The organism is Niveispirillum sp. GW835-FHT14G11 (assembly GCF_058793615.1).
In genome coordinates this window covers 425,569-656,254 of the sequence record NZ_JBXAFZ010000002.1, presented here as the reverse complement: position 1 = coordinate 656,254, position 230,686 = coordinate 425,569, and the positions used below count along the sequence as shown (strand labels likewise).

At 65.9% G+C, this 230,686-nt stretch carries 191 protein-coding genes, 1 pseudogene and 1 riboswitch (2 of these 193 running past the window's edge); of the genes and pseudogenes, 104 read left to right on the top strand and 88 right to left on the bottom strand.

Annotated features, from left to right (window positions below; translation table 11 throughout):
• From AC1Q7F_RS06245 to AC1Q7F_RS06235, 3 genes are all read right to left on the bottom strand, one after another.
• Positions 1-158, bottom strand: partial view of an alpha/beta fold hydrolase gene (locus tag AC1Q7F_RS06245; protein WP_492504894.1) — the 5' portion only. The gene continues 724 nt to the left of window position 1, outside the view; 158 of the gene's 882 nt are visible here — the first part of the coding sequence; its start codon is at positions 156-158; its stop codon lies off the left edge, out of view.
• A gap of 34 nt (positions 159-192) precedes the next feature.
• Complete coding sequence (locus tag AC1Q7F_RS06240) at positions 193-2,466, bottom strand: TonB-dependent receptor (RefSeq protein WP_492504892.1); 2,274 nt, start codon at positions 2,464-2,466, stop codon at positions 193-195.
• A 122-nt stretch (positions 2,467-2,588) separates the two neighbouring features.
• A complete protein-coding gene (locus AC1Q7F_RS06235; RefSeq protein ID WP_492504890.1) occupies positions 2,589-2,882 on the bottom strand; it encodes a DUF1330 domain-containing protein in 294 nt (97 codons plus the stop codon).
• Positions 2,883-3,478: 596 nt separating this feature from the next.
• Between AC1Q7F_RS06235 and AC1Q7F_RS06230 the strand changes: the two genes are divergently transcribed.
• Both AC1Q7F_RS06230 and AC1Q7F_RS06225 read left to right on the top strand, forming a co-directional pair.
• On the top strand, positions 3,479-3,979 hold the full coding sequence (locus tag AC1Q7F_RS06230; protein ID WP_492504888.1) for a nuclear transport factor 2 family protein: 501 nt from the start codon (positions 3,479-3,481) through the stop codon (positions 3,977-3,979).
• Between the two features lie 21 nt (positions 3,980-4,000).
• Positions 4,001-5,821, top strand: coding sequence for a flavin-containing monooxygenase (locus AC1Q7F_RS06225; RefSeq protein WP_492504886.1), 1,821 nt, complete (start codon positions 4,001-4,003; stop codon positions 5,819-5,821).
• A 4-nt stretch (positions 5,822-5,825) separates the two neighbouring features.
• Here the strand turns inward: AC1Q7F_RS06225 and AC1Q7F_RS06220 are convergent, their stop codons facing one another.
• The gene (locus AC1Q7F_RS06220) at positions 5,826-6,659 is read right to left on the bottom strand and encodes an IclR family transcriptional regulator (RefSeq protein ID WP_492504884.1); all 834 of its coding nucleotides are present in this window, start codon (positions 6,657-6,659) and stop codon (positions 5,826-5,828) included.
• A 182-nt stretch (positions 6,660-6,841) separates the two neighbouring features.
• On the opposite strand from AC1Q7F_RS06220, the gene AC1Q7F_RS06215 reads away from it, so the two are divergent.
• From AC1Q7F_RS06215 to AC1Q7F_RS06185, 7 genes and pseudogenes are all read left to right on the top strand, one after another.
• Complete coding sequence (locus AC1Q7F_RS06215; RefSeq protein WP_492504882.1) at positions 6,842-8,398, top strand: acetate--CoA ligase; 1,557 nt, start codon at positions 6,842-6,844, stop codon at positions 8,396-8,398.
• 27 nt (positions 8,399-8,425) lie between these two features.
• Positions 8,426-9,571 (top strand): FAS1-like dehydratase domain-containing protein, encoded by a 1,146-nt coding sequence (locus AC1Q7F_RS06210; RefSeq protein WP_492504880.1) that lies wholly within the window; start codon positions 8,426-8,428, stop codon positions 9,569-9,571.
• An 11-nt stretch (positions 9,572-9,582) separates the two neighbouring features.
• Positions 9,583-9,885 (top strand): annotated as a pseudogene (locus AC1Q7F_RS06205) (acyl-CoA thioesterase domain-containing protein); the annotation flags it as partial.
• Entirely contained in the window at positions 9,849-10,370 is a 522-nt protein-coding gene (locus AC1Q7F_RS06200; RefSeq protein WP_492504906.1) for an acyl-CoA thioesterase, read from the top strand. The pseudogene AC1Q7F_RS06205 and the gene AC1Q7F_RS06200, both read left to right, overlap by 37 nt.
• Positions 10,371-10,398: 28 nt before the next feature.
• Positions 10,399-11,769, top strand: a complete 1,371-nt coding sequence (locus AC1Q7F_RS06195; RefSeq protein ID WP_492504879.1) for an aromatic ring-hydroxylating oxygenase subunit alpha — start codon at positions 10,399-10,401, stop codon at positions 11,767-11,769.
• 329 nt (positions 11,770-12,098) lie between these two features.
• On the top strand, positions 12,099-14,285 hold the full coding sequence (locus AC1Q7F_RS06190) for a TonB-dependent receptor (protein ID WP_492504877.1): 2,187 nt from the start codon (positions 12,099-12,101) through the stop codon (positions 14,283-14,285).
• Between the two features lie 157 nt (positions 14,286-14,442).
• On the top strand, positions 14,443-15,570 hold the full coding sequence (locus AC1Q7F_RS06185) for an acyl-CoA dehydrogenase family protein (protein WP_492504875.1): 1,128 nt from the start codon (positions 14,443-14,445) through the stop codon (positions 15,568-15,570).
• Positions 15,571-15,632: 62 nt separating this feature from the next.
• Here the strand turns inward: AC1Q7F_RS06185 and AC1Q7F_RS06180 are convergent, their stop codons facing one another.
• The 11 genes from AC1Q7F_RS06180 to AC1Q7F_RS06130 all read right to left on the bottom strand — a co-directional run bounded on the left by AC1Q7F_RS06180 (position 15,633) and on the right by AC1Q7F_RS06130 (position 26,983).
• The gene (locus AC1Q7F_RS06180) at positions 15,633-16,394 is read right to left on the bottom strand and encodes an SDR family NAD(P)-dependent oxidoreductase (protein WP_492504873.1); all 762 of its coding nucleotides are present in this window, start codon (positions 16,392-16,394) and stop codon (positions 15,633-15,635) included.
• 14 nt (positions 16,395-16,408) lie between these two features.
• Positions 16,409-17,389, bottom strand: a complete 981-nt coding sequence (locus AC1Q7F_RS06175) for an NAD(P)H-dependent flavin oxidoreductase (protein WP_492504871.1) — start codon at positions 17,387-17,389, stop codon at positions 16,409-16,411.
• Positions 17,390-17,391: 2 nt separating this feature from the next.
• Positions 17,392-18,549, bottom strand: coding sequence for an acetyl-CoA C-acetyltransferase (locus tag AC1Q7F_RS06170; protein ID WP_492504869.1), 1,158 nt, complete (start codon positions 18,547-18,549; stop codon positions 17,392-17,394).
• Positions 18,542-19,345 carry an enoyl-CoA hydratase/isomerase family protein gene (locus AC1Q7F_RS06165; protein ID WP_492504867.1) on the bottom strand — a complete coding sequence of 268 codons (804 nt, stop codon included), beginning with the start codon at positions 19,343-19,345 and terminating at the stop codon, positions 18,542-18,544. The genes AC1Q7F_RS06170 and AC1Q7F_RS06165 overlap by 8 nt, the downstream gene beginning before the upstream one ends.
• Complete coding sequence (locus AC1Q7F_RS06160; RefSeq protein WP_492504865.1) at positions 19,342-20,802, bottom strand: NAD-dependent succinate-semialdehyde dehydrogenase; 1,461 nt, start codon at positions 20,800-20,802, stop codon at positions 19,342-19,344. The genes AC1Q7F_RS06165 and AC1Q7F_RS06160 overlap by 4 nt, the downstream gene beginning before the upstream one ends.
• 80 nt (positions 20,803-20,882) lie before the next feature.
• Positions 20,883-21,662 carry an SDR family NAD(P)-dependent oxidoreductase gene (locus AC1Q7F_RS06155; protein ID WP_492504863.1) on the bottom strand — a complete coding sequence of 260 codons (780 nt, stop codon included), beginning with the start codon at positions 21,660-21,662 and terminating at the stop codon, positions 20,883-20,885.
• A 15-nt stretch (positions 21,663-21,677) separates the two neighbouring features.
• Positions 21,678-22,625 carry an acyl-CoA dehydrogenase family protein gene (locus tag AC1Q7F_RS06150; RefSeq protein WP_492504861.1) on the bottom strand — a complete coding sequence of 316 codons (948 nt, stop codon included), beginning with the start codon at positions 22,623-22,625 and terminating at the stop codon, positions 21,678-21,680.
• A 299-nt stretch (positions 22,626-22,924) separates the two neighbouring features.
• Positions 22,925-24,013: an AraC family transcriptional regulator gene (locus AC1Q7F_RS06145; protein WP_492504859.1), complete on the bottom strand. Its 1,089-nt coding sequence runs from the start codon at positions 24,011-24,013 to the stop codon at positions 22,925-22,927.
• A gap of 110 nt (positions 24,014-24,123) precedes the next feature.
• Positions 24,124-24,933 carry an enoyl-CoA hydratase/isomerase family protein gene (locus AC1Q7F_RS06140; RefSeq protein ID WP_492504857.1) on the bottom strand — a complete coding sequence of 270 codons (810 nt, stop codon included), beginning with the start codon at positions 24,931-24,933 and terminating at the stop codon, positions 24,124-24,126.
• Positions 24,930-25,847: an acyl-CoA dehydrogenase family protein gene (locus tag AC1Q7F_RS06135; RefSeq protein ID WP_492504855.1), complete on the bottom strand. Its 918-nt coding sequence runs from the start codon at positions 25,845-25,847 to the stop codon at positions 24,930-24,932. Before AC1Q7F_RS06135 ends, AC1Q7F_RS06140 begins: the two co-directional genes overlap by 4 nt.
• Positions 25,847-26,983, bottom strand: coding sequence for an acyl-CoA dehydrogenase family protein (locus AC1Q7F_RS06130; RefSeq protein ID WP_492504853.1), 1,137 nt, complete (start codon positions 26,981-26,983; stop codon positions 25,847-25,849). Before AC1Q7F_RS06130 ends, AC1Q7F_RS06135 begins: the two co-directional genes overlap by 1 nt.
• A gap of 238 nt (positions 26,984-27,221) precedes the next feature.
• Here AC1Q7F_RS06130 and AC1Q7F_RS06125 point away from each other — a divergent pair, with 238 nt between their 5' ends.
• Together AC1Q7F_RS06125 and AC1Q7F_RS06120 are read left to right on the top strand one after the other, a co-directional pair.
• On the top strand, positions 27,222-28,850 hold the full coding sequence (locus tag AC1Q7F_RS06125; protein ID WP_492504851.1) for an AMP-binding protein: 1,629 nt from the start codon (positions 27,222-27,224) through the stop codon (positions 28,848-28,850).
• Between the two features lie 34 nt (positions 28,851-28,884).
• Complete coding sequence (locus tag AC1Q7F_RS06120; RefSeq protein WP_492504849.1) at positions 28,885-30,492, top strand: Vgb family protein; 1,608 nt, start codon at positions 28,885-28,887, stop codon at positions 30,490-30,492.
• A 100-nt stretch (positions 30,493-30,592) separates the two neighbouring features.
• Here AC1Q7F_RS06120 and AC1Q7F_RS06115 read toward each other — a convergent pair whose 3' ends face one another.
• Both AC1Q7F_RS06115 and AC1Q7F_RS06110 read right to left on the bottom strand, forming a co-directional pair.
• Entirely contained in the window at positions 30,593-31,435 is an 843-nt protein-coding gene (locus AC1Q7F_RS06115; RefSeq protein ID WP_492504847.1) for an SDR family NAD(P)-dependent oxidoreductase, read from the bottom strand.
• 64 nt (positions 31,436-31,499) lie between these two features.
• Positions 31,500-32,276: a GntR family transcriptional regulator gene (locus tag AC1Q7F_RS06110; RefSeq protein ID WP_492504845.1), complete on the bottom strand. Its 777-nt coding sequence runs from the start codon at positions 32,274-32,276 to the stop codon at positions 31,500-31,502.
• A gap of 389 nt (positions 32,277-32,665) precedes the next feature.
• Here AC1Q7F_RS06110 and AC1Q7F_RS06105 point away from each other — a divergent pair, with 389 nt between their 5' ends.
• The 3 genes from AC1Q7F_RS06105 to AC1Q7F_RS06095 are packed head-to-tail and all read left to right on the top strand — an operon-like array spanning position 32,666 to position 34,984.
• A complete protein-coding gene (locus AC1Q7F_RS06105) occupies positions 32,666-33,526 on the top strand; it encodes an SDR family NAD(P)-dependent oxidoreductase (protein WP_492504843.1) in 861 nt (286 codons plus the stop codon).
• Positions 33,527-33,576: 50 nt separating this feature from the next.
• Positions 33,577-34,494, top strand: coding sequence for an SDR family NAD(P)-dependent oxidoreductase (locus AC1Q7F_RS06100; RefSeq protein WP_492504842.1), 918 nt, complete (start codon positions 33,577-33,579; stop codon positions 34,492-34,494).
• Positions 34,487-34,984 carry a nuclear transport factor 2 family protein gene (locus AC1Q7F_RS06095; protein WP_492504840.1) on the top strand — a complete coding sequence of 166 codons (498 nt, stop codon included), beginning with the start codon at positions 34,487-34,489 and terminating at the stop codon, positions 34,982-34,984. Before AC1Q7F_RS06100 ends, AC1Q7F_RS06095 begins: the two co-directional genes overlap by 8 nt.
• 51 nt (positions 34,985-35,035) lie before the next feature.
• Here the strand turns inward: AC1Q7F_RS06095 and AC1Q7F_RS06090 are convergent, their stop codons facing one another.
• The 4 genes from AC1Q7F_RS06090 to ribB all read right to left on the bottom strand — a co-directional run bounded on the left by AC1Q7F_RS06090 (position 35,036) and on the right by ribB (position 40,452).
• Entirely contained in the window at positions 35,036-36,286 is a 1,251-nt protein-coding gene (locus AC1Q7F_RS06090) for an MFS transporter (RefSeq protein ID WP_492504838.1), read from the bottom strand.
• A gap of 90 nt (positions 36,287-36,376) precedes the next feature.
• The gene (locus AC1Q7F_RS06085; RefSeq protein WP_492504836.1) at positions 36,377-38,575 is read right to left on the bottom strand and encodes a TonB-dependent receptor; all 2,199 of its coding nucleotides are present in this window, start codon (positions 38,573-38,575) and stop codon (positions 36,377-36,379) included.
• Positions 38,576-38,795: 220 nt separating this feature from the next.
• Complete coding sequence (locus AC1Q7F_RS06080) at positions 38,796-39,356, bottom strand: NADPH-dependent FMN reductase (RefSeq protein ID WP_492504834.1); 561 nt, start codon at positions 39,354-39,356, stop codon at positions 38,796-38,798.
• 19 nt (positions 39,357-39,375) lie between these two features.
• Positions 39,376-40,452, bottom strand: a complete 1,077-nt coding sequence (ribB, locus tag AC1Q7F_RS06075; protein WP_492504832.1) for a 3,4-dihydroxy-2-butanone-4-phosphate synthase — start codon at positions 40,450-40,452, stop codon at positions 39,376-39,378.
• A 287-nt stretch (positions 40,453-40,739) separates the two neighbouring features.
• Here ribB and AC1Q7F_RS06070 point away from each other — a divergent pair, with 287 nt between their 5' ends.
• From AC1Q7F_RS06070 to AC1Q7F_RS06040, 7 genes are read left to right on the top strand one after another with little or no spacing between them, the layout of a single operon-like run.
• Positions 40,740-42,101, top strand: coding sequence for an aromatic ring-hydroxylating oxygenase subunit alpha (locus tag AC1Q7F_RS06070; protein ID WP_492504830.1), 1,362 nt, complete (start codon positions 40,740-40,742; stop codon positions 42,099-42,101).
• 33 nt (positions 42,102-42,134) lie between these two features.
• On the top strand, positions 42,135-43,313 hold the full coding sequence (locus AC1Q7F_RS06065; RefSeq protein WP_492504828.1) for an LLM class flavin-dependent oxidoreductase: 1,179 nt from the start codon (positions 42,135-42,137) through the stop codon (positions 43,311-43,313).
• A 2-nt stretch (positions 43,314-43,315) separates the two neighbouring features.
• Complete coding sequence (locus tag AC1Q7F_RS06060) at positions 43,316-44,506, top strand: CaiB/BaiF CoA transferase family protein (protein ID WP_492504826.1); 1,191 nt, start codon at positions 43,316-43,318, stop codon at positions 44,504-44,506.
• 13 nt (positions 44,507-44,519) lie between these two features.
• Entirely contained in the window at positions 44,520-45,686 is a 1,167-nt protein-coding gene (locus AC1Q7F_RS06055; protein ID WP_492504824.1) for an acyl-CoA dehydrogenase family protein, read from the top strand.
• Positions 45,687-45,700: 14 nt separating this feature from the next.
• Entirely contained in the window at positions 45,701-46,582 is an 882-nt protein-coding gene (locus AC1Q7F_RS06050) for an HpcH/HpaI aldolase/citrate lyase family protein (RefSeq protein WP_492504822.1), read from the top strand.
• Positions 46,579-47,832, top strand: coding sequence for an acetyl-CoA hydrolase/transferase family protein (locus AC1Q7F_RS06045; RefSeq protein WP_492504820.1), 1,254 nt, complete (start codon positions 46,579-46,581; stop codon positions 47,830-47,832). Before AC1Q7F_RS06050 ends, AC1Q7F_RS06045 begins: the two co-directional genes overlap by 4 nt.
• Positions 47,832-48,596: an enoyl-CoA hydratase-related protein gene (locus tag AC1Q7F_RS06040; RefSeq protein WP_492504818.1), complete on the top strand. Its 765-nt coding sequence runs from the start codon at positions 47,832-47,834 to the stop codon at positions 48,594-48,596. The genes AC1Q7F_RS06045 and AC1Q7F_RS06040 overlap by 1 nt, the downstream gene beginning before the upstream one ends.
• Here AC1Q7F_RS06040 and AC1Q7F_RS06035 read toward each other — a convergent pair.
• Entirely contained in the window at positions 48,593-49,798 is a 1,206-nt protein-coding gene (locus AC1Q7F_RS06035; RefSeq protein WP_492504816.1) for an MFS transporter, read from the bottom strand. The two genes, AC1Q7F_RS06040 and AC1Q7F_RS06035, sit on opposite strands and share 4 nt — an antisense overlap.
• A gap of 96 nt (positions 49,799-49,894) precedes the next feature.
• Positions 49,895-52,060: a TonB-dependent receptor gene (locus AC1Q7F_RS06030; protein ID WP_492504814.1), complete on the bottom strand. Its 2,166-nt coding sequence runs from the start codon at positions 52,058-52,060 to the stop codon at positions 49,895-49,897.
• Positions 52,061-52,496: 436 nt separating this feature from the next.
• Here AC1Q7F_RS06030 and AC1Q7F_RS06025 point away from each other — a divergent pair, with 436 nt between their 5' ends.
• From AC1Q7F_RS06025 to AC1Q7F_RS06000, 6 genes are all read left to right on the top strand, one after another.
• Positions 52,497-53,024: a sigma-70 family RNA polymerase sigma factor gene (locus AC1Q7F_RS06025; RefSeq protein ID WP_492504812.1), complete on the top strand. Its 528-nt coding sequence runs from the start codon at positions 52,497-52,499 to the stop codon at positions 53,022-53,024.
• Between the two features lie 7 nt (positions 53,025-53,031).
• On the top strand, positions 53,032-54,027 hold the full coding sequence (locus tag AC1Q7F_RS06020; protein ID WP_492504810.1) for a FecR domain-containing protein: 996 nt from the start codon (positions 53,032-53,034) through the stop codon (positions 54,025-54,027).
• Positions 54,028-54,183: 156 nt separating this feature from the next.
• A complete protein-coding gene (locus AC1Q7F_RS06015) occupies positions 54,184-56,682 on the top strand; it encodes a TonB-dependent siderophore receptor (RefSeq protein ID WP_492504808.1) in 2,499 nt (832 codons plus the stop codon).
• Between the two features lie 12 nt (positions 56,683-56,694).
• Positions 56,695-57,000 (top strand): hypothetical protein, encoded by a 306-nt coding sequence (locus tag AC1Q7F_RS06010; protein WP_492504806.1) that lies wholly within the window; start codon positions 56,695-56,697, stop codon positions 56,998-57,000.
• Positions 57,001-57,010: 10 nt separating this feature from the next.
• Positions 57,011-58,714, top strand: a complete 1,704-nt coding sequence (locus AC1Q7F_RS06005; RefSeq protein ID WP_492504804.1) for a PepSY-associated TM helix domain-containing protein — start codon at positions 57,011-57,013, stop codon at positions 58,712-58,714.
• Complete coding sequence (locus AC1Q7F_RS06000; RefSeq protein ID WP_492504802.1) at positions 58,707-59,039, top strand: DUF3325 domain-containing protein; 333 nt, start codon at positions 58,707-58,709, stop codon at positions 59,037-59,039. The genes AC1Q7F_RS06005 and AC1Q7F_RS06000 overlap by 8 nt, the downstream gene beginning before the upstream one ends.
• 223 nt (positions 59,040-59,262) lie before the next feature.
• Here AC1Q7F_RS06000 and AC1Q7F_RS05995 read toward each other — a convergent pair whose 3' ends face one another.
• From AC1Q7F_RS05995 to ectA, 7 genes are read right to left on the bottom strand one after another with little or no spacing between them, the layout of a single operon-like run.
• Positions 59,263-60,492 (bottom strand): MFS transporter, encoded by a 1,230-nt coding sequence (locus AC1Q7F_RS05995; protein WP_492504800.1) that lies wholly within the window; start codon positions 60,490-60,492, stop codon positions 59,263-59,265.
• Positions 60,489-61,913: a sodium/proline symporter gene (locus AC1Q7F_RS05990; RefSeq protein WP_492504798.1), complete on the bottom strand. Its 1,425-nt coding sequence runs from the start codon at positions 61,911-61,913 to the stop codon at positions 60,489-60,491. The genes AC1Q7F_RS05995 and AC1Q7F_RS05990 overlap by 4 nt, the downstream gene beginning before the upstream one ends.
• An 18-nt stretch (positions 61,914-61,931) precedes the next feature.
• Positions 61,932-63,374 (bottom strand): aspartate kinase, encoded by a 1,443-nt coding sequence (locus tag AC1Q7F_RS05985; RefSeq protein WP_492504796.1) that lies wholly within the window; start codon positions 63,372-63,374, stop codon positions 61,932-61,934.
• Positions 63,374-64,291 (bottom strand): ectoine hydroxylase, encoded by a 918-nt coding sequence (gene thpD, locus AC1Q7F_RS05980; protein ID WP_492504794.1) that lies wholly within the window; start codon positions 64,289-64,291, stop codon positions 63,374-63,376. The genes AC1Q7F_RS05985 and thpD overlap by 1 nt, the downstream gene beginning before the upstream one ends.
• Positions 64,292-64,340: 49 nt before the next feature.
• Positions 64,341-64,730 carry an ectoine synthase gene (locus tag AC1Q7F_RS05975; RefSeq protein ID WP_492504792.1) on the bottom strand — a complete coding sequence of 130 codons (390 nt, stop codon included), beginning with the start codon at positions 64,728-64,730 and terminating at the stop codon, positions 64,341-64,343.
• Positions 64,731-64,748: 18 nt separating this feature from the next.
• Positions 64,749-66,053, bottom strand: coding sequence for a diaminobutyrate--2-oxoglutarate transaminase (gene ectB, locus AC1Q7F_RS05970; protein ID WP_492504790.1), 1,305 nt, complete (start codon positions 66,051-66,053; stop codon positions 64,749-64,751).
• A 42-nt stretch (positions 66,054-66,095) separates the two neighbouring features.
• A complete protein-coding gene (gene ectA / locus AC1Q7F_RS05965; protein WP_492504788.1) occupies positions 66,096-66,647 on the bottom strand; it encodes a diaminobutyrate acetyltransferase in 552 nt (183 codons plus the stop codon).
• A 259-nt stretch (positions 66,648-66,906) separates the two neighbouring features.
• Here ectA and AC1Q7F_RS05960 point away from each other — a divergent pair, with 259 nt between their 5' ends.
• The 11 genes from AC1Q7F_RS05960 to AC1Q7F_RS05910 all read left to right on the top strand — a co-directional run bounded on the left by AC1Q7F_RS05960 (position 66,907) and on the right by AC1Q7F_RS05910 (position 77,009).
• The gene (locus AC1Q7F_RS05960) at positions 66,907-67,395 is read left to right on the top strand and encodes a MarR family winged helix-turn-helix transcriptional regulator (RefSeq protein ID WP_492504786.1); all 489 of its coding nucleotides are present in this window, start codon (positions 66,907-66,909) and stop codon (positions 67,393-67,395) included.
• Between the two features lie 233 nt (positions 67,396-67,628).
• Complete coding sequence (locus AC1Q7F_RS05955) at positions 67,629-67,892, top strand: hypothetical protein (RefSeq protein ID WP_492504784.1); 264 nt, start codon at positions 67,629-67,631, stop codon at positions 67,890-67,892.
• 690 nt (positions 67,893-68,582) lie between these two features.
• Positions 68,583-69,263 carry a winged helix-turn-helix domain-containing protein gene (locus AC1Q7F_RS05950; protein WP_492504782.1) on the top strand — a complete coding sequence of 227 codons (681 nt, stop codon included), beginning with the start codon at positions 68,583-68,585 and terminating at the stop codon, positions 69,261-69,263.
• A complete protein-coding gene (locus AC1Q7F_RS05945; protein ID WP_492504780.1) occupies positions 69,232-70,584 on the top strand; it encodes a sensor histidine kinase in 1,353 nt (450 codons plus the stop codon). Before AC1Q7F_RS05950 ends, AC1Q7F_RS05945 begins: the two co-directional genes overlap by 32 nt.
• 88 nt (positions 70,585-70,672) lie before the next feature.
• Positions 70,673-71,956, top strand: coding sequence for an NAD(P)/FAD-dependent oxidoreductase (locus AC1Q7F_RS05940; RefSeq protein WP_492504778.1), 1,284 nt, complete (start codon positions 70,673-70,675; stop codon positions 71,954-71,956).
• Positions 71,950-72,750 (top strand): DUF1365 domain-containing protein, encoded by an 801-nt coding sequence (locus AC1Q7F_RS05935; RefSeq protein WP_492504776.1) that lies wholly within the window; start codon positions 71,950-71,952, stop codon positions 72,748-72,750. The genes AC1Q7F_RS05940 and AC1Q7F_RS05935 overlap by 7 nt, the downstream gene beginning before the upstream one ends.
• A gap of 26 nt (positions 72,751-72,776) precedes the next feature.
• Positions 72,777-73,937, top strand: coding sequence for a class I SAM-dependent methyltransferase (locus tag AC1Q7F_RS05930; RefSeq protein ID WP_492504774.1), 1,161 nt, complete (start codon positions 72,777-72,779; stop codon positions 73,935-73,937).
• Positions 73,927-74,442, top strand: coding sequence for a chalcone isomerase family protein (locus AC1Q7F_RS05925; RefSeq protein WP_492504772.1), 516 nt, complete (start codon positions 73,927-73,929; stop codon positions 74,440-74,442). The genes AC1Q7F_RS05930 and AC1Q7F_RS05925 overlap by 11 nt, the downstream gene beginning before the upstream one ends.
• The gene (locus AC1Q7F_RS05920) at positions 74,439-75,764 is read left to right on the top strand and encodes an MFS transporter (protein WP_492504770.1); all 1,326 of its coding nucleotides are present in this window, start codon (positions 74,439-74,441) and stop codon (positions 75,762-75,764) included. The genes AC1Q7F_RS05925 and AC1Q7F_RS05920 overlap by 4 nt, the downstream gene beginning before the upstream one ends.
• On the top strand, positions 75,757-76,248 hold the full coding sequence (locus AC1Q7F_RS05915) for a DUF3833 domain-containing protein (RefSeq protein WP_492504768.1): 492 nt from the start codon (positions 75,757-75,759) through the stop codon (positions 76,246-76,248). The genes AC1Q7F_RS05920 and AC1Q7F_RS05915 overlap by 8 nt, the downstream gene beginning before the upstream one ends.
• On the top strand, positions 76,248-77,009 hold the full coding sequence (locus tag AC1Q7F_RS05910; protein ID WP_492504766.1) for an SDR family NAD(P)-dependent oxidoreductase: 762 nt from the start codon (positions 76,248-76,250) through the stop codon (positions 77,007-77,009). The genes AC1Q7F_RS05915 and AC1Q7F_RS05910 overlap by 1 nt, the downstream gene beginning before the upstream one ends.
• Before the next feature lie 18 nt (positions 77,010-77,027).
• Here the strand turns inward: AC1Q7F_RS05910 and AC1Q7F_RS05905 are convergent, their stop codons facing one another.
• Both AC1Q7F_RS05905 and AC1Q7F_RS05900 read right to left on the bottom strand, forming a co-directional pair.
• Positions 77,028-79,082: a pyridoxamine 5'-phosphate oxidase family protein gene (locus tag AC1Q7F_RS05905; RefSeq protein WP_492504764.1), complete on the bottom strand. Its 2,055-nt coding sequence runs from the start codon at positions 79,080-79,082 to the stop codon at positions 77,028-77,030.
• 32 nt (positions 79,083-79,114) lie between these two features.
• Entirely contained in the window at positions 79,115-79,726 is a 612-nt protein-coding gene (locus AC1Q7F_RS05900; RefSeq protein ID WP_492504762.1) for a glutathione S-transferase family protein, read from the bottom strand.
• 186 nt (positions 79,727-79,912) lie between these two features.
• Between AC1Q7F_RS05900 and AC1Q7F_RS05895 the strand changes: the two genes are divergently transcribed.
• Positions 79,913-80,809, top strand: coding sequence for a LysR family transcriptional regulator (locus tag AC1Q7F_RS05895; RefSeq protein ID WP_492504760.1), 897 nt, complete (start codon positions 79,913-79,915; stop codon positions 80,807-80,809).
• A 13-nt stretch (positions 80,810-80,822) separates the two neighbouring features.
• Here the strand turns inward: AC1Q7F_RS05895 and AC1Q7F_RS05890 are convergent, their stop codons facing one another.
• Genes AC1Q7F_RS05890 through AC1Q7F_RS05875 form a run of 4 tightly spaced genes read right to left on the bottom strand, consistent with a single transcriptional unit; the run spans position 80,823 to position 84,810 of the window.
• A complete protein-coding gene (locus AC1Q7F_RS05890; RefSeq protein WP_492504758.1) occupies positions 80,823-81,908 on the bottom strand; it encodes an ABC transporter ATP-binding protein in 1,086 nt (361 codons plus the stop codon).
• Between the two features lie 4 nt (positions 81,909-81,912).
• Positions 81,913-82,752, bottom strand: coding sequence for a carbohydrate ABC transporter permease (locus AC1Q7F_RS05885; RefSeq protein ID WP_492504756.1), 840 nt, complete (start codon positions 82,750-82,752; stop codon positions 81,913-81,915).
• Positions 82,753-82,755: 3 nt separating this feature from the next.
• Complete coding sequence (locus AC1Q7F_RS05880; protein WP_492504754.1) at positions 82,756-83,625, bottom strand: carbohydrate ABC transporter permease; 870 nt, start codon at positions 83,623-83,625, stop codon at positions 82,756-82,758.
• Between the two features lie 39 nt (positions 83,626-83,664).
• The gene (locus tag AC1Q7F_RS05875) at positions 83,665-84,810 is read right to left on the bottom strand and encodes an ABC transporter substrate-binding protein (protein WP_492504752.1); all 1,146 of its coding nucleotides are present in this window, start codon (positions 84,808-84,810) and stop codon (positions 83,665-83,667) included.
• A 330-nt stretch (positions 84,811-85,140) separates the two neighbouring features.
• Between AC1Q7F_RS05875 and AC1Q7F_RS05870 the strand changes: the two genes are divergently transcribed.
• The 3 genes from AC1Q7F_RS05870 (at position 85,141) to AC1Q7F_RS05860 (ending at position 90,291) form a co-directional block, all read left to right on the top strand.
• Positions 85,141-86,484 carry a GH1 family beta-glucosidase gene (locus AC1Q7F_RS05870; RefSeq protein ID WP_492504750.1) on the top strand — a complete coding sequence of 448 codons (1,344 nt, stop codon included), beginning with the start codon at positions 85,141-85,143 and terminating at the stop codon, positions 86,482-86,484.
• Between the two features lie 45 nt (positions 86,485-86,529).
• Positions 86,530-87,618 carry a LacI family DNA-binding transcriptional regulator gene (locus tag AC1Q7F_RS05865; RefSeq protein WP_492504748.1) on the top strand — a complete coding sequence of 363 codons (1,089 nt, stop codon included), beginning with the start codon at positions 86,530-86,532 and terminating at the stop codon, positions 87,616-87,618.
• 333 nt (positions 87,619-87,951) lie between these two features.
• A complete protein-coding gene (locus AC1Q7F_RS05860; RefSeq protein ID WP_492504746.1) occupies positions 87,952-90,291 on the top strand; it encodes a TonB-dependent receptor in 2,340 nt (779 codons plus the stop codon).
• Positions 90,292-90,344: 53 nt separating this feature from the next.
• Here AC1Q7F_RS05860 and AC1Q7F_RS05855 read toward each other — a convergent pair whose 3' ends face one another.
• Positions 90,345-93,779, bottom strand: a complete 3,435-nt coding sequence (locus AC1Q7F_RS05855; protein WP_492504744.1) for an ATP-binding protein — start codon at positions 93,777-93,779, stop codon at positions 90,345-90,347.
• Positions 93,779-95,038 carry a metallophosphoesterase family protein gene (locus tag AC1Q7F_RS05850; protein WP_492504742.1) on the bottom strand — a complete coding sequence of 420 codons (1,260 nt, stop codon included), beginning with the start codon at positions 95,036-95,038 and terminating at the stop codon, positions 93,779-93,781. The genes AC1Q7F_RS05855 and AC1Q7F_RS05850 overlap by 1 nt, the downstream gene beginning before the upstream one ends.
• Before the next feature lie 392 nt (positions 95,039-95,430).
• On the opposite strand from AC1Q7F_RS05850, the gene AC1Q7F_RS05845 reads away from it, so the two are divergent.
• Entirely contained in the window at positions 95,431-95,634 is a 204-nt protein-coding gene (locus tag AC1Q7F_RS05845; protein ID WP_492504740.1) for a hypothetical protein, read from the top strand.
• 53 nt (positions 95,635-95,687) lie between these two features.
• On the opposite strand, the gene AC1Q7F_RS05840 is transcribed toward AC1Q7F_RS05845, so the two are convergent.
• Together AC1Q7F_RS05840 and AC1Q7F_RS05835 are read right to left on the bottom strand one after the other, a co-directional pair.
• Positions 95,688-96,341 (bottom strand): isochorismatase family protein, encoded by a 654-nt coding sequence (locus AC1Q7F_RS05840; RefSeq protein WP_492504738.1) that lies wholly within the window; start codon positions 96,339-96,341, stop codon positions 95,688-95,690.
• Positions 96,342-96,343: 2 nt separating this feature from the next.
• Positions 96,344-97,588, bottom strand: coding sequence for a CaiB/BaiF CoA transferase family protein (locus AC1Q7F_RS05835; RefSeq protein ID WP_492504736.1), 1,245 nt, complete (start codon positions 97,586-97,588; stop codon positions 96,344-96,346).
• Between the two features lie 212 nt (positions 97,589-97,800).
• Here AC1Q7F_RS05835 and AC1Q7F_RS05830 point away from each other — a divergent pair, with 212 nt between their 5' ends.
• The 3 genes from AC1Q7F_RS05830 to AC1Q7F_RS05820 are packed head-to-tail and all read left to right on the top strand — an operon-like array spanning position 97,801 to position 102,739.
• The gene (locus AC1Q7F_RS05830; RefSeq protein WP_492504734.1) at positions 97,801-98,712 is read left to right on the top strand and encodes a hydroxymethylglutaryl-CoA lyase; all 912 of its coding nucleotides are present in this window, start codon (positions 97,801-97,803) and stop codon (positions 98,710-98,712) included.
• 60 nt (positions 98,713-98,772) lie between these two features.
• Positions 98,773-100,830, top strand: coding sequence for a hydantoinase/oxoprolinase family protein (locus tag AC1Q7F_RS05825; RefSeq protein ID WP_492504732.1), 2,058 nt, complete (start codon positions 98,773-98,775; stop codon positions 100,828-100,830).
• 28 nt (positions 100,831-100,858) lie between these two features.
• Complete coding sequence (locus AC1Q7F_RS05820; protein WP_492504730.1) at positions 100,859-102,739, top strand: hydantoinase B/oxoprolinase family protein; 1,881 nt, start codon at positions 100,859-100,861, stop codon at positions 102,737-102,739.
• A 282-nt stretch (positions 102,740-103,021) separates the two neighbouring features.
• On the opposite strand, the gene AC1Q7F_RS05815 is transcribed toward AC1Q7F_RS05820, so the two are convergent.
• On the bottom strand, positions 103,022-103,690 hold the full coding sequence (locus AC1Q7F_RS05815; RefSeq protein WP_492504728.1) for a GntR family transcriptional regulator: 669 nt from the start codon (positions 103,688-103,690) through the stop codon (positions 103,022-103,024).
• Positions 103,691-104,065: 375 nt separating this feature from the next.
• On the opposite strand from AC1Q7F_RS05815, the gene AC1Q7F_RS05810 reads away from it, so the two are divergent.
• Entirely contained in the window at positions 104,066-106,315 is a 2,250-nt protein-coding gene (locus AC1Q7F_RS05810; RefSeq protein ID WP_492504726.1) for a TonB-dependent receptor, read from the top strand.
• Positions 106,316-106,388: 73 nt separating this feature from the next.
• Here AC1Q7F_RS05810 and AC1Q7F_RS05805 read toward each other — a convergent pair whose 3' ends face one another.
• Positions 106,389-107,336, bottom strand: a complete 948-nt coding sequence (locus tag AC1Q7F_RS05805; protein WP_492504724.1) for an alpha/beta hydrolase — start codon at positions 107,334-107,336, stop codon at positions 106,389-106,391.
• A 223-nt stretch (positions 107,337-107,559) separates the two neighbouring features.
• Here AC1Q7F_RS05805 and AC1Q7F_RS05800 point away from each other — a divergent pair, with 223 nt between their 5' ends.
• From AC1Q7F_RS05800 to AC1Q7F_RS05770, 7 genes are read left to right on the top strand one after another with little or no spacing between them, the layout of a single operon-like run.
• Positions 107,560-110,193: a TonB-dependent receptor domain-containing protein gene (locus AC1Q7F_RS05800; protein WP_492504722.1), complete on the top strand. Its 2,634-nt coding sequence runs from the start codon at positions 107,560-107,562 to the stop codon at positions 110,191-110,193.
• 11 nt (positions 110,194-110,204) lie between these two features.
• A complete protein-coding gene (locus AC1Q7F_RS05795) occupies positions 110,205-113,438 on the top strand; it encodes a family 78 glycoside hydrolase catalytic domain (RefSeq protein WP_492504720.1) in 3,234 nt (1,077 codons plus the stop codon).
• The gene (locus AC1Q7F_RS05790) at positions 113,435-114,922 is read left to right on the top strand and encodes a carboxylesterase/lipase family protein (RefSeq protein ID WP_492504718.1); all 1,488 of its coding nucleotides are present in this window, start codon (positions 113,435-113,437) and stop codon (positions 114,920-114,922) included. The genes AC1Q7F_RS05795 and AC1Q7F_RS05790 overlap by 4 nt, the downstream gene beginning before the upstream one ends.
• Entirely contained in the window at positions 114,919-115,809 is an 891-nt protein-coding gene (locus tag AC1Q7F_RS05785; RefSeq protein ID WP_492504716.1) for an alpha/beta hydrolase, read from the top strand. The genes AC1Q7F_RS05790 and AC1Q7F_RS05785 overlap by 4 nt, the downstream gene beginning before the upstream one ends.
• The gene (locus tag AC1Q7F_RS05780) at positions 115,806-117,404 is read left to right on the top strand and encodes a tannase/feruloyl esterase family alpha/beta hydrolase (RefSeq protein ID WP_492504714.1); all 1,599 of its coding nucleotides are present in this window, start codon (positions 115,806-115,808) and stop codon (positions 117,402-117,404) included. The genes AC1Q7F_RS05785 and AC1Q7F_RS05780 overlap by 4 nt, the downstream gene beginning before the upstream one ends.
• Positions 117,405-117,452: 48 nt before the next feature.
• Complete coding sequence (locus tag AC1Q7F_RS05775) at positions 117,453-117,764, top strand: hypothetical protein (protein ID WP_492504712.1); 312 nt, start codon at positions 117,453-117,455, stop codon at positions 117,762-117,764.
• The gene (locus tag AC1Q7F_RS05770; protein ID WP_492504710.1) at positions 117,761-120,298 is read left to right on the top strand and encodes a glycoside hydrolase family 3 protein; all 2,538 of its coding nucleotides are present in this window, start codon (positions 117,761-117,763) and stop codon (positions 120,296-120,298) included. The genes AC1Q7F_RS05775 and AC1Q7F_RS05770 overlap by 4 nt, the downstream gene beginning before the upstream one ends.
• On the opposite strand, the gene AC1Q7F_RS05765 is transcribed toward AC1Q7F_RS05770, so the two are convergent.
• Positions 120,295-120,900: a TetR/AcrR family transcriptional regulator gene (locus AC1Q7F_RS05765; protein WP_292903979.1), complete on the bottom strand. Its 606-nt coding sequence runs from the start codon at positions 120,898-120,900 to the stop codon at positions 120,295-120,297. The two genes, AC1Q7F_RS05770 and AC1Q7F_RS05765, sit on opposite strands and share 4 nt — an antisense overlap.
• A 122-nt stretch (positions 120,901-121,022) precedes the next feature.
• Between AC1Q7F_RS05765 and AC1Q7F_RS05760 the strand changes: the two genes are divergently transcribed.
• The 3 genes from AC1Q7F_RS05760 (at position 121,023) to AC1Q7F_RS05750 (ending at position 124,441) form a co-directional block, all read left to right on the top strand.
• A complete protein-coding gene (locus AC1Q7F_RS05760; RefSeq protein WP_492504708.1) occupies positions 121,023-122,531 on the top strand; it encodes a flavin-containing monooxygenase in 1,509 nt (502 codons plus the stop codon).
• Entirely contained in the window at positions 122,528-123,340 is an 813-nt protein-coding gene (locus AC1Q7F_RS05755) for an SDR family NAD(P)-dependent oxidoreductase (RefSeq protein ID WP_492504706.1), read from the top strand. Before AC1Q7F_RS05760 ends, AC1Q7F_RS05755 begins: the two co-directional genes overlap by 4 nt.
• Before the next feature lie 87 nt (positions 123,341-123,427).
• Positions 123,428-124,441, top strand: coding sequence for an MBL fold metallo-hydrolase (locus AC1Q7F_RS05750; RefSeq protein WP_492504705.1), 1,014 nt, complete (start codon positions 123,428-123,430; stop codon positions 124,439-124,441).
• Positions 124,442-124,462: 21 nt separating this feature from the next.
• On the opposite strand, the gene AC1Q7F_RS05745 is transcribed toward AC1Q7F_RS05750, so the two are convergent.
• The 3 genes from AC1Q7F_RS05745 to AC1Q7F_RS05735 form a co-directional block, all read right to left on the bottom strand.
• Positions 124,463-125,887 (bottom strand): ATP-binding protein, encoded by a 1,425-nt coding sequence (locus AC1Q7F_RS05745; protein ID WP_492504704.1) that lies wholly within the window; start codon positions 125,885-125,887, stop codon positions 124,463-124,465.
• A 95-nt stretch (positions 125,888-125,982) separates the two neighbouring features.
• Positions 125,983-126,852: a dioxygenase family protein gene (locus AC1Q7F_RS05740; protein WP_492504703.1), complete on the bottom strand. Its 870-nt coding sequence runs from the start codon at positions 126,850-126,852 to the stop codon at positions 125,983-125,985.
• 197 nt (positions 126,853-127,049) lie between these two features.
• Complete coding sequence (locus tag AC1Q7F_RS05735) at positions 127,050-127,775, bottom strand: response regulator (protein WP_492504702.1); 726 nt, start codon at positions 127,773-127,775, stop codon at positions 127,050-127,052.
• Positions 127,776-127,999: 224 nt separating this feature from the next.
• On the opposite strand from AC1Q7F_RS05735, the gene AC1Q7F_RS05730 reads away from it, so the two are divergent.
• From AC1Q7F_RS05730 to AC1Q7F_RS05700, 7 genes are read left to right on the top strand one after another with little or no spacing between them, the layout of a single operon-like run.
• Positions 128,000-128,317 carry a TrbC/VirB2 family protein gene (locus AC1Q7F_RS05730; protein WP_492504701.1) on the top strand — a complete coding sequence of 106 codons (318 nt, stop codon included), beginning with the start codon at positions 128,000-128,002 and terminating at the stop codon, positions 128,315-128,317.
• Positions 128,317-128,595, top strand: a complete 279-nt coding sequence (locus AC1Q7F_RS05725) for a VirB3 family type IV secretion system protein (protein WP_492504700.1) — start codon at positions 128,317-128,319, stop codon at positions 128,593-128,595. The genes AC1Q7F_RS05730 and AC1Q7F_RS05725 overlap by 1 nt, the downstream gene beginning before the upstream one ends.
• 11 nt (positions 128,596-128,606) lie before the next feature.
• On the top strand, positions 128,607-131,003 hold the full coding sequence (locus tag AC1Q7F_RS05720) for a VirB4 family type IV secretion/conjugal transfer ATPase (RefSeq protein WP_492504699.1): 2,397 nt from the start codon (positions 128,607-128,609) through the stop codon (positions 131,001-131,003).
• Positions 131,000-132,196 carry a TrbL/VirB6 family protein gene (locus AC1Q7F_RS05715; RefSeq protein ID WP_492504698.1) on the top strand — a complete coding sequence of 399 codons (1,197 nt, stop codon included), beginning with the start codon at positions 131,000-131,002 and terminating at the stop codon, positions 132,194-132,196. The genes AC1Q7F_RS05720 and AC1Q7F_RS05715 overlap by 4 nt, the downstream gene beginning before the upstream one ends.
• Positions 132,193-132,936: a TrbG/VirB9 family P-type conjugative transfer protein gene (locus AC1Q7F_RS05710; RefSeq protein WP_492504697.1), complete on the top strand. Its 744-nt coding sequence runs from the start codon at positions 132,193-132,195 to the stop codon at positions 132,934-132,936. The genes AC1Q7F_RS05715 and AC1Q7F_RS05710 overlap by 4 nt, the downstream gene beginning before the upstream one ends.
• Complete coding sequence (locus tag AC1Q7F_RS05705) at positions 132,936-134,015, top strand: TrbI/VirB10 family protein (protein ID WP_492504696.1); 1,080 nt, start codon at positions 132,936-132,938, stop codon at positions 134,013-134,015. The genes AC1Q7F_RS05710 and AC1Q7F_RS05705 overlap by 1 nt, the downstream gene beginning before the upstream one ends.
• Positions 134,012-134,971 carry an ATPase, T2SS/T4P/T4SS family gene (locus AC1Q7F_RS05700; protein ID WP_492504695.1) on the top strand — a complete coding sequence of 320 codons (960 nt, stop codon included), beginning with the start codon at positions 134,012-134,014 and terminating at the stop codon, positions 134,969-134,971. Before AC1Q7F_RS05705 ends, AC1Q7F_RS05700 begins: the two co-directional genes overlap by 4 nt.
• Here the strand turns inward: AC1Q7F_RS05700 and AC1Q7F_RS05695 are convergent, their stop codons facing one another.
• The 5 genes from AC1Q7F_RS05695 to AC1Q7F_RS05675 form a co-directional block, all read right to left on the bottom strand.
• Entirely contained in the window at positions 134,972-136,258 is a 1,287-nt protein-coding gene (locus AC1Q7F_RS05695) for an MFS transporter (RefSeq protein WP_492504694.1), read from the bottom strand.
• A complete protein-coding gene (locus tag AC1Q7F_RS05690; RefSeq protein WP_492504693.1) occupies positions 136,255-137,808 on the bottom strand; it encodes a serine hydrolase domain-containing protein in 1,554 nt (517 codons plus the stop codon). Before AC1Q7F_RS05690 ends, AC1Q7F_RS05695 begins: the two co-directional genes overlap by 4 nt.
• Positions 137,809-137,847: 39 nt before the next feature.
• Positions 137,848-138,951, bottom strand: coding sequence for a dipeptidase (locus tag AC1Q7F_RS05685; protein WP_492504692.1), 1,104 nt, complete (start codon positions 138,949-138,951; stop codon positions 137,848-137,850).
• 71 nt (positions 138,952-139,022) lie between these two features.
• On the bottom strand, positions 139,023-141,260 hold the full coding sequence (locus AC1Q7F_RS05680) for a TonB-dependent receptor (protein ID WP_492504690.1): 2,238 nt from the start codon (positions 141,258-141,260) through the stop codon (positions 139,023-139,025).
• A 94-nt stretch (positions 141,261-141,354) separates the two neighbouring features.
• Complete coding sequence (locus AC1Q7F_RS05675) at positions 141,355-142,374, bottom strand: dipeptide epimerase (RefSeq protein ID WP_492504688.1); 1,020 nt, start codon at positions 142,372-142,374, stop codon at positions 141,355-141,357.
• Between the two features lie 157 nt (positions 142,375-142,531).
• On the opposite strand from AC1Q7F_RS05675, the gene AC1Q7F_RS05670 reads away from it, so the two are divergent.
• Positions 142,532-143,182: a helix-turn-helix domain-containing protein gene (locus AC1Q7F_RS05670; RefSeq protein ID WP_492504686.1), complete on the top strand. Its 651-nt coding sequence runs from the start codon at positions 142,532-142,534 to the stop codon at positions 143,180-143,182.
• Between the two features lie 100 nt (positions 143,183-143,282).
• Positions 143,283-143,389: riboswitch (SAM-I-IV-variant riboswitch) on the top strand.
• A 54-nt stretch (positions 143,390-143,443) separates the two neighbouring features.
• Positions 143,444-144,487, top strand: a complete 1,044-nt coding sequence (locus AC1Q7F_RS05665; RefSeq protein ID WP_492504684.1) for a threonine aldolase family protein — start codon at positions 143,444-143,446, stop codon at positions 144,485-144,487.
• A gap of 9 nt (positions 144,488-144,496) precedes the next feature.
• On the opposite strand, the gene AC1Q7F_RS05660 is transcribed toward AC1Q7F_RS05665, so the two are convergent.
• Together AC1Q7F_RS05660 and AC1Q7F_RS05655 are read right to left on the bottom strand one after the other, a co-directional pair.
• Positions 144,497-145,408: a LysR family transcriptional regulator gene (locus AC1Q7F_RS05660; RefSeq protein WP_492504682.1), complete on the bottom strand. Its 912-nt coding sequence runs from the start codon at positions 145,406-145,408 to the stop codon at positions 144,497-144,499.
• The gene (locus tag AC1Q7F_RS05655; RefSeq protein WP_492504680.1) at positions 145,405-146,805 is read right to left on the bottom strand and encodes a coniferyl aldehyde dehydrogenase; all 1,401 of its coding nucleotides are present in this window, start codon (positions 146,803-146,805) and stop codon (positions 145,405-145,407) included. The genes AC1Q7F_RS05660 and AC1Q7F_RS05655 overlap by 4 nt, the downstream gene beginning before the upstream one ends.
• Positions 146,806-146,985: 180 nt before the next feature.
• Here AC1Q7F_RS05655 and AC1Q7F_RS05650 point away from each other — a divergent pair, with 180 nt between their 5' ends.
• Genes AC1Q7F_RS05650 through AC1Q7F_RS05620 form a run of 7 tightly spaced genes read left to right on the top strand, consistent with a single transcriptional unit; the run spans position 146,986 to position 153,867 of the window.
• The gene (locus AC1Q7F_RS05650) at positions 146,986-147,402 is read left to right on the top strand and encodes a hypothetical protein (RefSeq protein ID WP_492504678.1); all 417 of its coding nucleotides are present in this window, start codon (positions 146,986-146,988) and stop codon (positions 147,400-147,402) included.
• Between the two features lie 24 nt (positions 147,403-147,426).
• Positions 147,427-148,431: a sterol desaturase family protein gene (locus AC1Q7F_RS05645; protein ID WP_492504676.1), complete on the top strand. Its 1,005-nt coding sequence runs from the start codon at positions 147,427-147,429 to the stop codon at positions 148,429-148,431.
• Positions 148,412-149,002 carry a hypothetical protein gene (locus tag AC1Q7F_RS05640; RefSeq protein WP_492504674.1) on the top strand — a complete coding sequence of 197 codons (591 nt, stop codon included), beginning with the start codon at positions 148,412-148,414 and terminating at the stop codon, positions 149,000-149,002. Before AC1Q7F_RS05645 ends, AC1Q7F_RS05640 begins: the two co-directional genes overlap by 20 nt.
• A 21-nt stretch (positions 149,003-149,023) precedes the next feature.
• Positions 149,024-149,398, top strand: a complete 375-nt coding sequence (locus tag AC1Q7F_RS05635; protein ID WP_492504672.1) for a hypothetical protein — start codon at positions 149,024-149,026, stop codon at positions 149,396-149,398.
• Between the two features lie 58 nt (positions 149,399-149,456).
• On the top strand, positions 149,457-151,022 hold the full coding sequence (locus tag AC1Q7F_RS05630) for a glycerol-3-phosphate dehydrogenase/oxidase (RefSeq protein WP_492504670.1): 1,566 nt from the start codon (positions 149,457-149,459) through the stop codon (positions 151,020-151,022).
• 6 nt (positions 151,023-151,028) lie between these two features.
• Positions 151,029-152,429: an FAD-binding oxidoreductase gene (locus AC1Q7F_RS05625; protein WP_492504668.1), complete on the top strand. Its 1,401-nt coding sequence runs from the start codon at positions 151,029-151,031 to the stop codon at positions 152,427-152,429.
• On the top strand, positions 152,422-153,867 hold the full coding sequence (locus tag AC1Q7F_RS05620) for an FGGY family carbohydrate kinase (protein WP_492504667.1): 1,446 nt from the start codon (positions 152,422-152,424) through the stop codon (positions 153,865-153,867). The genes AC1Q7F_RS05625 and AC1Q7F_RS05620 overlap by 8 nt, the downstream gene beginning before the upstream one ends.
• Before the next feature lie 166 nt (positions 153,868-154,033).
• Here AC1Q7F_RS05620 and AC1Q7F_RS05615 read toward each other — a convergent pair whose 3' ends face one another.
• Both AC1Q7F_RS05615 and AC1Q7F_RS05610 read right to left on the bottom strand, forming a co-directional pair.
• Positions 154,034-155,257, bottom strand: coding sequence for an MFS transporter (locus tag AC1Q7F_RS05615; protein WP_492504665.1), 1,224 nt, complete (start codon positions 155,255-155,257; stop codon positions 154,034-154,036).
• 177 nt (positions 155,258-155,434) lie between these two features.
• Positions 155,435-157,459: an alpha-glucosidase gene (locus AC1Q7F_RS05610; RefSeq protein WP_492504663.1), complete on the bottom strand. Its 2,025-nt coding sequence runs from the start codon at positions 157,457-157,459 to the stop codon at positions 155,435-155,437.
• 162 nt (positions 157,460-157,621) lie between these two features.
• On the opposite strand from AC1Q7F_RS05610, the gene AC1Q7F_RS05605 reads away from it, so the two are divergent.
• The gene (locus AC1Q7F_RS05605; protein WP_492504661.1) at positions 157,622-159,253 is read left to right on the top strand and encodes a long-chain-fatty-acid--CoA ligase; all 1,632 of its coding nucleotides are present in this window, start codon (positions 157,622-157,624) and stop codon (positions 159,251-159,253) included.
• Positions 159,254-159,280: 27 nt separating this feature from the next.
• On the opposite strand, the gene AC1Q7F_RS05600 is transcribed toward AC1Q7F_RS05605, so the two are convergent.
• Positions 159,281-159,589 (bottom strand): hypothetical protein, encoded by a 309-nt coding sequence (locus tag AC1Q7F_RS05600; protein ID WP_492504659.1) that lies wholly within the window; start codon positions 159,587-159,589, stop codon positions 159,281-159,283.
• Positions 159,590-159,779: 190 nt separating this feature from the next.
• Positions 159,780-162,071, bottom strand: a complete 2,292-nt coding sequence (locus AC1Q7F_RS05595; protein ID WP_492504657.1) for a TonB-dependent receptor — start codon at positions 162,069-162,071, stop codon at positions 159,780-159,782.
• Positions 162,072-162,246: 175 nt separating this feature from the next.
• Between AC1Q7F_RS05595 and AC1Q7F_RS05590 the strand changes: the two genes are divergently transcribed.
• Positions 162,247-163,698 carry an NAD-dependent succinate-semialdehyde dehydrogenase gene (locus tag AC1Q7F_RS05590; protein ID WP_492504655.1) on the top strand — a complete coding sequence of 484 codons (1,452 nt, stop codon included), beginning with the start codon at positions 162,247-162,249 and terminating at the stop codon, positions 163,696-163,698.
• Between the two features lie 153 nt (positions 163,699-163,851).
• Positions 163,852-164,568 (top strand): GntR family transcriptional regulator, encoded by a 717-nt coding sequence (locus tag AC1Q7F_RS05585; RefSeq protein WP_492504653.1) that lies wholly within the window; start codon positions 163,852-163,854, stop codon positions 164,566-164,568.
• Between the two features lie 4 nt (positions 164,569-164,572).
• Here the strand turns inward: AC1Q7F_RS05585 and AC1Q7F_RS05580 are convergent, their stop codons facing one another.
• The 8 genes from AC1Q7F_RS05580 to AC1Q7F_RS05545 form a co-directional block, all read right to left on the bottom strand.
• Positions 164,573-166,138, bottom strand: a complete 1,566-nt coding sequence (locus tag AC1Q7F_RS05580; protein WP_492504651.1) for a glycerol-3-phosphate dehydrogenase/oxidase — start codon at positions 166,136-166,138, stop codon at positions 164,573-164,575.
• The gene (gene glpK / locus AC1Q7F_RS05575) at positions 166,135-167,637 is read right to left on the bottom strand and encodes a glycerol kinase GlpK (RefSeq protein ID WP_492504649.1); all 1,503 of its coding nucleotides are present in this window, start codon (positions 167,635-167,637) and stop codon (positions 166,135-166,137) included. The genes AC1Q7F_RS05580 and glpK overlap by 4 nt, the downstream gene beginning before the upstream one ends.
• 11 nt (positions 167,638-167,648) lie before the next feature.
• Positions 167,649-168,998: a spinster family MFS transporter gene (locus AC1Q7F_RS05570; protein WP_492504647.1), complete on the bottom strand. Its 1,350-nt coding sequence runs from the start codon at positions 168,996-168,998 to the stop codon at positions 167,649-167,651.
• A gap of 175 nt (positions 168,999-169,173) precedes the next feature.
• Positions 169,174-170,196 (bottom strand): YeiH family protein, encoded by a 1,023-nt coding sequence (locus AC1Q7F_RS05565; protein ID WP_492504645.1) that lies wholly within the window; start codon positions 170,194-170,196, stop codon positions 169,174-169,176.
• Complete coding sequence (locus AC1Q7F_RS05560) at positions 170,193-171,119, bottom strand: hydroxyacid dehydrogenase (protein WP_492504643.1); 927 nt, start codon at positions 171,117-171,119, stop codon at positions 170,193-170,195. The genes AC1Q7F_RS05565 and AC1Q7F_RS05560 overlap by 4 nt, the downstream gene beginning before the upstream one ends.
• Positions 171,120-171,303: 184 nt before the next feature.
• A complete protein-coding gene (locus AC1Q7F_RS05555) occupies positions 171,304-172,305 on the bottom strand; it encodes an Ldh family oxidoreductase (protein WP_492504641.1) in 1,002 nt (333 codons plus the stop codon).
• Positions 172,302-173,477: a UxaA family hydrolase gene (locus tag AC1Q7F_RS05550; protein WP_492504639.1), complete on the bottom strand. Its 1,176-nt coding sequence runs from the start codon at positions 173,475-173,477 to the stop codon at positions 172,302-172,304. Before AC1Q7F_RS05550 ends, AC1Q7F_RS05555 begins: the two co-directional genes overlap by 4 nt.
• A 13-nt stretch (positions 173,478-173,490) precedes the next feature.
• Positions 173,491-173,778 (bottom strand): UxaA family hydrolase, encoded by a 288-nt coding sequence (locus AC1Q7F_RS05545; protein WP_492504637.1) that lies wholly within the window; start codon positions 173,776-173,778, stop codon positions 173,491-173,493.
• A gap of 187 nt (positions 173,779-173,965) precedes the next feature.
• Between AC1Q7F_RS05545 and araD the strand changes: the two genes are divergently transcribed.
• Genes araD through AC1Q7F_RS05520 form a run of 5 tightly spaced genes read left to right on the top strand, consistent with a single transcriptional unit; the run spans position 173,966 to position 179,011 of the window.
• Positions 173,966-175,708: an L-arabinonate dehydratase gene (araD, locus tag AC1Q7F_RS05540; protein WP_492504635.1), complete on the top strand. Its 1,743-nt coding sequence runs from the start codon at positions 173,966-173,968 to the stop codon at positions 175,706-175,708.
• Between the two features lie 12 nt (positions 175,709-175,720).
• A complete protein-coding gene (locus AC1Q7F_RS05535; protein WP_492504633.1) occupies positions 175,721-176,524 on the top strand; it encodes an HpcH/HpaI aldolase family protein in 804 nt (267 codons plus the stop codon).
• Entirely contained in the window at positions 176,464-177,402 is a 939-nt protein-coding gene (locus AC1Q7F_RS05530) for an aldose 1-epimerase (protein WP_492504631.1), read from the top strand. Before AC1Q7F_RS05535 ends, AC1Q7F_RS05530 begins: the two co-directional genes overlap by 61 nt.
• On the top strand, positions 177,399-178,265 hold the full coding sequence (locus AC1Q7F_RS05525) for an SMP-30/gluconolactonase/LRE family protein (protein WP_492504629.1): 867 nt from the start codon (positions 177,399-177,401) through the stop codon (positions 178,263-178,265). The genes AC1Q7F_RS05530 and AC1Q7F_RS05525 overlap by 4 nt, the downstream gene beginning before the upstream one ends.
• On the top strand, positions 178,262-179,011 hold the full coding sequence (locus tag AC1Q7F_RS05520; protein WP_492504627.1) for an SDR family NAD(P)-dependent oxidoreductase: 750 nt from the start codon (positions 178,262-178,264) through the stop codon (positions 179,009-179,011). The genes AC1Q7F_RS05525 and AC1Q7F_RS05520 overlap by 4 nt, the downstream gene beginning before the upstream one ends.
• On the opposite strand, the gene AC1Q7F_RS05515 is transcribed toward AC1Q7F_RS05520, so the two are convergent.
• The 3 genes from AC1Q7F_RS05515 to AC1Q7F_RS05505 are packed head-to-tail and all read right to left on the bottom strand — an operon-like array spanning position 179,008 to position 181,459.
• Positions 179,008-179,892 (bottom strand): VOC family protein, encoded by an 885-nt coding sequence (locus tag AC1Q7F_RS05515; protein WP_492504625.1) that lies wholly within the window; start codon positions 179,890-179,892, stop codon positions 179,008-179,010. The two genes, AC1Q7F_RS05520 and AC1Q7F_RS05515, sit on opposite strands and share 4 nt — an antisense overlap.
• Entirely contained in the window at positions 179,889-180,242 is a 354-nt protein-coding gene (locus AC1Q7F_RS05510; RefSeq protein WP_492504623.1) for a hypothetical protein, read from the bottom strand. Before AC1Q7F_RS05510 ends, AC1Q7F_RS05515 begins: the two co-directional genes overlap by 4 nt.
• The gene (locus AC1Q7F_RS05505) at positions 180,242-181,459 is read right to left on the bottom strand and encodes a class I SAM-dependent methyltransferase (RefSeq protein ID WP_492504621.1); all 1,218 of its coding nucleotides are present in this window, start codon (positions 181,457-181,459) and stop codon (positions 180,242-180,244) included. The genes AC1Q7F_RS05510 and AC1Q7F_RS05505 overlap by 1 nt, the downstream gene beginning before the upstream one ends.
• A gap of 164 nt (positions 181,460-181,623) precedes the next feature.
• Between AC1Q7F_RS05505 and AC1Q7F_RS05500 the strand changes: the two genes are divergently transcribed.
• Positions 181,624-183,000 carry an alpha/beta fold hydrolase gene (locus AC1Q7F_RS05500; protein ID WP_492504619.1) on the top strand — a complete coding sequence of 459 codons (1,377 nt, stop codon included), beginning with the start codon at positions 181,624-181,626 and terminating at the stop codon, positions 182,998-183,000.
• A 319-nt stretch (positions 183,001-183,319) separates the two neighbouring features.
• Here the strand turns inward: AC1Q7F_RS05500 and AC1Q7F_RS05495 are convergent, their stop codons facing one another.
• The 9 genes from AC1Q7F_RS05495 to AC1Q7F_RS05455 form a co-directional block, all read right to left on the bottom strand.
• A complete protein-coding gene (locus AC1Q7F_RS05495; protein ID WP_492504617.1) occupies positions 183,320-184,432 on the bottom strand; it encodes a CaiB/BaiF CoA transferase family protein in 1,113 nt (370 codons plus the stop codon).
• A complete protein-coding gene (locus AC1Q7F_RS05490) occupies positions 184,432-185,559 on the bottom strand; it encodes a CaiB/BaiF CoA transferase family protein (RefSeq protein WP_492504615.1) in 1,128 nt (375 codons plus the stop codon). Before AC1Q7F_RS05490 ends, AC1Q7F_RS05495 begins: the two co-directional genes overlap by 1 nt.
• A 96-nt stretch (positions 185,560-185,655) precedes the next feature.
• Positions 185,656-186,852 carry an acyl-CoA dehydrogenase family protein gene (locus AC1Q7F_RS05485; RefSeq protein WP_492504613.1) on the bottom strand — a complete coding sequence of 399 codons (1,197 nt, stop codon included), beginning with the start codon at positions 186,850-186,852 and terminating at the stop codon, positions 185,656-185,658.
• A 21-nt stretch (positions 186,853-186,873) separates the two neighbouring features.
• The gene (locus AC1Q7F_RS05480) at positions 186,874-187,395 is read right to left on the bottom strand and encodes a MaoC family dehydratase (protein WP_492504611.1); all 522 of its coding nucleotides are present in this window, start codon (positions 187,393-187,395) and stop codon (positions 186,874-186,876) included.
• Between the two features lie 17 nt (positions 187,396-187,412).
• Positions 187,413-188,228 carry an HpcH/HpaI aldolase/citrate lyase family protein gene (locus AC1Q7F_RS05475; RefSeq protein ID WP_492504609.1) on the bottom strand — a complete coding sequence of 272 codons (816 nt, stop codon included), beginning with the start codon at positions 188,226-188,228 and terminating at the stop codon, positions 187,413-187,415.
• A 95-nt stretch (positions 188,229-188,323) separates the two neighbouring features.
• Positions 188,324-189,286: an alpha/beta hydrolase fold domain-containing protein gene (locus AC1Q7F_RS05470; RefSeq protein ID WP_492504607.1), complete on the bottom strand. Its 963-nt coding sequence runs from the start codon at positions 189,284-189,286 to the stop codon at positions 188,324-188,326.
• Between the two features lie 35 nt (positions 189,287-189,321).
• Positions 189,322-190,209, bottom strand: a complete 888-nt coding sequence (locus AC1Q7F_RS05465) for a polysaccharide deacetylase family protein (protein WP_492504605.1) — start codon at positions 190,207-190,209, stop codon at positions 189,322-189,324.
• Positions 190,210-190,250: 41 nt separating this feature from the next.
• Positions 190,251-191,096, bottom strand: a complete 846-nt coding sequence (locus AC1Q7F_RS05460; protein ID WP_492504603.1) for an SDR family NAD(P)-dependent oxidoreductase — start codon at positions 191,094-191,096, stop codon at positions 190,251-190,253.
• 11 nt (positions 191,097-191,107) lie between these two features.
• Positions 191,108-191,419 (bottom strand): hypothetical protein, encoded by a 312-nt coding sequence (locus tag AC1Q7F_RS05455; RefSeq protein ID WP_492504601.1) that lies wholly within the window; start codon positions 191,417-191,419, stop codon positions 191,108-191,110.
• 112 nt (positions 191,420-191,531) lie between these two features.
• On the opposite strand from AC1Q7F_RS05455, the gene AC1Q7F_RS05450 reads away from it, so the two are divergent.
• Positions 191,532-192,554, top strand: a complete 1,023-nt coding sequence (locus AC1Q7F_RS05450) for an NADP-dependent oxidoreductase (RefSeq protein WP_492504599.1) — start codon at positions 191,532-191,534, stop codon at positions 192,552-192,554.
• Between the two features lie 8 nt (positions 192,555-192,562).
• Entirely contained in the window at positions 192,563-192,967 is a 405-nt protein-coding gene (locus tag AC1Q7F_RS05445; protein WP_492504597.1) for a YciI family protein, read from the top strand.
• Positions 192,968-193,039: 72 nt separating this feature from the next.
• Here the strand turns inward: AC1Q7F_RS05445 and AC1Q7F_RS05440 are convergent, their stop codons facing one another.
• Positions 193,040-193,885 (bottom strand): helix-turn-helix domain-containing protein, encoded by an 846-nt coding sequence (locus AC1Q7F_RS05440; RefSeq protein ID WP_492504595.1) that lies wholly within the window; start codon positions 193,883-193,885, stop codon positions 193,040-193,042.
• A 355-nt stretch (positions 193,886-194,240) separates the two neighbouring features.
• Here AC1Q7F_RS05440 and AC1Q7F_RS05435 point away from each other — a divergent pair, with 355 nt between their 5' ends.
• Both AC1Q7F_RS05435 and AC1Q7F_RS05430 read left to right on the top strand, forming a co-directional pair.
• Positions 194,241-195,389 (top strand): FAD-dependent monooxygenase, encoded by a 1,149-nt coding sequence (locus AC1Q7F_RS05435; RefSeq protein WP_492504593.1) that lies wholly within the window; start codon positions 194,241-194,243, stop codon positions 195,387-195,389.
• A 15-nt stretch (positions 195,390-195,404) separates the two neighbouring features.
• Positions 195,405-196,919 carry an aldehyde dehydrogenase family protein gene (locus tag AC1Q7F_RS05430; RefSeq protein WP_492504591.1) on the top strand — a complete coding sequence of 505 codons (1,515 nt, stop codon included), beginning with the start codon at positions 195,405-195,407 and terminating at the stop codon, positions 196,917-196,919.
• 19 nt (positions 196,920-196,938) lie between these two features.
• Here the strand turns inward: AC1Q7F_RS05430 and AC1Q7F_RS05425 are convergent, their stop codons facing one another.
• A complete protein-coding gene (locus tag AC1Q7F_RS05425) occupies positions 196,939-198,012 on the bottom strand; it encodes a DUF3089 domain-containing protein (protein WP_492504589.1) in 1,074 nt (357 codons plus the stop codon).
• A gap of 324 nt (positions 198,013-198,336) precedes the next feature.
• Here AC1Q7F_RS05425 and AC1Q7F_RS05420 point away from each other — a divergent pair, with 324 nt between their 5' ends.
• The 6 genes from AC1Q7F_RS05420 to AC1Q7F_RS05395 all read left to right on the top strand — a co-directional run bounded on the left by AC1Q7F_RS05420 (position 198,337) and on the right by AC1Q7F_RS05395 (position 208,828).
• Positions 198,337-200,781 carry a TonB-dependent receptor gene (locus AC1Q7F_RS05420; protein WP_492504587.1) on the top strand — a complete coding sequence of 815 codons (2,445 nt, stop codon included), beginning with the start codon at positions 198,337-198,339 and terminating at the stop codon, positions 200,779-200,781.
• Between the two features lie 71 nt (positions 200,782-200,852).
• Entirely contained in the window at positions 200,853-202,301 is a 1,449-nt protein-coding gene (locus AC1Q7F_RS05415) for a flavin monoamine oxidase family protein (protein ID WP_492504585.1), read from the top strand.
• Positions 202,302-202,421: 120 nt separating this feature from the next.
• A complete protein-coding gene (locus tag AC1Q7F_RS05410) occupies positions 202,422-203,645 on the top strand; it encodes a hypothetical protein (protein WP_492504583.1) in 1,224 nt (407 codons plus the stop codon).
• Positions 203,646-203,831: 186 nt separating this feature from the next.
• Positions 203,832-205,880: a hydantoinase/oxoprolinase family protein gene (locus tag AC1Q7F_RS05405; protein WP_492504581.1), complete on the top strand. Its 2,049-nt coding sequence runs from the start codon at positions 203,832-203,834 to the stop codon at positions 205,878-205,880.
• A gap of 15 nt (positions 205,881-205,895) precedes the next feature.
• Positions 205,896-207,767, top strand: coding sequence for a hydantoinase B/oxoprolinase family protein (locus AC1Q7F_RS05400; RefSeq protein WP_492504579.1), 1,872 nt, complete (start codon positions 205,896-205,898; stop codon positions 207,765-207,767).
• Between the two features lie 197 nt (positions 207,768-207,964).
• Positions 207,965-208,828 (top strand): alpha/beta hydrolase family protein, encoded by an 864-nt coding sequence (locus AC1Q7F_RS05395; protein ID WP_492504577.1) that lies wholly within the window; start codon positions 207,965-207,967, stop codon positions 208,826-208,828.
• On the opposite strand, the gene AC1Q7F_RS05390 is transcribed toward AC1Q7F_RS05395, so the two are convergent.
• The 3 genes from AC1Q7F_RS05390 to AC1Q7F_RS05380 form a co-directional block, all read right to left on the bottom strand.
• Positions 208,814-209,098 carry a hypothetical protein gene (locus AC1Q7F_RS05390; RefSeq protein WP_492504575.1) on the bottom strand — a complete coding sequence of 95 codons (285 nt, stop codon included), beginning with the start codon at positions 209,096-209,098 and terminating at the stop codon, positions 208,814-208,816. The genes AC1Q7F_RS05395 and AC1Q7F_RS05390 overlap by 15 nt on opposite strands.
• Positions 209,099-209,190: 92 nt before the next feature.
• A complete protein-coding gene (locus tag AC1Q7F_RS05385) occupies positions 209,191-209,553 on the bottom strand; it encodes a hypothetical protein (protein ID WP_492504574.1) in 363 nt (120 codons plus the stop codon).
• Positions 209,553-210,791 (bottom strand): class I SAM-dependent methyltransferase, encoded by a 1,239-nt coding sequence (locus AC1Q7F_RS05380; protein WP_492504572.1) that lies wholly within the window; start codon positions 210,789-210,791, stop codon positions 209,553-209,555. Before AC1Q7F_RS05380 ends, AC1Q7F_RS05385 begins: the two co-directional genes overlap by 1 nt.
• A gap of 225 nt (positions 210,792-211,016) precedes the next feature.
• Between AC1Q7F_RS05380 and AC1Q7F_RS05375 the strand changes: the two genes are divergently transcribed.
• The 4 genes from AC1Q7F_RS05375 to AC1Q7F_RS05360 all read left to right on the top strand — a co-directional run bounded on the left by AC1Q7F_RS05375 (position 211,017) and on the right by AC1Q7F_RS05360 (position 216,511).
• Complete coding sequence (locus AC1Q7F_RS05375; protein ID WP_492504570.1) at positions 211,017-212,039, top strand: DUF1838 family protein; 1,023 nt, start codon at positions 211,017-211,019, stop codon at positions 212,037-212,039.
• A 196-nt stretch (positions 212,040-212,235) separates the two neighbouring features.
• On the top strand, positions 212,236-213,588 hold the full coding sequence (locus AC1Q7F_RS05370) for an MFS transporter (RefSeq protein WP_492504568.1): 1,353 nt from the start codon (positions 212,236-212,238) through the stop codon (positions 213,586-213,588).
• A 25-nt stretch (positions 213,589-213,613) separates the two neighbouring features.
• Positions 213,614-214,828 (top strand): MFS transporter, encoded by a 1,215-nt coding sequence (locus AC1Q7F_RS05365; RefSeq protein WP_492504566.1) that lies wholly within the window; start codon positions 213,614-213,616, stop codon positions 214,826-214,828.
• Between the two features lie 102 nt (positions 214,829-214,930).
• Positions 214,931-216,511, top strand: coding sequence for an FAD-binding oxidoreductase (locus AC1Q7F_RS05360; protein WP_492504565.1), 1,581 nt, complete (start codon positions 214,931-214,933; stop codon positions 216,509-216,511).
• A 38-nt stretch (positions 216,512-216,549) separates the two neighbouring features.
• On the opposite strand, the gene AC1Q7F_RS05355 is transcribed toward AC1Q7F_RS05360, so the two are convergent.
• The 5 genes from AC1Q7F_RS05355 to AC1Q7F_RS05335 all read right to left on the bottom strand — a co-directional run bounded on the left by AC1Q7F_RS05355 (position 216,550) and on the right by AC1Q7F_RS05335 (position 222,307).
• Entirely contained in the window at positions 216,550-217,671 is a 1,122-nt protein-coding gene (locus AC1Q7F_RS05355; protein ID WP_492504564.1) for a zinc-binding dehydrogenase, read from the bottom strand.
• Between the two features lie 72 nt (positions 217,672-217,743).
• Positions 217,744-219,129: an FAD-dependent oxidoreductase gene (locus AC1Q7F_RS05350; RefSeq protein WP_492504563.1), complete on the bottom strand. Its 1,386-nt coding sequence runs from the start codon at positions 219,127-219,129 to the stop codon at positions 217,744-217,746.
• A 13-nt stretch (positions 219,130-219,142) separates the two neighbouring features.
• Complete coding sequence (locus tag AC1Q7F_RS05345) at positions 219,143-219,658, bottom strand: hypothetical protein (protein WP_492504561.1); 516 nt, start codon at positions 219,656-219,658, stop codon at positions 219,143-219,145.
• Between the two features lie 19 nt (positions 219,659-219,677).
• Positions 219,678-220,697 (bottom strand): zinc-binding dehydrogenase, encoded by a 1,020-nt coding sequence (locus AC1Q7F_RS05340; RefSeq protein ID WP_492504559.1) that lies wholly within the window; start codon positions 220,695-220,697, stop codon positions 219,678-219,680.
• Positions 220,694-222,307 carry an FAD-binding oxidoreductase gene (locus AC1Q7F_RS05335; RefSeq protein WP_492504558.1) on the bottom strand — a complete coding sequence of 538 codons (1,614 nt, stop codon included), beginning with the start codon at positions 222,305-222,307 and terminating at the stop codon, positions 220,694-220,696. The genes AC1Q7F_RS05340 and AC1Q7F_RS05335 overlap by 4 nt, the downstream gene beginning before the upstream one ends.
• A gap of 184 nt (positions 222,308-222,491) precedes the next feature.
• On the opposite strand from AC1Q7F_RS05335, the gene leuC reads away from it, so the two are divergent.
• From leuC to AC1Q7F_RS05315, 4 genes are all read left to right on the top strand, one after another.
• Entirely contained in the window at positions 222,492-223,901 is a 1,410-nt protein-coding gene (gene leuC, locus AC1Q7F_RS05330) for a 3-isopropylmalate dehydratase large subunit (protein WP_492504556.1), read from the top strand.
• A 3-nt stretch (positions 223,902-223,904) separates the two neighbouring features.
• Complete coding sequence (gene leuD, locus AC1Q7F_RS05325; protein WP_492504554.1) at positions 223,905-224,513, top strand: 3-isopropylmalate dehydratase small subunit; 609 nt, start codon at positions 223,905-223,907, stop codon at positions 224,511-224,513.
• A gap of 20 nt (positions 224,514-224,533) precedes the next feature.
• Entirely contained in the window at positions 224,534-225,394 is an 861-nt protein-coding gene (locus AC1Q7F_RS05320; RefSeq protein WP_492504552.1) for an isocitrate lyase/PEP mutase family protein, read from the top strand.
• Between the two features lie 214 nt (positions 225,395-225,608).
• Positions 225,609-226,403 (top strand): helix-turn-helix domain-containing protein, encoded by a 795-nt coding sequence (locus AC1Q7F_RS05315; protein ID WP_492504550.1) that lies wholly within the window; start codon positions 225,609-225,611, stop codon positions 226,401-226,403.
• A gap of 3 nt (positions 226,404-226,406) precedes the next feature.
• Here the strand turns inward: AC1Q7F_RS05315 and AC1Q7F_RS05310 are convergent, their stop codons facing one another.
• Positions 226,407-227,630 carry a serine hydrolase domain-containing protein gene (locus tag AC1Q7F_RS05310; RefSeq protein ID WP_492504549.1) on the bottom strand — a complete coding sequence of 408 codons (1,224 nt, stop codon included), beginning with the start codon at positions 227,628-227,630 and terminating at the stop codon, positions 226,407-226,409.
• A 296-nt stretch (positions 227,631-227,926) separates the two neighbouring features.
• Here AC1Q7F_RS05310 and AC1Q7F_RS05305 point away from each other — a divergent pair, with 296 nt between their 5' ends.
• The 4 genes in view from AC1Q7F_RS05305 to AC1Q7F_RS05290 are tightly spaced (at most 33 nt apart) and all read left to right on the top strand, a layout consistent with a single transcriptional unit that may run on beyond the window.
• Positions 227,927-228,340: a c-type cytochrome gene (locus tag AC1Q7F_RS05305; protein ID WP_492504547.1), complete on the top strand. Its 414-nt coding sequence runs from the start codon at positions 227,927-227,929 to the stop codon at positions 228,338-228,340.
• Between the two features lie 30 nt (positions 228,341-228,370).
• Entirely contained in the window at positions 228,371-229,567 is a 1,197-nt protein-coding gene (locus tag AC1Q7F_RS05300) for an FAD-dependent oxidoreductase (RefSeq protein ID WP_492504545.1), read from the top strand.
• A gap of 33 nt (positions 229,568-229,600) precedes the next feature.
• Positions 229,601-230,359, top strand: a complete 759-nt coding sequence (locus AC1Q7F_RS05295; protein WP_492504543.1) for a maleate cis-trans isomerase family protein — start codon at positions 229,601-229,603, stop codon at positions 230,357-230,359.
• 1 nt (position 230,360) lies between these two features.
• Positions 230,361-230,686: the 5' portion of a polysaccharide deacetylase family protein gene (locus AC1Q7F_RS05290; RefSeq protein WP_492504541.1), read on the top strand. 583 nt of this gene lie beyond the right edge of the window; the window shows 326 of its 909 coding nt (coding positions 1-326); it begins with the start codon at positions 230,361-230,363; its stop codon lies beyond the right edge, outside the window.

Here is a 230,686-nt window from a genome sequence, read left to right as displayed (position 1 = left end):
ACCTGCCGTCCCCCGGCCGCCAGGGTGGCGGCAAGTTCGCCGACACCCGGCGAATCCTTGGCAAAGCGCCCGCCAGGCGTCAGGGCGATGGCGGGGGCGTCCCGTGGCCCCAGCAATTCATATTCGATGTGCAAGCCGTCGATCTTGATGCCGGCCATTCTTACCTCCGTCGATCGGGCAGAGGGGTACCGCTTAGAAGCGGTACCCAACCTTGGCGCCGTAGCTGACGGGGGCGGCCTTGGCGCTGTAATCGCCGAAGGAGCCGCCATTATAGGTCAGCCGGTAGGACTCGTTGGTCAGGTTCTTGGTGTACAGCGTGATCCAGTATTGGCCGCTGGGATCGGTCCAGGTGATATCGGTGTTGAGGATCAGGGTGGAACCCTGGCGGAAACGCTGCTTGTCGCGCAGCTCCACTGGTGCCAGCGGGCCATAGAGCGACGGGTTGCTGATGGCATAGCCGGTGGAATAGGCCAGGTTGCCGGCCAGGCGCAGGTCGCCCTGCCACAGCGGTACCGTGTAATCGACATTCACCTGGCCGGAGAAATCCGGGGCGCGCGACATCTGCTGGCCCGACCAGTCCTGGGCCTGGCCGGAGACATTGCCGGTGCCGGCGGCGTTGATGCCCACGCCGATGGCGTTGGGGAAATGGCCGTAGCGGGCATGCAGCCAGGCGGCACCCAGGCTGATATTCAACTGATCGACGGGCATGAAGGTGACCTGCCCGTCGATGCCGTAAATCTCCGCCTTGGGCGCATTGCCGACCACGGTGATGGGGCTGCACACCGGCTGGCCGGCGCAGGAAGGATTGGGCACGGTCAGCGAGACATTCAGGTTCTTGTAATCGTAATAGAAGCCCGCCGCCTCGAACCGGAACAGGGACTGCGCCGTCTTGAAGCCGACTTCATAGGCGGCGATATCCTCCGGCTTGATGGGCAGGTTCAGGGCGGCCGATGCGGCCTGCGCGCCGTTGAACGAACCGCTGCGGAAGCCTTTGGAATATGACGCATAGATATTACTGCGCGGCGCCACCTCATAACGCAGCGTGGCGCGCGGAGTGAAGCGGCTGAAATTGGCCTCATCCTCGAAATAGGGGACCAGCACCGTGCCCGTGCCGTTGGTGATCAACTGCGACACGAAGCGTTCATCATGGCTGTAGCGCCCACCGAGCCCCAGGCTGAGCCGGTCGGTCAGATGGACATTGGCATCGGCATAGATTGCGATGGCTTCGGTTTTCAGCGGGCGATAGACCCGCGAGGTGGCCACCATGCCAGCCCCGAAAATCTGCTGGCCCAGGCCGGCCGGCTGGGTCAGCTTGTCCTTCAGATAAAGGCCGCCGACGACCAGATCGACCCCGTCAATGGCATCGACGACGAAATCCACCGCCTGCTGGAAGGTGCGCTGGTCGGCCGGGGATGAGCCATAGGTCAGGTCGGCATAGGAACCGTCGAAATCATAATCCACCTCATGATGCCGGTCGGCATAACCGGTGTAGGCGGTCAGCGCGCCGATGGGCGTGGCCCATTCCAGCTTCACCGTCCCTTCATGGGTCCGGCTGCTGGTGGTGGAGCCGTAATTATAGGATGCGGTGCCGAACTCCGTGGCGCGCAGGTTGCCGCCGGGCAGGAAGGCGGGGACATAGGCGAAAGGCGTGAACAGCACGCCCGTGGCATCGGCGGAGGAGGCGTAATTATAGGCCAGCGTGGCCTGCAGATCCTCGCCCAGGTCAATCTCCAGCTTGGAGCGCAGGGAGCGCTGTTCCAGCGGCGCGGCGTCGCCACGGGTGCGCCGCACATTGGCGGGGTCGGTCAGCTTGATATGGCCGTCGCTGTCGCGGCTGGCCACGGCCACCATCAGCCGGGCGCCGTCGCTCAACGGGCCGGACGCGAAACCGCTGAACCGGCGTTCGTTGAAGCGGCCATAGCCGATCTCCGCCTTGCCGGTGAAAATATCGGAGGGGGAGAGCGTGTTGATCAGGATGGCGCCGCCCGTGGCGTTGCGGCCATAGAGCGTGCCCTGCGGCCCCTTCAGCACCTGGATGCTTTCCAGATTGGCCAGGTCGGCATTGATGGAGGTATTGTCGGGCACATAGAAGCCGTCGACATAGATGGCGACATTATTCTCGTTGCCGGTACCGTTGGTCAGCGAGGAGACGCCGCGGATCGAGGGCTGTGACGACAGGCCGCCATAATTGATCTGCACGCCCGGCGCGATGCGGCCCAGCTCATGGATATTCACCACGTCAGCGCGTTCCAGCACATCGACGGTCAGGGCGACGACGGCCTGGGGCACATCCTCCAGCCGCTCCGCCCGGCGTTGGGCGGTGACCACGATCTCCTCCAGCTCCACCGCCGGCTTGTTGTCCTGAGCCCCGGCGGGTGCTGGCAGCAGCAGGCCGGCGACGGCGCAGCCGGACAGCAGGCGGACGGACAAGGCATGGATGGAAAGACGCCCCTTGGGGACACGCATCGAAACCTCCCAGATGTTTTATTTTGGTTTTGCGTTTGGACAGACGTGCGGGCATGGCGGTGCGATCCGCGCAAATCCTGGCGATCTGCGGCGTGAACCGACGGTTCCGGCGGAAGGCTTGATTAAAGGGCCAACCCTTCGACCATCATGATCCGGTAATTGGCGGCCTTGTGCCGATGCTGGGCGGCATCCTGGTAGGCCTCGCTGAAATACCAGTTGCGGGCATCATCGGCCGTGGGGAATTCCAGGATGGCGACGCCGTCCGCCGGCCTTCCCTCCAAACTGTCCAGGGTGCCGTAGATGGCCAGGGGCTTCTGTTTGAAATCCCCGGTCTCCCGCGCCTTGCGCCCGTACTCCGCCATCTCGGCCGCGTCATGCACGGGATCTTCCCGCAATGCGATGACATAGACACTCATTCCCGTCTTCTCCTCCCTCCGGGCCAATCCACGGCTCTTGTCGGCGATGTGCCCGGCCGTTCCCCGGCCTTGGCCGGATTTCCCCGGTTTTGGCCTGATGATGTTGGATTGGATGATCAACATATGCGGACAATAAGGCCGATCCAGAATATGGAGGGTCGACCGTGCCGTCTGTATGACGATACCCATGTTAATTGGAAAAATTTGTCCGTGCAACTTATTTATTCGATGAATGGTCCCTTTTGTGGTGACCGCCTTGGGAGGGCGCATTTTGGCGTTCTATCTAATGAACAAGAGGTGATCTGGCGGCTCGCCTGTCATTGAAACATTGTTGAACGTCGGGTTGTGGGCTCACCCATATGGATAAATATATACGGACATATTACGGCACTCTTGCCTTTCCGTCGGCTTGTGATTATGGTGCCGACCGGATGGGCGTAATTTGTCCGTATAAAATCAAAAATAATGGCGTCATTGCCAGCCTTAGCACCGGTGTCCGTCCGGCGGGCATGGCATCGCGCCTTCAAACAACAATCGGGCGATCGGGGCGGCCTTCCTATGCGGAGGCAGCCGATCCAGGGAGGCGACAAGCGAACATGGGAAAATCCGTTCAGGAACTGATCGACGAAGCGGAAATCCGCGACGTGCATCTGCGCTATTGCCGGGGCGTCGACCGGCTGGACTGGGATCTGGTCCGGTCCTGCTTCCATCCCGATGCCATTGACGATCACGGCGATTATGTCGGCGATGTCGAAGGCTTCATCGCCTGGGCCAGGCAGGGTGTGCCCTTCTTCACCGGCACCAGCCATTTCACCGGCAACCAGCTGGTCATGGTCGATGGCGACCAGGCCTGGGCGGAGCATTACGTCTTCTCTTACCACCGTTGCCCGGCGCGCGACGGGCAGGCGGCCGCCGACCTGACGGCGCTGGCGCGCTATGTCGACCGGTTGGAACGACGGGCCGGGGAATGGCGGATCATCCGGCGGCTGGTGATCATCGACACGGACCGGTTGGACGCCGCCCCGGCCTCCTGGGCGCCGGCCAGCCTGCTGCGCGGACGGCGCGGGACCGACGACCCCTCCTATCAATTGCGTTGAAGACCCTTTGCGGAGCAGAAGATGGCTTGCAACCCCACAGAGCTTCCCGACGATATCGACATTCCGGCGATGCGGGAAAAGTACCGGCAGGAACGCGAACGCCGCCTGCGGCCCGATGGCCAGACGCAGTATGTGCGCCCGACCGGCAGTGCCGCGCGGAACTTCGCTACGGACCCCCATATCCCCACAACCCCGCGTCCACCTGTGTCGGAGGAGGTCGATGTCGTTATCGTGGGCGCCGGTTGGGGCGGGGTCATGGCCGCCTATCATTTGAGCCAAGCGGGTGTCACCAGCTTTCGCAATATCGACACGGCCGGCGGTTTCGGCGGGGTCTGGTACTGGAACCGCTATCCCGGCGTGCAATGCGACAATGACGCCTATTGCTACCTGCCCCTGCTGGAGGAGACGGGCTTCGTTCCGTCCCGGAAATTCGCCGACGGGGCGGAAATCCAGGCCTATTGCGCGTCGATTGCCCAGCGCTACGGCTTTGCCGACAAGGCCCTGTTCCATACGCTGATCGACACTCTGCGCTGGGACGATGATGAACGGCGCTGGCGGGTGGCGACCAATCGCGGCGACGATATCAGGGCGCGGTTCGTGATCATGGCCTGCGGCGTGATGAACATGCCCAAGCTGCCGGGCATTCCCGGCATCGATGATTTCCAGGGCAGGATCTTCCACACCGCCCGCTGGGATTACGCCTATACCGGCGGTGACCATCGCAATCCCGTGCTGGATCGGCTGTCCGACAAACGGGTGGCCATCATCGGCACGGGCGCCACCGCTATCCAGGCCGTGCCGCATCTGGCCCGGCATGCCAAACACCTGCATGTCGTGCAGCGCACGCCGTCCAGTGTGGATGAACGCCCCAATCCCGCCACCGATCCCGACTGGATCGCCGGCCTGGAGCCCGGCTGGCAGAAGCGGCGCCAGGCCAATTTCCACCGCGCCGCCATGGAGGCACTGGGGCCCGGCGAACCCGACCTGATCTGCGATATCTGGACGGAGATCGCCCGCACCCTGGCGACGGAGTTGGGGGAGGAGGGGTGGCCGGTGCTGACGCCGGAACAGTTCATGGAACGGCGGGAGATCGTTGATCACCGGGTGATGGAACGGCTGCGCCGCCGGGTCGCCGGCATCGTCCAGGATCCGGAGACGGCCGAAGCGCTGAAACCCTATTACCGGTTCCTGTGCAAGCGGCCGCTGTCCAGCGACGATTACTACCCGAGCTTCAACCGCCCCAATGTCACCCTGATCGACGTGTCCGCCACGCGCGGGGTGGAGCGGATCACCGAAACCGGCTTCGTCGCCAACGGCACGCATCACGATGTCGATTGCCTGATCTTCGCCAGCGGGTTCGAGGTCAGTGGCGACCTGAAGCGCCGCTGGGGCATCCCCATTGTCGAGGGGCGCGACGGTCGGTCGATCTATGATCATTGGGCCGAGGGGCCGCTGACCCTGCACGGCACTATGACGCACGCGTTCCCCAACCAGTTCTATATCGGCTATATCCAGGGCGGGCTGAACGCGTCGGTGACGGAGCAGTTCGGCCAGCAAGGCCACCACATCGCCTATATCATCGCCGAGACGCTGAAGCGCGGTGCCACCTGCGTGGAACCCGATGCGGCGGCGCAAGACGCCTATATCCAGCGCTTCCGTGAGCTGGAGATCGATCTCAGCATCTTCCAGCAGCAATGCCCGCCCAGCTATTTCAACAATGAGGGTGAGGCGAAGGTGAACTGGGCGCTGTTCCGGGGCTGGGGCCTGGGCTGGGACTCGTTCCAGACCATGGTCCGGGAGTGGCGGGAGGCCGGCACGCTGGAGGGGCTGGTCCTGCGGTAACAGATCACAGTTGGAAGCCGGTCTCCTCCCCACTCAACTGGCTGGACAGGGTTCGGGCGGCCGCGACCAGGGCCTGCTGCAGCGCCGGCAGGCCCGTGCGGCGCAGGGCGCTGCCGATGCCGATGGCGACGATGGCATGGCTCATCGGGCCGCGTGCCTTCCAGACGGGGGCGGCGACCACGGTAACGCCGGATATGTACTGCCCGTCATCCATGGCGAAGCCCTGGCGGCGGGCGGCTTCCACTTGTGCCTGCCATTCATCGAAGCCGGGTGGCTCGTCCCAGCGCAAGGTGTGAAAACGCGCCTCCAGCTCGGCCGCCGGGTGTCCGCCAAAGGCGGCGACGCAGCGGCCGGTGGCAGAGATCAGGGCCGGGAACCGGCTGCCGACCTGGGCGCTCAGGCGGAAATTCTGGCCGCTCTGGGACACGTTGACCACGATCATATGGTCCAGCCCCACGACATGCACGCCCAGCACCGTAGTGTCGAAATCGCGGGCCAGCCGGTCCAGCTGCGGCTGCGCCAGGTCGGTGAACTGGTTGCGCCGCAGCCAGTGCCGCGCCAGGGTCAGCACCCCGGCCTCCAGCGCGTAACGCTTGGTGTCTGGGTCGTAGGACACGAACTCCTCCGCCACCAGGGCCCGCAATACGTAAAGGCAGGTGCTGGGCACCAGCCCCAGTTCGCGGGCGATGGCATGCACGCCCAAGGGCGTGTCGCTCTTGCCCAGCAGGCGCAGCACGGCGGCGGCCCGCGCGATGGCCGGGGCCTTGCTCTCCTTCACCGCCTTGGCCAGTTCCCGGTCGGGTGTTGCCGGGCGTTTCTGGCTGCCGGTCATGCGCATCGCTTCCTCCTGACGGGTATGAATCACGTCTTGTCCGGATAAATTTTGCGTGTTCAATATAGACAACAACATTCTATATTCACAACGACAATTGATCGTGCCACAAATCCACCCACCACCGGCGACGGCCCCGATGTGCGGCCCGCCAGGATGGACGAAATTCAGAAAATCTCGGTGGATCAATGTTTAAGCTCACAGACTACACCTCTTTCGCCGATGCGCAAAGCCATGCGGGATCGGCGGCTTTGTGGGCGCTGTTCGATGGTGACCGGGACCGTCTGAACATCGCGCAGGAATGCATTGTCCGGTATTCTGACGGCTCCGGTCGCATTGCTGTCCGCATCGCCCATGCCGATGGACGGGACGAAGCGCTGTCCTTTGACCAGATCGCCGCCGGGTCGGCACGCTTCGCCCATTGGCTGGTGGAAAAGGACGTGCGGCCGGGCGACCGCATCGCCTTCATGCTGGAACCGTCGCTGCCCTTCTATGTCTGCCTGTTCGGCGCCATGATGATGGGTGCGATCAGCGTGCCGCTGTTCACCCTGTTCGGGCTGGACGGGCTGCGGCTGCGGGTCGATGATTGCAAGCCCACCCTGCTGATCACCAATGCCGAAAAGGCGGAAATCGCGGGACAGGTGGCGGGGCCGCGGGTGATCGTGGCCGACGATGCCTTGCTGGCCGACATTGCACGCTTTCCCGACCGGTTCGAGATCAAGACGCGGGCCGATGATCTGGCCGTGTTCCAATATACCTCCGGCACGACCCGCGAGCTGCCGGAGGCGGTGAAACATACCCACCGCGCCCTGGTGACGCTGATGTTCGCGGCGCTGTATGGCACGGGTATCCGGCCGGGGGACCAGTTCTTCTGCCCGTCATCGCCGGCCTGGGGCCATGGTCTTTGGCACGGGACGCTGGCGCCGCTGGCGCTGGGCGTCACGACGGGCACCTTCGCCGGCCGGTTCGATCCCGTGCGCCTGATGAAGGCACTGCAGGATTACGCCATCACCAACATGTCGGCGGCGGCCACCCACTACCGGATGATGATGAATTCCGGGCGGGCAGGGGAGTTCCGTTTTTCAATGCGGAAACTGTCCTTCACGGGGGAGCCGATCGACCCCACGACCCTGGATTTCATCGACCAGACCTTCGGCGTGCCCGCCTGTTCCATGTATGGGACGACGGAGATCGGCGTGGTCCTGGTCAATTATCCGGGGGCCACGGATTATGTCGTGAAGCCCGGTTCGCTGGGCAAGCCCATCCCCGGCCTGCGGTTGCAGGTGCAGGATGGTGAGGGCAGGCCGGCGGCTCCCGGCGTGGTGGGCGAGCTGATGCTCTGGCGCCGCGACCGGTGGGAGACGACCAAGGATTTGGCCCGCATCGATGCGGACGGCTATTTCTACCATGCCGGAAGAGCCGACGACGTCATCATCTCCGCCGGCTGGACGATGAGCGCGGTGGAGATCGAAGCCACCCTGCTGAAGCATCCCAATGTCAAGGAAGCTGCCGTCATCGGCGTGCCCGATGCCACGCGCGGGCAGGTGGTCAAGGCCTGCATCGTGTCCGACCGTCCCGCCAGCGACGCCTTGTTCGACGAGTTGAAGGCCTTCACCCGCGAACGGCTGAGCCAGCACGAATTCCCCCGCCAGTTCGAGGTTGTCAGCGAACTGCCCAAGACACCGGCCGGCAAGGTCAACCGCAAGATCCTGCGCGATCGCGAAGCGGCCCTGGCCAGCACCTGAGCAAGATACCAAACAGGAGAGATTTGAATGAACGCCATCACACCGGCCAGCCGTTTCCCCAAGATCACGGAAGCCGGGCTGGACGATCTGCGCAGGCGCATCGGCGTGCCCATCACCGATACGGTGGAGCCCTGGAATTACGAGGCGACGCGCGACGGCATCCGCCATTATGCCCATGGCATCGGCGACGACAATCCGCTCTGGACCGATCCCGCCTATGCGGCGGGAACGAAATTCGGGCGCGTCGTGGCGCTGCCCAGCTACCTGTTCACCACCAGCCGCATCGTGTCCGGCTATTGCGGCGGCCTGTCGGGCGTGCATGCCATGTGGGCGGGCGCCGACTGGACCTGGCACAAGCCGGTGCTGTGCGGTGACACCATCACCACCAGCCCCTATCTGAAGGATCTGGTTGAGCATCAGACGCGCTTCGCCGGAAGGTCGTTCCAGCAGATCTATCATGTCGATTTCCATAACCAGCAGGGCGACCTGGTCGCGGAATGCGACAGCTGGGTCTTCCGCACCGACCGGGATGAGGCCCGCGAGCGTGGCACGAAATATACCGAGGCGCGGGGCCGGGTGGAGCCCTTCACCGACGAACAATTGGCGTCATTCTACAAACTGTATGATGAGGAACAGGTGCGCGGCGCCGTGCCCCGCTATTGGGAGGATGTGCGGGAAGGCGAGGATCTGCCCCGCATGATGAAGGGGCCGATGACGGTCACCGGCTTCATCTGCTACGCCCAAGGTTGGGGCGGGCTCTATATCCGGGCCAACAAGCTGGCCTATCAGATGCAGAAGAAACATCCGGGCCTGGGCATCCGCAACCGTTTCAACGTGCCCGATTGTCCGGAGCGGGTGCATTGGGACGAAGCCTTCGCCCTGGATGTGGGGGCGCCCGGCGCCTATGATTACGGCCCCGAGCGCTGTTCCTGGCTGACCCACCATATCACCAACTGGATGGGCGATGACGGCTTCCTGCGCAAGAGCAAGTGCCAGATCCGCCGCCACAATCCCGACGGCGACGTGGTGATCATCGGCGGCACCGTCACCCGTAAATTCGTGGAGGCTGGCCGGCATCTGGTGGAGATCGCGCAGCGCGCCGAAACCCATCGCGGCGAATTGTCAGCGTCGGGTGTGGCCATCGTCGAACTGCCCAGCCGCACGGCCGGTTGAGGGGGGCGACCATGATGTCCCTGGGTGCGGCCTTGGCAACCATGGAGCGGGCGGGGGACGCCTATCGCTTCCCCACGTCTGATGCCTGGGCGCAGGGCCGCACCCTGTTCGGCGGCATCGCCGCCGCCTTGTGCCACGCGGCAGCGATGCGGACGCATTCGGACCTGCCCTCGCTGCGGTCGGCGCAATTCACCTTCGCCGGGCCGGCGGTGGGGGAATTGCACTTCACCCCCCGCCTGCTGCGGCACGGGCGGTCATCCGCCATGGTGGCGGTGGAATGCCGGGCGGGGGAGGGCGTGGCCGTCACGGCCAGCCTGATCTTTGGTGCCAGCCGCGAAAGCCGGATCGCGCATGCGGCGGCCCCGGCCCTGGACGTGCCGCCGCCCGATGCCTGTCCGCCCTTTCACAAGACGCAGAAGCCGTTACCGGCTTCCTGTCGCGGTTCGAATATCGGCATGCGGCGGGAAGCCGGTTGTTCGAGCCGGGGCGGGAACCGGGCTTCACCGTCTGGACCCGGTTCCGCGATCCGCCAGAGGGTGATCCGGTGGCGGCATTGCTGGCGCTGGCCGATGCCTTGCCCTGTGCGGCGATGGCATCGTTTACGGCACCGGCACCGGTCAGCACCATGAGCTGGTCCATCGACCTGCATCACCCTCCGAACGCAATGGACGGCTGGCATCTTCTGTCATCGGTCTGTGAAAGCGCGGCCGACGGCTATTCCCAACAGGTGATGCGGGTCTTCGACGCCACAGGCCAACCATTGGCGACCGGCCGGCAGATGGTGGCGCTTTATATCTGAACAACAACCAGCCTAAGGGGAGGAAATCATGGATCAACCTATGGGCATCAGCGTCGATGATCTGTCGGAACCGCTGACCTATCCCGTCGAGGCCTTCATTTCCCCGGCCTATGCAAGGGCGGAGGCCGACCGCCTCTGGCCCAAGGTCTGGCAGCATGCCGGCCGGGTGGAGGAAATCCCCGAGATCGGCAATTACATCACCTATGAGGTCGGTGCCGACAGCATCCTGATCGTCCGTACCGAAGAGGACCGGATTAAGGCCTATCACAATGTCTGCCCCCATCGCGGCCGGCGGCTGGTGGACACGCCGTGTGGTGCCAATCAGGCCTGTGGCAAGCGCCGGCGCTTCGTCTGCGGCTTCCATGGCTGGGCCTTCGACATGGAGGGGCAGAATGTGCATGTGCTGGACGAACAGGACTGGAAAGGCAAGCTGAACGCGGAGCGCACCAGCCTGTCGGAGGTGAAGGTCGACACCTGGGGGGGCTGGATTTTCATTAACATGGACCCCGACGCCGGCCCTTTGCGCGACTATCTGGAACCTGCGGCCGGTTTCCTGGACCCGTTCGAATTCGAGAAGATGCGTTATAAATGGCGACAATGGGTGGTGTTCGACTGCAACTGGAAGACTGCCCTGGAAGCCTTCATGGAGCCCTACCATGTGGCCGGCACCCATACGCAACTGCTGAAATATGGCCAATATTACGCCTACAGCGCCGCCCATGGCCTGCACGGGGTCAGCGGCTTCGACGAGCGTGACGCGGCGCTGAAGATGAAACAGTCCGGCACCATCACCCGCGCCGGCAAGGGCAAGGATGCCCGCATCTCCACTTATCTGTTGCAGAATGAGATCTACACGACGGTGAATTTCGCCAGCACGACCGAAACGCTGGTGAACGCCGCCAAGCGGCTGGTGGATGAATTGCCGGAGGGCACGGCCCCGGACGAGGTGGTGCGCCATTGGCTGGCATCGGCCAGGGCCGACGATGCCGCGCGCGGCGTGGAATGGCCCACCATCACGCCCGACCAGATGGCCAAGGCCGGGCTGGCCTGGAACATCTTCCCCAATATGGCCATCCTGCAGGGGGTGACCTTCGCGCTCTGCTACCGTGTCCGGCCCTATGGCGCCGATCCGGACAAGTGCATCTTTGAATCCTATGCCATTGAGCGGTTTCCCGAAGGCCAGGAGCCGAAGACCGAATGGGTCTATGCCGAGGCGAATGAGGAGAAATGGGGCCTGGTGCTGGCCCAGGATTTCTCCAACATGGCGGCGGTACAGCAGGGCATGCATTCGCGCGGCTTCCGCGGCACGCTGCCCAACCCGCACCAGGAACGCAAGATCACCAATTTCCACCGCAATCTGGCCCGCTATATCGGCGCGGGATCGCCCCGGCTGCTTTGAGGGTAGTTTGTGTGGAATTGTTGTACGGATGAATGTTCTGGAAATCGCAAGATATCGGCAAAAACGATATTGACTTGTAGTCGATTGGATGGAAAAAATCGTCCATACAAATTAACAGGAAAGTCGCTTGCAGCCCTCTTGAACAACACATGTAGAGAGATGATGCGGGCGGCTGCCTTGTCCTGAAGAATACAGGGTTCGGCGCCGTCAGGCGAGCCTGACCCGTGCGTGAATTCCAGAAATATCAATGACCTGTGCGCCTCTCGCGAGGGCTGGGCAAGAATGACAAAGGACCGGGGCCCGATCCCCGGCCGGAACAGGGAGGAAGAATGACTATCCACCGTGCGGCACGGCGGCGCGCCATCCCGGCTGCCGTTGCCATGGGCCTGCTGGCCGGCACTGCCATCATGGTGCCGCAGGCTGCGGCCCAGACCGATCAGTTGGAAGAGATCGTGGTGACGGCGCAGAAGCGCCAGGAGCGGTTGCTGGACGTGCCCATGTCGGTGGCGGCCGTGACGGCGGATGAACTGACGGCGGCGGGCATCACCTCCACCCTGGAGCTGCAGCAGGCCTCGCCCGGCGTGATCACCGTCAATAACGGCCTGGGCTTCGTGCCGGTGATCCGTGGCGTGTCATCCCAGGGCACGGCACCGGGCGATGAGAGCAATGTTTCGATCTATCTGGATGATGTCTATATCGGTACGCCGCTGGCCGGCTTCTTCGATCTGGCGGATATCGAGCAGGTGGAAATCCTGAAAGGGCCGCAGGGCACGCTGTTCGGCCGCAACGCCACCGGCGGCGCCATCCGCATCGTCACCCGCAAGCCGTCCTTCACCACCAAGGCGAAGGTCAGCGTCGATTACGGTTTCGATTACGATCAATGGGCGCTGGGCGCCTATGTCACCGGTCCGTTCTCCGAGACGGTGGCGGGCTCGCTGTCGGCGACATATCGCAAGGGCGACGGCCCTATCAAGGGCATCGGCCCCAATGCGGGCCGCACCTATGGCGCGCCTGACAATTACGTCCTGCGCGGCAAGCTGCTGTTCAAGCCGGTGGATAATTTCACCGCGACCCTGACCGCCGACGCCACCCGGTCGCAGAATGACAGCGTCTTCACCGTGTCGCCGCCGGCCGGCGTGAACCCGTTCCCCGGCACCGGCGCCATTCCCAGCCAGCCGTTCCAATATGCCGGCTCCACCCAGCCCAAGGCCCTGGTGGAGGGGCATGGGTTCAGCCTGGATGCGACCTGGGACCCGTCCGACGCGCTGACCGTGCGGTCGATCACCGCCTGGCGCAAGCTGGATGGCGAGTACCAGTCCGACCTGGACCGCACCAGCAATCCGGTCAACGCCCTGATGCTGGGCCAGTACCAGAAGAATTTCAGCCAGGAGATCAACCTGTCCGGCCCCGGTGACGCGACGGTCACCTGGATGGTGGGCGGCTTCTTCTATGACAGCGATGCCGGCAACCCCTATTGGACGGTGGTGGTCGGGGCTGACGCCCCCAATGGCGCGCCCTTCACCAGCTTCACCAGCCGGGTACGCACCACATCCTATGCCGGGTTCGGTGATCTGACCTGGAATGTCACCGACCGGCTGCATCTGACCGGCGGTGCCCGCTACACGTCGGAAACCAAGAAGTTCGACTATCAGGACATCAAGGTGGCATCCGGCGCCCTGGTGACCAGGGCGGTGAAGGACACCTGGGAAAGCCCGACCTTCCGCGCCATCGCCCGCTATGACCTGTCGCGCGACGCCAATGTCTATGCGTCCTGGAGCAATGGCTTCAAGAGCGGGGTGTTCGACGCCTATAGCAAGGTGGGCATCCCCGTCGATCCGGAAAAGATCAGCGCGGTTGAAATTGGCGCCAAGGCGCGACTGCACGGCATCACCTTCACCGCCGCCGCCTATAACTATGATTACAAGGATATCCAGGTTCAGTCCTACGCCACCGTGTCCGGCGCCCTGGTGCTGAAGCTGACCAACGCCGCCAAGGCGCAGATGCGGGGCCTGGAATTCAGTGCCGCCGGCAGGCTCAGCGACAACCTGTCCGTCAATGCCGGCCTGAACTGGATGCCCACGGCCAAGTATGACGATTTCACCTCCGCCCAGGTGACCGTGCCCATTCCCGGCGCCACCGGTCCCATCGTGGGGCGGGTGGTCGTGCCCTATGACGCGTCGGGCAGCCGCGTGGCCAAGGCGCCGAAATGGACGGCCAATCTGGGCCTGACCTATACGGCCCCCGTGGCCGGTGGTGACCTGACGGGCACGATCAGCGGCTTCTACAATCCAGGATTCTTCTGGCAGCCCGGCAACCTGACCCGGGAGGACGGGTACGAGGTGGTGAACAGCCGCCTGTCCTGGACCGATGCGGATGGGCGCTTCACCTATTCGCTCTGGGCCACCAACCTGACCGACAGCGTCTACAGCACCAACACCGTGCCCAATGTGCGCGGCAACAGCCTGTCTTTTCCGGCAGGACGCCAGATCGGTGTCGGCGTCTCCTACAGCTTCTGACGCCCTGCGCCTGAGCCCTGTCGTCAAGTGTTGAGAGCTTGTCGTCCCGCACCGCAGACAGGGCAAGGCGCCCCCGATATTTTATCAAGGTGAAAAGTAATGATCGCCCGGCCGGCAGGCACGGGCGCCTGGGGAACGCATACTGGCAGGATAGGCCGTGAACGCATCCATTTCCGACTTCAGGCTGGCGGCCCGCACCTGGCTGGCCGCCAATGTGCCCACGGAACCGGCCCCGCTGGAAGGGCCGGAACAACGCGCCTTCGTGCTGGCCTGGCAGAGGCGGCAGGCAGAGGGCGGCTGGGCGGGCATCTCCTGGCCCCAGGCGCTGGGTGGGCGCGGGGCCAGCGTGCTGGAACAGATCATCTGGTTCGAGGAATATGCAAGGGCCGGGGCGCCCAGCCCGCTGGACGCCACCTTCGTCGGCCTGAACCATGCCGGGCCGACCCTGATGGCCTGCGGCACGCCGGAACAGAAGGCGCGGCACCTGCCCGCCATCCTGAACGGGCAGGTGATCTGGTGCCAGGGCTTCTCCGAACCCGGTGCCGGGTCCGATCTGGCGGGTATCAAGGCCAGGGCGCGGATCGAGGGCGAGCATCTGGTCGTCAATGGTCAGAAGATATGGACCAGCTTCGCCGATATTGCCGATTTCCAGGAACTGCTTGTCCGTACCGGCAGCGGCCCCCGGCCATCGGACGGGCTGACCTGGGTCATCTGCCCCATGGACATGGCCGGCATTACGGTGCGGCCCATCCGCACCATGGCCGGGGCCGGCAAATATTGCGAAGTCTTCTATGATGATGTCCGCATCCCGCTCGCCAATGTCGTGGGCGGCATCGACAATGGCTGGGCCACGGCCATGTCGACCCTGGCGTTCGAGCGGGGGACGGCCAGCCTGGCCCTGCTGATCGGCCTGACCCTGACGGTGGAAAAGCTGCTGGCCGATTGCCCGCCCAGCCGGGCGGTGATGCGGGCGCGGCTGGCCAGGCTGCGGGCGCAGGGAGCGGCGATCCGGGCCATGGCCTATCGCCTGGCGCTGGACAGTGCCGAAAGCGTGCCGGATGCCAGCGGGTCGATGGTCCGCGTCGGCTTCGCAGAATTTTCACAGCAGGTGACGGCGGCGGCCATCGACCTTTACGGGCTGGAAGCGCCGCAGGTGCTGGGCGACCATGGCTATGCCCATGCGTATCTGGACGCCTTCTCCGAAACCATCGCCGGCGGCACGGCGGAGATCCAGCGCAACATCATTGGGGAGCGGGTGCTGGGGCTGCCCAAGGGGCCACGCTGAGGGTTGCAACAGAAAGGGGCCCGTCCGGCATGCCACCGGACGGGCCCTTGTCGTTTCAACCATCACCGCGGCGGCATGCGGATGGCGCCGTCCAGGCGGATGACCTCGCCATTCAGCATCGGGTTCCCGATGATGCTTTCCACCAACTGGGCATATTCCTCGGGCCGGCCCAGGCGCGACGGGAAGGGGACCTGCTTGCCCAGGCTGTCCTGTGCGGCCTGCGGCAGGCCCAGCAGCATCGGTGTCAGGAAGATGCCGGGTGCGATGGTCATGACGCGGATGCCCAGCGGCGACAGGTCGCGGGCCACCGGCAGGGTCAGGCCGGCAATGCCCGCCTTTGACGCCGCATAGGCCGCCTGGCCGATCTGTCCGTCGAAGGCTGCGACACTGGCGGTATTGATCAGCACCCCGCGCTCCTCCCCCACCGGATCGGCACCCGCCAGGCGGGCGGCGACCTTGGACAGTACATTGAAGCTGCCGATCAGGTTGATATCGATGACCTTGCGGAACAGGTCCAGCGCGTGCGGCTGGTGCTCGCGCCCCACGGTCTTGGCCGGGGGCGCGATGCCGGCGCAATTGACCAGGATGCGGGCCACGCCATTGCGTTCCTCTGCCGCCAGCACGGCGGCTGCCACCTGGGCGTCATCGGTCACATCGACCTTGATGAAATGGGCGCCGATGGCGGATGCCGCCTGCTCGCCGGCGTCGGCATTCAGGTCGAACAGGGTGACCTTGGCCCCGTTGCGCACCAGCATGGCGGCGGTTGCCGCACCCAGGCCGGAGGCGCCGCCCGACACGATGGCGGCCAGTCCGTTGATCTGCATGAGAAGCTCCGATGTCAGGTTTGGGCGAAGGCGGCCAGCCGCCCCCGGATGATGGCGATGGCATCACCCACGATGCGGGTGATCAGCTCATTGCAGGTGGGGATGTCGTGGATCAGGCCCTGGACCTGTCCGGCCCAGATCAGGCCGGCATCCAGATCGCCCGTCTCCAGCGCCTGCCGGCCCTTGGCACCGCGCACCAGATCGGCGACGTCGGGGAAGGTGGCGCCGGGCCTGGACAACCTTGCCACCACCTCGTCCGACACGCTGTTCTTGGCCACGCGGCCGGTATTCTTCAGGTTGCGGAAGATCAGGTTGGTGGCGCGCTCGTCATTGGCGACCAGGAACTGCTTCACCGCCTCATGCAGCGGTGCCTCCTGTGTGGCGCAGAAGCGGGTGCCCATGTTGATCCCGTCGGCCCCCAGCGCCAATGCGGCCACCAGCCCGCGCCCATCGCCGAAACCGCCGCTGGCGATCATCGGGATGGTGACCTTGTCGGCCGTGGCGGGGATCAGTACCAGGCCGGGCACATCATCCTCTCCCGGATGGCCGGCGCATTCAAACCCGTCGATGGAGATGGCATCCACGCCCATGCGCTGCGCCGACACAGCATGCCGAGCGGCGGTGCATTTGTGGATCACCTTCACGCCATTGGCCTTGAAATGCTCCACATGCTCCTGCGGCTTGTGGCCCGCCGTCTCCACCACCGTGACGCCGCCGGCGATGATCGCCTCGCGATAGGCCGCATAGGGTGGGGGGGTGACGGTGGGCAGGATGGTCAGGTTCACGCCGAACGGCTTGTCGGTCAGCGTCCGGCAGCGGGCGATCTCATCGGCCAGGGCATCGGGCGTGGGCTGGGTCAGGGCGGTCAGCACGCCCAGCCCGCCGGCATTGGAGACGGCGGCGGCCAGTTCGGCCCGGCCGACCCATTGCATGCCGCCCTGCATGATCGGCACGTCGATGCCGAAGGCTTCGGTGAAGCGTGTGCGCAGGGTCATGATCAAAGGGCCTCCACGATGGTGACATTGGCGATGCCGCCGCCCTCGCACATGGCCTGCAGGCCGTAGCGGGCCTTGCGGGCGCGCAGGCTGTGGACCAGGGTGGTCATCAGCTTGGCGCCCGTGGCGCCCAGCGGGTGGCCCAGCGCGATGCCGCCGCCATGGGCGTTGACGCGGGCAGGGTCGGCGCCTGTTGCCTGCTGCCAGGCCAGCACGACTGAGGCAAAGGCCTCGTTGATCTCGAACAGGTCGATATCGCCGATGGACAGGCCGGCCCGCTTCAGCGCCCGGGCCGTGCCGGGGATCGGTTCCTCCAGCATGATCACCGGGTCGCCGGCCACGACTGTCATGGTGTGGATGCGGGCCAGCGGGGTCAGGTTATGATCCTTCAGCGCCTGGGCGCCGACCACCAGCACGGCGGCGGCCCCGTCGCACATCTGGCTGGCATTGCCGGCCGTCAGGGTGCCGGTGGGCGTCAGGGTCTTCAGGCCGGACAGGGCCTCATAATTGGCGTCCGCGCGCACGCCCTCGTCCCGCTCATGCAGCCCGCCCGCGATGGGCACGGGCAGCAGCTCATCGGCGAAGGCACCGGCGGCGATGGCGGCCGCCGCCTTTTGGTGGCTGGCCAGCGCGAACCGGTCCATGGCCTCGCGGCTCAGGCCGTATTTGTCGGCGATCATCTGGGCGCCGGTGAACTGGCTGAACCCGTCCACGCCGAACCGGTTGCGGATGGCAGGGCTCCAGGGGCTGCCCAGCCCGGCTTCTTCCGCCAGCCTTGTGGGCGATCCCATCGGTACGCGGGTCATGCTTTCCACACCGGCCGCGATCACCATGTCCTGGGTGCCCGACATCACGGCCTGGGCCGCGAAATGGATGGCCTGCTGCGATGATCCGCATTGCCGGTCGATGGACACGGCCGGGACCGACACGGGCAGGCCGCCGGCCAGCACGGCATTGCGCCCGATATGGAAGCTCTGCTCCCCCACCTGGCTGACGCAGCCGAAGATGACGTCGTCCACGGCCGCCGGGTCGATGCCGACCCGTTTCACCAGATTGGCCAGCGCGAAGCCGCCCAGATCGGCCGGATGCCAGCCGGAAAGCCGGCCGCCCCGGCGCCCGCCGGGCGTGCGCAAGGCGGCCGCGATATAGGCCTCAGCCATGATTGTCTCCCTCTACGGCATGAAATGCCGGCTTGCGTTTGGCCAGGAACGCCGCGATGCCTTCCTTGGCCTCCGCCGTTTTGGCGGCATCGGCAATGGCGCGGGATTCCGCCTCCAGATGGCGTTCCAGGCTGGTGTCAAAACTGTCGCGCAGCAGCACGCGCGACCGGCCCATGGCGCCCGTGGCCCCGGCGACCAGCCGGGCCACGGTGACGGCGGCTTCCGCCTCCAGCTCCGTATCGGGCAGCACGCGGGTGATCAGACCGAGCTTTTCGGCCTCACCGGCATCTAATGTCTGGTTCATCAGCACGATGCGCTGCGCCTGACGCAGCCCGACCAGGCGCGGCAGGACCCAGGTCAGCCCGCCATCGGGCGACAGGCCGACCCCGCCATAGGCCGGGGTGAACTTGGCCGATGATGCCGCCAGCACGATATCGCCCAGCAGCGACAGGCTGAAACCCGCCCCGGCGGCGGCCCCGTTGACGATGGTGACCAGCGGCTTTGGCATGCGGGCGAAGCGGCTGACGGCCATATGGACATAGGCGGTCAGTTCCTTCAGCAGGCCCGGCAGCGCATCGCCAGCGCCGGCAAACCCCGCCACGTCACCCCCGACGCAGAAGAAGCGGCCCGCCCCGCGCAGCGTGACGCAGCGGATGGCATCATCCTCGTCACAGCGGATCGCCGCTTCCATCAGGGCGCGGGCCAGGGGCACGTCGATGGCGTTGCCCACGGCTGGCCGGTTGAGCGTCAGGTGGGCGACGGCGCCCGTCCTTTCGAACAGCAACGATGGTGTCATGACGCCTCCCCAAGCCCGGCCATGCAGAGATATTTCAGCTCTGTATAATCCTCGATCCCGTGACGGGAGCCTTCGCGGCCCATGCCGGACTGCTTGATGCCGCCGAAGGGGGCGACCTCGGTGGAGATCAGGCCGGTATTGATGCCGACCATGCCGACCTCCAGCGCCTCGGCCACCCGCCAGATGCGGGCATGGTCGCGGGTGAAGAAATAGCCGGCCAGACCGACCTCCGTATCGTTGGCCATTCGGATGGAATCGGCTTCGGTGTCGAAGGGGAACAGGGCGGCCAGCGGCCCGAACGTCTCCTCACCCGCCACATCCATGGTGGTGGTACAGCCGGTCAGGATCGTGGGCTCGAAGAAGCCGCCGCCCAGGGCGTGGCGCCTGCCGCCGGCCACCAGGGTGGCCCCCTTGGACAGGGCGTCGGCGATATGCTGCTCGACCTTCACCACGGCATTGGCGTCGATCAGCGGGCCCTGCGCCGTGCCCTCCCGTCGGCCGTCACCGACTTTCAGTGCCGCCACGGCGACGGCCAGCTTGTCGGCGAACCTGTCGGCGATCGGGCGCTGGACCAGGAAACGGTTCACGCAGACGCAGGTCTGGCCGCTATTGCGGAACTTGGACGCAATGGCGCCGGTGACTGCGGCATCCAGGTCGGCATCATCGAACACAATGAAGGGCGCGTTGCCACCCAGTTCCATGGACAGTTTCTTCATGGTCGGCGCGCATTGCGCCGCCAGAGTCCGTCCGACCTCGGTCGATCCGGTGAAGCTCAGCTTGGCGACCACGGGGCTGGAGGTGAGTTCCCCGCCCACGGTCCGGGCGGCCCCGGTGACGATGTTGAACACGCCCGGCGGCATGCCCGCCCGTTCGGCCAGAACGCCCAGTGCCAGGGCTGTCAGCGGCGTCTGGCTGGCCGGCTTCAGCACCAGTGTGCAGCCGGCGGCGAGTGCGGGGGCCACCTTGCGCGTCACCATGGCGGCGGGGAAGTTCCAGGGCGTGATGGCGGCCACCACGCCCACCGGCTGGCGCAGCACGACGATGCGGGCGTCGCGGCGATGGCTGGGGATCACCTCACCATAGACGCGTTTGGCCTCCTCCGCGAACCACTCGATATAGGCGGCGGCATAGGCGATCTCACCGCGTGCCTCGGCCAGGGGCTTGCCCTGTTCGCTGGTCAGGATCAGGGCCAGATCGTCCTGTGCTGCCGTCACCAGATCGAACCAGCGGCGCAGGATGCGGCCCCGGTCGGCGGCCGTGCGGGCCCGCCAGGCGGGAAGGGCTCCCTCGGCCGCAGCGATGGCGGCCTGCACGTCATGCGCGTCACAGGCCGGCATATGGGCCAGCAGGTCGCCATTGGCCGGATCATGGACCGGGATGGAGCCTTTGCCGATCCAGCTTCCACCGATCAGGCAGGCCTCGCGCAGCAGGTCGCTGTCTCGCAGCTTCGATTTCATTTCTCTCCGGGGGCAAAGAAAGGGCGTTTCCGGCGGCCTGGACCGTCGGAGCAGGGAAAGCGGGTGCTGTCAGAGGCCCATCAGGCGTCGGGTTCGACCCACTGCACCCGGCGGGCGCGTTCGGACAGGTACTTGGTCGATGTCCAGCCACCATCGACCACGATGGTCTGGCCATTGATGAAGCTGCCGCCGGGGGAGCAGAGGAAGGCGACGGTGCTGGCGATATCGTCCACATGTCCCAGGCGGGTATGGGGCGTCATCTCCTGGTTCATGCGCCGGAAACCCTCATCCTCCATCCGGCCGGCGGTCATCGGGGTTTCCACCACGCCCGGCGCCACGGCATTGGCGCGGATGCCCTTGGCTCCGTACTCGCAGGCCAGATGCTGGGTCAGCCCCGTCAACCCGGCCTTGGCGGCGGAATAGGCGCCGCCGCGCAACCCGCCGATCACGGCATAGGTGGAGGTGATGTTGATGATCGCCGACCCCGGCCCCATGTGCGGCAGCACCTCCCGCGTCAGGCGGAAGGGGGCGCGCAGCATGATGTCCAGGAAATGGTCCAGGGTCGCGTCGTCGGTCTCGTGCAGCGGCTTGGGCCGGCCGATGCCGGCATTGTTGACCAGGAAATCGATATGGCCCCAGCGCTCCACGGCCAGTGCCACCACGCGCCGGGGCGCGTCGTCCCCGGTCAGGTCCACGGCCAGGGTGGCGACGCGGTCGGGGCCCAGCGCCGTCTCCAGTGCCTGCAGCTTGTCCGCATCGCGGCCCACGCCAACGATGGCCATACCGGCTTCGGCCAGTTTATGGGCGCAGGCCAGACCGATGCCGCTGCCTGCGCCTGTGATCACCGCGACCTGCACCATGGTGCTTCACTTCCCTCAAGTATTCGGCGGCAGGGCCGCCAGGCGCCGGTTGGCCGCCTCCGCCCCGCCATTGATGGCCAGCAGCAGGCGGACCCGCTTCAGCACCAGATGCGGGTCGGCTTCCTCGCTGAAGCCGATGCCGCCATGGATCTGGATGTTCAGCCCGGCATTGTCCAGGGCTGCCGTCGCGGCCATCAGCAGCGCGCTTTCCACCTGGAAGGCGACATCGTCGCGGCCGTCATCCAGGGCCACGGCGGCGAACCCCACCAGATCGCAGGCGGCGCGTGCCGCGACAGCCATGTCGGCGCAATGATGCTTCACGGCCTGGAAGCTGCCGATGGCGCGGCCGAACTGCACGCGCAGCTTGGCATAGTCGACGGCCATGTCGGTGGCCAGTTGCGCCATGCCGGCCAGGGCGGCGGCATCGTTCAGGCGCAGGCGCAGCAGGCCGGCCTGATCGAAGCGGGCGACGACCTGCTGGTCGCCGCCCGCCTTCCGCACCTGGGCCAGCCAGTGATGTCCGTCCAGCAGGGCGCTGTGCGCCGGGGCCGCCGTGATGAAGGCCCCATCCTCATCGCGCACCAGAAGACCGCTCACCCCTGGTGCATCAACGAAAATGGTGCGTCCTGTGCCGCGCCAGGCGGCGGCCAACTTTCCCGCCACCTTGTACCCCACGGCATGGTTGGCCCCCATGGTGGCCAGCACGGCGGGAGAGGCCAGCCGCCTTCCCAGTTCCAGAGCGATCAGCGCCTCTTCAACCGCCCCCAGACCGCTGCCCCCCTGTTCCTCGGGCAGGGTGATGCCGAACAGGCCCAGATCGCCGAACGCGGTCCAGGTCTCCGTTCCCTCATGCTCGGCCGCATGCAGCCGCGACAAGGGCAGCAATGCTGTCAGGGCGTCTCCCATGGCCATGGCCACCGCCCGTTGCTCCTGGGCGGGATGATACCGCTCGACAGGCTCCATGATGCGTTACCCGCTTGGTTATCGTTTATCTCCCAGGATCATAGCCAAGGCGGGAAGGGGGCGCATTCACATTGGAAGACGAAGGGTCGACACCGCGCGACAGGAGAGGGGGATTGTTGAGATGTACCGGCATTTCCCGTTTATCGCCTCCCCGGCGAAGGCCGGGGCCCAGGGGGCACAGCCTCAAACCTCTAAGCTGCCTTGATCGAAGCAACCGAAAGGTCGGGCATTTGGACCCTGGGTCCCGGCCGTCGCCGGGAAGGCGAGTGGGGTAGTGCTTCAGATGAAACCCGACAGTCTCAATGCGTCGCCACGCACCCTCTTCCCTGTTGGCGCAGCAGGTGCGGTGAAGTGCCGAACCAGCGATTGCAGCTCCGCGTCAGCACCGACGTGTCGGCATAACCCAGCTTCTCCGCGATATGGGTCAGGGGCAACTCGCTGTTCAGGATATAGTGCAGGGCCATTTCCCGCCGCACCTCGTCCTTCAGATCCTCGAACGTCGTGCCCTCGGTCTTCAGCCGGCGCTGCAACGTGCGGGCATGCATGCAGAGTTCGGCGGCGATATATTCGTTGCGGCAATTCTCGCTGGCCAGATGCCGGCGGATCATCTCGCGCACCAGGGCGTGGGTCGGCGGCGTGGCATGGGGGAAATGGCTGTCGATATAGGAGGTGGCCATGTCGTAGATCTGTTCGTCCGCCTCGCGGATCGGGCACAGCAGATCATCCTCCGTCACCTGCACGCCGTCGGTCGCCTGTTCGAACCGCACGTCGCAGCCGAAATAGTCCCGGTATTTCTGGGGCGTGGACAGGGCCTCGTGCTGGAAACGCACCAGCCGGGCGGCGGCCATGCCGCCGGAAATGCCGATCAGGTTGCGGTGGGCCAGCAGCATGGCATGTTCCACGGCCTGGGCGCGCTGGGGCAGGTTGTCCAGCAGGATTTCCAGGCGGATGAACAGGATGTGCTGACGGCGGTCCGGCTCGAACCGCACGCGGGTGGCCAAGCAATAGGCGTGGATATGCTTGGCGCAATAGCCCAGGGCCTGACCGACCGTCGTGGAATTCTTCATGACGATGCCGATGGGCCCCATGACCTTGTGCCCGTCCTGCAGGCAGGCCAGCCGCATGCCGAAATCCGGGCATTTAAGTTCCGCGGCCGCCAGTTCCAGCAACTGCACGAAGGACCGGTAGGCGATGGTGGAACCGCGACGTTCCATGACCAGCGGGCTGATCCGGGCCTTACGGAACAGGTCCGCCGGATCGCCGCCCAGCTCCCGCACCAGTTCCGGCAGGAACCGCAGGGCCTGGGAATTCAGAACGTCGAAATTGGGATCGGCGGCGCGTGCGTCGGCACGGCTGCTGCCCTCACCCTCGATATGCCGGATATCCATCGACCTCCCTCGCGCTTGCAGGCTCTCCGGCCGGTTGGCGTCATCATGCCGCCAAGCGGACGGGCTGGCAACCGGGTTGGAGGGGTACAGGGCATCGGGGGGCATGGGGATCACCGGCGGGCGTTGGGGTCGGGGTTCCAGCGGGGTGCGCGCTTCTCTGCAAAGGCCTGCGGCCCTTCGGCGAAGTCCGGGTGGCTCCATTGCGACTTCAGCAATTCCCAGCCGAATTCGGCGGCAGCCGGTTCCGTCAGTTCGGTGGAGGCCCAGATGGCGCGCTTGGTCAATGCCAGGGCCTGGGGTGAATTGGCGGCGATGGTGCCCGCCAGTTCCTTTGCCCGCTCCAGTGTTGCCGCTGCGTCGGATTCCAGCAGATCGACCATGCCCAAGGTGAAGGCCCGCTCCGCCGACATCCGATAGGATCGGCCGGCCAGCCCCATCAGAAGGGCCGCACCGATGCCGGCCCGCCGGGCGATGCCCACGGATTCAAGCGCGGAGACCTGGCCCACGGAAACATGGCTGTCCATGAACTGCGCCTGGGCGCTGGCCACCACGATGTCGCTGTCGGCCACGAAATGCAGCCCGCCGCCATTGGTCAAGCCGTTCACGGCGCAGATCACCGGCTTGGACACCCGCACCATGCGGGGGGAGAAGCGGTTGGCGACGGCATAGGGCTGGTTCTGCAACCCGCCCATCCCGACCTTCAGCGCCGAAACGTCGGCGCCGGTGCAGAAATGCCGCTCACCGGTACCGGTGATGATGGCCACGCGGATGTCGCCATCGACCTCCACCCGCTGCCAGGCCGCTTCCAGGGCCAGCAGCAGGTCGGGCGACAGCGCATTGCCGCGCGCCGGCCGGTTCATGGTCAACAGCGCCACGCCCTCGGCAACGTCGATCAGCAGGGGGGATTGTTCCTGTGTCATGCGTCGCTCCTGTCGAAGCAATGGGCGGCGATGGTGCCTGAAGCGGCTTCGCGTCCGCCCAGCACCGACAGCAGGTATTTCAGCCGGTAGGTCCAGAGATGCAGCGGATGTTCCAGCGTCATGCCCATGGCGCCCAGCATCTGGTGCAGGTCATAGGCGATCCGCGCCCCGCAATCCTGGGCATGGAAGGCGGCCAGGGCCGCATCCCCCTCATCTCCCGTGCTGGCTGCCCGCAACGCCAGCCAGCGCACCCCGCCCGCCAGCACGGCGCATTCCGCCATGCGATGGCGCAGCGCCTGGAAACTGCCCAGCGGCCGGCCGAACTGCTTGCGGTCGGTCAGGTGGGTGACGGTGCTGTCGAGGGCGGCCTGGATCAGGCCAGCCGCTTCCGCCGCGATGGCAATGCGCAGGCAGCGCTGCACCAGCACCACCTCCTCATCCGTCAGGGGGGAGATGGCCAGGGCGCCGGTCACCCGGCCCAGCGGGTAGGCGTAGATGCTGTCCACCGGCACCACATCCGACGGTGCCGGATGGGCGATGCCCCAATCCTCCCCGTTGCGGATCAGCAGGGTGCGGGCCTGGGCCACGAAGCGGCCGGGCCTGCCATCTTCCACAAGGGCGAAGGGGCGGGGCAGGGTGCCGCCGCGCAGATGCGGACGGACCAGCATGGACAAGGCCGTTTCCGCCGCAAAGGGCAGGCGGGACAGCCGCTCCACCGCCAGTACGGCTGCGACGGGGCCCAGGTCCGGGAAGGCGGCGATGTCGAAGAATTCCGCTTCCGCCAGATCATCGTCCAGTGCCGCGCTGGTCAGGGCGAAGCCGTGGAAATCGATGGGCTTGTCCTGATAGGCACCGGCCAGCCCGTCCAGGGCCGTGGCCAGGGTGCGCTGATCGTCATTGAGCCGGAAATCCATCAGCGCGGCTCCCTGGGCAATTGCAGAAGGTCGGTGGCGATCAGGTTCAACTGGATCTCCGCGGCACCGGATGCGATGCCGGCCACGATCCCGCGCTGATGGTGGGCCAGCAGCATCGGGTCGCCATCGGCCAGCGCGTCGGGGCAATGTTCAACGACGAATTCCGACACGGCCCGTTCGGCCAGGACGGTGGCATAGCGCGCGGCACTGGCCTCCGGTCCCGCCTGGATGCCATGGCGGCGCTGATCGATAATCGAATAGCTGTACAGCCGGGACGTATCACAGGCGGCCTTGGCACGGGCCGCCTGGGTGACGATCCCGCCCGTGAAACCACCGTTCCGCTTCAACCGTGCGACGGCCCGGCCCAGCATGCGGTCGGCCAGGGCGAAGCGGGGAATGCCCACGCGTTCCAGCGACAAGGCCGCTCCGATGATCGACCAGGCCTGGCCTTCACCTCCCAGCATGGCGCTGGCCGGCACGCGCACACCATCGAAGAACACCTCATGGATATCGCCTTCGCCAATGACGCTGGGGATCTGGCGGACGATGATGCCGGACGTGTCCATCGGCACCAGGAAGATGGAGATGCCGCCCTTGCCAGGGGCAGTACGGGCCAGCAGGAAGCAGGTCTCCGCCTCGCCGGCATAGGATGTCCAGATCTTCTGGCCATTGATCAGATACTCATCGCCATCCCGTTCCGCGCGGGTGCGCAGCGAGGCCAGGTCCGATCCGGCTTCCGGTTCGGAGAAACCCTGGCACCACAGCGTCTCGCCCCGCGCCATGAGCGGGATATAGCGTTCCTGTTGTTCCGGGCTGCCGAAGCGCATCAGCGTCGGGCCGATCCAGTTGACATTCATGTACTGCCCGCCGCGAGGCTCTCCCGCCGCCCACATCTCTTCGGCCAGGATGAAGGCGGACCAGGGGTCGGCGTCGCGCCCGCCCCAGCGTTCCGGCCAGTGCGGCACCAGCAGGCCGTCGGCCGCCAATGCTGCGCAGAATTGCCTGGAAAAGGCGGTCTGGGCGGGGGAGCCGGGGCCATGGGCCATCTGTTCCCAGTCATCGGGCAGATGCCGGGTCAGGAAATCCCGGATCCTTTGTCGAAACGCCTGCTGTTCCGCATCCCACCTGAAGTCCATTTTCTGGATTCCGTTTTGACTTGTAAGCCTTTTGTCACCGCTACAGCAGTAGAAGGGGGGAGCGGGTGCGGCCACGACATAATCTTGATCGCAGGCGACAGGCTTATTTTATCTAATAAAAACAATGCATTAATGATCAATCGACAGCTTGCGGCGCACACCTGTTTAGGGCTATTTCCAAGGGGTCTGGACAAATTGAACAGGCCGGAAAAGGCCGCGAGCGAAGGAAATGCCAGGAATGAGCCCGCCCAGCAGCGAACGCAGACTGATCGCCGGCCGTTCCGTCCGATGGGACGGGGCGCGTGCGGCGGCAGCCTATGAAGCCGGCTGGTGGAGCCGGGAGACCAGCGTCGATGCGCTGAACCGCGCGGCCGTCGAGACGCCTGGCCGGGTGCTGATGGTGGATGGCGACGTGCGCCTGGACGCACGCACCCTGCATGACCGCGCGTCGCGGCTGGCGGCCACGCTGCTGGCCCGGTGCGCGGTTGGCAGCGTGGTGTCCTTCATGCTGCCCAACTGGCACGAGGCGGCGGAGATCTATATGGGCGCCACCATGGCCGGCATGGTGGCGCATCCGCTGCTGCCGTCGCTGCGCGACAGCGACCTGTCCTTCATCCTGAAGGATGTGGACAGCCGGATCATCTTCATCCCCGCCCAGTTCCGGGATTTCGATTATGCCGCCATGCTGTCGCGCGTGGCGTCCGGTCTGGACAATCCCCCCACCGTCGCCGTGCTGCGCGGCGATGCCGGGCCGCACACGGAATATGACACGCTGTTCGCCCAGGACGCCGCGCCCCTGCCGGCGCTGGACCCCGATGCGGTGCGGATGATCATGTACACGTCGGGCACGACCGGCCGGCCGAAGGGTGTGATGCACAGCCATAATTCCATTCATGCCCTGATCCGGCAGATCGGCCGTCATTGGCGGGTGGAACCGGGTGATACGTTCCTGGTGCCCTCGCCGATCAGCCATATCGGCGGTTCCATCTATGCCTTTGAATGTCCGCTGCTGCTTGGCTCGCGCGCCGTGCTGATGGACAAGTGGGATGCGGATATGGCGTTGGGCCTGATGCAGGCGGAAACCTGCACCCATATGGCCGGCGCCACCCCGTTTCTGGAACAGCTGCTGGCCTCAGCATGCCGTGTGGGCGCGCGGCTTCCCGACCTGAAGGTCTTCATCTGCGGCGGCGCCTCCGTTTCGCCGTCGCTGATCCGGGCGGCGGCGGACAGTTTTCCAATGACGGCGGTCAGCCGCGTCTATGGTTCCACCGAGGTGCCGGTGACCACGGTCGGTGCCCCGTCGCGCCGTGACCTGGACCATGCGGCCGACACGGACGGCAAGGTCGGCATCGCCGATATCCGGCTGGTCGATGCGACCGGCGTCGTGACCGACGGCGAGGGGGAAATCCGCGCCAAGGGTCCGCAGATGCTGGTGGGTTATCATCATGCCGTGGATGAGGAGGCGAGCTTCGACGCCGACGGCTATTTCCGCACGGGCGATCTGGCCCGCCGCGTGGACCGCGATTATCTGGTCATCACCGGCCGCGCCAAGGACATCATCATCCGCAATGGCGAGAATATCTCGCCTAAGGAGATCGAGGATCTGTTGGCCGACCACCCGCTGATCCGGGAAATCGCCATCGTCGGCCTGCCCGATGCCAGGACCGGGGAACGGGCCTGCGCCGTCATCGTGCCGGGTGTTGAGCCGGGACCTGATGTCGCCAGCCTGCGCACCTTCCTGGAACAGCGGGGCGTGGCGCGCTTCAAGATACCGGAGCAGGTGGTGCTGTGGCCGTTCCTGCCCAAGAACGACGCCGGCAAGGTGTTGAAGCAGAAGATCCGGACGGCACTGCTGGCGGAAGGCTGATCGGCACCGGCCGGAATTACCGGAGGAACAAGCGATGATGCAGCGTTCGGGACGCTATCCGGCGGTACATTCCGTCCGGGTTGCCGATGGCTGGTGCCTGCGGCGGTTGACGCCGGCCAGCCGTCTTTACGGGGCCAACGGTATCCGCGCCGGGGCCGATGACCGGCTGTATGTGGCCCAGGTGCTGGGCAGTTGCATCACCGCCATCGACCCTGACAGTGGTGCCATGGACACGATCAGCCCGCAGGGCGGGGCGATCGTGGCGCCGGACGATCTGGCCTTCTCCCCGCGGGGAGAGTTGTACGCCACCGAGGTGCTGGACGGGCGCGTCGCCGTGCTGGGGGTGGATGGCCATGCCCGGGTGCTGCGTGACGATTTGCCGGCGGCCAATGGCATCACCTTCCACCATGGAAGGCTGTTCATCGATGAATGCCGTATCGGCGGGCGCGTGCTGGAACTGCCGCTGGATGGCGGGGAGCCGCGGCTGATCCTGGACAATGTGCCCCTGCCCAACGCGCTGGAGGTGGGGCCGGGCGGGCATCTCTATTTTCCCGTGATGGGCACCAACGAGATCTGGCGCGTCCATCCCGATGGCGGCCCGATGCAGCGGGTGGTGGGCGACCTTGCCGCCCCCGTGGCGGTGAAGTTCGATCCCTACGGCTATATCGTCTCCCCGCAATCGGCGACGGGAGAGGTGCTGCGCATCCATCCCGGCACAGGCGAACGCAGCACCCTGGCCCGGCTGGATCCCGGCCTGGACAATCTGACCTTCCTGGGCGACCGGCTGTTCGTTTCCCACCTGTCCAACGGGCAGGTCACGGAAATCCTGGGCGGGGCCAAGGACAGGCTGGTGCTGCCCGGCGGCTTCAACGGTCCCATGGGGCTGGCGGTCGGCGGCGATGGACGGCTGTACATCGCCGATGGCGTCTCCTTCTACGTTCTGCCGGACGGGGGTGCGCCGCAACGGCTGGGGATGATCTTCAGCCCCGGCTATCCAGGCAATGTGCGCGGGCTGGCCGCTGACGGGGACGGCTTCGTCACCACGACGACCACGGGGCGCATCGTCCGCTATCGGCCCCAGGCGGATGAAAGCGAGATGCTGGCCGAGGGGTTCGACCAGCTTTACGGGCTGGCCATGCTGCCGGACGGCGCCGTCGTGGCGGCGGAACGCGGCGCGGGCCGGCTGGTCTGCGTCAAGCGCGACGCGGTGGAGGTGCTGGCCGAAGGTCTGTCGGACCCGACCGATGTCGTTCTGGCCCCCGACGGCGCCCTGCTGGTGTCGGAGGCCGGGGCCGGCCGCGTATCACGGGTGACGGGGGCCGGCACGGAAATCCTGCTGGACGGGCTGTGCCGGCCGCAGGGGCTGGCCATCCATGGCGGCCGGCTGTTCATCGTCGATGCCGGCACCTGGGAACTGCTGGTGTTCGATCTGGCGACGGGCCAGCGGGAAGTGATCGCCGCCGGTCTGCCGCTGGGCGCCCCGCCGGGTGTGACACCGAAGCCGTTGCGCGCCATGCTGCCCTTCTCCGGCCCCATGGGACCGTTTGCCGCCATCGCCGTGGGCGGCGATGGCACGCTTTACCTGTCCGCCGATGGCGAGGGGTCGGTCATGGCGCTGCGACACCGACGGCATGAGTTTTGACTCATGCCGTCGGAGGCCGGCGACGGCCGGCCCGGCGCTCATGCGCCGTAAGCCAAGCCCACGGATGTGGGCGCCCGGCGTTTGAGGGAACAAAGAAAACTTAACCACCCTTCATGGCGGTTAAAAAGGCCTGGTTGGTGACCAGCAGGGGCGTGTTGTCATCCGCCAGATGCGACCATTTCAGGCTGATGCCGCCATCGGCGGCCAGGCACTGCCCGGTGACATAGCCGGCCGCGTCCGACAGCAGGAACAGGGTGGTACCGGCGATCTCCTCCGGGGCGGCCTTGCGGCCCATCGGGATGGCGCGCCGGGCCAGGACCGGATCGTCGACCACCAGCGATGACGGGCTGGCGATGGCGCCGGGCGCCACCGCATTCACCCTGATGCCCGATGAAGCCAGTTCCAGCGCCAGGGTGCGCACCACCGACAGCAGGGCCGCCTTCGCCGCCCCATAGGCGATGTTATAGGGCATGGTGCCCAGCGCCGTGACCGACGATATGGCGACCAGCGATCCGGGCAACCCGCGCGCCTGCAGCGCGGCGGCGAAGGCCTGGGCGATGAAGAACATGCTGTCCAGGTTGGTGGAGAACAAAGCCCGCCAATGCGCCCGCGACAGGCGGGTGGCCGGGCCCCAGGTCGGTGGCGGGCCGCCGCCCACGACGGTGACCAGACCATAGAGATCGCCAGGTGCGGCGCAGGCGCGTTCCATGATGGCGGCCACCCCTTCGTCTGTTTCCACGTCGGCGGCCACGGGCAGGATGGACAGGCCTTCGGCGATCAGCGGCCCCATATGCCGGTCCAGATTGTCCGGCTTGCGGCTGACGGCGACCACGGTGGCGCCGGCGCGGGCGGCCATGGCGGCGATGCTGGTGCCCAGCCCACCGCCGCCGGCACCGGAAACGATGACGATCCGGCCGTCCAGCCGGTTGGGTTCGTGGGTCATTGCCTTACTCCCGAAGGGTTGTCCGGCAGTCCCGACCGCGGCGGTTGTGGCTATTCCCTTGCGGTCAGGTCTTCATGCGCTTCAACGTCATGGAATGACGGAACCGCGATGCCGGATGGGTGCTGATGGTCACCTGGGCGACGGTGCCGTCGGTGATGCGATAGGTGCGGCGCACTTCCAGCGCCACACTGTCCGGCTTGACCTTCAAGGTGTCGGCCAGGGGCGGAGAGATCAGGTCGGCCGAGATCTCCTGATAGACCTCGGCGATGGTCACGGCGAACAGATCCTCGATCAGCGGGAAGATCGGGGCGCTCTGGCGCTGCAACAGCCGCGCGACGGCGGCGAAATCACGGTTGATGTAATATTCGGTCCAGCAGAAGGGCGCATCCTCACCATCGGCATGGCGCAGGCCGCGCACGGCCAGCCATTCCTCGCCCGCCGTCAGGCCGGTGCGGCCGGCCAGCTTGGCGTCGATGGTGATCATCTTGATCATGCCGATCTTGAAATGCGTGCCATGGGCATAGGCCACCAGATCATTGATCGAGGTGGCATGCAGGACATAGGAATTATCCGCCTTGGGCGGGATGACCACGGTGCCGGCCCCCTGGCGCGAGGATACCAGTTCCTCATCGCGCAGGCGGCGCAGGGCCTCGCGCACCGTATAGCGGCTGACGGAGAAGCGGGCGCAAAGCTCATCCTCCGTCGGCAATTGCGAACCGACGGGATGGATGCCGCTGACGATTTCGTCCTTCAGGGTGCGGGCAAGCTGGAGGTAAAGCGGGGGCGTGCTCTTGCCGGTGGCCGATGCTTCCTGGCTGGCACCCTCATTCTTCCGGGCCATGTTCACGCGTACCTTCGTTCAGTTGTTCCACACCCCGGCGCCTGCTCATGCCCGGCAGGCTTGGCGGCGAGCATAGTGCAAGCCCAGGGGTGCTGCAAGCCGGTACAGGTTTTCGATCGTTGCGATTCATCCGGATAAATTTTTCATCGTCTGTGGGGTTGCGGTGGGGGTGGTCTGGGATGTTGTTGAATTTTCTGGGATTTATATACGGATATATGGATTAGATTGCTACTAATCCATTGATTTTTAACGATTTTATAAAATCAATATATTTCAAATATGTCCGGATAACATGGAATATGGCGTTGACGGGTGATCGGGCTGGGCATAAGCTGCCGGAAAATGGCGCCATGCCGAAAATAAGAACATGTCGGGAGGACTTGGGGGAAATGGGTGCGCTGTCAGGCAAGGTGGCGGTGGTGACGGGTGCCAGCCGTGGCATCGGCCGGGGAATTGCACTGGCCCTGGCCGAACAGGGGGCGACAATCTATGTCACGGGACGCACGGTGACGCCGGGATCATATCCGCTGCCGGGAACCGTCGGTGAAACGGCGCTGGAGGTGGATGGGAGGGGCGGACATGGTATCGCCGTTCAGGTCGACCATGGAGACGACGCGCAGGTCGCAGCACTGTTCGACCGGGTGCGGGCGGAGCAGGGGCGGCTGGACATCCTGGTCAACAATGCCTTCTCGCTGCCCGAGGATCTGACCGTGCCGGCGCCCTTCTGGGAGAAGCCGCTTTCCAATTGGGAAATGGTGGATGTCGGCGTGCGGTCGAATTTCGTGGCGGCTTGGCATGCGGCCCGGCTGATGGTGCCGCAGGGGTCGGGCCTGATCGTGGCGACGTCGGGTTATGTCGGCGTCACCTACACTTACGGCGTCGTGTTTGGCACCTGCAAATCCGCCGTGGACCGCATGGCACGCGACATGGCCATCGAACTGAAGCCGTATGGCGTGGCGTCGCTGTCGCTCTGGCTGGGTCTGACCTTCACCGAACGGGCGGAGCGCAACCTGAACCGGAACCCCGCGATGAAGGGGCAGACGGTGACCAATCCGCTGGTCGGCTCGTCGGTGGAGTTCCCCGGCCGCGTCATCGCCGCCCTGGCCCGCGACCCGGCCGTCATGGCCCGCAGCGGCGCCACCTATATCGCCGCCGAGCTGGCGCAGGAATATGGGGTGACCGACATCGACGGACGGGTGCCTCCCTCGCTGCGCGCCCAGCGCGGTTCCCCGCTGCATTCGCCGGTCTGACCGGCCCGCCCCTTAGCGGGCGGAACCAATCCTATGATGGGAGTAACGACATGTCGGAACTGAGGTTCGACGGCCGCGTGGCCGTGATAACGGGTGCTGGCCGCGGTTTGGGCCGGGCCTATGCGCTGCTGCTGGCGGCACGGGGGGCGAAGATCGTCGTCAATGATGCCGGCGGCACCATGCGCGGCGACGTGAATGATGAAAGCCCGGCTGAGGAAGTCGTGCGCGAGATCCGCGCCGCCGGTGGCGAGGCCATCGCCAACCTGGACAGCGTGGCGACGGCGGCAGGCGGAGCGGCGATCATCAAGGCCGCCATCGATCAGTATGGCCGCATCGACATCCTGATCCACAATGCCGGCATCGTGCGCGGCGCGCCGATCACGGAAATGTCGTATGAGGATTTCGACGGCGTGCTGGATGTGCATCTGCGCGGCGGTTTCCATGTGCTGAAGCCCGCCTTCACCGCCATGTGCGCGGCCGGATATGGCCGCATCATCATGACCTCCTCCATCGGCGGCCTGTACGGCAATTTCAATCAGGCCAATTACGGGGCGGCCAAGGCCGGGCTGGTCGGGCTGGCCAATGTCGCAGCCCTGGAGGGGGCGGAGCATGGCGTCACCTGCAATAGTATCGTGCCCGGTGCTGTGACCCGCATGGCGGAAGGGATCGACACCTCTGCCTATCCGCCGATGACGCCGGAAATGGTGGCGCCCATGGTTGCCTGGCTGGCGCATGAGAGCTGCACGGTGACGGGAGAGATGCTGGTATCCATCGCCGGCCGCGCCGCCCGCGTGTTCATGGCGGAATCGCCCGGCCTCTATCATCCCGATTGGAGTGTGGAGGCGATCGCCGCGGCCCAGGAGGCGATCCGCTCCACCCACGCCCCCTACATCTCCGCCGGGCATGTCGACCATATCCGCTATAGCTGCGCGATGGCGGCCCGGGATGGGGGGACGCGCCATGGATGACGCCAAGCGTTTGCAGACGCTGATCGACCGGCAGGACATTCTGGACTGCCTGACCCGGTTCGCCCGGGGCATGGACAGGCTCGACAGGGCCTTGTTCCTGTCGGCCTTCCATGATGACGCGGTGATCGATGTCGGGCCATTCCTGGGCGGGCCAAGGGAACTCTATGACTGGGCATCGACGCTGCATCGCGACGGGCAGTCGGCCACGCACCATAATCTGCTGAACCAGACCTGCCATTTCGACGGCGATGTCGCGGATGTGGAGACCTATTACCTGTTCGTCGGCCGCAACCATGATGAGACGAACTGGATCGCCGGTGGGCGCTATCTGGACCGGATGGAAAAGCGGCACGGGGCCTGGAAGATTTCCAAGCGCAACAATGCGCTGGAATGGGCCGGCATGGTGCCGACCATGCCGCTTCCGTTCAACGACAAAGCCAAATTGCCCGAGGGGGAAGGGGAGCGGGATTGCCCGCTTGTCGTGCCTTGAAAATAGAAAGGGCTGTCGGGCGGAAAATCGCCCGGCGGCCTTGTCCATTGATCAATGCGCGGCGTGTTTCCTGTCGAGGAAACCAGCCGCCACTATGCACAGGGAAGAGGCCAGCAGGCAGGCCGCCCCCAGCTGGCAGGCGGCGGCATAAGTGCCCATGCGGTCGAACAGCAGGCCATAGCTGAGTGCGCCCACCGACAGGCTGGCCGTCGTCGTCATGGCGAATACGCCGACGATGGTGGAGAAGGACCGCATGCCGAAGCTGCGCCGGCCGAAGAAGGCCGGGTAATCCGCCTCCGCCCCCTGGCCGATGCCCAAGGTGGCGACGATGGCGGTGATGAGGGCCAGGACCATGGTGCCCTGGGCATGGGCCATGCCGAAGGCGCCGACCGCCGCCAGCCCGGTGATGCCGGCCGCCACCCCGAACGGCCAGACCCGGTCCAGCAGCAGGCCCCCGCCGATGCGCCCGACGCTGGCGGCGATCGCATAGACCACGCCCAGCGACACGGCCTCCGTCAGCCCGATGCCCAGATTGGCCAGCAGCGGCTGCAGATGTGCGACGAAGCCGCCGATGGCCACGCAGGCCAGGGAAAAGGCGATGGTGTAGAGCCAGAAACGGGCATCGCGTAGGGCGGTGCCGACGCTGGCCCCGTCCATTGGCGCGGCCGTTGCCTTGACGCCGCCGGCACCCGGCTGCTCACGATAGCCGATCAGGATCGCCGGCAGGCCGACGAGCAGGATGATGCCGGCACTGGCCAGATATCCCGCCTGCCAGCCATGGGTGCGGATCATGCCGCTGATCAGCGGCAGCGCCCCCATGGCGACGAAGGCGGACCCGCTGAGCGTCAGGCCCAGGGCTAGGCCGACACCGCGCCGGAAGCGGCCGACCACGGCGCGCGTATAGGTGGGCACCACGGTCAGAGAGGCGAAGACGCCCATCAAGGCGGCGACGCCATGCAGGGTGAAGGGCGATGGCGGCAGGAAGGCCAGCAGGGTGGCGCAGAAGGCCAGGCCCAGCGCGCCGGCGACGCCGGCCATCCGGCTGCCCATGCGGTCGATGATGGCCCCGGACAGGGGGCAGCACAGCGCCCAGACCAGGGTGACCGTGGGCGCGATGGTGACGGTGCTGGTCGACCAGCCCAGCGCGTCCTTCATCGGGTTGATGAACAGGCCCGATGTCAGCAGGATCATGGCCCCGCCGGTGCCATAGCCCAGGCCCGCGCACAGCACGACGAGCCAGCCATCCCGCCATTCCTGGAGGAAGCTCTTGGGCTCGACGCCGGTTTGACTGACAGAAATCATGGGCGGATGGCTCCCGCTGTTGCAGGTCAGACAAAAAATCACCCTCCCCCAACTCTCGGTCAGGGGAAGGTGAAGGGGGGGAGGGTGGGATCAGTAGCTGTAGCTGAGCTGCAGCCCGATCTCCTGCGGACGGGCGTAATTGACCGTGAAGCCGACGCCGCTGGGGAAGGCGTGGTTGATATAGGTCTTGGCCGTCAGGTTGCGGCCATAGATGCCGATGCGCAGGTCCGTATCCGCGAACGTGTAGCCGGCCCGCGCGCTCAGCGTCGCATAGGCGCCCTGATGCAGGATGCCCAGCATGTCCTGGTTGATGGCGGATGAGTATGCCAGGTTGGTGCTGGCATCGAACGTGCCCTGGTCCAGATCGCGTTCATAATTCAGGTTGATGTTGCCAGTGAATTTCGGTGATCGGATGGGGCGCATGCCGGTGGCGTCGAAAATCACCTGCCGGAAGGTGCCGGTGGGATTGCGCGTCAACCCATAGGCCACGGCATCGGGGAAATCGCGATATTCCGCCTTGGGCACCCAGGAGATGTTGCCCTTCAGCGTGAATTCCTCGTTCAGCCGGACGCTGGCATCAGCATCCAGGCCATAGATGCGGACGGGGCCGGTATTCTGCAGGATCACCGTGGTGCCGGTATAGGCCTGCTCCTGCTTGTTCTTGTAGTCGTAATAGAAGACCGCCGTATTGAAGCTGAGGCCGGAGGCGGCGTATTTCAGGCCGATCTCATAGGAATTGTTCTTCTCCGGATCGACTTCCTTGAAGCGCGGCACGCTGCCGGTATTGGAAAGGCCGGTCAGGCCGCTCTTCTCGCCCACCGCATAGGTGGCATAGAGGCTGGTTTCAGGCGAGAAGGCGTAGCGTACCGACACGCGCGGCAGAAAGCTCTCGAAGGTCTGCTTCTTCGCCGCTACGGCCGGAGCCAGGCTGATATCGTCGCGGGGCTCCTTCGTGTAGCGGCCGCCCAGCGTCACCGTCCATTGCTCGTCCGGCGTCATCTCCACCTCGCCATAACCGGCATAGGATTTCGTGTCATAGCGCACGAAGCTGCTGGGCAGGCCGCCGGGGATGGTGATCTCGTTGGACAGCGTGTTCAAAGCGCTCTTCTGATGGAAATAGAACAGGCCGCCGGTGACGCGGAACATGCCGAACTGCTCGGAGGAGAAATTCACCTCCTGGGAGACCGCCTTATTGTCCAGCGGGTAGTTCAGGACGACGCAGGCGAAGACGGTCAGGCACTGGGTCGTGCCCTTTGAATGGGCGATGGTGGTCAGGTTGCGGACCTGATCCTTATTATAGGCGGTGGTGGAGGTCAGCGTGCCCAGATTCTCCAGGTCCCATTCGATCATGCCGCTAAAGCCGTGGCTTTTCACATCGGCCTTGTCGAACACCTTGCCGGCACCGGTGTCGAAACCGGTATGATAGGGGATGGTGGGGACGATGGCGCCGGGATACTGGCTGGCGGCGACCAGGCCGTTCAGCGGCGTCATGCCTTGCAGGCCGCGATCATCATGCTTCAGGTAATAGCCGCTCAGCAGCACGCTGACATTTTCGGACGGATCGAACAGCAGCTTGGCGCGGGCGTTCTTGCGCTCCACGGTGCCGTAGCGCTTGCCATTCTCGTCATTGGTCATCCAGCCGTCGGTCCAGTCGTAACCGCCCGACAGGCTCATGGCCAGTTTCTGGTCGACCAGCGGCACGCTGACGAAGCCCTTGGCGACATAGTGCGGCGCGGCGCGGCTGGGGCCGTCGCCCGTGTAAAGCCCGGCCTCCAGGCTGACATCGCCCGTCTGCTCATAGCTGGGCTTCTTGGTGAAGATGCGGATGGCGCCGCCCACGGAATTGCGGCCGAACAAGGTGCCCTGCGGCCCTTTCAGCACCTCCACCCGCTCCACATCGGGCAGGGTGGCGCCGAACAGCTGCGGCTGGGCGTAGTAAACGCCGTCGACATAGAGCGCGTTGGGGTTTTCCGCACCCCCGGTGCTGACCGAGGTGGAAAGGCCACGGATGGAGGGTTGCGTGGCATTGCCAGCACCGCCCCAGGCCAGACCCGACACGGCCGATTGCAGGTCGAAGATATTGGCCACGCCAGCCTTGGCCAGCGCGTCATCCGACAGGGCGGTCACGGTCAGCGGCACGTCCTGCAGGCGCTGCTCACGGCGCTGCGCGGTGACCACGATCTCTTCCAGCTGCGGTGAAGCGGTGGGCGCTTGGGCGACTTCTTGTCCGGACGCGCCGCTGACAACAGCAAGCGCGCTCACGCCGGCAACGAGCGTGTGGCCCCTCATTCTTTCCTCCCGAATTCTTTGTCAATCGCGATCACTTGCCGGATCGCATGGGGCTACTCATAGCTTGACGTATGCGCCTGATCAAGGAAAATTTATACGGACAAGATAAGGTTCAATATGTTGAACACCAATAATATCAGGGGGTTGAATTGAGCGATTCCGTATTCTCTAATTCGGACAAAACCGTCGAAGAACAGCCATGGCCTGCACACCGCAAGGGTCAATGCCGGTCGCGGAAGCCCAGGACCTGGGCGGCGACGAGGCGCAGCAACTCGGCGATGCGGTCGTCCGTACAGGTGCCGTCCTTGAAGATGCCGCCGGCGCTGTTGATGGCGGCGCCCATGGGTGTGGGCCAGCCGCGCAGGGCATGGGTGATGGACCGCAGCGTGGACAGGGTGGTATTGGCCGCCTGCCAGCCATAGGCGGTGGCGATCAGCCCCACGGCGCGCCCATCCAGATAGGGGCGCGCATCGCGGGCGGTTTCCTCCAGATAATCGATGGCGTTTTTTACCAGCCCAGAGATGGAACCGTGATAGCCGGGGCTGGCGATCAGCACGCCATCGGCGCGGCGGATGGCGGCCACCAGCGCGTGGGCCTCGATATTGTCGGCAGCGGCCGGTGTGAGATAATGCGGCAGGGCGACCAGTTGCGCGCTGCCGAACAGGAAGGTCTCGGCACCCGCCGCCGCTGCGGCGTCCAGGGCCAGGCGCAAAGCCTGCTCGGTGGAGGAGCCGGGCTGGGTCGTGCCGCCGATGCCCACGATGAAGGGTCTGGAAGACATATTGGTTCCTCTCCGGAGATCAAATCAGGCGTTCTTCGCCGACGATGTTCAGGCCATAGCCCAGCAGCCCGACGATGGAGCGGTGGGGGGAGTTGGTCAGCAGCACCATGTCATGCACGCCCATGTCCGCCAGGATCTGGGCGCCGATGCCATAGGAGCGCATGTCGGGCACCAGTTCGGCCTCCCTGCCCCGGTCCAACGGCGGGATCAGCAGGACGATCAGCCCGGATCCGACCTCCCCTATCCGCACCATGGCCCGTTGTAGGGCGCGCTTGCGGGGGCCGGGCTGACCCAGCATGTCGGAGAACAGCGACGCCGCATGGACCCGGACCAGGGTGGCCTGACCTTGTGTCACTTCTCCCTTGCACAATACGTAATGGATGGAGCCATCGACCTTGTTGCGGTAGGTCAGCTTCGACCATTCGCCGCCATAGTCGGAAACCAGGGTCGATTCCTCGATACGGGCAACCAGATTGTCATGGCGGCGGCGATAGGCGATCAGGTCGCGGATCGTGCCGATCTTCAAGCCGAACCGGGCCGCGAACGGGCCCAGATCATCCATCCGGGCCATGGTTCCGTCCTCGTTGATGATCTCGCAGATCACGCCGGACGGGTTCAGCCCGGCCAGCCGCGCCACATCCACCGCCGCTTCCGTATGGCCCGCCCGCACCAGCACGCCGCCATCGCGCGCGACCAGAGGAAAGACATGGCCGGGCGTCACCAGCTGTTCCGGCCCGTTGGCGGCATCGATGGCCACGGCGATGGTGCGTGCCCGGTCGGATGCGGAGATGCCGGTGGTCACGCCGTCCCGTGCCTCGATGGAGACGGTGAAGGCGGTCTCATGCCTGGAACTGTTGTGCCTTGCCATGGGCGGCAGGCCGAGCTGGTCCACCCGCGGCCTGGTCAGCGCCAGGCAGATCAGGCCGCGCCCATGCATGGCCATGAAATTGATGGCGGCCGGGGTTGCCATCTGGGCGGGGATGACCAGATCGCCCTCATTCTCCCGATCCTCGTCATCGACCAGGATGAACATGCGGCCCTGGCGGGCTTCTTCGATGATCTCCTCTGCTGAGGAGATGGTGTGGGCTGTCGTCATGATGGGCCAGATGTCTGGAGGGGGCGCATTCGCCCAGGGGCCGTGCTTGGCGGCAAGGTGTGCTATTTTTTGTATGGACAACATTGCCGTTGTCGTCAACACTCACCTTAATATCCCATTTGACATGAAGCAATGTTGGGATTAGATGTCCGGACCAATTCGATGAAAATCGGATGTCCGGGCAAGGCCGCGAAGGGCGCTTACCGCGCCACGGGTCGTTCCAGCACCAAAAGCAATGACGGACCCGGCTTTACGCACAGGTTCGCATGTTCCAGGAGGATGATGCCATGACGAATGCGGGCGACATCACGGAAGATGATCTTTCCTGCCCCCTTACGATCCCGGTGGAGGCCTATATTTCCCCGGACTATGCGCGGGCCGAGCGTGACCTTCTGTGGCGCAAGGTCTGGCTTCAGGCCGGAAGGGTGGAGGAGATACCGGAAGTCGGCGATTTCCTGACCTTCGATATCCTGGACGATTCAGTCATCATTGTGCGCGCGGCGGATGACCAGATCTCCGCCTATCACAATGTCTGCCCGCATCGCGGCCGCCGCCTGGTTGACACACCCAAGGGTGCCCGCAACGCCAGAGGCAAGCGCAACCGCTTCATCTGCGGCTTCCATGGCTGGGGCTTCAACCTGGATGGGGAGAATGTCTATATCCCGCACAAGGATGACTGGCAGGGGGCGCTGACCGGCGGCTGCACCGGCCTGACCAAGGTGAAAGTCGATTGCTGGGGCGGCTGGGTCTGGATCAACCTGGCCCCCGATTGCGGGCCGTTGAGCGATTATCTGGGGGTGGTGCCCGCCATGCTGGACCCGTTCCAGCTGCAGAACATGCGCTGCCGCTGGCGCAAATGGGGTGTGTTCGACTGCAATTGGAAGGTGGCGCTGGAGGCGTTCAACGAGACCTACCATGTGCAGACCACCCATCCGGAATTCAACAAGTTCGGCCAGTTCCGGGGCTGGGCGCGGGCGCAGGGGCTGCATTCCCATATCGGGTACGAGGCGCCCAAGAACATGGACCGCAACCAGGAAGCCAAGCTGCGGGTGGGGGAGGGCACGGATGCTCGCCTCTCTACGGCCGAGATGCAGCTCTATACCTGGACGCAGGCCAATACCAACACCACCCAGACGCTGGTCGATGCCGCCCAGCGTCTGGTGGATGAGTTGCCCGACGGCACGCCGCCCGGCGAGGTGCTGAAGCACTGGCTGAAATCGGCGCGCGATCATGACGCGGCGCGCGGCGTGGTCTGGCCCGAGGTCGATCCCGCCCATGTCGGCAAAAGCGGCACGGCCTGGCAGATCTTCCCCAATTTCCAGATCGGGCACGCGGTCAACAACATGCTCTGCTACAACGCCCGGCCCCATGGCTATGACCCCGACAAATGCATCTTCGAGGCCGCCGTCTATGAGCTTTTCCCCGCCGGGGAGGAGCCGGCGACGGAATGGGTCTATGCCGAGGCGAACGAGGAGGCCTGGTGCTATGTCCTGTCCCAGGACTTCGCCAACATGGCCGCCGTCCAGCAGGGCATGAAATCGGCCGGGTTCAGCGGCACCAAACCCAACCCCTACATGGAACGCAGCACGGCGAACCTGCACCGCAACCTGGCCCGCTACATGGGCACGGGCGCGCCGCGCAAGCTTTGACAAGCCATAAATATTCCAGGGAGATCAAAACCAATGAAGGTCAATATCGGCGTCTTCGCCCATAACGCCAAGGACTGGGAACGTATCCAGGCAGGCGACTACAGCCGTCCGCCGGAAGAACCGGACTGGAAGTTCGTGCAGGCCGGGCTGGCGCTGGGCGATCTGGCGGAACCGCTTGGCTTCGACGGCATCTGGGCGCCGGAGCATCAGGGCACGCCCTATGGCATGACGCCCAACCCCATCCAGACCCTGACCTATTTCGCCGGCCGCAGCGAGCGGTTGAATTTCGGCACCATGGTGGCCGTGGCCCCCTGGTGGCACCCGATCCGCTTGGCCCACCAGATCGCCTATCTGGATATCGTGTCCAAAGGCCGCTACACGACCATCGGCCTGGGCCGGGGCGTGGCCAAGTCGGAATTCGACGCGGTCGGCGTGCCGCGCGAGGAGGCGCGCCAGCGCTTCGACGAGACGCTGGATATCCTGAAGCTGGCCTTCACGCAGGAGCGTTTCTCCTATGAAGGCCAGATATTCAAGATCCCGGAAATGTCGCTGCGTCCGGCACCGTTCAGCGCCGATCTGGCGGACCGCATCTTCGGTTCGTCCAGCACGCGTGAATCGCTGGAAATCCTGTCGCGCCGGGGCATGGTGCCGTTGTTCGTGGGCAACAAGCCCATCGAGGATGCGGGCAAGGAAGTGAAGCTGGTCAATACCATCCGCAAGGAGGTTGGGCTGGCTCCCTGCCAGCCCAAGAATGTGCTGTTCATGTATTGCACGCCAACGGCGGCGGAGGCGGCCCAGGCCGACCCCTGGATCATCCAGGCCAATGTCGATGTGAACCTGCATTACGGTTTTGCCGACGCATCCAACTTCAAGGGCATCAAGGGGTACGAGGCCTATGCCGCGCGCGAGGCCACGGCCACGGCCGTGCTGTCCTCGGCCGTCACCGGCAAGGATGCCGCCAAGGATGGCAAGCCGAAGGCACCGGGATATCACCCGTCCAACCTGATGATCGGCACGCCGGACGAGATCATCCGGCGCATCATTGCCGCCCAGGAAGCCTGTTCCTTTCAGGAGATCACCATCGTCCCGCAATTCGGTGACATGCCCTATGGCGAGGCCGAACGCAGCACGCGGCTGTTCGCCAAGGAGGTTCTGCCCACCATCCAGAAGCTGGATGCCAAGTTGCACACCGCCGCCCTTCCTGAGGTGTGATCGTGACAAGGCAAGGCCCGCTGGCGGGCGTGCGTGTCGTCGACCTTACCGCCATGGTCATGGGGCCTTACTGCACCCAGATCATGGCGGACATGGGCGCCGACATCATCAAGATCGAGCCGCCGGGCGGGGACAGCACACGCTATATCTCCGTCGGCCCGGCCCAAGGCATGGGCGGCATCTTCGCCAATGTGAACCGGGGCAAGCGGTCCATCGTGCTGGACCTGCGCACCGAACAGGACAAGGCGGTGCTGCGCCGGCTGATCGAAGATGCCGACCTGTTCATCCATTCGCTACGGTCCAAGGCGGTGGCGAAGCTGGGCTTTTCCTACGCCGACGTGGCCGCGATCAATCCGGGCATCGTCTATACCAACTGCTATGGCTATGGCCATCGCGGTCCCTATAGCGACCTGACCGCCTATGACGACACGATCCAGGCCGAATGCGGCCTGCCGCTGGCGCAGGAGATGCTGACCGGCGAGGTGAACTATGTCGGCACCATCGTGGCCGACAAGGTCGCGGGCCTGACAGCGCTTTACGCCACGATGATGGCCCTGTTCCACAAGGAACGCACGGGCCAGGGACAGGAGGTGGAGGTGGGCATGTTCGAGACCATGGCCTCCTTCATGCTGGTCGAACATGCCAATGGCGCCATGTTCGACCCGCCGCTGGGGCCGGCCATCTATCCGCGCGTGGTCGCACCCAACCGCCGCCCCTACCGGACGCGGGACGGGCATATCTCCGTCCTGATCTATAATGACAAGCAATGGGCGGCGTTTGTGGAGGCGGTGCGGCCACCCTGGGCCGATGCCAGCCTAGCCCGGCTGGAACAGCGGGCCAAACAGATCGATAAGGTCTATGCCCTGCTGGCCGAGACGCTGAGGGAGCGGACGACGGCGGAATGGTCGGCCCTGTTCCGCTCACTGGATATTCCCTGCGCGCCGCTGCGCACACCCGATGAGCTGTTCAGCGATCCGCATCTCGACGCGGTCGGGTTTTTCGAGACGGTGGACAGCAAGCACGGGCCGGTGCGCTTTCCCGGCGTGCCCACCTGGTTCTCGCGCACGCCGGGAAAGGTGCATGGGCCCGCCCCGGAACTGGGGGCCGACGCCGCCGACATCCTGTCCGAATTCGGACTGCCGCCCACCGCACCGCACCCGGCCGAACCGCCGGGCGACGTGAAGGTCGTTTGAAGGGTCTCACCCCATGGATTTCAGCTTCACGCAAGACCAGCGCAGCATCCGCGACAGCATCCTGAAGCATTGTACGCAGTTCACGGATGATTACTGGCTGGCGCGCGACCGCGACGCGGTCTTCCCGCATGAATTCTATCAATCCCTGGTCGATGCCGGCTGGCTGGGCATCGCCATGCCGACCGATGTCGGCGGGTCCGGCCTGGGCATCACCGAGGCCGCCGTGATGATGCAGGCCATCGCGGAATCAGGCGCCGGGATGAGCGGGGCGTCGGCGGTGCATATGCCGGTTTTTAGCCTGCAGCCCGTCGCCCTGTTCGGCACACATGAGCAGAAGCACCGCATCCTGCCCCCCATCATCCGCGGGGAGGATCGGGTCTGTTTCGCGGTGACGGAGCCCAATGCCGGCCTGAACACCACCGAATTGCGCACCCGCGCGGAAAAGCGCGACGGCGGCTATCTGGTCAACGGGGAGAAGATCTGGATCTCCACGGCGCAGGTGGCCAACAAGATGCTGCTGCTGGCCCGGACCACACCGCTGGATCAGGTGAAGCGCAAGACCGATGGCCTGTCGCTGTTCTATACCGACCTGGACCGGGCGAAGATCGATGTACGGCTGATCCACAAGATGGGAAGGCACGCGGTGGACAGCAACATGCTGTTCATCGAGGATTTGTGGGTGCCCGACGCCGACCGCATCGGCGCGGAAGGCCAAGGTTTCAAGATCATCCTGCACGGCATGAACCCCGAACGCATCCTGATCGGGGCGGAAGCCGTGGGCATCGGCCGTGTCGCCATCGCGCGGGCCGCCCGCTATGCCCGCGAACGCATCGTCTTCAACCGGCCCATCGGCATGAACCAGGGCATCCAGCATCCGCTGGCCAAATGCTGGGCGCAGCTGGAGGCCGCCAATCTGATGGTGATGAAGGCCGCTACCCTGTTCGACCAAGGGCTGGATTGCGGGGTCGAGGCCAATACCGGCAAGTACCTGGCCGGCGAAGCGGCGTTCGAGGCCTGCCATACGGCAATGCTGACCCTGGGCGGCATGGGCTATGCCCAGGAATATCATGTGGAACGGTATCTGCGCGAATGCCTGATCCCGCGCACGGCCCCCATCACACCGCACATGATCCTGAACTTCCTGGCCGAGAAGGTCCTGGACCTTCCCAAATCCTATTGAGGAGCGCTTCCGAGATGAAGAGCACTTTCCAGGCCCGATCCTGGCTGTTCGCACCCGGCGACAGCCCGCGCAAGATGGAGAAGGCCGCCGACGGCCCGGCCGATATCGTGATCTTCGACCTGGAGGACGCGGTCGCCATCGAGAAGAAGCACGAGGCCCGCACCCTGGTGCTGGATTTCCTGCGCGCCCGGACGGATGGGCGGGAGCGGCTGTGGGTGCGGATCAACCCGCTGGATAGTGATCTGGCGCTGGAGGATCTGGCGGCCGTGATGCCGGCGGCCCCCGGCGGCATCATGCTGCCCAAGGCGCGGGGGCGGGCCGATCTGGAGGTGCTGGACCATTATCTGTCGGCGCTGGAGGTGGCGAACGGCATCACGCGCGGCACCACGCCGGTGCTGGCGCTGGTGACGGAGACGGCGGACGGCATGTTCACCACGGGCGACTATGCCGGGGCACCAAGGCTGATGGCGATGAGCTGGGGGGCAGAGGATCTGGCCGATGCGCTGGGCGCGTCGGAGAACCGCAATCCGGACGGCAGCTATGGTTTCACCTATCAGCTGGCCCGTACCCTCTGTCTGCTGGGCGCGGCCAAGGCCGGGGTGCTGCCGGTGGAGACCATCCAGGGCGATTTCCGTGACCTGGAGGGCCTGCTCCGCCGGGCGGAGCAGGTGCGGCGCGACGGCTATCGCGGCATGCTGGCCATCCATCCGGCCCAGGTGGCGGTGATCAACGAAGCCTTCAGCCCGAATGAGGCCGATATCCAGGCGGCCCGCGAGATCGTGGACCTGTTCGCCGCCAATCCTGGCGTGGGCGCCATCGGTTACAAGGGCGGCATGCTGGACCGGCCCTATCTGGCGCGGGCGCAGACGCTGTTGCGTCAGGCAGGGCTGTTGTGAATATCGATCTGGCGCAGTATCTGCGGCGTGGCGACCGCATCGTCTGGGGCCAGGCCTGCGGGGAACCGACGAGCCTGATCGAGGCGCTGATTGAACAGGCCGACGGGATCGGCGATCTGTCCGCGTTCGCGGCCACCAGCTTTTCCGGCCTGCTGAACCCGGATGCGGCGGGCAGGGTGCGGATGTCCAGCATGGGCGCCATCGGCGCGCTGCGGTCCCTGACGGCGGCCGGTCTGCTGGATGTCATCCCGGCTCATGTCGGGCAGGTGGCGCCGATGATCGCCCAGGGCCTGATCGGCTGCGATGTGGCCTTTGTCCAGGTCAGCCCGCCCGATGCCGACGGCAACCATAGTTTCGGCCTGATCAATGATTTTGTGCAGGCGGCCGTGGCCAAGGCGCGGGTGGTGATCGCCGAGGTGAATGAGCGCGTGCCCTTCACCCATGGCGACGCCATGCTGCCGGCATCGCGCATCGACGCTGCCATCCATGTCAGCCGTGATCCTGTGGAGGTGCCGCCAGCCCGGATCGGGGAGACGGACCTGGCCATCGCCCGCTTTGCAGCCGATTATATCGGTGACGGAACGGTCTTGCAGACGGGCGTCGGCGCCGTGCCGGACGCCATTTTGCGTTTGTTGGGGGATCGACATGATCTGGGTGTCCATTCCGGCATGATTGGCGATGGGCTGGTCGATCTGGTGGAGGCGGGGGTGGTCACCAATGCCCGCAAGAGCATTGACCGCGGCATCTCCATCACCGGCGCCCTGATCGGCACCCGCCGGCTGTATGATTTCGTCCACCGCAACCCGGCGGTGGGCATGCGCAACTCCGCCCATACCCATGGCGACGGGGTGCTGTCGCGGATCGAACGGCTGGTCAGCATCAATTCCGCCATCGAGGTCGATATGACGGGCCAGGTGAATGCCGAACAGAGCGGCGATCTTTATATCGGCGGGGCGGGCGGGCAGGTGGATTTCGTGCGCGCCGGCGCCCGGTCCCCCGGCGGCCGGTCGATCATCGCCCTGCCGGCGACGGCGCGGGGCGGCAAGGTCAGCCGCATCACCACCGCTCTCTCCGGCCCCGTCACCACGGCCCGCACCGATGTGGATGTGGTGGTGACGGAATTCGGTGCCGCCGAATTGAAGGGCGTGGGGCTGGCCGAGCGTACGCGCCGCCTGACCGCCATCGCCCATCCGGATTTCCAGGACGAACTGGACCGGTCGGCCCATATCATCCGCAAAAGGGGTTTCTGATGAGTGACGCCGTCCTGTTCGAGGCGCGGGGGGATGGTATCGCCATCATCACCCTGAACCGGCCCGAAAGCCGTAATGCCCTGGGGCGTGACATCCGCCAGGGTCTGTTCGCCGCCTGGGAACGGTTCGAGCATGACCCTGCCCTGCGTGTCGCCATCCTGACCGGAGCGGGGGAAAAGGCCTTCTGCGCCGGTGGTGATTTGAAGGAGATGCTGGAACTGGGTCTGGAAGTGCCGCCGCGTGACATGTTCCCCGTGCCCGGCGACAACATTGAGCTGAGCAAGCCCACCATCGCCGCCGTGAACGGTGTGGCCTTTGCCGGCGGCTGGATGATCGCCCAGGCCTGCGATTTGTGCGTGGCCAGCAGCCGGGCGCAGTTCGCGGTGACGGAGGTGAAGGTGGGCCGCAGTTCCCCCTGGGCGGCGCCGCTGATCCATATGATTCCGCAGCGGATCATGATGGAGATATTGCTGACCGGCCGGCCGATCAGCGCGCAGCGCGCCTATGAGATCGGGCTGGTCAACCGGATCGCGGAGCCGGAAGACCTGATGGCGACCGCCCTGGCCCTGGCGGCGGAGATCCTGGAAGGCGCACCCTTGTCGGTGAAGGCTGCGCGGGAGACAGTGATGCTGTCCACGGAGATGGGCCGCTCGGCCGCCCTGTGCGCGGCCCGCCATGCGTCTGAAACCGCCTATCGCAGCGCCGACGCGAAGGAAGGGCCGCGCGCGTTTGCGGAGAAGCGGCGTCCGGTGTGGACGGGTTAAGCCACCACCGGCTGCCGCTTCAGCAACAGGAACATCACCCCGCCCAGCAGTGCCGCCGCACTGGTCAGCGCCAGGTAGGCGGTGAAGCTGTTGGCGCTGATGTCCAGCATCGTGCCCAGCAGCAGCGAGCCCACCGTCACCGACAGGGCCAATCCGGCCAGGACCAGACCCAGCACCGTGCTGTAGATCTCGATCTTGAAATAGCGCATGACGGTATAGGCCAGCACATCGCCTTCCGCCCCCAGCGACAGGCCAAGCAGCAGGACAGCCCCTGCGACGATCACGGGATTGGAGGTGCCGGTGGCCAGCAGGCCCAGCCCGATGCCGGGCAGCCCCATGGCGATGGCCGTCACCACATATGTCGGAAACCGGTCCAGCAGCACGCCGCAGAGCAGCCGCCCGACGATCACCCCCATGGCATAGAGCGACAGGGCCAAGGCACTGGTCGCCCCGTCGATGCCGTGATCCTGCAACAGCACCTTCAATTGCGCGGTCTGCAGGGTCCAGGACAGGTTGCCCAGCACCACGCCGGTGAAGATCAGCCGGAAGGCCGGGCTGGCCAGGATGAAGCGATAGCGCGCGATCGTGTCCGACCGCAGGCCGGCGGCAGGTTTCGCGACCTTGACCCCGGACGGGGTCAGCAGCAATGCCACCACGCCACCGACGGCGGAACAGCCAGCCAGCAACTGATACCCTGCGCGCCAGCCGTGGGCGTCGATGAAGGAGGACAGGAAGGGGATGGCCAGGGCCGCCACGGCCGGCGTAGCGCAGGCGGCGATGGCCAGCGCCACACCGCGCGCCCGGCTGAAATTCTGGGCGATCAGACGGCTATAGACCACGGTGCTGGTGGTGCCGCCGACAATGGTGACCTGCGCCAGGCACAACAGGAAATAATGGGTCAGGCTGCCGGACAGCATGGCTAGGCTGAAGAAGATCAGCGGGCCGGTGATCACCCCGACCAAGGCCACCCGGCGCACGCCGAACGCATCGGTAAGGCGCCCGGCGATGGGCTGGCCGATGATGCCCAGGATGGCGGTGGCGCCGACCCGCGCCAGATCGGCGCGTGACCAGCCGAATTCCTGGATCAGATGGGGGGTGAAGACATTGCTGATATAATTCACCAGCAGATAGCCCGCCGCCATGCCGATACCGGCCGCTGCCAGCGCCCGCCAGTTCGCCCGGAATTCCGTCAGATAACCCATTCATCCTCTCCGACCATGTCGCCGCCCTTGTACCTGCCGACGGGAATGGCCGCACCCACCTTGGTGGGCGCGGCCATCGCCTGGCGGATGTTCGGATCAGAAGCGTGCCGTCACATCCACACCGATCAGGCGTGGCTTGGCCAGGGCCTCGGAGATGCCGACGCCCGTGCTGGCCGTATAGATGCTGTATTTCGTATCCAGCAGGTTGGTGGCCCAGACGGCATAGGTCAGGGTGCTGGACGGTTCGGTCCAGGCGATGCGGCCATTGACCAGGCCGTAATTATCCTCCGGGCTGAAATTGCCCGGCTGCCAGTAGAAGCCGTCATTGTAGGAATAGCTGACCGACGCCTCCAGATCGCCCTCGGCGACGGTGTCCTTATAGGCCAGGCGGACATTGGCCTGCCATTCCGGCGCACGGATGATGCGGCTGCCCGACGCGTCATAGGGCACGGTGCTGGTGGTGCCGCCCGTGGCGTTGGGGATGAAGACCTGGGCGCCCGGGAAGCTCTGATATTTGGCCGTCGGCATGGCCGACAGGCCGACATCGAAGGACAGATGGTCGGTCAGGTTGCCCGACGCCCCGACCTCGAACCCTTCGATCTTGGCTTCCGCCGCGTTGGACAAGGTGATGACCCAGGCGCCGCCGGCGATGAAGGTCTGGCCCTGCACCTGGATGTTGGAATAGTCATAGCTGAAGGCGGCGGCGGTCAGGGTGACGCCCCCGACGCGGCCTTTCATGCCGACCTCCAGCGCATCGATCTTTTCCGGCTCCACCGGAATGGCGGGCAGGGAGCCGGCATTGAACACGCCGCTCTTGAAGCCGTTGCTGGCCGAGGCATAAACGTTCCAGTCATCGGCCAGGTCATAGCGGGCGACCAGGCGATAGGTGGAACTGTTCCAGGTCTTGTCGGCGGTACCGGTCCGCAACCCCGCTGCCCGCACGATGTCGGCGAAGGTGAAATCCTTGCTTTCCGTGGTGTAGCGGCCGCCGGCCGTCAGGTGCAGCCGGTCGGTGGCGTTCCAGGTCACCTCGCCGAACGCCGCATAGCTATCGGTGATCACCTTGTTGCGATAGTTCGCCACGATGGTGCCGTTGGGCGCATTTCCGCTGAAGGAGGCGAAGAACGGGTTGCCGGCCTTGGAATGATAGTAATAGAGCCCGGCGATCCAGCTCAACCGGTCATCGCCGGGGCCGGAGAAGTTGAATTCCTGGCTGAACGTGTCTTGATATTGCGGCAGGACCAGCGCGCCGATGGGCAGGTTGGTGCGGTCGGTATCGGTCTGGTAATAGCCGTCGACGGTGCGATAGGCGCTGATCGACCGGACCAGCAGATAATCGTTGGCCTGCCAGTTGGCATCGATGCTGCCGCCGCCACCTTCGACATCGACGATGGGCTGGGTACCGCTGGCATATTCGAAGGGGCCGGCGATGACGGCGGCGGCATTGCCGCGATTGCTGTTCTGGCGGTCATGCGGGGCCAGCGCGAAGACGGCATTGTCATGCCGGTTGGAATAATCGGCGGCCACAGTCACATCCAGATCATCGCCCAGGTTGAACAGCAGCTTGCCGCGGGTGGAGAAGGTCTCGTTCACGCCATAGCGCTTGCCCTGATTGCCGGCGATGCCTTTGATATAGCCGTCATTATCCGTGTAGTAGAGGTTGAGCGAACCCGCGACATTGTCGGCCAGGGCACCGGTCGCATAGGCGCCCAGCTTGACCTCCTTGAAATCGAAGCCATAGCCGGCCGATACTTCCGCGCGCGGCGTGAAGGAGGGGGCCAGTGTGACGATGCGCACGGCACCACCCGTGGCATTGCGGCCGAACAGCGTGCCTTGCGGGCCCTTCAGCACTTCCACCCGCTGGATGTCCTTCAGGTCGAACAGGCCAGCCAGCGGCGCGCCCATATAGACATCGTCGAGATAGAGCGACACGTTGGTCTCATCACCCGGCGAGGTGCCGACCGAGGAGACGCCGCGCACGGCGGGCGTGAAGGACAGGCCGTTATTGACCGTGACCAGACCGGGGCTGATCTGCCCCAGGTCGCCCGTGGAACTGATGCCGGCGGCCAGCAACTGCTCGCCCGAGGTTGCCGAGATCGACATGGGCACGTCCAGCAGGCGCTCGCTGCGCTTCTGGGCGGTGACGACGATCTCTTCCAGTTCGACCGTCTCCGGTGCTGCCGTCTGGGCCGACGCCAGGCCTGTGACGCCGAGCGAGGTGATCGCTGCGCCGATGAAAAGTTGGGCCCGGAAGCTTCGCATAGGTTTCCCCCTTCGGATGTGCGCCCGTTATCGGGCAGCCAATGTTTTTCGTCATCTGAAGGTACCAGCCTGCTTTGCCCATGGTGCGACATAGTCTTGACGCGTCACGACACCTCCGCCTTACCCGGTGTCACCAAGAACGCCTTTCATTGTGTGACTATCGAATTCTTCCGGGTGTTTCTTGCGGGGTGTTTCTTCTTTGGCCGCCGTGAAGAAAATCATCCAGGATGGTGCCGTTGGCGCGGCGTTCGGCATCAATCCGGCCGGCGAGGCGGGGCACCGATTGCGCCTAGCCCTCCTGGCCGGCGCATGGCCGCCTTTCGTGAATTGCCCCCTTGCCGGAAAGCGGCAACATGTATGATATTAAGAGTGATTATTATTTTCTCTATTAACCTCGTGACGGCCGCCGGATCATCCAGCGGTATGGGGACTGCCGGTGAGCGCTTCTGCCTACGCCCCCTCTCCCTCGCTGGAGATACTGTACCGCGACCATCACGGATGGCTGCAGGGCTGGCTGAACCGTCGGCTGGGCAACGCGTCGGACGCGTCGGATCTGGCCCATGACACCTTCGTCCGTCTGCTGGCCAGGCCGGCAGCCAAAGGGTTCGCCAGCTTCGGCGAGGCCCGCGCCTACCTTCGCACTGCCGCCGGTGGCCTGTGCGTCGATCTGTGGCGCCGCCGCGAGGTCGAGCAGGCATGGCTGCACACATTGGCGGTGCTGCCCGAGGAGATGGTGCCGTCGCCCGAACATCAGGCCATCGTCATCGAGACCCTGCTGGAAATCGGCACCATCCTCGGCCGCCTGTCCGAAAAGGCGGCCAGGGCCTTCATCCTGGCGCAGGTCGACGGCATGCCCTACCGCGATATCGCGGCCGAACTGGGCGTGTGCGAGCGGATGGTGAAGAAATATGTCGCGCAGGGCATGCTGCAATGCGCGCTCATCGATGCCGGCCTGGACGGCTGATCCCACCATGATGCCGAATGCGCCCAATCTCAGTGCCAGCGTCGAGAGCCTGGAACAGGCCGCGCAATGGTATGCGGCCCTGCGTGACGAGAGCGTCGCCGAGGCCGACCGGATCGCCTGGAAAGCCTGGCTTGCGCGGTCGTCCGAGAACCGGGCCGCCTGGGCGCATATCGAAAATGTCAGCCGCAAGTTCGAGCCGCTGCGCGGCTACGGCCGGCAGGGGACCACCGCTGCCGTGGCCGGCGTCGAAGCGGCCCGGTCGTCCGCCATGGGCCGCCGCCAGGCGCTCAACAGACTTGCCGGTGCCGTTGGCCTGGGCGTTCTGGGCTGGATGGGTTGGCACCAGACGCCCCTGCCCGAACTGGTGATGGTACTGCGGGCCGACCAGCATACCGGCACCGGCGAGCGTCGCGAACTGGTGCTGGCCGATGGCACGCGCGTCTGGCTCAACACAAGCACCGCGCTGAAGATGGATTACCGGGCCGATCAGCGCCGCGTCGTTCTGCTGGGGGGCGAGATTCTGATCCAGACTGCCGCCGACAGCCTGCAACGGCCCTTCTATGTCGAGACCGGACACGGCCGGCTACAGGCATTGGGCACCCGTTTCACCGTGCGTCAGACCGGTGAACGAACCCGCCTGGACGTGTTCGAGCATGCGGTGGACATCCGCACCATGGAAGGCAGCAGCATGCGCGTGACAGCAGGCCAGGCCGCCGCGTTCGACGCCGGGACCATCGCCGCGCTGGAGAATGCCGACCGCATGCGCGAGGCCTGGAGCCGCGGCAGCCTGCCGGCCGACAATATGCCGCTGGGTGATCTGCTGGAGGAACTGGGCCGTTATCGCCACGGCCATATCAGCGTGGCGCCCGAGGTGGCCGGTCTCAAGGTCATGGGCGTCTACCCGGCCAACGACCCCGACCGGGCGCTTGCCATGCTGGAACAGACGCTGCCCATCCGCGTGCGGCGCAGCCTGCCCTGGTGGATCACGGTCGAGGCCCGCTGAGCCCGCCTGCGGATGGGCCATATCGATCCGATGCGGCGGATTTTTTCGCCGACCCTGTTCCCCTTTTTCGATCTCGCTCGATTCCATGGATGAGAGGTGACGATCCGTATCTGACGCCGCCTCACGTCATCGTGATCCGTTGAGGAGAACCATTCCGTGTCCCGTCACCGCACGTTCGGCCTGCATCCCCGGCGCGTTGCCCGCTTCCCCGATACCGCCCTGCGTCCTGTGGTGCTGGCGGTACAGCTGGCCACTGCCGGCGCGCTGCTTGCGACCACCGCCCTGACGCCGGGAGCCTACGCGCAAACCGCAGCCGAGCCGGTGCGGCGCTTCGACATTCCCGTCAGCACGCTCACCGCGGCGCTCAACCGCTTTGCCGAAGAGGCGGGCGTGTTCCTGTCGGCCCCGGCGGCGCTGACGCAGGGCAAGAACAGCCCAGGCCTGTCGGGCAGTTTCACCGTCGATCAGGGGTTTGCGGAACTGGTGCGCGGCCAGGGGCTGAAGGTGGAGCGACAGGCCGACGGCAGCTATGCGCTGCGGCCGGCACCTGCGGCGGCCGCGTCAACGGGTGTGGTAATGCTGCCGACGATGCAGGTCGAGGCGGGTACCGGGCCGGTACCGGGCGAATTGCCCGCGCCCTATGCCGGTGGGCAGGTAGCGCGCGGCGGGCGGCTGGGCATGCTGGGTAACGTAGACGTGATGGACACGCCCTTCAACATCACCAGCTACACCTCCCTACTGATCGAGGATCAGCAGGCGCAGACGGTGCTGGATGTCCTGAAGAATGAACCCTCGGTCCGGCAAACGGCACCATCGGGGACCTTGGCCGATGCGTCCTTCAACATTCGCGGCTTCGGCCTCACCCCCGGTGCGGTAACGTTCGACGGGCTGCAGGGCATGGCGCCGGCCGTCGGCAACCTTTCGGTGGAGTTTGCCGAAAGGGTGGAAGTGCTCAAGGGGCCGAGCGCCCTGCTTTACGGCATGTCGCCCAGCGGTGCTGTGGGCGGCTCCATCAACCTGGCGCCCAAGCGGGCCGACGATACACCCTTGACGCGCCTGACGCTGGGCGTGGAATCGGATGCCTTGGGGAGGGTGCAGGTGGACCTGGGCCGCCGCTTCGGCGCCAACAATGAATGGGGCCTGCGTTTTAACGGCCGCTACAAGGATGGCGACAGGTTCATCGATGGTGCGAAGAATGAGGGCGAGCTGGGCGCCCTGGCGCTGGACTACCGGGGCGAGCGCCTGCGCATGTCGCTGGATGCCTATCGCCTGCAGGAAAAGCAGCATGGCGGCGGCACCCTGAATGCCTTCCTCGCCAATGGGCTGACGGCGGTGCCAGACGCACCCGACGCCAGCACGAACATGTATCCGGACGCTCCGCAGAGCAAGGAGACGACCGAAGCGGTCATCCTTGGCAGCGAGTACGATTTCAGCGACCTCTGGACCGTCTATGCCAAGCTGGGCGCACAGCGCAACGCGTTTGAAGGGCCGGTCAATTTCGGGGTCCAGGACATATTGGCCAATGGCGACGGGGACGTGATCCGCGATGACGCGCCATCGTTCGCCAGGACCAGAAGTGCCGAAACCGGCCTGCGGGGCTGGTTCCAGACCGGTGCGGTCAGCCATGCCCCGGCCGTCAGCGCCTCCTATCTGAACCGGGAGAGCGGCGGTGGCTTTACATTCGCCTCGTCCCCCCATCCGACCAACATCTACAGGCCCACACCCATCACGGATTATCTTGTTCCGTTCCCGGCGGGCCAACTCCCGAAGACCTCGGAAACCACCCTCAGCGGCTTCGCACTGGCCGACACGCTGGGCTTCATGGACGACCGTATGCTGCTGACCCTGGGCGTGCGGCGGCAGAATGTGAAGGCGACGAATTTCGACGACACTACCGGCGCCGTGACCTCCGAATATGATGCCAGCGCCTGGACGCCGATGGCCGGCCTGGTGGCCAAGCCGACCGACGACCTGTCGCTCTACGCAAACTATATCGAGGGGCTGTCGCAGGGCACGACGGTCGATGATGGCTTCCAGAATGCCGGCAATGTCTTTCCGCCCTACAAGACCAAGCAGATCGAGGTCGGGGCCAAGCTGCAAACGGGCAGTTTCACCAACACGCTGGGCCTGTTCCAGATCAAGCAGCCGAACACGCTGAGCGACGACAGCACCACGCCGCTGCCCACGCTGCGCCTGGACGGTGAGCAGCGTAACCGCGGCGTCGAATGGACGATCTTCGGCGAGCTGGCGCCCGGCCTGCGCATGCTGGGCGGGGTGACCTACCTGGAAGCGACGCTGACCAGGACTCAGGACAGCCTGCTGGATGGAAATCGGGCGGCCGGCGTGCCGCGCTGGACAGCCAACCTGGACCTGGATTGGGACGTGCCGGGTGTGCCGGGCCTGGCGGTGAACGGGCATGTCCTTTACACCGGCGCGCAGTATGTGGACGACACCAACGCGCTGACCCTGCCGTCATGGACACGGCTGGACCTGGGCGCGCGCTACGCGACGGAGATCGGTGGCAAGCCCGTCCTGTTCCGCGCCGGCGTGAACAACCTGTTCGACAGGAACTACTGGCAAGGCGTGTTTTTCAACGGTTCACTCACCGTGGGAGAGCCGCGCACGTTCCGGCTGTCCGCCAGCATCGATCTCTGAAGTATCCGGACGATGCGAACAGAAACCGCCGCCCGCCGCCATCCCGTTGCCCTTGCCGGCCGCATCCTGCTGGCGGTCCTGGGCGGTTACGCCTTTTGCTGGGGCGTGATCGCCCTGTGCGCAGCAGGGACGTTTCCGTTGGGGGTGGCGTTTCATGACGGGGAGACGCTGGGGTCGATCCTGGCGCTCCTGCTCTATCCGGCGGCGTTCCTGTGGGCCTTTGCGGCCCGCAGCCCCTGGCGGGTGGGTGTGGTGATGGTCGGCGGCGGCGCGCTGATGGCAGCCGCCGCCTCATTGATCCAGATGAGCCTGACCTAAGGGGTAGCCGATGTTCCAGAGCTTTCGCCATGCCGCAACCTGGGTGCATACATGGTTCGGCCTTGTGCTGGGTTTTGTGCTCATGGTCGTCTTCTTCTTCGGTTCGCTCTCGGTCTTCGATCGCGAGATCGACCGTTGGGCCATCCCGGCATCGCGCTTCGCGTCGCAGCCCATGCCTTCGTTCGACAAGGTGCTGCACCCGGTGTTCAAGGGTATCCAGCCCAACCAGGAGAGCCTCGAGCAGGCCCGGATGCTGATCGACGGGCCGTTGCCCGCGCATTGGGATCATCCCAGTTCCTGGGGTGCGTATACCACCCACCGCGATCCGGTTCTCAATATGTACGCGTCATGGGAGACGCCAAATGCGCGGGTGCCCGACTCCGTCTTCGGCTATCGCACCATCGACCCGCGCAGCGGTACGGTGTTTCCTGACGACCAGTTGAAGATCGGCAGCCAGTTCTTCTTTCCGCTGCATTACAATCTTACCCTTGAGTATGACCTCACACCCAACGGCAGGGACCTTGGCACCTGGATCGTCGGCTTTGCCGGGTTGATCATGCTGGTGGCGCTGATCTCGGGCGTGGTCATGCATCGCAAGATCTTCCGTGAGTTCTTCACGTTCCGGCCGGAGAAGAACATCCAGCGCAGCGTTCTCGACCTGCACAACATGACCGGCGTGCTGGCGCTGCCATTCCATTTCTTCTTCGCCCTGACCGGGCTGCTGATTTTCGCCGATACCTATTTCCCGGTGACGGATACCCAGCTCGAACCATTGCATGAACTGCACGAGAGGATCGAGGAACAGGAAACGGGATTGCCGCGTGACCGCGCGGGTGTGGCGGCACCGCTGGCCTCCGTGGATGCGATGGTTGCCGAAGCGCAGCGGCGCTGGGCCGCGAAGGGCATGGCGGGCGAGGTCGGCTCCCTCAGCATCAATCATGTCGGCGACGCCAATGGCTATGTGAGCATCTTTCGCGCCGGCACCGACCGCATCGCGAATGTGAGCGACGGCATCCACTTCAAGGCCAGCACGGGGGACGTGTTGCGCGAGGATCCCCCGCAGACTGCCGTGGGCAAGGTCGCCGACTTCCTGGTCGGCCTCCACCTTCAGCATTTCCGCCACTGGCTGCTGCGCTGGTTCTATGTGCTGGGCGGCCTGATGGGCACGGCCTGCATCGCCACCGGCCTCATCTTCTTCGTCGAGAAGCGCAAGAGGCAGCATGCCCGGACCGGCAGCCAGGGCAGCCGGATGGTCGATGCGCTGGCCGTCACCATGATCACCGGCATGCTGATCGCCACCCTGAGCATCCTCAACGCCAACCGCCTGCTGCCGGAGATGCCGCTCGCCGGCTGGCCGCCGCGCGACGCTCTCCAGATATACCTGTTCTGGACCGGCTGGGCGCTGGCCATGCTGCATGCCTTCGCCCGCAGCGCCCCGGTAGCGGTGGGCAAGATCAACCCGGCATGGCGTGAACAATGCTGGGCCGTGGCTTTCATGGCCGTCGCTGCGGTGCTGCTCAACTGGATCACCACCGGCGATCATCTCCTGCGCACCATCGGTATCGGCTACTGGCCGGTCGCCGGGATGGACCTGTCCCTGCTCGCTGCCGCCGCCGCCGCCATGTTCGCGGCGCGCAGGATCGGTCAGGGGGAAACGACGGAAGCGGATCGGTCCCCAACGCGGGCCGCCAAACGGGAGACGGTCATTGTCTGACGAACTCCTGCTTGCTGGTGCCGTGCTGTGCAGCATCGCCGGGTTCGCATGGCTGGCGCTGGCGATGGATGCCCACTGGCAACAGGTGCACCGCTGCGGCAAGCCCATGCCTGGCGTACGCCGCCTGTTGCGTGTGGCAGGGGGCATTGCCCTCCTGCTCTCGCTTGTCCTGTGCAATCTTGCCGATCACGCGACGATCGCGTCGCTGGTATGGGCCATGGCGCTCACCGCCGGGGCACTGCTGGTTGCCTTCACGCTGGCCTGGCGCCCGCAGTTGCTGCGGGTGCTATGGCTGTGGGGCGGCCGCGGTGCGGGTGGCGTGTGACGCATGCGCATGCTGACCTGCACCTGACAGGTCGTGGATGTCGGATTTCACGCGGATGAGGCGTTGTGATGGATGTATCATCGCTCTCTCCTCGCTCGAATTCCCGCCATAGGGCGTTAAAATCAGTGCGCCCGGTGGGCTGAAGCCCGCAGAACCTTGATGAATAGGCACTTCCCCACCAGACCCCTGATGGGGCATCGGGGCAGGACCGGGCGACATGGCGCTATCCCCCGTCCGGGGGCCCATCCAGCACCATGGCGGCGGCGGGGGTGGTGCGGGGCAGGATCTGGTAGGGCATCTGCTGCTCGGCCGGGACCGGTGCGGTCCGGCGGGTGCGCAGCAGGGCGAAGGCCAGGGTCGCGGCGGCGACCAGCGCGATCAGGGCGAACAGCCCGGCCGGTCCCAGGGCCGCCATGGTCACGGCACCGCTGAGCGGTCCCAGGATGGCGCCACCGGCATAGACCAGGACCAGGCCACCCGTGGCGCCGACGCGCGCGCCATCGGTCAGGCGGTCATTGGCATGGGCGACGAACAGCGGGTAGAGCGCGAAAGCCACGCCGCCGAAGAGGGCCGCCGCCGGCAACAGCAGGACAGGCAGCGCCAAGGCGGCCAGGATCAGCAGCAGTGCCAGCGCCAGGGCCGCCGCCAGCGTGCCGATGATCACCCGGCGGCGGTCGAACCGGTCGGACAGCAGGCCCAGCGGCCATTGCAGCACCACCCCGCCCAGGATGGCGATGCCCATGAACCGGGATGTCTGCGACAGGTCCATGCCGATGCCGGCGGTGAACAACCCGCCCAGGGCATAGAAGGCGCCCAGCATGATCCCGGTCGCCAGCGCGCCGGCCACGCCCAGCGGTGAGGCTGCATACAAGGCGCCCAACCCCATGGCCCCGCCTTCCGGCGAGGGTGGCGGCGGCATGCGGGTCAGCGCGATGGGCAGCACCGCCAGCGACATCAGCAGCGATCCGGCGACCAGCGGCAAAAGCGGCTGCGACGTGGCCAGCATCAGGATCGGCTGTCCCACCGCCTGACCGACATACAGCGCGATCATATAGGTGGCGAGCACGCCGCCCCGCCCCGTGGCCGGGGCGCGGTCGTTCAGCCAGCTTTCCAGGCAAACGAAAATGCCGGCCATGCACAGCCCGTCCAGCAGCCGCAAGCCCGCCCAGAAGGCCGGATGCTGATAGAGCGCATAGGCCAGCATCGAGGCGGAGAACAGGGAGACGAAGGTGGCAAAGGCCCTTATATGCCCCACGCGCCCGATCAATGTGAAGGCCAGGGGTGACCCCAGGCCCAGCCCGATGAAATAGGCGGTGCCCATCCAGCCGATGGTGACCGGTGATGCCCCGGCCTGTTGCAGACGCAGGGCGATCAGTGTGGCCATGAAGCCGCTGCCGGCCATGGCCAGGAAGATGGCGGCCAGCAGCGACCGGACGGGACGCCAGCCGGTCATCGTGCGATGGGGGCCGTCATGGTGCCGCCCCGCAATGGCGAGGATAGGGCGTAACCCAATGCCAGCCCGACCAGCATGCCCGGCATCCCCTCATAGATGTCATGGTGCCAGCCCAGCAGCCGCCAGCCCAGGGCCACGGCGACGCCGGCCAGCATCATGGCGATGGCCGTGCGTTGCGGCACGTCCCGGCCCAAGGCCAGCAGGATCAGCATGGGGCCGAAGGCCACGGCCAGGGTCGACCAGGACAGGATGACCAGGCTGAACACGCTTTGCGTGCCGGCCAGCGCGATCAGCAGGGCGAAGCCCGTGACCCCGGCCGTGGCCAGCTTCAGGGCCCAGGGTGCCTCCAGCCGTTCGGGCACCAGATCATGGGTGATGGCGGCCGAACAGGCCAGGACCAGGCTGTCGGCCGTGGACATGGTGGCCGCGAAGATGCCGGCCAGGACCACCCCCACCAGCACCGGCGGCAGCAATTCCAGCGCCATGGTCGGCAGCGCCATTTCCGGGTCGAGATCGGCCAGCCCCGGCAGGTACAGCCGCGACAGCATGCCGACACCGGTGGCCAGCAGATAGAACAGGGTGAAGAAGGAATAATACCAGATGCGGGCCCGCGCGATGCCCTCCGGCCGGTCCAGCGCCATGAACCGTACCATCACATGCGGCTGGCCGATGACACTGACGCCCGCAAACATCCAGCCGACGATAAAAAGTACCAAACCGGACAGGCCCGGCAACAGCAGGTCCGGCGGGGTCAGCGACAGAAACCCGTCGATGGCACCCATCTGGGCGATGCTGGCAGTCCAGCCGCCCCGACCATCCACGGCGACCAGGAACAGCAGGCCCATGGCCAGCAGCATGACGCTGCTCTGCGCCGCATCGGTCCAGATGCTGGCGCGGATGCCGCCGGCCAGGCAATAGGCCAGGATCATGGCCGCGACGATCCAGGCACCCAGGGTCGGCGACCAGTCTAGGACCCCGTGCAGGGCCTTGCCGCCGGCCGCGATCTGTGCGGCTGCATAGGCGCCCAGGAAAATGACAGTGATGATGGCGGCCAGCCGCCGCCACAGCCGCATGTCGCCCCCCTGCCACCCGGCCAGCACCGAGCCGAAGGAGGCCTCGCCCGTGCGGGCTGTCGCTTCGCGCAGGCGGCCATGGATGAACAGGGACGCCAGCAGGTCGCCGGCGATCCAGCCCAGCATCAACCACACGGATGACAGGCCGACCGTGTAGGTGTAGCCGATGACGCCGATGAACATGTAACCGGAATTGTTCGTCGCCACCGCCGACAGACCGACCAGCCACGGCCTCACGCTGTTGCTGGCCAGATAATAGTCCCGCCGGGTGCGGCGTGACCGGGAGACGGACACAAGCCCGATGCCCAGGAAAATCAGCAGGAAGGCCACGAAACTGGCGGTGATCATGGGAAGCCCCTTAAATGGTCACGCGGCGATGGCGGCCACCGGACGGATGCTGTCGGTTCCGACCAACCCGTCATGCAGGGCCCGCACGGCGCGATCGAAATCCGGCCGGGCGACGATGAACTGAACATCGACATTGCGGATCTGATGCTGGATGCCCATCACCGGCACGCCCGCCCCGGCCAGGGCGGACAGCGCATCGGCCAGCAGGCCCGGACGGTTCAGATCGCTGCCGATGATGGCGACGATGGAAATGGCATGGGTGGCCAGGCCGGCAGTGGGAAACCGGGTTTCCAGCTCGTCGACCACCTTCTGAACGGCGGAGCCGTCGGCCCGCAGATAATGGGTGATGGTGTTGGCATTGCTGGATTTGGCGATGATCCAGGTGCGGTGGCGGGTCAGTGCCTCCAGGATGGCGGCGTCATAACCCTTTTCACCCACCATGTCCTGCTCGAAGAACTCCAGCGCCGTGCCGTTGCGCAGGCCCGTGACGATCTCTACCCTTGGGCAATCGGAGATGTAGTCGCCGCAGATCAGGGTGCCGTCATCGGCCGGATCGAAGGTGTTCTTCACCCGCAGCCGGATGCCGGCCTGACGCAATCCACGGCCCGCGCGGGGATGGATGGCCTCCATCCCCAGATTGGCCAGCTGGTCGGCCACGTCATAGTTGGTGCGGCCGATCTTGCGGGCATTTTCCGGACCCACCAGTTTGGGGTCGGCGCTGGACAGGTGGAATTCCTTGTGGATGATGGCTTCGGTCGCACCGGTCAGCACAGCGATGCGCGAAAAGGTCATCTCCGAATAGCCCCGGTCATAGCGGGCCACCATGCCGCCCTGGCACTGGGCATAGCCGGTGATGATGGGCAGCGTGTCCGACAGGTCGATACCGGCCATGCCATCGGCGATGCGCTGGTCCAGGTCGGGCCGGGCCGTGTCGCGCCAGCCGGTCAGGTCGATCATCCGCGCCTTGACGCCATGGTCGCGCAGCAGCAGGGCGGTATTGTGGGCGCTGTGCGCCTCGCCCAGCCCCGCCAGCATTTCCCGCACCGCCGCCAGTGGCTCGGCCAGGCGGAAATGTCCGTGAGAGCGCAGGCGGTGCAGGTCGTCCAGGCATTGGCGCGCACCGTCGATACGCTCCGCCACGAAGGCGTCGGCCATGCGCCGGCTGTCGCCGTCTTCGGTGAAAATGGCGGCGTTGCGCGCCTTCATCGCGACGGCCACAAGGTCCAGGGCACGGGTCCAGTCATCACCGTTGGCATCCTTGATGAACGCCGCATAGACGCCGGGTTCGCCCGTCTTCTTGTGTTCCAGCAGCAGGTCGGTGATGCCGGCATAGGCGGAGACAACGAAGGCGCGGCCATAGAGCGCCGGTCCCTGCCGCCCACCGATCAGCACATTATCCAGCACGGTCTGCGTGGCGGCGATGGAGGTGCCGCCGATCTTTTCGATCGTATGACCCGTCATCACGCGGCACTCCGCGTCAAGGGGCCCGTCATGGGGCGGATGGCGGCGATGTCGCGCCGCGCGGCGATGAAGTCCGGGCGGGGTGTGACGGGGCCGAACGGTTCTTGCAGCCGGTTGGACAGGGCGTTGTAGACCAGGAAGGCATTGGCCCGGGGCAGGGGGGTGATATTGCCATTCGACCCGTGCATGATGTTGCAGTCGAAGATGATCACCGTCCCCGGCTCGCCCGTGGGGGCGACGATGCCGTGACGGTTGACCAGATCGGCCAGACTATCCTCGTCCGGCACACCATATTCCTGCTTCTTCAGCGAGGATTTATAGTGGTTCTCCGGCGTTTGCCCCACGCAGGTCAGGAATTCCCGGTGCGATCCGGGGATCAGCATCAGCGGCCCGTTATGCGGGGTGTTGCGGGCCAGCAGCACCGACATGGACAGGGCCCGCATGCGGGGCATGCCATCCTCCACATGCCAGGTCTCGAAATCGGAATGCCAGTAGAACTCCCGACCCTGGAAACCGGGTTTGTAGTTCAGGCGCGACTGGTGGATATAGACATCGTCGGCCAGCAGGAACTGCGCCACCTCCGACAATCGCGCATCAGCGGCCAGCCAGGCCATCATGGCGTTCTGGCGGTGGATTTCGAAGATCGACCGCACCTCGGTGCCGCCGGGTTCGGTGATGATGGTCTCCGGCTTCAGTCCCTGCGGATGGCCCAGCAGGCCAGCCGCTTCAGCGCGCAGGGTGTCGACCTCTTCGGCGTCGAACAGGCTTTCCAGGACGAGATAGCCATTTTCCTCGAAGAAATGGGCCTGCGCCTGGGAGATCGGGGCATCGGGACGCCAAGGGCCGTGCAGCACGGGGTCGAGTCGCGGCAGCAACCGCGCCTGATCAGCGCAGCGGGAGGGGTAGTGATCGGTCATGAGATGGTCTCGCAATGAAATTCCGGGTTCTGGCGGCGGTGCATGATCATCACGCCGCCCTGTCGGCCGGATAGGCGCCGGTCTCGTCATGCACCTCGCGGCCGGTCACCGGCGGGTTGAAGACGCAGGCCATGACCATTTCGGTGCGGCCGCGCAGGATGTGCCGGTCGTTCAGGTTCAGCGCATACATCGTGCCGGGCCGGATATCATGGACCTGTCCCGTGGCCAGATCCTCGATGCTGCCCTCGCCGCTGATGCAATAGACCGATTCCTGGTGGTTCTTGTAATGCATGGGCAGTTCGGCGCCGGCCTGGATGGTGGTGATGTGGAAGGAAAAGCCCATGCCGTCATCCTTCAACAGCAGGCGGGCGCTTTCCCAGCCGGGGGCCGCAACATTACGGTCGGACGCGCGGGCATCCGTCAGGGTGCGAACGATCATGTTGATATTCCTTGCTGGTTACTCTGCGGCGGCGCTGTAGCGGGGCGTCACGGCCAGTGCGACGCATTGTTCCAGGATATGCAGGCCCTGCGACAGCTCGGCCTCGGTGATGGTCAGGGGTGCCAGCACCTTCACCACCTCGTCATGGGCGCCGCTGGTTTCGATGATGACGCCGCGCGCGAAGGCGGCGGCGGTGATGCGCGTCGCGATCTCGCCCGATCCGACATCAATGCCCTGCATCATGCTCCGGCCCTTGACGCGCATCTGGTTGCCATAGGGGGCGGCGATGGCGTGCAGGCCGCGGCCCAGAAGCTCGGCCCGCTGACGCACCGTCTGTTCGAACGCGCCATCGCGCCAGAAATGGCGCAGGGCGGCTGTGGCGGTGACGAAGGCGTGGCAATTGCCCCGGAAGGTGCCGTTATGCTCGCCGGGTCGCCACTGGTCCAGTTCCGGCCGCAGCAGGGTCAGCGCAAAGGGCAGGCCCATGCCGGACAGCGATTTGGCCAGGGTGACGATGTCGGGGGTGATCCCCGCTTCTTCAAAGCTGAAGAAGCCGCCCGTGCGGCCACACCCGGCTTGGATTTCGTCCAGGATCAGCAGGGCACCGTGACGCCTGGCGATGTCGGCGATCTTGCGCAGCCAGTCAGCGGAGGCGACATTCAGGCCGCCTTCACCCTGCACCGCCTCCACCAGGATGGCGGCGGGCTGGTCCAGTCCGCTGGACGGGTCGGACAGGCGCTGGTCCAGCAGATCGGCCGTATCGATGTCGGGACCGTGATAGCCGTCGAACGGTTCATGGCTGACATGGTTCAGCGGCACACCGGCCCCGTCGCGCTTGCCGGCATTGCCGGTGCAGGCCAGGGAACCCAGGGTCATGCCATGGAAGCCGTTGGTGAAGGCGATGACATGCTGTCGCCCCGTCACCTTGCGCGCCAGCTTCAAGGCCGCTTCCACCGCATTGGTGCCGGTGGGGCCTGTGAACATGGCGCGATAGGACAGGCCGCGCGGGACCAGGATGGTGCGCTCCAACTCGATCAGGAAGGCCTGCTTGGCGGCGGTGTGCAGATCCAGGCTGTGGGTGATGCCGTCGGCGGTGATATAATCCAGCAGGGCCTGCTTCAGGACCGGATGGTTGTGGCCGTAATTCAGGCTGGAGCAGCCCGACAGGAGGTCGAGATAGCGTCCGCCCTGCGCATCCTCCATCCATGCGCCTTGGGCTCGGTTGAACAGGCGGGGCATGGCACGGGAATAGCTGCGGACCTGGGATTCCAGACGGTCGAAGGTGGTGACGTCGGGCGGGGTGGCCGTTGGTGTCGGCATCATGATGGTTGTTTCCCTTTGTTGATGGCGGGCATGGGGGCCCGGTCAGGCGGCAGCGCGCACCGTGGGCAGCGGGCCGATGGTGACCAGATGCTCGCTCTCCTGCGTGCCGGCGAGATGGCGTTGGCGATCGAAATGCGCGTCGTGGCGCAGCGGGGCCCCCTGGCTGTCGGCAAAGCCCTGGAACAGCGCCCAACTGGCCTGGTTGGAGGGGGTGATGGTGGTGGCGATGGTGGTGAGGTCGCCCAGGCCGGGGCGGGACAGCAGGGCCGTCAGCAGGCGGCGGCCCAGCCCCTGGCCGCGAACAACGGGATCGACCGCGACCTGCCAGACGAACAGGGTGCGGGGATCGGCCGGCAGGCGATAGCCCGAAACCCAGCCGACAACCCGTCCCGCCCCCTCGGCCAGGATGCAGCAATCGGCGAAATGGCTGGCCTGCAAGAGGTTGCAGTAGAGCGAGTTGACGTCCAACGGCGGGCAGGCCGCAATCAACCGGTGGATGGCGGCACCATCGGCCGCCTGTGGTTTGCGTAAAGAGAAAGCCACAGTCCCGTGGGGAAAGCCTGTGGCGGCGGGTTGGTGGGCTGGCAGAGCCATTCTTCACCCCCTTGATATTTTATCTTTCGAATTAAATTGACGGGATCGATGGGCCCCATCTCGGCTGGATTGGTGCCAATTTTGACGCAACCTGCCCACGAGTCAACCATTTTGCGCGCATGGCATGTAATCGCGGACAGGATCGCCGCGTGATTGGTTGGGAAAATTGCTTCATTGATTGAAATATAATCACGCTTGCTGGTCCGCATCGCCCCCGGTAAAGCAGGCGTTCCTACGGACTGCGAAGTGATCGGCGATCATGATTGAACCCCGCACAGAGGCGGCCCTGCGGGCCATCCGTCGCATCATGCGCGCGGCCGATCAGGCGGAGCGGCAGTTGGTGACGGCTACCGGTCTGACGCCGTCGCAATTGCTGCTGTTGCAGGAAGTGGCAAGGCGGGGGCAGGCCACGCCCAGCACCCTGGCATCGGCCGTGCAGTTCAGCCAGGCCACGGTCACCAATCTGGTTGACCGGCTGGAGGTGCTGGAACTGGTCGAACGGCGGCGCGGCGATCAGGACCGGCGGCAGATCTGGGTGGTGATCACGGCCAAGGGACGTGAAATCCTGGCCAAGGCGCCGGACATGCTCCAGGACCTGTTTTCCGGCCGTTTCCAGCATCTGCCGGATTGGGAGCAAGCCATGGTCGTCGCCATGCTGGAGCGGCTGAGCGCCCTGCTGGACGCGGAAAAGATCGACGCCGCTCCGCTGATCGATACGGGCGGGCCGATCGATCGGCTACCATCGTGAACTTGGGGTATGGCCTTCGACGTCCGGTTTGCGTGCGTCTCAACCAGCGAACGGGGTCGGCCGTGCGGTTCTGATCGGCGGCCCCGGCCCCGTCATTCCGTCCGGCGCCTAGCCTTGTCCAGTTCGGCGCGGCTGGCCCAGTGGGAATGGGTGCCGCTGCTGATCTTGTGCGGCAGGGCGATGCGGCAGACGGGGCCATCGCTGAACCGCTTGCAATCGACCAGGATATGTTGATGAAGCTGGGCGCCAACCTGTCCTATGTCTATCAAGACAGCATCTATTGGGGTCCGGATAATACCAACCGCGAACCGGGCTATGGTCAGGTCGATGCCCGCATCAGCCTGGGCCATGTCGACGGCTCCTGGCAGGTGACGGTCTATGGCAAGAACCTAACCGACGAACTGTACCGGACCAGCATCATCCCCTTCGCGGGGGATGAGGTCTCGCTCTACGGTGCCCCGCGCACCTATGGTGTGCGCATGTCGACACGGTTCTGATGCCGATAGGCCGGCACTGAGGAGGTCCGCCCCGGTCCCCATGCGGGACCGGGGCGGATCGCCGTTATCGTCGAGCGGCAAATATTGTCGTCCAGCTTAGCCGGGGATGCCTGTCAGCGTTAGCAGCGTGCAAGAAAAGGGCGCTGACGGCGGTGATTCAGGAAGTCTATATCCAGGGCATCTCGACCCGATCTGTCGCTGACCGGGTACAGACGGTGGAACAGTGGCAGAATTACGATGGGACCGGTCCTGGACTTTTCCGGCCATATAGAGCTGGGAATTGCCGGACAACCGGGTCGCTTCGCGCGCCTGGGAGGAGGGGGCCGCCACGACGTCGATCGTGCTGAGGCTGCTGACACGGGCCTTGTCATATAACATGTCGACCTCGGCCTCTTTGCTGAGCGGTTGGCCGGGACGACTTTCAACTGCGCCGGTCTGCCGCCATGACGGGGCATCGGCGGCAGTACCACCCGTCGATCATCAGCAGATAGCGGTCCTGGTGGCGCGGGCCGCTTCCGGGAACCAGGCCGGCTGACGTGATATGTTGCAGTGAACGCCCCTCAATTCTCCTTGCCCAAAGGGGGCTGGAGCCCACATGAATCATTTCCAGGCTGCTGATCACATCCCGAGCATGAGCAAACCTTGATCAGCACCCGCATGGATGAGGCGCATGGACCGGCGAGAAAGACGATGAGGATACTGATCATCGAGGATGACCCGAAGATCAGCGCCTATGTCGAGAAAGGCATGAAGGAGGCCGGACACGTCATCGACATTGCCGAGGATGGCGAAACGGGTCTGCATCTCGCCTCCACCGAAAAATACGATGTCCTGATTGTTGATCGCATGGTGCCGAAACTCGATGGGCTGTCCATTGTCCGGACCCTGCGCGGCAGCGGCAACCTGACGGGCGTCCTGATCCTGAGTTCGCTGGGCGATGTCGATGACCGGGTGGCGGGCCTGCGCTCCGGCGGTGATGATTATCTGGTCAAGCCTTTCGCCTTCATTGAGCTTCTGGCCCGCGCGGAGGCGCTGGGCCGGCGTGCCTCATCCTCGCCCTCGGCGCAATCGACCCTGCTGAAGGCGGGGGATCTGGAGATGGATCTGCTGGCGCGCAAGGTCCGGCGCAGCGGCAGGCTGATCGAGTTGCAGGCCCGCGAATTCCGCCTGCTGGAATATCTGCTGAAATTCAAGGGCCAGCTTGTCACCCGCACCATGCTGCTGGAAGGTGTCTGGGATTATCATTTCGACCCGCAAACCAGCGTCATCGACGTCCATATCAGCCGCCTGCGCAAGAAGCTGGGTGACACGGGCAATATTCTGATCAAGACGGTGCGTGGTGCGGGATACATCATCGACAACGGTTTCTAGACGCTATATCGACAGCTCCAGCTTCAAGATGGCGCTGCTGTTCACGGTTCTGATGGCCGTGTCGGCGGCGATCCTGGGCTATTTCCTGATCGATGTCGGCCGCCGCGATTTCCTGCGGGAGACGGAAGCCGCCATCGATATCGAGATCAGCATGATCTCCGCCCTTGAGAACAGCGAAGGCCGGCTGGCCCGGTATATCCAGCATCGTGCCAAGGATGATCAGGTTGTTCGCTTCCGGTACGAGGATGAAGGCGGGAGGCTGCGGGGCGGCACCATCGATCCGATGCCGGCGGACCTGGGGAAGGTTGCCGAGGGTGTCCTGCGCTTCGATCTGGACACCAGCAACGGCCGGCAGGCATTCGCGGCCAAGGTCCATACGTTTCAGGATGGATCGCGCATCGTCGTCGCCCGCAATGTGCATGAACTCATCGCCAGCTTTGACCGGCTCAAGCATCTCAGCTGGTTGATGATGGCGCTGATGCTCAGCGTCGTGCTGGTCAGCTTCGCCATCAGCCATTTCGTCGTCAGCCGCATCAACCGCATCGCCTTCACCGCCCGCCGGATCGTCGAAACCGGCGACCTGTCGCAACGCCTCTCGATCGACAGCCGCTGGGACGATCTCAGCAATCTGTCGGCGGTGCTAAACGGCTTTCTGGCCAAGATCGAGGATCTGATGAATGGTGCGCGCGAGGTCAGCAACAATATCGCCCATGATCTGCGCACGCCCCTGAGCGGTCTGCGCGGCGATATCGAGGCCCTGAAAGGCCGCCCGGTCGATGATCAGCAGATCGACGCCTTGCTGGCCGATGCCGATCGTGTGCTTGGGGTGTTCCACGCCCTGCTGCGGATCAGCAATATCGAACGGGGTAAGCGCAGTAGCTTCATGGGCGATGTCGATCTGGGCGCAGTCGTCCAGGATGTCGCCGAGCTTTATGAGCCGGTCGCCGAGGAAAAGGACATAAGCCTGGACATCAGAACGGAGCCGACCGCGATTGTCGGGGGCGACCGGGACCTGCTGTTCCAGTTGTTCGCCAATCTGCTGGATAATGCCATCAAGTTCTCGCCCGCCGGATCGATCATCCGCCTCTATGCGGGCGCCGGAACGGGCCGGGTGGTGGCAATCATCGAAGACCAGGGGCCGGGCATCCCGGAACCTGAGAAGGACAAGGTCTTTAAGCATTTCTATCGCGGCGACGCCAGCCGCAGCACACCGGGCAATGGCCTGGGCCTGAGCCTGGTGCGCGCCGTGGCCGAACAGCACCAGGCGCGCATCACCCTGGACGATGCCGGTCCGGGCCTGCGCGTGACGATCACCTTCTGACCTTACCAATAATTTAGAAAGGGGTAAGTTTGCGGCGACGACGCGTGCCCTAATGTGGCCAAGGCAATAAACGGCACGTTGGCGGACAATGAGTTCCAACATCAAGAAGATCGCGGTGATCGGCACGGGGATTTCCGGCCTGGGGGCCGCGTCGCTGCTGCATCCACGCCATGACATCACGGTCTATGAGAAGAACGATTATATCGGCGGCCACAGCCGCACGGTGGAGGTTCAAACCCGTGACGGCGTGGTTCCGGTCGATACCGGCTTCATCGTGTTCAACAAGCGCAACTATCCGCTGCTGACCCGCCTGTTCGCCCATCTGGAGGTGCCGGTTACCAAAAGCGACATGTCGTTCGGGACCAGCATCGATGATGGCTGGCTTGAATATGGTACCCGCAAGCCCGCCGATTTCCTGGCCCAGAAGCGCAACCTGCTGCGGCCGGCCTTCTGGGGCATGGTTGCCGATATCCTGAAATTCAACAAGGCGGCGGGTGCCTATCTCAGTGCGCCCCCCAGCGTCACGCTGGGCCAGTGCCTGGATGAGATGGGCATGGGGCGCTGGTTCCGGCAATATTATCTGCTGGCCATGGGTGGTGCGATCTGGAGCACGCCGCTGGACGAGATGTTGAAGTTCCCGGCCTGTACTTTCGTGCGGTTCTTTGAGAACCACGGGCTGCTGACTATCGATGATCATCCGCAATGGTACACGGTGGCGGGTGGGTCGCGTGAATATGTCCAGCGCCTGTCCACCCCCTTCAAGGACAAGATCAATCTGGGTCGCGGCGTCAGAAGGACATGGCGCACGGATGGCGGTGTCATGGTCGAAGACGACCAGGGGCGTCAGGACCACTATGACGAGGTGGTGTTTGCCTGCCACGCCGATCAGGCATTGGCGATGATCGCCGACGCGGATGGCGATGAGCGCACCATCCTCTCCGCCTTCCGGTACCAGCCCAACCGCGCGGTTTTGCACAGCGATACCAGCTTCATGCCCAAACGCCGGCAGGCCTGGGCAAGCTGGGTCTATCTGTCGGAAGGCCGGGATGCCGGCCAGGGCGGAATGTCCCAGGGCGGAATGTCGTTGAGTTATTGGATGAACAATCTGCAGCCGCTGGCCACCGACCAGCCCCTGATCGTCACGCTCAATCCCGGCCGCGAACCCGATCCGGCCCTTGTCTATGATGACCATATGTTCGAACATCCGGTCTTCGATGTCGCGGCGATCGGCAACCAGGGCCGGATTGCGGAGATCCAGGGGCGCCGGCACCTCTGGTTCTGCGGTGCCTATCAGCGCTACGGCTTCCACGAGGATGGGCTTGGCAGTGCTGTGGAGATGGCGCGCCGCATGGGGATCGATCCGCCATGGTGACGACGCCGCAGCTCTACACCGCCAAAGTCATGCATAAGCGGCTTTTCCCCAAGGAGAACGCCTTTCACTATGGCGTGTATTATCTGGCCCTGCCCTTGCCGGCTCCACCCGTTGCGGGGCGTCTGGCCGGGTTTCACGCCGGTGACCTGGGACGGCGCGATGGCAGCGATCCGACGCCCTGGGTCAGGAGCATTCTGGGTGATTACGGGTTGAACGAGGCAACGCATGCCATCGTCCTGCTCACCATGCCGCGCATCCTGGGCTATGTGTTCAATCCCGTCAGCTTCTACCTGTGCCTTGACGGGGCGGGCGGGCTGAAGGCCGTGCTGTGCGAGGTGCACAATACGTTCGGCGAACAGCATTGCTATCTCTGCGCCCATCCGGACCACGCGCCGATCACCGGCGGCCAGTGGCTGGAGGCGGAGAAGCTTTTCCATGTGTCGCCGTTCCTGCCGCGATCCGGGACCTACCGGTTCCGGTTTGACCTGACGGCGGACCGGATGGCCATCCAGATCGATCATTATGACGCGGATGGCAGCAAGCAGCTGGTCACCGCGCTGACCGGCACCTTCAACCCGTTGACAGAGGCGAGCTTGCGGCGGGCCTTCTGGCGGCACCCGCTGGTGGCCCTGAAGGCGATCAGCCTTATTCACCTGCAGGCAGTCAAGCTGCTGATCAAGGGCGTCCGCTTTATTTCCAAGCCGGCGCAGCGTGCGCAACGGGTGTCCGCCACCCGAAGCCTTGGCACGATCCAGGACGATGTGGATGCGCGCCGCGTGAAGCAGACGACATAAAACCAAATCGCAAAGAGGTACGGGACATGTTTGGTCGACACATTGCGGATCAATTCTTTGCGGCCCTCGACCATATCGACTATGGGTCGATCACCATCCGCACGCCGGACGGGCGGACACATGCCGCCGCGGGGGCGAAGGCAGGGGCGCAGGCCCGACTGGACATCCATGACTGGCGCGTGATCGGCGGCATGATCCGTCATGGCGACGTGGCCCTGGCGGAGGCCTATCGCGATGGCTGGTGGGATTCACCCGATCCGACGCAGCTGTTCCTGTTCGGCCTGCAGAACCAGTCGGCCCTTGACGCCTATATCCATGGCAATGTCTTCGGCAGGCTGGCGTCGCGCGTGGCCCATCTGTTCACCCGCAACACCGTGCGCGGCAGCGCCAAGAATATTCATGCCCATTACGATCTGGGCAATGATTTCTATGCGCTGTGGCTGGACCCGTCGATGACCTATTCGGCGGCGATCTTCGCCGACGCGAACGAGACGCTGGAGGATGCGCAGACCCGCAAATATGACCGGATGATCGATCACCTGAACCCGTCTGGCAGCCTTCTGGAAATCGGCTGCGGCTGGGGCGGGTTTGCCAAGCGCGCCTTGCACCGGGGCGATTACGCCATCAAGGGCCTGACGATTTCCAAGGCCCAGCATGAATTCGCCGCCCGCCGCGTCGGCGATCAGGCGGTCATCGCGCTGGAGGATTACCGCCATCAGAAAGGTCTTTATGACCAGATCGTCTCCATCGAGATGTTCGAGGCGGTGGGCGAGAAATTCTGGCCCGTCTATTTCGCCAAGCTGAAATCCCTGCTGGCGAACAAGGGCAAGGCCATGGTGCAGACCATCACCATCGCCGATGCCCATTTCGACCGGTATCGCACCGGCGGCGACGCCATCCGCAGTTTCATCTTTCCCGGCGGCATGCTGCCATCCCCGTCCCGGTTCCGCGCGGAAAGCGCCAAGGCCGGCCTGCGCGTCACCGATGAATTCGCCTTCGGCGGTGATTACGCGCTGACGCTGACCCGCTGGCTGGCGAATTTCGACAACCGGGTCACGGAGGTCAAAGCCATGGGGTTCGATGAGAAATTCATCCGCATGTGGCGCTTCTATCTGACCTGCTGCATCGCGGCCTTCCGCCATGGCCGGATCGATGTGATGCAATGGGAGATGCAGCATGCGCGCTAAGCTGTCACTGTTCCTGGGTCTGTTCCTCTTTGCCCAGGGCGCCTTGGCCATGGAGCCGATAAAGGCCCATGTGCCCAACGCCACCATGGTCGGGCGCGGTGTCCTGACCTATGCCTTCTGGGATGTGTATGAGGCGACGCTGTACGCGCCCGATGGTCGCTGGGACCCCGCATCGCCCGCCGCCCTGTCGATTGAATATTACCGGGCGATCAATGGCCGGGACATCGCCGACCGGTCGGTGCAGGAAATGCGCAGGCAGGGCTTCACCGACGAGGTCAAGCTGGCGGCGTGGAACGCGCAGCTGAAGGCGATTTTCCCCGACGTGACGGACGGCACCGTCCTGTCCGCGGTCTATGTCCCCGGCCACCAGACGACATTCTATAACGGCGCCGTGGAGATCGGCACGATCAAGGGCAATGATTTCGGCAGCCTGTTCCTGGGAATATGGCTGGGCGAGGCGACATCGGAACCCGAACTGCGCCGTGCGCTGCTGGGTCTGTCATGAGCGCGGGGGCGATAACCGGGAAATCCCTGTTCCAATATGGTTTCATCGCCCTGCCTCTGGCCTTTGCCGGTTTTCCGCTCTATGTCCTGGCGCCCGATTTCTATGCCACGCGCCATGGCCTGTCCCTGACCTTGCTAGGCACGCTGCTGCTGGTGATCCGGCTGTTCGATGCGGTGCAGGATCCGCTGATCGGCTGGCTGACGGACCGGCTGCGGGGACGATATGCACGGCTGGTCGCCGCCGCTGGCGCCGTGCTTTGCCTGTCGGTCTTCGGCCTGTTCAATGCCGTGTTCCTGACGCCGGCGCTGTGGTTTTCCCTGTGCATGCTGCTGGCGGTCAGCGCCTACAGCGTCCTGACCATCATCCTGGGCGCCCAGGCGACATTGTGGACGGCGGACCGGGCGGACCAGACGCGGATTGCCGGTGCGCGCGAGGCGCTGGGCCTGGTCGGCCTGGTCGTTGCCGTATCGATGCCGGCCATCCTGTCGCAGATCACGCCGCCCGGACATGTATATCCATGGTACGGCGCGATCCTGGCCGCCCTGATGCTGGTGGGTGTCAGCAGTTTCTGGGCTGTGGCGGCGCGTGTGCCGTCACCGGTGCTGGTGGCGGGGCAGGGGGATGCATCGCCGTTGCAGGCGCTGCGGACCTTGCCCCCGGAAAGCCGGCGGCTTCTGGCGGTGCATGGGCTGAGCATGCTCGCGTCCAGCATTCCGGCCGTTCTGGTGATCTTCTATGTGCGTGACCTGCTGGGCGCCGAACATCTGACGGGCCCGTTCCTGCTGCTCTATTTTCTGTCCGGGGCGGCGGCGATGCCCCTGTGGAGACGCTTGAGCAATTCTTTGGGCAAGTACGGGGCCTGGGCTCTGTCCAACATCCTCGCCGTTGCGGGTTTTGTGGGGGCGTTCTTCCTGGGTCCCGGCGATATCTGGGGTTACGCCGCCGTCTGTGCGGTTTCCGGTCTGGCCCTGGGGGCGGACCTGACGCTGCCGCCCTCCATTCTGGCCGACCATGTCCATAGAAGGGCAAATCAGGCCTTTGCCGCGACGCATTACGCCTTTCTGGCCTTTGTCGCCAAGGCCAGCCTGGCGCTTGCCTCTGCCATCGTGCTGCCACTGCTGGATGTGACGGGCTTCAGGCCCCAGGCCGCCAATTCACCCCCCGCTCTGATGGCGCTGTCCGCCATCTACGCCCTCATTCCCTGCCTGTTGAAGCTGATGGCGGCCGGTTTGCTGTACGTCCTTTTCATCCGGGCTCAACCAGGAGGAAGCAATGAAACTTTTCAAGCTGTTGGCAACCATAGGGGTTCTTCTCATGATTAGCGGCTGCGCCAGGAACAACCTCGACTATTACCAGGGCACGACGCCGCAGGCCGACATCAAGGAATATTTCAACGGCCCCATCAAGGCCTGGGGCATCGTCCAGGACTGGAAGGGCCGGGTCGTGCGCCGCTTCGACATCCAGATGGTCGGGCAATGGAATGGCGATGTCGGCACGTTGACCGAGAATTTCGACTATTATGACGGGGAGAAGCAACAGCGTGTCTGGACGATCAAGAAATTGGCCGACGGTACCTATGAAGGAACGGCGTCGGACATCATCGACAAGGCCACCGGCAGGACCGTGGGCAGCGCCGTGCGCTGGGACTATGTGATGGACCTGCCGGTCGATGACACGACCTATCGCATCCGCTTTGATGACTGGATGTGGGCCATGAATGATGGCGTCGTCATCAACCGTTCGTATCTGAAGAAGTTCGGCATCACCGTTTCCGAACTCACCATCTTCATGCAGAAGCAGCAATGATGGACAGGAACGATTATGTGGGCCAGGTCGTCTGGATCGTCGGGGCCAGCAGCGGCATCGGATCGGCCCTGGCCCGCGAACTGTCGGCGCGCGGCGCCGTTCTGGCGCTGTCGGCGCGGCGCAAGGATGAGCTTGAAAGCCTGCAGGCGGAGATCGGGGCGCAGCACAAGGTCTTCGTCCTGGACCTGACGGATGCCGACACGACGCTGTGGACGGCCCAGGCGGTGTGCGCCGCCTTTGGCCGGATCGATCGCGTCGTGTTCCTGGCCGCCGCCTATGTGCCGATGAAAATGGACGCGCTCGACCTGGCCGTGACCAAGGCCATCGTCAATATCAACCTGACGGGTGCGTTCAATCTGGTGCATGCCGCCCTGCGCATCCTGAAACCACAGGCCTCAAAGGGCCAGATCGCCTTGTGCGGCAGCGTGGCCGGCTATATCGGCCTGCCGGGTGGCCAGCCCTACAGCGCCACCAAGGCGGCGATCATCAACCTTGCCGAAAGCCTTCAGGCCGAATTCAGGGACGTGATCGATATCAAGCTGATCAGTCCGGGGTTCGTGCGCACGCCGCTGACCGACAAGAACCAGTTCGACATGCCGATGATCATCGAGCCTGAACAGGCCGCCAGTGAAATCGCCGACGGTCTGCTGTCCCGCCGGTTCGAAATCCACTTTCCCCGGAAATTCACCCTGTTGCTCAAGGCTCTGCGGTTGCTTCCCTATTCGCTGTCCCTGAGACTGACGCGCCGCATGAAACCGTGACGCGGGTGTTCCCTTGCGTCACAGATCAAGGATCAGCTTGTCGCCGCCCGCGGCCGGCACGGCGCAGCAGACCAGGGCGGTATCGTCCGCCACCGCGGCCTGCGGCGGCTGATCATAGGTGACCTTGCCGGAGATGACCCTGGCCGCACAGGTGCCGCAGCTTCCCGACCGACAGCTATAGTCCGGCTTCAGGCCGCGTGCTTCGGCCAGATCGAGCAGGCTGCCCTTTCCAGGCTCCCACCGCGCTTCCTTGCCCGATCTGGCGAAGGCGACGGGGACCGGCCTGGCCGATGCCGGCGGTAATGACGCGACGGGGCGGTCCGGCGTGCGCGTCAGGGAGGCGGGCCCGAAGGCTTCGGCATGGATGTGGTCATCGGGCGTGCCGACAGCGCGCAACTGATCGTAGATCCCCTGCATGAAGCCCGGTGGGCCACACATGTAGAAATCATAGCCGTCGAACGGCAGGGTGGCGCGCAGCAGGTCCATGTCGATCCGGCCCACCGCGTCATAGTCGCGGCCCTGTTCGGCCCCGGTCGCGTCGCCCAGCACCCGCACCAGACGGACCACCCCATTCGACTGCGCGACCAGTTCAGCGATCTCCGCATCAAAGGCCCGCTCATCCCGTGTCCGGGCGGCATGCAGGAACCAGGTCGGCCGGATGCGCCGCTTGCGCAGACCCTCGAAGATGATATGGCGCAGCATGGCCAGCATCGGGGTGATGCCGACCCCGGCCGCCAGCAGCACGGCCGGCCGCCGTTCCAGCGCATCAATGGTGAAGCCGCCGGCCGGCGCCCGCACCTCCACTCTGTCACCCACCGACAGGCTGTGCAGATGGGCCGAGACCAGCCCCTGGCGCTTCACGCTGATCCGGTAGAACCCGTCGGACGGGGCGGTGGAGATTGTATAGGTGCGGATCACCGACTCCGCCATGCCCGCTGGCAGCACGCGGATGGGCAGATGCTGGCCGGCCGCGTGCGCGGTAATGCCATGGCCGTCGGCCGGTTCCAGGTGGAAGGACCGGATCACGCTGCTTTCATCCACCATCCGTGCGATGCGGAAGGGCCGCCATTGCGATTTCACCGCGTCGGCCGCCATCCGCACCCGCACCTTGTCCCAGTCGCCGGTCATCAGGCTGTTGGGGGACCAGCCCTCCGGTTTGAACGTCCAGCGCAGGGCCAGGGCGGCGGAGCGGAAGATCACCTTGCGCGGCCGGAAGGTCCACAGCCGCTCCGCCCCCTGGAAGGCGGCAATCTCGTCGGATTGCAGGATCAATTCGGCATCGCCGGTCAGGTGCAGCATGTCGCCGGTTTCGAAATCCGGAAAGACCAGACCGGCCCTGGGATTGATCCGGAAATTGCCCAGCGTGTTGAACAGCAGATTGCCGGCGAAATCGGGGATGGTCAGCGACCCGTCGGCATTGATGCGCACGAACCCCGGCCGCCCGCCGCGATGAGAGGCATCGACATGGCGGCCGCTCTGGTCCTCGACATAGGAGGAGACGAAGAACGTGTCCGCCGCCGCGATCAGCCGGCGGGCCCGGTCATCCAGGTCCGCCGCCACCACCGCGTCGGGCAAGGCGGTGAGATCGGCCGGGTCGCGGACGAACTGATAGTCACGGATCTGGATATATTGCGGGCAGTTGCCGAAGGATTGCTCCACCGTCACATCAAAGCCGCCGGGCCCGAAGCCGGCAATCCGGCCATTCATGCGGTTGCGGCGCCTTGTATGCAGTTCGATGCCCAGCAGACCGACCGCCTGGCCGCTGGCGAGGGAGCTGATTGCCGGGTCGCCCGCGTCCCGCGCGGTGGTAAAGGACAGGGTGCGCGGGTCGGGGGAATGCATGAAGCCGGGCTGGCCGGTCAGCAAGGTTATCCAGGCATCGCCTGCCTTATCCACCGACCCCAGCACCACGAAGGGCAGCTGGCGGTAGAAATCGCGATGCTGGTCGGGCATGTGGTCGCGGATGACCCGGCGCCCGACCTCCTCCATTCGTTCCGCCACCCCCACCGTCCGCTGAAGTTGTACCTCGCCCGGATGGAAGGGGGAGGGTTTGGCAACCGGTTCCTTGGACATGGCGCTCTCCTTCCAGCGGGGTGGGGCAACAATCAGGCGGCCAGACCGGCCGGTGTCTTCACGAATTCCACGAAGCCGGGAAGGGCTTCGATCCGGCCCAGCCAGGCCCGGACATTGCCATAGGCGCTGAGATCGACATTCCCTTCCGGCGCGCGGGCGATATAGCTGTAAAGCGCCACATCGGCGATGGTCGGCCGGGGGGCGGCGATCCAGTCGTGGCCTTCCAGCTCCGCCTCGATCAGCGCCAGGATGGCATGGGCGCGGGCGATCACCTCATCGGCGTTGAACTTGGCCTTAAATACGGTGACCAGCCGGGCGGCAGCCGGGCCGAAGGCGATCTGGCCGGCGGCGACCGACAGCCAGCGCTGGACCTTCGCGGCACCGGCCGCATCCTCGGGCAGCCAGTCGCTGCGGCCGAACTTCTTGGCAGCATAGACCATGATGGCATTGGAATCCGGCACGATGATGCCGGCATCCTCCAGCAGCGGCACTTGGCCGAACCGGTCCAGCGCCAGATATTCCGGCGATTTGTGCGCGCCCTTGGCCAGATCGACCTCCACAATCTCCACCTGCGCACCGATGAGGGAGAGGAACAGGCGGGCGCGGTGCGCATGGCCGGACATAGGATGGAAATAGAGTTTCATGGGTCTGCTCCCGCTCGGGTCTATGCCGGCATCTCCGGCGCCCCAGATCATTGACGCGAAACGTTGATCGGAAGAAGATGCATCCATGGCAAGGGACTATTCCGATTTATGGAATAATGCCCTGGTGCGCGGGCCGGGGCGGATCTATGCTGTGCCGCGCACCGACCCGCCGGAGGGAAGCCGCCCATGGACCGTCTCCATGCCATGAAAGTCCTGGTCCGCATCGCCGATACCGGCGGCTTCGCCCAGGCCGCCCGGCAGTTGAACATGAGCCCGCCCGCCGTCACCCGCGCCGTCGCGGCGCTGGAGGAGGCGATCGGCGCCCGGCTGCTGACCCGCACCACCCGCCTGGTCAAGCTGACGGAGGTCGGGCGCCGCTATGTGGAGGATTGTCGCCGCATCCTGGCGACCATCGAGGAGGCGGATGCGTCGGCTGCCGGTTCCCATGCCAGGCCGCGGGGCGGGCTGACAGTGACCGCGTCGGTGCTGTTCGGGCAGATGTATGTCATGCCCATCCTGATGGAGTTCCTGGACACCTATCCGGAGGTGACGGGCACCATGTTGCTGCTGGACCGGGTCACCAACATGGTGGATGAGGGGATCGATGTTGCCATCCGCATCGGACACTTGCCGGACAGCAGCTATAGCGCCGTCAAGGTGGGGTCGGTGCGGCGTGTGATCTGCGGTTCGCCCGATTATTTCGCCCGCCATGGCGTGCCGCTGCATCCATCGGATCTGGCCGGGCACCGCATCGTCGCCTCGACGGGGGCCTGGGCCTCGCTGGACTGGCGGTTCGGACCGCAGGGAGACATCGTCATGCCTGTCAGGCCGGCCTTGTTCTGCAATTCCAACGAGGGCACCATCGTCGCGGCGCGGTCGGGATGGGGCCTGACCCGCATCCTCTCCTACCAGATCGGCCCGGACCTGCTGGCGGGCAGGCTGCGGACCGTGCTGGATGATTTCGAGGAGGAGGTATTGCCCATCCATGTCGTGCATCCCGAGGGCCGCAACGCCGCCGCCAAGGTCCGGGCCTTCGTGGATTTCGCCGCCGCGCGGCTGCGCGCGAACCGTTTGATCAATTGAGCCGGCGGATGTTTCAGTTCAGGCGCAGGCCCTCGCCCGTGTCGAACAGGCTGGCTGCCGCCCCGTCCAGGTGCAGGCTGACATTCTGGCCGGCCGCCAGCGCCACGCCGGGCGGCATGCGGGCCGTCACCTCCCGCCCGGCCAGCCGGATCAGGACATAGGTGTCGGGTCCCGTCGGCTCCGTCATCAGCACCTGGCCCTGACAGGTGCCGGGCTCCCCGTCCGGGGCCAGCGACAGATGTTCGGGCCGCAGGCCCAGCACCAGGGGCTGATCCGTGCGCAGGCCTGTCCCCGCCCTCAGTCCCGGCAGCGGCAGGATGTGGTCGCCCAGGCGCAACGCCGGCCGGTCGTCGGCCAGGGCCAGCGCACCCTCCAGGAAATTCATGGTGGGGGCACCGACGAAGCCGGCCACGAAGCGGTTGGCGGGTTTGGCATAGACCATCTCCGGCCGGTCGCATTGCTGCACGCGACCCTTGTCCATCACCACGATGCGGCTGGCGAGCGTCATCGCTTCCACCTGGTCATGGGTGACGTAAAGCGTGGTGCGGCGGCCGCGTTCATGCAGGCGTTTCAGCTCCACCCGCATATCGGCGCGCAGCTTGGCGTCCAGGTTGGACAGGGGTTCGTCCAGCAAAAACACCTGCGGCTCGCGCACCAGGGCGCGGCCGATGGCCACCCGCTGCTGCTGCCCGCCCGACAGCTGCGCCGGCTTGCGGTCCAGCAGATGGCCGATCTGCAGCAGCCCCGCGACGCCATCCACCTTCGCCGCAATTTCCGCCTTGGACAGGCCGCGCATCGTCAGCGCGAAGCCGATATTCCGGCGCACGGACATGGTGGGATACAGCGCGTAGGACTGGAACACCATGGCGATGTCGCGCTGGTCGGGTTCCAGCGCCGTCACGTCGCGGTCGCCGAAATGGATGCTGCCGGCGCTGGGTTCCTCCAGCCCGGCGACGATGTTCAGCAGCGTGGACTTGCCACAGCCGGACGGGCCCAGCAGCACCAGGAACTCCCCCGGCTCGATATCCAGATCGATCCGGTCCAGCACAGAGGTGGCGGCGAAATTCTTGGCGATGCCTTGCAGGCGGACGCGTTGCATCATTTCATCCCTTCACGGCCCCGGCCGCGATCCCGCGCACGAACAGGCGTCCGGACAGGAGATAGACCAGGATGGTGGGTAATGCTGCGATCATGGTCGCAGCCATGTTGACATTATATTCCTGCGGCCCGAACTGCGACCCGGCCAGGACGTTGAGTGCCACCGTCACCGGCTGGCGCCCCGGGCCGGCAAAGGTCAGGCCCAGGATGAAGTCGTTCCAGATATAGGTGAATTGTAGCACCAGGGCGACGGCACAGACCGGCAGCGACAAGGGCAGCATCACATGCCAGAAACTGGCCAGGAACCCGGCCCCGTCGATGCGCGCCGCCTTCAGCAGGTCGCGCGGCACCGACAGGAAGAAATTGCGGAACAGCAGCGTGACGAAGGCCAGGCCCCAGACCGTATGGGCAAAGACCAGACCGCCCAGCGTGCCGAACAGCCCCATTTCGCGCACCAGCACGATCATCGGATAAAGCGTCACCTGCGGCGGGATGAACAGGCCGATCAGCAGGGCCGCGAACAGCATATCCACCCATCTGGCCGTGCGCAGGCTGAGCGCATAGCCGGTCAGGGCACCCAGGGCCAGGGAGCAGAACAGGGCCGGCAGGACGATGGCGAAGGAATTGCCAAACCAGACCGACAGGCCCCGGCAGGTGCCGGAAATGCAGGCCCCGCCCCAGGCCTTGGCCCAGGCACCGATTGTCGGGTCCTGCGGCAGGGCGAACAGGCTGCCATTGTTGATCTCGCCCAGGGGTTTCAGCGAGGTCGACAGCATGACCAGCAGCGGGAACAGTACCATCAGCGCCGCCACGGACAGCATCAGGTAGAGCGGCAAGCGACGCATGGTTCAGCCCCCCTTCTTCTGCCGGATTTCGGCATAGAGATAGGGGCCGACCACGGCGGCGATGGTGGCCAGCATCATGCAGGCACCCGCCGCGCCCAAACCCAGTTCCTGCCGGTTCAATATATGCTCCATCACGAACCGCGCCGGCAGGTCGGACGAAAAGCCGGGGCCGCCGCCGGTCAGCGCCACCACCAGATCGAAGGATTTTACCACCAGGGAAAACAGAAGGATGCCGGCGGTGAAGAAGACGGGGCGCAGCATGGGCGTGACGATGGCGGCATAGACGCGCCAGGTGGGAATGCCATCCACCTTCGCCGCCTTCCAGATGTTCGGATCGACGCCGCGCAATCCTGCCAGGAACAGGGCCATGCACAGGCCCGATTGCTGCCAGATGCCGGCCAGCACCACCGTGTAGATGGAGCGGTCGGCCCGGACCAGCCAGTTGAAGGCGAACTCCTCCCATCCCAAACCGCGCACCGCCTGCTGGATGCCCAGACCGGGATTCAGCATCCATTGCCAGATGATGCCGGTGACCACGAAGGACATGGACAGCGGCAGCATGAAAATGGTGCGGTAAACCCCTTCCGCCCGCACGCCGCGGTCGATCAGGATGGCCAGCAGATAGCCGACGCTGAGACAGCCGGCGATGAACAGCGCGCCATAGAGCGCCATGTTGCCCAGGGCCGTCCACCAGCGGGCGCTGGCGAACAGCCTTTCATACTGCATCAGCCCCACGAAATCCCAGCTGGGCAGCAATTGCGAGCCGGTCAGGGAGATGGCGAAGGTCCAGGCAATGAACAGATAGAAGCAGACGAAGGTGATCAGCCCCGCCGGCAGCAGGGCGATGGTGGGTGCCCGGTGCGATGGCTTCATCCCGTCCTCCCTTGTCATTATCGTTGCTGGCGGTCCGGGTCAGCGGAAAGCCAGGATGGATTTGCGCAGCAATTCCTGCCCCTGCTCGGGCGTCAGGCGCGGGTCGTTCCAGAATTGCGAAATGGCGTCGTCCACGGCCCCGGCCATGCCGCCCGACAGGCCCATACCGGTGGAGGCGAGGTTGGTTTCCGGGTCGCGGATCAGGGCCATGGCCTGTTTCGCGCAGACATCGAACCCGTCATCGGGCAGGTCGGTGCGCACGGGGATGGCGCCCTTGGCCTGGTTCAGCCCGGCCTGCACGGCGGGGTCCATCATCACCGACACGAAGCGTTTCTGTGCTTCCGCCGTGGCCGCGTCGCGCGGCTGGGTGAAGGCGAAGGCGTCCACCACCATGATGTAGGCTTGATCGGGGCCCGGGGCCAGGGCGCAGCCGATCTGCACCCCCGGTTCCATTCCCGCCGCCCTGATATCGCCCTTGGCCCAGTCACCCATGAACTGGAACGCCGCATCGCCGCGCATCAGCATGGAGGTCGCCTGGTTCCAGCGCCGGCCGGGGCTGCCCTCATCCACGAAGGGGCGCAGGCTGGCGAAGGTGCGGAACACGTCGAGCATGGTGGCGGAGGAAAGGGCGGAGGGGTCCAGCGCTTCATAGACCTGCCGGTAGAAATCGCGGCCGCCAACGCCCAGCAGGACGGCGTTGAACAGCAGCCGTTCCTGCCAGGGCTGCCCGCCCAGGGCGATGGGGGTCTTGCCCATGGCCTTCAGCGTCGCCGCCGCCTCCAGGAATTCCGCCCAGGTGCGGGGCACGGCAAGCCCCGCCTGTTGCAGCAAGGCAGTATTGTAGAACATCCAGTTCTCACCATGGATGTTCAGGGGTGCCGCCATGTACCGGCCCTGATATGTGGCCGACCGGGTCAGCAGCGGGGGCAGGATGCGGTCCCATTCCGTATCCGCCCCCGGTGCCGGCATGACCAGCCCGTGGCTGGACAACTCATTCAGTTGCGCGCCCAGGGAGAACAGGAAGACCGGCGGCGGGTTGCCGCCCAGGATACGGTTGACGGCCGCGGCCCGCGCCGAGGACCCGCCCGGCACCGGCGCATCGCGCCACACCCCGCCCTGATCCTGGAAGGCCTGACGCACCACCGACAGCGACGCGGATTCCCCGCCCGAGGTCAGCCAATGCATCACCTCCAGCTCCTGCGCGCATGCTGCACTGCTTGCCAGGGCCAGCCAGGAGATTGCCGCGAACTTTACGGCAGCGCAGCATGTTTCCGCCCTGATCTTCATTGCGTCGCACAATCCGAAACGTTTCGATTTCCGTGAAGTATGGCCAGCGGACACCGACTGTCAATCAAGGAAAAATGCGTTTTAACGTAGATTCAGCCTGGACAGGCATTTTTCGAAACGTTACGATTTTTCCATGGACGGTTCCTGCCGCCCGACATCCCTTTGCGTCTGCCTTGGGTGGCCGGGGACGGCCCGATTTTCCCGACATTCTATCAAGAGACGGTCACGATGCGTTTCCCGGACGGGTTCAGGTGGGGGGTCTCCACCTCCAGCTATCAGATCGAAGGCGGGGCGCCCGATGACGGGCGCGGACCCAGCATCTGGGACACCTACTGCGCCACCCCCGGCCGGGTGGCCAATGGCGATACCGGCACCGTGGCCTGCGACCATTATCATCGCTGGCAGGAGGATCTGGACCTGATCCGCGCGTTGGGTGCGCAGCAATACCGTTTCTCCATCATGTGGGGGCGGGTGCAACCGGACGGCACGGGCGCCACCAACCAGAAGGGCCTGGATTTCTATGACCGGCTGGTCGATGGCATGCTGGAGCGCGGGCTGGAGCCCTGGCCCTGCCTGTACCATTGGGACCTGCCGCAGGCGTTGCAGGACAAGGGCGGCTGGGTCAACCGCGACAGTGCCGCCTGGTTTGCCGATTACGCGTCCCTGATGGTACGCCGGCTGGGTGACCGGGCACGGACCTGGGTCACCTTCAACGAACCGTCGGTCTGCGCCTGGGTCGGGAATGAGGAGGGGCGGCATGCGCCCGGACTGACCGACCCGCGCGCGGCGGTACGTGTGGCTCACCACCTGAATCTGGCCCATGGGCGGGCGGTGGGGGTCGTGCGCGATCTGGCGCCCGGCGTGCCGGTGGGTTTCGTCCTGCCCGTCCATAAGGGCCGGCCGCTGCCCCAGTTCGCCGAACGTGATGCGCATCTGGTGGGGCTGTTCGAGGATAAATGGAACGGCGTGTTCCTGGGCCCGGTGCATCGGGGCCACTATCCCGACAGCGTGCTGGACCGCTTCGCCCCGCATATCCAGGCGGGCGACATGGATGAGATCCACCGGCCCGTGGATTACCAGGGGGTGAACCATTATTTCCCGACCTACCTGTCCCCGGCCGAGGGCACGGCCTGGCCGTTCAGGATTGTCGAGCCGCCGAAATATCTGCGCCGGACGGAGATGAACTGGGGCATTGACGGCCACGCCTTCTATGAGGCGCTGGATGGCTTGCGCCGCGACTATGGCAACCCGCCGGTCTTCGTGACGGAGAACGGCGTCGCCTTCCTGGACCTGCCCGGCCCCGACGGGCGCATCAATGACCAGGACCGCATCGCCTATTACCGCGATTATCTGGCCGGCATGCACCGGGCGATTTCGGAAGGGGCGGATATCCGGGGCTATATGCCCTGGTCGCTGCTGGATAATTTCGAATGGGCGCACGGGTATAACAAGCGCTTCGGGCTGGTGCATGTCGATTACCAGACAGGCAAGCGCACGCCCAAGGCGTCGTTCGATTTCATGCGCCGTGTGATGCATGAGAATGAAGTGCCGCCGCCCGGCGAATATTCGTAATCTCGCCAACCGTCCAAGGTGAACCCGAACCCGAGCCCGACCGCCATGCAGCCCAGCCAGCGCACCAACCTGAAAACCCTTGCCGAGCATCTGGGCCTGTCGATCACGACCGTGTCCCGGGCGCTGAAGGACGGGCCGGAGGTGAAGCCGGACACGGTGGCACGGGTCAAGCAGGCGGCGGCGACCCTGGGTTACCTGCCCGATGCTGGCGGCGTCTATCTGCGCACCGGGCGGACCATGAAGATTTGTTCGGTGTTCTTTGCTCCCGAAGTCGCCGATTACGGCGATGCCGGCTTCCTGGCGCAGGTGGAGGGCGTATCGCGCACCCTGGAAAGCGACAGTTACAACCTGATCGTCCTGGCGCAGACGGCCAGCCAGTCGCCGCTGGAAACCGTGCGCCGGGTGTTCCAGCAGCGGCTGGCCGACGGCATCATCTTTTCCCGCACCACACCCATGGATGAACGGGCGCGCTTCTGCCTGGAATTCAAGTTCCCGTTCGTCAGTTTCGGGCGCACCGAACTGCACAGCCCCCACCCCTTTGTCGACCATGATGATGAGGGCGGGATCTATGATGCCGTCATCCGCCTGGCGGCCGATGGGCACAGGCGCATCGCCCTGTTCAACCCCCTGGGCAACATGACCTATGCCGGGTTCCGGCTGCGGGGGTATCAGCGGGCACTGGCCGAACTGGGCATCCCTTGGGACAAGTCGCTGCTGGTGACATCCAACCTGTCGGTCTGGGCCAGCCAGGATGCGGTGCGCGACCTGCTGGCGCGCGACAGCAGCGTGACGGCCATCGTCTGCGCCAACCAGCTGTCGATGTTCGGCGCCATGGAGGCGGCCCTGGAACAGGGCATGGACCCAGCGCGCGACGGGCTGCGCATCGTTGGCTTCGGCGGTATGCCGTTCCGCATGCCGTTCGAACAGGGTGTGACCTATTACTACCAGCCGCAGCGCCGCGATGGCGAGGAACTGGCCCGCCATATGCTGGCACTACTGGGGGGTGAGCCGGCGGAGAACCTGCAAACGGTGCTGCCCTATCAGCGCATCGACGACCTGCAGCGGTTCCGTACGGACCTGCGCACCCAGGCCACGGCCGGGGACAAGAGACAATCCAGCCAACAAGGGATCTGAAGTCCCGGCCGACAGACGAGGGAGAGACCGACGCATGAAGGCATTGAAGAACTGAGGCGGACAGTGCCAGGCCGCAAATGGCGGTGAACTACCGTAGGTCAGGTCGAGCCGTAGGCGAGCCCTGACACCTCGAAGGCACCGTCGTTTGTCAGGGCTCGGGGCTCCGCCCCTCGACCTGACCTACTGGCTTTCAACATGACAAGAAACCCGCACCCCCCGCACGCAACGCCCGCGCGGGGAACGGGTCCCCATTGCCCGCAACATGCCCAGCCGGACGGGTGCCACCGCCCGGTCAGGGGAGAATTTTGCCCAAAACAGGGAGGGAGAGAACCCATGACGACCAAGACCCGCACCATCAAACGTTTCCTGCTTGCCGCCACCGCGCTGGGTGCCATCGCCGCACCGGCCCTGGCCCAGACCTCCAGCGCCATGCTGGAGGAGATCATCGTCACCGCCGAAAAGCGGGCCGTGTCCTTGCAGGATACGCCCGTGGCGGTAACGGCGCTGAGCCAGGCGGCGCTGGACCAGCTCCAGGTTTCCGACCTGAAAAGCATCGTGTCGCTGGTGCCCGGCCTGCAGATCGGCCAGAGCAGCAACCAGGCCGCCGTGGACGTGGCCATCCGTGGCATCGTTTCCACCAACCGGACGGAGGTGGGCGACCCGGCCGTGGCCTTCCATGTCGACGGCATCTATTCGCCCCGCCCGCAAGGCGCCACGGCGCTGCTGTACGATGTGGAGCGGGTGGAGGTGCTGCGTGGCCCGCAGGGTACCTTGTTCGGCCGCAATTCCAATGCCGGTGTGGTAAACATCATTACGGCCAAACCGAATGCGGAAAAGGCGTCCGGCTCTATCGATCTGACGGCCGGCAATTACAGCCTGTTCCGCATGAAGGGCCATCTGAACCTGCCCATCACCGATACTCTCGCCATCCGGGCTGCCGGTTATGTGGAGCAGCGCGACGGCTTCATCGATTTCGCGGCCGGGTCCAAGGTGCCGCCCGGCGCCGACAAGTACGACAATGCCGACCGCTATTCCGGCCGGGTCAGCGCGCTGTGGACCCCCGCGGAGAATTTCAAGCTGTTCGTGTCGGCCGAGCGCTTCTCCGACCAGGGGGCAGGCACCGTGCCGGTCAATGTCACCCCGCTGCCCGGTACCAAGCGCCGGTCGGCGGTGATCGACAGCCCCGGCATGCTGGACCAAGTCAATGACACGGTGCGTCTGCGTGCCGATTATCAGCCGGTGGACAGTGTGGAGGTCAGCTATCTGTTCGGCTGGGCCCATATGACGCGGCAGAATGTGAATGACAATGACGTGGGCTATGCGCTGGACCCGGTGCTGCGCGCCTTGCCGCGCCCGCCCGTGTCGCCGGCCTTTGCCGAGGAGCGGCGGTTCGAGCGCGGCGTCTTCGACAGCCACCAGCATGAATTGCAGGTGAAATCGGTGAATGCGGAGCGGCTGGACTGGCTGTTCGGCGCCTTCTACTACAAGGAAGACAACGATATCCGCTTCGATATCGATTTCCGCGACGATACCGGTACGGTGCCGGGCCAGTTCGACCCCAATGACCGCCGCGATGCCCAGACCTTCATCCAGCCGCGTCGCGACCTGTCCTCCTGGGCCCTGTTCACGCAGGAGACGTTCCATGTGACCGAGGCGGCGCGGGTGACCGGCGGCCTGCGCTATACCAAGGACACCAAGAAGGATACGGGCGGGCGCAACTATGTCTGCAACCGCAACAATTCCACGCCCGCCACGGGCGGGATCAATGTCATCGGCATCCCCACCAGCCAGATCCCCAGCCTGTGCGTGGTGACGGCCCGCAACGATGCTGACAAGAACTGGTCAAAAACCACCTGGATGGCGCGCGGCGAATATGATGTCTCCGCCGACCTGCTAGCCTATGCCATGGTCAATACCGGCTTCAAGTCCGGTGTGATTCAGGATGGCGGCAGTGCCGCCAACCCGGAGAACGTCACCAATTACGAGTTGGGCCTGAAGGCCACGCTGCTGGACGGGCGGCTGACCTTGAACAATGTCGCCTTCTATTCCGACTATAGCGACATATTGCGCGCCAACACCGTCATCGGCGCCAACGGCATCCAGCAACTGGTCACCGTGAATGCCACCAAGGCCAGCATCTATGGCCTGGAATCCGAGGCCAGCTGGCGCGTCTCCGCCAATGACCGGCTGCAGGTGTCGGCCGCCTTGCTGAGTGCCGAGTATGATGATTTCAAGACCGTGGACACCAACATCTTCACGGCCGGCAATCCCAATGGCGCCATTAATCTGAAGGGCAAGAAGCTGCCGTTTGCGCCGGAGGTGGCGGTGACCCTGGTCTACGAGCATTTCTTCGACCTGCCCGATGGCGGGGTGATCGTGCCGCGTATCCAGAGCAAATATCAGTCGGAAATGTTCCTGACCGATTTCAACCGCACCACCGACCGGCAGGGGGCCTATACCCGCACCGACCTGTCGCTGCGCTATGAATCCCCCGCCAACTGGCAGCTGGAAGCCTTTGTGCAGAACCTGGAGGACAAGGAAGTGAAGAACAATATCGACATCCGCGGCCAGCAGGCAGCTTCCACCGGGGCCGTCCCCGGCTTCGCCGGCGTGGCGCGCGCCTTCTATGACGCGCCGCGCACCTGGGGGTTGCGGGCCGCCTATCGGTTCTGACGGGCATTTCAGCGCCGCCCGCGCCGGCATCGTGCCGGGCGGGCGGTCGCCCGTCACGCCAGCCGATGTTCCGACAGGATGTCGGCACCTAATGCCCGGCGGCCCAGGTCGCAGAGATGGGCGTGGTGGGTGAAGAACAGCACCTGGGTGGAGCGGGCCAGATCGGCCAGCACACGCAGGCCCGCCATGGACCGTTCATCGTCGAAATTCACGAACAGGTCGTCGGCCAGGAACGGCACCCGCACGCCGGCGGCGATGGATTGTTCCACGGCGGCCAGACGCAGGGCCAGGAACAGCTGGTCGGTGGTGCCCTCGCTCATCCCGTCAATGGGGACCAGGGTTGTGCCATCGTCGCGCAGTCCCAGCAGCCGCGGCGTCGTCGCCTCATAATCGATCCGCAACCCGCTGAACCGGCCCAGCGTCAGGGTGCTGAACAGGTCGCAGGCCCGGCGCAGCAGCGGGTCCTGCCGCCGCTCACGATAGCGGTCCATGGCCCAGCGCAGCGTCAGCGCCTGGGCCCGTTTCAGCACATAGGTATCGGCCTGCGCTGCCATTTCCGCCAGGGCCGCCTCCGCGTCGGCGGCATCGTCGGCGGCGGCACCCGGCCGTTCGTCCAGGATGGCGAAGGCCCGCCGGGCCTCCCCCAGCGCATCGGCCGCCGCCGACAGGCTTTCGGTCAGCTCGGCCTGTTCCTGTTCCAGCGCCTGGGCCCGTGCCGCCGTCTGGTAGGGGTCGCTGGCTTGCCAGGCGGCGGTGAGGTCGGCCAGGGCATGGCCGTCGCCATTGGCCAGGATCTGCCGCTCCGCGTCGGCCAGTCCGGCCTCAAGCGTCCGCCGGCGGCGGGAGGCCCCGATCAGCGCCGGCAGGGTGGCGGGGTCATCTAGCCCGGCCTGCGCCAGCAGGGGGGCCAGGGTGACCAGGGCCTTGCGCCGCTCGGCGTCGGCGGCGTCCAGTTCCGCCTGTCGCCGGTCGCGTTCCCGACTCAGCGTCGTCATGGCCTGGGCCACGGCCTGGGCCTGGGCCAGCCGGGTGCGCAGCAGGTCCAGGGTCCTGGACGGGTCGGGATCGGCATGCATGCCGGCCTGTGCCGCCAGGGCCGCGACATCGTCGGTGAACAGCTGCCGGTCACGGCCGATGCCCTCGATACGCTTCTTGCGGCCCGCCAGTTCCTCCAGCTTGCCGCGCAGCGTATCGATGCGGGACAGAAGGTCGCCGATACGGTCGGGATCAAGCGCGATGCCGGCCGCCGCCGGTTCCGCCGTCCAGTCGGCCAGGGCCCGCTCGGCCTGCCGCCGGTCCTGCTCCAGCAATTGTTCGGTCCTGGCGATCTGATCCTCCAGGCTGGAAAGCGTGGCCTGCTTCTCCGTGAAGGCGGCTTCCAACTTCTCGCCCTGTTCCTTTTCCCGCTCCGCCAGGGTCAGGAGGGGGGACAGCCGGTCGGCAGCGGGTGGCGGCGATGCCATGGCCGCGCGCAGCAGGTCGATGACCTGTGATCGGCGATCAAGGTCGCGCGTCACCTGCCGCCTTGCGTCCTGGGCGGTCTGATGCCTGGCCAGGGCGTCCATCCGCAGGGTCTGCCAATGGCGCAGCCGGACGGGGTCCAGCCGGGGCAGGTGGGATGCCGACAGGCGGTCGCACCATTCGCGTTTCGCCGTCTCCATCCCGCTTTTCGCATCGGCAAGCCTCAGGGCGGCCTGGTCCCGCTGCAAGGACAGGGTGGCCAGTTCCCCATCCAGCAGGGTCAGTCTGGCCGACGCCTCGGCATTGTCGAACCGGCGGTCGGCCAGGGTGTCGGCGCTGATCACGGCATCGGTGAAGGCATCGGCGGACGGGGCGGGCTGGGTGCGCTGGTGCAGATGGTCCGCAATCCTGCGCCACAGCTGGTCGCGCGTGGTACGGGCACGGATGATATCCTCCGCCGCTACGGCCTGGCCTGCATCCGCCAGCCGGTCGCGGTCGGCGTGGGTCCGCTCCATCGCCTCGTCCAGACGACGGCATTCCTGCTGTTCTTCGGTGACCGCGGCGTCAAGCTGCTGTCGCTGTTCCAGGGCTGCCTGGATTTCCGGTTCGGCCAGGCTTTGCAGCCGCGCCAGCGTGCCGACATCCCCCTGCCAGGGGGCCAGCCGTTCCAGGGCGATAACCGCTTCCTGCTCAGCCCGCTCGGCGCTGCCAAGATTGTCGGCGCAGCGCCCGTCGAAATCATCGCCCAGACCATGGGCGCGGGCGATGGCGGCGCGCAGCAGGCCCAGACCCTCGGCCTGGGGTGCGTTGGCCAGCTCATTGCGCAAGGTCTTCACCTTGGCCTGCGGGGCCGCCAATTGATCCGCATGCGCGCGGCGGCCGGATTCGGCATTGGCATGGCGGGTGGCGATGGCGCGCAGGCGGGCCATGGTCGCGGCGGCCGGCGGGTCGCCCTGGATGGACAGGTCGGCGCGCAGGGCCACGATCTCCGCCGCCATGTCGTCCCGTTCGGTTTCCAGCCGGTGCAGGTCGCCCGCCGCCTTGGTGACGGCGCCGCGCCGTTCAATCAAGTCCCCGATCCTGTCGGCCAGATCGGTGATGGCGTCGGGCGACAGTGTCCCCAGCTTCTCCACCGCTTCGTCACGCAGTTTCTGCGCGATGGTGCGATCCGCATCGGCCCTGGTCAGGGACGCCAGGGCCGTCTCCGCACGCTCCTCCTCCTGCGAGGTGAAGCCGGGGGCGGACCCCTGTGCGGCGATTTCCGCCAGCAGGACGGCGCGCTGCTGCAGGATGGAACTGGTGCGCCGCAGCCGCTCCACCGCCTGCCGTTCCGCCGAGAGGGCCGCCTGCCGGTGTTTCAGTTCCGCCAGTTCCTGCTCACGGCGGGTCACTAGGGCGCTGGCGTCCGACCATTCCTTGGGCCGCAGCAGATGGTCCTTCAGGTGGCGCTGGCTTTCCTCATACTGGCGTTCGGCGATGGTGAAGGTCCGGCGCGCGGCGGCGCGGGCCCCCCATATGGCGTCGCCTTCATCGGCCAATGCCGTTTGCAGCGCCGCGATGCCGGTTAGGCCGGAACCGGCGGCGAACAGGGCCTGGCCCAGATCGTCATTGGCCTTGACCATGGCCTCCCCGCCGGCACGCAACCCCGCCTGGTCAAGGCTGAAGCCGGCGCCGAACGTGTCGCGGGTCAGGCCGTGCAGCAGGGCGGCCAGCCTTCCTTCGTTGACGGGCTGGTCTCCGGCATCAATCAGGCTCTTGTCCTTGGTCTTGCGGCGGCGGCAGTGCAGGCTTTGCCCATCCTCCTCCAGCACGGCGCCGACCCGCATCAGGGCATAGTCGAAGCGGAAATTATAGGGGCTGCGCTGCGGGATGCCGAACAGCAGGTCGGACACCGCCGCCAGGGTCGTCGATTTGCCGGCCTCGTTGGGGCCGTAGATGATGTGGAAATCGGGCGGGCCGGCGGCTAGGCGCAGGCGGTGATCCTCAAAACGCCCGTAGCGTTCCAGGTGGAGTTCGCAAAAGCGCATCACCCGGCCCCCGTGCCGGCCAGCCGGGCATTCAGCGCCGTACCGGAGATGGAAAGAAGGGCGGTCCAGTCTCCGCGCGCGGCCAGTACCGCCGGACCATCGCCCTGGTCGGACAGCGCCTTGGCGGCGGCGGCCAGGAAGGGGCGCAGGTCCTGGGACAGGGCCTCGGCCAGGTCCGGCGCCGTCGCCGCCTCTGCCAGCAGGGCCAGGAAATCATCGGCGGCGGCATCCGCTGCCGCGATGTCGGGCGGGGTGGCCGTTACCCGCACCTTCTCGATCCACAGGTCCGGCGCGATGGCGGCGGCCAGGGCCCGCACCTCGTCACGCTGCACCGTCAACCGGTCGCGCAGCAGGCCGGCCAGGGCGGTGCGCCCGGTCAGGGTGACGCGGGCGATCAGGGCACGGCCATCGGATTGTCGTGCGTGATGGTGGGCCAGGGCGGCACGGGTGGCCATGCTCACATCGTCCAAATTCTGCGCCGTGCTGCAATCCACCTCCACCTGTGCCCAGCGCACCACGTCCAGCGGGATATGGTCCAGTCCCACGACCATGCGGTCCTGCACCTCCACCAGAACGGCGCCTTTGGGTCCCGTTTCGCGGATATGGCGGCCCTGCAAATTGCCGGGATAGATGATATGCGGCCGTTCGCCCAGCACCGCATGGTCATGCACATGACCCAGCGCCCAGTAATCATAGCCTTTGGCGGTCAGGTCCTGGATGGTGCAGGGCGCGTAGGGTGCGTGGCCCTCATGCCCGGTCAGCGCCGTGTGCAGCATGCCGATATTGAAATGGTTCGCCAGCGCCGCCGGATAGGAGGTGGCCAGATTGTCCAGCACCTGCGCATTGGCGAAGCTCTGCCCGTGAATGGCCACGCCCAGATGGTCGAGCGTGTATGTCTGCGGCCGGCGGGTGTTGAATTGCCGGACATTGCCGGGCCAGGGCAACTGCCGCGTCAGCACCGATGCGGCATCATGGTTGCCGGCCAGAAGGAAGACGGGGATGTCGGCCGCCGCCAGTTTCGCCATGGCGCGGGCGAAATAAAGGCCGGTACCCATATCCTTCCAGTCGCCATCGAACAGGTCGCCGGCGATCAGCATGAAATCCACCGCCTCGTCGCAGGCCCGCTGGATCAGATTGTCGAAGGCAGCGCGGGTAGCGCCCCGGACCTCATCCGCCGGTAACCCGTCATAGCGGGCAAGGCCGTGCAGCGGGCTGTCCAGGTGAATGTCGGCGGCATGGATGAAGTTGAACCGGTCCATATCATTCTACCTGGATATGCGGGGTTATTATCGGGCTTTTCCATATCAGGGGGGCATCATCGTGGCGATGGGGAGGATGTCAAGGCGGCAGGCCGCGACGGAGCGATATCTTGTCAGGCATGGTGGGTGCGGGGCCATCAGGGTGATGCAGAAATGCGGCATCATGATCCTGTACGCGATCATCCAGCTATTCAGGATTGGCGATGGAATGACAAATCGGAATGTGTAATCCGGAAGTCATAGGATGATTTATCAATATGGCAATGCCGGATGATATTTTTAGTGCATTTATCTAGTTGGGGGAATTTTCTTGAAATTTTACCGCCGAATAGATAGATTTATTCAGGAATGGGGCCGGATTTTCGCCTCCAGTCCGGACAAGAGGGCAGGTTATGTCGAACATTCGCCAGCACAAGTTCATCGTCGGGCAGAGCCTGAACTTCCAACCCGGCATGCAGGGGTTCGTGGTTCCCCCCGGCCTGTTCACCGTCCGCAATCTGCTGCCCAGCGACGGGGCCGAACTGCAATATCGTATCCGCAATGACGGCAATGGCCAGGAACGGATCGTGCGGGAAAGCCAGTTGCAGCGTCCCTGACGGCGTCGCGCGGCGCGGCTTCGGTTTCACCCTCGCCGGATCGGGGATGCCTTTCACCGGTGCGCCGCCCCGCCGGCCAGGGCGCCCAGATGGCTGACAGCCTCTTCCAGCCCGATCACATCGGCATATTTGGCGTTGAGGTCGAACAGGTTGGCCTCATGCACGCGGGCATCGCGGTCGCCCACGGCTTCGCGTACCACCAGCGGCACGAAGCCGTGCTGGCAGGCGTCCAAGGCGGAGGCGCGGACACAGCCCGAGGTGGACAGCCCGGCGATCAGCAGCGTGTCAATGCCGCTGGACGCCAGGGTGGAGGCCAGTGAGGTGCCGAAGAAGGCGCTGGCATATTGCTTGGTGATCACGGGTTCATGCGGCAGCGGCTCCAGCCCCTCGGCGAAGGCGGCCCAGTGCGGGTGCAGGCCGCGTTCGAAACAGGACAGCGCCTTCACCTTGCGAAAGAACACCCCGCCATCCACACCGCCGGGCGTATAGGCGACGTTGGTGTGGAACACCGGCAGCTGGGCGGCGCGGGCGGCCAGCAGCAGATCGGCCGTGGTCGCCCGCGTCGCTTCCACCCCGGCATAAAGCGGGCAGGCCGGATCGAGATAGGCATTGACGAAATCGATGATCAGCAGGGCGGGGCGCTTGCCCCAGCCCAGCCGGTTGCCGAACCCGGCCTGGGCATAGTCGGCATTCAGGTCCGTTGCCATGGTCAGATGATCCCCGCCTTGCGCAATTCATCCAGCCGGGCCGCATCCAGGCCCAGCAGGCCGCCCAGCACATCGACCGTATGTTGCCCCAGTTCGGGGCCGGGATGAACGACGCCGCCGGGCGTATCCGACAGGCGGGGGGCAACATTCTGCATGGCCAGCTTGCCGAAGATCGGATGGGCGACCTTGATGATGTTCTGGCGGGCCTGGAAATGCGGGTCTTCCATCATGTCGGGTGCGCGATAGATGCGGCCGGCCGGCACCCCGTGCTTTTCCAACAATTCCGACAGGGGGGTGGCATCGATGGTGCGGGTCCATTCGGCGATCAGGTCGTCCAGTTCCTGCTGCACGGTGCCGCGCGCCGAATGGGTGGCGTAACGCGGGTCGGTCGCCAGTTCCGGCCGCCCCATGGCCTCGGCCAGACGCTTGAACACCGTGTCCTGGTTGGCCGCGATCAGCAGCATCAGCCCGTCGCGGGTGGGATAGACATTGCTGGGCGCGACATTGGGCAGGATGGGGCCGGTGCGTTCACGGACATAGCCGGTCTGGTCATATTCGGTGACCAGGCTTTCCATCATGGCCAGCACCGCCTCATAGATGGCGCTGTCCACCACCTGGCCGCGGCCCGTGCGTTCACGCGCATGCACGGCCATCAGGGCGCCAAGCGCCGCATAGGTGGCGGCCAGGCTGTCGCCGATGGAGATGCCCATGCGCGACGGGGCCGTGGACGGATCGCCCACCACATAGCGCAGGCCGCCCATCGCCTCCCCGATCGAGCCATAGCCGGCCTGGGACGCATAGGGCCCGGTCTGGCCGAAGCCGGTGACGCGGACCATCACCAGCCTGGGATTGATCTGCGACAGCACATCATAGCCCAGGCCCCAGCGTTCCATGGTGCCGGGGCGGAAATTCTCGATCAGGATGTCGGATTGGGCCAGCAGATCGCGCACGATCTGCTGGGCGGCCTTTTCCCGCAGGTTGAGGGTTACCGACTTCTTGTTGCGGGCGACCACGGGCCACCAGAGCGACTTGCCATGCGGCTTTTCCCGGCCCCATTCGCGCATCGGATCGCCGCTGCCGGGCTGTTCCAGCTTGATCACCTCCGCCCCGAAATCGGCCAGCAACTGACCGCAGAAAGGACCGGCCAGCAACTGGCCCATCTCGATCACCCGCAGGTCTGTCAGGGGACCCTGGCGCGTGGCCACCTGTCCCGTGCCGCCGGTTGGTTCCGTTGCCTGGTCGGTCACCATTCTCTCCCACTCAATGTATACATATTTTGTCAGATATCGACGCTGGCCGTTGAGGGGCGCTTTCAGCGTGCATCAACAAGAAAGCATACACAGCGCCATAATGGCAAGAGGTGCCGTGCGCGGGGAACTTTCGATCAATCCCCCTTGTCAGGCTCAACGAAAGCATGATTGTATACATTAAGCGTGAAGGTGGATGAGAGAGCAGGCCGATGGTCGCCCGGATCGAGATCGTGGAAGTCAGCCCGCGCGACGGCCTGCAGAATGAGGCGGTGCCGGTTTCCACCGCACAGAAGCTGGAGCTGATCCACCGCGCCATCGCCGCCGGGGCGCGCCGGATCGAGGTGACCAGTTTCGTCAATCCCAAGCGCGTGCCGCAGATGGCCGATGCCGAAGCGGTGCTGGCGGCGCTGCCCCGGGATAGTGGTGTTTCCTATATCGGTCTGGCCCTGAACGGGCGCGGCTTCGACCGGGCGCTGGCGGCGGGTGCCGGGGAGGTCAATTACGTGCTGGTGGCGTCGGACACGTTCTCCCGGCGCAATAACGGGGCGCCGACGCTGGAGACGATGTCCGGCTGGGCGGAGGTGGCCGCCGCCGCGCGGGCGGCCAAGGTGGCGACCAGCATCACCATCGGCGCGTCGTTCGGCTGTCCGTTTGAAGGTGAGGTGCCGGTGGCGCGGGTGGTGGAGATCGCCAAACGTGCGGCCGAGCATGGCCCGGACGAGATCGCCCTGGCCGACACGATCGGCGTGGCCAGCCCGGCCGACGTGGTGGAGCGGTTCAACGCCGTGGCGGCAGCCCTGCCCGGCATCCGCCTGCGGGCGCATTTCCACAATACCCGCAATACCGGCATCGCCAACGCCTATGCCGCCGTGATGGCCGGCGTCAGCGTGCTGGACAGTTCGCTGGGCGGCATCGGCGGCTGTCCCTTCGCCCCGGCGGCGACGGGCAATATCCCGACCGAGGATCTGGTCTACATGCTGGACCGCATGAAGATTGCCACTGGCATCGACCTTCCGGCCGCCATTGATGCGGCCAAGTGGCTGGAGGGCGTGATCGGCCGCCCCAACCCGGCCATGCTGGGCCGGGCGGGGATGTTCCCCGCCGCGCTCCAGTCGACCTGACGGCGGGAACAACCACGCCGCGGCAAAGCAGAAGCACCTTCGGGAACAGGAGTTTTTAGAATGGCTTACAGGCTGGGCGTGGATGTGGGGGGCACCTTCACGGACCTTCTGCTGATCGAGGACGAGACGGGCGAGACCTTCCGGGACAAGGTGCCGTCCACCCCGCACGACCCCTCGGTCGCGGTGGTCAACGGCACGCTGAAGATCTGCGCCAAGGCGAAGATCGATCCCAAGGATGTGCAGCTGTTCATGCATGGCACGACGGTGGCCACCAACACCGTGCTGACCAGCACGGGCGCCAAGGTCGGGCTGGTGACGACGGACGGCTATCGCCAGGTCCTGCATATCGCGCGCAGCTTCGTGCCGGGTGGGCTGGCCGGCTGGATCGTCTGGAACAAGCCGCCGCTGACGGCACCGCTTGAGTCCACAGTGGAGGTGCCGGAACGGATCGGCGCCGATGGCTCCATCGTCAGACCCCTGAACGAGGGTGCTTTGCGCACGGCGCTTGAAGGGCTGAAGAGGGAGGGGATCGAGGCCCTGACCATCGCCTTCATCAACGCCTATCGCAACGATGTGCATGAGGTGCGGGCCGGCCAGATCGCGCGGGAGGTCTTCCCCGACCTGCCCATCTCGCTGTCGTCGGAAGTGCTGCCGGAGATGCAGGAATATGAGCGTGCCCTGACCACGGTGGCCAATTCCTATGTCCGCCCGCGCGTGGCCACCTATGTCCGCAACCTGAAGGCGGAACTGAACAAGGCCGGCATGAACGGGCAGATGAACCTGCTGCGCTCCGACGCCGGGCTGATGAGCTTCGAGAAGGCGCAGGACCATCCGGTCAACCTGCTGATGAGCGGTCCGGCCGGCGGGGTGGCCGGTGCGCTGTGGGTGTGCGGCAAGTCGGGCTTTGGCAATCTGCTGACCGTGGATGTGGGCGGTACCTCCACCGACGTGGCGTTGATCGAGAATGGTCAGCCGCGCCTGGCGCGCGAGACGCAGTGCGGCGACCTTAAGGTGCGCGCCACCTCGCTGGATATCCGCACCGTGGGGGCCGGCGGCGGCTCCATCGCCTTCGTGCCGGACCTGACCAAGGCGCTGCGCGTGGGACCTGCCTCGGCCGGTGCGGTGCCCGGCCCGGTCTGTTATTCCCGTGGCGGGGACAAGCCCACCGTGACCGACGCCAATGTCGTGCTGGGCTATCTGCCGGAGGAATTGCTGGGCGGTACCATGCGCCTGGACCGGCCGGCGGCCGCGGCATCGGTGCAGAGTATCGCCGACCAGCTGTCGATCACGGTGCAGGAAGCCGCCCACGGCATCTATTCCATCGCCAACGAGACGATGATGGGCGCCCTGCGCCTGATCTCCGTTCAGCAGGGTTATGACCCGCGGGATTTCGCGCTGGTGGCCTTTGGCGGCGCCGGTCCGCTGCATGCCAATGCGCTGGGCAAGCTGCTGGGCAGCTGGCCGGTGATCGTGCCGCCCAGTCCCGGCGTGCTGTGCGCCTTCGGGGATGCCACCACGCGGCTGCGCGCCGAACGGGCCCGATCCATTGGCAAGCCGTTCCCGGATGTCGCCAACGCATCGGTCGCCGACGTGCTGCGCGAGTTGCATGCCGCCGTGTCGAAGGAACTGCTGGCCGAAGGCGTGCCGGTGGCGGACCAGGAGATCAGCTTTGAAGCCGGGGTGCGCTATTCCGGCCAGGCGTTCGAGGTCTCCCTGCCCGTGACGCTGGACGGGTTCGCGGCAAACGGGCTGGAGACGCTGGGCGCTGCCTTCGACAAGGAGCATGAGCGGCTTTTCACCTTCTGCCTGGAGAGCGACCGCGAACTGGTGACGGTGCGGGCCACGGCGCTGGGCAAGGCATCGGCGATCCGGCTGGAGAAACTGCCCACGGGCGATGGCGACCCGTCGGCGGCCAAGGTCCGCGACCATGTGATCTGGGCCGACGGGCAGGAACAGGCGGCCATCGTCTATGACCGCGCCCGCCTGAGGGCTGGTGACCGGATCATCGGCCCCGCCATCATCTGCGAGATGGACAGCACCACCGTGCTGCTGCCTGGCCATGGGGCGGAGGTTGACGATTATGGCTTGATCCTGATCCGCCCGCTTGCCGCTGCCTGACGATATTCTGGACGAAAGGGACAGACCCATGGTTGCCACGATCATCGAAACCAACCCGACCCCGTTCCAGAAGATCGCCATCGACCCGATCACGCTGGATATCATCGAGAACGCCCTGCGCAACGCGCGGGCCGAGATGGATGCTACCCTGTTCCGCACCGCCATGTCGCCCGGCATCCGCGAACAGGGCGATGCCTTCCCCCTGATCGCCAACCATGAAGGCAAGATGGTGGTGGGGCAGTTCGGTTCCTTCCTGGGCGGCTTCCTGAAGAATTACAAGGGATCGATCGAGGATGGCGACGTCATCTGGCTGTCCGATCCCTATTCGGTGGAAGGCGCCATCAGCCACCTGAATGACTGGCTGATCATCCTGCCGGTGTTCAATGATGGCCGTCTGGTCGCCTGGACCTGCCATTTCGGCCACCAGACCGATGTCGGCGGCAAGGTGCCGGGCAGCCTGCCCACCGATGCCACCTCCATCTTTCAGGAAGGTATCCGCATCCCGCCGGTGAAGCTGTATCGCAAGGGTGTCCTGAACGAGGATCTGCTGGAACTGGTGCTGAACAATACCCGCACGCGGGACTGGTGCCGGTCGGACCTGAACGCCATCATCGCGTCCTGCCGTATTGCCGGCCGCCGGGTGGTGGAACTGTGCAGCCGGTTCGGAATCGAAACATTCGTTTCTGCGACAAGAGAGTTGCTGGAGCGGAACAAGCGTGCCATGGCCAAGCTGATCGCCACCTCCATCAGTGAGGAGAAGGTCAGTTTCGAGGATTACATCTGCGACGATGGCCGCGGCTTCGGCCCCTACAAGCTGCGCGCCACCATGTGGCGGGAGGGGGAGAAGGTGATCCTGGACTGGGAGGGCACCTCGCCCCAGTCGGAAAGCTCGATCAATTTCTATCTCAATGAAAACATGCTGAAGATGTTCTTCGGCATCTACATGATCATGGTCTTCGACCCGCAGATCCTGTTCAATGACGGCTTCTATGATCTGGTGGAAACGCGAATTCCGGAAGGATCGCTGCTGAAGCCGACATATCCGGCCGCGCTGTCCTGCCGTACCCATGGCATTGGCCGGGTGTTCGACGTGCTGGGGGCGTTGCTGGGCCAGCGCACGCCGGAATTTCTCAACGCCGCCGGCTTCTCCTCTTCCCCGCATCTGATGCTGTCGGGCGCCTATCGCGGGTCGGGGAAGTACTATCAACTGTTCCAGATCGGCTTTGGCGGCATTCCCGGCCGTCCCTTTGGCGACGGGCCGGACGGGCATTCGCTATGGCCCAACTTCACCAATGTGCCCAACGAGTTCCTGGAAGCCTATTTCCCGCTGCGCATCGAACGGTATGAGACCATTGCCGACAGCGGGGGGCCGGGCCTGCATCGCGGCGGCAATGGCGTGCGCATTGCCTATCGCTTCCTGGAACCGGGTGCCATCGCCATCCATGATGACCGCTGGTTCACCTATCCCTGGGGCGTAAATGGGGGCGAGCCCGGCTGGCGGTCGCGCCGGGTGCTGGTGCGCGCCGATGGCAGCCAGACGGTGCTGGCCGCCAAGATCGACGATATCCAGGTCCGCCCCGGCGACCTGCTGATCTTCGACACCTGGGGCGGCGGCGGCTGGGGCGACCCGCTGGCCCGCGACCCTTCGCTGGTGGCGGCGGACGTGAAGCGCGGGCTGGTCACCCGCGACGGTGCCCAGCGCTATGGCGTCGTGCTGGCGGCGGGTGGGGCGGTGGATGTGCCGGCGACCGAGGCCCTGCGCGAGCGTTTGCGCAAGGCGCGCGGCGAGACCGCGCTGTTCAATTTCGGCGGCGGGGTGGAGGAACTGCGCGAACGCTGTCTTGCGGAAACCGGCCTGCCCGCACCGGTCGATCCGGCGCGGCAGGAGAGCGTGCTGTCGGCGGCGTGAGGAGGCTGTTAGAGTTTGTTGGGTTTAGATGCAATCTCCATATCCCGCCTTCCCGGTGACAAGCCCATAGGCGCCAAGTAAGTGATTGAGCAAACCGATACCGCCCTCACTACCGTCACCCCGGCGACAAGCCGGGGCCCAGAATGCCAAGCGCTTTGCTCTACGAACTGGGCCCCGGCTTGTCGCCGGGGTGACGGTAGGAGGGGCCTTTACGGTGATGCAAATATCCTAACTTAGCGCCTATGGGCGACAAGCCGGGAATAGCAGCACTTGGGACCCGGTTCACTCCGCCGCCTTGAGAACCGTCACCTTGCCGCTGCTGGCCTCGATCGCGTGCCAGGCGGCGGCGATGTGGCTGCGCATGACGGAGCCGGCCCAGCCGCCGTCGCGCACCTCAAAGGCCGACACGATTTCCATATGATGGCGCAGGCTGCGGCGCAGCGCTTCGGCATTGTAGCGGTGGAAGGTGCGCAGGACCAAGGGCACTTCGATCACCTGCGCCATCATGCTGGACAGGCGATGGGTGCCGGCCGCCTGGGTGATCAGCCGGTGAAACTCGGCATTGGCCTCGGCAATGCGGCTCAGGGCATCGGGCGTGCCGGTGGCTTCCAGCGCCAGCATCTCCTCCGCCAGGACGCGCAGATGGGCGATCTGGACCGGCGTGGCGCGCACCGCCGCCTGTTCGGCGGCATAACCCTCCAGGATGGCGCGCAGGTCGAAAATCTCCTTGATCTCATCGACCGACCAGTCGGCGACGAAGGCGCCATGGTTGCGCATGAAGCGCACGGCCCCCTCCGCGTTCAGCCGGCGCAGCGCCTCGCGGATCGGCGTGCGGCTGACCCCGATGATCTCCGCCAGCTCCCCTTCCTTCAGATGCGTGCCCGGCGGGAAGCGGCCAGCATGGATGGCGTCCCGGATTTCGGCATAGGCCTTTTCGACAGCATTGCTCATCGGTGATTTCCTGGTCGCATCCGTTCGGCGGGTCGGGCGAGCCCGCCCCGCTTTCTACCGCAAACGATCGGTTGCCGGCCAGTTGTCCTTGTCGATCAGGCGCGGTGCCAGCGCGCAGAAACCCGATGCCGCGCGACCGCTCCGTCAGCGTGGCTTTCAGGTCAACTGGCCCTGTTAAAGTATACAATGTCATGCATTGGGGCTTGCCGAAAGCGGAAACTCATATAAGTTTTTCCGGGTGGGCCGGGGCGCCCGGCCAACCGGCCACGCCCTGAAAAATGCCAATAAAATACAACGGAACAGCGGAGATCAACGACGATGCGGAACGGACGTTTCCTGCCGGCCTTGATGACGGGTACGGCTTTATGTGCTTCGATGATTGTATCCAATGTGCCCGCCCTGGCGCAGGGCGCGGGGTCGCAGGCCGGCTCTCCCATCATGCTGGAGGAGATCGTGGTCATCGCCCGCCAGCGCAACGAGACGGCGCGCGAAACCCCGGTGGCGGTGGCTGCCTTCACGGCGGAGACGATCGAGAAGGCGGGCATCAGCGGCCCGGCGGATTTCCTGGCCCTGACCCCCAATGTCAGCTTCCTGCAGACCACCAATGTCGGCGAAAGCCAGGTGCATATCCGCGGCGTCATCCAGCCGCGCGATGCCGAGCCATCCTTCGCCTATGTGCTGGACGGGGTGCTGGTGCCCAATCCCAACGCCTTCAACCAGGAAATGATCGATATCGAGCAGATCGAGGTCATCAAGGGCCCCATCGGGTCGATCTATGGCCGCAACGCCATCGGCGGCGCCATCCTGGTCACCACCAAGAAGCCGGGGAACGAGGCGGAGGGCCAAGTGCAGGCCGGGTATGAGTTCCGGGGCAATGAATACAAGGTCGGCGGCTATGTCGGCGGTCCGCTGGTGGAGGACAAGCTGTTCGCCCGCGTCACCGCCATCTACAAGGATCGCGGCGGCTATTACGACAATGTCACCTTGAACAAGAAGGAAGATGATTTCAGCGAGGGGCTGGTGCGCGGCCGCCTGATCTACAAGGCGACCGACGATATCGAGATCGACCTGTCCGCCGGGTACGGCAAGATCAAGGGCTATGCCTTCAATTTCAACAATCAGACGGCGGGCACGCCCGGCTTCGTCAATGGCGTGAACATCAAGGACACCTCCATCGACTATGCCGGCAATGTCGACAGCTTCAACAACCAGGAGCGTGTCGATCTGTCCGCCAAGGTGGACTGGGATTCCGAGGCCGGTACCCTGACCTTCACGGCCGCCTATCATGACCTGAAGGAGAATATGGGCGGCGAGGGGGCGGTGGATCTGGCCCTGTTCGGCGTGCCGTTCCCCGGCGGGCCGGCGCCCGGTGACTTCTTCACCAACCCGGCGCTGATCGAGGGTTATGGCCCCACCCTGCGTGACGGCACCCAGTATCAGGAGCGCAATCAGGACGACACGTCCTTCGAGCTGCGCTTCACCTCGCCCGGCGAGAACCGGCTGCGCTATATCGCCGGCGCCTATTATATCGACTTCAACCGCGAGATCGTGCTGAACCGCGGCAATGATCTGGGGCAGGGGGTGGTGGTTGCCGACCCGCTGGGCGGGGCCGCCAACCCCATCGTGGCCGTCACCTGGACCGACAATGCCAATGATGCCTGGGCGCTGTTCGGGCAGCTGGCCTATGACCTGACCCCCGATATCGAACTGTCCACGGCCCTGCGCTATGACAAGGAGAACCGGACGTCGGAGAATTTGACGCCCGCCGCCTATTCCCCCATCCCCAATGTGCAGGGGCTGGTGCGCAAGGATAATTTCAGCTCGTTGCAGCCCCGCGTCTCCCTGCGCTGGAAGGCGACCGAGGATGTGTCGGTCTATGCCACCTATGGCGAGGGCTTCCGCTCCGGCGGCTTCAACCCGCTGGGCAGCCGCTTCAACATCATCAATACCGACGGCGTCACCAACACCACCGTGCAGGACCAGTTCGGCAAGGAGACATCGTCATCCTATGAGGCGGGGGTGAAGAGCCGCCTGCTGGATGGGCGGATGACGCTGAACGTGGCGGGTTTCAACACCAAGGTCGACAATGCCCAGTTCTTCCAGTTCTTCCCCTTCTCGCTGTCGCGGGTGATCTCCATCGTCGACCGCAACGAGATCACGGGCTTTGAAGTGGATGGCCAGGCGCGTCTGGCCGACGGTCTGGACCTGTTCTTCGGCTATGGCTATCTGCATTCCAAGATCAAGGAGAACAAGGAGCTGCCGCAGACGGTGGGCAACCGCTTCCCCTTCACCGCCAAATATGACGTGATCCTGGGCGGCCAATACACGGTGCCGGTGACCGCCGACTATGATCTGGCGGCGCGGGTGGAGTATAACCGCACCGGCCCGATGTTCTTCGACACGCTGAACACGCCCGGTACGGAACGCCCGGCCATCGATCTGGTCAATGTCCGCCTGGGCGTGGAGAATGAGGGCTGGAGCGCCACGCTTTATGCCCGCAACCTGTTCGACAAACGGTACAATGTCGATGGCGTGGTGCTGGTCGTGCCCAACACCACGGTCTTCAACTTCACCACCAAGGCCGTGCCGCGCACGGTGGGCGTGGAATTGAAGGCCCGGTTCTGAGGATAAGGTCAGGGCCCGCCCGTCGTGACGATGAGGGGTGGTGCCCGACCGTGCGGTGCCAAGGGGCGCAGTTTCATGCCCCTTGCACCGCCCGGCATTGCCCCAGCCAGGCGGCGGTGGCGGCCGGTGCCGTCAGGGGCAGCATGTGGCCGCCATCCGTCAGGGTGAGGGTGGCGTCGGGCAGAAGCGCCTGTGCCGCCGTGCCATGGTGGCGCCAGTCCAGCACCCGGTCGTCCCGGCCGAACAGGATGGAGACGGGCAGCCGCAAGTCGCCATAACGCGCCGCAAGTGCCGCCATGCCATCCCCCGCCGCCATCAGGTCGGCGCAGGCCGAGCGGAAGGCGGCGGGCCGCAGACCCAGAAGACCGCCCCCCGCCATGGCGAAATCGGCGGGCACCGGGTCAGGTCCAAACACCGTATCCAGGATGCGGTCCCGCTGCAGGATGGCCATCGGCGTGGCCAGCGTCCAGGACAGCAGCCAGCGCGTGAAGGGCGATCTGACGGTCAGCCCCCTGAAGCAGGCGGGCACACCATCCTGTGGACGGGTCAGAGGGGCGATCAGCGCCAAGCCGCCCGCGCAGTCGGGATGGTCCAGGGCCAGGGCCAGGGCGACAGCCCCGCCCAGCGAGTGACCCACCACCAACGGCTTGTGCAGGCCCAGCGCCCGGATCAGGCCGGCGATGATCGCGGCCTGGGCGCGCGGGTCCGCATCGGCGCCGGGGGCCCTTGTGGAATGGCCAGAGCCCGGCCGGTCCACCAGGATCACGCGATAACGGTCGGTCAGAAGCCCCAGCAGGCCATGGCTGAAATGGCGCATCTGCCCGCCCAGCCCATGGATCATTACCAGGTTGGGCCCGCTGCCGGCATCCAGATAATGCAGCCGGTGACCATCCAACTCCAGAAAGCTGCCCAGTGGCGGCAAGGCGCGTTCCACGCGCCGCGCCGTGATGCCGGTTAAGGCGACCAGTCCGCCCGTCCAGGCCCCGGCCAGCGCCATTCCCGCGGCAAGCATCCCCATCATCACTGGCCCCTCCCTTGCCCGTTCCGCCAGGGTCTGGGTACCATTGCCCAACAATATTGACAACGATGTAAATTATTTATTGACCCAATCCACCGGCATGCATAATGATCAGCACCCAAGGACGACGGGTGTTTCGATCGGTCCCGAGGGGGCAAGGCCCCCGCTCAAATCAAGAAAGATCCGGCTGCGGCCACCGGCTGGCGCGGCCCCGGGGAGGATATCGATGAGCGGTTTTGATCCGATCTGGCGTCGGACGTGCACCCGCACGGCCCGGCTGACCCTGACAGTTTCCTGTTTGGCGCTAAGCGCCGCCATCTCCCATGCCCAGGCGGCCTCGGAAGAGGTGCTGCTGGAAGAGATCATCGTCACCGGCACGATGATCCGTAATGTCGGCCCCATCGGCACCAATGCCATCGCGGTGCAGCGCGAGGATGTGGTGGCGTCGGGTGCCGCGTCCAGCAACGATCTGCTGGCCCAGATCCCGCAGGTCGGCAATTTCGGTACCGTCCCGCGCGCCGAAGGCAGCTATGGCCTGCCCATCGTGCGGCCCAATATCCGCAATCTGGCGGCGTCGGGCGGGGCCAGCACGCTGGTCCTGCTGAACGGTAACCGGCTGGTCGGGGCGGGTATCCTGCAGACCAGCGTCGATCCCAGCATCATTCCGCCCGACGCCATCGAGCGGGTGGAGGTCATTCCCGATGGCGGTTCGTCGATCTATGGGTCCGATGCCATTGGCGGCGTCATCAATTTCATCACCAGGCCCCGGTTCAACGGCGTTGCCGGCAATGCCCGCTATGGCCGTGCCGCCGATTACGAGAGTGCGGAGGCCAGCCTGATCGGCGGCCATGACTGGGGTTCGGGGTCCGCCTGGCTCTCCTATTCCTATGCCTGGCACGACAATGTCCTGGGCATCGACCGTGACTTCATGACCGCCGACCTGACGGCCAAGGGGGGCAGCGATTTCCGGGGCACGGCCTGTACGCCGGGCAATATCCTGCTGGGCGGCGTGCCCTATGCCCTGCCGGGGCGCACGCCCGGTGGGGTCAACCGCTGCGACCAGACCGACTATGCCGACCTGTATCCACGGGAGGAGCGGCACAGTTTCTTCGGCGGGCTGGTGCAGGAGGTCGCGGACGGGGTGGATTTCTCCGTCACCGGCTATTGGTCCTCCCGCGACACCATCACCCGCACGTCGCAATCGACGCTGAGCGGTACGGTTTCCCTGTTGAACCCGTATTTCCGGCCCATCGGCAATGAGACCAGCCATGATGTCGCCGTCAATTTCGACAGCGTCTTTGGCCCCAGCAATGTCGCCACCGGCTATTTCGAATCCTACGGTGTGACGCCGGAACTGGATATCGGCCTGGGTGGCGACTGGCAGTTACGGCTGGTCGGCAATCTGGGCCGGTCGAAGAACCGGACCCATGATGGTCAGATCGACAGCACGATGGCCACGGTTGCCCTGAATGGCACGACCAATGCCACCGCGCTGAACCCTTACAACCTTGCCGCCAGCAACCCGACCCTGCTGGCCGCCATCGACAATTATGAGAATCTGGGCCGCGCGACGCAGCAACTGGCGGAAATCCGCGCCGTTCTGGACGGGCCCTTGTTCAGCATTCCCGGCGGTGATGTGCGGGCGGCGGCCGTGGCCGAATACCATTACGATGATATGGACAGCATGATCGGCAGCGGCCCGGCCGGGGCGCCCAGCAGCACCTCTCGCGGAAAGGCCGACCGCAATGTGAAATCCGTGTTTGGCGAGGTGCATGTGCCGCTGGTCGGCGTGCCCAACCGGGTGGAGGGCATCTATGGGCTGGAACTGTCCGGGTCCGTCCGCCATGATGATTACAACGATGTCGGTGGCACCACCAATTCCAAGGTCGCCATGAATTACCGGCCGGTGAAGGATCTGACGCTCCGTGCCAATTACGGCACCTCCTTCCACGCGCCCAGTCTGGCCGACCTGGGCAATTCCGTGGATAGCCGGGTGCAGGTGGTGCTGTTCTCCCCCAACCGCAAGCCGGGCAGCCCCTTCACCGACCTGCTGCGCCCCACCATCGTGCTGGCCGGCGGCAATCAGAACCTGAAGCCGGAAACGGCGGATACATGGTCGCTGGGGGCGGATTTCCAGCCCGATGCCCTGAAGGGCCTGCGGGTCAGCGCCACCTATTTCAACGTGAAGTTCAAGGACGCCATCGGGCTGGCACCCGTATTGGCACCACAGATCTATTCCGATCCGAATTTCGCCAGCTATTTCATCCTGAACCCGACCCTGCAGCAGGCGATGGCGGCGGCCGGCGGCCTGCGCATCGACGGGGTGCCCAGCCTGCCCGCACTCTATGCCTTCTCCTCGCCCTATGTGCTGTTCGATGCGCGGCGCAACAATCTGGGCGCCATCCACACCGACGGCCTGGATTTCGAGGTCGATTACCAGCACCGCGCGGATTTCGGCATGCTCAGCGCGAAACTGTCCGGCACCTACACGCTGAACCGCAAGACCCAGGCCGTGCAGGGTGGGGCCTTCAGCAACGATCTGAAGAACGGCACCGGTCGTCTGGCGCTGGTGGCCAGTCTGGGTGCGCAGGTGGATCAGGTGACGGCGCGGGTGTCCTGGAACCACCGCGACAGCTACCCCATCCTGGGCGTGCCCAGTCAGACCCGGATCGGTGCCTTCAATACCATCGACCTGTTCGCCGCCTATGACCTGTCCGCCCTGGCCGAGGGGGTTTCCGTGACCGTCAATGTCGAGAACCTGTTCGACAAGGACCCGCCCTATTTCAACGCCGTTCCCGGCTACACCAATGGCAGCACCCTGGGGCGGATGGTTTCCGTCGGCCTGCGTACCAGCTTCTGAGGAGGGGAAGGATGCGGGATTGGCTGTACCGGACCGGTTGCGTGATGGCCCTGGCGCTGGCCGCCGGCTGTGCGGGGCCGTGGGGGCCGGACGGGATGCGGGTGGAATATGCCACCCGCCCCCTGGGCCTGGATGAACAGGCGCCGCGCCTGGCCTGGCTGTCCCCGGTGGCACGCCAGTACGCCTATCGCATCCGCGTGGCGGAGAGCGAGGCGGCGCTGGCGGCCGGTCCCCTGGTCTGGGACAGCGGCAAGGTGGCGGGTGACGGTAATATCCAGGTCGCCTATGCGGGGCCGGAACTGGCCGCCGGCAAACGCTATTGGTGGCAGGTCATGGTCTGGGACGCGGCCGGCAGGCAAGGCGGCTGGAGCCGGCCCGACTGGTGGGAGATGGGGCTGCTGTCGCCCGACCAGTGGCAGGCATCCTGGATTTCCGGGCCGGAACAGCCGGTTCATGACTGGCGCGATCTGGACCTGACGGTCGACCTGACCCTGAAAGGCCCGGCGCTGGATATCCTGTTCCGGGCGCGCGGCGAGGGGAAAAAATACGGGGAGGCCTATGTCTGGACCCTGTCCGACGCCAAGGACGGCCCCGTCCTGATCCAGTCCGTCCGGCGTTATACGGATGGCAAGAGTGCCGGGATCAAAACGACGGAACTGGCCCGCACCGCCCTTCCCGGCGGACCGCTGAAGGACCAGCGCCGCCGTCTGACCATCCGGGCGCAGGGGCCGCACATCACGACGTTGCTGGATGGGGTGCAGGTGGCCGCCCTCACCGATATGGCGCAGAGCCATGGCACCGTCGGCTTCACCGCCAAACAGGCCGAGGCGGCACTGATCCATCGGGTTACGGTGACGGGCAGCGGCTCACCACCCGTGGAGATCGGCTTCACCGCCAATGACAATCCCTTCACCGGGGGGGCTGTGGGGGCGGAGGGATTGCGGCTGGCGGCCGGGGTGCCGTCCATCGATATCGTGCTGCCCATGGAGGCGCCGGCCCCGCTGCTGCGCCGGGAATTCACCCTGCCGGCGAAACCGATCGTCCGCGCCCGGCTCTACTGGGCCGGGGCCGGCATGCCGCTTCTGTCGCTGAACGGGGCGGTATTGGGCGGCAGCGCACTGGGTGTGGGCTTCACCGCCTATGACAAGCGGGTGCTGGCCCAGGTGGTGGACATCACGGATCGGCTGAAACCCGGTGCCAATGTCATCGGGGCGGAACTGGGGCGCGGCTGGTACGGCGTCACCGATCCCAATGAATGGTATTTCCACCGCGCCCCCTGGCATGCCGATCCCGCCCTGCTGGCAAGGGTGGAGGTGGAGTTCAGCGATGGCAGCCGCCAGACGATCACGACGGACGGCGAATGGCGTGCGCAGCCCGGCCCCACCCTTTCCGACAGCATCTATCGCGGGGAGCGATATGATGCCCGGCTGGTGCCCGATGGTTGGGAAAAGGCCGGGCCGGCGCGGGTGGTCACCGGGCCGGCGGGCCGCATCGATTTCGCCAATGCCGAACCCATCGCGCCCGTGTCCAGCCTGAAGCCGGTATCGGTCACGGAAATACGGCCCGGCGTGCATGTCTATGATTTCGGGCGCATCATTGCCGGGTTGCCCGTGCTGAACGTCGCCGGTCAACGCGGGACCACCATTTCCCTGGTGGCCAGTGAGAAGCTGGACAAGGACGGCGAGGTGGTGCCCGCCTCCGGCCTGATCAATGCCCAGCTTCAGACCTATCGCTATACGCTGGCGGGAACGGGGCGGGAGCGCTGGGCGCCGCGTTTTTCCTATGCCGGGTTCCGGTATGTGCAGGTGGAAGGGCTGACGGGCAAACCGGGGGCCGATACGCTGACGGCGGAGATCGTGCATTCGGCGGTGGCCGACACGGGTGCCTTTGCCAGCGCCGATCCCCTGCTGGGTAAGATCGACGCGGCGGCCCGCGCCACCATCCTGAACAATCTGCACGGCTTCCTGACCGATACGCCGACCTTCGAGAAGAATGGCTGGACGGGCGATGCCCAGGCGTCGGCCGGGATGGCGGTGCGCAGCCTGGATGTGGCGCGCGTCTTCACCAAATGGCTGGCCGATTTCCGTGACGCCCAGGCCGAAAGCGGCGAAGTGCCGGAGGTGGTGCCGACCACGCCCTTCTATGGCTATCAGGATACGCCCGGCTGGAATCTGATCTGGGGGCCGACCCCGCCCTGGGACGTAGCGGCCCTGATCCTGCCCTGGGAAATGTATCAGGCCTATGGCGATACGCGCATCCTGGATCAGAACCATGACATACAGAAGCGGCTGGTGGACTATACGGCCGGCATCTTCAAGGCGCCGGATTATCGCGGGCGCCTGGGCCTGTCGGAATGGAGCCCGCCCGGCCCGTTGGACATCCTGAATGCAAGGGGCGGCGGTATCGATGCCGTCACCGCCGCCTATTTTTTCCTGGAGGCCGACCTGCTGTCGCGCAGTTCGGCAATCATCGGCAAGGGGGAGGATGCGGAACGCTACCGCGCGTTGGCCGATGCCATCCGGGAGGCCTATAACAGGCGTTACTGGGATGATGCCAACGGCTGGTACCGCACGGTCGATGCCAAGGGTGTGGCCGCCGGCCCCACCCAGATCCAGAATGTGCTGCCGCTGGCCTTCGGCATGGTGCCGGACGGGCGGGCGGCGGCGGTGGCGGCCACCATCGCGCGCGACGCGGAAAAGAACGGGTTGCGCACCGGCGTGTTCGCCACGCGTTATCTGCTGCCGGTGTTGAGCGATCATGGCTATGCCGATCTGGCCTATAAGCTGGCGACCCGCACGCAGGAGCCCGGCTGGGGCTGGTGGGCCGTGAATGGCCATCAGACGATGTTCGAGAGCTGGAGCCTGGAGAGCCGGTCGCGCGACCATCATTATTTCTCCTCCATCGGCGACTGGATGCGTACACGGCTGGCCGGATTGCGGCCGGGGGCGCCCGGTTACAAGCAGGTGCTGGTCCGGCCGGAAATCCCCGACGGGCTGGAATGGGCCGAGGCCTCGCTGCGCACGGTTCATGGGCGTGCGTCCAGTGGCTGGCGCGTCACCAAGGGCGCCCTTACCCTGACGGTGGAAATACCACCCAACACCACAGGCATGGTCTGGCTGCCCAGCCGCTTCGGCCCTGTGCGCGCGGCGCCCAAGGATGCGGAGCGGGTGCGGGAGGAGGCGCATTTCACGATCTACAGCGTGGGGCCGGGCACGCATCGTTTCACCACGGGAGGGGACAAATGAGGCATCGTATCGCCACCGCGCTTGCCGCCTTGCTGCTGACCACGGCATCGACCGCAGCCGAGGTGAAGATCGAGAGCGGTTCGCTGCAGGGCGTCGTGGCCGATGGCATCACCTCGTTCAAGGGCATCCCCTATGCCGCGCCGCCGGTGGGGGATTTGCGCTGGCGCCCCCCGGCCCCGCCCGCCGGGTGGGAGGGGGTGCGCAAGGCCGACCGCTTCGGCCCCGACTGCATGCAGAACCCGCTGCCCGGATCAAAATCCCCCGTCCAGCCCAGCGAGGATTGCCTTTATCTGAATGTCTGGACGCCTGGGACGTCGGGGGCGCCGGTGCTGGTCTGGATACCGGGCGGCGGCTTCGTCACCGACAGTGCGGCCAACCCCGTCATGGACGGGGCGGGGCTGGCACGGCGCGGGGTGGTGGTCGTCACCTTCAATTACCGGCTGGGCCGCTTCGGCTTCTTCGCCCATCCCGACCTGACGCATGAAAGCGGGGAGGGGCCGACGGGCAATTGGGGCTTCATGGACCAGATCGCGGCCCTGCACTGGGTCCGGGACAATATCGCCGCGTTTGGCGGCGACCCGGCCAATGTCACCCTGATCGGGGAGTCGGCCGGGGGTGAGTCCGTCTCCCGCCTGATGGTGTCAGAACCGGCGCGCGGCCTGTTCCACAAGGCGGCGGTCATTTCCGGGGGCGGGCGTGACCGCTGGCCCACGCTGGCCGAGGCGGAGGCCAAGGGTTTGGCCTTTGCCAGGGATGCCGGCGCCAAGGGTGGGCTGGCCGACCTGCGCGCCCTGCCGGCGGACAAGGTGCGCGGCGGCATCACCCTGCTGGACAAGGAAGAGAAGACCTGGTCCGGCCCGATCACCGACGGGCGCATCCTGCAGGGCGACCTGATCCCCCGTTTTGCGGCAGGGGCCCAGGCCAAGATCCCCTTCATCGTCGGCGCCAATGATGACGAGTTCAGCTTTGTGCCGCCGATCTTCCGGATGTTCCTGAACGGTCCGCATGAAAAGGTGGTGGAGCCGAACAAGGCGGCAGTGCGCGCCGCCTATGGCTCCGACAGCGCCATGCGCCGCGCCATCGCCAGCGACGTGGTGTTCGTGGAGCCTGCGGTGGCGCTGGCCAGACGCCATGCCGCCACGGGGGCGCCCACCTGGCTCTACCGCTTCGGTTATGTCGCCGAGGCCAAGCGGGAGGAGGGCAGTGGCGCCGGCCATGCCACCGACATGCCCTTCCATTTCGCGACCCTGGACCAGACCGATATCAAGCCCAGCCCGGCCGATCAGGCGATGGCGACCCGGATGGGCGACCTCTGGACCCGCTTTGCCCGGACAGGCGACCCCAATGGCGGCGGCCTGCCATCCTGGCCCCGCTATGACGCGGGGGCACCGCAGATGCTGTTCCTGGGGGTCGAGACCAGGACCCTGTCCGCCGCTGAACCGGTGATCGACGCCATCGCCGCCGCACGAGATGCCACGCCATGAGGAATTTCACCCGCCGCCTTGTCCTGATCGGCAGTATGGGTCTGCTGCTGGCCGGCTGTGCCCGCACCGTCACCCTGTCGGAAGGCACATCCGTCCCGCTCTGGCCCGAGGGGCCGCCCGGCGCCATCGCCAACATGCCGCCGGAGGTGACGGAGGACCGGATACCGTTCGGTACCATCACCCGCAACATCTCCACCCCGTCGCTGCTGGTGTTCCAGCCGGCCAGGCCCAACGGTACCGCCGTGATCGTGGCACCGGGCGGCGGCTTTCACCTGCTGTCCATCGAGAATGAGGGGATCGCGGTCGCCAAATGGCTGAACAGCCTGGGCGTCACGGCCTTTGTCCTGCGCTACCGCCTGATCCCGACCGGGGAGGATGTGGCCATCAAGCTGTTTCAGCGCATCGCCAAGCGCAACGAGATGGACGCGGCCCTGGCCCCCCTGCGTCCGCTGGTCATTGCCGACGGACAGCAGGCGGTGCGCCATGTGCGGGAAAAGGCCGCGACATATGGCGTGAAGCCGGACCGCATCGGCCTGATGGGCTTTTCCGCCGGCGGGGCGCTTGCCGTCTGGTCGATCCTGACCCAGGACCGGACCAGCCGCCCGGATTTCGCCATGGCGATCTATCCGGGCCTGCTGCCCGACCCTTTACAGGCGCCGGCGGGGGCGCCGCCGCTGTTCGCCCTGGCAGCGGCGGACGACAACATCGCCGCCCCGGACACCAACCGGCTGGCCGCGGCCTGGCGTGCGGCCGGGCTGGACGTGGATCACGTCACCTATCCGACCGGTGGCCATGGTTTCGGCATGAAACAGCAGGGCAAGCCGACCGACGCCTGGACGGCCCGGTTGCAGCAATGGCTCGACGCCAAGGGATTGTTGTCGAAATGAGAAACAGGAAGATCACTGCCCTGACCCTGGGCGCGCTGGCCGGCCTGCTGGTGGGTTGTGCCCAGCACAAGGCTGATCCACCGCCGCGCATCGCGCAATGCGAGGGGCTGACCGGCCTGACCTTGGCCGATGGCAAGATCGAGGCGGCGACCCCGGTCGCGGCCGGCAAGATCGTGACCCCGGATGAGGGCAAGATCGGCCTGCCGGCCCCCGCCGCCTTCTGCCGCGTGCAGGCCCGCCTGACGCCGACGCCGTCCTCCTCCATCCGGATCGAGGTCTGGCTGCCCGATGCCGGGGCCTGGAATGGCAAGCTGCTGGGCGCCGGCAATGGCGGTTTCGGCAGCAACATGCAGGTACCGTCGCTGGTCATGCGGGGCGGCGTGGCCAAGGGCTATGCGTCCGTCGGCAGCGACATGGGTCATGTCGGCAAGTCCGATGTCGATGCCAGCTGGGCGCCCGGCCAGCCGGAAAAGGTCCGCGATTATGGCTGGCGGGCCAATCATCTGGCCGCCGCCACCGCCAGGATTGTCATCGCCGCCTATTATCCGGCGCCGCTGGATGCCAGCTATTTCCATGGCTGCTCCGATGGCGGGCGCGAGGCGCTGATGGAGGCGCAGCGCTTCCCGGATGATTACGACGCCATCCTGGCGGGTGCCCCCGCCATTCCCTGGGCGCGGCTGGCCACGGCGATGGCCATGAATGACCGGGCCGTGTTCGGCAATCCCGACAGCGCCATTGCCAATGCCAAGCTGCCGTTGCTGCAGAAGGCGGCCCTGGCGCGCTGCGATGCGCGGGACGGGGTGACGGACGGGGTGATCGATGATCCGCGGACCTGTGATTTCGATCCCGGTGTGCTGACCTGTCAGGCGGGGGATCAGCCCGACTGCCTGACGCCGGCGCAGGTGGCGGCGGTGCGCGCCCTTTACCGGGGGCCGGTTGATGGCAAGGGCAAAGCCTTCTATCCCGGATATCTGCCGGGGATGGAGGCGACGCCCGGTGCCTGGGACCTGTGGCTGACGGGGCCGGGCGCCCAGCACGGCAAATTCTCCACCGAATTCTTCCGCCATTTCGTGCATGGCGATCCCAACTGGACCACGAAGGATTTCCGGCTGGACAGCGATTTCGCCAAGGCCCATTCCATGCAGGGGGAGATCAATGCCGATGATCCGGACCTGGGGCGTTTCTTCGCCAAGGGCGGCAAGCTGATCCTCTATCACGGCTATGGTGATGCCGCGATCCCGCCGCAGAATACCGTCGATTATTATCAGCGGGTGCTGAAGGCGGGTGGCGCCAGGGCGGCCCGGTCGGTGCGCCTGTTCATGATGCCCGGCATGTCGCATTGCCTGGCGGGGCCGGGGCCGAACGTGTTCGACGGGGTCGGCGCACTGGATGCCTGGCACCGGGGCGGGCCGGCGCCCGAACGCATCACGGCCACCAAGTTCGACAATGATTATCTGGGCTTCCTGGGCATGCCGGCCAAGCCCGTCCGCACCCGCCCGCTCTGCGCCTATCCCCAGGTGGCGCGCTGGACGGGCAGCGGGTCCACCGATGCCGAAGCCAATTTCACCTGCACCGATCCTTCCCCCCAACCCTGAAAAAGCGGCCGGTGCAACGGCCCTTCCATCCCCAACAGGAGACGACCCATGAAGACCCTTCTTCCCCTGTTCGCCGCCATGGCCCTGCTGCTGTCCCTTCCCGCCCATGCCCAGGCCAACCAGAGCCCGCCGGCACCCGCCGCCGCGACCCCTTTTTCCCTGGACACGCCGATTGAGGAACTGGCGGCGCATGACGGGGCCAAGGCGGCGCTGACCAGCACCCTGCCGGGCCTGCTGGAGATCCCGCAATATGAGATGATCAAGGGCCTCAGCCTGCGTCAGCTGCAGCCCTATTCCGGCGGCAAGCTGACCGACGAGTTGCTGTCCCGCACCGAGTTGGCGCTGGCGGGCGTCAAATGAGACGGCCTGTCCTTGGCAGATTGGCGGTGGCCGGGGTAGCGCTGGCCCTGGCCGGCGGGTCCATGGTGAAGGCAAAGGATACGGCGCCGGACCTGACGGTGAAGGTGCAGGATCTCATCGGACAGATGACCCTGGACGAGAAGATCAACCTTCTGGCCGGCGCCGGCATCATGGAACTGAACGGCGTGCCCCGGTTGGGCGTGCCGGGTATCAGGGTGACCGATGGTCCCACCGGCGTGCGCTCGCACGCGGATAAGCCGGCCACCGTGTTTCCCGTGGGCGTGGCCATGGCCGCCACCTGGAATACCGAACTGGCGGGCAAGGTGGGGGCCGCCATCGCAGACGAGGCGCGGGCACATGGCGCCTCTGTCCTGTTGGCGCCCACGGTCAACATCGTCCGCACCCCGCTCTGGGGCCGCAATTTCGAGACGTACTCAGAGGACCCGCATCTGGCGGCCCGCATGGGCCTTGGCTATGTGCAGGGGGTACAGGGGCAGGGGATCGGCGTCTCCTTGAAACATTTCGCGGCCAACAATCAGGAAACCAACCGTTTCTTCGTGGACAGCAAGGTGCCGGCCCGCACCCTGCGGGAGGTCTATCTGCCGGCCTTCGAAACGGTGGTGAAGCAAGCCGATCCCTGGTCGGTCATGGCCTCCTACAACAAGGTCAACGGCACCTATGCCACGCAGAACCGCTGGTTGCTGACCGGCCTGCTGAAGAAGGAATGGGGCTATGCGGGCATGGTCGTGTCCGACTGGGGCGCCACCCATGCCACGGCGGCGGCGGCCAATGCCGGCATGGACCTGGAAATGCCGGGGCCGCCGGCCAATTTCGGAACCAGGCTCCGTCAGGCCGTGGACAAGGGCGAGGTCAGCCAGGCCCAGATCGATGAGAATGCCGGGCGCGTGCTGCGCCTGATCCTGCGGTCAACGGTCAAGGGCGGAGACGGCACCATTCCGGCCGAGATGAAACAGGCCCATGCCGATCTGGCCCGCGCGGCGGCGCGGGAGGCCATCATCCTGTTGCAAAACAAGCAGGATGTGCTGCCCCTGACGCCGTCCATCCGTACCCTGGCGGTGATCGGCCCCAATGCCGATGTTATCCGGGTTCAGGGGGGCGGGTCGTCGGCTGTGGTGCCGTTCGACAGCATCCCCACGCCCCTGGCGGCCTTGGCGGAAGCGCTGCCCGGTACCCGCATCCTGTATGCCCAGGGCGTGGATAATGAAGAAACGCCGCCATCGGCCGATGCCGCCCTGCTGAGCCCCGATGAGCAGCGGGGGCGCAAGGGGCTGCGGGCCGACTATTTCGCTACGCCCGACCTGTCGGGACAGCCTTTGCGCAGCGAGGATGTGGCCAGTTTCAGCAAGCGCATCGCCGGCAATCAGGCCAAGGCCGACGCGGTGGGCTATGCCGCGCTGCGCTGGTCAGGCTGGTTCTGGCCGGAACGCAGCGGCCGGCATGAATTCAGCGTGCGCGGCACGGGCAAGGCCAGCCTGTCGCTGGATGGCAAGCTGATCCTGGACCGGGCCGTGAAGGGGGTGCCCGACCCGCGCGATGTGATCGGCTTCCCCGTGCTGCGCCGCACGGTCAGCCTGGATATGGAAGCCGGGCGCGGTTACCGCATCCAGCTGGATTACATCACGGGCCAGACACCTTATGAGGCGCTGGTCTTTGGGCTGCGTCAGCCGGCGCCGGATATTGAGGCGGCGGTCGCGGCGGCACGGGAAGCGGACGCCGCCATCGTGCTGGTCGGCTCCTCCTCCATGACCGAAGGGGAAGGCTATGACCGCACCACCCTGGCTTTGCCGGGTGAGCAGGACCGGCTGGTCAGTGCCGTGGCGGCCGTCAACAAGCGCACAATCATTGTGGTGAATAGCGGGGCCGCCGTCACCATGCCCTGGAAGGATCAGGCGGGCGCCATCCTGCAGCTCTGGCTGCCGGGACAGGAAGGGTCACGGGCGCTGGCCGATCTGCTGCTGGGCAAGGCCAACCCGTCCGGGCGCCTTCCCGTCAGCTTCCCGGCCAGGGATGGCGACATCGCCGTCGATCTGGCGGCACTGGAAAGCCATTATGCGGAAGGCTTGCTGGTCGGCTATCGCGGGTTGGAGGCCAAGGGGATAGCCGCGCTGTTTCCCTTCGGGCATGGCCTGTCCTATTCGACCGTCAGCTACGGCAAGCCGAAGGCCCCGGCCCGGATAAGGGGTGGTGAGTCGGTGACGGTGTCGCTGGACCTGCGCAACAACGCCGGCCCGGCGGGGCAGGAGGTGGCGCAACTTTATGTTGCCCCCACCCGGCGTGCCGCCGACGAGCCACCGAAACAGCTGCGTGCCTTCACCAAGGTCGCGCTGGCAGCGGGGGAGAAGCGCCGCATAACCCTGACGCTCGACCCGCGCGCCTTTGCGGCCTGGGACGAGGCGACGGGCCAATGGCGGGTGCGGCCGGGCGATTACGACCTGCTGGTCGGCCCCTCCTCGGCCGATATCCGGCAGCGGGTCCGTGTCAAGGTGGCGGGCGGGGCGGCGACCGTACCCTAATAGAACGACGGCAGCAGCCGGGCGACCATCTTGCGGGTGGCGTCCGGCTCCCGGTCCAGGGCATCGCGCATGAAGCCGCCGATCAGGGCGTCGGCGAAGGCGTTATGGGCGATGAACAGGATGCTGGATTTCAGCCGCCCGATGGACAGTTCGCTGTTGGGGGGCAGCCGCTTCTCGATCTCCCGGACCAGCGCCTGGATGGACAGGCGGATCGGTTCGAACCTGTCCGTATCGCCACTGATCGCGATCCAGGCCGCCAGCTTGGCGGCACCCCCCTGGCTGTAGGCATCGAAGACGATATCGATCATCTCCCGCTGTGCCAGCGGGTCATCCGACAGGATGCGGGTGATGGCCTCGCCCAGGGCCGCGTTCAGGTCGCACAGGATCATGGCCATCAGGGCGGTCTGCAGCCCGGCGGCTGAGCCGAAATGATGGATCAGGTTGACATGGGTCATGCCGATGCGGCGCCCCACCTCCTGCAGGGTGACTGCGCCGGGTCCGGCTTCCACGAGACAGGCGCGCGCTGCCTCCAGGGCCAGACGGCGGACTTCGTCGGGGTTGCGGCGGGGACGGCGGGCGGGCTTGGCGGGTTCTGTTGACATGATTGTCAATATAGTGCGCGGCCCCGGTCCGGTCGAGGAAATCCCTCTCGAGAAACGAGAAAGCCGCTTGTCTCCGACGCGTCATGTTGTTAATTACAATAATGTAAATAAAGGAGACCGCGTTGCCTCCCGCATCCAACGATCCACGCGATCGCGACGACCCGTCCGTTGAATTCCTTGATGTGCTGATCGTCGGGGCCGGCCTGTCCGGTATCGACGCCGCCTGTCGGCTGACCCTGCATTGCCCGGGCAAGCGCTGGGCCTTGGTGGAGGCGCGGGACCGGATCGGCGGAACCTGGGACCTGTTCCGGTATCCCGGCATCCGGTCGGACAGCGACATGCACACGCTGGGTTTCCCCTTCCGCCCCTGGAAGCAGACCAACGTCATCGCCGACGGTCCGGCCATCCGAGACTATATCGAGGATACGGCTCGCGAATATGGGGTGATGCCGCATATACGCTTCGGGTGGCGTATCACCGGGGCCGACTGGTCCAGCCGGGACCAGACCTGGACAGTGACGCTGGAAACGCCGGACGGGCCAAGGCGGCTGCGCTGCGGCTTCCTTTACATGTGCAGCGGCTATTACCGCTATGATCACGGCCATAAGCCGGACTTCGCGGGCCAGGGCGATTTCCGCGGCCGCATCATCCATCCCCAGCATTGGCCCGACGATGTCAGCGTGGCTGGTCGACGGGTGGTGGTGATCGGCAGCGGTGCCACGGCCGTGACCCTGGTGCCGGCGCTGGCCCGGCTGGGCGCGCGTGTGACGATGCTGCAGCGCTCCCCCACCTATATCGTTTCCCGCCCGCGCCGCGACGGGCTGGCGGAACGGCTTTACCGGCTGCTGCCGGAACGGCTGGCGGCACTGCTGGTGCGCTGGAAATATATCGGGTGGAGCCTGCTGACCTATCGCCTGTCGCGCCGCCGGCCCTCCCTGGTCCGCCGCCGCATCATTGAGGCGGTGCGCAATGCCGTCGGGCCGGGCGTGGATGTGGACCGCCATTTCACGCCGACCTACGCGCCCTGGGACCAGCGTGTCTGTCTGGTGCCCGATGGCGATCTGTTCGCGGTGCTGAAATCCGGGGCGGCCGACATCGTCACCGGCCGTATCGAGGGTTTCACCCCGACCGGCCTGCGTCTGGAGGATGGGCGGGAGATCGCGGCCGACATCATCGTCACCGCCACCGGCCTGGAGATGCAATTGCTGGGGGGTGCGGTGCTGAGCCTGGATGGCACACCGGTGGATATCGCCGACCGGCTGGTCTATCGCGGCATGATGCTGTCCGATGTGCCCAACCATGCGCTGGCCATCGGCTATGTCAACGCCTCCTGGACGCTGAAATGCGACCTGACGGCCCGGCAGGTCTGCCGCCTGCTGAACCATATGGACCGGCAGGGTTACGGGGTCTGTGTGCCCCGCCCGGCGGATGCCGGCGCCGCGCGCCTGCCGCTGCTGGGCCTGAGCGCCGGCTATGTGCGGCGTGGACGCGCGCAGATGCCGTCACAGGGGGAAAGGCCCCCCTGGCGCGTGCGTCAGAACTATCTGGCCGATCTGGCCGGCTTCCTGTTTTCCAAGCCGGCGGACGGTACCCTGGAATTCCGGCCCCGGCCGGACGGAGACAAGCAATGACCAAACCCATGCAGTTGCGGGGCCGTACGGCCGTGATCACCGGTGCCGGCGGTGGCATCGGTCGGGCCATCGCCCTGTCCTTGGCAAGGCGAGGCTGTCGCCTGATGCTGACCGATATCGATCTGCCTGCGGCCCAGGCCACGGCCGTGGCGGCGGCGGGCGAATACGGGGTGGAGACGCTGGCCGCACCGCTGGACGTGGCCGACCGTGCGGCGGTGGCCGCCTTGCCGGCGCAGGTGCGGGCGGCGTTCGGTGGGGCCGACCTGCTGGTCAACAATGCCGGGGTGGCGCTGGGCGGCAGCTTCACCCAGGTGTCGGAAGCGGATTTCGACTGGCTGATGGGCATCAATTTCCAGGGCGTGGTCAGCATGACGCGCGCCTTCATCCCGCTTCTGTCGGCCAGCGACGATGCGCGGCTGGTCAATCTTTCCTCCATCTTCGGCATCGTCGCCCCGCCGGGCCAGGCCGCCTATGCCGCCGCCAAATTCGCCGTGCGCGGGTTCAGCGAGGCGCTGCGCCATGAACTGGCGGGCAGTGCCATCGGCGTCACCATCGTGCATCCGGGCGGGGTCGCGACAGCCATCGCCAGCAACGCCCGCACGCCCAGGGGTGTCAGCGCGGAACGGCTGGCCGAACAGCAGGCGCGGGCGCAGCGCCTGTTGACCATGCCGCCGGCCCAGGCGGGGGAGATCATCGTGCGCGGCATCGAACAGCGCCGCACCCGCCTGCTGGTGGGCCGCGACGCACGGCTGGCCGACCTGATCCAGCGGCTGTTTCCCGAACGCTACTGGTCGGTGATCGGGCGCTGACGGCTGTGCGCGCCGCCACAGCGGGCGGGGTGGCGTTGCTGCACGGTGTCCACCGATGATCATGATCGACCGGGAAGCCAGACGCCGATGACGCACCGCTCCGCCCTTACCGGCAATCGCCAAACCCCTGCTGCCCGCGCCGGGACACGCCATCCCGTCTCCGATCATTTCGACGGCGGACGCTTCTTCAACCCGCATGTCGTGGGGCAGGAAAAGGGATTGGGCGATCTCTGGCGCTGGATGACGGGGCGCAATCCGACACCCTGGCCGGATTGGCTGGACAATGACCCCTGGCCGAAGCCGGTGCCGGTGGCGGCCGACGCCATTTCGGTGACCTTCATCGGCCATGCCTGCTTTCTGATCGGTATTGGCGGGCGCTGGTTCATCACCGACCCCGTCTATGGCAACCGGGCCAGCCCCGTTGCCTTTGCCGGACCGAAGCGGGTGCGCGCCCCCGGCCTGGGTTTTGACGATCTGCCGCCGCTGGATGGCATCCTGGTCAGCCATAACCATTATGATCATCTGGACCGTGCCACCTTGCGCGAACTGCATCGCCGGTTCCAGGCGCCTGTCGTCACCAGCCTGGGCAATGCTGCGCTGATCGGCAGCGCCGGTCCGCGCGTGGTGACGGAACTGGACTGGTGGCAGTCCCACCTTCTGGCCGGGGTGGAGATCACCTATGTTCCCGCCCAGCATTTCGCCGCGCGCGGCCTGTTCGACCGCAACGCCACCCTGTGGGGCGGTTTCGTGCTGCGCGCCCGGGGACACAGCCTGTATTTCTGCGGCGACAGCGGCTATTGCCCGCATTTCAAGGAGATCGGGGCGCGCTTCCCCGGTATAGACCTGTCGCTGCTGCCCATCGGTGCCTATGAGCCGCGCTGGTTCATGCGCATCATGCATATGGATCCTGCGGAGGCGGTGCGGGCGCATCTGGACCTGGGCAGCCGCCGCAGCATCGGCATGCATTACGGCACCTTCGCCGGCCTGACGGATGAGGGGATCGACGACCCCGTCACGGAACTGGCCGCCGCCCGCGCGGCCCATGGGCTGGGGGAGGCGGATTTCGGCACGCTGGCCGTGGGGCGGACGCTGGTGCTGTAGCGGTATCCCCTCTGTCGGCGCCTATTCCGCCATTCGGCTCAGCGGCAGTGTCACCTGGGCCAGCAGCCCGCCCTGCGGACGGTTGACCAGGATCAGGTCGCCGCCATGCGCCCGTGCCACGGCCCGGGCGCTGGCCAGACCCAGCCCGGTGCCGCCGGTATGGCGGCTGCGCGAGGGTTCGACGCGGAAGAACGGTTCGAACACGCGCTCCAGCAGGGCGTCGGGAATGCCCGGCCCCTCGTCCGTCACCTCGATCACGGCGCTGTCATCCGCCACCCGCAGGCAGACCACCGCCGACCTTCCATAGGTGACGGCATTGCCGATCAGATTGTCGAGCATGCGGGCGATGCCGGGCGCGTCGCCCTCGATCCGGGCGGGCGCCATCGGGCCGTCGCTGACCGGCTCTCCCATCTGGCGGCTGGCCTGGGTCTGGCGCCGGACCAGGGATTCCAGGTCGATGGCGCTGCGTGCGACAGGCTGGGACATGTCCTTCACGAAGGACAGGGCGGCGGCGATCATCTCCCGCATCTCGGCGATATCCTCCGCCGCCGCGTCGCGCACCGCGTCCGGCGCTTCCTCCAGGCGGAAGGCCAGACGGGCCAGCGGTGTGCGCAGGTCATGGGCGATGGCGGCCACCATCAGGGTCCGGTCCTCCACGTAGCGGCGCAGCCTTTCCTGCATCCGGTTGAAGGCGGCGGCGGCGGCGCGCACCTCCGGCGGGCCGCTGTCGGTGGAGAGGGCCGGCGCACCCGGATCGCGGCCCAGCCGTTCGGCGGCGCGGGCGAACATGGCGATGGGTCCCGCCAGCCAGCGCGCCAGCCACCAGGCCAGCGGCACCACCACGCCCAGGCCGGCAATCAGCCAGTACAGCATGCGCAAATACCAGCCGCGCAGGCCACCACCGGCCGGCTGCACGATGCGCCATTCGCCGCTGGGCAGCTTCAGGGCGGCCGCGAAATCGCCCATGATGGCATCGTCGCGATCGGTGAAGCCGGGGCCGGGCCCCGGGAACCGTCCGTCGGGCGGGGGCGGGCGGTTCGGGTCCTTGGGGGGTGGTCCATCGGGTCTGGGGCCGGGACCGCCGGGGAAGTCGCGGGGTCCTGGGCCCCGCCCGCCTTCGTCCCCCGGCCCGCGCAGTTCCAGGCGGATCAGGCTTTCATCCTCCCCCAGCGCGTTGACCAGCCATTGCCGGTTGCTGCGCAGCCGGTCCGGCGGGCCGGCATTGGGCGGTGGCTTCGTGGCGGTCGCAACCTCGAAGCCGGGGGTGGCGATCCCCGAGCGCAGACTGTCGACCACGCCGGCCAGCATATGCTGGCTGGGCGGCGGCATGGGGGCAGCCAGCAGCAGCAGGAAATTCAGCACCTGGGCCAGCAGCACCCCCGCCAGCATCAGGGCGAAGATGCGCACGAACAGGGGCCGGCCGGCCAGGGGATTGGGGAATGTCAACAGCGCAGCCACCATGGGGCAGGAAAGGCATGACAGGATAGGCCGGCGGCCCGCCCCCCGCAAAGGGCCAAGCCGCCGGCCCCCGACCCTTAGCCTCAGACGCCGACCGTGACGGTGGCGGTGTAACCGGCCGACACGCTGCCCGACATGGTCAACGTCTGGGCCGCGATCTGGGCGGCGGTATTGTCCCCGAAGACATTGTCGCTGGACAGGCTGATGGCGTTCAGTGCCGCCGTGCTGTTGCCATAGCCACCGGCGGCATAGACCGTGGCGCAGACGCTGCCCGGCACGGCGAACTGTGAAATCAGGGCGGCGGTGCGGCCCGTGCCGCCGGTGGCCGCGGCCTGGCTGGTGAAGACCTCGAAATGGATATGCGGGTATCGGCCGGAATAGCAGCCGGGCACGATGGTGGTGAAGGTCACCTGGCCATTGCTGTCGGAAATCTGCACGCCGCGCAGGTAGCTTTCGGTCGGCAGGTCGTACAGCGAATATTTCCCGGCCGCATCGCAGTGCCAGATATAGATCGCATAGCCCGACAGGGCCGTGCAGCCCGTGGCATTCTGCAAGGTGATGGTCAGCGTCAGCGGCACGCCCGTCGCCTGGGTCGTGGAACTGATGAAGCTGGACCTTATGTCGGACCGGATCACGCCCGACGAGGTCAGGACGTTGGAGGTGGCGCCGCTGGACGTATTGGTGCCGTCGGCCGGATAGGGGCCGTTGGTTTCCGTGGCATAATCGACGCACGACCCGCCCGTCGTGCTACCCGTGCTGCCCGTCGTGGTCGTGGTGCTGGTCGTGGTGCTGGTGCTGTCCGACCCGCCGCCGCCACAGCCGGCCAGCAATGCCGCAAGACCCGCACCACCCAGCAGCGACAGCGCGCGGCGGCGTTCCAGGATCCTGGCATTCAGGGTCTCCAGGTCGAAGAGCAGACCGCGGTCATGATCCTCGATATGATGTTCGCTCATCTTGTAATCTCCGTTTCGGGGGTGGCCGACGGGGGCACCGCCGTTCGCGGAACAAGGGATGGCGGGGCGATATTGCCCACGGATGTCAGGCATGTGTCAGGGGCCGCGGCGGGCCCGTCATATTATGTCGCCGGACATATTATGACGGGCGGCGGGGCGACGGTTGCCGGCCGGGTGTGGCGGGAATGTCGCAAATCCTACCGCGTCACCGCCGGCACGAACATATAGCCTTCGTTGCGGATGGTGCGGATCAGTTCAGCGCTGTCATCGGCGGCGGCCAGCTTGCGGCGCAGGCGGCTGATCTGCACGTCGATGGCCCGGTCGAAATGGTCGGCGCTTTCACCATGCGCGAAATCCAGCAGCTGGTCGCGGGTCAGGACGCGGCGCGGATGGTCCACCAGGGCGCGCAGCAGCCGGAATTCCGCATCCGACAGGGTCACGTCCTGTCCTGACGGGGCCGATACCATGCGGCTGTCGGGCTGCATGCGCCAGCCGGCGAAGCCGATCCAGGGTTCCGCCGGGACCGGGATGGCGACGGAGGTTTCCGCCGGCACCGTCGCGCCCCGGCGCCGGCGCAGGGCGGTGCGGATGCGGGCCAGCAATTCGCGCGGATTGCATGGCTTTTCCATGTAATCCTCCGCCCCCATTTCCAGCCCGACAATGCGGTCCACGTCGCTGCCCACCGCCGACAGCATGATGACGGGGGGGCCGCCGCTGGCGGCCAGGCCCTTCAGGGCGGTCAACCCGTCCTCCTGCGGCATCATCACATCCAGCACGATCAGGTCATAGCGTTCCGATGCCAGCTTCGCCCGCATCTCAATGGGGTTGGAGGCCGTGTCCGTCCGGTATCCGTGCCGGTCCAGGAAGGTGGAGATCAGGCCGCGCAGGCCTGGATCATCATCCACGATCAATATGCGGGTCATCAAATCCATATCCCGATTATGGCCTTGGGACCCTTTCTGTACGAGCCGAAAATCTCCACCCCGTGTCGGAATGTTGCGGCATGTTGCGGGGGGCGAACCGTTTCGCCGCCCGCTGCAATGCGCTTGACACAAGATGGCGCCCCGTCCCATCGCCCCGACATATGCCGGCAAAGCCAGCACCCTATCCCTGTCTCCATCACGCGACGCGATGAGGGAGAACAAGAATGCGGAACCTGAAACGGATACTGGCGGCCCTGGCTCCGCTTCTGTTGTCCGCCCATGCTGCCCTGGCGCAGGGGGTGGGTGGCGATCCAAAGGGGGCGGGGCCGATCGTGGCGGCCCTTTCCTGGATGCAGGGCACGCTGATGGGCAATGTCGCCACGGCGGTGGCGGTGATGGCGGTGGCCGCCGTCGGCTTCCTGATGCTGACCGGGCGGCTGAACTGGCGCTTCGGGGCGACCGTGGTGCTGGGCTGCTTCATCCTGTTCGGGGCCGGCGCCATCGTCACCGGCATCCAGGCGACGACGGCGGCGGCGCGCTGATGTTGGCCCGCACCTCCGTCTTCCGCGCCCTGACAAGGCCGCAGATGTTCGCCGGCGTGACCTATAATTTCTTCGTCATCAATCTCTTGGTGACCACGGAGGCGTTCCTGGTCACGCGCTCCTTCCTGGCGCTGCCGGTGGCGCTGCTGGTGCATGCGGCGGGTTATCTGGCCTGCCTGCGTGAACCGCGCATCTTCGACCTGTGGCTGGCCAAGGTCACACGCTGCCCGCGTATTCCCAATTGGAAGCGCTGGCGCTGCAATTCCTACAGCCCCTGAGGAGAGGCACCATGCCGACATGGAAAGGTCCCGCATCCTGGGCCGGCCGTGAAGCTGCCGCCGGGGACCGGCTGCCCTACAAGGCGTTCCTGGACGATGGCAGCCTGCTGCTGCGCGACGGTTCGCTGCTGCGGACCATCCATGTGGCGGGATTGCCGTTCGAAACGCAGGACAGCGAGGCGTTGAACCACCGGCTGGCCGTTCGGGAGGTGATGCTGCGTTCCATCCTGGATGCGCGGCATGTGGTCTATCACCATGTCATCCGCCGTCGCATCCAGCCCGAACTGACGGCCGAATTCGACAGTCCGCTTGCCGGCCTGATCGACCGGCGCTGGCGGGAGCGGCTGTCCGACCGGCACCTGTTCATCAATGAACAGTTCCTGACCATCCTGCGCCGCCCGGCGCGCGGCAAGGCAGGGCTGGTCGATCGCATCCTGTCGCGGGGCCATTCACCCCGCCGGCTGGAGGCCGACCGCCGCGCCCTGGATGCCGCTGTCGCCGCCCTGCTGGCGGGGCTGGAACCCTATGGCGCCCGCGCACTGGGGACGTATGACACCGAAGCCGGGCCGTGCTCTGAGGTGCTGGAACTGCTGTCGGCGCTCTATAATGGGGAGATGCGGCCGGTGCTGCTGCCGCCCGCCGGCACCGACCTTGGCCGCCACATCCCCTATTTCCGCGTCAGTTTCGGTGTCGATGCGCTGGAACTGGCGGGTTCGCAGGGGCGGCATGTGGCGGCTGGCCTGTCGGTGAAGGAATATCCCGATGCCACGCGGGCGGGCCTGCTGGATGGCATCCTGCGCCTGCCGGTCGAATTGACCCTGACAGAAAGCTTCGCCCCGGTGGACCGGCAGACGGCGCGCGAACGCATGGACCTGGCCCTGCGCCGCCACCGCGCCACGGATGAGGAGACGAATACCGAACGGGCCGAGATGCTGGCCGCGCGCGACGCGCTGTCGGCCGGGCAGGTCGGGTTCGGTGACCATCATCTGGGCCTGCTGGTCCGGGCATCCGACATGGCGGCGCTGGATGATGGGGTGGCGATGGCCGGTGCGGCCCTGGCCGATATCGGCGCCATCGCCGTGCGGGAGGATGTGAACCTGGAGCCGCTGTTCTGGGGACAGTTTCCGGGGAACGAGCACTATCTGGTCCGCCGCGCCCTGATCAGCACCGCCAATGCCGCAGGTTTCATCTCGTTGCACGGCTTCCCCCTGGGCAGTGCCGCCGGCAACCATTGGGGGGACGCGGTGGCGATGTTCGAGACGACCAGTGCCACGCCCTATTTCTTCAACTTCCATGAAGGCGACCTGGGCAATTTCACCATCATCGGCCCATCCGGGTCGGGCAAGACCGTGGTGCTGAACTTCCTGGCCGCCCAGGCGCAGAAGTTCAAGCCGCGCACCATCTTCTTTGACAAGGACCGGGGGGCGGAGATTTTCCTGCGCGGTATCGGCGGCCATTACAGCCGCCTGCTGCCCGGCGAGCCGTCGGGCATGAACCCGCTGCAATTGCCCGACAGCCCCGTCAACCGCGCCTTCCTGCGCCTGTGGCTGGCCTGCCTTTTGAAGGCGGAAGGGTCGGAGGAAGAGGCGGCGATTGCCGATGCCGTCGATGCCTGTTTCGACCATGCCCCGCATCTGCGCCGCCTGCGCCATTTTCGAGAATTGCTGTCCGGCGCCCGCCGGCCGACGCCGGGCGACCTGGCCAGCCGGCTGTCGCCCTGGATCGGGGCGGGCGAACATGCCTGGCTGTTCGACAATGAACAGGACCGGCTGGACCTGGAGGCGCGTGTCCTGGGCTTTGACATGACGGCGTTGCTGGAGGTGCCGGCCCTGCGCACGCCGGCCATGATGTATCTGTTCCACCGCATCGATGAACGGCTGGATGGCGAGCCGTCGATGATCCTGATCGATGAAGGCTGGAAGGCGCTGGACGATCCGGTCTTTGCGGCGCGCATCCGCGACTGGCTGAAGACGCTGCGCAAGCGCAACGCCATCGTCGGCTTTGCCACGCAATCGGCCCGCGACGCGCTGGACAGCCGCATCGCCAGCGCCATTGTCGAACAGACATCCACCATGATCTTCATGCCCAACCCTAAGGCGCGCGAGGATGATTACTGCGCCGGGTTCGGCCTGTCGGCGCATGAGCTGGACCTGATCCGCGGGCTGCCGGCCCATGGCCGCTGCTTCCTGGTCCGCCATGCCAACCATTCCATCGTGCCGCGCCTGGACCTGGGCGGCATGACCGACATCCTGACAGTGCTGTCGGGGCGGGAGGCGAATGTCCGCCGCCTGGACATGATCCGCGCCACCACAGGCGACGATCCCGCCCGTTGGTATCCGCGCCTGACGGGCACGCCCTGGCCTGGTGCTGCGGACGGGCCGGCCACGGAAAGGATGGCGGCGGAATGAGCAACAGCTGCCCCGACTTCACCAGCCTGGACGGCCAGGGCGGCGTGGCCGGCGCCTTGCGCGCCGTCGATTGCCTGGCCGCACAGACCACCGAAAAGGCGTTTTCCACCCTGCTGGGCCCCGATGGCGCGCTGGGCCAGGCCCTGACCATCCTGCTGACCCTGTATGTGGCGCTGATGGCGCTGCGGATGCTGACGGGGCGGACGGGCGTCGGCCTGTCCAGCCTGACGCCGCGCATGATGGGGCTGGGCCTGGTCCTGTGCTTCGCCACCTCCTGGGCCGCATATCATCAGGTGGTGTGGAACCTGCTGGTGGGCGCGCCCGACCATCTGGCTTCGCTGCTGGCCGGCACGCGCGGGTCCGCCCCGTCGCTGTTTGCCGACCGTCTGGACCAGCTGTTCCAGCTGGTCCTGGATGCCGCCCGGCAGTCGGCGGTGGCGGGCGGGGAAAAGCCGACCCTGCTGGCCGGCATGCGGCCGGCCGACCTGCTGTGGATCGCCTCGCTGCTGCTGCTGTTCGGCACAGTGGGGGTGCTGGTGGCATCGAAGATTGCGCTGGCGGCGCTGCTGGCGCTGGGGCCGGTCTTCATCCTGCTGGCCCTGTTCCGGGCGACCAGCGGCCTGTTCGAAGGCTGGCTGCGCGCCGCCCTGCTGTTTGCCATCGTGCCGCTGCTGACGGTGCTGGTGGGCACCGGCGCCCTGGGCCTGATCGCGCCCATGCTGTCGGACCTGGCCCTGGCCGGCGGGACGCCTACGCCGGAGCTGGCCGTGTCGGTGCTGCTGGGGGCCGGTGTGTTCACGCTGCTGATGCTGCTGGTCCTGCGGATGGCGGCGGCCATCACGGCCGGGTGGAAGCTGAACCTGCATGGCACGGTGGAGGGGAAGGGGGCAGCCGGTGGTTCGGTGCAGGCCAGTGCCACTGCCACCGCCATCCCGGCCCTTTCACCCCGGCCGGGCCGGGGCAGCGCGGTGTCGCACCCGGCGGCCGTCCTGATGCCAGCCGGTGGCCATGACGGGCGGATAGGTAGGATGCAGGCCGCATCCCGGCCCGCCGCCACGACGCAATCCGCCACGATCCAGCCCCTGGGCGATGCGGCCCGCCAGACGCCCGCCACGGCCAACCGTCCTGCAAGGAACGCCGCCGGCCTGGGCCAGCGTTTCCGCACCCCCACCGCCAAAGGAGCCGCCCCATGAACAAGCGCCTGCCGATCCTGCCGCTGCTGGCGGCCTTGCTGTCCACAACCCCGGCTTTCGCCGACAGCCGCATCGTCTGGAAACAATATGACGAGGCCGCGGTGGTCACCGTGCCCGGCCGTGCCGGTATCCAGACGACGATCCAGTTCGAACCGGGGGAGCGGATCGAGAATGTGGCCATCGGCGACAGTGCCGGCTGGCAGGTCACGCCCAACCGCCGGGCCGACCTGCTGTTCCTGAAACCGATGCTGCCCGACAGCCGCACCAACATGACGGTGGTCACCGACCGCCGCACCTATCTGTTCGACCTGACGACGGCGGGCAAGGGCGGGCCGCTCTATGTGATGCGCTTCTCCTATCCCACGCCCTTCACGCCGCCGGCCCCGGTGGTGGCGCAGGTGCAGCCGCCGGAGATCACCCCCGGCCCGGCGGAGAGCGCCGCGATCCAGACCCCGCTGCCGGCCGATCTGAACTTCGCCTGGGAGAAGGAGGGACCGGAAAAGATGCTGCCGGCCCAGGTCTTTGATGACGGGCATGCGACATATCTGCGCTGGGAAGCGGGGGCCGAGGTGCCGGCCATCCTGGTCGCCGGTCCCGACGGGGTGGAGGGTCCCGCCAACTATGCGATGCGTAACGATCTGGTCGTGCTGGACGGCGTGCCGCGCCGCATCATTCTGCGCAACGGCAAGCGCATGGCCAGCCTGACCCCGGCCACCCAGACGGCGGAAAGGACACGCTGATGCGCTTCACCGCCGATCCCGTCCGCGTCAGCGACGATCCGCGCCAGTCCATGACAGCGGGCGCCCTTGTCCTGGCCGGACGCACCCATTATCCCACCGTGGCCGACCGGCGCGGCGGGGGCGGGCTGGGCCTTGCCGCCGGTATGGCCTGCGTGCTGGCCCTGGGCGGCCTGACCTTCTGGGGACTGAACCAGTCGCGCCAGCCGGTGGCCGGACCGGCCCCCACGGCGGCCCCATCCGTCCCGCCGCCGGCGCCCGAGGCCGTCTTGCCGGTCCCGACCCCGGCCCCGGTGGCGGCGGCGTTGACACCTGTCCGTGTTCCCGCCCGTGTCCCCGACCCGCAGCGCCTGTCTGCCCCCGTCATGGTCTTCGACATGTCGGTTCCCGCACCGGCCAGCACCCCGGTATCGGCCCCGACCACTCCCGCCCCGTCCCCGGTCGGCCCCGCCGCCCCCGCCAGCCTGTCCGACAATGAGGCGTTCGCCCTGCGTGTCGGCAATGGCGGGGTGGATACGGCCAGTGCCGTTCACGCCATCGCCCCGTCCACCACGGTGGCGCAGGGCGCCTTCATCCCGGCCGTGCTGGAAACCGCCATCGACAGCGACCTTCCGGGATATGTCCGGGCCGTCGTCAGCCAGGATGTGCGGTCCTTCGATGGCAGCCGGGTGCTGGTGCCCCGCACGTCGCGCCTGATCGGCCAGTATAAATCCGGGCTGCAGGCGGGGCAACGCCGTGTCTATGTGCTGTGGACAAGGTTGATCCGGCCCGATGGCGTATCGGTGGCCCTGGCATCGCCCGCCATCAGCCAGGATGGCAAGTCCGGCCTGTCGGGCGATGTGGATACGCATTTCGTGGAACGGTTCGGGTCGGCCACGATGCTGTCGGTGGTGGGGGCCCTGTCCGCCATCGGCAATGCCGCCCTGGTCCTGTCGGGATCGCAGTCGGCGGCGGGCGTGGCCGCCCAGCGCGACAGCCATATCCCGCCCACCATCCGCGTGGACCAGGGACAGCCGATCCGCGTGTTCGTGGCCCGCGATCTGGATTTCTCTCTTGTCGCCAATGAAGGGGGACGGTCATGAATGCCAGCGTCGCCATCCTCAACGATGCCATCTATCTGGGCGAATATCTGGCCCCGTTCCAGCCGCTGCTGAATGATGCGCGGGTGACGGAGATCATGGTGAACCGGCCGGGGGAGGTCTGGGCCGAACGGGCCGGTGCGGGCATGGCCCGCCATTCGGACCCCCGCATCGACGACAAGCTGCTGCGTCGGCTGGCCGAACAGGTGGCGCGCCTGTCGAACCAGGGGATCAACCGCAACCAGCCGCTGCTGTCGGGCCGCCTGCCCGACGGGGCGCGGGTGCAGTTCGTGGCCCCGTCCGCCACGCGCGGCCATTGGGCCATGGCCATCCGCCGCCACCGGCTGGTCGATGTGCCGCTCACCGCCTATACGGCACTGCCGCCCGCCCCGGAGGATGGCTGGCGGGGGCGGGACCCGATGGGCGATCCCGCCGCCTATCTGGCCGCCGCCATCAAGGCCCGGCGCACCATCCTGGTCAGCGGCGGCACCTCGACCGGCAAGACCACCTTCCTGAATGCGCTGCTGCGCCAGATGCCGGAAGCGGACCGGCTGGTGGTGGTGGAGGATACGCCGGAAATCAGCCTGTCCGCCCCCAACGCCCTGGGCCTGGTCGCGGTCAAGGGGGAGATGGGGGAGGCGCGGGTGACCACCAACGACCTTTTACAGGCCTCGCTGCGGCTGCGGCCCGACCGGATCGTGCTGGGCGAGCTGCGCGGGGAGGAGGCGGTCAGTTTCCTGCGCGCCGTCAATACCGGCCATCCCGGTTCCGTCAGCACCATCCATGCCAACAGCCCGCAAGGCGCCTTGCAGCAGCTGGCCCTGATGGTGATGCAGTCCGGCTTCAACCTGTCGGTCCAGGATACGATCGCCTATGCGCGCAGCGTCGTGGATGTGATCGTGCAACTGGACCGGCGCGATGGCGTGCGCGGGATCAGCGGCATCTGGGAAACAGGCTGATCATCGATCCGTACGCCGGAAGAAGCGGATCGCCTGATAGAAGGACAGGGCGGCGCCGATGGCGCAGGGCACGCACAGGGCGGCGATGGCGATACCCAGCTGGCCCTCACCCCCCATCGAGGAGCTGACCAGGGCGATCAGCGGCGGCGCCGTTGCGCTGGCAAAGATCGCGGTCAGCAGGGTGTTGGTGCCCAGCGCCAGTCCCCGCACCTCGTTCGGGATGTTGAGCGTGATGGCGATGACGCCCAGCGTGGCGACGACGGCCCCGGCAAAGATATGCGCCGTCAGCATCATGGCGAACAGGGGCACGCCCGGCGCCATGCCGAACAGCGACAAGGGTGCGATGGCCAGGGCCGCGACCACGGCCGGCACCAGCACGCCGGCGCGCCCGCCATGGCGCTGGCCCAGCTTGCCCAGCCAGCCGCTGCCGCCCGCCCCGGCGATGCCGCCGATCAGCAGCACCGCACTCAGCCAGCCGGCGAACTGTCCGGGCGTCAGGTGATAGTTGCGGATCAGCATGGGCGTGGCCCAGACCGATGCCGCCTGGATCGTCACTTGGGCGAGCAGCAGGGCGATGATCAGGGGCAGCAGGAAGCCGCGATATTGCCACAGCTCGCGAAACGCGACCGAGGTTTTGCCGCTCTGGTCATGCTGTTCCTGGCGTGCGGGTTCACGCACCGGGGCCAGCAGCAGCAGGATCGCCACACCCAGGAGGGCGGCGGCCAGATAGAGCAGGCGCCAGGGGGGCAGCCCGAACAGCAGGCCGGGATCAGCGTCATGCCAGCCGGTCAGCGCATCGAAGGCCAGCCCGCCGGCCAGGACGCCGATGCCCTGGCCCGCCGCCTGTCCCACCACCAGCAGGCTCGTGGCCACCGACCGCCGGTCCGGGGGATAAAGATCGGCGGCCAGCGAGAAGGCGGCGGGGACCAGCAGGGCGGCATTGGCCCCCAGGATGACGCGCCCCACCACCAGCGACAGGAAATTGGGCGCCATGCCGGTGATCACCATGGCGGCGATCCAGGATGCCACACCCCAGAACAGCAGCCGCATGCGGACCGCCCGGTCGATCAGCCGGCCGCAGGGGATGGACGCGATGCCCAGCGCCAGACCGAAGGCCGTGCCCTGCAGCAGCCCGACCTCCAGGTCGGTCAGGGCCATGTCACGCTTCATCGGCTCGATCAGCAGTGCCGTCAGCGTGATGTCCATGGTCAGGAAAAAGCTGAGGATCGACAGCGCCAGCAGGGCATAGCCGGCCCGGCCCGGCGAGGGGAAACCGGTCGGACTCATTGACGGCGCTCAAAACGCAGGCGCAGGGTGCGGCCGGTGGTGAGCAGGAAGCCGGTGCCGTCGAATTCCAGCGTGGCGGCCAGCGGCAGCGGCCCGGCGCCGCGCGCTTCCCATAAATCCGGCGCCACCGGGGTGAGGTTGTAGGCAAACGACCCGATGGCGTTGCGCAGGACCAGGCGCGGGGCGTCATCGCCGTTCCGGGTGATGCCGGCGCCGATGCCGGCGGCGGCACTGTCATAGTCGCCCAGGATGTCGGTGGCATTCTGACCTTCCGCCGGGGTGACGCGGCGCAGCAATTCCTGCTGTCCGAACTCCGTCAGTTCCAGCGAAGCACCATCCCCGACCGGGCGCAGGCGCATGTCGGTCGGCACGATGGGCAGGCTGAGCCAGCCCTCGCCATCGCGCCTGGCCGGCAGGGTCATGCCGCCCAGGCGGATCGCCTGCTGGCCCTCGTTCGCCACCAGGGTCAGCTTGCGGCCGGTGTCGCGGTTGTAATAGTCGCCGGCCACAGGTGCGGCCACCACATCCGCCGGCACGGGCGGCAATCCCGGCAGGCAGCGGTCGATGATGTCGTCGACCAGCTTGTACAGTTCCAGGCTGTTGCGGCCATTGGACATGATGATGATGTCCAGCTCATGCCCCAGCACCTTGATCATCTGGCTGGAACCGCCGACGACCGCACCGGCATGGTGGACCGTGTCCAGCCCGCGATGCAGAGTCATGCTGAGGCCCAGGCCATAGCCATGGGTGGCGTGCGGGGCGCGCATCGCCGCCCAGGTGGCGGCACTGCCCACCACCGGCGCGCTCATATGCTTCAGCCACAGCAACATGTCATCGACGGTGGAAACGATGCCGCCCTCCCCACCGATGGGGGAGCCGAAGACGCCGCGGGTATAGCCGCCATTGGGGCTGGGTACATGCAGGGTGGCGCTGTTGGGCACCAGATCGGTGTCGAGCGCGCGCACCAGCGTGTCATGCATGCCCACCGGTTCGAAAATGCGCTCGCGCAGGAAAGCGCCGAATTCCTGGCCGCCCAGCCGCGTCACGATCTCCGCCAGCAGGATATAGCCGCCATTATTATAGCTCCAGCTGGTGCCGGGCGCGAAATTGACGCTGTCCAACGCGGTCAGCATCTTCAGCTGGAAATCGGCCGGCGTCACCATGCCGGGGCCGGCACTGTGCAGCAGCAGGTCCAGGCTGTCGCGCATGCCGCTGGTATGGGCCATCAACTGGCGCACGGTCATGGTATCGGCCCAGGCCGGCAGTTCCGGCAGGTGACGGCGGACGTGGTCATCAATGGACAGCTTGCCTTCCTCCGCCAGCAGCATCACGGCCAGCGCGCAGAAATGCTTGCTGGTGGAGCCGATGCGCATGCGGATGGTGGGCGACAGGGTCACCGGCAGCTCGATGCTGGCCATGCCGACACCGCGCCGGTAGACGGGCTTGCCCTTCAGCGCCACGCCCACCGCGAAACCCGGAGCATGGGTGGTGTCATAGGGGGCCAGCAACGCGTCGAGCGCCGCCGGCTCGATCCGGGACTGGACTGTCATCTATCTCTCCTGATGGTCGCGTCTTTTAAGAATGGACCGTCATCCGGCGGCCGACAGGACCCGCAACAGATTGCCGCTCCACATCTTCTCCAGGTCGGTTTCAGAGAAGCCAGCGTCCGCGAGCCGTTGGGTGACGCGGGGCAGGGCGGTGACGTCGCGCAAACCGTCAACGCCGCCGCCGCCATCCCAGTCGGCACCGAAACAGACATGGTCGACGCCGGCCACGCCGATCGTGTGCAGCAGGGCGGCCATGTAATCCTCGAAATCAGCCCGCCACATGGGGGCGGTGGCTTCCAGCGCATTCCAGCGCCGGGCCAGATCCAGCTGTTCGGCTGGGGACAGGTCGCCGATATGACCCATGGTGCGGAACAGGCCGGCGCGTTCCGCCGGCATATGCATGGCGGACAGATAGATGGTGGTGAAGCCGATAACCCCGCCCTTGGCGGCCAGTGCCCGGATGCGGTCATCATCCAGGTTGCGCGGATGATCGTAGAAGCCGCGCGTGCCGGAATGGGACAGGACCAGCGGTGCCTTGGACAGTGCCAGCATCCGGTCGAAGGCGGCGTCCGATGCGTGACTGGCATCGATCACCATGCCCAGCCGGTTCATCTCCGCCACCCAGCCCTCGCCCAGCGGGCTCAGGCCGTTCCAACGGGGCGTGTCGGTGGAACTGTCGGCCAGCTGGTTGGCGCGCACATGCACCGGCCCCGCCATGCGCACGCCATGCGCGTGGAATTCCGACAGCAGCCCCAGATCCTCGCCGATCGGATAGCAATTCTCGATGCTGCGGAAGGCCACCATCTTGCCTTCACCCTGCAGGCGGATGGCATCGGCGGCGGTGGTCGCCGGCCCGATCCGGTCGGGGAAGCGGGCCAGCGCCTCATCGATCTCCCGGGAGCGCCGGCGGGCAGAGGCCAGGGCCCCGGCATAGGCGTCCGCCGTCAGTGGTCCCTGGGCGGTGTAGATGACGAAGAAGCCGCCGGACAGGGTGCCCTGCATGCGCGGCATGTCCAACTGGGCGACATCATCGGCCAGTTCATGCCGTTCATCGAAATGCCAGCCGTCGCGGGCGAAATGGATCGGTGTGTCGAGATGGGCATCCAGGGTCAGAAGGCGGCGATGAAAATCGGTGGCGTGGGACATGCTGTCTCCTGCGGCGGGAATGCCGGTCCTGATCGTTGCCGAGACAGGGACCGACATCCGCCGCACCCGCGTCAATAGCTTGTGGAGATGGTCAGGCCGAAGCTTTGTGGACGGATGATGCCGGTGGCCAGCGCCCCGCCGGGATTGACCGGCCCGCCATTGGCCGTCACCGACGCGGTGGAGGTACGGCCCTTGCTGTTGCCGACATTCCTGGCATAGGCATCCAGCGTGAAGCTGCCGAAATCCAGCCCGGCCCGCAGGTCGATCACCTCATAGGAGGGCAATTGCCGCTGATGGCCATTGGCAGCGCGATAGGCGGCGTCGTAGCCGCCATATTGCTTGGACAGGAAACGCGCCGAACCGCCCACCGACGCGGTGATGTCACCGGTCAGGTCCCAGCTATAGTCACCATTCAGGGCGGCGCTGAATTTCGGCGTGAAGGGCAGGCGGTCACCATCCAGCCCGCCGATGACCGGGGTGGTGTCGTCCAGCAGCTTGGCGTTCGTATAGGCGGCGTTGGCCGACAGTTCCAGGCCGCGCATGGGACGGAAGGTCACGGTACCTTCGGCGCCGTCGCTCTTGGCCTTGCCGCCATTGATGTTGATGCCATAGTCGTTGATGACGGCGATCAGCTGGATATCGCGCCAATCCAGATGGAAGACCGACAGTTCGCCGCTGAACATGCCGTCGGGCGACTGCACCTTGGCACCGGCCTCATAGCTGATCAGCGAGTCGCTGTCGAACTGGCGCGGCGTGTCGGCAGGCGCCCCCGGCGGCAGCGCGTTGGGGCCGCCGGGGCGATAGCCCTTGGCGACGCGGACATAGAGTGACGCATTCTCCGACAGCTTGAATTTCGGGGCGGCGGAGAAGGTGAAGACGTTTTCCGACGACCGGACATCGGGATAAGAGGATGCGCCACCGGCCAGGACGCCATCGGTGGTCTGGCTGGCTGACTGCCGGTTATGGCTATAGCGGGCGCCGAAATCGACATCGAACTGTTCGTTCAGATGCACGGTGGCATTGGCGAAGCCGGCAAATTCCTCATACTTGGACGGCAGTTCCACATCGGCCAGCAGCGGCAGGGTGGTGATCGGGTTCAGCGTGCCGGGCTGGACAGCGAAATAGCCCTGCCGGATCAGCGCCTTCTCATGCACGTAATAGCCGCCGACCAGCCATTCGAACGACCCCGCCTGCGACGAGGTCAGGCGCAGTTCCTGGGAGAATTTTTCGACATTGGTATCCTGGCCCAGATAAATCTCGTTCGGCGTAGCGAAGACGGCGTTGATCAGGCCGGACAGGTTATGGGTCAGGTCAGTGCGGCTGGCCTGCTTCTGCGAGGAGAAGCTGGTGGAGGACAGGATGTCGGCGAAACCCGCCTCATACTTGGCCGTGCCGTTATAGACGCGGTAGCGGATGTCGCGGAAGGATGGCAGGAACTGCGAGTAGGTGGGCCTGCCATAGAGCAGGGCGATGCTGTCGGGATCGCTTTCCACCGTGCTGGGCGCATCGGCCTTGATGTCCTGCAACAGTGCGCTCAGCCGCAGCGAGAAGCCGTTATCCGGCGCATAGAGCGCCGACACGCGGCCGCCATAGCTCTGGCTGTCATTGATGTTGCTTTCCCGGTCCGACCCGGCCGTGCCGATACTGTCGATGAAGCCGCCGGTCTTGCGGTAATAGCCCGAGGCGCGGACCGCGAAATCCGGGCTCATCGGCATATTGACCAGGGTATTGCCGGAATAGGACAGGTCGCCACCCTTCACCGTTTCCACGCCCACGCGTGACCGGCTTTCCACCGCCTGCGTGTCGGGCTCGTTGGTGATGTATTTCAAAACACCACCCAGCGAGCTGGCGCCATAGAGCGTGCCCTGCGGCCCGCGCAGCACTTCTACCCGGGCGACGTCGAACGTGTCGAAATCACCGGCCAGGATGGCGCCGTTGGCCAGCGCGGTGGAAGAGCCGAACGGCGTTTCGTCCATATAGACCGACACGGTCGACGCCACACCGCCGGTATTGACGCCGCGCATCACCAGACGGCCCTGGCCGGGCGTGTCCTGGGCCAGCTGCAGGCCGGGCACCAGGTTCAGGTAATCCTGGATGGTATTGGCCTGCTGCCTTTCCAGGGTGGCGCCGGTGACCACCGACACCGATTGCGGCACATCAATCAGCGTCTGCCGGCGCTTCTGCGCCGTAACGATGATCTCCTCCAGCAGGATGCCGGAGGATGAGGTCGGCTGGCCTTGCGCCAGGACCGGTGCGGTGACGGCCATCATACCGGTGGCCAGCAGCAGCGTATTACGAAGCATCCCCATGAAACTCTCCCGTTTTTGACCCGGCTTGCGTATTTTGGCTTGTTTGGGTCGGCATCATCCTGTTCGGAACATTATTTTCCATTTTTACGATGTGTCAAAGATTTTTCCGATCCGCTGCGTCACGCGTGCCCCAGACCTCTGCGCCGACATGGATGTCGCCATCGCGATAGACGGCACCGGGCGTGCGGTCGCGGGCCAGGAAGATGGGGGAATCGAGATCGACAATGTCGCAGAGCTGGCCCAGGACAAAGGCCGGGGCCATGGCCAGGCTGGTGCCGACCATGTTGCCGACCATCACGCCCAACCCCAGTTCGCGTGCCCGTGCCGCCATCAGCAGCCCTTCGGTCAGGCCGCCGCACTTGTCCAGCTTGATGTTGATGATATCGAATCGGCCGACGGCGCCGGCAATGTCGGACAGCGACACGATGCTCTCATCCCCCGCGATGGGCATGGGGGCGCTATAGCCCTCCAGATCCGCGTCGCGATCACGCGCCAGTGGCTGTTCCAGCAGGGCGATGCCAGCCGCGTCCAGGGCGGCAACCAGCGGGTCCAACTGGTCGATCTTGAAACCCTGGTTGCCATCGACGCTGAGCCAGGCATCCGGCCGGGCGGCGCGGATCGCCTGGACGCGGGCGATGTCGAGGGGCAGATCGCCGGTCAGCTTGATCTTGATGGCTTTGGCGTCGGTATAGTTCTTCGCGCCCTGCGCCATCACCGCCGGCGTGTCGGCGCCCAGTGTGAAGGTCGTCCGCAGGGGCTTGGGCTCTGTCAGCCCGGCCAGTGCCCACACCGGCCGGCCGCTGCGCACCGCCTCCAGCTCCCACAGCGCGCAATCCACGGCATTGCGGGCACCGCCGGGCGGCAGAATCTGGCGCAGCTCCGCGCGCGTCGCCCCGGCTTCGATGGCGGTACGGGCCTCGGCCAGTTGGCTGGTCATGTGCGCGACATCGTCGCCCAGGAAGAACACCCCGCCACCCTCACCGCGGCCCTGATGGTCGCCGTCGGACAGGGTCACGACGATGACGTCGGAATGTTCAAACACATAGCCGGAGATGCGGAAAGGTTGGGCCAGACGCAACCGTTCGGTCGCGACCGTCATGTTCAGTCGTGCCATTACTCGATCACCGTTGTTCGGGGGTGCCGCCACCGCGGCGGGCTTGTTTCCTTGAATGCCGGATTGCCCTGCCGGCCGGTTGGCCATAGAATTGCTTCTTGAACCCGCTCAATTTGTCCTGATTGGGACAATATGATCCTGATCAGAAAATTCGTCAATGGAGTATGTGCACTTGTCCTCCGCTCTCCCCACCCTCGGTGCGTTGCTGCGTGGCCTGCGCTCCCGCAAAGGCTGGACTCTCAAGGAAATGAGCGAGAAAAGTGGGATACCGGTCTCCACCCTGTCGAAGGTGGAGCATGACCGGCTGACCCTGACCTATGATAAATTGCAGCAATTGAGCCGGCGGCTGGGCGTGCGCATGTCGGAGCTGTTTGCGGAGCCGGAGGGCGATCCGTCGCCCGCCGCGGTGACGGCACGGCGCAGCTTCGGCGATCTGGACCGGGCCGTCCGGGTGGAAACCGATAATTACGATTATTATTATCTCTGCACAGAACTGCGCCGGAAACGGATGATCCCGGTCCTGACCAAGATCAGATCGAAGACATCGAAGCAGTTCGGCCAGCTTGTCCACCATTCCGGAGAGGAATTCATCTTCGTCCTGAAGGGACGCGTGGTGGTGAATACCGAATTCTATGATCCCGTCATCCTGGAACAGGGGCAATCCATCTATATCGACAGCACCATGGGCCACGCCTATCTGGTGGCTGAAGGGTGTGAGGAGGCGGAGGTGCTGGCCATCATGTCCAGTGCCGATGAGGAGCTGATGCAGTCGCTTCTCTCCCTGCACGACGAACAGCTGGCATCGTAAACGTTGATCCTGATCAGGATCGCAATTCTCCGAACGGGCCGCATGCCTGATCGGAAAATTTCGCAGATTGCCAATCCGGCCGCGCCCGGCTAATCAGCCTGCCATGCATCGAGAGTCGGGCCGACGCCCGACACCAACCTGCTCCCGGGCAAGGTGGTGCCTCCATCACGGAGGGATGTGGCCGGACCGGCAAAAAACGGGAAGCCCACGCGCGTCGTCACGTCACTCGAAGGCAGGAACAAGCCGGAAGGGACGTCGGACATGCAGCAATTTCCCCAGCAATTCGCCAGCGACAATTATGCCGGCATCTGCCCGCCCGCCTGGGCCGCGATGGAAGCGGCCAATCAGGGCCATGTGCCGGCCTATGGCGATGATGTATGGACCGACCGTGCGGCCGATGCCTTCCGCACCCTGTTCGGTACCGATTGCGAAGTGTTCTTCGCCTTCAACGGCACGGCCGCCAATTCGCTGGCGCTGGCGGCCCTGTGCCAGTCCTATCACAGCGTCATCTGCTCCTCCTCCGCCCATGTGGAGACGGATGAATGCGGGGCGCCGGAATTCTTCTCCAACGGGTCCAAGCTGCTGGTGGCGCCCACACCGGACGGCAAGCTGACGCCCGATGGGGTGCGGGCATTGGCCACCGGCCGGTCCGACATCCATTTCCCCAAGCCGCGCGCCGTCACCATCACCCAGCCCACGGAAACCGGGCTGGTCTATTCCATCGCGGAGATCAAGGCCATCGCCCAGGTCTGCCGCGAATTGGGCCTGCGCCTGCACATGGATGGCGCGCGCTTCGCCAATGCCTGTGCGGCGCTGGATTGCGCGCCGGCCGACATCACCTGGAAGGCCGGGGTGGATGTGCTGTGCTTCGGCGGCACCAAGAACGGCATGGCGGTGGGGGAGGCGATCCTGTTCTTCAACCGCGACCTGGCGCTGGATTTCGACTGGCGCTGCAAGCAGGCGGGGCAGTTGGCGTCGAAGATGCGGTTCCTGGCCGCCCCCTGGGTCGGCATGCTGGAAAGCGGCGCCTGGCTGGACAATGCCCGCCACGCCAATGACTGCGCTGCCCGGCTGGCCGGGGCGGTGATGGGGCTGGACGGGGTGGCGGCCGCCTATCCGGTGCAGGCCAATGCCGTGTTCCTCACGGCACCGGCGGCGGTGCTGGACGGTTTGCGCCAGCGCGGCTGGCGCTTCTACAGTTTCATCGGCGGTGCCGCCCGCTTCATGTTCGCCTGGGACGCCGATCCGGAACGGGTGACGGCCCTGATCAATGATCTGCGGTCGCTGGCGGCGGCCGCGCCATGACTTGGCCCGTCACCCGGCCACCAGCGCCTGCGCCGTCTCACGCAGCATCTTTACAAACGCGGTGACGGCGGCACTCTGGCTGCGGTTGCGCAGCAGGTGGATGCCGTCATTGGTCTGCTCGCCCGCCGGCATCGCATAGGCGGTCAGATCGCCGTCGCGGCAGGCCGACAGCGCCAGCGACCGGGGCACGACGGTGATGGCCGGGCCCTGGCGCACCACCTCCAGACAGGCGAGCGTGCTGTCCAGTTCGTAATTGGGGAAGCTGCGCTGGGCGATGCGGGCGCGCAGCGGGGCGGCGAAGCGGTGTTCGCTGCCCGGTGCCGGCCGGGGCAGGGCCCAAGGCCGTTCCACCACCGCGTCGCGCCGTTCCCGCCCGTCCGGCAGCGGATGAGCGGTGGCAGTGACCAGCATCAGCGGTTCGCGCGGCAGGGCGGTCACCACCACCTCGTCGGCATAGGCCGATCCGTCGAACTTGCTGATATCGCAGACCACCAGATCCAGCGACCGGTCGACCAGCCCCTGCAACAGCACGTCGGCGGTCCCCCCCGTCACCGTCACCCGCACGCCGCCATGGGCCGCACCGAAGCGGCCGATAGCGCGGGTCAGCAGCGGATGCATGGGATAGGGACCGACCCCGACGCGCACATTGCCCGACCCCGGCCGGCTCAACTGGTTGGCGGCACTGTCCAGGTTCTCCGTCGCGGCCAGCACATCCTGCACCGGCCGGATCAACCGGTCGCCGGCATCAGTGGGGCGGACATAATGGGTGGTGCGGTCGAACAGCAGCGCCCCCAGCTCCTCCTCCAGCTTCTGGAGGCTGCGGCTCAGCGCCGACTGGGTGATGGCCAGCTCGTCCGCGGCACGGGCGAAGCTTTGCAGCCGGTACAGGGCCTCGAAATGCTGAAGTCGGCGCAGGTTCATGATGGCCCCCCGATGAACAGCCGGGTCACCCATTGCGTGATCCTGCCATAGGGGGCGACCACCAGATGCGACGGGTTGAACCGCCCCATATGCAAGACCGCGCGGGCATGCGACAGGCGCAGGAACCCTTCATGGCCGTGATAGGCACCGGTACCGCTCTCGCCTACGCCGCCAAACGGCAGATCCTCCTGCCCGACATGCAGCATGGTGGCGTTTACCGTGACCCCGCCGGAACGGGTGCCGTCCAGCACCCTGGCCACCTGCTCCCCATCGTCGGAATAGCAATAGAGCGCCAGCGGCTTGGGCCTGGCATTCACGAAGGCCATCGCATCCTCCACCCTTTCATAGGGGATGATGGGCAGGATGGGGCCGAAAATCTCCTCGCGCATCACCGCGCTGTCCACCGGCGGGTCGATCAGCAGGGTGGGTGGGAACAGCCGGGTGGCGGCGTCGCCGGGATCGCGGTGGCGCAGCATCTGTGCCCCCGCCGCCGTTGCCTCGGCCACCATCGCCGTCAGGCGGACATGGTGGCGCTCGGCGATGATGCTGGTATAGTCCGGATTGCCGCGGATGGCGGGATACATCGCCTCCACGCGTTGCATCAGGGCCTGGGCGAACCCGTCCAGCCGGTCGCGTGGCACCAGCGCATAATCGGGCGCCACGCAGGTCTGGCCGGCATTGAAGAACTTGCCCATGGCAATGGTGCGCGCCGCCTTGTCCAGCGGATAGTCGGGCAGGACCAGCACCGGCGACTTGCCGCCCAGTTCCAGCGTCACCGGCGTCAGATTGCCCGCCGCCGCCTGCATCACCGCCCGGCCGACGCGGGTGGATCCGGTAAAGACCAGATGGTCGAAGCCCAGGCGGGAGAAGGCTTGCGCCAGCTCCGGCCCGCCGGTCACCACGGCCACGCGGTCGTCGGCGAACAGGGTGCCCAGCAGGACGCGCAGCATCTCGCCTGTGCGCGGCGCCAGTTCCGACGGCTTGATCATCACCCGGTTGCCGGCGGCCAGCGCATCGACCAGCGGCCCCAGGGTCAGGAACAAAGGATAGTTCCAGGGCGCCAGGATGCCGACCACGCCCAGCGGCTGATACTCCACCCGCGCGCCGGCCGGCTGGAACGCCAGACCGGCGGTCCGCCGCTGTGCCTTCATCCAGCCCTTCAGGTGGCGCCGGACATGCCGGATGCCGTTCAGCAGCGGCATCAACTCCCCCAACTCCGTCTCCTGCCGGGCGCGGTTGCCGAAATCGGCACTGACGGCGGCGATCAGATCGGCGCGGTGACGACGGACCAGGGCGGCCAGCCCGTCCAGGGCCGCCAGCCGGTCCTTCAGGCCGGGCGCGCCGTCGCGCAATACCGCCAGACGCTGGACCTCCAGCAGGCCATCCAAGTCCACCATTCGGCTTCTCCCCCGGCGGCGCCCTGTCGGCGATGCGCCCTGATGATTTGCTTATCCCCATCATACATCACCGGTTGCCCTTTGATGCATAACGCGTCCTGCATCACCTGATGAGTTTTTGGCAAGAACGGGAAACCCCCGCGCCGAATATGATCGCCAGGGCTGCAGAGGCGGAACCTGATGACACTTCTTTATCTGATTGCGGGCAGCACAATCTTCATCCTGTTCATCATCGGTCTGCATCATTGGCTGGGCCGGAGCGCTATCGTCCCCCTGGCCGACCCTGATGCTGCCCTGCGCCGCTTTTGCGAACTGCTGCCCGATGCCGGTGCAGCGGGGGCAACCCTGTCGCGCGACGGTCGGTCCGCCCTGGTCGATCTGGGTGTGGCCGACCGGTTCGGCCTGCTGCTGCCCATGGGGCAATTCTGGGCGGCGCGGGTGGTGGGGCATGGCGGTCTTCGGCGCTGGACGCTGCGCGACGGTGCCCTGAGCCTGACTCTGGCCGATTTCACCGCCCCCGCCTTCCGGCTGGTCTTCACGGACCCGGCCGATGCGGCGCGTTGGCAGGAACGGCTGAATGCCCTGCCGCAGAAATAAAAACTTGGAAACCGGGAGGAAACGATGCCGGACAATCTCAGCTATCCTGACGTCGCCACCCTGGCCAGCCCGATCTATCTGCTGCTGCTGGTCCTGGAACTGGTGCTGATGCGCCTGCATCTGGTGAAGGCGCAGTACGAGACGCGCGACAGTGCCGCCAGCATGGCCATGGGGGTCGGGTCGGTCTTCGCCGCCATGCTGTCCGGGCTGCTGATCGGCGGTGGTGTATCGGCGGTGATGTTCTGGGTCTATGAACACCGGCTGTTCGACCTGGGCACGTCGATCGGGGCGATTGTGGCCTGCTTCCTGATCGATGACATGCGCTATTACTGGGCGCACCGTTTCATGCACCGGATCCGCTGGCTGTGGGCCAGCCATGTCGTCCATCATTCCAGCCAGCATTTCAACTTCGCCACGGCGCTGCGCCAACCCTGGACCAGCATGGTGCTGGGCCTGTTCGTGCTGAAGCTGCCGCTGGCCTTGCTGGGTTTCCACCCGGCCATCCTGATCTTCGCCTCGTCGCTGAACCTGCTGTATCAGTTCTGGGTGCATACCGAAGCCATCGGCCGCATGCCGGCCTGGTTCGAGGCGGTGATGAACACGCCGTCGCACCACCGCGTCCATCACGGGTCCAACCCCCGCTATCTGGACGCCAACTATGCCGGCACCCTGATCATCTGGGACAAGCTGTTCGGTACCTTTGTGCCGGAACAGGACCAAGACCCGGTGCGCTTCGGCCTGGTCCGCGACCTGGGCACCTTCAACCCAATCCGCATCGCGTTTCATGAGTTCGTCGGCATCGTCAAGGATCAGGCGCAGGGCGGCCTGTCCCTGAAGGACCGGTTCCTGTATCTGTTCGGCCCGCCGGGCTGGAGCCATGATGGCAGCCGCGACGATACCGACATGATCAAGGCGGCCTATCTGCGCCGCCATCCCGATCAGGCCGGCACGCCGGGCCTGCCCGTTCCCAGCTCGCATGCGGTGCCCGTCATGACGCGGGAGATGGCCGATGCTGCTGGCGGGGAGTGACGCGGTTCTGGCGCTGGCCTGCCTGTGGGCGGGCTGGATGCTGCTGACGGTGCCGGGCGGGGTGGGAACGCGCCTGCTGGCCGTCGCCATCCTGGCGTTGGCCGTGCCCTCGGCGGCAGGCGCCGCGCGGTTCGGCGGGGTGGAGGGGGAGTGGCTGCTGGCCTTGCACCAGGGCGCATCCGATCTCTACGCCCTGCTGGGCTTCGCGACCGCCGCCGCCGCTCTGTTCCTGATACCGGGCGGGCGGCGCTGGCCGCTGGTGGTTGGCGTGACCGTGCTGCTGGTCGCCGGGCTGGCGCTGGCGGGGCAGAAGGCGCTGATCGGGCCGCTTGCCAGCCTGTTCATCCTGGCGGGCATTGTGCGGCTGATGCGGTACGGGCCGGGCCGGTTCTGGCTGGGCCTGTCGATGGTGGGCGTGGTGATTGCCGCCTTGATCCGCGTGCCCGGCCTGATGGACCAGGACGCCCGCATCATCGGGCTGCATCTGGGGCTGGCGCTATGGGTTGTGGCGCTGGCGGTGGGGGTGCGAGGTTACTCGTCCGCAACACTCACCCCTGTTCGCGCTCCTTGATCATCACCGGAGATGCCGATCATGTTCCACGCCGCCCGCACAATCCGCCTGTTCGCGCTCTATCTGGGGGCCAATGGCCTGACCTTGCTGCTGGTGCCCAACCTGCTGCTGGGGCTGTTGGGGCTGGCGCCGACGCAGGAGCCGTGGATCCGGGTGCTGGGGGTGATCGTGTTCAATCTGGCGCTCTATTATCATGCCGGGGCCGACAAGCCGGCGTTCCAGCGCATGACCATCGTCACCCGCACCATCGTGCTGGTCAGTTTTGCCGGGCTGGTGTTGGCGGGGCTGGCGCCGGCGTTGCTGGTGCTGTTCGGCCTGGTGGATTTTGCCGGTGCGATCTGGACGGCGCTGTCCATGCGGCGGGACCGGGCTGTTTCCCAGAACGCATCACCATAGGCCCCGCAAGTCCCGTAACGTCTGAGGAAGACGAGAAGACAAGGGCGGGAGGAACGGGATGATTGCGGGGGCCAGCCTGAACGCGGCGGAGCGGGCCAGCACCTTCACCCGGCTGGAGGATGAGGTCTTCGACCTGGCGATCATCGGCGGCGGCATCACCGGCGCCGGCATTGCCCGCGACGCGGCCCTGCGCGGCCTGTCCGTGGCTTTGGTGGAGGCGGCGGATTACGCCTCTGGCACCAGCAGCCGGTCATCGAAGATGATCCATGGCGGCCTGCGCTATCTGGCCCAGGGCGATGTGGCCCTGGTGCGGGAGAGTGCCTCGGAACGCCAGGTGCTGCGCCGCATTGCCCCGCATCTGGCCCGGCTGACCCCGTTCGTCATTCCCACCACCTCGCTCGCCACCCAGGCCAAGCTGCGCGCCGCCCTGTGGAGCTTCGAGAAGCTGGGCGGGGTGCCGGCGGCAGAGCAGCATGAGGTCTGGGGACTGGATGAGGTTGCCCGGCGGGCGCCGCATCTGCGCCGTGACCGGCTGAACGGGGCCGTCTCTTATCCGGAGTTCCTGACCGATGATGCCCGCCTGACGCTGGCCAATATCCGATCCGCCGCCGCCGCCGGGGCATTGGTGCTGAACCATGCGCGGGTGGAGGCATTGCTGGAGGAAGGCGGGCGGGCCACGGGCCTGATCGCCCGCTCCACCCTGATGGGGGAGGACAAGGCGGCACGGGTGCGGGCCAGGATCATCGTGAACGCCGCCGGCCCCTGGGTGGATGGCATCCGGGCGCTGGCGGCGGGGGATAGCGACCGGCGGCTGGCCATCTCCAAGGGCATCCATCTGGTGCTGCCGCGTGCCTTGCTGCCCGTGGCATCGACCCTGATCCTGCGGGCACCGGACAAGCGCAATATCTTCGCGGTACCGCGCGGCGACTTCACCTATCTGGGCACGACAGACCAGTTTTACTCCCGCACCGATTACTGGCCGGAGATCGGGCGCGCCGACATCGATTATCTGCTGCGCGCGACGGAGGCGGCCATGGATGTGGCGCCCATCCGCGACCAGGACATCGTGGCTTTGTGGGCCGGCATCCGCCCCCTGATCGGGGAGGCCGGCAAGAAGGCCACGGAAGTGTCGCGCAAGGATGAGATGTGGGTGGGCCCCAGCGGTGTCATCGCCATCGCCGGCGGCAAGCTGTCGGCCTATCGCGCCATGGCGGCGCGTATCGTCGATGACGTCGCGGCCCGGCTTGACCGGCGGTTGCCCCCCTGCCTGACGGCCGACCTGCCTTTGCCGGGCGGGGAGCGGGCGCTGGAAGGCGACGACCGGCTGGACCGGCTCTATGGTACGGAGGCGATGTTGGTCCGGGCTGGGGGTGGCGACGTGGCGGCGGAGGCACGCCATGCCGTCCTGCATGAAGCGGCGGCGACGTTGGAGGATTACTGGGTCCGGCGCAGTGCCCGGGCCTGGTTCGACAAGGAGGCGGGGCGTGCCGCCCTGGCTCCGGCGGCCGATGCCATGGGAAGGCTGCTGGGCTGGGACGAACGCCGTCGGGCCGCCGAAATCCATCATTGCCTGCAACTGGACCGGAACAGCCGGCGGGCCCTGACGCCCGAGGCGGGAGGATAATAAGCCATGAATATCGCCAACCAACTGGCCGAACGCATCGGCCGCGACAAGGTGCTGGGCGACGCAGAATCCCTGCGGGCGCGGCGTTACGATCAATGGTGCGTGAAGCATCTGCGCGACTGGCGCGGGGAGCCGGTGCCGGCACCGGGCGTCGTCGTGCGGCCGGAAAGCGTGGCGGATGTGCGCCAGGTGGTGCTGCTGGCCAATGAGGTGCGTGTGCCCCTGATCCCGTTCGGCCTGGGCAGCGGGGTGTGCGGCGGGGTGGAGCCCACGCCGGATGCCATCTTGCTGGATATGGGCGGCATGGCGTCGGTGCGCTTCATCGATGAGATCAATCTGCTGGCCGGTTTCGATGCCGGCATGAACGGCTTGCTGGCGGAAGAGACGGTGGCGGCCCATGGCCTGACCATTGGGCACTGGCCGCAATCGATCGGCATCAGCAGCGTCGGCGGCTGGGTCTCCACCCGCGCCTCGGGCCAGTTCTCCACAGCCTATGGCAATATCGAGGACATGATCTACGCAGTGGAAGCGGTGATGCCCAATGGCGACATCGTCACCCTGGGCAAGGCGCCGCGCGCGGCGGCCGGGCCGGACCTGCGCCATATCCTGATGGGGGCGGAGGGCACGATGGGGGTGATCACCGGCGTCACCCTGTCCCTGCGCCGGGCCGCGCCCTTCCGCCAATGTTCGGTGTTCTTTGCTCCGGATATGGAGGCGGGGTTCGAGGCGCAGCGGCGCATCATCCAGGCCGACTGGAAGCCGCCGGTGATGCGCCAATATGACGGGCGGGAGGTGCGCCGCCTGTTCAAGGATTTCCAGCGCGACGGTCAGTCCATGCTGCTGATGGTGCATGAAGGGCCGCGCGAGCGGGTGGAGGCGGAGGTTCCTGCCGTGGCCGCCATCGCCAAGGGCGCCGGGCTGGAGCCGGGCGATGCGGCGGCGGCCGAGATGTGGCTGCGCCGGCGCAACCATGTGCCCACCTGGAAGGACATGTTCGAGCGCGGCTATGTCGCCGACACGGCCGAAATCTCCGGCAGCTGGACGCAGATCGCCGATATCTACAATGACGTCATCGCCGGGCTGAACGGGGTCGAGGGCGTCATCAACGCCTCTGCTCACAGTTCCCATGTCTACCGGTCCGGGATTAACCTGTATTTCTCCTTCGCCGCGACATTCGAGGATACAGGCTCCATGGAACCCGCCTATTTCGAATGCTGGCACCGCATCATGGAAGCCACGGCCCGCCATGGCGGTGGCGTCGCCCACCATCATGGTGCCGGCCGCTTGCGCAAACCCTATCTGGCGCATGATCTGGGCGCATCGGGCGTGGATCTGCTGCGCCGCCTGAAGGCGGCCATGGACCCCAATGGCGTGATGAATCCGGGGAACCTGATCCAAGATGCCTGAACTGCTGCTGGCCCTCGATTGCGGCACCACCGGTGCCCGTGCCCTGCTGGTCGATCCGGCGGGCAGGGTGCTGGCGGGGGCCAGGCAGCCCATCCCCTCATCCTTCCCCGCACCGGGAAGGGTGGAGCAGGATGGAGAAACGGTCTGGGTCCTCTGCCGGTCGGTGATCGAACGCGCGCTGCAACAGGCCGGGCGTCCCATGCGCGACGTGGCCGCCATCGGGGTGACGACGCAGCGGTCCAGCACCGTGCTCTGGGAACGCGCCACGGGCCGGCCCGTGGCGCCCGTGCTGGTCTGGAGCGACCTGCGCGGCATGGAGCGGTACAAGCAGCTGCGCGCGGCGGGGTTCACACTGTGGCCGCAGGTGCCGGCGGCGAAGCTGGAGGCGGCCCTGGATCTGGTGCCCGACGGGCGGGCCCGCATGGCGCGGGGGGAATTGTGTTGGGGCACCCTGGACAGCTATCTGATCTTCCGGCTGACGGGGGGCGCGGCGCATGTCACCGATATCGGATCGGCCTGGCTGTCGGGCTATATCACCTATCCCGACCGGGCCTGCTGGAACCCGGCCCTGATCGCGCATCAGGGGCTGGAGGCCAGCCTGTTCCCGGCCATCACCAACAGCTGGGGGCCGATCAGCCTCTGCGATCCGGCCCTGTTCGGTGCGTCCGTGCCGGTGGCGGCGGTGATGGCCGATCAGCAGGCCGGGATGCTGGCCCATGGTGACCTGTCGGCCGGAGCGTGGAAGGCCACCTATGGCACGTCGGGTGTGATCATGGCCTCCACCGGCGACCGTCCCATCAGCCCGCATCGCACCGTGCCCATCCAGGCCATGACAAGGCGGAATGACGCGGTGTCCTGGTGCGTGGAAGGCATGGTCATCACCTGCGGCGCCTTCCTCACCTGGCTGTGCCAGGAGATGGGGATGTTCCCCGATGCCGCCGCCCTGTCGGATGCGGCCGCGTCGGTATCCGACACGCGCGGCGTGGTGGTGCGGCCATCCTTGCAGGGACTGGGGGCGCCGCATGGACGTTTTCATGAACGCGCGCTGATCGGCGGGCTGGATGCGGGGGCTGGGCGTGCCCATGTTGCCCGTGCCGCGTTGCAGGGCATCGCAATGCGTTTCCGGGAGATCGCCCGCACCATGGCAGCCACGCCCGGCCTGACGGTGCCGGATTTCCTTCCCGTCGATGGTGGGGCCAGTGCCAGCGACACGCTGCTGCAACTACAGGCGGACGCGCTGGGCCTGCCGGTGCGCCGGCACAAGGTGAGGGAGGCGACGGCCTATGGCGCGGCCATCGCCGCCGGGCTGGGCGTGGGGCTGTTGTCGGCGGGAGATCTGCCGCGTTTTGCGCGTTACGACGCGGCGTTTTTGCCGCGCGTGGGTGCGGACGAGGCGGAGGCGGCGTATCAGGCCTGGGCCAAGGTGGCGTTGGGGTAGGACAACGTCTGGAACCGCTTTTCGCCTCCCCGGCGAAGGCCGGGGCCCAGGGTCAGAGGCCCGACCTTTCAACCGCGTTGAGCGACGCTGCGCAGAGGTGTTGCTTGTGGCCCCTGGGTCCCGGCCTTCGCCGGGAAGGCGGGAAAAGACATCCGTCGATGTTTATTCAAGCCCCTTCCGCCGACTTCAGCACCGGTTGCAGCAGGTGCAGCCAGCCCAGGGCCAGCAGGTACGACACCGACACCAGCGCGAACATCGGCGCGTAGGAGCCGCCGGCCGCCAGCACCCAGCCGGCCGCCTGCAGGATGGCCATGCCCGCCAGATTGCCGCAGAGCGCGCCGATGGAGATCACCGTGGCGATGCGGCCCTGGGGTACGATGTCGGTGGCAATCGCGAACAGGTTGACGGAGAAGCCCTGGTGCGCGGCCAGGGTCAGGCCCAGCAGCGCCACGGCCAGCCAGTAATTCTGCACCAGCAGCACCAGCGGCACCGGCAGTACCAGCAGGGCGCAGATCAGCAGGGTCAGCTTGCGCGCCCGGTTCAGGCTCATGCCGGCGGCCAGCATGCGGCCGGATATATAGCCGCCGGCCAGCGAGCCACAGGCGGCGATGGCATAGATGGTGGCCAGCGGCACACCGAAGCTGCGCATGTCCAGCCCGAACACGCGGGTGAAAAGGTCCGGCATCCACATCAAGAGGAACCACCAGACCTGATCGGAAAACACCTTGGCGCCGGCGAATGCCCAGGTGCGGCGGTCGGTCATCACGGTGCGCCACGGCACCCGCGCGCCACCGGTCACCGCGGCCGGCGTCGGCGGGGTCTGGAAATAGGGCAGGCGGGTCAGCGCCCACCAGGCCAGCACCCAGACCAGCCCCAGCCCGCCCATGATGTAGAAGGCTGAGCGCCAGCCGTACGAGAGTGCGATGACCGGCACGACCAGCGGCGCGATGATGGCGCCGACATTGCCGGCGGCATTCATGAAGCCCAGGGCCAGCGACCGTTCGCGCGCCTGGAACCACAGGGAGATGGTCTTGACGGCGGCGGGCGTGCCCAGCGCCTCCGTCGCCCCCAGGGCCACACGGACCAGCTTGAACTCGGTCAGCGTCGTGGCCATGCCATGGATGATGGCGGCCAGGCTCCACGATCCCACGGCGGCCGGGTTGCCGATCCGCCAGCCCAGCCGGTCGATCGTCCAGCCCGCGAAGATGAAGGCCACGGCTGCTGCCCCCTGGAACAGGGCGACCAGCATGCCGTAATCGGCGTCGCTCCAGCCCAGCTGCTGTTCCAGCATCGGCTTCAGCACGGCGATGATCTGCCGGTCAGTATAGTTCAGGATGCCGGCCATCATGACCAGCGCCAGCAGCATTGTACGGTGAAGGCCGAAACGCATGGGGTGGGTCCTATCGTTGGCGTCCTGATGCGATCTTCATTTCCCGTCATCCCGGCGAAAGCCGGGACCCAGGGCCCAAAGGATCAACCCTCAACGCCGTATTGATCAAAGCTGCTGAGATGTCGGGCCTGGGGCCCCTGGGTCCCGGCTTGCGCCGGGATGACGAGGTTGGGGAAGTTAATGGACGTCTCTTATCCCCTCGAACAGCGCCGCCCACTCACTCCCCGCGCGATAGAACAGCGGCGGCTTGCCCAGTGGGGCGTCCACATTCACCTCACGCCCGCCCGCATGCGTCGCACCCGTCCATACCTCTACCCAATTGGTGCCGGCGGGCAGGTATGTCGTCCAGCGATCCACCCCCGGCTGGATGACCGGCGCCACCAGCAGGTCGGCGCCATAGAGATAGCTTTCCTGAAGGGCATAGGTGGCGGGGTCGTCCGGGAAATGCAGGAACAGCGGCCGCTGTACGGGCAGGCCAGTGGCCACCGCCTCTTCCGACAAGGCCCGCAGATAAGGCGCCATATGCACATAGATGCGGGTCATGTGCGCGAAATGCGCCAGGACCTGCGCATCCTCATCGATCTGCACATTCTCGCGCGGGCGGTTGCCCTCATGGCTGCGCATGAAGGGGGTGAAGGCGGCCATTTCCGACCAGCGCATGATCAGTTCCGGCGTGCGGACATTGCCGAACAGGCTGGTGTAGCCGCCAATGTCGCTATGGTGATAGGCGTTGCCCAGCAGGCCGGATGACAGGGCGGCGGTGATCACCGTGCCGATGCCGTCATGCCGGGTGAAATCCACCGACTGGTCACCGGCCCAGAGCAGGGGGCAATGGCGCTGTACCCCGCTATAGCCGGCCCGCATGAAGAACATCGCCTCGCCCGTCTTGCCCCGGCTGGCCACCGCACGCGCATTCACTTCCGCCCACAGGACGGGCCAGGCATTGTGGGCCAGCATGCCGGGCGTGCCGTCGAACAGCCGCATGTCGGTCGGCAGATATTCGCCGAAATCCGCCATCCAGCCGGACAGGCCGAAATCCAGCATGTTCTGCCCGATCACCCGTTCGGCGAACCAGTCGGCGGCGGCCGGGTTGGTGAAATCCACCACGCCGCAATCGAACTCCCCGAAATCGACCGTATAGGTCTCGTCGCTGTCCAGCTTCTTCGCCAGATACCCCGCCGCCTCGGCCTGCGGAAACAGGCTGCCATCGACGCACAGATAGGGGTTCACATATCCTAAGAAACGGATGCCGCGTTCCTGCAGGTCCTTGATCTTCGCATCCAGGCCGGGATAGCGCGCCTCATTCCATTTCCAGTCCCAGAACAAGCGGTTGCCGAAGCTGGTGATGCGCAGGCCCACCCAATCCTCACACCACAGGCCGGACAGGGCCGCCCCGGCTTCTGCATATTTCTCCAGCCGGTCGAAGCTCCTGTCCCCATCCTTCAGGCCGATGACCGCACCTTTTAGCATCCAGTCGGGCAGGGCCGGCTGGCGGCCGAACCGGTCGGACAGGGCCGTGACCAGATCGGTGAACTGATCACGCGCCCAAATCTCGATCGTCGCCGGGGCGGCCCAGATTTCCAGCTCATGCCAATCGGGCTTGCGGAAATCGAAGGCGCTATAGGCGGTCGTGTCGATATGCAGGGCGTAGCGGCGCGACGAGAGGTAAGTGGGCTGGGGATAGTTGGTCTTGTAATAATCGCCGCCGGCCTTGCCCTTCTGATCGGCCTGGAAGGTCAGCAGGGTGGATTTGTCGCGCCCCACGCCGGGTTCCGACGTCCAGAGCGGGAAGCGGCGGCCGCGCATGTCGAAATAGGAAAGCTGCTCACCCCCGCCCCACAGATGCTCGTCCGTCTCTGCAACCACCCGCAGCCACAGGCGGTTCAGCGCCGGGTCGATGGCGTCGATGCGGATGCGGGCATCTTGCGCCCCGCCCGACAGGGTCAGGGTGACCAGCGGCGGCAGGGAGGGGGCGATGGACAGGGCGATGCGCGCGGATCCCTCACCATCGCGGGTGACCGTGGCATGGCGCAGGCCCACGCGTTCGATGACATTGTCTTCGATGTCGAAATGGCCGTGATACATCTCCACGCGCGGGTCGCCGTGGCCGACATAGAGGCATGGCGCGTCGGGCCGGTGGCACAGAAGGGGCCGACCTGCCAGGATCAGGTCGAAGCCACCGCCCGTTTCGATCAAATGCATCTTGTTCCCTTCCCTCAACATCCCATGCGCGGCGGGCAAGGCCCGACGGTGGGCTTCCTGTTTCTTGAAACTCTTATATCTAATATAAGACTTAACGCAGCGCCCTGTCCAGCCATCGGGTTGGGAATGAGGAAATGAGGGCGCATCGCATCGGGAGGAAGCATGTTCGGGTTGATGCAGGACTGGCCGCTGACCGTGAACCGTATCATCGACCATGCCGCGCGCTGGGACGGGGCCCGGCCCGTTGTGACGCGGCGGGTGGAGGCATCGGCGGACGGCGCGTTAGCCGTCACGGACTATGCTGCCTTGCGCGACCGGGCCCGGCGCCTGACCAGTGCGCTGCGCGGGCTGGGGATCGGCCTGGGCGACCGGGTGGCGACCCTGGCCTGGAATAGCGACCGGCATCTGGAGGCCTGGTTCGCCATCATGGGGATGGGCGCCGTCTGCCACACCCTGAACCCGCGCCTGTTCAAGGATCAGATCCGCTTCATCATCAACCATGCCGGGGACCGGGTGATCCTGGCCGATCCGGTCTTCGCGCCGCTGGTCGCGGAATTGCTGCCCGATTGCCCGACCGTGGCGCAGGTGGTGCTGCTGTGCGGGCAGCGGGATGTGGACCGCGCCTTGCTGCCGCACGCCATCGCCTATGAGGAATGGGTCGCGGCGCATGTGGATGACGGAATTCCCTGGGGTGATTTTGACGAGCGGCAGGCGGCGGCCCTTTGCTACACGTCCGGCACGACGGGCAATCCCAAGGGCGTGCTCTATTCCCACCGGTCCACCATGATCCATATGTGGATGACGTTGCAGCCCGATGTCATGGGCCTGTCGGTGCGCGACGTGGCCCTGCCCATCGTGCCCATGTACCACGCCAATGCCTGGGGCATCCCGCTGTCTACGGCAGCCGTGGGGTGCAAACTGGTACTGCCGGGGGCGCGGCTGGACCCGGTATCACTGCTGGACCTGATCCATGGGCAGGGGGTGACGTTCGCCGCCGCCGTGCCTACCATCTGGCAGGCGATCATCCAGCATCTTGAACGCCATGGCGGCGATTTCGGGCCGTTGCAGCGGGTGATCATCGGTGGGGCCGCCTGTCCCGACGCGGTGCTGCGCCGGCTGCATGATTACGGGGTGGAGGCGCGCCATGCCTGGGGCATGACCGAAACCTCGCCCATCGGCACGCATTTCAAGCTGGTGCCCGAATTGGCGGGAACGGATTTCGATGCGCAGATGCCCTATCGCATCCGCCAGGGCCGGCCGCTGCTGGGCATCGATCTGGCCTTGCGCGGCCAGGCTGGCGCCTATCTGCCGCATGATGGGCAACAGATGGGAAGGTTGCTGGTGCGCGGGCCGGTGGTGGCCGGCGGGTATTTGCAGGGCGATGGCGGGACGGTGCTGGATGAGGATGGCTGGTTCGACACGGGCGACATCGCCGATATCGACGGCTATGGCTATATGCGCATCGCCGACCGTGCCAAGGATGTGATCAAGTCCGGCGGGGAATGGATTTCCTCGCTGGAGATCGAGAATATCGCGTCCAGCCACCCCAAGGCGGCACTCTGCGCCGCCATCGCCGTACCCGACCCGAAATGGGACGAGCGGCCGCTGCTGGTGGTGCAACTGAAGCCGGAGGTGGAAGCGACGGCGGCGGAATTCCTGGCGCATTTCCAGGGTCGCCTGTCGAAATGGCAGATCCCCGATGACGTGATGTTCGTGGATGCCATGCCGTTGGGCGCCACGGGCAAGATCGACAAGAAGGCGCTCAGGTTGCGGGCAGTCCGCATGGCGGACTGACCCGCACCCGCCGGGAACGCCGCCGCATCAGCGGCGGCGGCCCAGTTCGACATTCAGCTGCAGCGAGTTGCCGTATGGCGTGTCGCGATAGATGATCGCCGCCGGCGGCCGCGGCGGAGGTGCATAATAGTAGTAATGCACCGGCGGGGGTGGCGGGCGGTAATAATGGTGATGGTAGTAGGGGCGGCCACGGTCGCGATCATGGTAATAATGATGATGGTGGCGATGATCATGATCACGCCCGCGCCGGTGGTCCCGGTCGGCCAGCGCCTCGCTCATCGGCGCCAGGGACAGGAGGGCCGCGGCCAGGGCGGCAAGGGTTAGCGTCTTTTTCATCGGCTTTTCCGATCCACTGCCCGGACCCATGAAGGTCCGTCATGGACAGGCTGATCCGGCATCGCGGCCGGATTGCGGCAAGGGGGCGGCACAAAAGCGCCCCGCCCTGTGACAAAGCCAGCCCCATGAAAAAAACCCCGGCGCATGGCGCGCCGGGGGCGGAGAAGGCAGGTTGCGGGATGGATCCGGGTCAGAAACCGACCCGGACGGAGGCGCCGAAATAGCGCTCGGCATCGCGGGGGGTGATCTGACGCATGAAGGCGGTGCCGTTGGGAATACGCAGGATCACGTACTGCTTGTCGGTGATGTTCTTGGCGATCAGCGAGACGCGGTATTTGTCGTCGTCCGAATTCCAGGCCAGTACCGCGTCCCAGGTGGCATAGCCGTTCTGGACCGCGTTGGGGTTCTGGTTGATGTCGAAGCCCTGCTTGGAGGTGAACTGGACGCTGTTGGACAGGTTCAGGTCGCCATTGGGCAGTTCCACCGGCAGGCGCCAGTCGGCGGTGACCGACCCTTTCCATTTGGCGGAAAACGGCAGGCGCTTGCCATTGATGGCATCGGCGCAGGTCGGGTTGGTGGTCGGGCACTTGAACTTGTCGATGCGGGCCTTGGTGTAGGAGACGCCGCCATTGAATTCCAGGTCGCGGGTCGCGGCCCAGGTGAAGTCGGCCTCCAGCCCGCGGGTGGACACCGAACCGGCATTGGTCAGGCGCGTCACCACCTGGCCCGCCACCAGTTCCAGATTGTTGGCCTGGTACCCGTCATAGATGGTCTTGAAGGCGGCCAGGTTCAGCATCAGGCCTGCCTCGGGGAACCGGGTCTTCAGGCCGGCCTCATAGGCGTTGGACGTTTCCTCCGAAATGGGCAGCGTGTCGGTGGCCACCATATTGAAGAACACGTTCAGCGCCGGGCCCTTATAGCCGCGGGTATAGGTCGCATAGCCGATGATGTCGTCGGCGAAATCATATTGGATACCGGCATTGCCCGACACACCGTCCTGCTTGGTGGAGCCGGTGGCGGCGAAGAAGGGGCGTACGCCGGGGAAGGCGGCGGTGGAGGTGGAGCGGCGTTCGAAATCGAAGGACACCTTGTCCTCCGTATAGCGCCCACCCAGGATGGCGCGGAAATCATCGGTGAAATTCACGGTCGCCTGACCGAAGGCGGCATAGTTCTTCAGCTTGGTGGTGAAATCGGCGTTGCCTTCATTGGTGGTGAAGGTCGACGCACCGGCCCGGCAGGGCAACAGCCCGTTCACCGCCGCCAGCGTGGTGGCGGTACAGGCGGTGACGGTGCGGTTGAAGAAGTCCACTTCCTTTGTGGTGTAATAGTAGAGACCCGCCACGTAATCGATGAAGTTCTGGCCCGTGGAGGCGACGCGCAGTTCCTGCGTGAACTGATCAAAGCTGAGATCGCCCCGGTCGTGGGAGCGGACATCGCTGGCTGCCGCGCCGGTGGCGACATACAGCGGCGCGTCGGAACGGAAATCACCGTCACGCTGCTGGTAATTGTACCAGTGGCGATAGGCGGTGATGGAGGTGATGGCGGCAGCGCCCAGGTCGATATCGGCCTGAAGCGAGACGCCGGAATTCTTGTCCCGCGTCTTGGGGTCCAGATCGTTGTCGATATCCTTGTTCTTGGCACCCGGCGTCAGCGGGGCCAGCGACGGCTTGAAAATCTGATCCTGATAAGCGCCGGCGAACACTGTGCCGATACTGTCGGCATAGCCATTGTCATTGCCCTTGGCATAATCGGCGATGGCGGTGAAAGTGACATTCTCCGTCGCTTCCAGCTCCAGCTTCATGCGGGCACCATAGCGCTCATAGCCGTTGACATCATGGCCATTGAACACGTTCTTGCCGTTTCCATCGAAATGGCTGAAGAAACCCGTGACCAGGCCCGACAGCGTGTCCGACAGCGGGCCGGAGACGCCGGCCTTCAGCCGGTATTCATTGCCCTCGTAATAGGATGCCTCGGCAAAGCCCTTGGGCGTGGCGGCGGGGGAGCGGGTGGTGATGTTGACCACGCCGGCCGACGCGTTCTTGCCGAAGATCGACCCTTGGGGGCCGCGCAGCACTTCCACCCGTTCCAGATCCAGGAAATCGGCCGTCTGCTGACCGGCGCGGGCATAGACTACGCCGTCGATGACGGTGGAAACCGACGGTTCCACGCCCGACGCGAAGGAAATAGTGCCGACGCCACGGATGGAGATGGCGCTGTCCTTGTTGGTGTTGCCCTTGCGGAAGGTGATGGTGGGCACACGCTGGAACAGCTGTTCGGCCGAATTGACATTGGCCTGTTCCAACTGGTCGCCGGTTACCACGCTGATGGCCACCGGCACGTCCTGCAGGTTCTGCACCCGCTTCTGCGCGGTGACGATGATCTCCTCCAGCAGGATTTCCTGGGCCATCGCCGTGCCGGACAGGCCCACCAAGGCCAGGGCCGTGCCGGCCGCCAGACGCGTCAGATGCTTTGCACGCTGCATGTCATTTCCCTCCCTGTTCAATTGTCGGCTCCCCTTGTCGGCGGGGTTGCCTCATTCCTACCGCATGGTCTTGGGTAAGACAAGAGTTGTATCTTATATAAGAGTTGGAATAGATACTCGTCCAGCCCGAAAATGCGGCGCCCAAGCGCCTGCCAGACAGGAAGGAACCCCGACCATGCTGTTTTCCCACCCGCTGCTGCGCCAGCAATGCCTGATCGATGGCCGTTGGCAGGATGCCATGGATGGGGGCAGCATCGCTGTTTCCAATCCCTCAACAGGTGATGTGCTGGGATCAATACCGCGCGGGGGCCGGGCGGAGACCAGGGCCGCGATCGCGGCCGCGCACCGCGCCTTTCAGGATTGGCGCACCTGGACGGCGGCCGACCGCGCCAACCTGATGATGAAGCTGCATGACGCCATCCTGGCCAACAAGGCCGAACTGGGCCGGCTGCTGACCCTGGAAATGGGCAAGCCGCTGGCCGAGGCGGTGGGGGAGGTGGGACTGGGTGCCGCCTATATCCGCTGGTTTGCGGAAGAGGCGCGGCGGGTCTATGGCGATGTCATCCCCTCGCCCTGGAAGAACCGCCGCCTGCTGGCGTTAAGGGAACCGGTGGGGGTGGTTGGGGCCATCACGCCCTGGAACTTCCCCAACAGCATGATCGCCCGCAAGCTGGGGGCGGCATTGGCCGCCGGCTGCACCATGGTGGTGAAACCGGCCAGCCAGACCCCCTATTCCGCCCTGGCGCTGGGTGTGCTGGCCGAACAGGTGGGCTTCCCGCCCGGCGTGCTGAACATCGTCACCGGTTCGGCGGCCGACATCGCGGCGGAGATGTGCGAGAATCCGTTGCTGCGAAAGATCACCTTCACGGGGTCCACCAGGGTGGGCAAGGCGCTGGCGGCACAGGCCATGGCCCATATGAAGCGGGTATCGATGGAGCTGGGCGGCAATGCCCCCTTCATCGTGTTTGACGATGCCGATCTGGAGGCGGCGGTTTCCGGGGCCATGCTGGCCAAGTTCCGCAATACCGGCCAGACCTGCGTCTGCGCCAACCGCATGCTGGTGCAGGCCGGCATCCACGACGCCTTCGTGGAACGGATGGCGGCGGCCGTGAACGCCATGAAGGTCGGTGACGGGCTCGAGGATGGCGTGGTCCAGGGTCCGTTGATCGACATGGGCGGGGTGGCCAAGATCGAGGAACATATCGCCGACGCCGTCGCCAAGGGCGGGCGGGTCATCACCGGCGGGGCGCGGCATGCGCGGGGCGGCAGCTTCTTCCAGCCCACCCTGATCGCCGGGGCGACGCCCGACATGCTGGTGGCCAGGGACGAGACCTTCGCCCCGCTGGCGCCAGTATTCCGGTTCCAGACGGAGGAAGAGGCCCTGCGCATGGCCAACGACACCGAGTATGGCCTAGCATCCTATGTCTATACCCGTGATCTGGGCCGGGCGTTCCGGATGATGGAGGGGCTGGATTACGGGCTGGTCGGCATCAATGAAGGGCTGATCACCACGGAAGTGGCGCCGTTCGGCGGGCACAAGGAGTCGGGTGTGGGCGTGGAGGGCTCCCGCCACGGTATCGACGATTACACGACCTTGAAGTACGCCTGCATCGGCGGGCTGGGATAAACGCAGTGCAGGTCAGGTCGAGCCGGGGGCGCGCCCTGACCTGCGAATTTCTTTTACTGAACGGATGTACAGGGCAAAACCCTTGCCGATCCTGACCGGAACTGTTTTATCTTATATAAGTCTTGGTCTCTCTCCGCAGGATGCTTGCGCCGCATGGACGTTCCAGGTTACCGCCCCCTCTACCGGCAGGTCTACGACATCATCGTCGCCAAGGTGGCCGAAGGCGTGTGGCGGCCGGGGGAGGCCATTCCCAGCGAGCATGCCCTGGCCCGCGAGCTGGGCGTCAGCCAGGGCACCATGCGCAAGGTGCTGGATGCGCTGACGGCGGAAAAGCTGCTGGTCCGCCACCAGGGCAAGGGCACCTTCATCGCGGAGAATACCCAGGAACGCTCCCTGTTCCGCTTCTTCCGCATGGTGCGGCCGGGTGGCGAGCGGGTGACGCCCGGCATGGGGGAGCAGAGCGTTAAGGTGCGCGCCGCCCGCGTCGCCGACCAGCAGAAGCTGGATCTGGCCAAGGGCACCAAGGTGGTGGAAATCAGCCGCGTCCGCCTGATCGATGGCAAGCCCACGGTGCGGGAAACGATCATCCTGCCCTCGGCCCTGTTCCCCAAGATCGAGGAACGGATGCCGCTGCCCAACACGCTCTATTCGCTGTACCAGACGGATTTCGGCATCAACATCATCTCCACCAGCGAGGAATTGCGGGCGGAGATCGCCACGGCGGATGACCAGCGCCTGCTGGCTGCCCCGGCTGGTGCCCCCATCCTGTGCATCGACCGCGTGGCCCTGTCGCTGCAGGACCGCAAGGTGGAATGGCGCATCAGCCGCGTCCATGCCCGCGACCTGTCCTATGCGGTGACGTTGAGCTGATCCGTCAGAGCACGGATGCCGCCGCCAACGCCCGGAACTTCGCAACCTGCGCCTCTACCCAGGCCGCATCCCGGCCCAACTCCGCTGCCAACACCGCTGCCACGGCGGGCGCCGCTTCAGCCGCGGCACGTGCATCCAGCAGCAGGGACCGTGTGCGCCGCGACAGCACATCCTCCACCGTGCGGGCCATCAGGTGGCGGGCGGCATAGGCGGCTTCCCCCAGGAAATAGGGCAGGTCGGGATGCATCGGTGCGTCCCAGCCGGGCTGTTCGGCCAGGACGGCCCGCACCAGGGGCGCGTCGGCACCATAGGGGAAAAGCGGGTCGGTCATCCCGCTGCGTTCCTTCCAGCCATGCAGGTGCAGATGCGCCGTGGGGCAGGGGACGGGGGTCAGGCCGCCAGTGCGCGCGGCGGCGTCCACCGTCTGTTCCGCCATCTCGCGGTACGTCGTCCATTTGCCGCCGGTGATGGTGACCAGCCCGCTGTCCGACACCATCAGCACATGGTCGCGCGGCACGGCCGACGTGCCGGACGCGCCCTTCACCTTGACCAGCGGCCGGATGCCGGTGAACACCGACAGCACGTCGGACCGGGCCGGTGCCCGCTTCAGGTAGTGGGCGGCATGGGATAAGAGGAATTCGATCTCGCTTTCCAGCGCGTGCGGTTCCAGGCTGGCGGTCGGGATCGGCGTGTCGGTGGTGCCCACGATTGTGCGGCCCAGCCAGGGCAGCACGAACAGCACCCGCCCGTCCGCCGTCTTGGGGATCAGGATGGCGTCGTCACCGGCCAGGAACGATGCGTCCAGCACCAGATGCACGCCTTGGCTCAACGCCAGACCTTCGGCCAGGTCGGGCCGGTCCATGTGGCGGATTTCATCCATGAAGATGCCGGCGGCATTGACGACGGCCTTGGCCTTGATCTGGTAATCCGTGCCCGTCTCCATGTCGCGGGCGGTGACGCCGGCGATCCGGCCGTCCTGTTTCAGCAGGCCGGTGACGCGGGTATAGTTCAGCAGGGTGGCGCCATGGTCGGCGGCACTGGCGGCGATGGTGATGGCCAGGCGGCTGTCATCGAACTGGCCATCATAATAAAGGATGCCGCCGCGCAAATTCTCGTCCCGGACCGTGGGCAGGCGCCGCAGTACGTCTGCGCGCGACAGCAGGCGCGACCGGCCCAGCCCCAGCTTTCCGGCCAGCAGATCATAGGCGAACAGGCCGATGCCATAGAACGCCATGTCCCACCAGCGATAGCAGGGCACGACGAAGCCCTGACGCCGCGTCACCTGCGGCGCGTTGGCCAGCAGCCGCCCGCGCTCATGCAGGGCATGGCGGACCAGATGGATATTGCCCTGCGCCAGATAGCGCACGCCGCCATGCACCAGCTTGGTGGCGCGTGACGAGGTGCCCTTGGCGAAATCATGGCCTTCCAGCAACAGGGTGCGATAGCCGCGCGCCGCCGCATCCAGGGCCGTGCCCAGGCCCGTGGCGCCGCCGCCGATGATGACGATGTCCCATTCGATATTCCGTGCCAGAAGCGCCAGTCCGGCCGCGCGATCCAGTCCCATGCTCATGCCGCCCATCCGCGTGATTTCTCCAGCGCCTTGGTCCATCGATCATAGAGCCTATCACGCGCTGCCGGCTGCATCCCCGGTTCGAACCGGCTTGCCAGTTTCCAGGTGGCGCGGATCTCATCACGGTCCTGCCAGACGCCGGTGGCCAGGCCGGCCAGATAGGCGGCACCCAGTGCCGTTGTCTCCGACACGCGCGGCACTTCCACCGGCACGCCCAGCAGGTCGGCCTGGAACTGCATCAGGAAGCCATTGCCCACGGCCCCGCCATCGGCGCGCAGCTCGGTCAGGGCGATGCCGGTCTGCGCCTCGATGGCGCGGACCACATCGCGGGTCTGATAGGCCATGGCCTCCAGCGCGGCGCGTGCCAGATGCGCCCGGCCGGTGCCGCGCGTCAGCCCGGCGATCAGGCCGCGCGCATAGGGGTCCCAGTGCGGGGCGCCCAGGCCGGTCAATGCGGGGACGAAATAGACCCCGTCATTATCCGGGATGGACCGGGCCAAGGCTTCGGTCTCCGCCGCCGCCGCGATCAGGCCCAGCCCGTCACGCAGCCATTGCACCGCCGCACCGGTCACGAAGATCGCGCCTTCGAGTGCATATTCCAACGGCTGGTCGCCGATGCGCCAGGCGACGGTGGACAAGAGCGGACCGGGATCGCGCAGGGTGCTGGCCCCGGTATGCATCAAGAGGAAGGAGCCGGTGCCATAGGTGTTCTTGGCCAATCCCGGCCCATGACAGGCCTGGCCGAACAGGGCCGCCTGCTGGTCCCCCGCCACGCCGGCGATGGGAATGCCGGCCGTGCCCAGGAACCCGCCTTCGGTCGTGTGGCCCAGGATGGCGGAAGACGAGCGCACTTCCGGCAGCCCCCTGGCCGGCACCTCCATCAGGGCCAGCAGTTCATCATCCCAGGCACCGGCATGGATATCGAACAGCTGGGTACGGGCGGCGTTGGACGGGTCGGTGACATGGGCGGTGCCACCTGTCAGGTTCCAGATCAGCCATGTATCAATGGTGCCGAACAGGATGTCGCCCTTCTCCGCGCCCGCGCGCAGGCCGGGCACGTTTTCCAGCAGCCAGCGCAGCTTGGTGGCGGAGAAATAGGGATCGATCACCAGACCGGTTTTCGCCCGGACCCTCTCCGTCACACCTGTGCGGGAGCGGAGTTCATCACAGAAGGGGGCGGTGCGCCGGTCCTGCCAGACGATGGCGCGGTGGGCGGGCTCGCCCGTATGCCGGTTCCAGGCCAGCACCGTTTCGCGCTGGTTGGTGATGCCGATGGCTTTCAGGTCGCGGGGGGAGAGGCCGGCGGCCTTCAGGGCGCGCGATGCCGTGTCCAGGGTAACCCGCCAGATCTCCGCCGCGTCATGTTCCACCCAGCCGGCCTGCGGGTAATGCTGGGTGAACTCGGCATAGGCGCGGCCTGCGATATGGGTTTCGCGGTCAAAAACGATGACCGTGGTCCCGGTCGTGCCCTGGTCGATGGCCAGGATATGGTCAACCATGTCGTGCTCCCCTAACTCACCGTTTCTTCCCGCAGCGTCTTGCGCGCCATCCAGAATAGGGTGGAAGCCAGGAAGCCGAACAGGGTGAAGATCACCAGCGACCAGCGCACCCCCTCCGCCCGCCCAAGGCCGAACGGCCCGCTCAACAGGTCCGACACGACGCCCACGCCCAGCGGCCCCAGGCCCAGCCCCACCAGATTGATGATCAGCAGCAGCACGGCCGTGGCCGTGGCGCGGGTCTGCGGGCGCACCAGCCCCTGCACGGCGGCATAGCCCGGCCCGTACCACAGCGTGTTCAGCACCGGCGGAAAAGCCAGCATGGCCAGGGCCAGGGTCGTGTCCTGCACCGTCAGCCCGACCATGTAAAAGGGGATGCCCAGCGCCGTGGACACGGCCGGGATGGACATATAGGCGCGCAGATCCTTGGCCCCATGCTTGTCGGCCAGGAACCCGCCCAGCCAGGTGCCCACCGCCCCGGTCAGGCCCAGGATCAGGCCCAGCGCCACGCCCAGGAACCCGGCCACGCCCAGCCCGAAGGCGTCCGCCATCTCCGCCAGCGGGGCGGCATGGTTGCGGAAGAAGAAGGGGCCCAGGAAACTGGCGGCACCATAGCCGATGAAGGCCTTGATGGCGGCGCCGAAGGCGATCAGCCAGAAGGCGCGCTTGCCCTTCAGTTCCACCAGCGCCTCGCGCAGGCTGGGGGCCGCCGCGCGTCGGGCCGCCAGATCGGCGGTCAGCATCTGCCGGCGCGGCTCCCGCAAGGTCAAGGCGGCGACGATGGCCATCAGCACGCCGGGCGCACCCGCCACCAGGAAGGCCATGCGCCAGCCCCAGGCATCACCGATCAGCCCACCCAGCACCATGCCGAACAGGCCGCCCAAGGGCGTGCCCAGCGAATAGAAGGCCAGGGCCGATGCCCGCCTTTCCCGTGGAGTATAGTCGCTGATCAGCGAATGGGCGGGCGGGGTGCAGCCGGCCTCGCCCACGCCGACCCCGACGCGGCATGCCACCAGCTGGACGAAATTCTGCGCCATGCCGCACAGCATGGTGAAGCCGCTCCAGGTGCCCACCGCGGCGGCGATGATCAGCGGTCGGTTGCCGCGTTCGGCCACCCGCGCGATGGGGATGCCCAGCACCGTGTAGAACAGGGCGAAGGCCAGGCCGGTCATCACGCCCAGCTGCCAGTCGGCTAGGTGCAACTCGTTCCTGATCGGTTCGGCCAGGATGGCGACGATCTGCCGGTCCAGGAAGTTCAGGATATAGATGACCAGCAGCACCCACAGCGCGTAGCGGCGATAGCCGTCGGTGACGGGCGGTGGCATTTGCGGGGCGGCCTTCGCCCCGGCGCTATTCGTCTGCACAACTGCTCCTCCCTATTTTTTTCTCCCCCTTTTCCGTCATCCCGGCGCCAAGACGGGACCCAGGGGCCAAGCGCCCGACCTTATCGGCGGCGTTGATCGACGCAGCGTCGAGGTCCGAGCCAGTGGCCCCTGGGTCCCGGCTTTCGCCGGGATGACGGGGGAATTCAAGTTGGGGTTACCCCATCAGTTCGATCCAACCCAATACGAACAGCGCGATGAAGGCGGTTTCGGCCACCACCAGGATGATGGCCGTGCGCCCCACCTCCATGATGTCCTTGGCCGAGGTCTTCATGCCGAGGGCGGCCACGGAAATCAGCAGCAGCCAGCGTGACAGTTCCGTCAGGACACCCGTCACCGGCACCGGTACCCAGCCCATGCCATTCAGGAAGGCCAGCACGACGAAGCCGATCAGGAAGCCGGGCAGGGGGGTGACCTTGGCATCGCCATCCGCCGCCGTACGCCGCCGGGCGGCCAGCAGGGTGATGGCGACCACCACGGGCAGCAGCATGGCCACCCGCATCAGCTTCACCACCGTCGCCGTGTCGCCGGCCTGCGGCGACTGGCTGTAGCCCGCACCCACCACCTGCGCCACGTCATGGATCGATCCGCCGAAGAACCGTCCCGCCGCCGCCGCGTCCAGCCCCAGCCAGCCACCGATGGCCGGATAGGCCAGCATGGCCATGGTCGATAGGCTGGTGATGCAGGCGATGACCACGACGGTGTCGCGCTCGCTGTCCCGGCGGGGCCAGGCGGCGGCGATGGCCATGGCGGCGGACGCTCCGCAGATGCCCACCGCTCCGCCCGACAGCACCCCGAACCGTCCGCCGACCCCCGTCAGCTTTGACAGGACCCAGCCGAAACCGATGGTCAGCGGCACGGCACAGACCACCATGGCCGCCGTGGACCAACCCAGCTCCCCCACTTGCGCAAAGGTGATGCGCAGGCCCAGCAGCGCCACGGAGATGCGCAGCAGGGTGCGGGCCGACAGCGTGATGCCGGGCGCATAGCGCGGTTCCCCCGGCAGGGTGTTCAGCGCCATGCCCAGCAGCAGGGCGAAGACCATCGAGGGCGCATTGTAATGGTCGGACAGGTATGTCGCCGCCAGCGCCACGACGATGGTGGCGATCAGGCCGGGCACCATTGTGCGGGCCTGTTGCATCCTGTCCCTCATCGATGGCGCGGCGATGGCTTCACTCATGCGCCCAGTTCCTCCAGCACGGCGCGGGCCGTCACCTCGCTGACCCGCGCATTGCTCTCGTCCGTGACGCCGGCAATATGCGGGGTGAGGATCAGGTTGGGCACGCCCTGGAACATCGCGCCCGACGCGGCCGTCACCGGTTCGGTGGCGAATACATCCAGGGCGGCACCGCCCAGCCGGCCTTCGACCAGGGCAGCGCACAAGGCCTCCTCATCCACCACACCGCCGCGGGCGGCGTTGATCAGGATAGACCCCTTCTTCATGCGGGCGATGGCGGCGGTGTCGATGATGTTGGTGGTGGACGGGGTCAGGGGCACGTGCAGGCTGACCACGTTGGCCGTTTCCAGCAGGGTTTCCAGCGACTGCCGTTCCACCTGCACCCAGGCCGGGTGGCGTTCGGGCAAATGCGGATCATAGGCGGCGATGGAGAAGCCCAGCGCGCGGGCCTTCTGTGCCGTCAGCCGGGCGATGGCGCCATAGCCGATCAGGCCCAGCCGCTTGCCCGCCCCCTCTCGCCCCATCAGGTCGGTGCGCGGCCATTCACCGGCCGCCACGCGGGCCGACGCGAACCAGGATTTGCGCAGCAGCATCAGGGCGGCGGTGATCACATATTCGGCCACCGCCAGATCGTTGGCCCCCGTGGCGGGCCGCACCTTGACATTGCGGGCGGCGCACGCCGCCATGTCGATATTGTCCAGCCCCACGCCCAGGCGGCCCACGACCTTCAGCTTGGGCGCCTTGTCCAGCAGCGCTTGGCGCACCTGGGTGCGGTTGCGGACGATGAGGGCGCTTGCATCGGCCAATGCTGTGGCCAGCCGGTCGGGCTGGTCCACCAGCCGGGGATCATACAGCACGTCGCGGCCCGCCAACACATTGGCGATGGCATCCTCGTCCATGAATTCGGTGATGACGATGTCGGGCATGGGTGGCTCTCATTTGGATGTCAAGATGCACATTCACCTTCTTCTCAATCGCCTTCCCGGCGAAAGCCGGGACCCAGCGCCCGACCTTGCAGCCGCTTTGTTCAACGCAGTGTTGAGGTCTGATCTTGTGGCCCCTGGGTCCCGGCTTTCGCCGGGAAGGCGGGAAAGGAAGTGCAGTGTCGAGCTATACCAGCCCCAAAATCTCCGCATGCAGGGCCGCCGGGATCGTCACCCCTTCCGCGGCTGCCTTGGCCCGCAGCGCCAGCCTGCGGTCGCCCGGCAGGCGGGCCGGGGCCTGGCCCTCTACGGTCAGCAGCATCTGCGCCATGTGCCCGGCATAGCCCCCGCCGCCGAACCGCGCGGGGTCCAGCACGATCAGCAACTGGCCCAGATCGGGCGGACCGCCATCGCCATCGAAGAAGCCGCTGGCGTTCCAGCCGAAATTGCCGCCGACCAGGGCCGCACAGATCACCTCGATCATCAGGGCCAGCGCCGCCCCCTTGGCCCCGCCGATGGGCAGCAGCGATCCGGCCAGCGCGGCCTTGGCGTCGGTGGTCGGATTGCCATCGCCGTCCAGGGCCCAGCCTTCGGGGATCGGCTTGCCGGCCTTGCTGGCCGCCATGATCTTGCCGCGGGCGGCCACCGACAAGGCCATGTCGATGACCAGGGGTGCTCGGCCGGGCATTGGGGCGGCAAAGGCGATGGGGTTGGTGCCCATCAGCGACCGCCGGCCGTCGGGCAGGGCCATGGCGGCGGGTGTGTTGGCAAAGGCGATGGCGACCAGCCCATGGTCGGCCAGCCGCTCCACATGCCGCCCGGCCTGGCCGAAATGGTGGGACCGGTGGATGGCGGCCGCGGCAACGCCGGTCTTCGCCACCAGCGGCACTAGCCGTTCGATGGCCAGATCGACGGCGGGATAGGCGAACCCATGGCCCGCATCAATGCGCACCCCGGCCTCCCCCGCCGCGACGGCCACCGGCACGGCATTGCCATCCACCTTCCCGACCCGCGCGTGCAGCGTGTAGGAGGGAACACGGGAAAGGCCGTGCCCGGCCTGCCCATCCACCTCCGCCGCCACCAGCGCGGACGCCGTTGCCGCCGCACTGGCCGGGGCGACGCCGGCCTTGACCAGCGCGCCTGCGGCCAGACGGTGGGCCTCTTCCAGGCTGAGCGTGATCGTGCTCATGCCGACCGGTACAGCTTGGTCATGACGAACTCCCGATGCCCCAGCGCCTCGGCCGCTGTCAGGCGACCGTTGGACGTGCGGGCGATCATGTCGATCAGGGCGTCGCCCGCCTGATCGATGGTCATATCACGGCGCACGATGCCGGACACGTCCACGTCCACATGCTCGCTCATCAACCGGACCGTGCGCGGGTTGCCGGTGATCTTGATGACCGGCATGATCGGGTTGCCGATGACATTGCCCTGGCCGGTGGGGAAGCAATGGACGACATAGCCGGCGGCGGCCTGCAGGGTGCAGCACTCGGCGGCGGCCGATGAGGTGTCCATGAAATAGAGACCCGGTCCCTTGGCCGGCGCCTCGGCCGGTTCCAGCACGTCGATATAGCTGGTCTTCTTGCCGATCTTCTCCAGGTTGCCCAGGGCCTTTTCCTCGATCGTCGTCAGGCCACCGGCGATATTGCCCTTGGTCGGCTGGCTGTCGGACAGGTCGGAGGTCTTGTGCGCCTCGATCACGTCATCCTGATAGGATTGCCAGGTCTTCATGAACTTGGCAGCGACTTCCGGGCTGGCGGCGCGGGCGGCGGCCAGATGCTCGGCCCCGGTCAGCTCCGACGTCTCGCCGAAGCAGCCATAGAGGCCCAGTTCCACCATCTTGTCGTACATGTTGCCGACGGTGGGGCACGACGCCAGACCGGTGGTCGTGTCGCTTTCCCCGCACTTGGCGGCGACCCAGACTTCCGACAAGGGACACTCGGTCCGGACCAGCTCCGACGCCCATTGCGAGAACTCCTTGGCCTTGCGGCTGGCGGACGCAACGGTGGCAATGTCGCCATTGCCCTCGATCCAGAAGCCGGCAACCGGCTTGCCCGTGGCGGCGATGCCGTCCACCACCTTCTGGGTCCAGCCTTCCTCAATCCCGATCACGACGCAGGCCGCGACGTTCGGGTTGGCGCCGGTGCCGATGATGGTGCGGAAATGCAGGTCCAGATCGGCGCCGAATTGCAGGCGGCCATAGGAATGGGGCAGGGCGATGGTGCCCTGGATATGGGCGGCCACCGCCTCGCATGCCGCGTTGGAGATGTCGTCCAGCGGCAGGATGGCGACATGGTTGCGCACACCGACGCGGCCATTTTCGCGGCGGTAGCCCCAGATCTTGAGATCAGCGTAATTCATGATCCGGGTTTCCTTACCAGCGCTTGGTTTTCAGATTGTGGGTATGGACATGGGCACCCTTGGCGATGGGCTGCACCACCTTGCCGATATCCTCGCCATATTTGACGACGGTGTCGCCGACCGCGAAATCGCGTAGCGCCACCTTGTGCCCGATCTGGACATCCTGGTTCACGACTGTACGGAACTCGCTGTTGTCCTGGGTCACGACGCACAGCATGTCGGTGCCGGCCGTCAGCCCTTCCACGACGACGACGCCGACATTGTCGGCCCGGTCATGGACCAGAAGATGTGGTGCGCCCACTTGGTGCCTCCCTTCCTTCGTTGCAAGTCTGAAGTCTTATATAAGACACATAAGCCCACAATGAGATCGGCTTGGCAAGATGGGTTTTTGATGATTTTCAGGAATGGCTGTATTCTGCCGATTTTTGCGTTGACTTTGCCCATCAAAGCGCCCCTGATGTCAGCGGTCTTATATAAGAGCTGGTGATATGAGCAACCCGCCATCCGACCCGAAACGCCCCCTGCGCAGTGCCCGCTGGTTTGCGTCATCCGACATGCGCGGCTTTGCGCACCGGCAGCGGACGCAGCAGATGGGGCTGCGGCGGGAAGAGTTCATGGACCGCCCGGTGATCGCCATCGTGAACACCTGGAGCGAGATGAGCCCTTGCCACATCCATCTGCGCGATGTGGCGGACGCCGTGAAGCGCGGGGTCTTGCTGGCCGGTGGCTATCCGGTGGAACTGCCGGCCTTGAGCGTGGGGGAGGTGATGGTGAAGCCCACCACCATGCTCTATCGCAATTTCCTGGCGATGGAGGTGGAGGAGCTGCTGCGATCCCACCCCATCGACGGGGCGGTGCTGCTGGGCGGGTGCGACAAGTCCACGCCAGGGCTGCTGATGGGCGCGATCAGCGCCGGGCTGCCGGCCATTTACTGCCCCGCCGGCCCCATGGCCAACGGGCAATGGCGCGGCACCAAGACCGGGGCGGGCACGCATACCAAGAAATACTGGGATGAACTCCGGGCCGGAAACATCACGCCGGTCGACTGGCTGGACCTGGAATCGCGGATGACGCGGTCCATCGGCACCTGCAATACCATGGGCACGGCATCGACCATGACCGGCATCGCCGATGCCATGGGCATGACATTGCCCGGCGCCTCGTCGATCCCGGCCGTGGATAGCGGGCATCGCCGCATGGCCTCGCTGTGCGGTGAACGCATCGTCGCGATGGTGGCGGAGGATCTGACGCCCGCCAAGATCCTGACCCGCGATGCCTTCATGAACGGTGTCACCGTCTATATGGCGCTGGGCGGATCGACCAATGCCGCCATCCATATGATCGCCATGGCCGGCCGTGCGGGGGTGGCGTTGTCGCTGGACGATCTGGCCGATGCCGCCAGATGCATTCCGGTCTGCGCCAACCTGTTCCCATCGGGCAATGCGCTGATGGAGGATTTCTTCTTCGCCGGCGGGATGAAGGCGTTGCTGTGGAAGCTGCGCGATCATCTGAAACTCGATTGCCTGACCGTGACCGGCCGGACGCTGGGGCAGGAGATTTCGGATACGGAATGTTACGATGACGATATCATCCGCGATACGTTCAACCCCGTCGTACCGCTGGAACGCGGCGCCACCCTGGCGCTGCTGCGCGGCAACCTCTGTCCCGACGGGGCGGTGATGAAATCATCCGCCGCCGATCCGCGCCTGCTGCACCATACCGGCCGGGCCATCGTCTTCGACGGCAACGCCCAGATGCTGGCGGCCATCGATGATCCGGACCTGGATATCGATGCCGACAGCGTCATCATTCTGCGCAATGGCGGGCCGGTGGGCGCGCCCGGCATGCCGGAATGGGGCAACCTGCCCATTCCGAAAAAGCTGCTGGCCCAGGGGGTGCGCGACATGGTGCGCATTTCCGATGCCCGCATGTCGGGCACCCATTACGGCGCCTGCATCGTGCATGCCGCACCGGAGGCGGCGGTGGGCGGGCCCCTGGCGCTGGTGCAGACCGGTGACCTGATCCGCCTGGACGCCGTGGCCGGCACCCTGGATATGCTGGTGGACGAAGGTGAGTTGGCCCGCCGCCGGGCCGCCTGGACGCCGCCGCCCAATCCCTATGACCGATCCTACGCCGCCCTTTACCGCGCCCATGTCACCCAGGCGCCCAAGGGCTGCGATTTCGACTTTCTGGCCGGTACCGCCAAGGTGCCGGAACCGCCGATCTATTAAGGAAACGCTATCATGCATCCCCCCTTGAACCCGCTGAAGCGGCGGTTGGCCGATACATCCGCGCTGCTGACCGGCAGCTGGCTGATGTCGGGCGCGCCCAGCACAGCCGAGGCCATGGGTTATTGCGGTTTCGACTTCCTGGTGGTGGACATGGAGCATGTCTCCATCGAGATGCCGGACCTGGCCAATATCCTGCGCGCCATCGAATGCACCCCGGCACAGGCGATCGTGCGCCTGGCCTGGAGCGATCAGGTGCTGGTCAAGCGTGTCATGGATGCCGGTGCCCGCACCCTGATGCTGCCCTTCATCGAGAATGCGGAAGAAGCGCGGGCCGCCGTGTCCTATACCCGTTATCCGCCGGATGGGGTGCGCGGCGTGGCGGCGGTGCATCGCGGGTCGCATTATGGGCGTGAGCCGGATTATCTTCGCCGCGCCAATGATGAGGTGGCGGTGATCCTGCAATTGGAAACGCCGGGGGCCGTGGCGCGGGCCGGCGAGATCGCCGCCGTCCCCGGCGTGGATGCCCTGTTCCTGGGGCCGGGCGATTTGTCGGCCGCCATGGGCCTGATCGGGCAGGTGGGGAACGAGAGTGTGCAGGCCAAGATCGCCGAAGCCGCCCAACGGGCAAGGCAAGCGGGCAAGCCCATCGGCATCGTTGGGCCGAACCCGGAGATGGTCAGGCGCTTCATCGATTACGGCTACAGCTTCGCCGCCGTGGCATCCGACATCGCCATGATGACCGGCCGGGCGGTGGAATGGCAGGCGGCGCTGCGCGGTCAGGCGCCGACGGTGCCGGTCGTGACCGGTCCCTACTGACCATGGCGGGCATCGTCAGCCTGTCGGCGGGTTTGATGCGGGCGGAGGTCGCACCCGCCATCGGCGGTGCGCTGCTGTCGCTGACACGCGACGGCGTGCCCATCCTGCGACCCAGCCCGGTCGGCGCGACAGTTCGGCAGACCGCCTGCTATCCGATGCTGCCCTATGCCAACCGTATCGCCGATGGACGGTTCCTGTTCGCGATGCGCTGGCACCAGCTGCGCCGCAACACGCCGGACATCGCCCATCCCCTGCATGGGCTGGGCTGGCAGCGGCAATGGCATGTGGAGCAGCAGGGCGACGACCATGTCCGTCTGCGCCTGACGCACCGGCCGGCGGATGCGGGCGAGCAGGACTGGCCCTATGCCTTCACGGCGCATATGGAATACCGGCTGACCGACGCCGGGCTGGGGATCGGGTTGCAGCTGACCAATGACAGTCCCGGCATGGCACCGGCCGGCATGGGGCTGCACCCGTTCTTCCCGCGTGACGCCGGCACCATGTTGCGCTTCTCCGCCCTGTCCTATTGGCGCAGTGGTGCTGATGGGCTGCCGGAACGGGTGGTCATGCCGCTGGAGCCGGATTTCCGTCATGGGCGAATGCTGGACGAAGCTGTCGTCGATGGCGACTTTCCCGGCTGGGCCGGCATCGCCCATGTCACCGGATCGGCGCCGGGCCTGCTGGTCAGCCTGCGCGCTGACCGGATTTTCGGAAGCTTGCGTGTTTATACGCCGGCCGGTCGCGACTTTTTCGCCGTGGAGCCCGTCACCCATGGCGCCAACGCCCTGAACCAGCCGGAACTGCCGGCGATGGCCATCCTGGCGCCGGGCACGTCCCTGTCCGGCACGGTATGCATCCATGCGGAGCCTTTAGCATGAGTGAGTTTACACCCGTCTTGCCGTTGCGCACGGCGCTGGGCGAAAGCCCGGTCTGGGATGGGGATAGCCTGTCCTTCGTCGATATCATGGGCAAGAAGCTGCACCGTTACCGTCCCGCCGATGGCGGGCTGTCCAGCCTGGACCTGCCCGAACATCCCGGCTGTGCGGTGCCCCTGGCCGGTGGCGGTTATGTCGTGGGCATGCGCACCGGCATCTTTCGGGTCGATGGCGATGGCACGGTTGGGCCGATGCTGGCCGCCAACCCCACCGATCCCGTCGATACCCGCTTCAATGATGGCCGCGTCGATCCTGCCGGCCATCTGGTGATCGGCACCATCGACGAGCCCAAGTCCGGATCGCGCGGCGGGCTGTACCGGCTGGAAAAGGGGGGATTGCGCCTTCTGTTCGGCGGGTTGCTGACCTCCAATGGCCTGGCCTTCTCCCCCGACGGGCGCACGCTCTATCATGCCGACACGCCGCGCTTTGCTGTGCATGCCTATGATTATGATGCGGCCAGCGGACAGGTGGCCAACAGGCGTCTGTTCGCACAGCTGGACCCCGACGCGCCGGACAGGGGACGGCCGGACGGGGCGGCGGTGGATATGGATGGCTGCTATTGGACCGCGCTTTATGCCGGCGGGCGGGTGCAGCGCTACGACCCCGACGGACGGCTGATGGCGGAATATCCGATCCCGGCCCGCTGTCCCACCATGCCCTGTTTCGGCGGGGCGGACCGCAGGACGCTGTATGTGACCAGCGTCGGGACCGGCTTTGATAGTCCTCAGGATGGTGCCCTGTTCGCCATGCCCGTGGATGTCGCCGGCCTGCCCCATACCCCTTGTGACCCGGAGAGAATGCCATGAGCGTGCGGTACCATAGCCTGGAGGGACGTTCCGTCCTGATCACCGGCGGCGCATCGGGCATCGGCGCGGCCATGGTGGCGGCGTTTGCCGCCCAGGGCGCACAAGTCAGCTTCATCGATATCGATGAAGCGGCGGGGGCGGCCATGGCGGCGCACACCGGTGCCCGCTTCGTGGCCTGCGACATCACCGATATCGCCGCCCTGCGCGCCGCCATCGCCGATATCGAACAGGCGAGCGGTGGCATCGGCGTGCTGGTCAACAATGCCGGCAAGGATGACCGGCAGCCGGTGGATAGCGTGGAGCCGGAAAGCTGGCGGCGCATGCTGGCGCTCAACCTGGATCATCAGTTCTTCGCCGCCCAGGCCGTGGCGCCGGCCATGCTGGCGCGGGGCACCGGGTCGATCATCATGCTGGGCAGCATCTCCTGGATGCGCGGGCGGCCGGGCATGGTCAGCTACACCACGTCCAAGGCCGCCATCAACGGTCTGACCCGCACCCTGTCACGCGAATATGGGCCGGGCGGCGTGCGGGTGAACTGCATCGTGCCGGGGGCGATCCTGACCGACCGGCAGGCCGCCCTGTGGCTGACGCCGGAACTGAACCAGCAATTCATCGACCTGCAGGCCCTGAAATTCCGGCTGACGGCCGATCATGTGGCGGCCATGGCCCTGTTCCTGGCATCGGATGAAAGTGCCGGCTGCACCGGGGCCAATTTCATGGTCGATGCCGGCCTGACCCAGAATTAGCCCAGTTGCACCAGTTCCACCAACGTCCCGTCCGGTGCGCGCAGCGTGCCGGTCAGGTGGCCGCCATAGACCGGCCCATCGCGGCGCACGGGCGGGGTGATCCAGTCGCCCTGGACCGTGGCAAGGTCGGGGTGTGACAGGGTGCAGATGGCGATGCCCGGCGGCAACTGGCCCGCATGGGCCGGGCGCGGGGTGGCGGCCGGGGGATATTGGTCCAGTTCCAGGAAAATGTCGCGGCCATGCACGATGGTGCTGATCCGGTGACGCTGATCCGCCGGCATGTCGAAGGCCGCCGACAGCATCGTATAGGGGATGTCCAGCCGCTCCCCCAGCGGCAGGCCCAGTGTCGTCTCGAACCAGGCGATGCTGGTTTCCATGTCGGAACAGGCCAGGACCAGGATGAACAGCCTGTCGATCGGACTGGCGGCCCGTGGCAGGTCGAAGGCGGGCAGGTTGCTGTTGATCTGGGTCAGAAAGACGATCTCCCCATCCGGTCCCTTCACCTGCATCGGGTGGATGGTGGGCAACCCGTCATTCCGGCGCGGCGGGCCGATGATGTCGAACGGGCTGACCAGCATCCGTTCATTCACCGCCATCACATCCTGCACGCAGATTTCCAGGGCGGCCCAGCCATGGGTGCGCAGCGGCCGGTAGTCGGGGACCGGATCGCCGGCCACGAAACGCAGGAAGATATCCGCCCCGCTGGCCGGCCGTGCGATCACATAGGCCCGGCCGGCACTGGCCGGACATCCCCAGGCGGCAGCCAGGTCGGCGGACAGGCCCCCACGCTCGACGATGGTGTAATCCAGCCATTGCCCATAGCGGGCGGCACTGGCCTCGGGATCCGCGACCGTCAGGGTGGCGGCGCGCAACAGCTTCATCGGGCCAGTTCCTCGGCGATATTCTCGCTGCTGTCATCGCTGGCGGCGATGGCTTCGGCCTCCTGCTGCACGACGCGCAGCACGCGGGCCAGGAATTCCTGGTTCCACAGGCCGCGTTCCGCCGCCTCCGCCTTGGTCGGACTGAATCCGTCAATCTCCGTGCGGGTCACCAGCCCCTTGGCGGCCAGCAACCGTTCCAGCGTGTCCAGGCGCTGGCGGGTGACCACCAGCTCGCCGGCCAGCGACATGGCGATGGCCATGGCGCGTTCCGCCTCCCAGCTTTCCAGGAAACGCGGGCGCTTGCCCGTGGGTTTGGCCGATGAACCGGCCAAGGCCTGCTGGATCGACATCACATCCCCTCCTTGCGGGCACCCACCAGATGCCAGGCCGCCTTGCGGCCGTAATCCTCACCCGTATCCTCGGCGGCGTCGGGGAAGATGGTCTTGTCCACCACCGCCGTCACGCCGGCATGGATCAGGCTGTCGCGCGGGAAGCCGGCCTGCACCATCCAGGTGTCCAGGTCCGCCTCATGCATCTTGGTCCAGAAGGGCTCGGCATTGTAGAACGCGTCCCAGTCGCGCATCGCCTGTTCGAACAGCGGCATGTCCGGGCCATATTGCGGCTGTTCGACATGCAGCACGATACCGCCCGGCGCCAGCAGCCGGTGCGTTTCCTTGAAGATGCGCTGCATGGAGCCATAGCTGGTCTCATGCAGGAACATGGTGGTCTGCACCCAGTCGAAACTGCCATCGGCGAATTGCGGCAGGCTTTCCACGCTGGCCTGGACGAAGCGGATATTGTCCACCCCCAGGCTTTTGGCCCGCGCCAGACCATAGCGCAGCATGGGCGCGCCGACATCCACGGCCACGACCTCCGCATCCGGGAAGGCCTGGGCGATGGGCAGGACGCTGTGTCCCAGGCCACATCCCAGGTCGATGATGCGCTTGGGGTGGAAGTCCGGCAGGTTGCGTTTCACCCAGCGGGCCACGGCCTGGCCGCCGCCATCCGACCATTGGCCCAGCATGCCGCCGGTGGTGGCGAACAGGCCACAATCATAATTGGCGGCATTGGCCACGTCGCCGGGGCCATATTCGGTGTGATAGCTGCCGGGCATGCAATGATGGTCGATGGCCGCCACATAGCGCGGCAGCGTCAGCGACGGGTCAAGGGTCAGGCGCGGATCACCGTCGGTCAATGCTGCCGCACGCGCTGCCAGCTCCTCGCGCTGGCGCAGGGTCACCCAGCGGCCGGCCTGCTGGCGCATCTCCATGGTGTTGCGGCGCAGCGCCGACCAGAGCTGCCAGTACGGGTCCTTGACCAGGGCGCGGCGCACCTGATGGCGGTCGGTGAAGCTTTTGCCGGGTGCCACCCGCGCGTCGAATGCGGTTTTCACGCCGGGCATCACCCGGCTGGCCAGATGGCGGTTCATATGGGCCAGGAAATTGAACCGCTCAACCTCGTCATGCGACAATTGCGGGAAGATGCCATGGCGGCCCACGGCCCGGTAATCGGGCGGGCCGTCATAGGCTGCAATGGGGGCGGCCGCGGGCTTTCCTGAACCGTCCATGGTCTTCATCCTTCTGCTGTCCCGGACGCCCAGCTTAGTGCCCGCTTCACCGCCGCGCTCCCTATCCGATGGCCGATCTCCACCACGCGGACGCGGACCAGCCGCATCTGGACCAACCGCCTGCCACCGCTCCACGATTGTCGCGACAGGATCGGGGGGCGGGAATGACCAGGATCGAACGGCATTTCATCAAGCTGGACGGACGGCTGGTCCATTACCGGCGGGCGGGGAAGGGGCCGGTGCTGCTGGCCCTGCACCAGTCGCCGCGCGACAGTGCCGAACTGCTGCCCCTGATGCGGGCGATGGCGCCGTTTGCCACGGTGATCGCGCCCGACAATCCGGGTTTCGGCCTGTCCGACCCGCTGCCGCCGGGGCCGGCCACGGTGGACCGGTTCGCGCAAGGCGTGGACCGGCTGCTGGACGCGCTGGGTCTGGAAAAGGTGACGCTTTATGGCCTGCACACCGGCGCCTGCATCGCCAACCGCTTCGCAGCATTATATCCCCATCGCGTCACGGGTCTGGTCGTGGACGGGTTCATGCTGATGGAGGAAGCGGAGCGGGTGGATTTGCTGGCCCATTATCTGCCGCCCTTCCATCCGCAATGGGATGGCGGGCACCTGGCCTGGGCCTGGCACCGCATCCGCGACCAGGGCATCTTCTTCCCCTGGTACCGGCGTGAACCATCGGCCCGGCTGCACCGGCCCAAGCCCGATCTGGCCCGCATCCATGAGCAGGTGATGGAATTCCTGCGGGCGGGCGACAGCTATCGTACCGGTTACGCGGCGGCCCTGTCCTATCGCCCGGCGGCTGACATGGTGGCGCTGACAGTGCCGTCGCTGCTGTTCGCGGCGCAGGATGACCCGCTGTTCCGCTATCTGGCCAAGCTGCCACCCCTGCCGGTGGGCGTGGCGGCGGGGACGGCGGAAAGCCGGTCTGCCGCCTGGGGCGTCATCACGGATTTCCTGTGTCGCCACCTGCCCGGCGGGGACGCCCCACCACCGCCCGCCTTCGCGGCGCGGGGCGTGACGGATGGCATCGCCTGGGTGGCGGGCGGCACAGGCGCGCCGCTGTTGCGCCTGCACGATCTGGGCGGGTCCGGCACGCTGCTGCTGCCGCCGGAAGGGGGCGCCTGGCTGGCACCGGACCTGCCCGGCATGGGCGACAGCGCGCCCGTTGCTGATCCGGGCGATCTTGCCGCCATGGCCGAGGCCATTGCCGGACTGCTGACCGCGCGCGGCTGGACCGGCGGCAGGGTGGAGGGCTGGGGCTATGGCGCGCGGGTCGCCTTGGCCCTGGGGCAGCGTCATCCGGGGCTGGTAACGGACCTGTGCCTGCATCCCGGCCTGATCGAACCACCGCCGGCCTTGGCGGCGACGGAAGGTGGGGGTTACCTCCTGGCGGCGTGGCAGCAGGCGCGCGACAGCCACCTGTTCCCGCCCGGCGATGGGGTGCTGCCGGATGCGGAACGGCTGCAACGGGAGGCGTGGTACTGGCTGAAGGCGGCACCGGTGCTGGACCGGGCCTGGGCGGCGGCGAGGTAGAACCTCAATCCAACCATCTCTCCGTCACCCCGGTGACAAGGCCATAGGCGCTAAGTTAAGAGATTGAGTAGACCAATTCCGCTCTCTCTACCGCCTCCCCGGCGCAGGCCGGGGCCCAGGAGCCACAAGGAAAACCTCTACGCGGTGTTGATCAACGCCGCTTCAACGTCGGGCTCGTGACCCTGGGCCCCGGCCTTCGCCGGGGAGGCGGTTGGAGGGGCTTCTACGGTGATGCACATTTCTATCTTAGCGCACATGGGCTTGTTACTGGGATGACGGGGGAGGAGCGGTTTCAACTCCATCCGATAAACTGCACCTCTCACCGCCAGCGGGCGGACTTTTCCCCGAATGTCGGCAGGTCGAAACGCGGCGATCCGGGCTCCGTCTGGAACCGGATCGGCATCCCGATATGGCGGTGCCCCTCGCCATCTGTCAGCACCATGCCGCGTTCGACCACGAACGGATCGTCGAACGCCTCCTTCAGGCTGCGCACCGGTGCCCAGCAGCAATCGACCCCGCGCAGGAAATCCTGCCATTGCGCCAATGTGCGGGTGGCGAAGATGCCCTTGAAGAAATCCCGCAGCGGTGCCTGTTCCGGCCCCGGTGGCTTCCTGGCATAGTCCAGCAGTTCCGGCCAGCCCAGGGCCGTCAGCAGGTTGTCGGCGAACTTCACCTCCGACCCGCCCAGCACGATGAAGCCGCCATCCGCCGTCTCATAGATATGGTACATGGCGGAGCCGCCGAAGCTGCGCATCTCCTTCACCGGCGGATCACGGTCCTCCGCGAAGACCGGGCCGGTGACGTTGGGCGTCCAGGCGAGTGCCGCGTCGAACATGGACAGGTCGAGATAATCGCCCTTGCCCGTCGTCGCGCGGCGCAGCAGCGCCATCAGCACGCCCGACAGGGCCATCAGGCTGGCGGCCATATCGGCCACCGGCATGTTGGGGCTGGCGGGCTTGTTATCGGTCAGACCCCGGTTCAGATCCACCAGCCCGGCCAGGGCCTGTACCGTCATGTCATGGGCGGGGCGCTGCGCATAGGTGCCGGTCTGCCCGAAGGCGGAGATGGAGCAATAGACCACGCCCGGATTGACGGCACGGATGGCATCGTAATCCACGCCCAGCCGCTTCACCACGCCGGGGCGGAACGCCTCCACTACCACATCGGCGTCGCGGGCCAGTTCCATGAACAGGGCGTGGTCGGCCGGGTCCTTCAGGTTCAGCGCCACCGACCGTTTGCCGCGCCCGATATTGCGGAACCAGACGGTGACGCCGTCCTTCGTCTTCTGCCCGATCTCCCGCGTCGGCTCACCCGTGCCATTGGCGGGTTCGACCATGATCACGTCGGCGCCATGGTCGGCCATCATCATGGTCATGTGCGGACCCGGCAGGAAGGCCGACAGGTCCAGAACCTTGATCCCGTGCAGCTTCATTACGTCCTCTCCCCCAGCTTGGGTGCGCGGCGGCCCCTGTGCCGTTCGCCGTTGATGCGGATCGGGGATGAGAGCAGGCGCAAGGTCCCGTCCTTGGCGTCGGGATGCTCCACATCCTCCACCATGCCGATCTCCGCCACGAACGGATTGTCGAGCGCCTGATCCAGATTGGTGATCGGCGCGAAGGGCACATGCCCGCCCAGGATCGACAGCCAGTCCGCCGTCGTCTTCGTGGACAGGAGATCGTCCAGCGTGTCCGACAGAAGCTGCCGGTTCACGCGGCGGGCGGGGATGTCCTTGAACTCCGGACGGTCCAGAAGGTCGGCCCGACCCGTGCGGCGGCAGAATTCCTCCCAGAATTTCGGGGTCTGGCACATCAGCATGGCCCAGCCATCCTTGGTGCGGAACGACTGGCTGGGCGCGATGGAGGGATGCGCGCCGCGCGGCAGGCGCGTCACCTGATCGCCGGCGTTCAGATACCATGTAGCGGGGTAGGAGAGCTGGTGCAGCGCCGTGTCGAACAGCGCCACATCCACGTCGCAGCCGATGCCCGTCGCCTTGGCACCCAGGATGGCCGACACCGTGCCGAACGCCATCATGGTGCCGGTCATGAAATCGACCATGGACACGCCCAGCCGCGTCGGCGGGGCATCCGGCTCCCCCGACAGGCCCATGAACCCGGCCTCAGCCTGCATCAGATAATCATATCCGGGCCATGTCTCCCGGCTGTTACCCCGCCCATAGGCCGACAGGTGCGCACAGACCAGACGCGGGTTGATATCCTTCACCGCCGCATAGGTCAGGCCCAGCTTGCCCGGCTGATCGCCGCGCAGATTGTTGATCAGGGCGTCGGCATTCTTCAGCAACGCGTGGAAGGCGGTGCGCCCTTCGGCGGTCTTCAGGTCGATGCTGGCCGACTGCTTGCCCTTGGAGAAGGTCTGGAAGAACTGGCTGTCCTGTTCCCCCAGGAAATGTGGCCCCGTCGCGCGGGATACATCCCCACCTGTGGCGGCATTTTCCACCTTGATCACCGTGGCGCCCAGATCGGCCAGCAGCATGCTGCCATACGGCCCGGCGCCATATTGCTCCACCGCGATGACGCGGATACCGGAAAGGGGGCCTGTCATGGGCGGGGCTCCGTTGGGGAAACGTTAGCGGCAAACACCTCCCGTCATCCCGGCTTGTCGCCGGGAAGGCGGACAATTTTCAATCAAGGTGGCTCATCACACCGGATGACGCGCAATCATCTGCTTGGCGATGATGATGCGCTGCATCTCGTTGGTGCCTTCGCCGATGCACATCAGGGGCGCGTCGCGGTACAGGCGCTCGATCGGGTATTCCTTGGAATAGCCGTAGCCGCCAAAGATGCGCATGGCTTCCAGCGTGACCTCGACCCCCGTTTCCGACGCGAAATACTTGGCCATACCGGCTTCCATGTCGCAGCGGTCGCCCCGGTCGTAAGCCGCAGCCGCATCCTGGACCAGCAGTTCGGATGCCCGCACCTTGGTGGCCATCTCGCCCAGCTTCAGCTGGATGGCCTGATGCTCGCCGATCGGCTTGCCGAAGGTCTTTCGCGTCTGGGCATAGGCCACGCTTTCCTTCAAGGCCCGCCGCGCGATGCCGACGGCGCGCGACGCGACATTGATACGGCCCAGTTCCAGGCCGCCCACCGCCATCAGAAAACCCTTGCCCTCAACCCCGCCGACCAGATGCCGTTCGGCATCCAGCTCATAATCCTCAAAGATCAGCTCGGCACTATCGATACCCTTATAGCCCATCTTCTCCAGCTTCTTGCCGGTGCGGAAGCCTTCGTACCGCTTGCCGTTGTCGGGATCGACCTTGGGCGCGATCAACATTGTCATGCCCTTGTGGCGCGGCTGCGCGTCGGGGTCGGTCTTGACCAGCAGGGCCACGGCCCCACCCTCGATCCCGTTGGAAATCCAGGTCTTGGTGCCGTTGATGATATAGGTGCCGCGATCGGTGCGGGCCGCACGGGTGCGGATGGCCTGCAGGTCGGTGCCGGCATCGGCCTCCGTCAGGCCCAGACCGCCGCGGATGTCACCGGCGCAGAATTTCGGCAGCCAATATTCCTTCTGGGCTTGCGTCCCGAACTTCTCCACCACGGTCGCCATCATGATATGGCTGTTGAAGATGCCGGTCAGCGACATCCAGGTCTCGGCGATCAGGCTGACGATACGGGTATAGGTGGAGGCCGGCAGCCCCAGCCCGCCATATTCCGGGCTGATGGTGGCGCCGAACAGGCCCAGTTCCTTCATCTGCGCGACCAGCTGGGTCGGGTAGATGTCGTCATGTTCCAGCTTTTCCGCTACCGGGCGAACCTCGCGGGCCAGCCAGCGTTCGATGCTGTCCAGGATGGCGGCTTCATCGTCGGCGTGGATGCCGGGATGGGGCGTGCTCATGATATCGGCTCCCGCTTTCGATCAGTAGGTTTCGACCCGGTCTTCCACGGCATGGCCACGGAAGGGGATCAGCATGTTGCGCTTGAACGAACAGACGGTGACGCCGTTCTGGTTCTTGCCGATGGTGCGGATGGTGACGATGCCTTGGTTGGGCCGCGTTGAAGACACGCGCTTGGCCAGCACTTCGCTTTCGCCATACAGCGTGTCGCCGTGGAACACGGGCGCGCTGAACTTCACCTCGTCCATGCCCAGATTGGCGATGGCCTTCTGGCTCACATCCGTCACGCTCATCCCGATCAGCAGGGCCAGGGTGTAGGGGCTGACCACCAGGTTCTGCTTGAACTCCGATGCCTTGGCGAACTCCGTGTCGAAATGCATCGGGTGCGTGTTCAGCGTCAGCAGCGTGAACAGGTGATTGTCATATTCGGTGACGGTCTTGCCAGGGCGGTGTTCATAGACATCGCCGACATTGAAATCCTCGAAGTAACGGCCAAACGTCTCGCGATAGCGGTTGGGGCCGACTTCCTTCCAGTTCTGCACCATCTTCTTGGGTCCTTATCTCATCCGGCGGCAGCGGCCAGCACGCGCCGCGCTGCCCGCACCACGGGTATCTCGATCAACTTGCCATCCAGCAGGGCCACGCCACCGCCGGCTTGTTCAAAGGCGTCCACCACGCGGTGGGCGTGGGCGATCTCTGCCGCTGTAGGGGTAAAGACCTCATTCACCACGGCCACCTGGGTCGGGTGGATGCAGGCCCGGCCCGTGAAGCCCAGCGCCCTGGCCCGCGCCGTGGATGACCGCAGCCCGTCAATGTCGGACACATCGATGGCGGGCACGTCAAACAGGCCGACCCCGCCCTCCGCCGCCGCGGCAACCAGCGTGGAACGCGCGAACAGCAGCGGCTCCCACTCCAGCGCGCAGCCCAGTTCCGCCGAGAAATCGACCGCCCCGAACAGCAACGCGCGCACGCGCTTGGACCCGGCGATGGCCGCCGCGTTGCGCAGGCCGGCCGCCGTTTCGATCAGCGGCACCATTGCCGCTGATCGCTCTCCCAGCACTTCATCCACAAGGGACAGGTCGGCCGGGTCTGTCAGCTTGGGCAGCATCAGGGCGGCCGGTGCGCTGGCCATCGCCAGCACCGCCAGCAAATCGGCCAGGCCAGCCTGGCTGCGCACCGGATTGATGCGCAGCCACAGATGATCGGGTGAACCCTGGTCGGCGATGAAGGCGATGGCGGCGGCACGCGCCGCATCCTTGCCCTCGGGCGGAACCGAATCCTCCAGATCGATACAGGTGATGTCCGCCCCCGCGGCCAGCGCCTTGCCGAACCTTTCCGGTCGCGCTCCCGGCACGAACAGCAATGACCGCTCAGCCATGATCAATCCCGATGCTAAATTATGTCCGGACATAATCGGGATGGCAGGGTGCTTGTCATCAAACGCGTTGCGGTCTGACCACCAGGAGGATGGGGTCAGGGTTTCAGCGTCGCGTCGAAGAAATCGACCGTGTCCTGCAGCGCCTTGATATGGGTGCTGCGCATCAGGTCGGCATCCTGGGCCATCCAGCCATGGTTGACGCCGGGATAGACCACCATGCGCGCCGTGGCACCCACCGATGTCAGCTTATCCAGCATGACCTTGGCCTGGATCACCGGCACGGCGGCGTCCAACTCCCCATGCAGCAGCAGGAACGGCGGGGTCTTGGCATCGACATAGGTGATGGGGCCGACGGCCTTGATCTCGTCGGCGCAATCGGCGGCATCCTTGCAGCCCAGGAAATCATAGATCGGCTTGAAATCTTCCGGCGGGCGCGGCTTGTCGGTAACGGTGAAATCATAGATGCCGTACCAGGGCACGGCGGCCTGTACGCAATCGCCCTTTTCCAGCGGCGCCGACCGGTCGCAATCCACCGCCGCCATGGCCGCCAGATGGCCGCCGGCGCTGTCGCCGAACACGCCGATACGGGTCGGGTCGATGCCATAGGCGGCGGCATTGGCGCGCAGCCAGCGGATGGCCGCATCCACATCCTGACTCTGCGCCGGGAAGGTGGCTTCCGACTTCAGCCGGTAATTGACGGCGGCCACCGCATAGCCGCGCGCCGCCAGATCGGCCAGCACGGCGGGGAAATCGGCAAAGGCCGCCAGCCCGCGCGAATTGCCCATGGCCCAGCCGCCGCCATGGATATAGACCAGCAACGGCCGGTTCTTCGCACCTGGCTTGTGATAGATATCCAGCTTCAGCGGGCGATAGCCGAGGATGGTCGCATAGGTCAGGTCCGGCAGGGCGACGACGCCACCGGGGAAGGCAACGGGCTGTTTGGGCAGCGTGTCCTCCTGGCTCCATCCCTTGCCCACCGCTGCCGTGACCGGCTTGCCGGCCTGGGCTGGCATGGACAGAAGCGCACAAAAGGCACCGCACAGAAGCAGTTTACGCATGGTCCTGACCTTCTTGGATGGAGGAGGGGAGGGGACTACCCGGCCGTCGGCGGCACCGCCGCCGCGAAGGCCTGGGCGATCTTGGCGCGGCTGGTGACCCAGACATCCGGGTGCCGCTTCACATGATCGAGAAAGCCCTGGAACGCACCGATGCGCCCCGGCCGGCCGATGATGCGCAGGTGCAGGCCCAGGCTCATCATCCGGGCACCCTCGGTCTGCGCCTCCTTGTACAGCCAGTCGAAACTGTCGATGGCGTACTGCATCCAGTCGCGTGGCGTCAGCGAGGGGGCCAGCCAGAACTTCATGTCGTTGCTGTCGATGGCATAGGGCATGATGACCATGGGCCTGGTCGTGCCGTCGGACAGCGGGACATGGTCCCAGAACGGGAAATCGTCCGAATAATCATCCATGTGATAGGCATAGCCCTCCTCCGCCAGGATGCGGCGGGTGGCCTCGGTATGCAGATAGCGCGACAGCCAGCCGATGGGCCGAGTGCCCGTGGTCTTTTCGATGGATTGCCAGCCATCGCAGATGAATTGCCGCTCCCGGTCTTCCTTCATCCAGAACTGATGGGTCCAGCGGTGGCCGTGGCAGCAGACCTCATGCCCCTGCGCCACGATCTCTGCCGCCAGATGGGGGGCCCGCTCCAGCGCGACGGCGGCTGCGGTGAAGGTGGCTTCCACGCCATACTCCTTCAGCAGGCGCATGACGCGGGGGGCGCCGGCCTTGATGCCGTACTGGTAATTGCTCTCATTGCCATGGATGCGGATGGGCTTGGCCACATGCACCGACAGCTCGTCCACCGGCTCCGGCCCCTTGTCGCCGTCCCGGATATTCTGTTCCGCCCCTTCCTCGACATTGACGACGATGGACAGGGCCAGCTTGGCCCCGTTGGGCCAGGTGAAATCGGCGGGTGCCGGCATAGGAACCTCTGTGGTTTGGGAAGGGGGAGGGGAACTGCCCCTCAATGCGGCTCCTCGCCGCCCGACACGTTCATGCTTTCCGCGGTGATGTAGCTTGCATCGTCGGAGCACAGGAAGGCGACGGCACCCGCCGTATCGTCGGGCAGGCCGGGGCGGCCCATCGGGATGCGGCCTTTCATCCCCTCCAGGTAATCCTCCAGGGACAAGCCCAGCTTCTGGCTGAAATATTCATTCTGCCAGGCGCCCAGGCCGGTGGTGACATGGTTGGGGCAGACATTGTTGACAGTGATCCCGTGCGCGCCCAGCTCGATCGCCGTGGAGCGGACCAGCCCGACCAGGCCATGCTTGGACGCGCAATAGCCGGCGGCGAACGGGAAGCCCGATTTGGCCGCCTGGCTGGCGATATTGACGATGCGTCCGCCCTTGGCAGCATGCACCATCACTTCCGCCGCCGCCTTGATGCCGTTGAAGCAGCCGGTCAGGTTGACATCAATGACGGCCTGCCACTCGGTCGCCTCAAGTTCCAGCAACGGTTTCATGATGTAGCCGATGCCGGCATTGTTGACCCAGAAATCAAGTCCGCCCAGTTTCTCCACCGCAAATGCCGCCATGGCGCGCATCTGCGCCAGATTGCGCACGTCGCAGGGGAAGGTTTCGACCCGTGTTCCGGTGTCGGCGGCGATCTCGGCGGCCAGGGCCTGCATTTCCGACAGGCCGCCGATCATGTTCTCGGGCGTGGCGGCGTCGGCCGATTTGCCGATATCCGACAGCACCACCGACGCACCTTCGGCCGCCAGCCGGCGGGCGATGGCCTCGCCCAGCCCCTTGCGCCGGCCGGAGCCGGTGACGATGGCGACCTTGCCGGTAAAACGCTTGGTGTCAGCCATGCCCGCCCCCATCAGCCCAGCTTGTCGGTCAGGATGAAGGTGACGTCGGCCATGTCCTGGAACTGGGCGGCGATCTTCTGCATGGTTTCAGCGGCGATATCCCGGCCGAACTGCTCCATGTCGGCGACGTCGATCACCTCGATATACTGATAGGGCGGGGGCACCTCGCTGCCCATCGTGACCACTGTGCGGAACACCGCGAACTCCGTGATCGACGGCAATGCATTGACGGTGGGAAGGTCCGTGGTGCGGGCCCATTCCTCATAGGTCGCGCGGTCGATGCCGGGTTTCAGGTTGAACAGGGCGATGATGCGCGTGGCCATGGAAGGTTCCTCTACCTGAAAAGGAATTGGGATCGGGCTCAAATGAATTATTGATATATCATTATATCAATTACAAGCGTCTTGTTTCATCCAACAACCAGGGACCTTCCCCATGTTGCAGCGCATTGTGCTGGCTCGCCCCGCGGGGGCGTCGCCTGTGCCCGACGATTTCCGGTTGGAAGAGGCGGCGATGCCCGCCCCCGGTCCGGGACAGGTGTTGATCTCCGTCGACCATGTCTCGCTGGACCCCTATATCGCGAGTACGCTGCGCGGCCGGCACATGTCGGGCGGTGTGCCGGTGGGCGGTGTGGTTCCGGGCGAGGCGTTGGGTACCGTGGTGGAAAGCCGGGCCGACAATCTGTCCGTCGGCGACCGGGTGCTGTGCCGGGCGGGCTGGCAGAATTTCACCGTGGCCGATGCGGCGAAGCCCGGCATGGCGCAGGGTCCGCTCAGCCTGGCGGCGCAGAAGATCGACCTGCCCGACGGCGTGGCGTCCACCGCGCTGCTGGGTGTGCTGGGCATGCCGGGCCTGACGGCCTGGGCCGGCACGGTGCGCGTCCTGAAGCCGATCCCCGGCGATACGTTCGTGGTCTCCGCCGCCACCGGTCCCGTGGGCGCCACGGCCGGACAGTTGGCCAAGCGCATGGGGGCCCGCGTTGTCGGCATCGCCGGCGGTCCGCAGAAATGCGCCTTCGCCAGGGAAACCCTGGGCTTCGATGCGTGCATCGACCATCGTGATCACGACTGGGTGGCGGCGCTGGCCGCGGCCTGTCCGGCGGGCATCGACTGCTATTATGACGGGGTGGGTGGGCGCATCCTGGAAGGGGCGATGGGCCAGCTGGCCATGAATGCTCGCATCGTGCTGGTCGGCATGATGGAACAATACACGGCGGCAACCCCGCTGCCCGGCCCCAATCTGGTGCCGCTGATCAAGTTCCGCGCCACCATGGAAGGGCTGGTCGTCTATGACCATTGGCCCGAGCTGGCCAATTTCCGCCGCCGCGTGGCGCCGCTGGTCCGCGACGGCCAGGTGATCGTGCGCGAGGAACGGGTGGCCGGCCTGGCAGCCGCCCCCGACGCCCTGATCCGCCTGATGGCGGGTGGCAATTTCGGCAAGATGGTTTTGGATCTGTGAGGTACGTGATGAACAGCAATCCTCCCCCCACCGTTCCCCGCATCGACAGCCCGACCTTTCTGGTCCTGGCCTATGACATCGCCGACACAGCCCGGGCGCTGGCGCTGCGCGATGAATTCATGGAAGGCCATTTGGCCCATATGGAGGCCAACTGGACCCGCTATGTCAGCGCGGGGCCGATGCGCACGGCGGACGGCAAGGGCTATCTGGGGTCGATGTTCCTGCTGACGGCATCGGGCCGGGCTGATGTGGATGCGCTGATGATCGGCGATCCCTATTTCCGCAGCGGCCTGTATGAGCGGGTGGAAGTGGTGCCGACGGTGGTCGCCATCGGTACCGCCATCGGCGGCCGCATCTGGACCGGGGCCGACCAGTTGAAGGGCGCCCCGGCGACCAAGGTCGCCAAGCACTGAGCTGGAGCGGCTGAAATGAAGCGGGCGCGGCCACATGGCCGCGCCCGTTTTCTTTTGCGATCAGTGCAGCGATCAATGTTCGACGCGGCGCTCCAGGGTCCAGTCCCAGCGGCGGGTGGGCAGCTGGTCCAGCGGTTCCGGCGGGGCCGCACCCTTCCATTCCCCATAGGCCTCACCGATCTCGCGCGCGGCTTCCTTCAGGTCGGGCAGATAGCGGTTGGCGAACACCGCCTCCGTCACCGCCTTGTCCATGAAGCGCATGCCGACGCAGCCCAGCATGGTGCTGCCATGGAAGACCGGCACGGCGGCCGTCGATTCCCCGCGATATTGCCGGATATTGATGGCGTAGCCGGCCTTGCGGACATTGCCCAGCATCTTCTCGATCATGTCGCGCTGCCGGCCTGCCCCTTCCATCTCCGCCCCGGAACCGAGCGCGATGTCCAGCAGGGCGGCGCGTTGCGGGGCGGGGCTGAAGGCCAGATAGGTGCGGCCGGCGGCAGAGTTCAGGATCGGTACCCGCACGCCGGCATTATAGCGTTCCAGCGCCAGCGGGCTCTGCTTGTCGGTGGTATAGCGGACCAGCATGTTGCTGCCCTGGTTGGTGCTGATTGACACCGGCCAGACCAGCTTCTGGCCCAGCTGGCCCAGCAGCGGCTGCGCCACCTCCCCGATCCAGGCCTCATCGTCGTACCCGTCCGACAGGCCGCGCACCAGCACCGTCAGGCGGTAGCGGTCGTCCGAGCCGTCGCGGACGGCATAGCCGGCCGAACACAGCGTCTCCAGCACCCGGTAGGCCGTGGTGCGCGGCAGGTCGATGGCATTGGCCACGTCCGTCACCGTCACGCCGTTGCGGCTGTTCAACACCTGCAGAACATCCAGCACCCGCAGCATTGCCCGAACCGGCTTGATCTTGTCCATACCCGAACCTCCTGACGCGCCAATCATCCACCGACCAAGTGATCATGACGGTGAACTAAAACTGTAACCGAAGAATATGGTCGTATGTCCACCTGTCGGATAAGGCCCGACGGATCGGATGGCGCTTTGGCGGATTTGTTGGGTTTTTCGGGGGTGGTGTTCGGACACGATTATCCGCTGGCCGGATAAAATCCCGACAAATGCCCGCTGGGCTTACATTTTCATCCGCTATCGGCACGTCCGCCGTGTGGACAGGCCAAAGCCGCTGCCTATCGCTGCGGTACTTTCGCATCGCCTAATCGGTTCGGCGCCGATGATGGGGTCGGCGGTCAGCGAATCGAAGGCTTCAATGCCCATGAGCAAAGCAAGAATAACGGTGGTCGGCGGCGGCATCGGCGGGTTCACGGCGGCCATTGCGCTGCTGCGCCAGGGTTTCGCCGTCACGCTGCTGGAGGCCGCCCCCGCTTTTGCGGAGGTCGGGGCCGGGGTGACCCTGTCGCCCAACGCCATGAAGGGCTATGTGCATCTGGACCTGGCGGAGCGCATCGCCGCCGCCGGCGTGGAACCGGCCCGTCAGCGCATCCAGCATTGGCAGGATGGGCGCCTGATCAGCGCCATTGACCGTTCCGACATGCGCGCCCGTTACGGCGCGCCCTATGTCTATATCCACCGTGCCGATCTGCACGCCATCCTGGTGGATGCGGCGACAGCAGCCGGCGGCACGCTGCTGACCGATGCCGGGGTGGTGGCCGTGGAGGGTACGACCGCCGTGCTGCAGGACGGGCGCCGGATCGACGGCGATCTGGTGATCGGCGCCGACGGCCTGAAATCCGTGGTCCGCCGTCTGTTCGAACCGGAAGCGGCGCATTTCACCGGCCATGTTGTCTGGCGCGCACTGGCCCCGGTCAGCCCGGCGCTGGCTGACCTGGCGCAATGGCCCGGCATGCATATCGGGCCCGGCCGCATGGTCGTGCGCTATCCGGTGCGCGGGTCGCAGATCCTGAACATGGTGTTCTTCGCCCGCCAGGATGGCTGGACCCAGGATGGCTGGACCATTCCGGCCGAACGGTCGGACCTGAAAACCACTTTCCAGGGCTGGGCGCCGGAAGTGCAGGCGATGATCGCCGCCGCACCGGAAGGCAGGCTCTATAAATGGGCCATCAATGCCCGCAAGCCGCTCTCCACCTGGATCATCGAGGACAAGGTGGCGCTGCTGGGCGACGCCGCCCATGCCATGACGCCCTTCATGGGTCAGGGGGCGGCCTGCGCCATTGAGGATGCCATCGTCCTGTCGCGCGCCCTGGCCGACAGCGGCAGTGCCGGTGAGGCCCTGAAGCGCTATGTCGCGGCTCGTCACGAACGGGCCACCTTCATCCAGCAGGAAAGCAACGCCAACGCCGACCGTTTGCAGGCCACCAACACCGAACTGTTCGGGTTGGAAGGGCTGCGCAACGAGGATACGCTGGGCTTGCTGGAATATGATTGCCGCACCGTCTCCGTCTGACACTCCCGGATCGATATGCACCGTGAAGCCACGCCGTTCGACGGCCATTCCGTCTCCGCCGCCACGCGGGAATTCCTGTCTGAACGCCACGGGCTGCTGATCGGCGGGCACTGGCGGCCCTCGCTGTCCGGCGCCACCCTGGACAGTCACGATCCGGCTACGCAGCTGCATCTGGCCGCCGTGGCATCGGGCGGGGCGGCGGATATCGACCTGGCCGTGGCGGCCGCCCACCGTGCCTTCACTGGCCCTTGGTCGCGGCTGGCGGCGCGGGAGCGGGCGGGGCTGCTGGTGCGGCTGGCCCGCCTGCTGGAACGCGACGCGGCGATGTTCACGGAACTGGAGATCCTGGACAATGGCATGCCGCGCTTCATCGCCGGCCTGACCGTCTCCAACTGCGTCGAGATGTTCGAGTATTACGCCAGTGCCATCCTGCGCATCGAAGGCGTGACCACCACCTCGCCGCCGCATGTGACAGCGCAAGCCGAGGCGCTGACCTATACGCTGCGCGAACCGGTGGGTGTGGTCGGGCTGATTGTGCCGTGGAACGTGCCCGTGTCCACCCTGACCCTGAAGCTGGCCCCGGCGCTGGCCGCCGGCTGCACAGTGGTGGTGAAGCCGGCGGAGGAGACGCCGCTGTCGGCCCTGGCGCTGGGCCGGCTGATCCAGGAGGCGGGGTTCCCCGACGGCGTGGTCAATATCGTCAATGGTCCGGGTGAGACGGCGGGGGCGGCGCTGTCCGCGCATCGCCAAGTCGACAAGATCAGCTTTACCGGATCGACGGAGGTCGGCCGCAAGATCGTGCAGGCAGCCACCGGCAATCTGAAGAAGGTCTCGCTGGAACTGGGCGGCAAGTCGCCGGTCGTGGTCATGCCCGATGCCGATCTGGAGCTGGCGGGGCCGGGCGTGTCCATGGCCACCTTCTTTTTGCAGGGTCAGAACTGCATGGCCGGCACCCGCATCTTCGCCCATGCATCCATCCATGACGAACTGGTGGCGCGGATGAAGGCCTTCACCGGCTTCTTCACCCTGGGCCATGGCCTGGATCCCGCCAACAATTTCGGACCCCTGATCAGCAGCGCCCATGGGTCGCGTGTCCTGGGTCATGTCGACCGGGCGTTGAATGACGGGGCGACGCTGGTCACCGGCGGGGGAAAGCTGGACCGTCCCGGCCATTTCGTGCCGCCCACCATCCTGACCGATATCCGCACCGACATGGCCATCTTCCGGGAGGAGATTTTCGGGCCGGTGATGGCCGTGCATCGGTTCGAGACCCAGGATGTGGAAGAGATCGCCGCCCTGGCCAATGACAGTGTCTATGGCCTGTCGGGCAGCGTGTGGACGCGCAGCCTGTCCACCGCCCACAAGCTGGTGTCGCGCATCCGGTCCGGCCAAGTGTCGATCAACTGCCACGGCGCGATTGCCACCAACATCCCGTTCGGCGGCTACAAACAGTCCGGCTGGGGGCGGGAGTTCGGGCGCGAGGGGCTGGATGCGTATCTGGAGACCAAAGCGGTGACGGCGCGGCTGTAAGCGGCGCCGTCACGTTGTCTCATTTCTTCAGGAAGGCGTTGATCCGCACCGTCACATTCGCCTGGATGTCGGCATAGAACAGCCCATAATCATGGTAGTGCAAAATCCCGCCGGGCAGCGGCTTCAGGCCCAGCGCCGGGTCGGCATCCACCACCAGGAACCCCCTGTCGCAGCGCGCGGCGACGGACTTGGCCACAGTGGCCAATACCGGGCGCTCTCCGGGATCACCGGGAACCGCACCCAGGCTCTGATCCTTGGGTGCCGCCGGCCGGTCGCGGTCGAAGGTCAGCGGGTTGACACAGACCGGCGCCTGGCCCGGTACGTCGCCATAGAGCCCGACAAAGCGCTGGGCATTGGCTTTGCCCATCAGGGCCAGATCGGTCTGCGGCGTCACGGCGTTCCAGGCGATGACGCAGCCAGTGTCCGCCGGCTTGGCGCAGATCGTCAGGGTCTTGTAGGTGCGGGGGAAATCGCCTTCCGAGAGGTTCACGCCCACCACATAGGCGGCCACCATCCGGCCCTGCAGGGACGAGGCATCGATCCGGTCTTTCAGCAGCCGCATCAGATGCGACGCCCCCTGGCTGTGGCCGGCCAGGATGAAGGGCCGGCCGGCATTGTCGCGCTTCAGATACAGGTCGAAGGCCCGCAGCACGTCGGTATAGGCCAGGTCGAACGCCTTCTGTCCGTCGCCCGCCATATTGGTGAAGGCCAGCCGCGTCGCCTGGCGGTAGCGCGGGGCGTAGAGGCGGCAGCAGCCGTTGAACACACCCGCTTGTCGGGCGATGACGCTGGCATCGGTCCAGTCATTCACCGCACCATCGGCCAGGTCCTGGTTCCAGCGGCTGGTGGAACGGTCGGTGGTGGGATGGATATAGAAGACATCCACTTCCGGCATCGTGGCCAATGTGCCCTTGCCACCGGGCAGGGCGGTGCTGGCTCCCGGCTTCCAGGCCGTCGCCGCCCAACTATCCATGCGACCGTAATCAGGGGCCGGCGCCGGGGCCTGGCTGGCAAAAGGCGGTGGTGGATCGGCTGCCAGGGCTGTGGAGGCCAACAGGCCCAGGGATAGCAGGCAGGACAGGACGCGCTTCATTTCGGCCCCCGGATGATTGGATTTGCCATCCTATCAGTCATTTGCCTCAGGCCCGGGTGCGGCTTGGCTGCCGCAACCACCCTATGGACAGCGCCACGCTATCCGACAGGTGGACAGTGCGGCCGGGGAGGTTGAGGAAAGTTCGGCAAAGGAATTAGCTGACCCGGCTGGCAAATTCCGGCTAGCAGGCTGATCGGGAATTGGCCCCGCAGGTCCAAAATAAAGACCGCGGTGACCACCGAAAAAAGAACAGCCGCCAAAAAGCGGGAACTTGGCGCCGGAAAAATAGCCAATTCAAATGACCGTAAAGAACAAGGGGGCTTCATGTACCGTTCCAAGTTCCTCGCCCTGACCACGTCCGCGATGGTCAGTGCGTTCGCTGCTTCCGCCATCGTTCCCGCAGCCCTGGCTGCCCAGGGCGAGCTGATGCTGGAAGAGATCATCGTCACGGCTCGTAAGCGCAAGGAGGATGTGCAGACCGTCCCCATCGCCATCCAGGCCCTGACCGCTGACGATCTGGCCGAGCGCAATATCAGCAGCCTGACCGACCTTGGCAACACCACGCCGGGCATCACCGTCTCCAACATGGCCGGCGGCGCCTTCAACAATGTCTATGTGCGCGGCCTGGCGCCTGCCAACTCCTCCACCGACCTGAATGTCGAGGCCAATGTCGGCATCTTCATCGACGGCATCTATCAGACCAGCCGCAACACGGCCGACATCCTGGGCGTCGTGGATATCGCCCAGCTGGATGTCGTGAAGGGTCCGCAGAGCGCGCTGTACGGCCGTTCCACCTTCGCCGGCGCCGTCGGCATCGTCACCGCCCGTCCGGGCAATGACAGCAAGGGCCAGGCTACTGTCACTGTCGGCAACAACAAGGATTACCGGGGCAAGGTCTCGCTGTCCAAGCCGATCATCGAGGACAAGCTTTCTGCCCATATCGCTGCCGCCTATTCCACCTATGGCGGGGAGTTCGACAATGCATCGGACCCGACCGACAAGCTGGGCGGCTATGAGAAGCGCGGCGTGTCCGGCGCCCTGGTCTTCACGCCGACGGAGAATTTCACCGCGACGCTGACCGGCTTCGCGTCCAAGTCGACGATGGAGATGCCGGGTCTGTCGGCGAACCCGATCACCAGCCATAATTGCGGTGGTTTCAACGCCCAGACGCAGGCCTTCTTCCTTTATTGCGGCACGCTGCCGACCGACCGTCCGGTCGACGCCACCGCCAGCATTCCCGACAGTTTTGCCCGCGCCCGTCAGGCAGCGCTGGAACTGGAATATGAGTTCGACGCCTTCTCGGTGGTCTCCGTTACCGGCGTCACGTCCTCCCGCAATTCCGCCTGGGGCGACAGCGACCTTTATGGCAATGGCGCGCTCTACGGCGTCTGCACGCTGGGAAGCACCTGCGGTCCTGTCAATGGCAGCTATACCCGCACCGTCAACGGCAACTCCGTCCTGGTCAGCGGCGATCATGTCGTGACCAAGAGCCAGGAACTGCGCATCCAGTCCCCGGACGGGGAGCGGTTCCAGTGGCTGGCCGGCACCCTGTTCTTCCAGTCCAATGTCGAGGCGCGGGCTGCGGCAAGCACCAGCGCCGTCGGCCTGGGCCCCAACGACCGTCTGGTCCAGGTTCTGCCGGGCTTGGCGGCCGGCACCGGCCCGATGGCGACCCTGTCCAACCTGTCGCTGGTTCCGGACAGCTCCGCCAGCACCGTCCTGTCCAGCTTGAACTACCGTCAGAACATCACCCGGTCGGTCTTCGGCTCGCTGGGGTATGAAGTGGTCGACGGTCTGCGCGTGTCGGCCGAGGGTCGATACAATATCGACCGCAAGACCGACCGTTGCATCATCACCTTCTTCGGCGCCTTCGGCCCGTGCCCGGGTGCGCAGCCGCTGTCGAACCAGTTCAAGAGCTTCACGCCGCGCTTCACGGTCGATTACAAGGCGACCGAGGATGTGTTCCTGTTCGCGTCCGCCGCCAAGGGCGTCCGTTCGGGCGGCTTCAACGCCGTCGGCGGTCTGGCCGCCAATGAACTGACCTTCGAGGAGGAAGAGAACTGGACCTATGAGGCCGGTGTGAAATCCTGGCTGTTCGACCGCCGGCTGATGCTGAATGCGTCGGTCTATAAGGTCGATTGGACGAACCTGCAGATCTCCACCTTCTCCACCAACCCGGTGGTGACGCAGGCGATCATCACCAATGTCGGCGGCATGAAGACCAACGGCTTCGAGGTGCAGACGGAATTCAAGGCCACCGACATCGTCTCCGTCGGCGGGTCGGTCACCTATTCCGATCCGAAGTATAATGACGGCGCGTATGATCCAGCCTATTCGCTGCAGTGCGGCAATCCATCCACGGTCTGCGAACTGATCACCGCAGCGGGCCGCGGCCTGCAGGCCTCCATCGAGGGCAACCGCCCGGCCCGTTCGGTGAAGCTGCAGTACAATGTCCATGCCACTGCCGACGTGCCGGTCTCATCCGACTGGACCCTGTCCGGCCGCGTCGATGTCAACTATGTCGGCCCGACCTATACCAACAGCCTGAATGTCACCAGCTTTGGTGAGCGTACATTGACCAACCTGCGCCTGTCGCTGGACAGCGAGGATTATTCCATCGCCGCCTGGGTCACCAACCTGACGGACGAGGATTACAACGCCAACGTTCTCCAGCAGCCGCGCAACTATTCCATCGGTACGCAGCGCATCATGGAGATCTATCATGGTGAGGGCCGCCGCTTCGGCGTCACGGCCACCGCCCGGTTCTGATCTGCCCAGTGCCTTCCCCCAGCCGAACGGCTGGGGGAAGTTCCTTTCCAAAGTCTGGAGGATCCCTGTTCATGACCATCTTTACCCGTCGCGCCGTGATGGGCGGCATGCTGGCCGCAGCCCCCTTGATCGTTGCTTCGCGCGGCTGGGCCGCCGGGCCGAAGAATGTCGATGTCGTGGTGGTGGGCGCCGGTCTGGCCGGCCTGAACGCCGCCATGATCCTGGAAAGCCAGGGGCTGAGCGTCCAGGTGCTGGAGGCATCCGACCGGGTCGGCGGACGTCTGCGCACGGGCCGGGCCGAGGGCTACCAGTCCGAACTGGGCGGCAGCGAGGTGGGGGCACTTTATGGTCGCGTCCGTGATGTCTGCGGTCGCCTGAATGTCGGCCTGACCACCAAGGGCCTGAAGCCCACCGATTTCGTCCTGCATGTCGATGGTGCGACGGTGCTGCCGGCCGACTGGTCGAAGGCGCCGCAGAACATGACGCGCGGCAAGGAACGCGACATCCTTCCCTACGTCATGCAGAACAAGATGATGTTCGAGCATCTGCCGTTCCAGGAGACCAACGCCTGGCTGGAACAGGCTAACATGGCCTATGACGTCTCGGCGGCGGAGTTCCTGCGGTCCAAGGGCGTGTCGGAGGCGGCGATCCGCCTGGCCGATTTCGACCTGAACGGCTCGTCACTGGAAAGCGTGTCGGCCCTGTCGATCTTCCGCGACATGGCGCGGGCCAAGGTCGAAGGCTATCAGGATCCCAACAAGCCGCAATATGGCGTCAACAACATGGAGCGCAGCTATATCGTCGGCGGCTCCGACACGCTGCCCAAGGCCATGGCGGCGACGCTGAAGAACCCAGTGCGGCTGGAAAGCCCCGTGGTCGCGGTGGACCAGTCCGGCGCCAAGGTGGAGGTGAAGCTGGCCAATGGCGAGGTGATCACCGGCCGCTTCCTGGTCATGGCGGCACCCTTCAGCGCCCTGAACCGCATCCGTTTCACGCCGGGCCTGCCGGCGGTGCAGGCCGATGCCGTGGCCGGTGCGCGCTATTCCGCCACCACCCAGTTCCATTTCAAGATCACCAAGCCCTATTGGGAAAAGGACGGGCTGCCGCCGTCGGTCTGGTCGACCGAAGCGTTCGAGCGCGCCTTCGCCCTGAAGGACCCGGAGACGGGCGTCATCAACCAGATGATCGTCTGGGTCAATGGCGACGGCGCCACCCGCTGGGACGACCGCGACGTGGCCCAGCAGGCGCAACTGGTGATCAACGACCTGACCCGTGTCCGTCCCTCCATGGCCGGAGCCTTGGAATATGTCCTGGGCTATAGCTGGGGCCGCAACAAGTTTGTGGGCGGCAACAAGCATTTCTATGCGCCCGGCCAGGTGAAGCGCTTCGCCGCCGATATGGGCAAGCCTTTCGGCAAGATCTATTTCGCCGGCGAACATCTGCGCCGCCTGGAACATGGCATGGAAAGCGCCATGGAAACGGGTGAGGCGGCGGCCTTCGAGCTGATGGAAAAGATTTAAGGTCTGTCTGGTTCAGTCCGAAGCATTTTTCAGCCTTCCCGGCGAAAGCCGGGGAGGCGAAGAAGATCATGCCAAAATCTGGCAACAAACCCCCGAAAATCGGGCAGGGAGCACGGGACTATGGAACGGCAAGAGCATAAAAAGCCACTCGATGTCATCCTGGCCTATGGCCTGCCGTTGCTGGTCCTGGTGCATGACCTGCTGACGATGATCCTGCTGCGGTCGGACAAGGCGGCCCCGATCCGCGAACAGTTGCGCGGTTGGCATTACCTCCTGGGTACGGCGCTGTTTCTCTATGCCGCGCTGCGCCTGTGGCAATGGCTGAAGGGGCGGGCGCCGGGGCCGCAGGTGCCGCTGCCGCCGCGTGCCAAGGCCTGGGTCATGGCGCTGGTCAACGCCACCTACCTTATGTTCTTCGCAGCCCCGCTGCTGGGTGTGCTGGTGGTGTGGAGCCATGGGATGGACCTGCATCTGGGCCCCATCCCGATTCCGGCGCTGCTGGGTGAAAGCCGCGAGGTCTGGCTGTTCACGGGCTATTTCCATTCCGGGGTCAGCACCAGCCTGCTAGTGCTGAAGCTGGCAGCACTGCTGACGGCTGTCTGGTTCCTGTTCCGCCACGGGCGTGGCCTGCTGGGATCCTTTCCGCCGGGCTTCGGCCTGTTCGTGCTGCTCAGCTTCTCCTCCTCGGTCTTCGCGCTGTCGACCTTCAAGTCGTATGAGCGGGGGCCGGGTGCCGTCGCCATCTTCCTTGGCATCTGCGTCGCCATTTGGGGCCTGTCCCGTCTGGTGCGCCGGGGCCGGGTGACGACAGTGTCCAATCCGGACGCTGTGCGCGGTGTGGTGCCGGCGGCGGTGGCGGCCATCGCCATCGTGGTGGTCGGCATGTACGGCCCCCACATGCTGTTCCGCGTCTCCCCCTTTGCGCAGGGACAGCGGGTGGAAGCGGCAGCCCATGTCTCCTCGCACGAGGCGCCCCTGGTTATTGAGCAATTGCCACCCGAAACCGACTTTGAACGCAAGGTCCGGGCGGAGACGTTCAAATGGTGCACCTTCTGCCACACCATGAACAAGGGCGGGGCGCATATGGTCGGCCCCAACCTCTATGGCATCATGGGGCAGAAGATCGCCACCGTGCCCAACTTCCCCTACGGCGACAGCCTGGCCGCCCATGGCAAGGCGGGTGAGGTATGGACGGATGAGAGCCTGGCAAAATTCCTGACCGATCCCGATGCCTTTGCCCCCGGCACCTCCATGGTCGTGTCGTCCGGCAACATCACGGACCCGGACGTCCAGAAGGCGCTGATCACCATCCTGAAGCGTGAGACGGGGTCTGCTGCACCCTGACCCTTCCTGATATCCGCCAAGCGACGGCCCGCCCCCACAGGCGGGCCGTTTTGCATTGGTAAGAAAGGGAGTCGGGCGGCGCGCCCATCCGCACAGCGGTCAAACAAGGGTCCGCCGATGGTGGCGGGCCACGGTTCCGGTACTGCTGACACGGAGATTATACCGCTTCCAAAACAGGGGGATGCGATGGGTTACCGCTTGGGCGTCGATGTGGGGGGTACCTTCACCGACCTGCTGCTGTTCAATGATACGACGGGTGCCTTCTGGCGGCACAAGACGCCGTCGACCCCGGCCGACAGTTCCGTCGGCATCCTGAATGGCGTTACCGCCATCTGCGAAAAGGCGGGGATCACGCCGGCCGACGTGGAGTTTTTCCTGCACGGTACCACTGTCGCCACCAATGCCGTGCTGGAAGGCAAGGGCGCCAAGGTCGGGCTGATCGTGACGGAAGGGTATCGTCAGATCATGCAGATCGCGCGCTCCTTCGTGCCGGGCGGCTTGGCCGGCTGGATCGTCTGGCCGAAGCCGGAGCCGCTGGCCCGGCTGGAAAACACGGTCGAGATCAAGGGCCGGATGGATGCGCAGGGGCGTGAACTGCGGCCCATCGACGAGGCGGATATTCGCGCCGCCCTGTTGAAGCTGAAGGAGAAGGGCGTGGAGGCGGTCACCGTTTCCCTGATCAACGCCTATCTGAACGGCACGCATGAGAAGCGCGTGGGCGAACTGGCGGCGGAGATTCTGCCCGGCGTGTCCGTCTCGCTCTCCCATCAGGTGCTGCCGGAGATGCAGGAATATGAGCGCACGCTGACCACCGTCGCCAATGCCTCCGTCCGTCCCATCGTCGGTCGCTATGTCCGCAATCTGCGGGAAAAGCTGAAATCGGCTGGCTTTGTCGGGTCGCTGTCGCTGCTGCGCTCCGATGGCGGCCTGATGTCATCGGAGAAGTCGGAAGAGCACCCGGTGTCGCTGCTGATGTCGGGTCCGGCCGGTGGCGTGACGGGCGCCCTGTGGGTAGGCGCCAATTCCGGCATCCGTAACATCCTGACCCTGGATGTGGGCGGTACATCGACCGACGTGGCCCTGATCGAAAATCTCGACCCGCGCCGGGTGCGCACGACCGAGGTCGGGCATCTGGCGGTGCGCGCCTCGTCGCTGGATGTGAAGACGGTGGGGGCCGGCGGCGGTTCCATCGCCTATGTGCCGGAACTGACCAAGGCCCTGCGCGTCGGCCCACAATCGGCCGGTGCCGTGCCCGGTCCCGTGGCCTATGGCAAGGGCGGCACCCTGCCCACCGTGACCGACGCCAATGTCGTGCTGGGTTACCTGCCGGAGGCGCTGCTGGGCGGCACCTTCAAGCTGGACCGGGAAGGGGCGAAGAAGGCGGTGCAGACCATCGCCGACACGCTGGGCATCGATCTTTATGCCGCCGCGCGCGGCATCATCGATATCGTGAATGAGAACATGTTCGGCGCGCTGCGCATGATCTCCGTCCAGCAGGGCTATGATCCGCGCGATTTCGCCCTGATGGGCTTTGGTGGTGCCGGCCCGCTGCATGTCAACGCCGTGGCCCGGCTGATGGGCTCCTGGCCCGCCGTGTCGCCCGTCTCCCCCGGCGTGCTGTGTGCGCTTGGTGATGCGACCACGCGCATGCGCACCGAAACCGCCCGTTCCTTCTCCCGCCGCTTTGATGAGACGGAGGAGGGGGAGGTGATCGCCCTGCTGGAATCCATGGCCGCCCAGACGCGGGATGAGCTGAAGGCAGAGGGCATCCAGGACGCGGACATCACCAGCCTGTTCGAGATTGACGTGCGCTATGAAGGCCAGGCCTTTGAGGTGCCGCTGTCAATCGATCCGGAAACCCTGCGCCGTGACGGTCTGGCCGGGGTGACCAGGCGCTTTGATGACGAGCATCACCGCCTGTTCACCTTCAACATGCCCTCGCCGCATGAGCTGGTGAACCTGCGGGCGGTTGCCCTGGGTCCGGTCCTGGACCTGCCGGCGGCAGAGCTGCCCAAGGGCAATGGCGACCCGTCGGCAGCCAAGATCCGCGATCATGAGCTGTGGATGGACGGCAAGATGGTGCCCGCAATCATCTATGATCGTGCCAAGCTGAAGGCCGGTGACCTGATCCCGGGTCCCGCCATCGTCATCGAAATGGACAGCACGACGCTGATCGAGGCCGGCTGTGACGGCCTGGTTGATCGCGTCGGCAATATCCTGATCAACCCGCGCTGAAGGGGAGTCTGATCCATGGCCGCGACTATCATCCAGACCAACAACGCCCCCTTCAACAAGGTCAGCGTCGACCCGGTGACCCTTGAGGTCATCGAAAATGCCCTGCGCAACGCCCGTATCGAGATGGATGCGACGCTGGTGCGCACCGCCATGTCGCCGGGCATCCGTGAACAGGGCGACGCCTTCCCCCTGATCGCCGACCGCACCGGTCAGATGATCGTGGGTCAGTTCGGTTCCTATATCGGCCCCTTCCTGGAAGGGTTTGAGGGCACCGTCGAGGAAGGCGACATGATCATGCTGTCCGACCCCTACTCGGTCGGCGGCGCCATCAGCCATCTCAATGACTGGCTGGTCCTTCTGCCGGTGTTCAAGGATGGCCGTCTTGTCGCCTATACTTCCATGTTTGGTCACCAGTCGGACATTGGCGGCAAGGTCGTGGGCTCGATGCCCATCGACGCCACCTCGATCTTTGAGGAAGGGGTGCGTATCCCGCCCGTGAAGATCTATTCCAAGGGCGTCTATAACGCGGATGTGATCAAGCTGATCATGGCCCAGACGCGCAAGCCGGACTGGTGCACCGCCGATCTGAACGCCCTGATCGCGTCCTGCCGCGTGGCCGCCCGGCGTGTGGTGGAAATGTGCGAGCGCTTCGGCGACGATGTCTTCGCCGCCGCGACGGACGAATTGCTGGCCCGTAACTACCGCGCCATGAAGCAGCTGATCGCCAGCTCCATCAGCGAAGAAAAGGTCAGCTTCGAGGATTATATCTGCGATGACGGCATGGGCTACGGCCCTTACAAGATCCGCTGCACCATGCATCGCGAAGGTGACATCGTGGTGCTGGATTTCGACGGTACCGACCCGCAGAGCCCGGCCTCGATCAATTTCTTCCTGAATGAAAACATGCTGAAGATGTTCTTCGGCATCTACCTGATCATGGTCTTCGACCCGCAGGTGCTGTTCAATGACGGCTATTACGACCTGATCCGGGTGAAGATCCCCGAAGGCTCGCTGCTGAAGCCGAAATTCCCGGCCGCCCTGTCGGGCCGCACCCATGCGCTGGGCCGGCTGTTCGATATCATGGGCGGGTTGCTGGGCCAGAAGACGCCGGAATTCCTCAATGCCGCCGGCTTCTCCTCCTCCCCGCACCTGTTCTATTCCGGCTATGACGCCAAGGGCCGCTGGTTCCAGCTTTTCCAGATCGGGTTCGGTGGCATTCCGGGCCGCCCGCTGGGCGACGGGCCGGACGGGCATTCGCTGTTCCCCGGCTTCACCAATGTGCCGAACGAGTTCCTGGAGCGGTATTTCCCGCTGGTCATCGAACGGTATGAGACGGTGGCCGACAGTGGCGGTGCGGGCCTGCATCGTGGCGGCAACGGCATCATCATGACCTACCGCTTCCTGGCGTCGGGCACCATCGCCATCCATGATGATCGCTGGTTCACCATGCCCTGGGGCGTGAATGGCGGCGAACCGGGTGCGCGTGCCCGCAAGATCCTGGAAAAGCCTGACGGCACCCGGATGGTGGTGGGCAACAAGCAGGAAAACCTGACCATCGAGGCCGGTGACCAACTGCATTTCATCACCTGGGGCGGCGGCGGCTGGGGCGACCCGCTGCTGCGGGAGCCGACCTTGCTGGAGCTGGAGCTGGAGCGCGGACTGGTCACGGTTGACGGTGCCAAGCGTTACGGTGTCGTGCTGGTTGACGGCAAGGTCGATGCAGCCGCCACCGAGGCGCTGCGGACGCGGATGCGGGCGGAGCGGGGACCGGTGACGTCGGTCTTCAATTACGGCCCCGACATCGACACGCTGCGCGCCAACAGCCTAGCCGAGACCGGCCTGCCGGCGCCCAAGCCGCCGGTGAAGCTGCGGCACTGGGCGGCGTGAGGTCAAAACCCTCCCCGCTCTCTCCCGCCTTCCCGGCGAAAGCCGGGACCCAGGGGCCAAGTGCTCGACCTATCGGCGTCTTTGCTCAAAGCAGCTTCAAGGTTCGATCGAGTGGCCCCTGGGTCCCGGCTTTCGCCGGGAAGGCGGTTTATAAGTTACGGTTAAGTCTTCCAACATTCCCCCCAACGGAGCCCCCCATGGCCTTGCTGTCCCGTCGTTCGCTGCTGCTGTCCATGGCCGCTACGGCGGCGCTGCCGGCCCTGGCTACACCCCCCAACCTGACCCTCAAAACCCCCACCGGCCGCGCTGTCGCCGTCAATGTGTGGAAAGCACAGGGCAGGGAACAGGGCCGCATCCTGTTCTCCCACGGGGCCCTGTCGGCGCCGTGGAAATATCAGCCGCTGGTCGATGCCTGGACGAAGGCCGGCTACAGTGTCCATGCCCCGCTGCATGTGGACAGCACCGATCACCCCGACCGTGCGAATTTCCAGGGCATGGCCAGCTGGCCGGCCCGGATCGAGGATGTGCGGGCCTTAGCCGACCATCTGGGCGGCCCCTATATCGCTGCCGGCCATTCCTATGGCGGGCTGGTGGCGCTCTGTCTGGGCGGGTCGGCCATCGCCGTGCCGCCGCCGGTGCAGACGCCGCTGCGCGATCCGCGTGCCAGGGCCGTCCTGGCCTTCTCCCCGCCCGGTGCCGGCATGGGCTTCATCAATCCCGGCGATTACGCGCCGCTGGCGGTGCCGGCCCTGATCCAGACCGGCGACAAGGATGTGCCGCCGGGTCCCGGCGGCGACTGGAAAAGCCATCTGCTGCCCTATGACGAGGCCGCATCCGGCGGTGACCGCTACGCCCTGGTGCTGGACGGGGTGGACCATTATTTCGGCGGCGGCATCTGCCGGCCGGAACTGCCGGGACCGGTGCAGGCCGGCCAGCTTTCCATCGCCGCCGACCTGTCAGTGCTGTTCATGCGCGCCCATGCCGGCGGCGACAAGGCGGCCCTGGCCAGCCTGAAGAGCCGCCTGTCGGAGACGGGCCCGGCCCGCCTAACGCTCAAGTGACCGGGGCCGTCCCCGCCGCGCGGGCTTGACCAGCCCGTCGCGGTTCAGCAGGGCGAGTGCGGCACTGGCCGTGCCCCGGCAGACGCCGTAATGCGCCGCCAGACCCTTCTGCGTGGTCGGCACCGGGCCGCCGGCGACATTGGCCAGCAATTCGCCGCGCAGCAGCATATAGAGCCGGTAATAGGCCGGGATCATCATCACCACCTCGGGAATGCCGGCGGCGGCGTCAAGGCTGCGGCGCAGCGTCTGGATGTCGAGATTGATATGCATCGCGTCCGGCGCCGGCATTCAAAGACAAGATCGCCACCCCCCGTTTCCAAGGGGTGGCAGAGTTTGGGAGAAACAGGGGGAGGCGGAGGGGGTCAGGCTTCCGCGATCTCGGCGATCGTGCGGTTGAAGCGCTCCTTGGTGTCGGCGTCGGCCGCCTCGCGCGCTTCCTTGCGCATCAGATAGAACAGCCGTTCCAGGAAATCCTGGCGCCAGGCCTCGCGCGCTTCCAGCGCACCCTGGTCCAGCACCAGCGTTTCGATCCCGGCGGCCAGATCCAGGCCCTTGGTGGCTGCATAGCGTTCCACACTGTCCAGCCGGTCATGCAGCACGGCCACCTCATTGGCCAGCACCATGATCATGGCCATGGCCTGATCCTGGCCGGGCGTGTCCTGAAAGGTGGGGCGCTTGCCCTTGGCATCCTTGACGACATGGGGACGTTCGGCGGTGCTGGTCATCAGGCGGCATCCTTGGCGGCGGCGGTTTTCTGCTTGGTGGCGATGAACACTTCCCAGCCGCCACCCGGCGCATATTCGCCGGCGGTGAATTCGCGTTCGGCCACCGCACTGGCGGCGTCCTGGCTGTATCCGGCGGCATCGCCGGCGGCGAATTCCATGACGGCCATGGGGGCGGTGTCGAACCTGGCCTCGGCCCGGTCGAACCCGGCCTTTTCCGCCAGATCGAACTGGTCCATCTCGCGCATGGCGCCCCAGAAGGGCTCGTTATTGTACCAGGTCTCGTTGTCCAGGATGAACTGGGTGAACGGGTCCATCAGGTCGAAGGGCGGCAGGTCGGCATGGATCATCAATCCGCCCGGCGCCAGCAGCCGATGGCATTCCTTGAAGATGCGCGGCATGGCCTTGGCCGAGGTTTCGTGCAGCAGGATATGGCTGACCACCAGATCGAAATGCCCGTCGGGGAAACGGGTTTCCTCCGCATTCATCTGCGCGAAGTTGACCTCCAGCCCCAGGCCGGCGGCGCGGGCATGGGCATAGCGCACGCAAGGCCCGCCGACATCAATGCCCCAGACCTCTGCGTCGGGGAACAGTTCCTTGTAGGGCAGGGTGGCATGACCCACGGTGCAGCCCATGTCCAGGATGCGCTTTGGCTTGAAGTCCGGCATGCGGCGCTTCAGGTAGTTGCAGACTGACCGGCCCATATCGTCGTTCAGCGGCCCCATATAGCCCATGGCGTACAGATAGACGCCGCGGTCATACAGTGCGCCGACGGAGATGTCGTTCTTCGCCACTTCGGTGGCATAGCCGCCGGGCATGCAATGGATATCCAGCGCGGTGATATAGCGCGGCACCACGAAGCCTTTCGGGATGTCCAGCACGGCCTTGGTCTTGGCCGACAGTTCGGCGGCCTTCTCGATCAGGTCCGGCAGTTCGCGGTCCACCGACAGGTTGGTGGCTTCCCACAACAATTCCTGGGCGATGCGGTTGGCCGAGGCATATTGCTGGAAATAGGGGTCACGCACCATGCCGGCGCGGATGTCGCGGCGGTCGGCGGGGCTGCGGCCATGTTCCTGCTCGAACTTCGGCGCCACCCGGTTGCGATAGATGGGGGTGAGGCCGGGCAGCAGCTTCTGCTGGATGAAGCCCTTGAAGCTCTTGGTGAATTCCTGGCGCGCCGCCTCGTCATGCGTCTGGCTGGGCAGTGCCGGATGGGGTTGTTGCTGGAACGTGTTAAGCATGACCGCTCCCTGTTCGGTGATGGTTGCTTGGGGTCTGCCCTGATTGAAGGGTTCCGGGCGGTCGAAACGCAAAGGCCCCGGTGGGTGTGTCCGCCTGATGGATATGGTTTTGGATGATCGTTCCCAGGCCGAATTCTTCCGCGTCAGAGTTGATGCAGACCTTGGGCGACGGCGCGCCATGGCGTGCCGTATCCTGCCCACATGAACAACGGGAGAACTGGGATCATGAGCGGACCTGATTTGACGCGGCGTCAAAGCCTGGGCCTGGCCGCCGCGGCGGCAACGGTGGGTGCCGTGGGCATCGGTGCGGCGGCGGCACGCGCGGCGGTGCCGGCGTTCCAGACCAAGATCGATTTCAAGGACCCGAAATGGAACCGGGACTCATACGTGCGCCTGGACGCTGACATCGACCCGACCAAGGAGAAGATCGGCTGGTTCCGGGGCAACGTCTATGGCGTTCGGGATAATGAGCCGGTGCGCACGCTGTTCGTGCTGGAGGGGTTCAGCTTCGTGCGGACCAAGCGCCTGGAAGACGGCTCCTATCGCCGCATGCTGCGCGAGATCGGCTTTTACCGCGATGCCAAGACCGGGGAAATCCTGAAGACCTGGCACAATCCGTATACGAACGAGGATGTGCGCGTCGTTCCCATCGCCAATGATCCCTATAATTACACGATCAGCGAGTTCCGGCCGCAGCCGCCCAGCTATGGGGGGCTGAACAAGGACAAGCCGCCGCCGGAGCCGTTCCTGCTGGACTGGCGCCATGGCCCGGATGACACAGTGATCCTGACCACCGACATCCACCTGTTCTACCCGAACGCCCTGCAGCCCGATAAGTGGGTGCGCGAATCCTCCGGCGCCTTCAACCGCGTGTCGGAACTGTTCACCTATGTGATCAAGCGCAAGGATCTGGAGAACCCCAAGCTGACCCATGTGAAGGCGGTCGGTTCCTGGTCGCGCATCACGCCGTGGCTGCCCTGGATGCTGATGGGCCAGGCGCCGGGCCATATTTCCTATTTCTGCTCCTTCGGTGCCTATGACAGCGTGAACGACATTCCGGCCGACATCCGCGAAGTCGCCCGCGCCATGGACCCGAAATGGCTGGCCGCCCCGACGGAGGATTATGGTCCGTCGCTGTCCAGCATCGAGAACTATGCCCGTTTCCAGACGCCGGCGCCCGTGCCCACCGGCTGGACCCCGCCGCAGCCGCCGGCACCGCGGACGCTGCCGCCGATGCCGCCGAAGTGATCGGTTCGCGACGATAGATTTATGTCCGCCTTCCCGGCGAAAGCCGGGACCCAGGGGCCAAGCGCCCGACCTCTAAGCTGCGTTATCGGCGCGGTCGAAAGGTTTGTTCCTGTGGCCCCTGGGTCCCGGCTTGTCACCGGGAAGGCGGGAGAGGGGGCTTCCACAAATTCATATCCTCCCACCTGAAAGCCCGCCCATGACCGCCGCCGCGACCGATGCGTCTCCGCAACAAGCCGGCCGTCTGGGCCTTTTGTCCCAGGTCGGGTATGGCGCCGGACAGGTGGCGGGGCAGGTGTTCCGCGACGTGCCGTCGCTGCTGCTGCTGTTCTTTATGACCACAGTGCTGGGGATCGAGCCGGCCCTGGCCGGGGTGGCGATCTTCGTGCCCAAGCTGGTCTGGGGTGTGGGCTGCGATATGCTTGTCGGCATCCTGTCCGACCGCTGGAAGCATCGGTTCCATCGCCGCTGGTGGCTGCTGGCGGGCGTGGTCGGCTCGCCCATGGCGTTCCTGCTGCTGTTCCATGTGCCGGCCGACCTGTCGGAGATGGGCCGCGTCGCCTATGTGGCCGCCGCGTTCAGCCTGTATATGGCGGTCTTTGCCAGCTTCTCCGTCCCCTATCTGGCCATTGCCGGTGAATTGTCCGACGACCCGCATCAGCGCACCGTGCTGATGGCCTGGCGGTTGGTGTTCACCGCCGCCGGCGTCCTGATCGGCGGGGCGGTGGCGCCCGCCGTGGTACAGTATCTGGGCGGCGGGCAGCCGGGATATGAGGGCATGGCCCGTGTCCTGGCCGTGATCTGCCCCATTTCCCTGCTGATCGCCTTTTTCGGCGCGGGCCGTGCGGCACGGCAGGCGGGCCGGGCGCCGGTGGTGGCGACGGGTACGCGCATGACGTGCTCGGGTGCCATCGCGGTGCTGGCGGCCCCGCGCTTCTCGGTTCTGCTGGCCTCCAACCTGCTGCAACTGATCGGGTCGGGCATGGCCTATGCCTCCATGCTGTATTTCCTGACTTACAATATGGGGCAGGGGGCGGCGGCGCTGCAGCTGATCGGCGGGCTGATCGTGGCCGTCTGTGCCGGCATCATCGTGGCCCAGCCCCTATGGGTGGCTTTGGCCAGGCGGATGGGCAAGAAGCCGGTCTATGTGCTGTCGGCCATCGGCTACGGCGTCACCTATATCGCCTGGTCGCAGAATGCCGGGTCCGGCATCCCGGTCGCCTATGTGTTCTGCGTGGTGGCCGCTTTGTTCAATTCCGGTTGGGCCCTGCTCAGCTTTTCCATGATGTCGGACATCGCAGGCGAGGATCGGGCTAATGCCGGGCTCTATTCCGCCGCCTGGGTGGCGGTGGACAAGATCGGCTTCACCCTGGGCGGCACGCTGCTGGTCGGTCTGGTCCTATCGGGCTTTGGTTTCGACGTGGCGCGGTCCATGGCGGGCCTGCCGCAGGAACCGCGTGCCCTGACTGGTGTGATGCTGGCTTTCGGGGTGCTGCCGGGTCTATTCAATCTGGTCGCGGCCGCCCTTTATGGCCGCTACGGTCGTCACTGACAGCAACGCGTGAAGGCGGATATCCATGGGCAAGATTGAGGAATTCCGCCGCGGCTGGTCATTGATCCTGGCGGCGGCGGCGGGTGTGGGCCTGGGCATCACGGGTCTGACCTTCTATACGCTGGGCATTTTTATCGGCCCGTTGACCCAGGAATTCGGCTGGTCGCGCACCTCGCTGGCCAGCGCCACCCTCCTGACCACCCTGACCACCTTGTTGCTGGGTCCGGTCGTGGGCCGACTGGCCGACCGGTTCGGCGGGCGCGCGGTCGGGCTGGTGTCTCTGGTGGGGCTGGCCGCCGGTCTGGGTGGGTTGAGCCTGATCGGTGCTGAACTCTGGAGCTTCTATCTGGCCTTCGGCATCGCCATGGTGCTGGGGGCCGGCACGCTGCCCATCGTCTGGACCCGCGCCGTCAATGCCGGGTTCGACAAGGCGCGCGGCATGGCGCTGGGCCTGACCCTGACGGGCACCGGTGTGGTTGCCATCCTGGCCCCGCCCTATACGCAATGGCTGATCGCCGACCATGGCTGGCGCACCGCCTATATGGGACAGGCGGCCCTGGTCCTGGTCATCGGCCTGCCGCTGGTCTGGCTGCTGTTTCATGAGGTGGGCGGGGCAAAACAGGCGAGTGCCGCCCCGGTTGTCCGGCAGGGCATGAGTGCCGCTGCCGCGCGCCGGTCACGGCAGTTCTGGATGCTGGGTGTGGGGTTCCTGTTCGCATCCTTTGCGGTATCGGCCCTGATCGTGCATCTGGTGTCCATCCTGTCAGGCGGCGGGATGGAACGGGCCAGTGCGGTCTGGGCCGCCAGCCTGCTGGGCTTTGCCATCATTGCCGGCCGCCTGGGCATCGGGGTGCTGGTCGACCGGTTCTATGCGCCGGCCGTGGCCTTCGGCATCCTGGCCGTGGCGGGGGCGGCCTGTTTCCTGCTGATGCTGGCGGGGGGGAGCCTGTCCCTGGCGCTGGTGGCGGTCGTACTGATCGGTCTGGCGGCGGGGGCGGAGGTCGATCTGGTCGCCTATCTGGCCAGCCGCTATTTCGGCCTGCGCGCCTATGGCGAGATTTATGGCTGGCAGCTGGGTTTCTTCGCGTTGGGCGCCGGGCTGGGGCCGATGGGGGTGGGCCGGCTTTATGATGCCACGGGGTCCTATACGGTGGGCCTGATCGCCTGTGCCATCGGTTTCGGCGTGGGCGCGACGCTGATCGGCCTGCTGGGCCGCTATCCGGAGCGGTTCGAGGACTGATCCTGTCCGCTGTCCGGTCAGGGCGCATTGCCGCCCCGACTCATCCGTCGTGATCCTGGCACTGTGGTGTCCACAGACGCATTTGCCAGGGAAACCGATATCATGCCGGACATTGCCACCCCCGCCACGGACCTTCTGCCGCGTCTGCGCGCCATGTTGGGGGACGGTGCGGTTCTGACGGATGCTGACAGCCTGTCCTTCTTCGCCCAGGATGTGCATTCCATCGGCGCCCCCTTGCTGGCCGTGATCCGTCCAGTGATGCGGGAGGCGTTGAGCGACGCGCTGAAGCTGCTGCATTCATCGGGTGTCGCGGTGGTGCCGCGCGGCGGCGGCATGTCCTATTCCAGCGGCTATCTCTCCAGCACGCCCGGCGCCGTGCTGGTCGATACCAGCGCCCTGGACCGGATTGTCGAGATCAATGCCAATGACATGTATGTCGTGGCGGAAGCGGGCGTGACCTGGGCGGCACTGGATGCGGCGCTGGCCCCCCTGGGCCTGCGCACCGCCTTCTGGGGGCCGTTTTCCGGCATCCGCGCCACCCTGGGCGGGACCCTGTCGCAGAACGCCGTCACCTATGGCACCGGCGTCCATGGTACGGCGGTGGACAGCCTGCTAGGGCTGGAGGTGGCGCTGGCCGATGGGTCGGTCCTGCGCACTGGTTCCTGGGCACAGGCCAATGGCGTGCCCTTCTTCCGCCATTATGGGCCGGACCTGACGGGCCTGTTCGGTGGCGATGCGGGCGCCTTCGGCATCAAGACGGCGGTGGCCCTGCGCCTTGTCCGCCGCCGGCCGATCCATACCGGCATTTCCTTCGGCTTCCAGACCTTTGACCAGATGCTGGGTGCCATGGCCGCCGTGGCGCGCGAGGGCGTGGCGTCGGAGGCGTTCGGCCTGGACCCGTTCCTGCAAAAGCAGCGGCTGGGCATGGGCGATCTGAAATCCGACCTGAAGATGCTGCTGGCCGTGGGGCGGGCGGGGCGTGGCCCCATCGAATCCCTGGTGCAGATGGCCAAGATCGTTGTCGCGGGGCGCGGCTTCCTGGACGGGATCAATTATTCCGCCCATTACACGATCGACGCTTTCGACCGGGATGAGGAACGGTCGGTGCTGCGCCGGATCAGGGCGGCGGCGGAGCCGTTCGGCAAGGAGATCGAGAACTCCATGCCGACCCTGGTGCGCGCATATCCGTTCCCGCCGCTGAACCATATTCTGGGACCGAAGGGGGAGCGCTGGGTCCCCGTCCATGGCATCCTGCCCTTCAGCCGCGTCCCCGCCTTCCGCGCCGACCTGGAGGCGCTATACGCCCGCCACGCGGTGGCGATGGCGCAGCACAGGATCCTGGCCGCCGCCATGTTCTCCACCATTGCCACCCATGGCTTCCTCTATGAGCTGGCATTTTATTGGGAGGATGAGCGGGCGGCCTTCCATGACCGCATCCTGGAACCGTCGGCGGCCAACAGCCTGCCCCGATATCCCGCCAACCCGGAAGGCGCGGCGTTGATGCGGCAGTTGAAGGCGGAGTGCGTGGCGCTTTACGCCAAGCACGGCGCCGCGCATCTGCAGGTGGGACGGCTCTATCCGGTGACGGCAGCGATGAACCCCGCCGCCAGGGACCTGCTGGGTGCTGTCAAGGTGCGGCTGGACGGGCAGGGGATCATGAATCCCGGCGCCCTGGGCCTGTAGGCGCGCCTGAAAAAGGGGGCCGCGAAGCCCCCTTTTCCTTAGGGCAGCACCACCTGCCGGATCACCCGGCCCGCCGCCAGCTCATCCATCAGCCGGTTGATCTCCGACAAGGGGGCGGTGCCCGACAGCAGCCGGTGCACGGGCAGCCGCCCGGCCCGCCACAGGCCGATATAGCGCGGCACGTCGCGCGACGGGATGGAGGAGCCCATATAGGAGCCCATCAGCGTCTTGCCCTCGGCCACCAGCGACACGGCCGGAAAGCTCAGCATCTCCGCCGGGTTGGGCAGGCCGACGGTGACCGTGCGCCCGCCGCGGCGGGTGGATTTATAGGCGGCGGCCAGCACGGCGGCCTTGCCCGCCGTCTCGATGGCGACATCGGCCCCGCCACCCGTCAGGTCGGCGATGGCCTGGGCCGCATCGGCCGGGGCCACGGCGGCCGCCGCACCCAGTTCCAGCGCCAGTTTGCGCTTCTCCTCAATCGGATCGACGGCGATCACCGGGTTGGCCCCGGCGGCGACCGCGCCCAGCAGTGCCGACAGGCCGACGCCGCCCAGACCGTAGACGACGACGCTTTCACCCGGCTTCACGGCGGCCGTATTCATCACGGCGCCAACCCCGGTCAGCACGGCGCAGCCGAACAGGGCGGCGATTTCCGGTGCGATGTCGGACGGGATCTTCACGGCGGAACGCTGGTCCACCACGGCATGGGTGGCAAAGGCCGACACGCCCAGATGGTGGTTCACCTCTTTGCCCGGCAGTTCCATGATCCGCCGCCCACCGCGCAGCAACCGGCCTTCGCCATTGGCCGTCGCCCCCGGCTGGCATAGGTAACCTTCCCCCGACCCGCAGCAGGCGCATTGCCCGCAGGCCGGCAGGAAGGCCAGGACGATACGGTCGCCCGGCTTGAACTCGCTGGCCGGGTCGCCGGCCTCGATCACCGTGGCGGCCGCCTCGTGCCCCAGGGCCATCGGCATGGGGCGGGGACGGTCGCCATTGATCACCGACAGGTCGGAATGGCACAGGCCGGCCGCATCGATCCGCACCAGCAGTTCACCGGGCTTCGGCGGCGCCAGTTCCACCTCTGCCAGGCGCAGCGGCCGGCTGTCGGCATAGGGGCCGGGCAGGCCGATCTGATCCAGGATGGCGGCGGTGATACGCATGATGGTGTTTCCCCTTGTCCATTCTTTCGTGGTCGTGGCCGATCATGCCAAGGACCAGGCAATTCCCAAACATCAAGTTGGGAATGAGGTGAGTGCCATGCGGGCGGCGGCCATGCCGGCCAGCCGCCCCAGCGTGACGGCAGCGCAGATGCCCATGGCCGGCAGATAGCCCCAGCAGGATGGGCCGGAGACTGACCGGGCCGCCCCGCCGCAGGCGAACAGGTTGGGCAGCCGCACACCGCCTTCATCCAGCACCCGCCCGTCCCCGTCGGTGCGCAACCCGCCCTGGGTGTGATAAAGCGCGCCGCGCAGGCGCAGGGCGCGCAACGGTGCCTGTGGTGGAGCGTCTGGCCAGGCGCGTCCCATGCTGTCGGGCAGGCCGCCGCGATAGGCGGTCCAGGCATCGGCCAGGGCGGTGCCCAGCCTTGCCGCATCGGCACCGATCGCGCTTGCCAATTCACCGACGCTGCCGCCGGCACGCGCCGCATTCAGGTCGCGCAACTGCGCGCTTTCTGGGATATGGGCGCAGGCCTGCTCGATCCGTTCATCGAAGATCACCCAGGCGCGGCCGCCGGGTTGGGCCAGGACCGGGTGGAGGATGGCGGAGATGTCCGCCATCTCATCCGCGAACCGGTCGCCATCGGCATTGACCAGCAGCCCGCCCTCCAGGATGAAGCCGGGCGGCAGGGTGATGCCATGCGGGTCGGTCAGCATGCCATAGCCCTGATAGGCGCCCATGTCGGCCAGGTGGCCGCCAATGCCGGCCCCCAGGCGGATGCCCAGCCCGTCGCTGCCCTCATGCCCATGGTAATGGGCCCCGGCAGCGTCGGGAATATGGGTGCCGACCATGTCGGGATTGCCGGCGAAGCCGCCGGTGGCCAGGATCAGCGCGTCGCAGCCGATGGCATCGCGCCCGCCATCCGGCCGCTCGATCACCACCCCTTGCACGGTTCCGGCGGGACCGGCGACCAGCTCGGCCAGCTGGGCGCGGCACAGGACATCGACCCCGGCCTCTTCCAGGCGCCGGTGCAGGAATTGCAACAGGTCCCCGCCGCTGCGGCCGGGCCAGCCATGGACCCGCAGCCGGCTATGCCCGAAGGCGGGCTTGAAGCGCATATCCAGCGTATAGGGAAGGCCGTGCGTATCGACCAGCCAGTCCAGCGCCGGGCCCGACCCGTGGGCGATGGCGCGGGCCAGGGCGGGATCGGTGCAGCCCCTGGTCTTGTCAATGATATCGGCGAACAGCCGGTCGCCATCATCATCAATGCCAAGCCTTCTCTGCGCCGCTGTGCCGGCGGCGCAGAGAAGGCCCTGGGACATCGAGGTCGTGCCATAGGGCGCGGCATCCTGCTCCAGCAGCAGGACATCGGCCCCGGCCTCACGGGCGGCCAGGGCGGCGACGGCTCCCGCCGCGCCGCCGCCGGCGACGATCACCGGTATGGCGTAATCGAATGCCACGGGACGCCCGATATCAGTTGTTCGGCGCGGCAGTGCCGGTGAAGTTCTTCCAGTCGCGGGTCACGAACGTCTCGTCGATCAGCGTGCGCTGGAAGCACTTGCCGCCCTTGTACCAATGCCAAGTGCGCGAGCGGAACTGGCCGCAATCGGAGATCTGGATCATCTCATAGAGATACAGGTCGTCATCGCCCTTGCGGGTCCAGTGCAGGCAGGTGGACCGGTCGAAATCGTCCGGCTTCATGGCGGCGGCCCAACCCTTGATCAGGTCATTGTCCCACCAGATGCGGCCATCGGCGTAGGAGGCTGGGAAGTCGCGCACCTCGGTCTTGCCGTCTTCCCAGAAATAATGGTTGGTCTGGTGGTACGGGTATTCCCCATCCTCCTTCAGCCGGCAGATCAGGCGGGAGCGGTGCTGATCGATCAGCTTGCCGGTCTGCGCGCTGTAATAACGGTACCAGCCCTCCCACACCCCTTCGTTACGGGCTAGCAGGGGCATGTCACGGCGCAGGTCGGCGACATTGTTGCTCATTTTCTAAAGTTCCCTTGTTTTAAGACGTGTGGGGGCGCAGATCGACGACGACCTTGCCCATCGACCTGCCTGACAGAAGATGTTCGACGGCATCCGGCACATTCATCAGGCCGGCATGGCCGCGCGCGTCGAACGTGACCTTGATCTTGCCGTCGGCGTGCAATTTGAACAGCCGTTCGCGGGCTTCTGGCCACAGGTCGGTCAGACGCCCGTTCATGAAGCCCCGCACCGACGCGCCCTTGTAATAGAGCTTGTTGGAAATGCGCGGCGCCGTGACGATTTCCGGCTTGCCATCCAGGTCCTGGGCGGCCCCGGCCACGACGACGCGGCCCAGGGGGGCGACATTGTCCACGAAGGCATCGAAGATTGGGCCGCTGACCGTGTCGATGGCCAGGTCGAGCGCGTCGGGGAACTCCGCCGACAGCACCGCGGCTACATCCTCGCGCCGATAATCGATGACGCGCGTCGCCCCCAGGGAGCGGACGAAGGCGCCCTTTTCCTCTCCACCGCAGACGGCGACGACACAGGCGCCGCGCAGCCTGGCCAGTTGCACCAGCAGATGGCCCAGCCCGCCGGCGGCGGCGGAGATGGCGACCGTTTCCCCGTCCTTCAGCCCGCCGACATGTTCCAGCGCCAGCAGGGCCGACACGCCGGTCGATGCCAGGGCCAGATAGTCGCGGTCGGGCGCGGGCACGGGGATGAACTGGCCGGCCGGGGCGGTGTTGGCCTCGCGATAGCCGCCGGTGAAGCGGTTGGTGGCGGCCGCGTCACCGGGCTTGAAGCCCATCACCCCGTCGCCCACCGCCTCCACCAGCCCGATGGCCTCCACCCCCGTCCAGGTCGGAAGCGGGATGCGGATGTAATCCACGGCATTGCGGGCGATCTGAGTATCAAAGATGCCGTTGACACCGCACCAATGGTTGCGCACCCGGATCTCGCCGGGGCCGGGTGCTGCCAGCGGCAATTCCACCGCTTCGATGGCGTCGCGGAAGCTCCGGGCGAAGCGGGTCAGGCGCAGGGCCTTGTATGTCGTACTCATGGCTTGTCCTTGGCGAAGCCCAGCACGCCGGGGTTCAGCAGGCGGGCTGGGTCCACGGCGTCCTTCAGCGCATCCAGCAGGGCGCGGCTGGCCGCATCCCGGCTGTCGCGATAGGGATAGGAACGGCCGACCTGGAAATGGCTGCAGCCGAAGCGCTTGAAGGTGGCGATCAGGCGCTTGCGCGCTTCCACCACGACAGCCGTCGCCTCTGCATTGTCCGCATGTTCGGGCAGGCGGGCCATGTGCACCGGCTCCAGCGCCTGGTAATGCACGGGCAAGCGCTTTTCCGGCCAATAGATCACCGGTTCCAGGATCAGCGCATTGGTCGACAGCGAGGTGAACAGATAGCCGGTTTTGATGTCGTGCCTGGCGAAGTCCGCGGCCATGCCGGCGAACACTTCTTCCAGGGCGGCGTAAAGTGCCGGCGCCTGGGACAGGGCGATCTGGCCATGGATGGGGATCCAGCGCTCGCCGCCCGGCCCCAGGGCGCTGTTCAGCGGCGGGAAGGGCAGGGCGCGGATGACCTTGGCGACGGTGTTGGCGACCTCGCGCCCCCGGTGCTCGGCCGCAATGCGCCGGGCGGTGGACATGTCATGGGCCACGCCCTCGGCCGACCGTCCCTCGGCATTCATATGCAGAGGGAAACTGTCCAGGCTGGCGAAGCTGCGCCCGGCCTTGGCCACGCGCACCGCCTCCCACAGACCGCGCAGCGGGTTCTTCTGCCGGGTGATGACGGCGCCCAGCGCCTTGACGTCGCTGGTCATCGATGCGCGCTGCATGCGCACCCGGGTCAGGCCGGGATCGAAGGCGCACATCTCCGCCGCCACCCCGGCCCGCGCCAGGGCCGCCATGGCCCGCATCAGGTCGCCGCCGGTGGGGAATTCGAAGCTGGCATAATCCTCATGCCTGGGCGCCTGGATCAGGCGCAGGGTGATGTGGGCCTTCACGCCGAAGGCGCCGCAGTCGCCGCAGAACAGGCCCGTCAGGTCCGGCCCGAAATGGCGGTAGAAGGGGCTGTCGCCATCTTCTCCCCGCGCACCGGTGCGCAGCACGGAGCCATTGGCCAGCACCATGGTCATCGCCACCACGCTTTCGCTGGTCGTGCCATAATGGCCGGCGCCCAGCATGGCGTTCAGTTGCGAGACGCCGCCGCCGATGGTGCTGACCAGGCCCGACATCGGCCCGAAGAAGGGCGTGCGAAGCCCGTGTGGAGCCAGCGCGTTATTCAGGTCGATCCAGGTGCAGCCGGCCTCCACCGTCACCACCATGTCGTCGGGGCGCAGATCGATGACCCGGTTCATGCGTCGCATGTCCAGCGACACGGTGCCCGACATGGTGGGGATATAGCCGCTGGTGTAGCTCATGCCCGCACCGCGCGGGGCGACCGGAACATGGTGCCGGTGCAGAAGCGCCAGGACGCGCGACAATTGATCCAGGTTGTCAGGTGCCACGATCAGGGCAACGGGTTCGGCACTTTCCGACCAGATGTCGCCGCTGTGCAGCCGGCGGGCGACGGCATCGTCGGTCACGCCATCGTTGCCGGTGATGGCGATCAGGGCGGCTTTCAAGCCGCTGTCCAGATTGTCCCCGTGTGAAACACCGTCCGGCATTGCCCTTGTCCCCATCAGCTGCGGTTTGATCTGCGGCCCAGCCTATCCGCCCCGAACCAGGGCGGCGTGGTCGGGCCGCATGATTGTCCGCAAGGCGGTCACGAAGGCCGGCGCACATGGCGTCGGGCGGTCCGGCATGGTGTGTTCCCGCCAGGATCAAGGATCACAGCTGGGGACAGGGGCGATGCCGTCCACCCTTTACGACAAGCTTTGGGACAGTCATGTGGTGGCCGATGAAGGGGATGGCGTCAGCCTGCTCTATATCGATCGCGTCCTGCTGCATGAGGTCAGCAGCCCGCAGGCCTTCGCCGGCCTGCGGGAAAAGGGGCTGCCCGTGCGCAATCCCGGCGCCCATCTGGCGGTGAGCGACCATTCCGTACCCACCCGCCATCGCGACCGGCCCATTGCCGACCCGCAGGCCCGCGCCCAGGTGGAGCTGCTGGCCCGCAACGCCAGTGATTTCGGGATCGATATGATCGGTCTGGACGATCCGCGCCAGGGGATCGTTCATGTTACGGGTCCGGAACAAGGCTTTACTCTGCCGGGCCTGACCCTGGTCTGCGGTGATAGCCACACGGCCACGCATGGCGCCTTCGGCACCTTGGCCTTTGGCATCGGGTCGGGTGAATGCGAAAGCGTGATGGCCACCCAGACCCTGCGGATGAACCGGTCCAAGACCCTGCGCGTCAATGTGCGGGGCGAACTGCCGCCCGGTGTGGGGGCCAAGGATATCATCCTGGCCGTGGTGGGAAAGCTGGGCAGCAATGGCGGCGTCGGCCATGCCATCGAATATGCCGGCCCTGCCGTGCGTGCCCTGTCGATGGAAGGCCGCATGACCCTGTGCAACATGAGCATCGAGGCAGGGTCGCGTACCGGGCTGGTGGCGCCCGACGCGGTGACCTTCGCCTGGCTGATGGGGCGGCCGATGGCCCCGAAGGCAGCGGACTGGGATGCCGCCATCGCCTATTGGCGCACGCTGGTCAGTGACGATGGCGCGGTGTTCGACCGGGAGATCGATGTCGATGCCGGCCGTCTGGTGCCGCAGGTGAGCTGGGGCACCAGCCCCGATCAGGTGGCCGACATTACCGGCCATGTGCCCGATCCGGCCGGAACATCGGATGCCGACGCATCGGCGAAGATGGCGAAAGCCCTTGCCTATATGGGCCTGACACCGGGCATGGCGCTGCGCGACATCGCCATCACCCATGTCTTCATCGGGTCCTGCACCAATGGAAGGATTGAGGATCTGCGCATCGCCGCCCGCGTGCTGCGCGGCCGGCACATCGCCGATGGTGTGCAGGCCCTGGCCGTGCCGGGGTCGCAGGCGGTGAAGCGCCAGGCGGAGGCGGAGGGGCTGGACATCATCTTCCGTGATGCCGGGTTTGAATGGCGGGAGCCCGGCTGTTCCCTGTGCGTGGCCATGAATGATGACCGGCTGCCGCCGGCCGCGCGCTGCGCCAGCACGTCCAACCGCAATTTCGAGGGCCGCCAGGGCCAGGGGGCCCGCACTCATCTGATGGGTCCCGCCATGGCGGCGGCGTCGGCCATCGCCGGCCATATCGCCGACCCGCGCGATTATCTGGGGGAGGCTTGATCCATGCAGCCCTTCATTCGCCTTAGCGCCGTCGCGGCCCCCCTGGAAGAGGCCGATATCGACACCGACATCATCTATCCCGCCCGCTTCCTGACCATCACGGCGAAGAAGGGGCTGGGGAATTATGCCTTCCATGACCGCCGCTTCGACGCGAAGGGCAGCCCGGTGGCGGATTTCGTGCTGAACCGCGATCCCTGGCGCCATGCCGGCATCCTGGTGGCGGGTCCGAATTTCGGCTGCGGCTCAAGCCGCGAACAGGCGCCCTGGGCGCTGCTGGACCAGGGCATCAGCTGTATCATCGCGCCCAGCTTCGGGGAGATTTTCCGGGGCAATTGCTATCGCAACGGCATGCTGCCGGTGACGGTGGATGCGGCCACGCACGCAATGCTGCTGGCCGACGCCCAGGCCGGAGCCATTCTGCAGGTGGACCTGGCGGCGCAGACGCTGACCCGTCCCGACGGCTCCACCATCGCCATCACCATCGACGCGAAGCAGCGCGACGCGCTGCTGAACGGCTGGGACGAGGTGATGACCATCCTCAACACACGCGGCGACGCCATCGACCGGTATGAGGCTGGCCGGCGGCGACATTTCCCGTGGCTTTTCCGCTAACCATTTTCGACAGGAACATCATGGCCAACCCCATCCTGCGCCAGAAGCTGGCCGCGCGTCAGTTCGTCACCGCCCCCGGTATCCAGGACATGATCGGCGCCGTCATCGCTAACAAGGTCGGCTTCGATGTCGTCTATGGCAGCGGCTATTGGACCGTCGCGTCGGCCTATGGCTTGCCCGATGCCGGCATCGCATCGGTGACGCAGATGGTCGACCGCATGGCGACGCTGGTGCGCACGTCCAACGCTGCGGTCATCGCCGATGCCGATACCGGCTTCGGTGGGCTGCTGAACGTGCATCACACGGTCCAGGCCTATGAGCAGGCGGGCGTCACCGCCATCCAGATCGAGGACCAGGAGTTCCCCAAGAAGTGCGGCCATACGCCGGGCAAGCGCGTCATCCCGGCGGCGGAGATGGCCGACAAGATCCGCGTGGCCGTGGAGGCACGGCGGGATGAGAATTTCCTGATCATCGCCCGCACCGACGCGCGGCAGAGCGAGGGGCTGGAAGGCGTGCTCCATCGCATGAAACTCTATGCCGAGGCCGGCGCCGACATCCTGTTCCCCGAGGCGCTGACCAGCGATGAGGAGGCACGCACCGTCACCGCAGCGCTGGACCGGCCGATGATGGCCAACATGGCCGACGGCGGCCTGACCCCCATCCGCGACGCAGCCACGCTGGAAGGGCTGGGCTATGCCCTGTCGATCTTCCCGGCCATGACCAGCCTGGCGGCGGCGGCGGCCATGGAAAGCGCGCTGCTGAACCTGAAACAGACGGGCACCAGCCTGTCGCCCGATGTGCCCCTGTTCGATTTCAAGGAGTTTTGCTCCCTGATCGGGTTCGAGGCGGTCTGGGCCTTTGACAAGAAGTGGGCGCGGTAATGCCAATCTGCGATGAGTGAAACTCATCGCAGATTGGTTGGCGCATTGAGCGCCCGCGGGCCCATGCCCGCGCAAGCCAAGCCGCCGGATGGCGGCGCCCGGCGCCTGAGGGAACGGCAATCTGTCCGGCAGGCGGATAGTCATCGATCCGACCTGCGACCGGCACCCCGCAATCCGGGCACCATCCAACTGTCACAAACAGGGGGAGGGAGCGATGGAGAAGGGGGTGCCGATCCGGGCCATCACGCGGGCGATCGCGGCCTTGAAGGCCATCAACCGCCAGGGCTCCCTGACCATGATGGAAATCGCCCGGTCGGCAGAGGTGCCCTATCCCACCGCCTGCCGTCTGGTGCAGACCCTGGTCTATGAAGGGCTGGTGGAGCAGGAGCCGGACCGCAAGCGTTATCGCCCGACAGCACTCGTCCAGTCGCTGGCCTATGGGTTCCAGGATGATGACCGGCTGGTGGAGATTGCGCGGCCGCATATCGTGTCGCTGACCCGGCGCATCGGCTGGCCCATCTCCATCGCGTCGCGTGTTGGCCGCAACATGATGCTGCGCGACAGCACGCACGCCAACACCGCCCTGACCTTCGAGCGCTATTATCCGGGCTTCACCCTGCCGGTGCTGGACAGCGCGTCGGGCAAGCTCTCCATGGCCTATACGCCGGATGAGGAGCGGGAAACCCTGTTGCGCTGGATGAAGGTGTCGCAGGAGGTGGACCCCGAATATCTGAAGGCCGCCCGCGCCGCCTTGAATGTGGAGCGCATCCGCACGCAAGGTTACGCCATGCAGGGCCGCAACCACCATAATCTGACACCGGGCAAGACGGCGTCCATCGCCGTGCCCATCTTCCTGGGCGAGCATTTCAAGGCGGCGATGACCATGATCTTCTTCGCCACCGCCATGAAGGTGGAGGCGGCCCTGGACCGCTATCTGGACGATCTGAAGGGCACCGCCGACACGATCAGTACGGAACTGACCCAGGCGGCGGCGCAGAACCAGAAATAGGGGTCACCGTGTCTGTGCCACCAGCGACACCGGCTTCTTCAACCCGCCCAGCAGCAGGTTGGGCAGACGGCTATTGTCCCAGTCCACGCCCTTGGGCGGGGTCGGCCCCATGCGCAGGACGATCAGGCCGGCGGCATGGGAAATCTGGACGGTCTGGTTGCCATTGCCGTCGAACATGAACAGATCCTTGTCCATGTAAGGTTCGCTGTGCAGCACCTGCGGACCCGCCGCCCCCGGCGCGCCGAAGCCGCGGCGTTCCCGGTACGGCCCGGCCACCCACAGGCCCAGGCCATAATGCGGGTTCTGCGCCGTGCCGGTGGCCATCTGCTGCACATACCCCTTCGGCAGCAGGCGCCGGCCTCCCGCCATGCCATCATCCAGCAGCAGCCGTGCCATCTGCAGCCAGGCCCGCGCCGGCAGCATCATGCAGCAGCCGGAATGGGCCAGCCCGCCCGGCCGGTTGATCCAGACCTCGCCGCCCGGCGCGCCGATGGGGGTCAGCAGTTCCGTGCCCACGAATTCCGCATAGCGCCTTCCCGTCGCCCGTTCGATCACCAGGGCGATCAGCTCCGACGTAGCGTTGGAATAGCCATAGCGCTCGCCCGGCTTGTGCGTGAACGGGTATTCTTTGACGATATAGGCGTCATGGTCCACGGCCAGATAGGCCAGGTTCCACGGGCTGGCCGGATCGGGGCTGAAGCCCTGTTCCAGAAATCCGGTGCGCATGTCCAGTAGATGGCGGATCAGCATCGCCTGCTTGGGCGTGCCCTTCCATTCGGTGATGAAATCCGACACGCTTTGGTCCAGCGATTTCACCAGCTCCATCTGGATGGCGCGGCCGATGATCATGGCTGTCATCGGCTTGGACAGGGATTTCGATGCCAGGGGTGTGTCGGCATTCGCGCCGTTGAAATAGGCCTCGTCCTGGATGCTGCCATCATGCCAGACGATGAAGGCCTGGGCGGCGCTGTCGGCGGCATAGGCGCGCGCGGCGGCCAGGGCGTCCGCCTTGATGCTGGTCTGTCCGGGCGTCGCCATGGGCAGCGTCGCCGCCGCCCCCGCCACCTTCTCACGCGGCTGATAGAGCGCTTCAAGTGAGCCGGTGCTGCTGCTCAGGATCGCCAGACGGTCGCGATAGATCGCGTCGCGATCCGTGTCCGCCGCCAGGGCGGTGCCGGAAATGGTGCCGGACAAAAGCATGGTCAGCCAGATCGAAGCGCGCCGCATCCTCAGCTCATCCCCTTGTTCATGGAAAAAGACCGCGGAAACGTCGAAGCGGATCCGCGGTCAGTTTTCGGGAACTCTAGTGCTCGCGATGCGGGGAACCGCAGGTCGCATGGTGACGGTATGTGCATCATTCGGCCGGCGACAGGTGCGATGGCCAACTTATCCACTGGGTGGCCAGATAGGGACGGCCATATCGACCGCCGATCCGGTGTGGTCCCAAATACAAGCATACGGGCCACCCGCCTTGACAGGTGTGGTTGCAAATAATCGGTCCCATGTCTGGAGGCGGTTCGACCATGATTCTTGTGGGCAGGTGCTATCGCCGTATCGCGGCACGCGCCATCATTCCAGCCATTCTGATCGCGATGATGACGGCCTGTGTCCAGTCCGCCATGGCGCAGACCGCCCCGGACAGGGGGGAGCGCCTTTATCTGCGCTGCCGCACCTGTCACGAGGTGGCGGCGGGCAAGCCCAACAAGGTCGGCCCCAACCTGAACGGGTTCTGGGGCAAGCCGGCCGGGCATGTCGAAACCTTCAAATATTCCCCGGCCCTGCGTGACAGCGGCGTCGTCTGGGATGAAAAGACTCTGGATGTCTGGCTGACGCATCCGACCGCGCTGATCAAGGGCACGACCATGGCCTTCATCGGGCTTCCCGACAAGGCCGACCGTGATGCCCTGATCGCGTATCTGCGCCGGGCCACCAACTGACATCCCCCTGATAATGAGAAAGGGATAATCATGATCCGCACGCAGGTGGTGATCGCCGGTGCCGGCCCTGTCGGCACGGTTGCGGCCTATTATCTGGCCCGCCAGGGCATCGATGTGCTGGTGCTGGAGGCCGGGGCCGATTGCGCGCAGGATTTGCGCGCCTCCACCTTCCACCCGCCCACGCTGGAAATGCTGGACGAGCTGGAGATCACGCCCGTCCTTCTGGACAAGGGCCTGAAGGCGCCGCTCTACCATTACCGCGATCGCCGCACCGGTGCGGTGGTGGAGTTCGATTTGGGGGAGTTGGAGGGCACGACCCGCTATCCCTATCGCCTGCAATGCGAGCAATATCATCTGGCCCGCGCCCTGGCGGAAAAGCTGGAAGCCCATCCCAAGGCCGAGATCCGGTTCAACAGCCGCCTGGTTTCCTTGAGCCAGGATGATACCGGTGTCGATGTGGCGTTCGAGACGCCGTTCGCCATTGAGAAGGTGCGCGCCGATTACGTGATCGGCGCCGATGGTGCGAATTCCGCCGTGCGCAAATGGCTGGGCATCGGGTTCGAGGGTTTCACCTATCCCGAAAAGTTCCTGTGCCTGTCCACGGCGGAACCGCTGGAGGATTACTTCCCCAATCTGGCGCATGTGAATTATGTCGCCGATCCCGACGAATGGCTGGTGCTGCTGCGCGTGCCGTCGGTCTGGCGCATCCTGCTGCCGGCCACGGCCGACAGTTCGGACGCGCAGCTGGTGTCGGACGAAAACCGCGACCGCGTGTTCCAGCGTCTGATCGGCAAGACCGGCATCAAGACCTATCACCGCACCATCTATCGCATGCATCAGCGCGTGGCGGAAAGCTTCCGCCAGGGCCGCGCCTTCCTGGTGGGGGACAGCGCGCATCTGAACAACCCGCTGGGCGGCTTCGGCATGAACAGCGGCATCCATGATGCCTTTAACCTGTGCCGGCGTCTGGCCGCCATCATCACCAGCGGCCGCGCGGACGAGGCCTCGCTGGAGCAGTTCAGCCGCCAGCGCCGGGGTGCCGCGCGCAGCTTCGTCCAGGCCCAGACCATCCAGACCATGGAGATGATGAAGGAAGGCCAGGGCAGCGCCCAGGAAAAGCGCCGCGACGAGCTGCTCGCCATCCGCAACGACCCCGAACAGCGCCGCCAGTTCCTGTTGCGCCAGGCCATGTTCCAGAGCCTGGCCGACGCTGCGGCGATCGAGTGAACAAACTCCGACCTCCTGAAGGGACATGGACCAATGCAGGATGAAGCCAAGGACAGCCGGGGCTGGCGCAAATTGTTCGGCGTGCTGGGGCCCAGCACCAACACCACCGTGCAGCCCGATTTCGATGATATGCGCCCGGCCGGCGTGACCAACCATTACAGCCGCATCATCGTCTCCAACGCCCAGGCCATCAGCAACGAGTCCTTCCTGGCCGGCACCCAGGCCATCGCCGACAATACGGTGGATGCCGTGAAATCGGTGATGACGGCGGACCCGGACTATCTGGTCATGGGCATGTCGGCCATCACCTTCTATGGCGGGGCGGAGGGGGCGGCCCGGTTCCGCCGCCAGATCCGGGAGGTCAGCGGCCTGTATCTTTCCACCGGATCGGAATCTCTGGCCGCCGCCATCGCCGCCTATGGCGGGGTCAAGAAGGTGGCCTTCGTCTCCCCCTATTACCCGGTGGCGAACGCGCATGTGCGCCACTTCCTGTCCGATTACGGGTATGAGACGGTGCGCGACGTGCCGCTGCAATGCCCCTCCTGGACCTCCATCGCGCGGGTCGGCACGCCCACCTTGCGCGACGTGCTGCGCCAGCTGGACGGCGACGATGTCGATGCCATCCTGCAGGTCGGCACCAACCTGTCGATGGTGAAGCTGGCGGCGGCGGCCGAGATGTGGCTGGGCAAGCCGGTGATCGCCATCAATACCGCCACATACTGGCATGCCCTGCGCGCCAACGGCATCCAGGACAAGGTCTACGGCTTCGGCCGCCTGCTGGAGGAATTCTGAGATGCTCCACTATGATTACGTGCCGCTGCCCAAGCGCGGCCCCCTGCGCTGGCCCGACGGTAAGAAGGTGGCGCTGATCCTGACCTTCAACCTGGAAACCTGGGATCTGACCAAGGATACGGACAAGCCCTATTATGCCGGCGGTCCCGCCATCCTGCCCGACGTGCTGCCCGGCGACACGCCCGACTTCCCCAACTATACCTGGCGCGAATATGGCCAGCGCGTCGGCATCTGGCGCCTCTATGACCTGTTCGACGAGCTGGGCGTGAAGGCCAGCTGCACCACCAACGCCGTCACCTTCGAACGCCGCAAGGCGATGGTCGATGC

Bases quoted from the DNA above. Each gene is read 5' to 3' on its own strand.
- AC1Q7F_RS06240 (WP_492504892.1), bottom strand. From the start codon at position 2,466: ATGCGTGTCCCCAAGGGGCGTCTTTCCATCCATGCCTTGTCCGTCCGC.
- AC1Q7F_RS06235 (WP_492504890.1), bottom strand. From the start codon at position 2,882: ATGAGTGTCTATGTCATCGCATTGCGGGAAGATCCCGTGCATGACGCG.
- AC1Q7F_RS06230 (WP_492504888.1), top strand. From the start codon at position 3,479: ATGGGAAAATCCGTTCAGGAACTGATCGACGAAGCGGAAATCCGCGAC.
- AC1Q7F_RS06225 (WP_492504886.1), top strand. From the start codon at position 4,001: ATGGCTTGCAACCCCACAGAGCTTCCCGACGATATCGACATTCCGGCG.
- AC1Q7F_RS06220 (WP_492504884.1), bottom strand. From the start codon at position 6,659: ATGCGCATGACCGGCAGCCAGAAACGCCCGGCAACACCCGACCGGGAA.
- AC1Q7F_RS06215 (WP_492504882.1), top strand. From the start codon at position 6,842: ATGTTTAAGCTCACAGACTACACCTCTTTCGCCGATGCGCAAAGCCAT.
- AC1Q7F_RS06210 (WP_492504880.1), top strand. From the start codon at position 8,426: ATGAACGCCATCACACCGGCCAGCCGTTTCCCCAAGATCACGGAAGCC.
- AC1Q7F_RS06200 (WP_492504906.1), top strand. From the start codon at position 9,849: ATGCCGGGCGGGGGAGGGCGTGGCCGTCACGGCCAGCCTGATCTTTGG.
- AC1Q7F_RS06195 (WP_492504879.1), top strand. From the start codon at position 10,399: ATGGATCAACCTATGGGCATCAGCGTCGATGATCTGTCGGAACCGCTG.
- AC1Q7F_RS06190 (WP_492504877.1), top strand. From the start codon at position 12,099: ATGACTATCCACCGTGCGGCACGGCGGCGCGCCATCCCGGCTGCCGTT.
- AC1Q7F_RS06180 (WP_492504873.1), bottom strand. From the start codon at position 16,394: ATGCAGATCAACGGACTGGCCGCCATCGTGTCGGGCGGCGCCTCCGGC.
- AC1Q7F_RS06175 (WP_492504871.1), bottom strand. From the start codon at position 17,389: ATGACCCTGCGCACACGCTTCACCGAAGCCTTCGGCATCGACGTGCCG.
- AC1Q7F_RS06170 (WP_492504869.1), bottom strand. From the start codon at position 18,549: ATGGCTGAGGCCTATATCGCGGCCGCCTTGCGCACGCCCGGCGGGCGC.
- AC1Q7F_RS06165 (WP_492504867.1), bottom strand. From the start codon at position 19,345: ATGACACCATCGTTGCTGTTCGAAAGGACGGGCGCCGTCGCCCACCTG.
- AC1Q7F_RS06160 (WP_492504865.1), bottom strand. From the start codon at position 20,802: ATGAAATCGAAGCTGCGAGACAGCGACCTGCTGCGCGAGGCCTGCCTG.
- AC1Q7F_RS06155 (WP_492504863.1), bottom strand. From the start codon at position 21,662: ATGGTGCAGGTCGCGGTGATCACAGGCGCAGGCAGCGGCATCGGTCTG.
- AC1Q7F_RS06150 (WP_492504861.1), bottom strand. From the start codon at position 22,625: ATGGAGCCTGTCGAGCGGTATCATCCCGCCCAGGAGCAACGGGCGGTG.
- AC1Q7F_RS06145 (WP_492504859.1), bottom strand. From the start codon at position 24,013: ATGGATATCCGGCATATCGAGGGTGAGGGCAGCAGCCGTGCCGACGCA.
- AC1Q7F_RS06140 (WP_492504857.1), bottom strand. From the start codon at position 24,933: ATGACACAGGAACAATCCCCCCTGCTGATCGACGTTGCCGAGGGCGTG.
- AC1Q7F_RS06135 (WP_492504855.1), bottom strand. From the start codon at position 25,847: ATGGATTTCCGGCTCAATGACGATCAGCGCACCCTGGCCACGGCCCTG.
- AC1Q7F_RS06130 (WP_492504853.1), bottom strand. From the start codon at position 26,983: ATGGACTTCAGGTGGGATGCGGAACAGCAGGCGTTTCGACAAAGGATC.
- AC1Q7F_RS06125 (WP_492504851.1), top strand. From the start codon at position 27,222: ATGAGCCCGCCCAGCAGCGAACGCAGACTGATCGCCGGCCGTTCCGTC.
- AC1Q7F_RS06120 (WP_492504849.1), top strand. From the start codon at position 28,885: ATGATGCAGCGTTCGGGACGCTATCCGGCGGTACATTCCGTCCGGGTT.
- AC1Q7F_RS06115 (WP_492504847.1), bottom strand. From the start codon at position 31,435: ATGACCCACGAACCCAACCGGCTGGACGGCCGGATCGTCATCGTTTCC.
- AC1Q7F_RS06110 (WP_492504845.1), bottom strand. From the start codon at position 32,276: ATGGCCCGGAAGAATGAGGGTGCCAGCCAGGAAGCATCGGCCACCGGC.
- AC1Q7F_RS06105 (WP_492504843.1), top strand. From the start codon at position 32,666: ATGGGTGCGCTGTCAGGCAAGGTGGCGGTGGTGACGGGTGCCAGCCGT.
- AC1Q7F_RS06100 (WP_492504842.1), top strand. From the start codon at position 33,577: ATGTCGGAACTGAGGTTCGACGGCCGCGTGGCCGTGATAACGGGTGCT.
- AC1Q7F_RS06095 (WP_492504840.1), top strand. From the start codon at position 34,487: ATGGATGACGCCAAGCGTTTGCAGACGCTGATCGACCGGCAGGACATT.
- AC1Q7F_RS06090 (WP_492504838.1), bottom strand. From the start codon at position 36,286: ATGATTTCTGTCAGTCAAACCGGCGTCGAGCCCAAGAGCTTCCTCCAG.
- AC1Q7F_RS06085 (WP_492504836.1), bottom strand. From the start codon at position 38,575: ATGAGGGGCCACACGCTCGTTGCCGGCGTGAGCGCGCTTGCTGTTGTC.
- AC1Q7F_RS06080 (WP_492504834.1), bottom strand. From the start codon at position 39,356: ATGTCTTCCAGACCCTTCATCGTGGGCATCGGCGGCACGACCCAGCCC.
- ribB (WP_492504832.1), bottom strand. From the start codon at position 40,452: ATGACGACAGCCCACACCATCTCCTCAGCAGAGGAGATCATCGAAGAA.
- AC1Q7F_RS06070 (WP_492504830.1), top strand. From the start codon at position 40,740: ATGACGAATGCGGGCGACATCACGGAAGATGATCTTTCCTGCCCCCTT.
- AC1Q7F_RS06065 (WP_492504828.1), top strand. From the start codon at position 42,135: ATGAAGGTCAATATCGGCGTCTTCGCCCATAACGCCAAGGACTGGGAA.
- AC1Q7F_RS06055 (WP_492504824.1), top strand. From the start codon at position 44,520: ATGGATTTCAGCTTCACGCAAGACCAGCGCAGCATCCGCGACAGCATC.
- AC1Q7F_RS06050 (WP_492504822.1), top strand. From the start codon at position 45,701: ATGAAGAGCACTTTCCAGGCCCGATCCTGGCTGTTCGCACCCGGCGAC.
- AC1Q7F_RS06040 (WP_492504818.1), top strand. From the start codon at position 47,832: ATGAGTGACGCCGTCCTGTTCGAGGCGCGGGGGGATGGTATCGCCATC.
- AC1Q7F_RS06035 (WP_492504816.1), bottom strand. From the start codon at position 49,798: ATGGGTTATCTGACGGAATTCCGGGCGAACTGGCGGGCGCTGGCAGCG.
- AC1Q7F_RS06030 (WP_492504814.1), bottom strand. From the start codon at position 52,060: ATGCGAAGCTTCCGGGCCCAACTTTTCATCGGCGCAGCGATCACCTCG.
- AC1Q7F_RS06020 (WP_492504810.1), top strand. From the start codon at position 53,032: ATGATGCCGAATGCGCCCAATCTCAGTGCCAGCGTCGAGAGCCTGGAA.
- AC1Q7F_RS06010 (WP_492504806.1), top strand. From the start codon at position 56,695: ATGCGAACAGAAACCGCCGCCCGCCGCCATCCCGTTGCCCTTGCCGGC.
- AC1Q7F_RS06005 (WP_492504804.1), top strand. From the start codon at position 57,011: ATGTTCCAGAGCTTTCGCCATGCCGCAACCTGGGTGCATACATGGTTC.
- AC1Q7F_RS05995 (WP_492504800.1), bottom strand. From the start codon at position 60,492: ATGACCGGCTGGCGTCCCGTCCGGTCGCTGCTGGCCGCCATCTTCCTG.
- AC1Q7F_RS05990 (WP_492504798.1), bottom strand. From the start codon at position 61,913: ATGATCACCGCCAGTTTCGTGGCCTTCCTGCTGATTTTCCTGGGCATC.
- AC1Q7F_RS05985 (WP_492504796.1), bottom strand. From the start codon at position 63,374: ATGACGGGTCATACGATCGAAAAGATCGGCGGCACCTCCATCGCCGCC.
- thpD (WP_492504794.1), bottom strand. From the start codon at position 64,291: ATGACCGATCACTACCCCTCCCGCTGCGCTGATCAGGCGCGGTTGCTG.
- AC1Q7F_RS05975 (WP_492504792.1), bottom strand. From the start codon at position 64,730: ATGATCGTTCGCACCCTGACGGATGCCCGCGCGTCCGACCGTAATGTT.
- ectB (WP_492504790.1), bottom strand. From the start codon at position 66,053: ATGATGCCGACACCAACGGCCACCCCGCCCGACGTCACCACCTTCGAC.
- ectA (WP_492504788.1), bottom strand. From the start codon at position 66,647: ATGGCTCTGCCAGCCCACCAACCCGCCGCCACAGGCTTTCCCCACGGG.
- AC1Q7F_RS05960 (WP_492504786.1), top strand. From the start codon at position 66,907: ATGATTGAACCCCGCACAGAGGCGGCCCTGCGGGCCATCCGTCGCATC.
- AC1Q7F_RS05955 (WP_492504784.1), top strand. From the start codon at position 67,629: ATGAAGCTGGGCGCCAACCTGTCCTATGTCTATCAAGACAGCATCTAT.
- AC1Q7F_RS05950 (WP_492504782.1), top strand. From the start codon at position 68,583: ATGAGGATACTGATCATCGAGGATGACCCGAAGATCAGCGCCTATGTC.
- AC1Q7F_RS05940 (WP_492504778.1), top strand. From the start codon at position 70,673: ATGAGTTCCAACATCAAGAAGATCGCGGTGATCGGCACGGGGATTTCC.
- AC1Q7F_RS05935 (WP_492504776.1), top strand. From the start codon at position 71,950: ATGGTGACGACGCCGCAGCTCTACACCGCCAAAGTCATGCATAAGCGG.
- AC1Q7F_RS05930 (WP_492504774.1), top strand. From the start codon at position 72,777: ATGTTTGGTCGACACATTGCGGATCAATTCTTTGCGGCCCTCGACCAT.
- AC1Q7F_RS05925 (WP_492504772.1), top strand. From the start codon at position 73,927: ATGCGCGCTAAGCTGTCACTGTTCCTGGGTCTGTTCCTCTTTGCCCAG.
- AC1Q7F_RS05920 (WP_492504770.1), top strand. From the start codon at position 74,439: ATGAGCGCGGGGGCGATAACCGGGAAATCCCTGTTCCAATATGGTTTC.
- AC1Q7F_RS05915 (WP_492504768.1), top strand. From the start codon at position 75,757: ATGATTAGCGGCTGCGCCAGGAACAACCTCGACTATTACCAGGGCACG.
- AC1Q7F_RS05910 (WP_492504766.1), top strand. From the start codon at position 76,248: ATGGACAGGAACGATTATGTGGGCCAGGTCGTCTGGATCGTCGGGGCC.
- AC1Q7F_RS05905 (WP_492504764.1), bottom strand. From the start codon at position 79,082: ATGTCCAAGGAACCGGTTGCCAAACCCTCCCCCTTCCATCCGGGCGAG.
- AC1Q7F_RS05900 (WP_492504762.1), bottom strand. From the start codon at position 79,726: ATGAAACTCTATTTCCATCCTATGTCCGGCCATGCGCACCGCGCCCGC.
- AC1Q7F_RS05895 (WP_492504760.1), top strand. From the start codon at position 79,913: ATGGACCGTCTCCATGCCATGAAAGTCCTGGTCCGCATCGCCGATACC.
- AC1Q7F_RS05890 (WP_492504758.1), bottom strand. From the start codon at position 81,908: ATGCAACGCGTCCGCCTGCAAGGCATCGCCAAGAATTTCGCCGCCACC.
- AC1Q7F_RS05885 (WP_492504756.1), bottom strand. From the start codon at position 82,752: ATGCGTCGCTTGCCGCTCTACCTGATGCTGTCCGTGGCGGCGCTGATG.
- AC1Q7F_RS05880 (WP_492504754.1), bottom strand. From the start codon at position 83,625: ATGAAGCCATCGCACCGGGCACCCACCATCGCCCTGCTGCCGGCGGGG.
- AC1Q7F_RS05875 (WP_492504752.1), bottom strand. From the start codon at position 84,810: ATGCATTGGCTGACCTCGGGCGGGGAATCCGCGTCGCTGTCGGTGGTG.
- AC1Q7F_RS05870 (WP_492504750.1), top strand. From the start codon at position 85,141: ATGCGTTTCCCGGACGGGTTCAGGTGGGGGGTCTCCACCTCCAGCTAT.
- AC1Q7F_RS05865 (WP_492504748.1), top strand. From the start codon at position 86,530: ATGCAGCCCAGCCAGCGCACCAACCTGAAAACCCTTGCCGAGCATCTG.
- AC1Q7F_RS05860 (WP_492504746.1), top strand. From the start codon at position 87,952: ATGACGACCAAGACCCGCACCATCAAACGTTTCCTGCTTGCCGCCACC.
- AC1Q7F_RS05855 (WP_492504744.1), bottom strand. From the start codon at position 93,779: ATGCGCTTTTGCGAACTCCACCTGGAACGCTACGGGCGTTTTGAGGAT.
- AC1Q7F_RS05850 (WP_492504742.1), bottom strand. From the start codon at position 95,038: ATGGACCGGTTCAACTTCATCCATGCCGCCGACATTCACCTGGACAGC.
- AC1Q7F_RS05845 (WP_492504740.1), top strand. From the start codon at position 95,431: ATGTCGAACATTCGCCAGCACAAGTTCATCGTCGGGCAGAGCCTGAAC.
- AC1Q7F_RS05840 (WP_492504738.1), bottom strand. From the start codon at position 96,341: ATGGCAACGGACCTGAATGCCGACTATGCCCAGGCCGGGTTCGGCAAC.
- AC1Q7F_RS05830 (WP_492504734.1), top strand. From the start codon at position 97,801: ATGGTCGCCCGGATCGAGATCGTGGAAGTCAGCCCGCGCGACGGCCTG.
- AC1Q7F_RS05825 (WP_492504732.1), top strand. From the start codon at position 98,773: ATGGCTTACAGGCTGGGCGTGGATGTGGGGGGCACCTTCACGGACCTT.
- AC1Q7F_RS05820 (WP_492504730.1), top strand. From the start codon at position 100,859: ATGGTTGCCACGATCATCGAAACCAACCCGACCCCGTTCCAGAAGATC.
- AC1Q7F_RS05815 (WP_492504728.1), bottom strand. From the start codon at position 103,690: ATGAGCAATGCTGTCGAAAAGGCCTATGCCGAAATCCGGGACGCCATC.
- AC1Q7F_RS05810 (WP_492504726.1), top strand. From the start codon at position 104,066: ATGATTGTATCCAATGTGCCCGCCCTGGCGCAGGGCGCGGGGTCGCAG.
- AC1Q7F_RS05805 (WP_492504724.1), bottom strand. From the start codon at position 107,336: ATGATGGGGATGCTTGCCGCGGGAATGGCGCTGGCCGGGGCCTGGACG.
- AC1Q7F_RS05800 (WP_492504722.1), top strand. From the start codon at position 107,560: ATGAGCGGTTTTGATCCGATCTGGCGTCGGACGTGCACCCGCACGGCC.
- AC1Q7F_RS05795 (WP_492504720.1), top strand. From the start codon at position 110,205: ATGCGGGATTGGCTGTACCGGACCGGTTGCGTGATGGCCCTGGCGCTG.
- AC1Q7F_RS05790 (WP_492504718.1), top strand. From the start codon at position 113,435: ATGAGGCATCGTATCGCCACCGCGCTTGCCGCCTTGCTGCTGACCACG.
- AC1Q7F_RS05785 (WP_492504716.1), top strand. From the start codon at position 114,919: ATGAGGAATTTCACCCGCCGCCTTGTCCTGATCGGCAGTATGGGTCTG.
- AC1Q7F_RS05780 (WP_492504714.1), top strand. From the start codon at position 115,806: ATGAGAAACAGGAAGATCACTGCCCTGACCCTGGGCGCGCTGGCCGGC.
- AC1Q7F_RS05775 (WP_492504712.1), top strand. From the start codon at position 117,453: ATGAAGACCCTTCTTCCCCTGTTCGCCGCCATGGCCCTGCTGCTGTCC.
- AC1Q7F_RS05770 (WP_492504710.1), top strand. From the start codon at position 117,761: ATGAGACGGCCTGTCCTTGGCAGATTGGCGGTGGCCGGGGTAGCGCTG.
- AC1Q7F_RS05765 (WP_292903979.1), bottom strand. From the start codon at position 120,900: ATGTCAACAGAACCCGCCAAGCCCGCCCGCCGTCCCCGCCGCAACCCC.
- AC1Q7F_RS05755 (WP_492504706.1), top strand. From the start codon at position 122,528: ATGACCAAACCCATGCAGTTGCGGGGCCGTACGGCCGTGATCACCGGT.
- AC1Q7F_RS05750 (WP_492504705.1), top strand. From the start codon at position 123,428: ATGACGCACCGCTCCGCCCTTACCGGCAATCGCCAAACCCCTGCTGCC.
- AC1Q7F_RS05740 (WP_492504703.1), bottom strand. From the start codon at position 126,852: ATGAGCGAACATCATATCGAGGATCATGACCGCGGTCTGCTCTTCGAC.
- AC1Q7F_RS05735 (WP_492504702.1), bottom strand. From the start codon at position 127,775: ATGACCCGCATATTGATCGTGGATGATGATCCAGGCCTGCGCGGCCTG.
- AC1Q7F_RS05730 (WP_492504701.1), top strand. From the start codon at position 128,000: ATGCGGAACCTGAAACGGATACTGGCGGCCCTGGCTCCGCTTCTGTTG.
- AC1Q7F_RS05725 (WP_492504700.1), top strand. From the start codon at position 128,317: ATGTTGGCCCGCACCTCCGTCTTCCGCGCCCTGACAAGGCCGCAGATG.
- AC1Q7F_RS05720 (WP_492504699.1), top strand. From the start codon at position 128,607: ATGCCGACATGGAAAGGTCCCGCATCCTGGGCCGGCCGTGAAGCTGCC.
- AC1Q7F_RS05715 (WP_492504698.1), top strand. From the start codon at position 131,000: ATGAGCAACAGCTGCCCCGACTTCACCAGCCTGGACGGCCAGGGCGGC.
- AC1Q7F_RS05710 (WP_492504697.1), top strand. From the start codon at position 132,193: ATGAACAAGCGCCTGCCGATCCTGCCGCTGCTGGCGGCCTTGCTGTCC.
- AC1Q7F_RS05705 (WP_492504696.1), top strand. From the start codon at position 132,936: ATGCGCTTCACCGCCGATCCCGTCCGCGTCAGCGACGATCCGCGCCAG.
- AC1Q7F_RS05700 (WP_492504695.1), top strand. From the start codon at position 134,012: ATGAATGCCAGCGTCGCCATCCTCAACGATGCCATCTATCTGGGCGAA.
- AC1Q7F_RS05695 (WP_492504694.1), bottom strand. From the start codon at position 136,258: ATGAGTCCGACCGGTTTCCCCTCGCCGGGCCGGGCCGGCTATGCCCTG.
- AC1Q7F_RS05690 (WP_492504693.1), bottom strand. From the start codon at position 137,808: ATGACAGTCCAGTCCCGGATCGAGCCGGCGGCGCTCGACGCGTTGCTG.
- AC1Q7F_RS05685 (WP_492504692.1), bottom strand. From the start codon at position 138,951: ATGTCCCACGCCACCGATTTTCATCGCCGCCTTCTGACCCTGGATGCC.
- AC1Q7F_RS05680 (WP_492504690.1), bottom strand. From the start codon at position 141,260: ATGGGGATGCTTCGTAATACGCTGCTGCTGGCCACCGGTATGATGGCC.
- AC1Q7F_RS05675 (WP_492504688.1), bottom strand. From the start codon at position 142,374: ATGGCACGACTGAACATGACGGTCGCGACCGAACGGTTGCGTCTGGCC.
- AC1Q7F_RS05670 (WP_492504686.1), top strand. From the start codon at position 142,532: ATGGAGTATGTGCACTTGTCCTCCGCTCTCCCCACCCTCGGTGCGTTG.
- AC1Q7F_RS05665 (WP_492504684.1), top strand. From the start codon at position 143,444: ATGCAGCAATTTCCCCAGCAATTCGCCAGCGACAATTATGCCGGCATC.
- AC1Q7F_RS05660 (WP_492504682.1), bottom strand. From the start codon at position 145,408: ATGAACCTGCGCCGACTTCAGCATTTCGAGGCCCTGTACCGGCTGCAA.
- AC1Q7F_RS05655 (WP_492504680.1), bottom strand. From the start codon at position 146,805: ATGGTGGACTTGGATGGCCTGCTGGAGGTCCAGCGTCTGGCGGTATTG.
- AC1Q7F_RS05650 (WP_492504678.1), top strand. From the start codon at position 146,986: ATGACACTTCTTTATCTGATTGCGGGCAGCACAATCTTCATCCTGTTC.
- AC1Q7F_RS05645 (WP_492504676.1), top strand. From the start codon at position 147,427: ATGCCGGACAATCTCAGCTATCCTGACGTCGCCACCCTGGCCAGCCCG.
- AC1Q7F_RS05640 (WP_492504674.1), top strand. From the start codon at position 148,412: ATGCTGCTGGCGGGGAGTGACGCGGTTCTGGCGCTGGCCTGCCTGTGG.
- AC1Q7F_RS05635 (WP_492504672.1), top strand. From the start codon at position 149,024: ATGTTCCACGCCGCCCGCACAATCCGCCTGTTCGCGCTCTATCTGGGG.
- AC1Q7F_RS05630 (WP_492504670.1), top strand. From the start codon at position 149,457: ATGATTGCGGGGGCCAGCCTGAACGCGGCGGAGCGGGCCAGCACCTTC.
- AC1Q7F_RS05625 (WP_492504668.1), top strand. From the start codon at position 151,029: ATGAATATCGCCAACCAACTGGCCGAACGCATCGGCCGCGACAAGGTG.
- AC1Q7F_RS05620 (WP_492504667.1), top strand. From the start codon at position 152,422: ATGCCTGAACTGCTGCTGGCCCTCGATTGCGGCACCACCGGTGCCCGT.
- AC1Q7F_RS05615 (WP_492504665.1), bottom strand. From the start codon at position 155,257: ATGCGTTTCGGCCTTCACCGTACAATGCTGCTGGCGCTGGTCATGATG.
- AC1Q7F_RS05610 (WP_492504663.1), bottom strand. From the start codon at position 157,459: ATGCATTTGATCGAAACGGGCGGTGGCTTCGACCTGATCCTGGCAGGT.
- AC1Q7F_RS05605 (WP_492504661.1), top strand. From the start codon at position 157,622: ATGTTCGGGTTGATGCAGGACTGGCCGCTGACCGTGAACCGTATCATC.
- AC1Q7F_RS05600 (WP_492504659.1), bottom strand. From the start codon at position 159,589: ATGAAAAAGACGCTAACCCTTGCCGCCCTGGCCGCGGCCCTCCTGTCC.
- AC1Q7F_RS05595 (WP_492504657.1), bottom strand. From the start codon at position 162,071: ATGCAGCGTGCAAAGCATCTGACGCGTCTGGCGGCCGGCACGGCCCTG.
- AC1Q7F_RS05590 (WP_492504655.1), top strand. From the start codon at position 162,247: ATGCTGTTTTCCCACCCGCTGCTGCGCCAGCAATGCCTGATCGATGGC.
- AC1Q7F_RS05585 (WP_492504653.1), top strand. From the start codon at position 163,852: ATGGACGTTCCAGGTTACCGCCCCCTCTACCGGCAGGTCTACGACATC.
- AC1Q7F_RS05580 (WP_492504651.1), bottom strand. From the start codon at position 166,138: ATGAGCATGGGACTGGATCGCGCGGCCGGACTGGCGCTTCTGGCACGG.
- glpK (WP_492504649.1), bottom strand. From the start codon at position 167,637: ATGGTTGACCATATCCTGGCCATCGACCAGGGCACGACCGGGACCACG.
- AC1Q7F_RS05565 (WP_492504645.1), bottom strand. From the start codon at position 170,196: ATGAGTGAAGCCATCGCCGCGCCATCGATGAGGGACAGGATGCAACAG.
- AC1Q7F_RS05560 (WP_492504643.1), bottom strand. From the start codon at position 171,119: ATGCCCGACATCGTCATCACCGAATTCATGGACGAGGATGCCATCGCC.
- AC1Q7F_RS05555 (WP_492504641.1), bottom strand. From the start codon at position 172,305: ATGAGCACGATCACGCTCAGCCTGGAAGAGGCCCACCGTCTGGCCGCA.
- AC1Q7F_RS05550 (WP_492504639.1), bottom strand. From the start codon at position 173,477: ATGAATTACGCTGATCTCAAGATCTGGGGCTACCGCCGCGAAAATGGC.
- araD (WP_492504635.1), top strand. From the start codon at position 173,966: ATGAGCAACCCGCCATCCGACCCGAAACGCCCCCTGCGCAGTGCCCGC.
- AC1Q7F_RS05535 (WP_492504633.1), top strand. From the start codon at position 175,721: ATGCATCCCCCCTTGAACCCGCTGAAGCGGCGGTTGGCCGATACATCC.
- AC1Q7F_RS05530 (WP_492504631.1), top strand. From the start codon at position 176,464: ATGGCAGGCGGCGCTGCGCGGTCAGGCGCCGACGGTGCCGGTCGTGAC.
- AC1Q7F_RS05525 (WP_492504629.1), top strand. From the start codon at position 177,399: ATGAGTGAGTTTACACCCGTCTTGCCGTTGCGCACGGCGCTGGGCGAA.
- AC1Q7F_RS05520 (WP_492504627.1), top strand. From the start codon at position 178,262: ATGAGCGTGCGGTACCATAGCCTGGAGGGACGTTCCGTCCTGATCACC.
- AC1Q7F_RS05515 (WP_492504625.1), bottom strand. From the start codon at position 179,892: ATGAAGCTGTTGCGCGCCGCCACCCTGACGGTCGCGGATCCCGAGGCC.
- AC1Q7F_RS05510 (WP_492504623.1), bottom strand. From the start codon at position 180,242: ATGTCGATCCAGCAGGCCTTGGCCGGTTCATCGGCCAAACCCACGGGC.
- AC1Q7F_RS05505 (WP_492504621.1), bottom strand. From the start codon at position 181,459: ATGGACGGTTCAGGAAAGCCCGCGGCCGCCCCCATTGCAGCCTATGAC.
- AC1Q7F_RS05500 (WP_492504619.1), top strand. From the start codon at position 181,624: ATGACCAGGATCGAACGGCATTTCATCAAGCTGGACGGACGGCTGGTC.
- AC1Q7F_RS05495 (WP_492504617.1), bottom strand. From the start codon at position 184,432: ATGAAGCTGCACGGGATCAAGGTTCTGGACCTGTCGGCCTTCCTGCCG.
- AC1Q7F_RS05490 (WP_492504615.1), bottom strand. From the start codon at position 185,559: ATGACAGGCCCCCTTTCCGGTATCCGCGTCATCGCGGTGGAGCAATAT.
- AC1Q7F_RS05485 (WP_492504613.1), bottom strand. From the start codon at position 186,852: ATGAGCACGCCCCATCCCGGCATCCACGCCGACGATGAAGCCGCCATC.
- AC1Q7F_RS05480 (WP_492504611.1), bottom strand. From the start codon at position 187,395: ATGGTGCAGAACTGGAAGGAAGTCGGCCCCAACCGCTATCGCGAGACG.
- AC1Q7F_RS05475 (WP_492504609.1), bottom strand. From the start codon at position 188,228: ATGGCTGAGCGGTCATTGCTGTTCGTGCCGGGAGCGCGACCGGAAAGG.
- AC1Q7F_RS05470 (WP_492504607.1), bottom strand. From the start codon at position 189,286: ATGCGTAAACTGCTTCTGTGCGGTGCCTTTTGTGCGCTTCTGTCCATG.
- AC1Q7F_RS05465 (WP_492504605.1), bottom strand. From the start codon at position 190,209: ATGCCGGCACCCGCCGATTTCACCTGGCCCAACGGGGCCAAGCTGGCC.
- AC1Q7F_RS05460 (WP_492504603.1), bottom strand. From the start codon at position 191,096: ATGGCTGACACCAAGCGTTTTACCGGCAAGGTCGCCATCGTCACCGGC.
- AC1Q7F_RS05455 (WP_492504601.1), bottom strand. From the start codon at position 191,419: ATGGCCACGCGCATCATCGCCCTGTTCAACCTGAAACCCGGCATCGAC.
- AC1Q7F_RS05450 (WP_492504599.1), top strand. From the start codon at position 191,532: ATGTTGCAGCGCATTGTGCTGGCTCGCCCCGCGGGGGCGTCGCCTGTG.
- AC1Q7F_RS05445 (WP_492504597.1), top strand. From the start codon at position 192,563: ATGAACAGCAATCCTCCCCCCACCGTTCCCCGCATCGACAGCCCGACC.
- AC1Q7F_RS05440 (WP_492504595.1), bottom strand. From the start codon at position 193,885: ATGGACAAGATCAAGCCGGTTCGGGCAATGCTGCGGGTGCTGGATGTT.
- AC1Q7F_RS05435 (WP_492504593.1), top strand. From the start codon at position 194,241: ATGAGCAAAGCAAGAATAACGGTGGTCGGCGGCGGCATCGGCGGGTTC.
- AC1Q7F_RS05430 (WP_492504591.1), top strand. From the start codon at position 195,405: ATGCACCGTGAAGCCACGCCGTTCGACGGCCATTCCGTCTCCGCCGCC.
- AC1Q7F_RS05425 (WP_492504589.1), bottom strand. From the start codon at position 198,012: ATGAAGCGCGTCCTGTCCTGCCTGCTATCCCTGGGCCTGTTGGCCTCC.
- AC1Q7F_RS05420 (WP_492504587.1), top strand. From the start codon at position 198,337: ATGTACCGTTCCAAGTTCCTCGCCCTGACCACGTCCGCGATGGTCAGT.
- AC1Q7F_RS05415 (WP_492504585.1), top strand. From the start codon at position 200,853: ATGACCATCTTTACCCGTCGCGCCGTGATGGGCGGCATGCTGGCCGCA.
- AC1Q7F_RS05410 (WP_492504583.1), top strand. From the start codon at position 202,422: ATGGAACGGCAAGAGCATAAAAAGCCACTCGATGTCATCCTGGCCTAT.
- AC1Q7F_RS05405 (WP_492504581.1), top strand. From the start codon at position 203,832: ATGGGTTACCGCTTGGGCGTCGATGTGGGGGGTACCTTCACCGACCTG.
- AC1Q7F_RS05400 (WP_492504579.1), top strand. From the start codon at position 205,896: ATGGCCGCGACTATCATCCAGACCAACAACGCCCCCTTCAACAAGGTC.
- AC1Q7F_RS05395 (WP_492504577.1), top strand. From the start codon at position 207,965: ATGGCCTTGCTGTCCCGTCGTTCGCTGCTGCTGTCCATGGCCGCTACG.
- AC1Q7F_RS05390 (WP_492504575.1), bottom strand. From the start codon at position 209,098: ATGCATATCAATCTCGACATCCAGACGCTGCGCCGCAGCCTTGACGCC.
- AC1Q7F_RS05385 (WP_492504574.1), bottom strand. From the start codon at position 209,553: ATGACCAGCACCGCCGAACGTCCCCATGTCGTCAAGGATGCCAAGGGC.
- AC1Q7F_RS05380 (WP_492504572.1), bottom strand. From the start codon at position 210,791: ATGCTTAACACGTTCCAGCAACAACCCCATCCGGCACTGCCCAGCCAG.
- AC1Q7F_RS05375 (WP_492504570.1), top strand. From the start codon at position 211,017: ATGAGCGGACCTGATTTGACGCGGCGTCAAAGCCTGGGCCTGGCCGCC.
- AC1Q7F_RS05370 (WP_492504568.1), top strand. From the start codon at position 212,236: ATGACCGCCGCCGCGACCGATGCGTCTCCGCAACAAGCCGGCCGTCTG.
- AC1Q7F_RS05365 (WP_492504566.1), top strand. From the start codon at position 213,614: ATGGGCAAGATTGAGGAATTCCGCCGCGGCTGGTCATTGATCCTGGCG.
- AC1Q7F_RS05360 (WP_492504565.1), top strand. From the start codon at position 214,931: ATGCCGGACATTGCCACCCCCGCCACGGACCTTCTGCCGCGTCTGCGC.
- AC1Q7F_RS05355 (WP_492504564.1), bottom strand. From the start codon at position 217,671: ATGCGTATCACCGCCGCCATCCTGGATCAGATCGGCCTGCCCGGCCCC.
- AC1Q7F_RS05345 (WP_492504561.1), bottom strand. From the start codon at position 219,658: ATGAGCAACAATGTCGCCGACCTGCGCCGTGACATGCCCCTGCTAGCC.
- AC1Q7F_RS05340 (WP_492504559.1), bottom strand. From the start codon at position 220,697: ATGAGTACGACATACAAGGCCCTGCGCCTGACCCGCTTCGCCCGGAGC.
- AC1Q7F_RS05335 (WP_492504558.1), bottom strand. From the start codon at position 222,307: ATGCCGGACGGTGTTTCACACGGGGACAATCTGGACAGCGGCTTGAAA.
- leuC (WP_492504556.1), top strand. From the start codon at position 222,492: ATGCCGTCCACCCTTTACGACAAGCTTTGGGACAGTCATGTGGTGGCC.
- leuD (WP_492504554.1), top strand. From the start codon at position 223,905: ATGCAGCCCTTCATTCGCCTTAGCGCCGTCGCGGCCCCCCTGGAAGAG.
- AC1Q7F_RS05320 (WP_492504552.1), top strand. From the start codon at position 224,534: ATGGCCAACCCCATCCTGCGCCAGAAGCTGGCCGCGCGTCAGTTCGTC.
- AC1Q7F_RS05315 (WP_492504550.1), top strand. From the start codon at position 225,609: ATGGAGAAGGGGGTGCCGATCCGGGCCATCACGCGGGCGATCGCGGCC.
- AC1Q7F_RS05310 (WP_492504549.1), bottom strand. From the start codon at position 227,630: ATGCGGCGCGCTTCGATCTGGCTGACCATGCTTTTGTCCGGCACCATT.
- AC1Q7F_RS05305 (WP_492504547.1), top strand. From the start codon at position 227,927: ATGATTCTTGTGGGCAGGTGCTATCGCCGTATCGCGGCACGCGCCATC.
- AC1Q7F_RS05300 (WP_492504545.1), top strand. From the start codon at position 228,371: ATGATCCGCACGCAGGTGGTGATCGCCGGTGCCGGCCCTGTCGGCACG.
- AC1Q7F_RS05295 (WP_492504543.1), top strand. From the start codon at position 229,601: ATGCAGGATGAAGCCAAGGACAGCCGGGGCTGGCGCAAATTGTTCGGC.